The organism is Flavobacterium sp. CF108 (assembly GCF_900129795.1).
Taxonomy (GTDB): domain Bacteria; phylum Bacteroidota; class Bacteroidia; order Flavobacteriales; family Flavobacteriaceae; genus Flavobacterium.
This window is the reverse complement of the sequence record NZ_FQWW01000008.1, coordinates 11,480-242,165: the sequence shown is the minus strand read 5'-3', so window position 1 is coordinate 242,165 and position 230,686 is coordinate 11,480. Positions and strand designations below refer to the sequence as shown.

Sequence of the window (230,686 nt, the reverse complement as noted above, 5' to 3'; positions counted from 1 at the left end):
AATACTATTCAATACACCACATCAGTAGGAACGACAACTTTTGCTTTCAGCATTGTTGCCGGACCACCCGCAGTTATTAATATTTCAAACGAAAATCCGGTTGAAGGAGATCTGGTTACCATATCTGGAACCAATTTATTCCTCATAAAAGAGATTAATTTTGGAGGAAAAATAATTACTGATTATACACCCGCAGTTGATGGAACGAGTATTGGTTTTGTAATGCCTAACGCCACAACAAGTGCACCTTTAAGTTTAACAACAGCTTCAGGTACAGTTACTACAACATTAAATGTCAACGATGTAACTACAAAATCTTTATGTAATTTTGATAATGTAAATACTTTCAGCTGGGGCTGCGGTACAAGTAACAGCAGTGTTGATTTTCCGGGTAATCACGGGTATTATGCGGTCCTTAATAATGGTATTCTAAATGCCAATAATGGTGCATGGTGGGAATGGGAACGCAGTATTAATGTCAATTCCGGCCAGTGGGTTCCAGCGCAGGATCTTACAGAACCAGTTGCAAATTATGCGGTAAAATTCGAAATTAATGTTCCTGGTGAATGGAATGGAACTACAATTCAGATAACAAGAAATTATGATTTCTACGGAAAGTATGAACCTTGGAAAGTAAATGACAAAATTGTTTCGTACACTACTAAAGGAAAATGGGTTACGGTTACTATTCCATTATCAGACTTCAAAAAAGACGGAACTCAGGCATCAAGTTTAACTGAATTATTAGGAAGTTCCGGAACCGGCGAATTTCACATTCAGGCAGTTTCAGGTTCTAAACCAACTGTGACAGGTCTTCGAGCTGCTGTTGATAATATCAGAGTTGTAAAAATCAATTAATAAAGCAAATCAAGAGTAAAAATGTGCCTTTAGGCACTAAATATCGGTAGCAATTAGGTTTGAAATTCGTTGGCGTGCCGTAGGTACGCAACAAAAAGACAACTATTGCATACCTATGTTTTTAACCCTTGATTTAGCATTAATAGTTAAAAAAAACTAAGGCCTGCGATGATTCAATAAAAGTTGAGCTTTTCCGCAGGTCTTACATTAAAATTTATTTATCCTAAAAACAAAAAAATGAACGTAAAAATTTCAGTGAAACTCAGTTTGTCTATAGTATTCTGTATGCTATTTTCATCTTGTCTGATGGCTCAGGAAAATTATGTATCACCCGTTAGGGAAGGTAACGAACCCGTTACAGCCGGAAAATTTGCACCAACCTGGCAATCATTGCAGCAATATAAAACTCCGGAGTGGTTTCGTAATGCCAAGTTTGGTATTTGGGCTCATTGGGGGCCGCAGTGCCAGCCTGAGCAAGGTGATTGGTTTGGGAGATTTATGTATAACGAAGGCGGTGACCAATACAAATGGTTTGTAGAACATTACGGGCATCCATCTAAAGTTGGATTTAAAGAAATTATTAATGATTGGAAAGCCCAAAATTGGGATCCTGAAAAATTGGTGGCACTTTACAAAAGGGCAGGAGCCCAATATTTCTTTGCCATGGCAAATCATCATGACAATCTGGATTTGTGGGACAGTAAATATCAGGAGTGGAACTCGGTACGTGTAGGGCCTAAAAAAGATATTATGACAGGCTGGTCAAAAGCAGCAAAAAAATACGGACTTCCATTTGGTATTAGTGTACACGCTTCACATGCATGGACGTGGTTTGAGACGGCTCAGAGATCAGATACCAGCGGACCATTTGCGGGAATTCCGTATGATGGAAAGCTTACAAAAGCCGATGGTAAGGGAAAATGGTGGGAAGGGCTTGATCCGCAGGAACTTTATGCCCAAAATCATCCTCTCAGCTTAAATAGCGATAAAGATTTATTTGCTCTGTGGGGTCAGTGGCATTGGGGCAATGGCGCATCATTACCTTCGCAGGCATACTGCGAAAAATTCTATAATAGGACCATAGATCTTATTAATAAGTACAATCCGGATTTGCTTTATTTTGATGATACTGCTCTGCCGCTTTATCCTGTAAGTGATGCGGGATTAAAAATTGCGGCCGATTTCTATAACCGTAATATGGCTGCTCACAACGGCAAGCTGGAAGCTGTGCTGTTTGGAAAAATACTGACTGATGAACAAAAAAAATGTATGGTATGGGATGTAGAGAGAGGAGCTCCGGATAAAATCGAAGACTTACCCTGGCAAACCTGTACTTGTATTGGAGACTGGCATTATAATAAATCAGTTTATGATAACAATGGATACAAATCTGCCGCTACAGTAATTCACATGCTGGTTGATATTGTTAGTAAAAATGGAAACTTACTGCTAAATATTCCTGTTAAGGGAGACGGTAGTATTGATGATAAGGAAGTTGCAATTCTTGAAAAAATAGCGGCCTGGATGGATGTAAATAAAGAAAGCATTTTTGATACACGTCCGTGGAAACAATATGGAGAAGGCCCTGTTTCAGATGCTATAAAACCTGGTCAGGATCAAAGCTTTAATGAAGGAAAAGTAAAATTGTCGGCTAATGATATTCGTTATAATCAAAATGGGAAAATTCTTTATGCGACCCTTTTAGGAGTGCCTTCAGATAACATTAGTTTGAAATTGCTTGGCAAGAATAAATACAACGGTAAAATTAAAAGTATTGAAATCCTTGGAAGTAAAGAGAAACTTTCATGGAAACAATCGGGAGATTCATTGGTAATTACAAAACCAAAAATGATCCCGAACGACATTGCCATAGTATTAAAAATAAAACAAAAATAATAGACGAATTAGGCTATTACCGGCAAATGACAAAATCACTTTTACTTAATAACAGATTAAAAATTATAAAAAATGCCAATCTCATTTAAACGTTATTGCAAAACCATGGAATTGCTTAATGACGCAGCATTAATCGAAGCATATAAAAAAGTGCACGCAAAAGGGGCAGCGTGGCCGGAAATAACCCAAGGAATGAAAGAAGTGGGAATTATCGATATGGAAATCTATCTTATTGAAACAAGACTTTTTATGATTATGGATACCATACTCAATTTTGACCACGACAAGGCGATGAATGAATTGGCAGCAAAGCCGCGACAAAGCGAATGGGAAGCGTATATGGCAGAATTTCAGGATAGTTCTGCCGAGGCAACAGCAAACCAGAAATGGCAGTTGATGGAACGAATTTACGAAATGGACAAATAATAAACTACACGCCTAAAAAAAGTTATAATAGTAAATAAATAAAATTAGATATGGATATGAAATTTATGTTTTTGAAAAAGTATTTTTTTGTAGTAAGCTTTTGTGGTCTTGCCAGTACTGTGACTTTAGCTCAGAATGTTCAGATTACGGTAGATGCTGCTGTAAATAAAAAAAAGGTATCACCATACATTTATGGGAAAAATGATTTTTTAGATAAACCAGCTCAATTTTACAAAGATGCAGGTTTACGTTTTACCCGTATGAATGGAGGTAATAATGCATCAGCCTATAACTGGCAGGCAAAACTTGCTGTTCATCCTGACTGGTATAATAATGTTTATACTGCTGATTGGGATGCATCTGCACAGAATGTTAGTAATAATTTTCCTGGTATGCAGGGCATGTTTGCTTTTCAGCTGCTGGGAAGAGTTGCATCCAATACGAATAATAATTTCAATGACTGGGGATACAATCAGGCACAGTATTGGTCTGGCGTTAATCAGAACTTGGCAGGGGGAGGAACCCCTAATACAAGCGGCGGGGGTACTGCCTTGGTCGATGGAAACCCAGAGTTGTTCAGTAAGCCATGGCCAGCTGATTCTTCGGTGGCAATTCTTAATGATTGGTTTGGAGCTGGTGGTAAAGGTTTTAACAAAGATCAGTTTGTATACTGGAATATGGACAATGAGGTAGATATATGGAACGGAACGCACGACTGGGCTATGCCAACCCTGTTATCGGCTTCTGCTTTTATGGATCGTTATATAGATTTAGCCAAGAAAGCAAAAGCGATATACCCTGGTATTAAACTTTGCGGACCCGTTACAACCTCTGAATGGCAATGGTACAAATGGTCAAATGAAAGTATATACATCAATGGCAGGTATTATTCCTGGATTGAGTATTTCATAAAACGTCTGGGAGATGAATATAAAGCAACCGGTATTAAACTGGTAGATGTATTAGATATTCATAACTACCCTTCGTATAATGGTGATGATGCCGCTGCTTTGCAGGGACACCGAATTTATTACGATACAAATTATGACTATCCGGGTTCAAACGGTATTAAAACAATCAATGGAGGATGGGATAATTCACTTTCAAAACAATACATTTTCAAGCGTGTTGAGGACTGGCTGACGGAACATTTTGGAGCAAACCATGGTATCACTACCGGAGTAAGCGAATGGGGCACAATGTCAAGCAGTAATCCAAGCCTTGAATCTGTTATATATGCCTCACATTTGGGGACATTTGCCAACAATGGTGTTGAATTGTTCAGCCCGTGGAACTGGTCTGTAGGTATGTGGGAAACTTTACATCTTTTTAGCCGTTATGCTAAAGATTACAGTGTTTCAAGCACTTCTTCACTTGAAAATACAGTTTCGGCTTACACTACAGTAAATCAAGCTGCAGACGCGATGACTGTAATTATTGTGAATAAGGATATGAATGCATCACGCACTGTAACAGTAAACCTTAACAACTTTGCTATTGAAAATGGAAATTTTGAAACATTACAGATTTCCGGGCTCCCGGCAACAGAAACTTTCGTATCTCATACAACTAATGCCTTAAAAAAGAGTTCTGTAAATGTTAGTTCAAATTCATTTACTATTACAGTACCCGCCTTGTCAACTACAGCTGTTTTGATAAAAACAGCCTCATTGTCGGTTGATAAAGTAAACACACTGCCGGGCAGCGGAGGAGTAATGATTTATCCAAATCCGGTAAATGATAAATTGAATATAAAATTTGATTCGGCGATTACAGAACCAACCCAAATAGCTGTATATAATATTGCAGGACAGAAACTAAAAGTTTTCACTGTAAATAACGGGCAAGAGCTACATACGCTGGATGTGAGTGGATTTTCTGCCGGTTCGTATTTTTTATCTGTAAAAAACAACAGCTATAAAAAAAGCATTCCTTTTATTATTGCAAGATAAAATCCATTTAAAAGTTAACCAGCGCATAGTATTTAACTGATCCATGGGCTGGTTAACTTTTAAATAATAAAATAAAGGCAGTATCTGAATCGCTTAAATATTTCTTAGGCGGAATAAAAACTGCTAATACAACAAATATGAACAAATCAATTACTATAGTAAAAAAGCTTTTTTTGGGAATTCTATTTTTCTCCATATATATCCTTCAGGCTCAAAATGTTCCCGATTGGGAGAATCCGGATATTAATGGCATAAACAAGGAAAAGCCGCATGCGTATGGTTTCTTGTCTGAAGAGAAAATGAATAATACGATGATTAAGTCGCTTAATGGCATCTGGAAATTTAAGTGGTCGCCAGATCCGCAATCACGTCCGGCCGATTTTTACACAGAGAATTATTCAACAAAAAATTGGGACAATATTCTGGTTCCGGGAAACTGGGAACTCCAAGGATTCGGAACCCCAATATATACAAACTCGACTTATCCGTTTAAGCGTGATTTTCCGAAAGTGACAAGCGAACCTGAAAAATATTTCACAAGTTTTCTGCAGCGAAATCCGGTAGGGAGTTATAGTACAACTTTTATTATTCCTGAAAACTGGAACAATAAACAAGTATTCATCAATTTTGACGGAGTACTTTCAGCAATGTATATATGGGTAAACGGACAAAAGGTGGGTTACAGCGAAAATTCAATGTCTCCGGCAGAATTTGATATCACAAAATACATCCATAAAGGAGAAAATAAACTGGCTGTTGAAGTATATCGCTGGTGCGATGGCAGTTATCTGGAAGATCAGGATATGTGGCGATTGAGCGGTATTTTTAGAGATGTAGATTTAATTGCCCGTCCAAAAACGTATATCAGCGATTTTTTTGTTAAAGCTGTGCCAAACAATTCGTTTGACAATGCTGATATTTCTATCGATTTAAGTATTGATAATCGTTCAGATCAAGATAGTAAAGGACTGTACATAGATGCTGAGGTTTCTGGTTTTTCTGCACAAGGTGAATGGATTGATCTCTCTTTTTCTAAGAAAACAGCTGTGGTTCAAAAGTCAAAACAGCTGTCAATTGAAATAAACACATTGATGCAAAATCCTAAGTTGTGGTCTGCCGAAACGCCGGATTTATATCATCTTAAACTGAAACTCAAAAATAATAAAAATGAAATTATAGATAAAGCCGAGTGTTATTTCGGTGTTCGTAAAATTGAAATTCGTGGAGATGTATTCTATGTCAATAATAAAGCAGTTAAACTCAAAGGTATAAACCGCCACGAACAGCACCCGCGCACAGGTAAGCATGTAAGTCGTAATATCATGATTCGGGATATTGAGCTGATGAAACAGGCTAATATCAATATGATACGTACCTGTCATTATCCTGACGATCCTTTGTTTTATGAGCTTTGTGATAAATACGGCTTTTATGTAATGGATGAAGCAAATCAGGAATCTCATGGTTTTGGCCTTGGAAATAAAGAAATGGGCGATAACCCAATGTGGAAAAAACAGCATGTAGAAAGAGTTGTTGCCCTTGTACAGCGAGATAAAAACCACGCTTGTGTTACTTTCTGGTCATTAGGAAATGAAGGCGGCAGCGGACAAAATTTTGTAGCTATGGCAGATACTGTAAAGAAACTCGATCCAAGCCGACCAATCTATTCTGATACAGATCGTAGTGTATCAGATATTTACGATGAAGGTTATCTGCATCCTGAAGACCTGAAAAAATTAGGAGAAAAAATAACAGACAGGCCGGTATTTATGCGTGAGTATGCGCATGTAATGGGTAATTCGGGAGGAAATCTTCAGGAATACTGGGATGTAATTTATAATGACCCAAGCCTTACCGGTGCCGCTATTTGGGAATGGGTAGATCAGGGCTTGGCAAAGAAAAAAGATAACTCTCCTCTAAAACTCACCGAACACCCGGATGATTATCAATTGAAAGATGATGAATTTTGGGCTTACGGAGGTGATTTTGGAGATCAGCCAAATGATGGAACTTTTTCAATGAAAGGTTTGATTTCATCAGACAGAACGCCTCACCCTCATTATTTCGAAGTACAAAAAGTGTATCAGCAGGTGGTATTTCAGCTTTTAGATGATAAGGATGTAACACTAAGAGTTACAAATCATTTTGATTTTCTGCAGCTTGGTAATTTTGATTTTGAATATGAATATATATCCAATGGCAAATCGCTGCAAAAAGGTAAATTTAGCGGTGACAACATTTTGCCGGGGACATTTTCAGATATAAAAATTCCTTCACCGCAGCTTACAGGTACGATTCCATCAGAAATAACTTTAAATATCTATGCTAAACTCAAATCTGCAGCCCTTTGGGCAGAAGAAGGTTTTTGTATTGCCCGCGAACAGTTTGTTATCAAACCTTACAACTGGACCAATATTGCAGCAACTGAAAAAAAGGTAATTGTTACAGAATCGGCTTCACAAATTGAGCTAAAAACCGAAAAAATGGCCTTTATCCTTGACCGAAAAAATGGTGCATTGGTTAGTTGGAAAGCTAATGGAAAAGAGTTGCTAATAGGCGGACTTGAACCTTATTTCTGGAAAACGCCAAACGATAATCAAAAGCAAAGCGGTTATGTAAAAGAATTGGGCAAATGGAAAAAGGCAGCAGAAACCAGAATTGTTAAAAATGTTAGTGTTTTAAAAGACAGTAACTTAACAACGGTTAAGTTCGATATGAGCCTGCCAGCCATTGGTGCCAATTATACACTGAATTACCAATTAAACGGCGAAGGAAAATTACAAGTTGAAGCATTATATACACCTCAGAACGATACTATTCCGTTGATTCCTAAATTCGGAATGAGGGTTCATATTCCAGAGAACTATAGTACTATTGATTGGTATGGAAGAGGACCAAATGAAAATTATCCGGACAGGAAAACAGCTTCGCTGATTGGTTTATATCAGGCAGAATTAGAAAATTTTGTGGTGCCATATCCGGTGCCGCAAGACAATGCAAATCGCGGTGATGTTCGCTGGTTTTCGTTACAGGCTCAAAATAAGGAAACCATTAAAATAACAGGTTTGCAGTCACTTAATTTTCGCGCGTGGCCTTATACAGAAGACGATTTGGAGAGTGCAAAGCATGATTGCCAACTGCCAAAACGTGATTTTATTAACCTGAATATTGATTTAAATATTCATGGAGTTGGCGGTGATGATACGTGGGGAGCCAAAACAATGGAAAAATATACCAATCCAGGTAATAAGTCCTATCATTTTGGATTTATCATGGAATATATTGAGAAGCAATAAGTTTTCAAAACGAATGACATAACTAGAAATAAAGTAATAAATGAACGGTTTAAATTCATATAAAAAACAATTTTACACAAAACAAATACTATTAGTATTCATTATATTTATAAGTGCTTTTTCAGGATATGCACAAAATGGAACCGAAAGAAAGCAGTTATTTGATTATAACTGGAAATTCTTTTTAGGAGATGATGCTGAAGCCAAAACAAATAACTTCAATGATGCAGGCTGGCGTAAACTCGATTTACCTCACGATTGGAGTATTGAAGGAAAAATTCATCCTAAAAATACAACAGGCGGAGGCGGAGGATATTTTCCGGCAGGAATTGGCTGGTATAGAAAAACCTTTCAGGTGCCTGATGAATGGAAAGCAAAAAAAACAGCTGTTTATTTTGAAGGAGTTTATATGAATTCAGAAGTTTTTATCAACGGAAAATCGTTGGGCGTTTATCCTTATGGTTACTCATCATTCAGTTACGACCTTACACCTTATTTGAACTTTGGTAAAGAAAACATTATTGCAGTGCGTGTCGATAATTCACAGCAAATGAACAGCCGCTGGTACTCAGGTTCGGGAATTTATCGTCATGTTTGGATGGTCGTTACTGATCCTGTACATGTTGCACATTGGGGTGTTGACATTTCAACTCCCGAAGTGTCTTCAAAAAAGGCAGTTGTATTGGTGAAAACCAAGGTAAAAAATGAAACAGAATCTGCACAAAGCATTGTTGTAAAGACACTTCTTTCAAATAATTCTAAAAATGCAGGAAACGGCCAGACACAAGTAGAGCTTCCGGCTCATAGTGAGAAGGAATTAACCCAAACGATACAAGTCTCTAATCTTAAGCTTTGGACACCAGAAACACCTTATTTATATCAGGCTCAGATTCAGGTTTTAAAAGGTAAAAAAGTAGTTGACGACACAAAGACAGATTTTGGTATTCGCTCTATAAAATTTACGACTGAAAATGGATTTCAGCTAAACGGAAAAACAGTAAAAATAAACGGTGGCTGCGTACACCACGATAATGGCTGCTTGGGAGCCGCTGCTTTTGATCGTGCCGAAGAACGCAAAGTCGAACTGCTTAAAGCCGGTGGGTTCAATGCAGTGAGAACCTCTCATAATCCGCCTTCTGAAGCATTTCTTGAAGCCTGCGATAAACTAGGTTTGTTAGTAATGGATGAATCTTTTGACTGCTGGAAAATTGGAAAAAACAGTAACGATTATTCTAAATATTTCAATCAGTGGTGGCAGCGCGATTTAGAAGCAATGGTATTACGTGATCGTAATCACCCTTCGGTTTTCATGTGGAGCATTGGTAATGAAATACCGGAGAGGTCAGATCCTGACGCTGTAAAAACAGCCCGAATGCTTTTAGATGCAGTAAAGAAAATAGATAAAATCCGTCCTGTTACATCTGCAATAGTAAACAACGACAAGAATTGGGATGTGTTTGATCCGTTAATGGCAGTACATGATGTTGCGGGTTATAATTACAATTTGCATAGGGCTCCGGAAGATCATAAAAGAGTGCCTTCTCGTATTATAGTTCAAACCGAATCGTATCCAAAAGATGCCTTTAATAATTGGAAACTCGTTCAGGAGAACAATTACGTAATAGGTGATTTTGTCTGGACAGCCATGGATTATTTAGGAGAATCAGGAATTGGACGCTGGTATTATTCTGGTGATGTACCCGGTGAACACTGGGAACATGATTTCTTCCCTTATCATGGTGCTTACTGTGGTGATATAGATTTGATTGGCTGGAGAAAACCTATTTCTCATTACCGAAGCATGCTGTATAATACTAACGAAAAGCTCTACATGGCGGTTCGTGAACCAGCACCGGAACCATTAGAAATAAAAGAAACATGGTGGTCAGTTTGGCCAACATGGGAAAGCTGGACGTGGCCTGTTTTTGAAGGCAAAACGGTTCAGGTTGAGGTATATTCCAAATATCCAAAAGTAAGATTATACCTGAACGACAAGCTGATTGGAGAACAGCCAACCACTCGCGAACAACAATTTAAAGCCGCATTTTCAATTCCATATTCTCCTGGTGTACTTAAAGCTGTTGGGGTAGAGAATGAAAAAGAAGTAGAATCTGCCATTTTGCAAACTGCGGGCGATGCTGCAAAAATAAAACTTACAGCCGATAGAAAGGAAATACTGGCCAACGGTCAGGATTTATCATACATAACTATTGAAATAACAGATAAAGATGGAATATTTCAGCCAAATGCTGCCAACCGTCTTGACTTTAAAATTGAGGGACAAGGTGTTATTGCAGGAGTTGATAATGCTGATATAAAAGATACTGAGCAATATGTAGGCAATACACGTAAAGCATGGCACGGAAGGGCTTTGGTCGTAATAAAAAGCAATCAGCAGGCAGGTGAAATTAAATTATCAGTAACCTCCAATGGATTAGAAGGAAAAAATATAATTGTCAAATCAATACAGAATAATTAATTACAAGTTGCTAGTTTAATAATTCAATAAATAAATTGGCTATAAAAAAGTTTAATCCCTACAGGATATTTTTTCGGGTAGATTTTATTATTCCACTACCAATATTTAGCTCCTAACGGAGTAACAAAAAAAATATCTCGGAGAGATTACATATTGGTAGAATTCAATTTATTCATGTCAAATTTTGTCCCGTAGGGACTACACTTTATTAACTAGCAGCTTGAATTAATTAATAAAAGCAGAATAATTAATATATGAGAATATCAATGAAACATAGTATTGCCGCACTATTTGTTATTTTAAGTTCAATTAGTATAAATGCACAGGAAATAGTTTCGCCTAACGGGAAAGTTAAAGTTGTTTTGAATCTGCCTGAAAAAAATGCAGCACACCATCTTTTCTATAAGGCATTGTATAAAATAGGCAGCAAGTTTGTAGAAGTATTACCATATTCGAAACTAGGTATTAATCGTGCCGAAGAACATTTTACAGATAACCTGCGTTTTATTGCGGCATCAAAACCTGTAGCAATTCACGATAAATATGAAATGATTTGTGGTAAACGCCATGAATGTGAAAATTTCGGTACCGAAAAAACATTTAGTTTCGAGAATTCCGATCATCAGCCATTAGATATTGTTTTTAGGGTATATAATGATGGTGTTGCTTTTCGTTATGTTTTCCCAAATCAATCAGACATAAAAATTAATATCATAAGTGAAGCTACAACCTATGTTTTGCCAGACAACACATCTCGCTGGATGCAGCCTTACGATCTTTCTTATGAAAAATTTTATCCATTAAACAAAACAGGGTTATCTGCTAATAAAGAACAGGAATGGGGTTTTCCGGCTTTGTACAAAGTGAATAATCATCCAGTTTGGGCATTAATTTCGGAAGCAGATGTAACAGAAAATAATTGTGCGGTAAAGTTGAGCAATCTAAAAAAGGCTAACGAATATCAGGTTACATATCCTTCTGCCCGTGATAATTTTAAGCGGGAAGGAGTTATAACCACATTACCCTGGCATTCTCAATGGCACACACTTATCATTGGAAAATTATCTGATATTGTCGAATCAACTTTGATTACAGATGTTAGCGAACCAAGTAAATTAACAAATACGGATTGGATTAAACCCGGTGCAGTTTCATGGATTTATTGGGCAAATAATCATGGTTCTAAAGATTATCAAAAGGTAGTTGAGTACGTTGATTTAGCTGTCGAAATGAACTGGCCTTATGTTTTGATTGACTGGGAATGGGATGTGATGGCCAATGGAGGCGATATAAATAAAGCAGTAGATTATGCAAAAAGCAAAGGAATAAAACCATTAATGTGGTACAATTCAGGTACAAGCTGGCTCGACCCGACACCTAATGACCGCTTACTTACAGCAGAAAAACGTGCCAAAGAATTTTCATGGTTGAATAAAATAGGCGTGTACGGAATCAAAGTCGATTTTTTTGCCGGCGATCAGCAAGATATGATGGCATATTATATTGATATTTTAAAAGATGCGGCAAAATATCATTTAATGGTGAATTTTCATGGTGCAACGGTTCCTCGCGGCTGGGTACGAACTTACCCAAACCTAATGACAACAGAGGCTGTGTACGGTGCAGAATGGTATAACAATAATGAGATATTGACAGATAAGGCAGCAGCTCATAACGTGACACTTCCGTTTACACGTAACGTAGTTGGGTCGATGGATTACACCCCTGTTACCTTTTCAAATTCGCAGCATCCGCATGTAACATCTTATGCTCATGAACTGGCTTTATCGGTTGTATTTGAATCAGGATTTCAGCACTTTGCAGACAGCCCATCTGCATATAAATCTTTACCGGAAGAACCAAAAAACTTTTTAAAACAGGTTCCAACTGCGTGGGACGATACAAAGCTAATCGACGGTGAGCCGGCAGAAAAAGTTGTTATTGCCCGCAAAAAAGGAAATCAATGGTATATAGGCGGACTAAATGGAAAAGATGTGCCTCAGACTTTAATAATAAAATTTGATTTTCTGGACAAAGGAAACCATGATTTGCATTTGATCAAAGACGGGAAGAATGACAAATCTTTTTCTTCAGAAATAATAAAAATCAAAAAAGGAAGTACAGTGAAAGTAGAGTGCCTTTCAAGGGGAGGATTTGTTGGTGTGATAAAATAATTAAGTTATGCTCAACAGGTTAAATAAAGAATGAAGTCAGCGATTAGAATTTAGTATTTTAGTAGTTGGACAAACGTTGTCCTTTCTTTTTGCAGGTTTGTTTTTCGGTTTACCAAACTTCGCCTGCATCAAAATGATGAAATTAATAGAAATAACCAAAAAGAAATGTATAAAAGAAATGAGAAAATAGTACTGAAAATAGAGAAACTGGCTGTTCTGATCATCCTTTTTTTCGGGAATTATTTACAGGCACAAACTGCTATAATCAATGTTGAGTCCCGAAACTTGTTAAGTTTAAACGGCGATTGGCAGGTTATTCTTGATCCAACAAACATAGGCGAGTGGAAACAAGTCTGGTTAGAGAAAAAACCGCAAAAGAAAACTGACTTTGTAGAGTATTCCTTTGATGGCGGGCCAGTTTTAAAAGTTCCGGGTGATTTTAACTCACAATTAAGAGAACTAACTTATTTTGAAGGAGTTGTTTGGTATAAAAAAGTATTTAATTACAAGCCCAATAATGAGAAAAGATTGTTTCTTCATTTTGGCGCAGTAAATTATTTAGCTGCTGTATATCTTAATGGAGAAAAAATAGGCAGTCACGAAGGCGGTTTTACTCCATTTGAGTTCGAAATTACCAATAAGATAAAAAATGGAGTGAATTCTCTAATCGTAAAAGTAGATAACAAACGGTTGGAGAATGGTTTGCCTGGTGTAGGTTATGATTGGTTCAATTATGGCGGTATAACCCGCGATGTTAATTTGATTGAAACAAATAAAACATTTATCGAAGATTATGCTATTCAATTAAAAAAAGGAAGTCTGAAAAAAGTTTCGGGATGGATACAATTAAATGGAACAAATAAAAAACAAAAGCTTACAATAAAGATTCCGGAACTCAACAAATCTTATAAAATGGAATCAAACGATATTGGATATGCCAATGTTGAGTTTGATTCAAATTTCAAGCTTTGGTCTCCCGAAAATCCTAAGCTTTACAAAGTAATAATTGAAAGCGAAACAGATATTGTTACAGATACAATTGGCTTTAGATCTATTGAAGTACAAGGAAATAAAGTGCTCCTCAATAAAAAAGAAATCTTTTTTAAAGGAGTAAATATTCATGAAGAAAATCCATACAAAGGAACCCGGGCTTATTCAAAACAAGATGCCTTAGTAGTGTTGAATGCAGCAAAAGAATTAGGCTGTAACCTTGTTCGTCTTGCCCATTATCCGCACAATGAAAACATAATTAAGGAAGCTGAAAAAATGGGATTAATGGTGTGGAGCGAACTTCCCATTTATCAGCATATTCAGTTTTCGGACAGTCTTGTTCAAATAAAGATGGAAACTATGCTGAACGAAATGATTCATAGAGACAAAAATCATTGTGGAGTTGTAATTTGGAGTCTTTCAAATGAAACCTATCCGGGAACACCAAATCGAAATAATGCTCTTATTGCGTTAACTCAAAAATGTAAGGCATTAGATTCAACCCGATTGATTACCCATGTAGTCAATACACAATCCTACAAGGATAACTCCTTTAAGGTGTGGGACACACTTTATGAATATTCAGATCTGATTTGCATTAACGAATATATTGGATGGTATGATCCGTGGCAGGGTAAACCATCAGAGGTAAAATGGAACTTTGCTTATCCTGATAAACCGGTATTTATTTCAGAGTTTGGAGGTGAAGCTGTTTATGGAAATAATGCAGGACCAAGTGATGAAGCAGCTTATTGGACAGAAGGATATCAGGAACAGATTTACAAGGATCAAATAGAATTATTTAAGACTATTCCAAACTTATGCGGGATTTCTCCCTGGCTTTTATTTGATTACAAGTCATTGGGAAGAATGAACCAAGTGTATCAAAAAGGATATAACAGAAAAGGACTGTTATCTGAAAAGGGTGAAAAAAAGAAAGCCTGGTATATTATGGAACAATATTATAAAAGAAAATGAAAGTTATAAGCATAAAACAAACCGTATTAACCTTTGTCTGTTTGATAATAGGCACCTTTAATTTTTTTGCTCAAAGTACGCAGATACTAAATCCTGACGACAAACCAGCATTCAATGATCCGCCAGTTGGTTTTAGAGACAAACGTGATAATATTTCACACGGCATTATTACGACTGTTCAATATGATTCTAAAACACTTGGCACACGTCGCGAAATGATGGTTTATACTCCTCCCGGCTATTCTTCTGATAAAAAATACCCGGTGATTTATTTACTACACGGACTTAATTCCGGTAACGGTCAATGGCCATTTTGGGTTCATGCCGATTACATCATAGATAACTTGTTGGCCGATGGTAAAATCAAACCAATGATTATAGTTTTCCCTAATGGCAATACAAAGGTGACTGTAGAAAATCCTAAAATTGATGAACAAGAAGACCGAAAAGATGGATATAAAGGGTATGGTATATCTTTCGAGAATGATTTGCTCAACGACATTATTCCTTTCACTGAGTCTCATTATTCAGTTTATACGGACCGCAAACATCGCGCGCTCGCTGGGTTGTCTATGGGCGGCGGTCAATCCCTGAATATTGGACTTTCTCATATCAATACTTTCGCCTATGTTGGTGGATTTTCTTCAGCTCCAAATACAAATGAGTTCGGAGGACTTTCAGATATTAAACTTTTACCCGATTTAGAGGCCGACAAAAAGAAACTTAAAGTATTATGGCTTGCTTGTGGCAGTAAAGATGGCCTGTTCGGCGTTAGTCAGCGTGTGCATCAACATTTTAAAGAACAAGGAGTACCGCATATATGGAACGTAGACAGCAATGGCCACGATGATACCGAGTGGGCCAATAATCTGTACCTTTTTGTTCAGCACATTTTCAAATAAAGAAAAAGAGAAAAAAACAAAGAATAACAAACTTGCCTAATTGATTATTGGATTTGCAATGGTGTACATCCAACTGTATTTGGTCATGAATTGATGGCTCGTGAGTGGATCAAACAAGTTCGTAATCGTTTGACTTTTTTTTTAAAAATATAACAAAATGATACCTGTACTTAGGAGTAGTTTAAATAATCAATCGGTTATGGATAAGATTTCAGTAGATTGTGTTGTCTTTTGTTATGATGAAGGGGATTTTAAGGTTCTTCTGGTAAAACAAGACAAAGGAATCGGCCGTGTAAATTGGGGACTTTTATCGAGCATAGTCACAAACACGAATAACACTGATGATATTGTACACGGTTTGTTGAAGAAATTAAATATTCATTCTACTATTCTTTTTAAACAAATTCATTGTTCGATTTCTTATAATATGTTTGAAGTACGTTTACGATATTATGTTTTAATAGATAGCAAACATTACAGAATCAATTTTGCATCTGATGTTCCAGTTCCAAGATGGTTCAAGTTAAATGATGTACCCGATTTGATAGATAATCATAATGCCGCCTTAGATTTTTGTTTGTATGATTTAAAACGTTTTATGGAGAAAAAAATATGAAGTTTTAATATTATCATATTTGTTGGTTGAGAAAATAAAGACAAATATAAAAGTATATGAAATTTCATTACTTATAGTTAAAAAGACTATAAGGTTAATTTTAAATTGTACTTTTACATTAGATTTCACTACATAATTAAAAAAAAAATGACACTAAAGACAATACAAATATTTTTACTAATGCTTTTTTTCGTTTCTACGATAACTGCGCAAAACCAGCCTGAAGCTATAAACAATAAACCAACCTACCAAAACCCAATCTTTGGAGGAGATTATCCTGACCCGAGTTTGCTGCGCGAAGGTAAAGATTACTATATGGTACATTCGTCCTTTGATTATTATCCGGGACTTACGATATGGCATTCACAGGATTTAATTAACTGGGAACCTGTTACAAGTGCATTGCAGAAATATGTAGGTGACGTATGGGCTCCCGATCTTGTAAAATACAATGGCAAATATTATATTTATTTCCCTGCCAATAAAACCAATTTTGTAGTGACTGCAGATAAAATAAGCGGCCCCTGGAGTGATCCTGTAGACCTGAAAATTGGTAATATCGACCCCGGACATATTACAGATGACAAAGGCGACCGTTACCTGTACTTCAGTAATGGCGATTATATTGGTTTATCCAAAGATGGACTTAAAACAATTGGAGAAGCTAAACATGCTTACGATGGCTGGGTTATTCCTAGAGAATGGTCAATTGAATGTTTTTGTATGGAGGGACCAAAACTTTTTAAAAAAGGAGAATATTATTATTTGACAGTTGCAGAAGGAGGAACCTCGGGGCCGTCTACGAGCCATATGGTGATTTCAGCGCGTTCCAAAACCCCATTTGGTCCATGGGAAAATTCGCCCTATAATCCTGTAATGAGAACTCAAAACAGCGATGAAAGATGGTGGTCAAAAGGGCACAGTACTATTTTTGAGGATAACAATGGCAAATGGTGGATGATGTTTCATGCTTATGAAAAAGGGTATTACAATTTGGGGCGCCAAACGCTCTTACAACCTGTAGAATGGACAAAGGACGGTTGGTATAAAGTTCCGGATAAAATACAGACAGATAAGCCTATTAGCAGGTCGCAAGGTACAGTAGTTTCACGTTTTTCACAGAGTGATAACTTTTCAGGTACAGAACTTCGACCACAATGGAAATTTTTTGGAGGAGTTGATAATTCACGTTTTAAGATTACCAATAATAGTATTGTCATCAAAGGTAAAGGCAATGGGGTAGGCGGCAGTTCTCCTATGGTTTGTGTACCATCCGGTCATTCTTATATGGCCGATGTTGAAATGGAAATTGAAGGTGATGCCATTGGCGGATTGGTGCTTTTTTATGACAACAGTCATTATTCAGGTATTTTGGCAGATAAGGAAAATATCTTGGCAAACCTTAGAGGATGGCAGTTTGAGACAGAGAAAAATGTACATAAAAGACATGTATACCTTCGACTGAAAAACATAAACAATAATGTAGATATGTTTTATAGTCTTGATGGCAAGCAATGGATTAAAATTGAAAATTCTACCGAAGTTTCTTCTTATAATCATAATGCTTTAAGCGGATTTCTAGGTCTTAGAATAGCACTTTGCTCTATAGGAGAAGGGAATGTTACTTTTAAAAACTTCAAGTATTCTAATCTTTAACTAAAAATAAATAATATCTACATTTGATATGTACTAAATCTTTATTGATTTAAGAATAATTGTAATGGAAAAAGCTATAAAATTAAAAATTCGTAAGGAGTTGGATAGTCAGCAACAGTTGAATATAATTAAATTAAAAGGAAGTTTAATTTCAAAAGGATATACAGAAATTATACATATTCTTGATCAGGATGATGAATTTCATATCAACTCTTTTGAAACCCCGGTTGAAACCAAAATTGAAGTTCATGAATTTATTAATGCATTTATAATTAGAGAGAATCTGACAGATGCAATATCATTTTTGGATAAATCTCATCGATAATAAAATTGTACCAATAAAAAGAGGGTATCCTTTTTTGATACCCTCTTTAAAAAACTTATTGTTTAATAATTAATGTAAATAATTATTAAACAATAAGCTAGTTTACATAAACTAATTATTAGTTACAGAATAACTATTACAAGTAAAGTTTGCCCCATTTCCGTTTGTACCAAAACAAGATGAGATTTCAAATCCATATTGTATATCTCCAACAGTAACGTTACCAAACCATCCCTTATTTTTTATCCAGTTATAGATTGCTTTTGCATCTATTGTACCGCTATTGGTTTTTGTTGTGCGTAAAAATGAATAAACATTATTAGATCCATTATTTCCACGAAATACATTCCAGGTGTGACCACCAATGTTTTGGTTTGTGTATACAGGAACAGAAGCACCAGTTGATGAATAATTATAAGAAATTGGTTTTACATTCCCTGAACCATCCGAGTTTCCTGTGTAATTTAACCACAGCATTATTTCATTAGCTTTATTGCTATCCCAAAGATCATAAGCCGAAACCCAGGCTCCTCCACTTGGAGTAGTTGCATTAAAACTGGTACTAAGAGTATTGATTGTACTTAGCACTTTGCCTACATATTTGGTTGAATTTGGGTATGACTTAATACCTGCTGTATTTGGATGGTTTGCCCAAATACCCCAATTACTGTAATTATTTGCCCATATGGATTGGCTTCCTGCGCCAAAACCCCATATGTTATTATAAACGGTATAACCGCCATTTGACCAACTAGCATATTGATCTGATGATGACCATGCCGCTTTAACTTCTGGGGCATTGTTTACCTCGCTTGTTTCGCAGCCCATAAACATTAGGCTTAATACTACAAATAAAAAAGATTTTTTCATAAAATTTTAATTTTAAGGTTAAATGATTAGTTCTACTAAGATATTAATAATTGCACATTTATATTGTTAATTATTAAAAACAAGCTTATTTTTTAATTATAATAATAAAAAATAGATTATAAATCAATAAACTTCAAAAATATTTTTTAGTTATGGTAAAAATGACCATATATAAAACAAAAAAATGAGAATAATATAATTTGCAAAAGATAAAACAGGCTTATTCTCATTATAATAAGAATAAGCCTGTTTTTTTGCTTATTTGTAGTGAAGATAAATTGTTTGTTAATGTGTTGCTATATAGTTAAATAACAACTTCGAGAAGAGAATTAGTTTACTTTCCTAAATTTGCCACCCATATGTTTCCTGATTTTCCGGCACCCATTTCTACATAAGTACTACTCATCATTGCTTTGCAATGGTCTTCGCTATTTTTCCAGCCTATTACAACTTCGGCAGGAGTGCTGTAATTGCGGGCAATCACTTCGCCAACATATTTTCCTGTGTAACCAGCAGCAGCGGCCCTTTGTATAGGACTTATCCCTTCGGGGGATATATGTGAGAAATAATTGCGTGTATTCATATCATTAGCATAATTAACAGCTGTTTTTGCCAATAATGGATTACTTACCAATGCAGGCACAGGAGGCATATCATCGGCGCCACATTTACATCCCGTTGCTCTAAGTTTATTTATTTCAATCAAAACAGAATCGGTGACATCTGTTTCACTAACGGGAGTATCATTATCACTATTACACGAGATAAATAATAAGGAAATCAAAAGAATATAAATAACACGCTTTGAAGACATAATAGTCGATTGTTTATTAAGAAGGTATAAAGATATTTGTTTTTATTGTTCTAATTTCAATAGTTGGCAAAAGCTGTAGGTTACTTTTAGGATGTGGTACTCAAAGTATTGGGACATCCTAGCCGTATTTGAATGAATATGTCTATGTTTTTGATTAATAAATCCATCTTAATAAAAAGCATTATATATAATTTTATTTTAAGTTCAGGACTCAGTTATTTGATCTTGAATTATATTGAATAAGATTGTTAGTTATTATTAGTAATAGATTTTTGTTTTGTTTGATAGGGAGATTAATTAACTTTTTAATCTCCCTTGTTTTTGTTATGATAAAATGAGTTAAGAAAATTTAATAAAATATATGGTTTATATGAAAAGAGAAAATTTTAAAATTAAAAAGAATAGTTCTTTAAAAAAGGCTGTGCCATTTTTTATACTGTTATTTTTTTGTGCTGTTAAAGGATATTGCAAAAACGAAGAAAAAACAAAAAATGCATTGGCTGTAATAGAAAGGCTTATAGGTAATCGTGCCAGCGAGTTTGAATTAAGTATTATTGAAAACAAAGAGAATAATAAATCAGATTGGTTTGAAATTGAAACGACAAGCAGTCAGGTAAAAATCAAAGCATCAAATAATACAGCAATTTGTTATGCAGCTTATAATTTTCTTAGGGATATTGGTGCAGTTTTAGTAAGCTGGGAAGGAAACAGGGTCAGTTTACCTAAGACATGGCCAAAATATTCAAAAAAAGGTAATACACCATTTGAATATAGAGAATATTTAAACGCCTGTACTTTTGGCTACACAACTCCGTGGTGGGACTGGAAGCGCTGGGAACAGGAAATTGACTGGATGGCAATGCACGGTATCAATCTTCCTACGGCAATGGAAGGCCAGGAAGCTGCATGGCAGGAATTATGGAAAGAATATGGTTTAACCAGCACTCAATTAGAAGCGCATTTTGCAGGACCAGCTTTTTTGCCATGGCAGCGTATGGGAAACATCAACAGTCTTGAAGGGCCATTGCCGCAAGAATGGTTTAGTAAAAAAGAAGAGCTGCAGAAGAAAATCTTAGACAGAATGAGAGCATTAGACATGCATCCTGTTGTACCTGCTTTTAGTGGTTATGTGCCTAAAGCTTTTGCCGAAAAACACCCGGAAGCTAAAATAACAGAATTAAAATCATGGTCTGGCGGTGGTTTTGCAAGTACTTTTTTACTGGATTCTAAAGATCCTTTATTTAAAAAAATAGGAAAACGCTTTATTGAAATTTACACCAAAATGTACGGGAAGTCTAATTTTTATTTAGCCGATTCTTTTAATGAAATAGAGCCACCGGTTTCTGAGGACAATAAATATGAAGAACTTTCAAATTACGGAAGTGCAATTTATGAAACTATTAATGAAGCTGCTCCTGGTGCAGTTTGGGTTATGCAGGGATGGCTTTTTGGAGACAACAAAGAGTTCTGGACAAAAGAAGCTACAAGCGCTTTTTTAAGTAAAGTGCCAAATGACAGATTGATGGTTCAGGATTATGCTAACGACAGATATAAAGTATGGGAAAATCAGGAAGCCTTTTACGGTAAGCAATGGACTTACGGTTATGTGCATAATTATGGCGGATCAAATCCTGTATATGGAGATTTGAATTTCTATAAAAATGAATTAACGAGTTTGTTAAAAAATCCAAATAAAGGAAATCTTGTTGGTTATGGTGCTATGCCGGAAGGATTAAATAACAACTCTATAGTTTATGAATACATTTATGATCTTGCATGGAGTAAAGGAGAACAGCCTATAAATGACTGGCTCAATAAATATCTGGATGCGAGATACGGAAAAAAGACTCCTGCTTCTGTTTTTCAGGCATGGCAATTATTGTTAGAATCAGTTTATACTATCAAATATTGGGAAATACGCTGGTGGAATGATAGGGCTGGAGCGTATTTGTTGTTTAAACGTCCAACGGCGACAATTACAGAATTTAAAGGAAATCCCGGAGATAAGAAAAAACTAAAAGAAGCTTTGGATATTTTAACCAAAGAAGCTAAAAAGTACGATAAAATGAATTTTATTCAATACGATTTAATTGATGCTTCAAGACATTATTATTCGCTTTGTATTGATGAAGATTTGATTGAATGCGTAAAAGCGTACCAACAGAAAGACATTACAAAAGGAGATCAGCTATTTAAAAAGATAGAGAAACAAGCTTTAGATATTGATAATATCATGATCGGACAACCTTTGAACAGTCTTGATAATTGGGTAAAATCAGCCTCTGAATACGGAAATTCTCCAGAGGTATCTAAATTGTATGTAAAAAATGCCAAAACATTAATTACGCTTTGGGGCGGAGAAGGTCATTTAAATGATTACGCTTCAAGATCATGGCGCGGAATGTATAAAGGATTTTACTGGCCAAGATGGAAAATGTTTTTAGAAGCATTAAAAAAAGCAACAGTAAATAATACTCTATTTGATGAAATGAAAGAAAGGGAATTGATTAAAAATTGGGAAATCAAATGGTCTGAAAATAAATAAATAATACAAAGAGACTATAACTAATACATATATAAACAAAATATAACTTAAACTTTTAACCATTACCTTAAACTATACTGAATATATGAAATGAAATCTTTACGAAATCGATTAATTAATAAGTTTTTAACTATAGAATTTTAGAAAAACAACTTTGTGAAGCCTTGTCGTTATTGACTTTAAAGAAATTATCCATGTTTCTGAATAACATGTCCATTTGTTAACATTTCTTTAGCATTAATTTCGTCAATACTATTTTAACCAATTAACCAAAAAAACAATGGAAAAACTTAAACTTTTATTATTAGCCTTCTTTCTTGGCTTCTCAATTAATACCTGGGCCCAAAAAACAGAAGTGTCCGGTATAATTTTAGATGACAAAGGTATTCCTCTTCCAGCCGCTAATGTGCTTGAAAAAGGTACAACCAATACTGTAACAACAGATTTTGATGGGAAATTTAAACTTTCAGTCTCAAATAAAAATGCTGTACTGATTATTTCTTTTATGGGATTTAATGATTTACCACTAAAATTAGATGGTTCAAAAACAAACTATACCATTAAGTTACAGCCTACGACAACCAACTTAGAACAAGTAGTAGTGGTTGGTTATGGTAAAGGATCTCGTAAAAACCTTACTACTGCAGTAACTTCTGTTAAAGCTGAAGATTTAAACAGAGGAGCAATCAGTGATGTTGGACAGCTTTTGCAGGGTAAAGTTTCTGGTTTGAATATTTCATCAAGCGGCGACCCGACAAAAACAGCTTCTGTGGTTTTGCGTGGAGCTTCAACATTAAATAGTTCTCAAGGACCGTTTTATGTAATAGACGGTATTCCCGGAGTTGATATCTCAGTAATTGCCCCAGATGATATTGCAACTATCGATGTATTAAAAGATGCTGCTGCAACGGCAATCTATGGTAACCGTGCCGCAAATGGAGTTATTATGGTAACGACAAAAAAAGGAAGTAAAGGCAGAACGCAGATTGCATACAATGGTTATGTTGGCTGGGAAGAAGTTTCAAATAATCTGGACATGATGGATGCAGATCAGCTTAGAGCTTTTACAACTAAAAACAATTTGAACTTTACTCCGGAAAATGACAAAGGTGCTAATACAAACTGGCAAAAAGAAATTTTAAGATCAGGATATGCAGCATCAAGCAGCCATAACTTATCGATGAGCGGCGGCGGAGATCATGGAAACTATACAGCAAGTATTACTTCGCTTAATAAAGAAGGTATAATGCTGAAAAGTGATTTTTCCCGTATCATTGCCCGCTTATCTGTGGAACAATTTGCTTTTGATGATAAGGTTAAATTTGGTTTAAACGTTACTAATTCTAGTACAAAATATAAAAATGTACCACAGAGAAATACTGTTCTTTTGCAGGCAGCAAGCTATCTTCCTGTTTCTCCGGTAAGAAATGCTGATGGAAGTTTTTTTGAAAACTTTACCAGTCCGGGATATTTTAATCCAGTGGCTTTAATTGAACATGGTACTGATGAAACTAAAACAGAAAACCTTGTAGGTAACCTTACTGCAGAAGTAAAACTTCCGTTTGGATTTACTTATAATTTGAATTTAGCACACCAAAGATTAACGTCGGCTCATGGAGAATTTTATGACAGTTATTATTCACAATACAACAGTGCCAACTTTTACAACAACCCAGATCCGCCTTTGACAAAAACATTGGTTAATTTTGGTATAAATGGTTCAGCATTGAGAAATTCTTACGAAACCAGAAATAATATTATTGAAAGCTTCCTTACTTGGGATAAATCAATAGGAGAGCATAAAATAAAAGCTGTTGTGGGTTACTCATGGCAGGAAAATACATTAGGAGACGGATTTCAGGCTACAACAACTAACTTTCCGGTAGATAATGTAGGATACAACAACCTTGCTTTAAGTAATTACACTTCGGTTAATGGTTATGTAGTAAATTTTGGAGATAGTAAAGCATACCAAAAAACACGTTTAATATCCTATTTTGGACGTTTAAATTACAATTACAAAGACAGATATCTTTTACAGGGATCACTTAGAAAAGATGGCGGGTCTATGTTTGGAGTAAATAATCGCTGGGGATATTTCCCTTCTGTAGGAGGTGCATGGAGAGTAGACAAAGAAAGTTTTATGCAGAATCAAAACATTTTTAGTGATTTGAAATTCCGCGGAAGCTGGGGGGTAACAGGAAACTCTTCTGGATTTAATGCTTACACAGCTCAGTTTATTTCCGGGAGTTTAGGAACTTTCTACTATAACGGACAGCAAATTGGAGCTTATGGGCCTAACCAGGCGGCTAACCCAGATTTGAAATGGGAAAAAACAGCTACTGCAAATATTGGAGTTGACTTCTCAATCTTAAAAGGAAAAATATCAGGTTCTGTTGATGTGTACAATAAAAAAACAACAGACATGATTTTTAACTATAATGTTAATCCGGTACTTGTACCAGTAGGAACAATTGTAGCAAACGGAGGAACAATGTCTAACAAAGGTATTGAGGTTAGTTTAAGTGCAACTCCGGTTAAAACTGCAAATTTCAGCTGGACAACTAACTTGAATTTGGCGCACAACAAGAATGAGATCGTTAAGTTAACCAGTCCTTTCTTTGTTGGTGGAGATTCTATTCGTCGTGTACAGCCAGACGGAGGCGGACAAACAGGAAGCACATTGCAGATTTTTAAAGAAGGAAAACCTTTAGGACAATTCTTTACATTGAAGTACGCAGGAAAAAATGCTGCCGGAGTTTCGCAATATTATGATAAAAATGGCAATTTGACTACTACACCATTAATTGGAGTAGATTATCATTATGCAGGAAGTGCACAGCCAAAACTATTAGCAGGATGGGCAAATAATTTTCAATATAAAAAATTTGATTTAAGTATTTTCTTCAGAGGAGTTTTTGGTAATAAAATTTTCAATGCAACACGTGCCGATCTATTCAGACCTAGTACTGCAATGACCAATAACATTTTAGTTGATGCAGGAAACGAGTCACCAAATGATTTAAACTCTTATAAATATTCAGATCGTTTTATAGAAGACGGAAGTTATATAAGATTAGACAATATGACTTTAGGCTATAATTTTGGTAAAGTGGGCAGGTATATAAGCAGTGTGCGTATTTACCAAACAGTAAATAACGTATTTGTTATTACAAAGTACAGAGGAATTGATCCGGAAGTTGAACAAGGAGGAACAGCTCCAGGTGTAGATTCAAATAACTTCTATCCAAAAACCAGAACTTATATGTTTGGTTTAAATGTGACCTTCTAAAAATTAAATGCTAAAAATTATGAAAAAGATATTAAAATATTTAGGGCTTCCAGTACTTATGGCTGGACTAATCTGGTCTTGTGATGATCTGGATGTGCCTATTACAACACAATTAACACCCGAAGTTTTTCCCCAAAACTCAACGCAGTACATTCAGACCACAGGACCAGTTTATTCAGCGTTCCGCGGTGAATTTTCATTTGCCTGGTGGTGGTCACAGTCTTTAACTACAGATGAAGCTATTCTACCCGCAAGAGGAGGTAACTGGTTTGATAACAGAAATTATATTGCTATGCATTACCATGACTGGAATGCAGATAATGGTATCATAGGAAGCCTTTGGGACTGGTCGTCTAAAGTTATCGGAACAAGTAATCAGGCCATTTCAATTTTAAACCAGACAATGCCCGAAGGTTCAGATAAAGCAACTTTGATTTCTGAATTAAAAACAATGCGTGCTATTTCTTATTTCATGTTAATGGATAGTTATGGAGATGTACCATTAGATACATTATATGGAGATTTTTCATCTCATGCTAAAACTCCCAGAAAAGACGTTTTCAATTTTATTGAGAAAGAACTAAAAAAAGCAGTTCCTAATTTAAACGCGGCATCTGGAGTTACAACTTATGGAAGACCAAATAAGCAGACTGCTAATGCAATGCTGGCTAAATTGTATTTGAATGCTGAGGTATACACAGGAGTACAACGCTATAACGATTGTATTGCAGCTTGCGATCAGGTAATTAATTCTGGTTTATATAATGTTGAACCAAGAGCAACTTATCTTCAAATGTTTTATCCAAATAACGGACCGCTGATGAAAGAATTCATTTTTGCAGTGCCTTACGATCCGGCAGCAGTTACAGTGGGTTTCAACGGACAAATGTATCACGCACGCTACGATGTGCCTCGTTCTGAAAGAGCTAAGTTTGGACTTCCTTATACGCCAAGCGCACCTAGAAGCACCCTTCCGGAATTTTATGCCTACTTTAATGATGCAAACGATATACGTAACAAACAATGGCTTACAGGCCCACAATACATGAATGATGGTGTTACCCCAGTAACGGTTACAACAACTAAAAAAGGGTACGATCAGTTTTATACAGGATCTGATGGAGGTGCTGCATATACCTATCAGGTAGACTTAACGCCAAACATTGTTCTTCGTCAAAGTGTAACTTTATTTGATCTTGGGAATGATGAGATTGCTTGGAACATGGGATATAGAAATATTAAATTCTACCCGGATGCTACTTCAACAAATCGTAACCAAAAGAACGACGTTCCTTTCTTACGTTACTCAGATGTCCTTTTAATGAAAGCAGAATCGATTCTTCGCGGAGGAGGTGTAACATTAGGGCAAAGTGCAGATGCATTAGTAAATATGGTTCGTTCTAACCGTACAACATCTGCAGCTTTGAGCGGTGTAACTTTAGAAGAACTTTATAAAGAAAGAAGCCGTGAGTTTACTTGGGAAGCATGGCATAGAAACGACATGATACGTTTTGGGAAATATGAAGGACAATGGGGTTACAAAACCGATACAGATGTTCGCCATCGTGTTTTCCCAATCCCAACTAACGCTATGGTTTTAAATCCTGCTTTGACCCAAAATGATGGATATTAAAAATAAGAATTTAATTAAGTACACATTATAATTCAATTTTAATTTTGAAAAGGAGAGGAGAGTAAAAATTCTTCTCCTTTTTTTACTAAAAGAAAACTGGTTTTTTCAATGTTCTTGACAATCAGTTTAGTTTCATTTTTTGAATAAGCACAAAGCTTAATCGAATGCCGTTACAGAAATCAATGAAAGATTAAGCTTTGTAATTTTCTCTCAATATATGTTTTGAGAATACATTAAAACCCAATAATTCTCAGGTAAATCCTGTGCCTTACATTTTTCGATTTAGAAATAAACCAATATTGCCCCAACAATACAAACAGAATAAATGGAACTAAATAAAATCTATAAAATAGGACGCATTGGAGTAAGTTTAGCTCTTATTTTTTTAGTATCATGTAAAACCCAAAGAGCAGTTTCTTTAAAAAAGAAACAAGTATCAGATATGGTTTATCCGCTGCTGGATACAGAAAATTCCAGATGGTTTTATTTTTCATCAGCAAGCCGTCCGTTTGGAATGGTAAACCTAAATCCTGATACCGAAATTAACGGCGATTGGGGAGGCGGTTATAAATATACTACAGATACAGTTAAGGGGTTTAGCCATGTTCACGAGTGGCAGATGTCAGGCGTATCAGTAATGCCTGTAACAGTTTCAGCAGAAAACAAACAAACTATTTTTAAAGACTTTTATTCCAAATTTAGTCATCAAACCGAAATTATAACACCGGGATATCATTCAATAAAATTAGATAGATATCAAATAACGGCAGAATTAACCAGCACACCAAGAGTTGGTTTTCATAAATATACTTTTCCAATAAACTCACAAAAAGCAATTCTCTTTAATCTGAACACTATTTTAGGACCTTGCGAAAATACAAATGGAAAATTAGAAAAAAACAATGATTTTGAGCTTTCCGGATCATTAGTTTTAAGTACCAATTTTAGACGCCCAAAACCATTAACCGTATTTTTTAAAATTAAAACAAATGAGCCTATTACTTCTTTAGAAAGAGATAATGCGACAGGAAATTATTTAATTCATTTTAATAAAACGAAAGAACAAATATTGATGAAAGTTGGAATATCCTACACCTCAATTGAAAATGCCAATAACAATATTGAAACTGAATTGCCACATTGGAATTTTAATAAAACAGTTGCAGATTCCAGAAAAGAATGGAGTGATTTATTGGGAAGAATAAAAATAGAAGGAGGAACAGCAACTGATCAAAGAAGATTTTACACGGATCTCTGGCATGCCCTGCAAGGGAGAAAAATGATCAGTGATGCAAATGGAGCTTATCCTGATAATACAGGCTACAAATTCAGAGTGGGACATTTACCTTTAAATGCTGACGGAAAACCGAAATTCAATCATTATAATTCAGATGCTTTTTGGGGCGCACAATGGACAATAAATAATCTTTGGGGATTAGTATATCCTGAAATTATGGAAGAATTTGTGTACTCTTTAATGCAGTATTATAAAGATGGCGGGATAATTCCGCGTGGCCCTTCGGGCGGAAATGACACTTATGTAATGACAGGAGCCTCAGCAACACCATTTATTGTTAGCGCCATTCAAAAAGGAATTGTAACAGAAGATTTAGAGGAAATTTACATCGCACTCAAAAAAAATCATATGCCGGGCGGTATTATGGAAAAAGCAGGATATGAACATAATACCAATATTGGCGGCGGATTAAAATATTATTTAGAAAAAGGATATGTGCCTTACCCGCTTCCCGATGGTAATTTTGGAAGCCATGAAGACGGTGCAAGCCAGACTTTAGAATATGCGTACCAAGATTGGACTTTGGCGCAATTGGCAAAAAAGCTAAACCATGAAGGAGATTATAATTATTTAATGAAAAGATCAAAAAATTATGAGAATATTTTTGATGAAAAAATAGGCTGGATGTGTCCAAAAAACGTTGAAGGAAAATGGCGTGAAAATTATGATCCGTATCAATATGAAAATGGATTTATAGAGTCGAATGGAGCACAATCAACATGGTTTGTGCCGCACGATATTGAAGGTTTAGCCGTTTTGATGGGAGGAAAAGAAAAAGCTGTTGCAAAATTGAATGCTCAATTTGAAATAGCTAAAAAACAAAAATATACTTCCGGTACATCGCACGATGCAGAATTGCATCCGGAGTTTAGCAGAATTCCCGTAAATTTTGGAAATCAGCCTTCTATGCAGACCTCCAATATTTTTACCGTTTTAGGAAGACCGGATTTAACACAATATTGGACAAGAAACGTAGTAAAAGAAACTTTCAGCGGATTATCTCCTGCAACAGGTTATAACGGAGACGAAGATCAGGGATTAATGGGAAGTTTGAATGTATTGCTTAAATTAGGTTTGTTTCAAATGAATGGAGGAACAGATAAAGATGCCATTTATCAAATAGGAAGTCCTATATTTAATAAAATAACAATAGACTTAAATCCGAAATACTATACAGGAAAAACATTTGTGATAAAAGCAAATAATAACAATCTTGAAAATGTGTATATAAAAGACATCAAATACAACAATAAAACTGTAAAAGATTTTACTCTTTCGCATAAGGAGATTACCAATGGAGGTGAATTAATTTTAGAAATGTCAAATTAAATGCTCGTAATAAGTTTTTTAGCCACAGATTTCAAGAAAGTGGGTTTGTGACTTTGACACCCGAGCGAACGGACGAAGTAAATAGTTACTAACTTAAATTGTCTATAGAGGAACGCGGATTAAACGGATTCGCTATCGCGAAAACACTGATTAAACGGATTTTTCATCTATTATTTTTAAAAATCCGTTTTCATCCGCGTTTTTACTTTTGTAAATCCGTATCATCCGCGTTCCTTTCGCAAAGAGTTTAGATAGAATTTCAAGGATTATAATGATTTTAAAAATAATCCGAATAATTAGTAAAATCTGTGGCTAAAAAAAAGAGTTTTTAATTCTTAAAGAAATAAAATAAGTAATGAAAATATCCAGTAAAAATATACTTTTAGGAATATCATTTTTGTTTACCATAATCATTAATGCCCAGCAAACGGTGCATCAATATGTAGACCCGATGATTGGATCAGAAGGAGTGGGCAGGGTTTTTATCGGGCCATCTTGTCCTTACGGAATGGTAAAACCAAGTCCGGATTGTACTTCTAGCCCAAACAGCGGCTGGCTTCCAATACCAAAAGAAGTCACAGGTTTCAGTCAGGTACATGTAAGCGGAACAGGCGGAGGCCCTAAATACGGAAACATTCAGATAATGCCATTTTCCGGTGCTTTAGATAAACTCGATCAGACTTCTTTCAGAGCCGAAGAAAATGTAAAACTGGGGTATTATGAAACTGTTTTCAAAGAAAATCAAATCAAAACTGAAATAACTACGGGCGAAAAAGTATCTTTTTACCGCATAACTTACCCAAAAAATACATCAAAAGAATTGAAAATTGACCCGGGATTTTTTCTGGGAGAAGAAAAGATTCCTGATGCCAGAGAAGCACAGCAATTTGTAGGTTCGCAGATTGAAATTGTTTCAGATACCGAAGTTAGAGGATATAGCAGAATAAGAGGAGGCTGGAATAACGGACGTGCTTATACTGTTTATTTCTGGGCAGTTTTCGATCAGCCTATTGCAAAATATGTAACCTTTAAAGACGGAAAGTTTTATAACAATCAAAAAGCGCAGTTTGATTCAGGAAAAAAAACAGCAGCTTTACTTTCTTTTGGAAACACAGGAAAAGAAGAACTGAATGTCAAAATCGGAATCTCATTTTTAAGCGAATTAAAAGCAAAAAATAACATCGAAGTTGAAATTCCGCATTGGGATTTTAATACTGTTTTATCCACTTTAGAAAATAAATGGGAAGCGTTATTAAGCCGAATTAAATTATCTGAAGATACTTCAGAAGAATATAAAAAAATGTTCTACACAGGTTTATATCATACCATGATTATGCCTGTTGACCGCACAGGAGAAAATCCGTTATGGACAAGTGATGAGCCGTATTATGACGATTTTTATACGATTTGGGACACTTTTAGAACATCAAGTCCATTAATTACGCTAATAGATTCTAAACGTAAAGTCGATATCATAAACGCCATGTTGAACATTTACAAACGCGAAGGTTATTTACCCGAAGGAAGAAGCGGAAATGACAACGGAAGAACTCAGGGCGGTTCTAACGCTGAGGTTGTTTTGGCAGATGCATTTGTAAAAAACTTAAAAGGAATTGATTACGAACTCGCGCTGCAGGCTATGTTGAAAGACGCCACAGTTCCGCCGGGAGGAAATGAAGAAAAAGAAGGAAGAGGCGGATTGATAGATTACCTGAAATTAGGATACGTTCCTTACGGTACAGACCGCGCAGGAAACAGAACAATCGATTATGCATACAACGACTATAATATTGCAGTTGTAGCCAAAGGATTAGGTAAAACGGATTTATACAATCAATACATCAAACAAGCCGACAGCTGGCAGAATTTATGGCGTTCTGATTATGAAAATAACGGAGCAAAAGGATTTATTATGCCGAAAGATGCAGCTGGGAACTGGCTTGATGATGTTGTTTTTGGAGAATCAAAAATCCAGAAACCTACTTTTAAATATACACCAGTAATTATCGAATCGCCTTGGTATGTCTGCCATTGGTGCGTTTTCTTTTACGAAGGAAATTCATGGGAATATTCATTGAGCATTCCACACGATGTTCCAGAACTGATTCGTAAATCTGGAGGTGAAAAAGCTTTTGAAAACAGATTGAATACTTTCTTTAATTCAGATTTGTATAATGTTGCCAATGAACCTTCGTTTTTAACGCCATGTTTGTATCACTGGATCGGAAAACCCTATTTAAGCAGCGATAGAATCAGAACCATTATCAAAAATAATTTCAATACTTCGAGAGAAGGACTTCCGGGCAACGACGATTCGGGTGCAATGTCTTCTTGGCTGGCTTTTCACATGATGGGACTGTATCCAAATGCCGGACAGCCTTATTATTTGATCAATACACCTTTGATAAAAGAAACGATAATGCAATTAGAAAATGGTAAAAAGTTTAAAATGGCAGCAAAAAAAATGAGTGATAAAAACAAATACATAAAAGCGGCTTTTTTAAATGGGAAACCTTATAACAAAGCATGGATTACACACGATGATATTAATAATGGAGGAGAATTGATTCTTGAAATGGATTCGAAACCTTCGGCATGGGGAACAACAATTTTTCCTCCAAAGAAATAAAAATGATAAACAAGATGAAAAATATAATTTTAGCATTTCTGTTTTTTGCATTTTATCAAACAGGAAGATCTCAGAACTACATTCCGACAATAAAAAATAACACAGAGTTCCATTATATCTGCAAGCTTCATGGACAAACCAGAACCTTACAGCTTACGGCTGAAACAGCTGACAATGCGTTGGCATTCAAATTGGAAACAAGAGGCGTAAAATGCAAAATTGTGATGCTTCCCGAAGCAGTAAAAAACGGAAATACTCTAAGTTTTAATCAAGGAGAATATGCTCCGATTTTAAACTTAAAACCAACAGAAACCTTTTTTATGATTTCACGATCAGCTTATCAGGATTTATTAAAAAACAATTCTTTTGTTTATAACAATACAACTTATGTTCTGGACAAAAACGAAGATAAAAACGGTGTTTCTATTGACGGAAAATTAATCGATGCGCTGCACGTAAGCGCACAGATTGACGAAACCGAAATGTGGATTGTAAAAAATCCTGAGTTTCCTTTAATCTGTAAAATAATAAAGAATCCGTTAGGAATAAATTTTACCTTAGTGAAAGTAGTGGATTAATAAAATAAACGATTATTAATTTTAGATTCTAATGAGACGCAAAGCAGACCTGACTGGTTTTAAAAACCTGTCAGGTCTATATTATATAATATCAAAATAATAAAAATGTCATTCAAAAATATCTTTTGTTCATTGATTCTTCTGGTTCTGGTTTCCTGTAAAACAGAACAGCATTCTCATGAAAAAAAGATTCAAATTGCTTTTATAGCCGATGTTCATTTACAAGATATTTTTGCCAAATTTGAAGACAACAATTACCAGGGAATCAAAAATCCGGTTACGGGTGAATATGCCAATATCAGGACAATGAACTCCCAGCTGCATTCGACCAGAATTTTCAATGAAAATTATTTTGCTTTTTTAGAAGCTTTAAATGATATTGTAAAAAGAGACATTAAACAAGTTGTACTTCCGGGTGATTTTAGTGACGACGGACAACCCGTTCACGTACGCGGATTGAGAAAAATACTCAACGAATATTCCCAAAAATACGGTCTTTCTTTTTTTGTAACGACAGGAAATCATGACGTTGTAAGACCATTTTCGCAAGATGCAGCAAAAACTGATTTTTTAGGCAAAGACGGAAAAGAGCAAATTATCAGCAGTTCAGTAAATAGGTTCAACAAAAGTAAAAGTGAACTGGAACCAGTCATTACAGCCGATATAAAAAACTGGGGTTACAAAGAAATCATTCGTGAAATGAGAGATTTTGGTTTTTTTCCAAAAAAGACCGATTTGTATTGGGAAACACCTTTTTCTAACTACACGTATGAGCATTATAATTTTGAAGAAGCTCAAAAAGAATCTGTTTTAGAAAAAAGAACGTATGCAATTAAAAATACCAATTTGTTTCTGCCAGATGCGAGTTATTTAGTTGAACCAATTAAAGGAATCTGGTTTTTAGCCATAGATGCCAATGCTTATGTTCCGAACGAGAAATTATCAGGAAAACCAGATGATCCGCATGATTTTTCAGGAGCCAATACAGGTTACAATAACGTTCTAATTTATAAAAGCCATCTAATAAACTGGGTCAAAAAAGTTTCCGCGGAAGCGAAACAAAAAGGGAAAATACTGATCGCTTTTAGTCATTATCCGATGGTTGAATTTAATGACAATGCATCGCCGGAATTAAAACAGCTTTTTGGTGCTGACAAAATGCAATTGCAAAGAGTTCCTGATGAAGAAGTAGCGCAGCAATTTGCAGATGCCGGAATTCAGATTCATTTTGGAGGACATATGCATATCAACGATACAGGCATAAGAACTTCCGCTAAAGGAAATACATTGTTTAATATTCAAACACCTTCGCTTGCGGCTTATATGCCGGCGTATAAAATATTGACCATTCATTCTGCCTCTGAACTTGAAGTTGAAACTGTTGTAATTGGTAAAGTCAATAAATTCAATAGCTTATTTCCTTTTTATGAAGAAGAATATGCCCATTTGCAAAATAATAAAAGCAATCATACTTGGAATAAAGAAATCCTAAAAGCCAAAGATTATAAAGAATTTACCACCTGGCATTTAAAAGAATTGGTGCGATTAAGGTTCTTGCCCGAAGATTTTCCAGCCGAATTTTTAAAATCAATTGTAAACCTTTCAGGTAAAGATTTATTAGAAATCAATAAAAATGCATCAGAAATTGATAAAGAGCTGCAATCAAATTCTCTAGCAATTTCCGATTTTGAATCATGGACTGGTTTTGATATGATTTTCGATTTTTATCGCTTAAAAAATGCCGATGAACTGGCGATTTCAGAAATTGGGAACAAGAGATTAAAACAATATGAATTGGTTTGCAGGCAGTTAAAAAAATCAAATGACCCAAAATTGATTTTATGGACACAAATATTTTTGAAAACCATGAATGGCGAGCCTTCCGATCATTTTAAAATTGATTTGAAAAATAACAAAATTGATAATTTATCCGTTAAATAATTTTGATATTTATTAAATCAAAAAGATTAAATTGCATTTATAATTTATTTTCATGAGACAAAAGTCCTTTATATTATTCTTGTTTTTTGCCATTTTTTATCATTCTTATTCACAGAATATAAAATTTGCGCATTACAATGACAATAACGGATTGTCTCATAATTCAGTACGACATATTGTGCAGGATAAAAAAGGTTTCATGTGGTTTGGAACATTTTCAGGATTAAATCGTTTCGACGGTTATCAGTTCAAAAACTACATGAGTTCTACCCCGGGGAAAAATAAATTGTACAATGACGATATTACAGCTTTAGAGCTGGATGAAGAATCAAATCACTTGTGGATTGGCACCCGAAAAGGATTGACACTTTTTAAAATGGATACGCATGTTTTTACTACTTTTTATAATAAAAAAGAAGATCCAAACAGCCTCCCTGACGATGAAGTTAGGGCTGTTTATGTAGATAAATTTAAAAGAGTCTGGGTAGGGACCAAAACAAAAGGAGTGCATCTATTCTTTTTGAAAGAAAACCGATTCGAGAAAATTCAGCTTAAAGGTTTCGATTACGTAAAAGAAATTTTTGAAGACAAAAAAGGAAATATCTGGGTTGGAAGTTATGAGAAATCAGGTGTTGCAAAAATAACGATGGATGCAAAAGGAGCAATTGTACGAATTAACAATTACGCGCTTTCTGTTCCAAATTCAAACATAAAAAATCCATACATCAATTTTATTTACGAAGACGCCAAATCGGATATTTTTGTCGGAACCCGAGAAGGCTTATATAAATTAGACAAAGCCAGCGATCAGTTTGACAATTTGTATATAGAAAACAAACAGGTTAGAGGCGCTTTAGGGCCGTATTTTTTATCAGTTGCCCGCGCTCCCGATGGAAAATATTGGGTGGGGACTTTAGGCGGATTGTTGGTTTGTAATCAATTAGAAGACATTCAAAAAGGAAATTACAAATGGTACTATTCTATTTTATCAGATGATACTTCACTTGTAGATAATTTAATTTCAGCACTTTATTTTGATGCTTCAGGGGTCTTATGGATTGGAACAGAAGACGGATTGGATAAATACGATCCTTATGAAAATCAGTTCACTTTAAACAAAGATATATCACGCTCCATAGGTAATCAGGCGCCGCGTATAAGAGGTTTTGCTAAAACCTATGATGAAAAAGTGATTGTGGCCACCTATCACAACGGACTTTTTATTTCGAATACAAAAGGCTCAACTCCTTTACACAATACAGGAAAAGATATCGCCAGTATTTATTCTGACGATGGAAAGATTTTTTATTGCGGTTTGTGGGATGGTAATATTTTAGTTTACAATTACACCACAAATTCTTCCAGAGAAATACAAGCAGGATTTGAAAAATCTCCCGTTTTTGCTTTTACCAAGATTGGAGACGATGCTATGATTGTTGGTTCTTTTGGAGAAGGAGCAGTAATATTGAATAGCAAAACGTTACAAGTACAGACTTCAAAAGGAAAACTTTTACCAGGTTTTCAGATAAATGCGATAGAAAGGGATGTTAAAAATAATGTTTGGTTTGCTACTGAAACCGGAGTTGTAAAATACAACATCAATTCAGGAAAAATAGAAACCTATTCGTCGCTTTTTATCAAAGAAAAAGGAGTGCCGCATGATGAAAATGTAAGTGATGTTTTAGTAGATGTAAAAGGAAAAATATGGGCTTCAACACGTTTTGGGCTTTGTTTGTTCAATCCCAAAAAGAACGAATTTGAACCTGTAAAAAAACTTAAAGAACTTTCAGGCAAATGGATTACTGATATCTTATCAGATGCAAACGGAAATTTGTGGCTGAATATCAACAACAATAATATTGCCTTCGTTAAATCTAATTTAAAAGACATTAGTATTTATCATGTAAACAGTGGTAACAGATTGGACGTTTTTAGTTCAAGCGGCTTTTTTTATTTTAATAATTCTAATATTTTTCTTGGAGGTAAAAATGGAATTATTTCTTTTTCACCGCCCGAAATGAAAAGAAATAAATGGTCGCCGTTACCTGTTATTTCCGAATTTAAAATTCAGAATGAAGAAGTATTTCCGGAAATGGAAATCAATGGAGAAATTCCGCTTTCAAAAGATTTGAATTATGGAAAAGAAATAGAACTTACATATAAAAACCGTAATTTTTCGATTCAGTTTTCGGCTCCCTCTTTTGCAAATGAAAAACTGAATAAGTTTCAATATATGCTCGAAGGTTTTGATAAACATTGGATTACTGCTAACAGTACATCTAGAATAGTTCAATACACGAACCTTTATCCCGGAAGTTATATATTCAAAATAAGATCAAGCAACAGCGATGGATATTGGAGTAAAACGGTTTCGTACAAAATAAAAATCCTGCCGCCTTTCTGGCTGACGCCAACTTCTTTTTTACTGTTTTTCGCAGTTTTATTTGGCATTTTTTATTTTGTCAGAAAAGAAATAAAAAACCGTATTCGTTTAAAACAAGAACTGCTTACCGAAAAAGTAAACAGGGAACATGATATTAAGTTAAACAATGAAAAATTACGTTTCTTCACGAATATTTCGCATGAATTAAGAACGCCGTTAACGCTGATTTTAGGTCCGGCAAAACAGTTGTTAGATGAAAGCAGCAACGCAACCGATTATGAAAAAAGCAGATACAATCTGATTTATCAAAATGCCAGCAGATTACTGAATCTGGTAAATCAAGTATTAGATTTTAGAAAAGCGCAGTCAGGTGAATTAAAACTGAAAGTGACTAAAACAGATATTCTGGTTTATTCTAAAAATATTTTTGACTCCTTTAAAGAAATGGCTTATAATAAAAAGATTAAGCTCAATTTTATTACTGAAGATGATGAAATAAACGGCTGGCTGGATAATGATAAGTACGATAAAATTCTGTACAATTTATTATCGAATGCTTTAAAGTTTACCAATAAAAATGGAAATGTCGACTTGTATATCAGGCTGAAAGATACGGTTGAAGATATTTTAGTGATCGAAGTAACTGATGATGGAATTGGGATTCCGTTAAAAAGTCAGGAGAAAATTTTCAAACGATTTTATCAGGCAACAAACAGTAAGGACAATAATACCGGATCGGGTATTGGTTTGTCATTGGTAAAATCTTTAGTAGCCATTCACAAAGGAATTATTTCGGTAGAAAGTACACAAGGAAAAGGGAGTACTTTTAGAGTTGAAATTCCAATTGATCGTGATTCTTATGAGCATAAAGAGGTGTTTGAATACGCCCTTAAAAATGATAATCTAAGTATGCTGATTCCAGAAAAAGCAGCTAAGAAAATCATTCAAAATACCGATTTAAAAGAAAAAATATTGGTAATTGAAGATAACAGTGAACTTAGAAAATATCTGGTTGATTATTTGTCTGATTATTACAAAGTTTATGACGCAGAAAATGGATTAGAAGGTTTAAAAATCTGCCGACAAGTTAAACCAATTTTGTGCGTTACCGATGTCATGATGCCTGTTATGGATGGATTAGAATTTGTTCGGGAACTTAAAAATGATGAATTCATCAGTCATATTCCGGTGGTGATGCTTACTGCACTTTCTGAAAATATGGATAAAGTAAAAGGTTACGATATGGGAGCCGATGGTTATTTGGTGAAACCTTTTGAGCCTTTATTGCTTAAAACGGTTATTGAAAATATGATCAAATCAAGATTAGAGCTCAAACAAAAATTCTCCGGCGAAGTTGAAGGTAAAATAAGTATGCTGACACATTCTCCAATTGATGAAGAATTTATGGAAAAAGTAACGAATCTAATCAATGATAATTTAAGTGAAGTAGATCTTTCTACAGAATTTTTATGCGATAAATTGGGCGTGAGCTCTTCTAAATTATATCGAAAAATTAAGGAATTGACCGATTTGGCGCCAAATGAATTTATTAGAACTATTCGTTTAAAAAAATCAGCCGAACTGCTCAAAACTAAAAAATATAATGTTTCTGAAGTCACCAATCTTGTAGGCTTTAATGATCCTTTATATTTCAGCCGATGTTTTAAAAAACAGTTTGGTTTCCCGCCGAGTAAGCTTATTAATTAATTTTTATCGCCACAGATTACACAGATTAAAAAGGATTTTTTTCGCTGCGAATTGCACGAATTTCCATAAATTATTTTGAGAATATTTTGAAGAATATAGCCCGTGGTTTTAACCACGGGAACGTAATACATATCTGTAATTTAATTTTTCTCGTGATGTCCCGTGGGCTATATTGAAATGATATGTTCAAGCATGAAATAAAATCATAATAATCCCTTTAATCTGCGGCAAAAAATATATAGTCACAGATTACACAGATTAAAAAAGATTTTTTCTTTTGCCACTAATTACACGAATTTCCACAAATTATTTTGGTAAATATTTTGAAGAATATAGCCCGTGGTTTCAACCACGGGAACGTAATGCATATCGACAATGCATATCTGCAATCTAATTTTCCTCGTGATGTCTCCCGTGGTTTCAACCACGGGCTATATTGAAATGCTATGTTCAAGCATGAAATAAAATCGTAATAATCCCTTTAATCTGCGGCAAAAAATATATAGCCACAGATTACACAGATTAAAAAGGATTTTTTCTTTTGCTACTAATTGCACGAATTATTTTGATAAATATTTTGAAGAATATAGCCCGTGGTTTCAACCACGGGAACGTAATGGATATCGACAATGCTTATCTGCAATCTAATTTTTCTCGAAATGACAAAGCTGAGCCTTTTGTGGTTTTTTAAATCAATTCATATGTAAAAATCCTTCAATAATCAAAATCATCCATGTTTTTGATGTATTAATCCATTTTGAACGGTATAGGTAATTCTATTTTTGTCTTATAACTTATAACTTTTTAGCATTATGAAAAAGCATATAGACACAGACAATCCGTTGAATAATTTAGATGAATGGGAAGATGATTTGTTATTGCGATATCCCGATCCTTCTGAAAGTACACCGGAAAAAACAAAAGAAGAATTCAGGAATTATGTCGATTCGGAAAGAGTAGAAACGGTTAAGGAATTTTACAGAATAAACCATACATATCAAACTTATGATTTTGTGTGCAGCAAAGAACAGGAGTTTTTACAATTCAATAAAAAGGAAATGTCAATTTGGGAGGCTGTTGATTTTTTAAACACACTTGTAGACGACAGCGACCCAGATATTGACTTAGACCAAACACAGCACCTTTTACAAACTTCTGAAGCTATTAGAGCAGACGGTCACCCAGATTGGTTTGTCCTTACGGGTTTTATTCATGATTTGGGTAAAATTTTATGTTTGTTCGGAGAACCGCAGTGGGCAGTTGTCGGCGATACATTTCCAGTTGGATGTGCCTATTCAGATAAGATTGTTTACCCAGAGTTTTTCAAAGAAAATCCAGATTATACAGACGAAAGATTCAATACAAAATTTGGTGTTTACACAGAAAACTGCGGACTGGATAATGTAAAAATGAGCTGGGGACATGACGAATATCTGTATCAGATTATGAAAGATTATCTTCCGGATCCGGCTTTATACATGATTCGTTATCATTCATTCTATTCGCAGCATAAAGAAAATGCGTATTCCCATTTAATGAATGAAAAAGATATCGAAATGTTTGACTGGGTAAGAAAGTTCAATCCGTACGATTTATATACCAAAGCTCCCGTTAAGCCAGATGTAAAAGCATTGCTTCCTTATTATAAAGAATTAGTGGCTAAATATTTACCTGAGAAGTTGAAGTTTTAAAAAGTTTATATAAACACATAGGAACATAGATTTTCTTTTGAACATAAAAAAGATTTATTAAAAGAAACTAGTTTCTCATACATAGCTATGTGTTTTTGTAATAAGTGAAACGTCTTTTGAGACAAAGAAAAACTATGTTTCTATGTGTTAGAAAAATAATTGCCAGCTATCTAAAACCAAAATAATGCATAAAACCAAAACCAAAATACTTTTATTATGCCTGCTGATACTTGGCGGAACTGCTGTTTCGGCTCAGGAAAAAGAGCGTAACGATTGGGAAAATCCTCTTGTATTTCAAATTAACAGAGAGCCGGCCCGCGCGGCTTTTCTTCCTTATGCAGATGAAACTTCGGCTATAAGTGATAAATATGAAAACTCGCCTTGGTATTTTTCTCTAAACGGTAAATGGAAATTTTCCTGGTCGCCAACACCAGATCAGCGCCCAAAGGATTTTTATAAAACGGATTTTAGTACTTTAAACTGGAAGGAACTTCAGGTGCCATCCAATTGGGAACTGAATGGTTACGGTATACCAATTTATACCAATATTACCTATCCTTTCGAAAGAAATCCGCCTTTTATCAATCATTGGGATAATCCTGTAGGCTCTTATAAAAAAGATTTTGTACTTCCTGAAAACTGGAAAAACCGACATGTTTTTCTTCATTTTGAAGCAGGAACATCTGCTATGTATATTTGGGTAAATGGTGAAAAAGCAGGCTATACCGAAAACACCAAAAGTCCTGCAGAATTTGATATTTCTAAATATTTAAAACCCGGAAAAAATGATTTGGCAATAGAAGTATACAGATGGAGCGATGGTTCTTATTTGGAAGATCAGGATTTCTGGAGACTTTCCGGAATCGACAGAAATGTGTATTTGTACAGTACAGATAATGTTCGTATTTCAGATTTTTTTGCCAAACCAGATTTAGATGCGAAATACAAAAACGGAAGTTTAAATGTAGAAGTAAGTTTAAAAAACCTGACTTCAACGGCTGTTAACAATCAAAAACTGGTTGCAAAACTGGTAGATGCTTCAGGAAAAAATGTATTTAGCAAAGAGATCAACGTCAATTTTGAAGTGTCTAAAATTCAGACAATCAATTTTATTCAGAATGTATCCAAACCGAAATTATGGAGCAGTGAAACGCCAAATTTATACACATTGCTTTTGACTTTAAAAAATGAAAAAGGCGATATAGTAGAAACTGTTTCGACACAAATCGGCTTCAGAAAAGTAGAGTTAAAAGGCGGACAATTATTGGTAAACGGAGTTCGACTGATGGTTCGCGGCGTAAATATTCATGAACATAATCCGGTAACCGGACATTATCAGGATGAAGCTACGATGATGAAAGACATCAGGATGATGAAGCAGATGAACATTAATTCAGTACGCTGCAGTCATTATCCGAACAATATTTTGTGGGTAAAAATGTGTAACAAATATGGTTTGTTTTTGGTCGACGAAGCCAATATCGAAAGCCATGGAATGGGAGTAGAAGGACAGCCTCTAATTTGGATGAATCCAAAAACTAATCCGGGTTATCTTCCAGAATGGAGAGAAGCACATCTGGACAGAATTTATAGTCTTGTTGAAAGAGATAAAAATATGCCGTCTGTAATTCTTTGGTCATTAGGTAATGAAAGTGCCAATGGACCTGTTTTTCATGAAGCTTACAAATGGGTTAAAAAAAGAGATAATACAAGATTGGTTCAGTTTGAGCAGGCAAAAGAAAACGAAAACACAGATATTGTGTGCCCGATGTATCCAACAATTGCCTATATGAAAGAATACGCGGCGCGGAAAGAAGTAACCCGCCCATATATCATGTGTGAGTATTCGCATGCAATGGGAAACAGCAATGGTAATTTTCAGGAATATTGGGATATCATTCGAAGCAGTAAAAATATGCAGGGCGGTTTTATCTGGGACTGGGTAGATCAGGGATTTGAGAGAGAAGATGAAAACGGTAGAAAATACTGGGCTTACGGAGGTGATATGGGGAGCCAGAATTATACAAATGATGAAAATGACTGTAATAATGGGTTGGTTATGCCGGATAGAACACCAAATCCCGGTGCGTTTGAGGTGAAAAAAGTTTATCAGGATATTTTATTTAATGCTGTTGATATCAAAAATGGAGTAATTGAAATTATAAACGATTTTGGATTTACAAACCTGAATAAATACAACTTCAAATATCAGGTTTTAGAAAACGGAAAAGTAATTAAAGAAGGAACAATTAATGTTGCTTTAGATCCGAAAACAAAAAAACAGTTTAAGCTTGACTTACCAAAATTACAGTCAAAAGAAGGAACAGAATATTTATTGAATGTTTCTGCTTACACAAAAACAGGGTCAGAATTACTGCCGCAAAATTTTGAAATTGCCAAAGAACAGTTTGTAATCGAAGACTCCAACTATTTTGCAAAATCAGAAAAAGTAAATAGTGCCAAAATTCAGGATGAAAAAGAGCAGTTTGTTTTGACCTCAGATAATGTTATTGTGAAAATTAGTAAGTCAACAGGATTGATTTCATATTACAGTTTAAAAGGCGAAGAATATTTTAAACAATATCCTGAACCAAATTTCTGGAGAGCACCGACCGATAATGATTTGGGAAATAAAATGGAGATTAGAGCGAATGTATGGAGAACAGCGGGTAAAAATACGTCGTTAGAAAGCATTCAGCAGACCGAAGAAAACGGGCAGCAATACATCGTTGCAAAATTGAAACTGAATGATGTTGCTTCTGATTATACAATCAAATATGCATTAAGAAATAATGGTGCTTTAGAAATACAAGCGTCTTACAAAAAAGGCAGTAATCCAGTGCCGGAATTACCACGTTTCGGAATGATTTTTACCTTAAAAAACACGTTGGAAAATCTGGATTATTACGGAAGAGGGCCTTTAGAAAATTATCCGGACAGAAAAACAGCTGCATTCAAAGGAATTTATTACAGTAAAGTTGCAGACCAATATGTGCCTTATATACGCCCACAGGAAAATGGATACAAAACAGATATACGCTGGTTTAAATTGTCAGGCAATAAAGGAAATGGCTTGGAAATAAAAGGTCTGCAGCCTTTAGGCATGAGTACTTTGAATAATTATCCGAGTGATTTTGACGCAGGACTTTCTAAAAAGAATATTCATTCCAGTGATATCACTCCAAGAAATGAAATAGTAGTTTGTGTTGATTTAACGCAGCGCGGATTAGGAGGCGACAACAGCTGGGGATTACCACCACACGAACAATATGTATTGACACAAAGTGAATACAGCTACGGATTTGTTATTAAACCAATAGAATAAGTTTTCAGTCGCAGTATTCAGTCACAGTTTACACTGAATACTGCGACTGAATACTGCGACTGAAAACCGAACACTATCAACTGACCACTGAATACTTAAAAAATGAGTAATACTACAAATGGAAGATTAATTTCTTTAGATGCCTTGCGTGGGTTTGTTATGTTTTGGATTATGAGCGGAGAACATATCATTCATGCTCTGGCAAAAGCTGCCCCAATTCCTGTTTTTATCTGGATGTCATCACAATTGCATCATGCAGAATGGAATGGGATTACATTTTATGATATGATTTTTCCTGTGTTTCTGTTTGTTGCAGGAGTTTCAATGCCATATTCTTTTGAAAAGAAAATGCAGCTGGCAGGAGTAAAAACTCCCAAAGATTTACCTACTAACGAAAAGCGTAAAATATACTTATCAATGCTTAAAAGAACCTGTATTTTACTGGTTTTAGGATTTGTAGTAAATGGATTATTGCGATTTGACGGTTTCGATCATACACGTTTTGCAAGTGTTTTAGGTAGAATTGGACTCGCTTGGTTTTTTGCCGGAATCATCTATTTGAATTTTGATTTTAAAAAACAGTTAATCTGGTTTTTCGGTATTTTGATTGGCTATTATGCCGCAATGAAATGGATTCCCGTACCTGATTTTGGCGCCGGAGTTTTAACAAAAGAAGGATCATTAGAAGGATATATTGACCGCCTGCTTTTACCGGGCAGACTGCATAGTACCGTTTATGATCCCGAAGGAATATTTTCTACAATACCTGCAATTGCTACGGCTTTGTTAGGGGTTTTTACAGGAACATTTTTAAAAGCAAAATGTCCTTATTCGGTAAAAGTAAAATTGCTTTTAATGGCCCTTACCGCAGTGGTCTTGATTATTGCAGGATTACTTTGGGATATTAATTTTCCAATCAATAAACACTTATGGACGAGTTCGTTTGTGTTTTTTGTAGGCGGATTTAGCATTTTGTTCTTTGTCTTTTTTTATTTGATAATTGATTTGTTTGGATTTCATAAATGGGCATTTCCATTAATATTAATCGGTTCAAATTCTATTTTAATTTATATCGCTGCCGAAGGTTTAGTAGATTTTAAACATACGGCAGATTATGTTTTTGGCGGACTTATCAATTTTCTGCCGCTCATTTGGCAGCCCGTATTTGCCACTTTATCTGTAACAGTTGTACAGCTTATTTTACTTTACTTTCTATATAAAAGAAAATGGTTTCTAAAAATTTGATACAGATCAAATCTTAAAATACATTTTACTAACTAACCACACAATAACCACACCATTATGAATGTATTACAAACCGCAGATTACATAGTTTTCTTTATTTACTTTGTCATAGTCACGGCCTATGGCATGTATATTTACAGAAGCAAGAAAACTGCAGCGACCAGTTCCAACGAATATTTTTTGGCTGAAGGATCACTTACCTGGTGGGCAATTGGGGCGTCCCTGATCGCTTCTAATATTTCAGCAGAACATTTTATCGGTATGAGTGGTTCGGGTTTCGCTATCGGACTTGCAATTGCTTCTTACGAATGGATGTCTGCTGCGACATTAATTATCGTGGCCATGTTCATTTTACCAATTTATCTTAAAAACAAAATATTTACCATGCCGCAGTTTCTAGCCAAAAGATACAGCGGAACAGTAAGTACTATTATGGCTATTATTTGGCTCTTAATCTACGTATTTGTAAATCTTACTTCTATAATTTACTTAGGAGCTTTGGCCATTTCTTCAATTGCTCCGGTTAGTTTTCAGTTTTGTGTTATTGCGCTAAGTTTATTCTCCGTGATTGTTACTTTAGGAGGAATGAAAGTAATTGGATACACTGATATGTTTCAGGTTATAGTTTTAATTCTTGGAGGATTGGTAACAACCTATTTGGCATTGACTTTATTATCAGATCAGTTTGGTTTTGGAAAAGACATTCTAAAAGGATTGGCTATTATTGCTGATGAAGCACCGGGACATTTACACATGATATTAGACAAATCAAATCCGCATTATAATGAACTGCCGGGAATGTCTGTTTTGATCGGCGGTATGTTAATCAATAATCTGGCTTATTGGGGATGTAACCAATATATTGTTCAAAGAGCTTTAGGGGCCGATTTAAAAACTGCCCGTAAAGGAATTTTATTTGCCGCTTTTCTAAAATTATTAGTTCCCATTATTGCCGTTTTACCGGGTATCGCCATGTTTGTAATGCATTCAAATGGAATGTTTCAGCAGGAAATGGTTGATGCCGCAGGAGTTTTAAAACCAGATCAGGCATATCCAACTTTAATGAATTTACTTCCTGCGGGATTAAAAGGTGTAGCTCTGGCGGCTTTGACAGCGGCAATCGTAGCTTCTTTGGCTGGAAAAGCCAATAGTATTTCGACTATTTTTTCATTAGATATTTATAAAAAATATTTCAATTCTCAGGCATCAGAAAAAAAACTGGTCCGTACAGGAAGATGGTGCGTTGTAGTTTGTATGATTATTGCAGCTTTTGTAGCTCCTGCATTAAAATCATTAGATCAGGCCTATCAATTTATACAAGAATATGTAGGTTTCTTTTCTCCGGGCGTTTTAGCGATTTTCTTATTGGGAATGTTCTGGAAAAAAACAACTCCGGCAGCCGGACTTGCGGGCGCATTGTTAACAGTACCGCTCGCGGCTATATTGAAATTCCTGCCAATGTGGACAGATGGCGCTTTTCCTGATTATCCTTTCTTAGACAGAATGACTATTGTTTTCTTTTTAATTGTGTTTATAATGGTTGGCATTAGTCTGGCAAAACCACTTTCAGAGCAAGAGACTGAAATCCATGCAATAGAAGTCGATAATTCTATGTTTAAAGTCTCTTCAGAGTTTATTGTTGGTTCATTTATTATTTGCGGAATATTAGTGGCTTTATATACTGTTTTTTGGTAATTTTTAAGATTAGAAATTGCCGCAAAGGCTCGAAGACGCAAAGTTTTTTTCACGCAGATTTAAAAAGATTTAAGCAGATTCTGCAGATATTTTTATAAAGAAATCTAATTTAATCTGCCAAAATCTGCAACATCTGCGTGAAATAAAACTTTGTAAAGTTCTCGATAGTTAAAATTAAGGATCAAAATAAAAAAAGTAAAATGAAAAGAAATTTTATAATCGCACTGTTTGTTTTTTGTGTTTCCTTAACCGTTTCGGCACAAAAGGTATTTGATATTAAAAAATATGGCGCCATAGGAGATGGCAAAACTTTAAATACAAAAGCCATTCAAAAAGCAATTGACGCAGCAAATAAAAGCAAAGGTGGAAGAGTTGTTTTTTCTAAAGGTAAATTTCTATCCGGAAGTATCGTTTTAAAAACCGGAGTTGAATTGTTTTTTGAAGAAGGAGCCATTTTGTTAGGAAGTACCAATCCTGATGATTATCCGAAATATGAAGGAATAAGAGCTTTGATTATAGCTAATAAATCAAAAAATATTGCAGTAAACGGAAAAGGAATTATAGACGGACAAGGAAGAGAATTGGCTTTAGCAATTGATTCTCTGCATCATACAGGAGTTCTAATTGATCCCAAATACAATTATAGAAGAATGCGTCCTGAAGACCATAGAGGAAAGCTGATTTCGTTTGTAAAATGTGATTCTATAACGATGATCAATATTACATTAAAAAACAGTCCGGGTTGGGTACAATGTTTTACAGATTGTAAAAATATTGTAATTGATTCTATGAAAGTCAATAGTACCGCTTATTGGAATAATGACGGAATTGACGTTGACGGCTGCGAAAATGTTAGAATTACCAATTGTAATGTAAACGCTGCTGATGACGGAATCTGTCTAAAATCAGAATCGCCGGGATTGCAAAATAATAACATTTACATCGGAAATTGTACCATTAGATCGAGTGCCAATGCAGTAAAATTTGGTACAGGTTCTTACGGCAGTTTTAAAAACGTTACGGTTGAAAACATTAAGGTTTATGATACTTTCAGATCGGCAATTGCGATTGAATCTGTAGATGGCGCTGAAATTGAGAATATTAAAGTTTCTAATATTACGGCTGTAAATACAGGAAATGCAATATTGATTCGTTTAGGCCACAGAAATGGAGACAAACCGGGATATATCAAAAATGTATCAATTAAAAACCTAAAAGCACAGATTCCTTTTGGCCGTCCAGATATTGATTATGATATACGCGGACCAGAAGTTGATTATTTCCATAATCCGTTTCCCGCTTCGATTGCAGGAATTCCGGGGCATTTGATAGAAAATGTGACTTTAGAAAATATTGAAATTACGTATCCGGGAAGAGCTTCAAAAGGAATGGCGTATCATCCTTTAAGCAGATTGAAAGATGTAAAAGAAAATATAAACGGTTACCCTGAATTTACCATGTTTGGAGAATTACCTTCTTGGGGATTTTATGTGCGTCACGTAAACGGAATCGAAATGGAGAATGTAAAACTGATTTTAGAGAAAGAAGATTTTCGTCCCGCCTTTGTTTTTGATGATGTAAAAAATCTTGCGATGAAAACTATTGATATTCCTTCGGATAAAATCAATCAGATTGTTTTTAAAGATGTTTCGTCGAGTAATTTAGACAGCGAATCATTAAAAAGAAAAATAGAACCAGAACAAAATAAATTTGAATTGCCTGCGCATTGAAATTTTGCCACAAAGGTGCGAAGACGCAAAGTTTTTTTGCCTGAGATTGTAAATTTTTTGTTTCACGCAGATTTAAAAAGATTTAAGCAGATTCCGCAGATATTTTTATAAAGAAATCTAATTAAATCTGCCAAAATCTGCAACATCTGCGTGAAACAAAAAAAATTATGGCTCTCTTCCCGATAGTTATCGGGATTGCGAGATAAAAAAATAAACCAGAAACTTTGTGAAGGCTGTCTTAAACAAGGTTTTTAATAAATAAAATGAAATGAAAAAGAAATCTATAATTGCGATCCTAATTTTTTGTATTTCCTTCACCGTTGCAGCTCAGAATGTTTATGATGTTAAAAAATACGGAGCAAAAGGAGACGGAAAAACCAATGATGCAGCAGCCATTCAAAAAGCAATTGATGCCTGCAGTAAAACAGGCGGAAGAGTTTTAATTCCGGCACCGTTTACGTTTTTGGCCGGGCCATTTGATGTAAAATCAAAAGTAGAGCTACATATTGAAGCCGGAGCAAAATTGTTAGCAAGTCCAGATGAAAAATTATATACCAAAAGCGCTTTTAGAACCAATCCGGGAGAAGGCACAATTTGGATTGGAGGAGAAAATGTAGAGGATTTTACCATTAGCGGAAGCGGAAAAATTGATGGAAACGGAATTTCGTTTATGGGTGAAGAACTGGAAGATTCCTATGTTTTAAAACCTTTTAATGTACTGGATCCGCGACCACATGTATTGACAATTATTGGAGGAAAAAATATCAGAATCAAAGATGTTCATATCGGAAATTCAGCTTATTGGACAGTTCATTTGGTTGGCTGTAATGATGTTGTAATCAGTGGAATTACTTTATTGAATAGTTTAAAAGTACGTAACAGCGACGGTATAGATTTGGATCATTCTAAAAATGTGAGAATCAGCGATTGTTATATTGAAAGCGGAGACGATTGTATTTGTCTAAAAAACCGAAGAGAATTTGAAGAATTTGGTGCCTGCGAAAACATTACCGTTACCAATTGTACCATGACAAGCAGCAGTTGTGCGATTAAAATTGGTTCAGAAAACATGGATGCGATTAGACAAGTAGTATTCAATAATTGTATTATAAAAAACAGCAATCGTGCCTTAGGAATTCAGAACAGAGATGAAGGAACCGTGAGCGATGTTATTTTCTCTAATATCATTATCGAAAGTAAATTGACGACAGATACTTGGTGGGGAAAAGCAGAGCCAATTTATGTAACGGCTTTCAGCAGAGCAAAAGGGAATCATAAAGATGCCAACTGGCGTTTTCCAAAAGGGGCAACAGAAGGAAAAGTAGGTGAAATAAAAAACATCTATTTCTCTAATATTCAATGTACAGGAGAAAACGGCGTGTTTGTAAGCGGAGAATCCAAAGACAAAATTAAAAATATTGTTTTTGATAATGTAAGTGTTTTTATTGATAAAACTACTTCTTTTCCTGGCGGAGTTTATGACAGACGTCCTTCTAATGTTGAAGGATTTGTAAAAGGAAGCACTTCAGGATTCTATTTTGATTCGGCAGAACGTATTAAAGTGCAGAATTGTACCGTACAATGGGGGAAAAATAAACCAGATTATTTTAAATACGCAGTCGAAAGTAAAAATGTAGACGAATTAATTGTAACAAATTTAGACGGACAATCAGCTTTTCCTGCTAAATTAGAGGCAGTAAAAAAATAATCAGTTTCATTCCAAAAACTATGAAAAATAATAACCTTATAAAGTTTATCATTTGCAATCTGCTGCTAAGCAGTTTTTATGTGAATGCTCAAAAAGCGACTTTAGAAGTTGATGCTGCTAAAACTATTACTAAAATCCAGCCTACCATGTTCGGTTTGTTTTTTGAAGATATCAATTTTGCTGCAGACGGCGGACTATATGCCGAATTGATTAAAAACAGATCTTTTGAATTTGATAAACCTTTGATGGGATGGGAACAGCCAAATACAAAAAGATCTTCTTTGAACAAAGAATCGGGCAGTGCAGCACCAATCAAAATAGCGGCAAACAATACTAATTTTTGCAGAGTTGAAATCAATAATGATAAAGGTTATACTTTAATAAATGAAGGTTTCAGAGGAATGGGAGTGAAGAAAGATGCAAAATACAATCTTTCATTAAAAGCTGCCAATGAAAAAAATGCAATCAAAAAAATCATTTTTCAGTTAATTGATAAAGACCAAAAAGTAATTGGAGAAACGAGCATTGTTCCAAAATCGGATCAATGGACGAATTATACTTCACAAATTACAGCGACTCAAACCGAGGCAAAAGCAAAATTGAAAATAACTTTTGAAGGAACAGGAACTATAGATTTAGATATGATTTCATTGTTTCCTGAAGATACCTGGAAGAACAGAAAAAATGGACTTCGTAAAGATTTGGTTCAGCTTTTATATGATATGAAACCTGGTTTTTTACGTTTTCCTGGCGGCTGTATTGTCGAAGGAAGAACATTGTCAGACCGTTATCAATGGAAAAAATCAGTTGGAAATGTAGAGGAAAGAAAAACGAAGATGAACCGTTGGAATGTAGAATTCAGTCATAAACAAACTCCCGATTATTTTCAAAGTTTTGGATTAGGATTTTTTGAATATTTTCAGCTTTCAGAAGATATTGGTGCAGAACCGCTTCCAATTTTAAGCTGCGGAATGGCTTGTCAGTACAATACCGGAGAATTGGCTCCGATAAACGAACTCGATCCGTATGTTCAGGATGCTTTAGATTTAATTGAATTTGCTAATGGCGCTGTGACTACAACCTGGGGAAAAATCCGTTCGGATATGGGACATCCAAAACTATTTAATCTAAAATATATTGGCGTTGGAAACGAACAATGGGGACCGGATTATATTGACCGATTCAAAGTTTTTGAAAAAGCCATAAAAGCAAAATATCCAAATATCATTATTGTTTCTGGAAGCGGCCCTTCTCCCGCAGGCGAACATTTTGATTTTGCTATGAAAGAACTAAAAAAACTGAATGCAGAATTGGTAGATGAACATTATTATGAAAGCCCAAAATGGTTTAGAGAAAATGCCGGACGTTACGACAATTATGACAGAAAAGGACCTAAAATATTTGCTGGAGAATATGCAGCGCAAAGTGTTTCAGGAGCCAATCCGAATAATAGAAATAATTGGGAATGTGCTTTTTCTGAAGCTGCTTTTATGACTGGATTAGAAAGAAATGCAGAAGTAGTTCAATTAACTTCATATGCACCTTTAATGGCGCACGAAGACGCCTGGCAATGGACACCTGATATGATTTGGTTTAATAATTTAGAATCTCATGGTTCAGCCAATTATTATGTGCAGCAATTATTTTCAACCAATAAAGGAACAGATTTATTGAGTATTACCAAAGACGGAAAAGCTTTAACAGGTCAGAACGATTTATACGCATCGGCAGTAAAAGATATAAACAGCAAAGAAATAATTGTGAAGCTGGTTAATACAGCGTCATCAGCATCAGAAGTGAATATCGATTTAAAAGGAGCAAAATTAGGTTCAAAAGGCACGATTATAAGGCTGGAAAGTCCAAGTACACAAGATGAAAATACTTTTGCAGATCCAAAAAAAATAACTCCAAAACAAAATGAGTACAAAATAACAAAAGGAAAACAGGAATTAAGTCTTCCTGCTTATTCGGTTACCGTTTTAAAACTGAAAATGATTTAAGAATTTATCTAAAATTAAAAATACATGTTGTACAATTCTCTTAAAAAAAGCTTTTTTCTTCTATTTATAATGGCAGGATTTTCTTCCTATTCGCAGGAGGATTTAAAATTGCAATATAACCAACCCGCTGTTGAATGGACAGAAGCTTTACCAATAGGAAACGGTACACTTGGTGCAATGGTTTTTGGAAGAGTAGATTCTGAATTAATTCAGTTGAACGAAGCGACTTTATGGAGCGGAGGCCCTGTGGCGAAAAATGTAAATCCGAATGCTTTTAAAAATCTGGCACTAATTAGAGAAGCACTTACGAATGAAAATTTCGAAAAAGCATATGATTTGACTAAAAATATGCAAGGAGCTTACAGCGAAAGTTTTATGCCGTTGGGAGATCTTGTTTTAAATCAGAATTTTAACGGACAAAAAGCCGATTCTTATAACAGAAGCCTTGATATTGAAACAGGATTAGCAGTAACAAATTTTAAAATTGACGGCGTAAATTATAAAAGAGAAATATTTGCTTCGGCACCTGCACAATGTATTGTAATTAAACTTTCGGCAGATCAGTTAAAGAAACTTTCTGTGACAATTGATGCTTCAAGTCTTTTAAGAAATCAAAAATTAATACAAAATCAAACGCTGGTTTTAAAAGGAAAAGCACCTTCTCACTCAGATCCTAATTATATTGATTACAATAAAGAACCCGTTGTTTATGAAGATGCAGCAGGTTGTAGAGGAATGCGTTTTGAATTAATTATTAAACCAGTTATAAAAGACGGAGAAGTAAGTTCTGATGGAAATAAATTAGTCATTAAAAATGCAAGTGAGATTTTACTTTTCGTTTCGGCTGCAACAAGTTTCAACGGCTTTGATAAATGTCCGGACAGTCAGGGAAAAGACGAGCATAAATTTGCTGAAAGTCCGATTAAAAAAGCTTCTGCTAAAAAATACGATAGTTTATTAAAAGAACATATTGCTGATTTTCAGTATTTCTTTAATAGAGTTTCTTTAAAATTAAATGAAAAAGAAACCAATAAATCCAATCTGCCAACAGATACAAGATTAGAACAATATGCAAAAGGAGAAAAAGATGCCGGACTTGAAGCTTTGTTTTTTCAATACGGACGTTATTTGTTAATTTCTTCCTCTCGAACACACAATACACCGGCCAATTTGCAGGGAATTTGGAACAATAAACTTCGCGCGCCTTGGAGCAGTAACTATACAACAAATATTAATTTACAGATGAATTACTGGCCTGTAGAATCGGGAAGTTTATCTGAATTGTTTTTTCCACTTGACGAATTTATTAAAAATGTTTCTGTAACAGGAGCCGAAACTGCCAAAAGTTATTATCATGCCAACGGATGGGTATTACATCATAATTCGGATATCTGGGCAATGACCAATCCTGTAGGCGATTTAGGAAAAGGCGACCCTATGTGGGCAAATTGGTATATGGGCGCCAACTGGCTGAGCAGGCATTTATGGGAACATTACCAATATACTGGCGATAAGGAATATCTAAAAAAAGTATATCCAATTATAAAAGGAGCGGCAGAATTTAGCTTGGACTGGCTTCAAAAAGATAAGGATGGTTATTTGGTAACCATGCCGTCGACTTCTCCAGAAAATAAATATTATTATGATGGGAAAAAAGAAGGTGTCGTAACGACGGCTTCGACTATGGACATCGGAATCATAAAAGATTTATTTGAAAATACTATAGAAGCCTCCAAAGTACTCAATACCGATTTAGAATTCAGACAAACTGTAAACAAAGCGGCAGATCAATTACTTCCTTTTAAAATTGGAAGCAAAGGACAGCTTCAGGAATGGTATAAAGATTTTGAGGATGAAGATCCGCATCACAGGCATACTTCTCATCTTTATGCTTTACATCCAGCAAATTTAATTTCGCCTTTAAAAACACCAGAACTGGCTGCGGCGGCAAAGAAAACATTAGAATTGCGCGGCGATGACGGAACGGGCTGGAGCCTTGCTTGGAAAGTAAATATGTGGGCGAGACTTTTAGACGGAAATCATGCTTACAAATTATTCAAAAATCAATTGAGATTAACAAAAGATAATAGTACAGAGTACGGTGGGCACGGAGGATGTTATCCAAATCTTTTTGATGCTCATCCGCCTTTTCAGATAGATGGAAATTTTGCCGGAACTGCAGGCGTTATTGAGATGTTAATGCAAAGCCAGAATAATGAAATTCATCTGCTGCCAGCTCTGCCTGATTCATGGGCAGACGGCGAAATTAAAGGCATAACAGCAAAAGGAAATTTTACAGTAGATCTAAAATGGAACGAAGGTAAAATGAGTCAGGCAAAAATTGTGTCTAATAATGGCAGTAAATGTGCAATAAGATCAGCAGAGCCCTTTATAATTAAAAATCTTAATATCAAAAGCGAAAAATCATCTATTGGTTATACCGCAGTATTTGAGACTAAAAAAGGATTATCTTACACCATAATACCTTCAAAATAGGTTTAAAATATTAATCGCAAGATTTCAAAAGAATCATCGGAAAAATAAAATACAACCGATTGTTTTTTTGGGGTTTTTGCTGTACCTTAATGATAATCCCTTCCATCTTATTTTTTAGGTAAATAAAATTTTAAGTTTTTTCTCTAGAAATGCTTAATTTTAGATATAGTTTTGTTTCATTTTTCTGATATTTGGTATTTCTTGCAATGTTTTATTCTTTTGCTAAAATTTATCAAATATCATTTTATATTTGATAATCAACTTTCTTTTTAAAAACTATTTTTTAAATAAAGCTTAATATTTTATGTTTAAAATTTAATTAATAATTTTTTATAGCTATTTTTTTTAGTTATTATTAATAAAAATAACACACAACCGATTGTGTATAATTTGTTTTTCATTATATTTGTTTAAAACACACTTATTGACTAAGCTAGGTTCAAAATCAATTTTATGACTAACTTTTTTGTTTCAGGCAGCTGAAAAGCAGCTTATCAAAATTCGACTGTTAATCAACTTATATAACAAATTTAATTATAGTAATGAGTGTTAATCTTACAGTTACCTTATACTGGTTTTGAGTTAGTTATTTGAAGCCGGGAGGCATTCTCTGGGCTTTTTAATGTTTTTCTTATAAATAAATAGTATAACAAATGATTAAAAGAAATATCTTTTTTTTTACCACAGCAATACTTTTGTTTTTTTTTAATGGAGCAGCTCAGAAAAAAATAGAAGCTAAAAAAACAGCTGTCTTTTCTAATGTTATTTATAGTGGTGATGATTCAATTTATAATGAGAACCCATTAAAACAGGATGAATTTTATACACCAGTCTTACAGGGATGTTATCCTGATCCTGCTATTACAAAAAAAGGCAATGATTATTATATGGCATGTTCTTCATTTGCCATGTTTCCCGGTGTACCCATTTTTCATTCTAAAGATTTAGTAAACTGGACAGATTTGGGCGGTGTTTTAAATAATGTTTCAGAGTTTAATCCGTATGATACCGGAATCAGCGAAGGCGTTTATGCTCCCGGAATTACTTATAATCCGCATAATGATACCTTTTATATGATTGTGACAGCATTTTCCGGCGGACTGGGAAATATTATAGTGAAAACAAAAGATCCTATTAAAGGATGGGGAAGCCCTGTAAAATTAGGCTTTGGCGGAATTGATCCTTCCATATTTTTTGATGACAACGGCAAAGGCTATATTGTTCATAATGATGCGCCGGATAAAGGGAAAGAATTGTACGAAGGGCATCGTGTTATAAAAGTTTGGGAATATGATCTCAATACAGATAAAGTAATTCCCGGCACTGATAAGATTATTGTAGACGGAGGCGTTGACCTTTCTAAAAAACCAATCTGGATTGAAGCGCCGCATTTATATAAAAAAAACGGAAAATATTATTTAATGTGTGCCGAAGGCGGAACAGGGGATAATCACAGCGAAGTTATTTTTATAAGTGATAATCCGAAAGGGCCTTTTAAACCGTCATCAAATAATCCGATACTTACGCAGCGTTATTTTCCAAACGACAGAACCAATAAGGTAGATTGGACGGGTCATGCTGATTTAATACAAGGGCCAGATAATAAATACTATGGCGTTTTTTTAGGCATTCGCCCAAATAATCAAAACAGGGTAAACACAGGAAGAGAAACTTTTATACTGCCTGTAGACTGGTCTGGAGATTTTCCTGTTTTTGAAAACGGATTAATTCCCCTGCAGCCCAAATTAAAAATGCCAGCAGGAGTTACAAATAAAACGGGAAAAGATGGATTTTTTCCTAACGGCAATTTCACGTTTACCGAAAATTTTACCTCTAAAAAATTAGATTACAGATGGATTGGATTAAGAGGTCCGCGCGAAAACTTTATTTCATTGAGTAAAAAAGGCTTAGAAATAACTCCATTTGAAGTAAACATTAAAGAGGTTAAACCAACTTCTACACTTTTTTACAGACAGCAGCACAACACATTTTCATTTACTGCCACAGTTGATTACAAACCGCAGTCAGAAAAGGATTTGGCTGGTATTGTCTGCCTTCAGAATGAACGATCTAATTATGTATTTGGAATCACAAAAAAAGCAAACGATACTTTTATTTTATTAGAAAGAACAGAAAAAGGACAGTCAAAAATTATAGCAAGTGCTAAAATCAAAATAACAAATTCATTACGTCTGCTGGTAAAAGCCAAAGGTGACAGCTATGAATTTAGTTATGCTGCCAACGGCGTTGATTTTGAAAACTTAGGCAGAGCAGTTTCGGGAGATATTCTTTCAACCAATGTCGCCGGAGGTTTTACCGGAGCATTGATAGGTTTATATGCTACGGCTGCTAATGACGCGCATCCGGAATAGTTGTTCATTTTTTAAATCTTCAAACCAAAAACAAATTTGTAAATAATGAAATCAATAAGTAGGTTTTTAAAATTCGTAATTCTTTTTCTACTAGCCCAAAATGGATATTCACAAGATTCAGATTTTCATGTTTATTTGAGTTTAGGACAATCTAATATGGAAGGTTATGCTAAAATTGAACCGCAAGACAAAATAAATGTTAATTCGCGTTTTCAGGTTTTAGCCGCAGTCAACTGTCCTGAAATGGGACGTGAAATGGGAAAATGGTATACAGCAGTTCCGCCTTTGTGCAGATGTACAACCGGACTTACTCCGATAGATTATTTTGGAAGAACGATGGTATCCAATCTTCCGGAGAAAATAAAAATAGGCGTTATAAATGTTGCTGTTGGAGGCTGTAAAATAGAACTTTTTGATAAAAATAATTTCGAAACGTATGTTGCAGGTTCTCCTGACTGGCTAAAAAACATAGTAAAAGAATACGACGGAAATCCATATGCAAGATTAGTAGCAATGGCAAAAATTGCGCAGCAAAAAGGCGTTATAAAAGGCATTTTATTGCATCAGGGAGAGTCGAATACTGGCGATACGCTTTGGCCTAAAAAAGTAAAAATTGTATATGATAATTTAATAAAAGACTTAAATCTCGATCCTAAAAAAGTTCCGTTACTTTCTGGAGAAACTGTAAATGAAGACCAGAACGGTAAATGCGGCAGTATGAATACCATAATTGCAAAACTGCCTCAGGTTATACCAAACTCCTATGTTATTTCTTCAAAAGGATGTAAGGCTGAACCTGATTTTTTACATTTTAATGCTGATGGTTACAGAGAATTGGGCCGACGTTATGCCGAAAAAATGTTGTCGTTATCCGGTTATGCATTGTCTAATGGCAAAGAACCTTTTATAATTCAGGCTCCACTTGGATTTGATGTAGCTGACCCAAATGTTAAACAAGGAAAAATAGAGACCGTAACTTACGAATCTAAAACGGTAGGTTCCGTTAGAAAAGCTACGATTTATACGCCGCCGGGATTCAGCAAAAAGAAAAAATATCCTGTTTTATACCTTTTACACGGAATAGGAGGAGATGAAAAAGAATGGCTGAAGGGAGGAAATCCGCAGGTTATATTAGATAATCTTTACGCCGAAGGAAAAATTGAAGCCATGATTGTTGTGATGCCAAATGGAAGGGCAATGAAAGATGACAGCGCTGCAGGAAATATAATGGATCCGGAAAAGGTAAAAGCTTTCAGCGTTTTTGAACAGGATCTTCTAAAGGATTTAATTCCATTTATTGAAAAAAAATATCCGGTTTTAAAAGACAGGGAAAACCGTGCCATTGCCGGTTTATCGATGGGAGGCGGACAATCTTTGAATTTCGGATTAGGGAATTTAGATAAGTTTGCGTGGGTAGGAGCATTTTCGGCTGCACCAAATACAAAGCTGCCGCAAGAATTACTTCCAAATCCTGAAGAAGCAAAAAAGAAACTCAAACTACTTTGGATTTCATGCGGCGATAAAGACTGGCTTATAGAAAACAGCACCCGTACACACGATTATTTATCAAAAAATAATGTTCCGCATATTTACTACATTGAACCGGGAATACATGATTTTAAAGTCTGGAAAAACGGATTATATATGTTTTCGCAGTTTTTATTTAAGTCTGTCGATCAGTCAAAATTTGCAGCCTATACAATTTTAGGCAATCCGGTGCAGACCAATCCGTAATGCAGTTTAAAAGCTCCCAATCTTTAATCAAAAAAACATGAAAAATAATTATCTATATCTTTTAAGTTTGCTATGTTTTTTCAATTTAAATGCACAGCAATATCCTTATAAAGATCCGTCGCTTAGCTCTAAAAAGCGTGCAGAAGATTTAATTTCCAGATTAACGCTCGAAGAAAAAGCAGCATTAATGTGCGATCAAAGTGATGCTATACCAAGATTAGGAATCAAAAAGTTTAACTGGTGGAGTGAAGCCCTGCACGGTTATGCTAATAATGATAATGTTACTGTTTTTCCTGAACCTATTGGGATGGCGGCTTCGTTTGACGATCAATTGCTTTTTCGTGTATTTGATGCAGTTTCAGATGAAGCCCGTGCAAAATACAACCAATGGATTCAAAACGGAAATGAAAATAAACGCTTTTTAAGTCTTTCAGTCTGGACACCAAATGTCAATATTTTTAGAGACCTGCGCTGGGGACGCGGACAGGAAACGTATGGCGAAGATCCTTATCTTACTTCACGAATGGGAGTTTCGGTTGTAAAAGGACTTCAGGGACCAGCAGATGCAAAATACCGAAAGCTTTTGGCTTGTGCCAAACATTTTGCTGTTCATTCCGGCCCAGAATGGAGCAGACATGAATTGAATTTGAATAATGTAAACCCACGTGAATTACACGAAACGTATCTTCCGGCATTTAAAGCTTTGGTGCAGGAAGCCGATGTTCGACAAGTAATGTGTGCGTATCAGCGATTAGATGATGAACCTTGCTGCAGCAATACCCGATTGTTACAGCAAATTCTTCGCGATGAATGGGGATTTCAATATTTGGTAGTTTCAGATTGCGGCGCAGTTACAGATTTTTATACCACACATAAAGTTTCATCAGATGATGTGCATGCCGCATCAAAAGCAGTATTGGCAGGAACTGATGTTGAATGTGTTTGGGATAAATACTCTTTTAAAAAATTATCCCAAGCCGTTGAAAAAGATTTAATTAAAGAAGAAGAAATCAATAAAAGTCTGCTTCGTGTTTTAATCGGTCGTTTTGATTTGGGCGAAATGGACGATGACTCGATTGTACCCTGGACTAAAATTCCGGCAACTGTGCTTAACAGTAAAGAACATCAGCAGTTAGCGCTGGAAATGGCTCAAAAGTCAATGACGCTTTTACAAAATAAAAACAATATTCTTCCTTTAAATAAAGCCATAAATAAAGTGGCCGTTATTGGGCCAAATGCAGATAATGAACCTATGTTATGGGGAAATTATAACGGAACACCCAATAAAACCATTACCATTAAAAAAGGAATTGAAACAAAACTTACTGAAAACAAAATCCTATACGATAAATCTTGTGATTTAGTCGAGGATAAAGTTACGGATACTTATTTTGATCAATTTTCCTTTGAAGGAAAAAAAGGAATGAAAGCCACTTATTGGAATAATCCTAATAGAGAAGGGAATAGTGTTGTTTCGCAGCAAATTTTAAACCCTGTAAAAATGACCACTGCAGGTCAGCATGAATTTGCCTCGGGAGTTAAACTAGAAGGATTTTCGGCAAAATATGAAACCGAATTTACAGCGAAAGAAACTGAAAATCTTGTTTTTAAAACCGGAGCAACCGGAGCTTTTGAATTATTTGTTGATGGAAAATCGATAGCAAAGTATACCAACTGGCGTACCGTTCCCGGCAAAATCCAGTTTGCAGTTGAAGCCGGAAAAAAATATAAAATCGAAATTCTTTTTGCTCAGTCAAACGATTGGCAGGCGAATTTAGAATTCGATTTTGGAAAAGAGTTTGACATCGATTTCAAAGGTTTAATTCAAAAATTAAAAGGCATTGATACGGTAATTTTTGCAGGCGGGCTTTCGACTTTACTGGAAGGAGAAGAAATGCCTGTTTCCTTTCCCGGTTTTAAAGGCGGCGACCGAACCAATATTGAACTTCCCGCTGTACAGAGAAAATGTTTAAAAGAACTTAAAGCGGCTGGTAAAAAAGTAATTTTTGTAAACTGTTCAGGATCTGCTATTGCTTTAACGCCTGAAACAGAAAGCTGCGACGCAATTATGCAGGCTTGGTATCCGGGAGAATCAGGAGGTCAGGCTGTAGCCGATGTTCTTTTTGGAGATTATAATCCTGCGGGAAAACTGCCCATTTCATTTTATAAAAATTCAGATAAATTAGGCGACTTCGAAGATTATTCGTTGAAAGGAAGAACTTATCGTTATACCACAGATGTTTTGTTTCCGTTTGGTTTTGGTTTAAGCTACTCTAAATTCGAAATTGGAGCAGGAAATTTAAGCAAGAGCAAGATAAAATCTAATGAAGAAACGCAGCTAAAATTTTCAATAAAAAACAGCAGCAAACGCTACGGAACAGAGATTGTTCAGGTTTATGTTCGAAAATTAAATGACACAGACGGGCCGTTAAAAACATTAAAAGCTTTTAAACGAATGGAGCTAAAAGCAGGCGAAAAACAAAATGTAACGATCAATTTACCGGCTTCTTCATTTGAGTTTTATGATACTAAAACCAGAGCAATGAATATCGCTTCCGGAGAATACGAAGTGTATTATGGGAACAGTTCTGATGCTAAAGATTTAAAAATGATAAAAATGGATATTCAATAAACTAAAGATGGCTTTTTAAATTTCTATATCAAAAAAAAATAATTAATCTACAGCGAATTATGAGTTTTAAATATGTTTTATGCTTATGTCTATTTAGTTTTTTAAACTTAAATGCACAATCAGTCCTAAAAAGCCCCGACGGAAAACTTAAAGTTTCTTTTTTTGTTTCTAACGGTCAGCCTTTTTATAGTATTTCCTATAATGAAAAAATGTTTTTAGAAAAGTCTCCGCTTGGTTTAAAAACCAATGTTGGGGATTTTACAACAGGACTAACTTTAAAAACAGATCCGGTTCAAAATAAAATTGACGAAAAATACCAGCTTCCTAATATAAAAAACAGCAACGTACATTATGAAGCCAACGAAGCTGTTTTTTCTTTTACTAAAGAAAATAAAGCAGCAATTGACATTATATTTAGAGTGAGCAATAACAATGCAGCTTTTAAATATAAAGTATATCCGCAAAATGAAAGCCGTTCCTGCGTGGTACAGGAAGAAGCTTCAGGTTTTCTTCTGCCGAAAGGCACAACTACATTTCTTTGTCCGCAAAGTAAGCCAATGACCGGATTTGCCAGAACTGCACCAAGTTATGAAACATCGTATGTATTAGATGATTCTATGGAAAAAAACGGAATTGGCGAAGGTTATACATTTCCTTGTCTTTTTAAAATGAACAATAGCGGATGGCTTTTACTATCTGAAACCGGTGTTGACAGCGGATATTGTGCCAGCAGATTAATTGGGCAGGAAAAAGGATTATACACTATTGGTTTTCCAATGATGGGCGAAAATAACGGAAATGGAACAACTTCGCCAGGCATACCGCTTATTAGCGAAACGCCTTGGAGAACGATTACAGTTGGCGAAACTCTGGCTCCTATTGTAGAGACCACAATTCCATTTGATTTAGTGAAACCAAAATACGAAGCTTCAAAAGAATATAAATATACCAAAGGTTCGTGGAGCTGGATTATGAAAATGGATGACAACACTATTTTTCCTGTACAAAAACAGTATATCGATTTTAGCGCTGCAATGGGATATCAGACTATTTTAGTTGATGCGCTTTGGGACACTCAGATCGGAAAAGATAAAATCGCTGAATTATCACGATATGGCGCCGAAAAAGGTGTTGGCTTGTATTTATGGTACAATTCAAACGGATATTGGAACGATGCACCTCAAGGACCAAGAGGAATGATGGACAATAGTATCATTCGCCGTAAGGAAATGGCGTGGTTAAAAAGCATCGATGTAAAAGGCATTAAAGTAGATTTCTTTGGAGGAGACAAACAAGTCACCATGAAGTTATACGAAGACATTTTAAAAGACGCCAATGATTTTGGTTTGATGGTTATTTTTCACGGCTGCACCTTACCGAGAGGCTGGGAGCGTATGTATCCTAATTTTGCTTCAAGTGAAGCTGTTTTAGCGAGTGAAAATCTGCATTTTGGGCAGGCAAGCTGTGACAATGAGGCGATTAATGCCAGTACGCATACTTTTATTCGAAATACTGTAGGAAGCATGGATTTTGGCGGAAGCGCCTTAAACCAATTTTACAATAGTGAAAACACTCCTAACAAAGGATCAAAACGAATGACTTCAGATGTATTTGCTTTAGCGACGGCTGTGCTTTTTCAAAGCGGTGTACAGCATTTTGCATTGGCACCAAACAATTTAAATGATGCTCCGATCTGGGCAGTAAATTTTATGAAAGAAGTTCCCACAACCTGGGATGAAGTTCGTTTTGTAGAAGGATATCCGGGTAAATATGTAATTCTGGCCCGCCGAAAAGGAACGAAGTGGTATATAGCAGGAGTAAACGCTCAAAAAGAAATGTTGAGTTTAAAATTGAAACTCCCAATGATTGTTTCCAATGCATCATTAAGCTGCTATTTTGATGATGAAAAATTAAATGGAAAAGTAAAAACAATCAAGCCTAAAAATAATCAGGAAGTTGAAATAAAAATTCCTTCCAATGGAGGAATGCTGCTGGTGAACTAAATAAAAGTTATAATGCAAATCGCAAATTGTGACCTAATTTATACTTAAAAAGAAACAGCCCCAATATTGTGTTTTATTAAACAATATAAATTGAATTTTAATTTAACAATCATTTTATAATGTCCTCAAAAAAATGTTTTAGAGCCATTGCTATTTTGTTTTTTATAATCAACAGCTTGTTTTCTCAAAATACATTTGAAAACTATCAATTTCGTCTGGTAGATAATGAGACTTCAAAAAGCGGTATTTATACCATTGCACAAGATCAATTTGGCGTTATGTGGATGGGAACAAATGGTGCAGGTTTATATAAATATGATGGAATAAATTATGTGGGTTACGAGCAAGACTCAAAACGCAGCAATTCTATTAACAGCAATTTAATTTATACGGTTTATGTAGATACGCAAAACCGCTTGTGGGCAGGTACCGATGAAGGATTGTGTCTTTATAATCGGAATTTGGATACTTTTGAGAATATCGACCTTCGAAAACCAAACCAAAAAGAAACTGTAATTTCCGTAAGAAGTATTATTGAAGACAATAACGGCAATATCTTTTTAGGAACATTTAATAATGGTCTGCTAAAACTAAATGTGAAGTCAAGAAAAATTACAAGCCTTAAACTCGACACTCCAAATGCCGTAAATTATTTGATTCATTGTTTAGTAAAGGATAAAAAAGGAACAATTTATTTAGGAACTAATTCTGGTTTAAAAGTAGTTGACCCACTAAAAAATGAGGTAAAAAAAGTAAAAATTGCCCAAAATAATGAATTGCTGTCTGGCACCATTATATCTATGTTTTTTGACAGTAAACAAAACTTATGGATTGGCAACGGATACAAAGGTCTGGTTAAAGCCAATTTATATTCTAAAGAGAAACAAGCAGTTACTTTTCCTATTACCAGAAAAAGAATCATGTCGATTCTGGCTGCAGATCCCGAAACTATTCTTTGTGCAACAGAAAATGACGGATTAATTATTGTAAATAGCGAAGGTGTTGTTCAAAAAAGATATGAAAATAGTAAATACAATAACCGTAGTTTAGGTTCTAATTCTGTCTGGTCATTATATGTAGACAAAGAAAAAAGAATCTGGCTGGGATATTATAACAAAGGTTTAGGTGTTTTTGATCGAATAAATACTAAGGTAAAAGGAATTGAAAGTTTAGCCGGAAATCCGCAGTCCTTACAAACCAATTGTGTTACCGGAATTGCCAAAGATCATGAAGGTCAGTTGTGGATTTCTATGGAAGGCGGAGGCGTTGATGTTTACAATCCCGAAACCCAAAACTTTAAACACGTTGCCAAATCAGATTCTCATTTTTATTCGGGATTAACAAATAATAACATTACTAAAGTCTTTATAGATAAAAAACAAAATGTCTGGCTGGCAAGCTGGAATGAGGGAATCTTTTTTTTGAAGAAAGGAAGCCGAAACTTTATTAATTACAACACAAAAAACACTTCTGATTTAGCTTCAGATAATATTATGAGTATTACCGAAGATTCAAGAGGTGTAATATGGATTGGAACTTTTGCAAAAGGGCTGCACTATTATACTCCGTCAGACGGTCGTTTTCATCATTGCAATGCAAAACCATTTTATGCCAATGGAATGGTGAATTTAGACATTAGAAAAGTAATGGCGGATTCTGATGATGCTGTTTGGGTTGGTTCAACAACCGGTTTGTATAAAGTCAGTACGAAGGATTTTGTTACTTTTTCTGTGACTTCTTTACGCGATAAAATGTCAGAGAAACTCAAAAATCATAAAAGCATACACACTATTAATACGTTATATCAGGCGAAAAACAAAGAAATCTGGATTGGTACAGACGGTGCAGGATTATTCAGCTACAATAAAAAAACAGATACTCTAAAATGGTATATAAATTTTAATGGGCTTCATGAAAAATCAATAGCCTCCATTATTGAATCTAATGACGGGCGAATCTGGTTAAGCGGAAGGAAGGGAATCAGCAGTATGGATTTAAAAAACAAAACAACTGTCAATTACTCAACTTACGATGGTTTGCTTGGAAATGATTTTAACAACAATTCTGTTCTAAAAGATGAAAACGGACTGCTGTATTTTGGAGGTTACGAAGGTTTAAATTGTTTTAATCCTGACAATTTGGTCAAAAGCAAAAAACAGCTTCCCATTTATTTTACGGATCTGAAACTTTTTAATAAATCAGTAAAGCCGCTGGAGAAAAATTCACCGTTAATAAAAGTAATATCCGAAACAAAAAAGATAATTCTTAAGCACGATCAGTCTGTATTTACCATTGATTTTATTGGCATAAATTATTCTTTTCCCGCCAAAAACGAATTTGCTTATTACTTAGAAGGTTTTGAAGATTCGTGGAATTATGTGGGCAGTAAAAGCTCTGCAACTTATACCAATTTAGCTCCCGGAAAATACGTTTTTAAGGTCAAAGCATCTGAAAAAAACGGAGCATGGAGCCAGAAACCATTAGAATTAAGAATTGAAATTTTACCGCCCTGGTGGAAAACATCATTTGCTTATCTCTTTTATTCGCTGTTAGTGCTGGCGGCCATTTATTTTGGTAATCAATATTATCAAAACAGGTTCAAACAGAAACAATTAATACAATTTGAACAGAAAAAAGCCCTTCAGATCGAAAAATTAAATGATAAAAAATTACAGTTCTTTACCAATATTTCGCATGAGTTTAGAACACCGCTTACTTTAATTTTAAACCCTTTAGCAGATATACTCAAGAACAATACGCAGGAACTTTCAGGCGGTGTTTTGAATAAACTGCAAACGATTCAAAAAAGTTCTGACAGACTTTCAAGATTAATCAACGAGCTGATGGATTTTAATCAGCTTCAGTTTAATAAAATACCGCTAAAAGTACAGCAATTAGAGATAGTTGGTTTTACAAAAGAAATTGTAAGCTATTTTGATGAAGAAGCCCAAAGTCGTGGAATTGAATTGCAATTTGAATCAGATAAAAAAACATTAAACGATTGGGCAGATCCTAAAATGTTTGAAAAAATTATTTTTAATGTGATTTCAAATGCATTTAAGGTTACTCCTGATAATGGAAAAATAACAGTAAAAGTAATAATTGACGAGGAGTTAATTTATTTTCCATTATTACAGCCTGCTTACAGTAACCCTTCTTTTTCAGTCATTATTAAAGATACGGGCGCGGGGTTGGATAAAAAAGATATTAAGCGAATTTTTGATCGTTTTTATCAGGTAAATAATTTAAATAAAGCGTATTACGGAAGTACAGGAATTGGTTTGGAAGTAGTTCGCGGATTTGTAGAGTTACACAAAGGAAGTATAGAAGTAGAAAGTGTATTAGGAGCCGGTACTACTTTTAAATTAATATTCCCGATTGGGAAAGAATTTTTTAATGAAAATGAAATACTGCAGGAAGAATTTAAAAAAGAGAAAAAACTAAGTTTTACACCAGCCATCGAAAAAGAAACAGATCAATCACAGGATGATCAGGAAAAACAAGATCGTGTTTATACCATTTTAATTGTGGAAGATAATGTAGAACTGCGCAATTATTTAAAAAATGAACTCAAAAAAGAGTATAAAGTAATAACGGCAGAAAACGGCCAGATTGGTTTAGAAGCAGCTTTGCAAAAACAGCCAGATTTGATTTTGACAGATGTAATTATGCCTGTTATGAATGGTTTAGAGTTATGCAAAAACATTAAAGCCGATTTAAAAACCAGTCATATTCCGCTAATGATGCTATCTGCAAAAGCATTGGTCAAAGATAAATTAGAAGGAATAGATTCCGGTGCAGATATGTATCTGAGCAAACCATTTGATATGGATATTTTAAAATCCAGTTTAGTACAGCTGCTTAAAAGCAGGCAGATTATGTTTAATAAATTCTACAACGGCATTACTCCAAAAGCAAAAGAAAAAACGACCACACTGGATAATGAATTCATAAAAAATGTCCTCAATTATATTAATGAAAACATCAATGAATATGAATTGAGTGTTGAGGTTCTGGCATCAAAAGTATTTTTAAGCAGAAGCCAGTTGTATCGAAAAATTAAAACCTTAACAGGTGTTTCTGTAAATGAATTTATACGGAATGTTCGTTTAGAAAAAGCCAAAGAATTAATAGAGCTGGGCAATGACAATATAACCGAAATTAGTATTAAAACAGGTTTTAGTTCTCCTTCTTATTTTACAAAATGTTATAAAGAAAAATACGGGCAGCTGCCTACGCACAGCAAATAGCTTATTCATTTTGAATTAGACTTAAAGACGGTTTATACCGTCTTTTTTTGTTCTTAAATATTTAAAATAAAAGTAATTAACACTTAAAACCTTTTTTAAGTAATTATTGAATAATTGTAATTGAAGCCTTTTTTTATTTCATGCTTAAAAAAGGAGCAGCATTATTATTAAAATCCTATTTCTGTTTTTTTCGATAAATCGCTTAAAAACCGGCAATATGTCTGTTTCTGTAGTTTTCATGCTACAAAATTGATAGTTTTTGCATCATTTTTAATAGACAAAATTTAGGTTAAGCTTATATTTTTGGATGTAAGAAAAATTAAATAACCCAGGAAAACAAGTATTAACCTTTTTAAAAATTACAGTATGAATTGAAACCAAATTATGTATTGAATTCTTATTTATATTAAAAATTAAGAGCTATAAAAACCACTTTTAAATTTTAGAATAAGCATTACAATAACTAAAACTTTACAACCAAATAACTATTTAAACTAATCAAAAAACCAATTGAAATGATGTTAAAATTGAAATATGCAATAATCACATTGCTGATAATCAGCAGTCATAATATGATGGCACAGTCAAAGACCATACAGGGGATAGTTACAGATCCCTCGGGGTTTCCTCTTCCGGGTGCCGGTGTTAATGTAGAAGGCTCACAAAACAGTGCCGCTACAGATTTTGACGGGAAGTATACTTTAAAAGGTGTAAACCCTACAGACAAAATTACATTTTCGTTTGTTGGCTTAATTTCACAAACGATCACTGTAGGTACCAGAAATACTATTGATGTTACTTTAGCCTTATCCACACAAAGCTTAAATGAAGTTATAGTAGGTTACGGGACTCAAAAGAGAACCAAAGTAACCGGAGCAATTTCAACAGTAGGTTCAAAAGATATTGCCGCAGTGCCTATTACAAATGCAGAGTCCGCTTTACAAGGGAGAGCCGCGGGTGTAACTGTTGTAAATGGTGCTCCGGGTTCTAATCCTACGGTTACGATTCGTGGTTTGGCTACAATGGGAAACAGTGCTCCCCTATATGTAATTGATGGAGTTTTGACCAGTAACTTATCTGGACTGAGCCCTAATGATATTGAATCGATGTCTGTTTTAAAAGATGCTTCAACAACAGCTTTATACGGTTCAAAAGCGTTTAACGGAGTAATTATGGTTACTACGAAAAAAGGAAAAAAAGGACCGGGGCAGCTAAATTTTAGCACGTATGCCGGTTTTCAGACTATTACAAAAAGATATGATGTTTTAAATACGCAGCAATATCTTCAATACGCTAAAGATTTAGGAAGTGATTTAACAGCAAGAGCTGCTGAATTTGGTAATACAAATACCAACTGGCAGGATCAAATTTTTCAAAGCGGTGTAATGCAGGATTATAATTTGAGTTTCTCAAATGGTACAGAAACTTCTACGTCCCGTTATTCTGCTGAATATTTGAAACAGGAAGGAGCTGTTATCAATACTGGTTTTGAACGTTATTCATTTAGAGCTAATAATACACAAGATATTGGCAGACTTAAGGTAGGAAGTAATATCGGAATCTCTTTCAGTAAAATCAATCCGGAGCGTAACTCAGGAGGAAGAACATTATTGGAGCATGCTATTAAAATGGCACCTTATTTACCGGTTTACAATGGAGCAAATTTAGGCGGTTATCAAGGGCCAAGTGCTATTGATGGTAATGATGCCGAAAATCCTGTTCGTGTAGCCAATTTAGGATATCAAAAAATTAATAATTTATCTATAATAGGAAATATTTATGCTGAATTAGAAATTTATAAAGGCCTGAAATTTAAATCACAAGTTTCATTAGATTATTTTACAAGCAAGGATCATACTTTTATTCCTAGTTTTAGTGACGGTTCCTATCATAAACAAGCATTTTCAACAACTAATGAAACCAATACCCAAGGGCAGAATATTGTTTTTGATAATAGTTTAACTTATAAAACTACTATTGCAGCGAAACATAATATTGAGGTATTAGGAGTTATCACTAAAATTGACGGAAAAGGGCAGAATTTAGCTGCAGGAAGCCGTTACTATATTTCAAACGAAATTGATCAGCTGCGATATAATGAAGGAAGTTTGAGTTCAGGAAATTTCGAAGAAAAAAATATTGGATATATTGCCCGTATCAATTACGATTACGATGATAAATATATACTTGCAGTTTCAGGGCGTAGAGATGCTTCATCTCGTTTTGGAGCGAATAACCGCTGGGGTAATTTCTACTCATTTGCTGTGGGATGGAATATAGCCAAAGAAAGTTTTATGGCAGATTCTGTTTTTAGTACACTAAAACTTAGAGCAAGTACAGGAACAACAGGAAATGACAGAATAGACAATTATCAATACGCAGCGACATTACTGGCTGATTATAATTATCCAATTAACGGAGGAAATGCACCAGGTGTTTCTCTTGGAGTTGCTTCTAATCCTGACTTAAAATGGGAATCTAAAAAAGATAGAAACATAGGTTTAGATTTTGGTTTGTTTGACGAAAAATTCACAGGATCTTTTGAATATTTTAATAATAAAAGCAGTGATATTCTTTTTGCAGTTCCGTTAGCAGCCTCTGTAGGATCTGCAGGTGGTGGAACTCAAATTCAAAATATTGCCGATGTAAAGGTATCAGGATATGAAATTTCATTAGGCTACAATGATCGAAAAGGAGATTTTACATGGTCTGCCGTAGCTAATTTAGGAACAAGCAAAAACGAAGTAACAAGTTTAGCACCGGGAGTAACGAGTGTGTTAGGCGGTCCAACTGCAAGAGCAGGTTTAGAGAACTTCTCAAGACTGGAAGTAGGTCAGCCGTTATTCTATTTTTATGGTTACCAAACTAATGGGATTTATCAAAATCAGGCAGAAGTAGATGCCGTTTTTGGCCCGGGTCAAACTATTATTAAACCAGGAGATATTCGTATTGTTGACCGTGATGGTAATAAAATTATCAATTCAAATGATAAAACTAATATTGGGAATCCATATCCGGATTTTACTTATGGTTTAAACCTTACGGCAGCCTATAAAAATTTTGATTTTAACTGTTTTATAACTGGAGTTCAGGGCAACGATATTTACAATGCAAACAAATTTGATTTAACAGGGATGAATCGTTTGTTTAATGCCAGTACAGAAGTTTTAGACAGAGCAATTGTTGTAAATGGTGTTGTAACCAATCCATCGGCTACTTTGCCTAGAGCGCAGGGAGCAGATATCAACTGGTCTTCAGCCAATCAGCGTTATATTGAAGATGGTTCTTATACAAGATTAAAAAATATCACTTTAGGATATACATTATCAGGAGAAACATTTGACAGCCATTTTTCAAATATAAGATTCTATATAAGTGGTCAAAACCTTATTACGATTACAAATTATTCTGGGTTAGATCCTGAAATTGCACGTGCAGATACTAATGCAAACTCTGCGGGTATCGACTTAGGAAGGTATCCACAGCCTAAATCAGTAATTTTTGGACTTGATGTTAAATTTTAATATATAAGATGATGAAAAAAATAAAACATATAGTTGCAGCATTGTTGGGAGTTTTCGCAATAAGTTCATGTGACACTTCGGAATTAGAATTAACTAATCCAAACACATTATCGCCGGAGACTTTCTTTAAAACCGAAGCGCAGGTAGAATCTGCTGTAAATGCGGCTTATGCAAATTTACAGACAAGAGGATTGTATGCCCGAAATCTTGCTTTTGCCATGGACCTTATGGCGCAGGATGCAGCAGGAAATCCGCAGTTAGAAGGTAATAAAAAACCTTTTCAGGATTTTTCTTTTAATGCAGGAAATGATATTATTCAGTATTACTGGGAATCTTGTTTCCTTGGAATATCCAGAGCTAATTTTGTATTAGATAATGAAGGTAAAATTAATGATTTACCAGATTCAGTTTTATCACAAGCGAAAAAGAATAAATTTTTAGGAGAAGCACATTTTTTAAGAGCCTACTATTATTTTCTTTTAGTGAACCGTTTTGGAGATGTGCCAATTTATAAAACCGGAACTATTACAGGAGCAGCAAGAAGCCCTAAAGCAGAAGCTTTTGATTTGATTAGAGCAGATTTAGAATTTGCTTCTCAAAATTTGCTGCCTAGAGGTACAGAAGTTGTAGGAAGAGTGACAAAAGAAGCGGCTTATGCTTATTTAGGGAAAGTATTATTATACGAAAAGAAATATGATCTGGCATTAGCTGCTTTAAATAATGTTACAGGATTCAGCCTTGAAGATAAAGGCAGTTTTTACAACAACTTTATGGAAGAAACGGAGCATGGTAAAGAATCTGTTTTTGAAGTTGAATTTAATGAAAACAACGGAACTGGTAATAAATGGGATGATGCAGGAAACAGCGGCGGAACTGGTTTTGCTGAGTCAACGCTGAGAGGACAGGAATATGGTAATTTAAGCTGGTTCAACGTATATCCGCCAGATGCACTTTTAAATTCTTATGAAGCAGGAGATTTACGTTTTGGAGATACTTTTTATGTACCGGGTTCAAAATATTTAAACGGAACACGTACAATGACGGCGCAAAACTTTAATACATCGGCAGGTCTTAGAAATGCGGGTTGGAAAAAATACCAGAACTATTACAAAAAAGAAGATGAGGCTGTACAATCCAGTATTAACTTCAAAGTTATGCGTTATGCTGATGTATTGCTTATGAAAGCAGAATGTGAAAACCAAAGAGATGGAGGTTCACAAACAGCAGCTATAGCCTATATAAAAGAAGTTAGGGATCGTGCAGGTTTAACAACTAATATTACGCCTACAAAAGAGGCTGTTTTCACTGCAATTGTACACGAACGTAAAGTAGAATTTGCAGGAGAACAAAGCCGTTTTGACGATATTATGAGATGGGGAAATGCCAGCATAGAATTAGCAAACACTGGTTTTCAGGCCGGTAAAAATGAATTGTGGCCAATCCCTAACAGAGAAACATCCTCTAATCCCAATATAAAACCAAGTGATAATAATCCTGGGTACTAAACGATTAAATTATGTTAGTTTGAGTTAAGTTAAGTTAGTATTTTTGATAAACAGTGCACTTGTAATGCACTGTTTATTTTTTTGTAAAGACAGAATTAATTTTAGATTTCAGATTTTATAATTTAGATTTCAGGTCTAAAGTTTCAAGTTTCAGGTTGAACTGAGGATATTTTAACGCAAAGTTCGCAAGGCTTTTTTTATCGTGTGCAACTATTAGATTTAAAAAGTTCACAAAGCTTTGTGTTGATTCAGCTTTGCGAACTTTGTATTTTTATAAAAACCTTATATGTAGAAAAATCTTTGTGTGCTTTGCGTTAAATAAAAAAAGTTTCAGGTTTCAGGTTTCAAAATCTACAATCTGCAATCTATATTCTTCTTTCCTTCAAATCTGTTTCAATTTGAATTTCCATTTTTTTATCTATTACATTAAAGCATAATAAAATGGCACTTATAATAAATATAAAGCCCGGATAAATACTTATTGAAAGTTTAATCCCTTCAACAGCAGCCGGAACCTGATTGACTTCTTCGGCGACATAACCATACTTAGATAAAAAAGCTGCACCTAAAGCACTGCCTATACTTATTCCGATTTTTAATCCAAAAATCATTGCTGAAAAAACAGTAGCAGTTGCTCTTCGACTGTTTTTCCATTCGCTGTAATCAGCCACATCAGCAATCATAGCCCACAATAAAGGAATTGTTACTCCGTAAATGAATCCATGTAATAATTGGGTTAAAAAAACCATTGCAATAGCGGTTCTGCTGTAAAAATTAAAGAGAAGTAAACTCAGAGCAGATAAAAAAATGAAAGTGATATAAATATTTCTTTTACCAAACGAATCTGCAAGAGATTTTGAAAACAGGATTCCGAATATCATAAAAATAATCCCTCCGCCATTAAAAAGACTAAAAGCAGAAGTTGGAGCATCTTTAGGCCATTGAAGATCTACAAAACCCATTGCTGTTAAGGAATTATTTACTCTCTCAATAAAAGCAGTAAAACCAATATCATTCAAGAAAATAGCCTGAGCAGCAGGATCTAAATAATATTTAAAGTAAAAAACATACATGCCGCCCTTTAAAGACAAAGTTATAAATACCAGAATAGTAACAAGTAACATAACCAGCCATGGGCCATTTTTGCACAAATCAATAAAATCCTGCTTCACAGAAGATTCCTGATTTTTTGCAGGAATGATTCTTTCTTTAGTAGTAAAAAAAGTAACCAGAAAACAAATTACCCCAATAAAAGCAAATAGTATCATGGTGTTTTTAAAACCAACAGCTTTATCTCCATTTCCTAAAATTAAAACAAATGGCAGTAAAAGTGATTGAACTATAAATTGGGCTATCATTACAGCAACAAAGCGATAGGAGGAAAGACTGTTTCGTTCTTTCATATCACCGGTTAAAACACCGCTTAAAGCAACATACGGTAAATTATTTGCGGAATAAAGCAGCACTAAAAAAAAGTAAGTCAGCAATGCATACGTTATCTTACCTGTTATTCCAAAATCCGGAGTTAAAAAAGAAAGCACTCCAGCAATTCCAAAAGGTAAAGCAGTCCATAATATCCAAGGTCTAAATTTTCCCCATTTGGTTTGAGTACGGTCAGCAATAACTCCCATGATGATATTAAAAAAAGCACCAATAAAGCCTCCGGTAAAGATAATAACGCTTGCTGTTCCGGCAGGAATTTTATAAACTTCTGTGTAAAAGAAAGCCAAAAAAGTCAGCAGAGTCTGAAAAATCAAATTAGCTGCAAAATCACCTAAACCGTAACCTATTTTTTCTAATATAGAAAGCTTTTGCGATGTATTACTCATAAATATTAAGGGTTGCTTTTACAGGTTTATATCCTGTTATATTAATTGCAGATTATTTTTGAGGCGTATTTCTATCAAAAAACAACACTTCATTTTACTCTATTTCACTTGGAATGTTTAATGTAAAAATAGCTTGAAAGTTGAAAAAAGTGTATCATTTTTGAAGCCTATATTAACATATTTGAAGCATGGGATTGTTTCAGTAAATCTATTAAATGATTAATTCAGAACACAACCAGTTGTTTTTAAAATAATAAATTACGATGTATATTGTATTTTATATCCTTTATTCATTGATATTTTTTTATGCAACCAGTTGTGTATTTACTGCTTTTGTGTATATTTAAATTATTATAAATGACTAACAAATAATCCTAGACAATATGACTGTATATCAAATTATTACAAATGAATATTTGATTAGAATCCGACTTTTAATTATCGTTTTTGCCTTTATTCCGGCTTTTGCCATTAGTCAAAACAAAAACAAAACAGACAAACCTCAATACCGTAATCTTCTTAAAGAAGCAGGTTATAGTCAAATTGATATTGATAAAAAATTAGTAAAAGCGTATTATGATGTTTTTGAAGGACCAAATAAAGTATATTTTGAAGAAGGAGATTTGTTAGGATATGTTTCTGATATCAAAAATAACGATGCCCGTACCGAAGGAATGTCCTACGGTATGATGGTTGCTGTTCAGCTCAATAAAAAAGAAGTTTTTGACCGTCTCTGGCGCTGGTCTGTAAAATACATGCAGCATCAGGACGGACCACGAGAAGCTTATTTTGCCTGGAGTGTAAATCTGCAGACGAAAAAACAAAATTCTCCCGGTTCTGCTTCAGATGGAGAATTATATTATATAACCAGTCTGCTTTTTGCTTCTAATAAATGGGGAAATGATACGGGAATAAATTACTACAAAGAAGCCAGAAGAATATTAGATGCTATGTGGAAAAAAGACGGTACCGGAAATATCTATAATATTATAAATACAGAACACAAGCAGATTTCCTTTGTACCAGAAGGAGGCGGCTACAACTGGACAGATCCTTCTTATCATGTTCCTGCATTTTATGAAATCTGGGCCTTATATGCCAAAGATGGTCATGAACAGTTTTATAAAGAATGTGCCGATGTTTCGCGTAACTTTTTGCATAAAGCCTGCCATCCTGTAACGGGTCTAAATTCAGATTATACCGAATTTAACGGAGAACCGCATCCAACGCCCTGGATGCCGCCCGGATTCCGTTATGATTCCTGGCGTGTTCCTATGAATATCGCAATGGATTATACGTGGTATGGAAAAGATAAAGAATGGCAGGAAGATTATGCGAAGCGATTTCAAAATTTCCTGAGATCAAAAGGATTAGATACTTATGAAGATCAGTTTAATCTGGATGGTTCTACTCCGGATTTTGTTCTTCAGGCAGGTTCGGTAAAAAAGCTTAGACATTCAATTGGCTTGGTAGCAACCGCAGCTACGGCATCATTAGTAAATAAAGATAAAACAAGTATGGATTTTGTTCATGCGGTTTGGAATGCTAAACTTGAGCCTTATGAAGACGGTTATTTTGATCCATATTATGATGGGCTAATGTATCTTTTTAGCCTAATGCATCTCAGCGGAAAATATCAAATAATAGTTCCGGAAATGAGATAACTTTTTGAGGTAAATTAGTGAGTAGTTCCATTTTTAAAAAGATTGTAAAACTGCTTTAAAATAAATAAAACCTGCAAATCGAGAGATTTGCAGGTTTATCCTTTTTGTGGAGAGATAGAAGATTATTTTTTGCAGGCTATCAATCGTCTGCTTTCGGGATGCTGCTAAAACTTCAAAATTTCCGGCATCATTTAATGTTGATGTGACAATGTCTGGATTTTAATTGTTTCCCTAAGCATTGATCCTTTTCTCTTTATTAACCATTCACAGCTATATCTAGGATAATTTTCTGCAATTTTCAAAATCCATTTTGCTTATATATCAGTATTCTTTGCAATAGCGCGTGACAAAACACCCTTGCTGGCACCAATTTCTTGTTCAAGTTTGATTATCGTTAAATTTTCATTTTTAGCCAAAATTCTAATATTTTCTGTTATACTTTATGATTTTTTATAGGAAAAACATTTATTAATTTATTGAAGCATCTATTATCCATGTTATGTTTAGATCTGTTCTTCTATTTGTTTGATTGAAATGGAAGGACAGCAGAAGATTTATTTTCCGGCTTTGCTTTAAAATGAATATTTATTAATAAAAAATATTTCAATTTCAAGAGCAATACTTTTAAGGATATAATATGACAAAGCTTTCTTAAAAACTGAAAATGATGATAATTATTCTACTAAAAGTTTGTAACTATCATTTGAAATTTCGATAAATTATAGTAAGTATAAAAAGTAGAAACAGAAGCTGCTAATTACTTACAAATCGTTAACAAATGGACTAAATAGCGATTATGCTTTACAAATTTATTCACTTGAGCGTATACTTTATAACAAAGATAAGGCAGATGGCATGCGTCTTTCTTATTAGGTGCCAAAACGATTGTCCAAATAGTAATAAATTAAATTAAAGTTTTAGCGTATAAATTTTTAGAAAACCTCAAAAAAGAAATTAGATAGTACAATTACCACTCACAAAAACATATACCAGAATTTATATAAATACTTACTCATTATGTATAAGTATTAGGGCAGAACAGCAGCAAGAGAGAAAATGTAAGTTTTATCTCTTTTTTTGTAATTTTATAAATCAAATATTTGTTTATTAGATGCTTAGTCTGTTTTTGTCTAACGCCATTGCTAGTATTTGCCCTTTGCAATATAGGAATTCTCCCCTATAAAATAGCCTCTATTTTCATATATACCTTGAATCTATAAGTTTAAAAACTTTTACGGGCAAAAATAAATTGATTTTCAAGAGAACTTTGCACCTTCAAATCTAGATGTTTGAATTTTAAAGACTTAAGAAAATAATTAAACACATAATAATTAAAAGGTTATGAAAAATAGATTACTCCCTTTATTTGTTGTTTTGGCTTCTTTTTCAGCCCGTTCGCAGGTTGGTATTGGAACTAAAATACCAAATGCATTGGAGATAATCAAGGGATTTTCTTAAAAATGTTTAAAAGAAAATTCAAAGACGACTTTGAATTTTATGAGGATTCTTTCTTGTTAGAAAACAGAAGCATACCAAAAGATTTTGAAGGTTCTATATTTGTTGTATATAACAAAATAGAATTAATATATTTTTTAAAGTTGGAGAAGAAGGGAACCAATGTAATGGTTTGTTTTTTTAATAAACAGCTGCATAATAGTTTACTTTATTTTAATGAGATTAAAAATCTAAAACTTCTGGATGCTTCAAAATCTAGAAATGAACTTTTAAAAGAATTAAAATCGTATTTTAAAGACACTTCGGATTTTATTTCAAAAATGCCGGAAATTAAATTTTCTAATCCTGCAATTTATCAATCTCAATTTGAAAATTTTTACAAGTTACTTTTATTTTAAGAGCTGTCTTAAAAAAATAGTATTCTTTGATTCAAGGGGCACATCAAGGATCTTTCCGCTGTGGATGCTCATGGAGGCAGTCAGAATTTTAAATCCTAATGTGTTTTTTTTGGTCTTTTTCATAGCTTTAAATTTAGACAGTATTATTCCTTTTAATCTTTAGAATTATAGTGTCAAAAAAACAAGCCATTATCCTCTTTCTATTAAAACCATTTTAGCTTTTTGTGGCAAATTAGAAGGCAGCTCCAAGGTTTCAATAAGGATTTTAATATAAATATAGACAGCCTTAGCTTTTTGTTGCAGAAAAAAGGTATCAAGTCCAACTTTTCCTTCTATAAAATTACCCCCAAAAAGGAACTATTTGGGGGTAGTTTAAATTGCACAGGTGGCAGCTAAAGAATTTAAAAGATTTTTTATTCTCTTATAATTTTTTTCACGATAGTTTTATTTGCACTGATAACCTTCAGGAAATAGATTCCAGCAGACAGATTTTGACATGAAATCGTTTCCGTTTTACTTGTCAAAGGTTGAGACTTCACTTTCATTCCTAAGGAATTGTATAATTCAAGAATAGTATTGCCTTTCACTTTATTAACTCTCACCATCAACATGGTAGCAGCAGGATTAGGGTAAATAATAATTTCGTCTTCTGTATCATTTTGATTATCAGTAGTTTCTTCAGCATTTCCTGCTAAAGTACGGTTGTCCAGCAATTGTACATCATTTCCTGAACCTCCTTTGTAAGTAATACGGAAACTATAGTCTCCAACCTTCAGCAGGGACATTTCCGGGAGGTTCTTAAATATTCCTGTTACAGCTCCGTCACCTTTATTGTCGATAATTGTATATGCTGTACCGTAAGGCAGTGTGCCGGTATTTCCAATAATTTCCAAGGAAGGACTGTCAGCGAGAATTACACTGCCAGTTATCATTTTATCTGAAGTTCCGGTATTTAAATCTAGTTCGACACTATATATGGCATCTGCATTTAAAGTCAGGGAAGCAAGAGTCAGGGTGCCTATAGTATCATTTCCTGGTTCAAGTCTGGCTTCGGACCCGCTTCCTGAGCCAATAACAGCAGAGGACTGGCTCACACCTGTTCCTCCTAAAGCCCCTTCGGTCACTGTTATAGGACTTATAAAAGCTCCGGTTGCGGGATCATTACTTAATTGAAATTTACCCTTTTTGACAGTTGTAACACCTGAGTAAGCGTGATTTCCGCTGAAAACTAATTTTCCGGTTCCCACTTTTTCCACATTTAAAGAATTAGCAAATGTCCCTCCGAAATAAGAATCGGTATTCAGGGCTCCGATACTGATATAAGGAGAACCTCCAGCATTATTTCTTAGATATCCTCTTCCTCTTAGTGCACCAAAATGCAGTGTACCTGTTTTAAATTGGATACTGTGGCAGTCAACACCATTGGCATCCAGATCCCAGACCGCGTTGGCGCTTCCTGACTGCGGAACCTCAAATCTGACCCTCTGATTGCCGCTTCGTTGTTTGGAAAAGAATGTTCCGTAAAACTGGCTGTTATCGCCATATAAATGCAGTCCGGCATAGGTATTTCCATCATGTTCAAGGATGCCTTTACCAATCAGCCTGCCCCTAAGATTGATAGCATAACTGGTTTCATACATATAGCTTCTAACTCCATCGGTAACCTCTATATCATTGTACAGAGTGGCATCTCCGCCCTCTGATAGAAGAGTACCTCCATTGAGAATGATTTTTCCTTTTCCTAAAGGGCCGGAATCGGGCTTCCCCTCTAATCCAGTTCCATGGCCTGCTATTGCGACAGCACGCTGCGGCGGCCAGCCTCCTGAAGGCCCATTTATCACTGTATTTCCTTCGTAAGTATTAACGCCAGAAATAAACAGGAACTTTTCTCCGGTTTTAACCAAGCCCCCAGTGCCGGAGATTATTCCTGAGAGTCTAAGATCGTCCGTATGAGGATTTATAATGGCCTGCGAATTGATAGTCACTGCATTGGTTAACGACTGGGAATTTAAAGAATTATTTACAATATCGTTTTTTAAACTTATGCTGTTTCCTTCTATGGTATAAGGATAAGCATCTGGTTCAAAAAGTATTCTGGAAATTTCAAGGTTTATGATGTCGTTATAAAGATTTGTGTTAGTTGAAGTATTGAAGTTTAAGACGGCAGGGCTAGAAGGTATTACAGCTTCAGCCCAGTTAACATTCTGGTTCCAATTTTGTGAAGAAGGGTTAGAACTCCATGTTCTAATACTAGAACCGGCTGCGCCAAAGGCTTCGTCAGAGTTTTCGCTCTCTTTAACTGCGCCTACAGATGATATTACGTAATAATATCCTACACCGTTCACAAGGGCTTTATCGGTGTAGTTTGTTGCAGAAACGGTTCCGATTACTGTATAAGGACCGCCCATAGTTACAGCGCGCTTTATATTATATTGCTTAGCTCCCACAGCTGTTTTCCAAGTAAGGGTAACCTGTCCATTAGCGCTGGTAATGGCTGGCTGTGAGGGAACTTCTGGCGGTATTGATGCAAAAACTTCATTTGAAATACCGCTTGCCAGATTTCCGTTGTATGCAGTTACTATGTAATAATTATTTATTTCATACGCAGGAGAAGGGTCTGTAAAAAAATTATTAGTAAGGTTATTTTGTATTACAGTATAAGGCCCACCGCTGGCTGATGTGCGGCTTACAGTATATGATGTGATATTTGGACCACCCGGCCATTCGAGTTTTATACTGGAGTTGAAAGCGGCAGCAGTTAATTTAGTTATCGCACCTGGTGCCTTATTAGTGGTAATATCAATAATTACCGCTGTTTTGGAGATTCCCTTTCCGTTGGAAGCTTCTACAATTACAACAGATGTTCCTCTTGTTGTGGGAGTACCGGATATGATTCCTGTAACAGCGTCCAGACTAAGCCCTGCTGGAAGCCCCGATGCTGTGTAAGCTGCCGGACCTGCTGCTGGAATGATGATATAGCTAAAAGGGGTTCCTACCACTCCGGATACAAATTTATTGCTTGTAATCTCAGGTGATCCGGCAGCAAAATTGTTATTAATTGCAACGTTGCTAAATACTGCAGTGTTCAATACAGATGCATTCTTGGATGAGGTATAGAACCCGATATAAGCATCTTCTGGAAGTGTCATAATAAACAGGGCGATATTTGTCCATGTGATCCCGTCATGTGAATGATAGGCAAATATTCTATTACCAACGCGCTCTAATTTCAACCACCATGCAGAATTGGTAGCGTAATGAGTATACCCGCTGTTTGATGCACTTGCACCGGAGCTGCTCAGATTGACAGGACCTGATGGATTAAAATTTATGGCAGCAAATTTTGAGCCGGCAGCCAGGGACTCTCTAATCATAAGACCGCTTATAGCCCCAGCGACGCTGTTACTTTCGATTTTAGCGACAATGGCAGCGTTGCCTTTCACAGGACAAAAGGTAAAGTTGTTTGAATTTGAAGGAGCATATCCGGCCCCTTTTACTGTCCAGATTCCGGCATTGTAAGCTGCACTGCCTTTAATTCCGGGATTTCCAATATCGATATTTGTTAAATAGGGTGCAGAAACAACGTTTTGCGACGGATAAACTATCGGGGACATTGCTGTGGCTGTTGAACTATCCGAGGATTTTAAATATAAAAAGGACCATCCATTTTCTCCAGTTAGAGTACGCATTTTATCCGTATAGGGAGTTGGTATTCCCTTTCTAACTGAGTATGCACCCTGAATAATATTATTAAAAGGATGCTGCTTACGGGCTCCGCTTGGTATACCCCAGCCTTGAGACCAGTATACGGAATATCCACCGTAAGGAATATAAGTAAGACCGGATGGATCTATTGCATAATGATTGTATAATTCACCAATTGCCAAAAGACGGTTATCCATTTCCGCAAACATATCCACGCCCTGCTTATAGGCAACTTCTGCACCCCAGGCCAGTGAAAAGGCTTGTACAAACCAGTGGTCATCACGGCCTGTATCTCCTACCTGCCCAGAGGGAGTACTGTTACGCAGTGCGGCCCCGGCGTCCATACGATAGACTTCAATAGACTGATTCCATTTAGTTTCATCATCCAGAAAGGCAGCAACACTTAAACCAATCATCAGCTGGATAGCTCCTTTATTGCAGTCTCTCAATGGGTTGGGCACCCATGATGTGGGGTAAATTACATTTGCAAAATAGTTTCTTACATTAGCAGTATTCGTTTCAGTCCATCCCGGATAGGTACTTTTTAAAATATCTGCCGCCGTAACGAAATATGGTACATAATCGCCAATATCGAGCATGTTTTCATTACCTTGCCAGGAAGTATTGGTTACTGCCCAGGCATTCAGCAGGTCTGTTGCTTTCTTGGCATAGGCCGGATCTCCTGTAAATACGTACATGAAGGTCAGGTTATGGATAGCCTGCATATCACTTTTCCATTGAATATTATTTAAATTAGGGGCCCGACTGACTGTTGGGAAAGGGCCTTGAGGACTGTATGAAAGTTTGGATCTTGCATCATTCTTTAGGGCATTGTAACCAGATAGCCAAGGCTCTTTAGTGATATTTGCCTTTAATTGATTCAAATCTGCCTGAGTGAAGGGGATTCCCGGGTGCACGAATTTTTTTTGTGCTGAGACGCTGGGTATTATACCAAGGATCAGGTAGAGAATTCCCAATAATAAAATCGGATTAAATTTTTTCATTAATTTAAAATTAGCTGCCGTCGTTCTTTATTGTTCGGTTCTTCTATAAGGGGCTGCAGAAGACCACGAGGAACGAGCAGGCCAGGTTAAGTAAATAGGTTTTTTTGGGGCAAGAAAACAAAGAGAGATCCAAAAGGAACTGAGTCGTCTGCGACCGTAAACGAATAGGAAGGGACACGACTCTGCTTCCCAGCATAGTAAACACTAAGAGAGCAGCCTTTTAACCAGATCGATTTGTTGTGGTGAACTAGTCTGAACGAAACTGATGAATATTTTTTTTCATAAATGGTAAATTTGGGGGTTAAAAACCAAGTATGCAAAAAGCGCAAACTGGCTTGGTCCCCAAAAATACAAAAAGAAAGCTCTCAAATTTGAGAGCTTTCTTTTTAGTTTAAACATATTTTAAAACCTATTTAAATTCATAATTTACTTTGTGAAACATAATATGATTTAACTTATCACCGTTTTTTTATTTTCATTAAATGCTGTGGAATAATTGTTCCTCCTTCATTAAATGAATGGGGCAAAATTGCAAATGTTTTAGGTGTCAATTTAGAGGAAATTTGTCAGTCATTTATAAATAATGCAATTTCAATTACAAATGAGAGTCAAATTCAAATCGAGTTGAAATCAAAGTCTTTACTTAAATATTTAGAGTCTTTAGAAAAAGAAAATGCATTTTTAAAGAATAAAATAAAAGATCTTGAAAAATAGTTTTGTATAGATAAAATAGTATTTAGATGGTTTTTACTACTTCCGAAAACTAATTTTATTTGTGTGATAAGTACAATCTTTACTTGCTGTAAATTATATGCTGTCATGTTTTCAGCTGATACAAGTAGTAAGCATTTATTTTTATTAAAATCAGTATTTATTCTGATATTCGCAATTTTACCTTTTTATTTCTTTCTTGGGTGGAGTCGAAGCTGCTTTTTAAAACATTCCCATTTCCTGTTTTAAGCCATATTACATTGTTTGATATTAATAGACGAAAGTTAAATACTATAACTAATAAGACTTATGATGCAGGCAGAATTGATATTCCCTACAATTGCAGTTCTTTAATCAGTGGTGTTTACTTTTTACGTATTGAAGCGGGAAGTGCCATCGTAAATAAGACATTTATTAAGAAATTGTCCATTTTATTTAAAATTTAATAAGCCCTGTTAATACTATTTGACAGGGCTTTTATCGTTTGAATAGTGTTTCATAGAGATCGTTTTTTGATTTTTATAAGTACAAGATTCATAATTATTAATTGTGTAATTGTTTTATAAATAATTTAATGGTTTATATTTTATGTATTGTGTTTTTTAAAGCTAAAAAAATATCAAATTACCAATATGACCTCTTTTTTTTTCCAAATTACCCCTGTTGAGAAACTTCTGTAAGACATTACTTTGTAATAAGATCATTATATATAAAAGCTGCTGTACTGATGTTCATTGTTATAATTATTTCCTGAACAAGAACTGCAGTTACTATCTATAAGGTGTTTTTTACTAACTAAACCACAAAACCTATGAGACCGTACGATTAATTGCAGTGAATGCACGTAATAATGGACTTACTTTTTAATTTTTGAAGATGAATTTCAAATTAGAAAATAGATTATTTTAAGTGCACAGCCTTGTTGTTGTATAAATAGTATTAAAAATTGATTGTATAACAAGCAAGGAAAAGAACCAAACTATTAATTAACCAATTTAAACTATTTTATTTCAATGAAAAAAAGATATGCAGTTATGTTAGGCATCATTTTATGTGCCTGTTCCAAAGAAGAAACTCCGGATGTAAATTCTGGAGATGCAGCGACCGGTGAACCTGCAGTTGAAAACACAGTATCAAACAGTAATGCTTCTACTGCTAAGGTCGGCGCCGCATCGATTGCAGGGTTAAACTGGGCAGACGGGCGAGATAATTTTGTAGACGGCTGGGTTATTATCTCAGGATTGACCGCAGGGGACAGCTACAGTACAGTTGCATCGAAAACAGAAGCCGTGTTGAATGGTTTTTCCAGTAAAATAAGCGGGGTTAACACAATACGAATACCTATTAACCCGCCTTCAGTTTCAGAGAGCTGGTGGGGCAGTTATCAGGGAGTAATTGATAAAGCGACCAGTAAAGGATGGAAAGTTATCATTGCATGCTGGGAGTCATCTTCCTCAAAAGACGGCAAAATTGATAATACTACAGCTTTTTGGAATATGTGGACTACTGTAATCAACAAATATCAAAGTAATGGGAATGTTTATTTTGAACCATTTAATGAACCTCACGGATATACGTTATCAGAACTTACGAGTATTTATTCTCAATTTCTTTCTAATTATTCCGGTGTTCCTAAAGGGAGGATAATCCTGGACGGAACAGGGTATTCTGAGAATGTTACCGGAGTTGGGGCAGACAGTCGTTTTAATGGCTGTTTACTTGGGCTGCATAATTATGCTTTTTGGGCTACCAGATCGGTTACACAATGGAGAGCAGACTGGCGCAGCCGCATAGGAAGCTATGGCGCTCGTACAGTGATTACTGAATTTGGTGCCACAATGAACTCAGGTAAAGACTACCAGAACGGAAACCAGTCTGATAATGAAATCGCTTATATTGTGGCTACTAGTGATGTCTGCAGAAATGATCAAATTGCAAGTGTTTACTGGCCTGGATTGAGAGATGGTGATTCTTACAGTCTGTTTAACAGAGGAGGCAGCGGAACCAATATTACTATAAATACAGTGAGCAGCACTGGTGTATTTCGTATAAGATACGGCTGGGGCGAGAATTAATTTAACCCTAAAATTATTTTGAATTTAGTAAGGAAGAAGGTCATTTACTGACCTTCTTTTTTTATGTTTGATAATTTGGGGTATGGAGAACTTAAGTGAGGTTTTTAAAATTCATAAAATTCAATTGCTTTTTGTTTTAAGGGATTTGTACTCCAATCTGACCATTCGTTAGTGTATGGATCATATCCGCATTTTAAAGGCTTTGAAAATATATTATGAGGCTCTTCAATATAAGCACGGCAATCGGTGCAAATATGTCTAAACTCGCAGTCTTTACAAGTTGTTATTTGATCTTTTGTAATATTCCAATATTTCTTAAAGCCATCTTGGTTTAAAGCTTCCGATAATGTAGTCTCTTTTATATTTCCAAAACTTGCTGGCATTGAAGGGCAATTTTTTATATTACCTTCTTTATCTATCGAGAGCTTTTTATTTAAACAAGTATTATGATGTTGTGATTCACTAAAAAGTTTGATATTGGAATAAAAATATTCCTCATTTATAATCCCGCAATGTTTTTCATTAATAATATTCCTTTCTACAAGCATTATGTAGCCCATTTTTTGGCGTAAAGGTTCGTAACTTTTGTCATAAGGTGAGTTAAAAATTATAATAGAATGTATTCTGCTGTTTTCTCTAATTATAACATTTAATTCTTCTAAATTAAAATTCTCATAATATGGCAATATAAAATCAATAGAAACGATTCTGGATTTTTCCTCTTTCAATACTTTTAGAATGCTGCATATATAATCTAAATCAATCTTTTTGTAAAACCGCAGTTGAATATAGGAGCACTTTAATATTTCAAATTGAGAAATTAAAGTATTAAAATCATGAATATTTTCGTCATAATCTATAATAATGTTAGTTATTAGGGAAGGTGAATTCCACTTAGTAGACATTTTTGGAAATAACTCTGGATTCGAATTAAAAAAAATAAGCTTATTATTTAACAGGAAATCAAAATACTCATCAATTATTTCATCATATCGATGCTCAAAATCTTTTTTTATAGTATCAATGGTTTTTCCATTATACTCTTCCAGAATATCATATAATCCATTTGGAATTAAGTAATAATTATTACTCTTTGTATCACAGATAATGCTTCTATTAAATCCTTTTACAGGAATACAATCAGCAAAAAGAATAAAATTAGATTGTTTCAAATTAGATTATTTTAGAAATAGGTTTAACAAAAGGCTTTGAAATGTTTTTAGAATTTTGATACGATTGAATTGTAATAAGATTACTTACTGGATCAATTTTCTCAAGAAAATCTTTCTCAACTTTAGATTTTAAGCCATTAAAAATATTGATTGGTTTTTTATTTTCCATTTTTCAAAATTTCAGCCAGCTTATTTTCGATATAATAGTTGCATGCATTATTAACGAAACTTATCTGCCCTGTTGGATTAATTTCAAGAAAATAATATTCATCATCACAATACATCAAATCAGCAGAACCATAATTTAGATTAAATTTCCTGAAAACTTTTTCGAGTTTTTCTTCAATGATTGTCGGCAGTTTAAAAGGAACCATTCTTAAATTTTCCATTTCAATTAGCTTTGTTCTATAATCAATAATATCTTCAAAAATATGCATAGCTGTAGAGTAAAAATAACCATCAATATAAATCACTCTAATTTCAAAATCTGCTATAATTCTTTCCTGAAAAAATGAAATTGCAAATTCATCGGGTGTTTGATCAAGAATCTCAGAAGTGATTTGAAACGTTAAATTGAAATTATACAGGAATTCATTATCCTGATAATAGAGTGTGTCTAATATTCTTTTAGATACGATCCCATTTTTATAATCAAAAGCATTATAAAATGTTTTTAGCTTTTCTTTATTGCCGGTAATTAAGGTATGCGGAATTTTTAAACCTTGGGCTTTTGCCTCAAGCATAAAATCAAGACGATTGGTTTCAAAATCTGCAATTCTTTTTCCTATTTTTATAACTGATTTTTGTAAAAGAAAAGCATCGTTGAGAACTTCATAACATTTATTTTCATAATTAGTACTTCCTGAATTTATACCCCCGCCATTAAACCAAATACTTTTGATTTTTTCCAGCTCTACATTTTCTAAATATTCGGTTTTTAAGGTGTACGAACTAATCTCATTACTAAAATTCATTGCGTCAATGGTAACTTTATCAGATTCTCCTATTCTTATAAAATCTTCATCTAAGTAATCGATAACGTTATTTACAAAATCATCAACATCTTTGCTATATATCAAAATCATAATCCGTTTTTATTTATCATAAAATTCCCAGTCATCTGTAAGTTTCATAATTAAATTATAATTTTCTTTATAATAATCATCTGCCGTTTTTGGATTCTTGGCATCATATGCTTCAATTACAAAATTTCCATAGTCCATAATAAAACCATGAGGATTGTTGAATTTGAAACTTATTTTCCTAACCTCTAAATCATTTCTACCGCATGATTTAGAATTGTATAAATTGCCTTTGTAAATACGAAAACAAGAACCCGCTCCTAAAATATTATTGAAGTTTCTTTTTTTGTCGTACTCCAAAGCATTACTGCTTTTGTCCAACAATTCATTTAAAGCTGTCATATTTTTGGGTGTTTGCTGCATGGCATGCAGGATTAAAACATAAAAATCAGGAAAAGATATTAAAACAGTATCTTTTCCGACCAGGCTGCCTATTTTCTCTTCTGATGGAAAGCCTTCTTTCTTCAATAAATCAATCAATTTGCCTGTCACTCTTTCTGTAGTTTCATACAATGTTTTTGGGCTTTTTCGGTTTTCTAATCCATAATCAGCCTGATCTTCGTTAAGCAAATTGTCTAGATCTTTTTTTAATTTGAGATTCCAGTTGCTTTTTGTCAATTTGCAGATAGAGTCATATTTAATACTAAAAATTTTCCATTCCGGATTTTTCCGCATGCCATTAAAAATTTTAGAATTGAAATAAGATAGTTCAATACCTTTTAATGCCAGCTTTTCACTCCACAAAAAAGCAGTTTTAAAGTCTCTTGATAAAATAGCACAGCGAGCAGCGTTGCTAATATCTCTGGCAAACAAGATGGGATAATTTTGACTAAGAAGATTATATTCTTCCTTTGCTTTAGCATATTGTCTGGCTAAGATGTAATTCTCAGCATTTTGTGTATGGGTGTAATAATTGATCTCTTCTTTTTGTGTTTTTTCTTTTTCAATATCAGATACCAGTTTATTAGCTGTGATTATAGGAATGCAGTCAAGTTCTTCCTTCTTAATTACTTTTTTTTGTTGATTCTTCTCAGGATAATAAATCATAGATCCCAAATCGAAAATTTCAGAATAAGTTGACCAAGAGCCAAATGCAAGCAAGGTATTCTTTGTAACCTTCCCGCTTATTTTAAATGGAAGCCTTCCATATTGAGAAGATGTTCTATAATGAGAATATTTTTTAAAATAAAACGCAGGAAATGTATCCAGAACAGTGAATTCATTTGCTTCTTTATTATGAAATTTCACTTCAACACTATCTTTATTTACAGTCTTACCCAAATAGTACGACCTTATAGTATCAGTTTTTTTGCCAAGAAGTATGTCAATATTGGATTTCATCTTTTTACCCTGAATGAGTTGATTCGATCCCCAATCCCAATTTCCGCTTACAAAACCTTCTATATTTATAATACTATCTTTTTGACTATAATAGCACTTATTAATCTCTATTTTTAGAAAACACATAGATAAATATTCAAGAAAATGAAAGTTTCTATGATTCTTGCTGCGAAATGTTACTCCATAATTAATTATTCCTTTATAATTTCTTGCATCTATAAAATAAAATATACTATCCTCTGCTTGTGACTCCAAATTGCTTTTATCAATCCTTAAACTATATACTTGATTAAATACTTTGTTTTTTTCAAAATCACTTTGATTATATATCTTATACTTTGGATGGTTCTGTCCAAATGATAAATTGATAGACACGATGTTTATGATAACAGCTAGGGATATTATAAATATTTTTCTCAAAATAGTACTACGTAAATTATTAAATTACTTAACAAACATTTCAGAAAGAGTCTGAATTGTATTTAACAATTCAGACTTGAAAAAACTGTTTAAATATTAAGGTTTAAGATCTTCTTCAGTTAATGTTAAGGTAGGAAGGGTTTCGTCGGGAAAGACCTGTAGAAATACTACATTAGTTCTATCATGAAATGTAAGAACTCCATTTCGATAAGAATCATAACCATAATTAAAATTTGCTGGTCGACCATTATGAGATGCATTAATATTACCTCCACCTGATGGAATACCACCTCCATTTAACATAAACATTTGTTCTTTTTTTAAAGCACTGTCTTTAAACTTTTCTAATTTTAGACTTTCCAATTTCATAAATCCCAAAATTTTAATTAATAAATAGTTTTTTAAAATTATCTACAAATTAATTTAAACAACGTACACTTTACTTAAACAAAACGTAAGAATAATTTTATGTCAATGTTATGGCAAAGAATTTTAAAATCCAATTTTTTATATGTTAATTTTAAGAAAAATTCTACAAAAAATTGCTATTCTATAAAGTTATTTGATTTTGGAGTTTTTTCTTTTTATATATTCATGAATTTTATCGTTTACATAATTGATTAATCTTTTGCCATCAGAGCCAACTACGATTATTGTCAACAATGAATTAACTAATCCTCAAAAAATCCTAATTATGTAATATCTCTTTTCTGGATGATATTCAGTTCCTTATTAAAAGAATTTCTATATTTTTTGATATACTCAGAAGGTTTCATTCCAAACAATTTTATGAACTGCTGACGGAAATAACGCTGATCTTCTATACCAACCTGAGGACCAACCTGCGCGATATTAATATTTTCAGTAAGCATGATTACTGCGGCTCTGCGGATTCTGATAGATCTGATAAAAACATTTACGGTTTGCCCCGAAATTGCTTTAATCTTTTTGTAAAGACTGGAATGACTCATACCCATTGCTGCAGAAAAACTCTTTAGATTAAATTCGCTGTTTTCAAGATTAGCTTCAACAATTTCAATACATTTATCCAGAAATTCTTTGTATTCAGTAGGAACTTTATTTATATTTTCACGAAGTGTTATACTGTCTAAGAAATACTTGCGCAATTGTCCTCTGTTTCGAAGAACAGAATCAACTCTTGCCAGAAGTATATCACTGTCAAAAGGTTTGGTAACATAATCGTCTGCACCTTCTGTAATACTTTGCAAATGAATGTCATTACTGGTTGTAGCTGTGAGAAGTATTACCGGAATATGGCTTAAATCATCATTTTGCTTAATTTTTTTACATAAATCCAAACCGTTCATGCCTTCCATAGAGATATCACTCAGTACAATATCCGGCATGTGTTTTTCTACCAATTTTAATCCTTCAAGTCCATTTGCTGCCGAATAAACAATATAGGTTTTGGAGAAAAGCTGTACCAGATAATGATTCATTTCAGGATTGTCTTCAACAATTAGCAAGACTTTTTTTGTACTGATTAATTCGTCCTGTAGATTTTCCGGATGCGATGGCTGAATTCTATTTTCAGATGTATTTTGATTATCGGCTGGCATTCCTTCGAGAAGTTCTCCCACAAGTGGCGACATATGCGAATGATTCTCGTTTATATTCATTTCTGCAAAATGGCTATTTCCTTTTGGAAGCGTAATAATGAATGAAGTGCCTTCTCCAATTTTACTTTTGCACTGTATTTCGCCATGATGTTTGTTCACGAAATATTTGGCAACATAAAGTCCTATCCCAAAACCATTGCTGGCTTTAGACTGACTTTGTTTAAATTTTTCGAAAATAGTGTCAATTTCATTTTCATTGATTCCGGTTCCAGTATCAGATATAATGATCGAAACATCAGCAAGATTCTCGTTAATCTCAATAGTTATTGATCCATTATTAGGAGTAAATTTAAAAGCATTTGAGATTAAATTGAAAAGTGTAATCTCTAATTTTTCATAATCACCATATATTTCGGTCGGTGTATTTTCTTCAATAAATTGATAATTTAAACTTTTTACAGCTGCCATTTGTGTAAAGCTTTCGTAGATTTCGCGACAAAGCGAGTTTAAATTAATCTTCGAAATTTTGAGTTCATCAAGATCTGTTTCGGCTTTTCTAAACAATAATAATTGATCGGTAAGACTCAATAATCGTTTCGCATTTTTATAGGCGAGATTTAGATCGAGATCGTCTTCAGAACGGTTTTTTCTTTCAATGGCACTTTTAAGCGGATTTATAATTAAAGATAAAGGAGTTCGCAATTCATGCGCGATATACGTAAACATAGAAAATTGTTTTTCGGCATGTTCCTTGTCTTTTTTATGCTCCATTCGGGCAAGTTTTATTTCGTAGCGAAGTCTTTCCTTGTTTTTATGATAACCTACATATGCATAAATGGCGGCGATTGCAGCGATTAGATAAAATGTATAGGCCCACCAGGTTCTGTACCAAGGCGGAAGAATTGTTACTGTTGCCAGCGTTACTTCATTGGTCCAATTTCCAAAAATATCGGTTGTTTTTACTTTAAAAACATAAGTTCCTTCGGTTAATCTGGAATAATTTGCTCTATTATCTTTTGAAGCATAATTCCAGTTTTTATCCCAGCCTTCGAGAAAGTAAGCGGTATTTATTTTTTCAGAATTAACATAGTCAAGATAAACAAAATCAAAACTTAATGCCGATTTTTCATAAGGAAGCTCGACATCGCTTATCATTTCGAGTTTTTTTCCGGTTACATAAGGACTGTCTAATTTTAGAGACTGATTGTTTACCAGTAAATCATTCAATAAAAATTTACCGGTATTTTTTTTGTCTTTTATATTCTCAGGATCAAAAACATTGAATCCGTTGATACCTCCAAAAATAAATTCTCCTGTAGAAAGTTTTGTGCCCGCATTCCAGCTAAACTGATTTCCCTGCAATCCATCAGCGACGCCAAAATTTCTAAAAGTATTATTCTTTGGATTCAATCTGGAAATTCCGTGATACGTACTCATCCATAAATTTCCTTTTTTGTCTTCTAAAAGGCGAAGTACGGTATTACTCGAAAGCCCGTTTTGAGTGGTATATTTTTTAGAAGTGCCTGTTTTTCGATCAAATAAAAGCAAACCGCCTTCTACAGTACCAATCCAAAAATTGTTGTTTTGATCTTCAGTTATGCATCTGATTGTGTATTCAGAATGATAGGTTTTTACTTTTTTTGTTTTTGGATCTATCTCAAAAAACGAATTGAAAGTTCCGCCCCAAATTTTTCCGTCTTTGGTTTCATAGAGGCAGGTAACATCGCGTAAAGTGTTGCTGTAGCAAATGAATTTATTTTGTTTTCGATCAAATTGATATAATGCACCTGCATTAGTTATAGCAAGCCACAAGGTTTTTCTTGAATCTAAAAAGAGCAGCCATGATTCTTGTTCTGCTTTTTTAGTGAATTGATTATAAATCGAAAAATTTTGAATTGCCTTTGAGTTTGGATCAATACGACAAACTCCGCCTTTCCACATTGCCACCCAGATGGCATTATCAGAATCTCTGACTATACTTGTAACAAAATTACTTTGCAGTTTTCTTCCGCCAGACGATGTTGTAGAATAAACGTCGTAGGTATTTTGTTTTCTGTTCCAATATCGCATTCCGGCGCCATCTGTACCAATCCAGATATTTTTCTTGTCGTCTTCGCAGAAAGAAAGCATGAAGTTTGCGGCAGGATCTTCATCTTCTTTATTAGTCAGCGGATCTTTGCTTTTAAAATGATTAAAATAAAGCGGTTTTTTCCCCATCATACTTACGCCGCCGCGCAGCGTTCCAAACCACATTTCGCCGTTTTTGCTTTCAAAAATATCATAAAGAGATTTACTGTTAAGTAATGAAACAGGTCCGCTGGCACGATAAGAAACAGGGGCAGACTGTTTTTTTGTAATCGTGTAAAGACCCGCACCGTCAGTAGCAATCCAAAGTCTGCTGTCTTGCTGAAAAAAATCACGTACTACTGTTTTTTCGGGAAAGTAATTTTTAGAATAAGTATTCAGACTGTTATTGTACAGATAAGCACCTTCATCTGAGCCAATCCACAGTCCTTCATTTGTCAGTTTTAGACAATTTGCGCCTGTAATAGTATTGTTGAGAAGTGTTAGTTTTTTAGATTTAAGATCATATTGACAAAGACCAGAGCCGGTTACAAAAACATAAAATATTTTTTTCTTTGCATTATAAGCTATTGATCTTGCGATATAATTTAATTTTCCATTGAAAGGAATTGCCGTTCCAATTTTCTCACCTTCCTTATAAAGTACGATCGACTCTTTTGTGGCAACGAGAATTATATTTTGAGAATGTACAGCAATTATCTCGTAAGCGGTAATTTTTAAAGGCCTGATTTTTTTGTTTGTATCATAATATTTCAGCGGACTGAAAGAAGAGCGTTCTGCATTAAAAACAACTGGACCTGCTGTTGTTCCTATCCACAAATTATTTTGATAGTCACCTTCTATACAGCTAATGGCATTTCCTTGAATAGAATTGGGATCAGTATGGATATTACGGTAAATTTTAAAATCATTTCCATCATATCTGTTGAGTCCGTCAAAAGTTCCAAACCACATATAACCATTTTGATCCTGATATATTGTCGCAACAGAATTATTAGAAAGTCCTGATGAAATATCAAGATATCTTATTGGGTAATTCTGTCCAAATACATTTATAGAAAGAAGGCTAATAATAAGAAAGGACTTTAGCTTATTCATAGAAATTTGTTTAAAAAGCTTGCGGCTCTTTGATATACGAAAAATACAAGGAATGTGATCTGAAAGCTGGATCAATTTTTTATGTGAAAATATTTGAAATCTGATACTTTGCGAAATTAACACAATTATTATGTAATGTTTAAAAAACACTACTGGTTTTTTTAGATTAACAATAACCTGTTGGTTATGTATAAAAATTAAATTAAAAACAGAGAAACATAGATTTTATGATTTTGAAAAGGTAAATCAAAAGAAACTAGTTTTTCATACATATCCCCGAAGCACAATGTCATTAGATTAAGCGGAAATCTATAAAATTACTACAGTTTAATCAAGAAAGTAATTAGAAAACCCGTTTTTATCAGCGTATAATTTTGACGCGGATTAAACAGATTTACTTCGTAAAAACGCAGATAAAAACGGATTTTATTTGCAATAATTTTATGTTTCTATGGGTTAAAATAATTACACCAAACATGGATAGTTTCTGATCTTGCTATTTTTTTTGAATTTTCTCATTTAAAAATCAAGATTTGAGACTTTTAAAATTATTTTTTTTTGAGAATATACGTATTAAAAACCACAAACTAATTGATTGTTAATTCTTTTATTTTAAAGGTCAATTATTCCTATTATCATTTTTTTTAAAGCAAAAAAATATAGAATATGTTGTTTTGAAGTGTCATGTGTACACTTTTACGAAATTGTCCCCTTTTATAAATGAATTTTTCCCTGTCTAAATACCTTGCTCTGTACTTAATTTGCAGAATCAGTTGACAAGCTATAACGTTTGAGTAGTAATACTTTATTATTTTTCAGAATAAGTCAACTAAAACCAACTAACTAATTATCGTAACCAAAACCAATTTAAACATGACCAGCATTCCAATTAAAATTTACCGGAAGAAATCTTTCCTTATTCTAAAAAAAAACAAGAAAGTAAGCTTATTTTAAGAACCAGTTTATAATCTTAAGAAACGATTTTGCAGAAACAATTATCCAAAAGAAAATACCCTTTATTTCTTTAAAAATTATATGCCTGCAATGATTTGTAACCAAACCAATTAACAAAAACTAACTTAAACCAAACCAATTAAAAAAGTATGAAAAGAATTAAAACCAAATTTTTACTTTTATTACTCTTACTTCCTTTTTGTGTTTTTGCTCAGAACACAATTAGCGGAGTTGTCTTGGAAAAATCTACCAAGCAGCCCATACCGGGAGTAAATATAAAAGTATCTGGAGCAAATATCAGTACCACGACTGACTTTGACGGAAAATTTCAATTATCCGGAGTAAAGGCCGATTATAAAATTACATTTTCCTATACCGGCTATACCAATCAGACCATTTCGGCTGCCGGACAGAAAAATATAACGGTATATCTTGAAGAAGACACTAATTTATTAAAAGAAGTAGTAGTTCAGGTAGGTTACGGAAGCGTTAAAAAGAAAGATGCTACGGGATCTGTTACAGCACTTACTACAAAAGACTTTAACAAAGGAAATAACATTACAACAGAAAATCTGCTTAATGGAAGGGTAGCGGGTTTAACCGTAAATTCAACGGGTGCTCCGGGTTCTAGTTCTCAAATTAGAATTCGAGGAGGAAGTTCGCTTTTTGCAAGTAACGATCCTCTTATTGTTATTGACGGATTACCTCTGGATAATGCTACAAATACAGGTTCTTCTTCCTTTTTAGCATCATTAAATCCGGCAACTGTTGAATCGATAACGGTTTTAAAAGATGCTTCGGCTTCAGCAATTTATGGTTCTCGCGCTTCAAATGGTGTTATAATTATTACTACTAAAAAAGGAAGCAAAACATTATCTGTAGATTATAATGTACAATATGCTGCGGGAAGGCTGACTAAAACGGTTGATGTTTTTAGTGCCGATGAATTTAGAAGTGTGATTGCAGACAGAAGAAGCGATGACCTAAATAAGCTGGGAACTGCAAATACAGATTGGCAAAGAGCAATTTACAGAAACACCGGAACGGTAGATCAAAGTTTAGCCGTTAGAGGAAATTTATTCAATGTTATTCCAACAAGTTTAACGCTGGGAAATACAGATCAGCAAGGATTGCGTTTAACCAATAATTTTAAAAGAAACACAATTGGTTTGGTAATGAACCCTGCGTTCTTTGACAATCATTTAAAACTTAGGCTTTCGGCGAATTATACAGACGAAATAAACAGATTTACAGATGCTGTTGAAGGAGCTGCTATTGGTTTTGACCCAACACAACCTATTAAAGTGGATGGTGCGCCTTATGGAGGATATTTTGAATATACTACTGGTGTAGATGCAAACGGGAATTACCCGTTAGTATCAACTGCAGCAAGAAATCCTGTTTCGCAATTGTTGAATACAAATGACAGAGGAACTAATGACAGAATTTTTGGAAATTTTGAAATTGATTATAAATTTCATTTTCTTCCTGCTTTAAGGGCGGTTGTAAATATTGGTTTTGATGAATCAAATGGAGAAAGAAGAAGATTAGTTGGTGCTGATGCCGGTTCCGCTCCATCAAACAACAACATTCCGTACGGTACAAATGAATATACAGAAGCTACCAGAAAAAATAAATTATTAGATACTTATTTAGTGTATAACAAAACTTTTAATTCATTGAATTTTGAAATGACGGGCGGTTATTCGTATCAAAAATTTCAAAGCTCAAGATTTGAAACCGGTAATATTTTAAATCCTGATTTGCCTTCAACATTTCCTGAAACTACTTTAGATACAGATGTTGTTTTATTAGGATTCTTTGCCAGAACAAACTTAAATTTCAGAGACAAATATTTATTAACGTTGTCTTACAGAAGAGACGGTTCATCAAGATTTGAAGAAGCGAATCGTTGGGGGAATTTTCCATCGGCAGCATTTGCATGGAAAATCAAAGAAGATTTCTTTAAAGACAGTACTGTATTATCTGATTTAAAATTAAGATTAAGTTACGGTATTACAGGACAGCAGGATATTCCTGAGCCAAACGGATATTTGCAGAAATACCAGGTAGGCGGTGGAAATTCTGAGTATTATTTTGGAGATAGTCCGGTTCCGGTAGCACTTCCTTCAAAAAGAACAAACAATTTGAAATGGGAAGAAACCACTTCATACAACGCAGGTCTTGATTTTGGTTTTTTAGACAATCGCTTATCTGCAGGACTTGATGTGTATTACAAAGAATCTAAAGATTTATTGGTAAACGCTGCAATATCTGATGGTAGTAATTTCTCGAACCGCGTATATCAAAATGTTGGAAGTTTTACCACAAAAGGAGTAGAGTTTACGCTTAATGCGAATGCCGTTAAAACACAAAATTTCAACTGGAATATGAACTTTAATATTGCCAAATTCGAAAGAAGAATCAAAAATCTGGTTAACGGAACTGATATCTTTTTAGGTGACAATATCGCGGGAACAGGAACTCCGGGACAAATTTTTAGAGAAGCATATACGCCTTATTCTTTCTATGTATACAAGCAATTATACAACAACGAAGGAAAACCAATTGACGGAGCCTTTGCAGATTTAAATGGCGACAATATTAAAAATGATTCAGATAAATACATTTATAATAATCCGGATCCGGATTTTACATTAGGATTTGCCTCTAATATGAATTACAAGAAGTTTGACTTTTCATTCAATTTAAGAGCAAGTGTCGGCAATCGAATTTTTAATGCAGTTGATGCCAGCAGAGCACAATATGACGCTATGGAAAACGGAGGTGTTTTAAGTAATATTCCATCTCAGGTAACAGAAACTAATTTTCAAACGACTTCAAATGTTGTATTATCAGATCTTTATATAGAGAATGCTTCGTTCTTAAAATTAGATAACGTTACGTTAGGTTATACATTGAATAACTGGTTAAACAGCAAAACCTCATTAAGAGTGTCAACTGGAGTTCAGAACGTTTTTGTACTTACAAAATACAGTGGTTTAGACCCTGAAATTACAAATAACGGTGTCGATAAAACGATTTATCCAAGACAAAGATCAATCCTGTTTGGTGTTAATCTTAAATTTTAATAACGAAATCATGAAAAAATATATAATACTAACAATAGCTGCATTGACTGTAATTTTTCAGTCGTGTACAGATGATTTAAATGTAGTTTCGAAAGATGACGACGTTCTTTCTTCGGATGTACTATTTTCTACACCCGACGGATACAAAAAAGCATTTGCCGGAGTGTACGGAAATTTAACCTTGACAGGAGTTTTGGGCCCTGATAACTCTTCGCTTGAAGGTGTAGACGCCGGAACAAGCCAGTTTACAAGATGTTTATTATACTTGCAGGAATTAACAACAGACGAATTGGTTTGGAGTTATGAAAATGACGGAGGAACGGCAGAATTGCAGCGTAATATCTGGACACCTGCAAATCCTGTTATTTTAGGAATGTTTAGCAGAACCATGGTTTCTGTATCGTATGCAAACGAGTTTTTACGTCAAAGCACACCAGAAAAATTAAGTTCAAGAGGTATTACAAATACAGCTGATATTGAGCTTTACCGCAAAGAAGTCCGCGTTTTAAGAGCGTATGCTTATTACAATATGATGGACTTATTTGGAAAAGCACCAATGTATACCGAAAATGATCCTGTAAATTTTACCGGACCAGAGTTTAACAGAAAGCAATTATTTGATTTTATCGAAAGTGAATTAAAAGCCGTTTTACCAGATTTAAAAGCACCCAGAACAAATGAATACGGAAGATTAGACCAATCTATGGCGCGTATGATTTTGGCTAAAATGTATTTGAATGCCCAGATATATATTCAGGCGGATCGTTTTAATGATTGTATTACAATGTGTAACGAAATCATTGATGGCGGTTATACTTTGAAACCAAAATATCTGGACAATTTTAAGGCAGACAACAACACTTCTCAAGAAATCATTTTCGGAATCCAGTCTGATGGAGCAGTTTCTCAAAACTGGGGCGCAACAACTGTTTTAACAAACGGACAAATTGGTGCCTGGGAAAATAATGGTGCCGATTTTGGAATTGGCGGCTGGACAGGAGCGCTAAGAATCAGAAAAGAATTTGCTCAAAAATTTGACGGAGCAAAATTCAGTCAGGATACCAGAAATACAATAGGAAAAGGAGTTCAGGGCGATCCGGGAAAACAAAGATCTATTGATATTGAAGATATTGGTGTAAAAACACAAGGTTATATTTTATCTAAATTTTCAAATAAAACTTCCACAGGAGTTAACGGAATCAGTTCTACTTATGCGGATACCGATTTTCCATTATTCAGATTAGCCGATGTTTATTTAATGTATGCAGAAGCCACTTTAAGAGGCGGAAACGGGACAACAACTCAGGCTTTAAATTATGTAAATGCTTTAAGACAAAGAGCCAATAGTAATTCGACTGTTGGAAACATTACTTTAAGTGAATTAACCCTTGATTTTTTAATTGATGAAAGAGCAAGAGAGTTACACTGGGAAGCACACCGAAGACAAGATTTAATTCGTTTTGGAAAATATACCGGAGGATCTTACAATTGGGCATGGAAAGGAAATTCTTCAAAAGGAATCTCTATTCCTTCTTACATGAGTGTTTTTCCTATTCCGGAAGGATCATTGGGAGCTAATAGAAATTTAACTCAAAACACGGGTTACTAAAACTTTTTTTAAACTTAAACGATATACAAAATGAAACTTATATATAAATTATTTATAGCTGTTGTTTTACTTACAGGATTTTGGTCTTGTGAAAACGAAGAAAATTTAATGATTTTAGAACCTCAGGAAGCTGCTTTTTCTATCATAACTCCAGAAAGTGGATCTTCTACTATTTTAAATAAAGAAACACCAAACAATACTGCCCTGACTGTAACATGGGAAAAAGTAAGTTACGGAAACCCAACAATTGTTACCTATACAGTACAATTTGCAGCCAGTAATACAGAGTTTGCAGCACCATTAGATATTACATCTTCTACGTCTACACATGCAGCTATTACAGTGGCAGAACTTAATGCAAAAGCCCTTGAACTTGGTTTAACTGCTGATGTTGAAGGAACAATCGATGTGAGAATTAAATCTACTGTTGGAACAACACTTTCAGAACCAAAATTTTCTACGCCAATCACTATTAACTTAACTCCTTACAGAGGTGTGTTTCCTAAAATTGATTTGTTTTTAGTTGGTCCTGGTACCGCTGCAGGTTGGAGCGTAACGAGCAATAATATGCCAATTTACAGAGATACAAAGGAAAATGCAAAGTTCTACTATACTGGATATTTTAATAAAGATGGTTTTAAATTAATCGAGCAAATTGGTTTCTGGGCTCCGGCTTACGGAACAAATGGTGCCAAAGTACAATACAGAGCAACAGAAAGCGATACTGATCCGGGAGTTTTCCCAACGACAGCTTCAGGGTATTATAGTTTTGAACTTAATCTGGAAGAATTAACATACAAAATCACACCTTATACAGGACCAATGACAACGTATGCAACAATTGGTTTGACAGGATCTGTATTAACAGGCGATGATACAGGTTGGAATACTGAAGTTCCTTTAGTGAAATCTGATTTTGATGCCCATATCTGGAAAGTTACGCAAACTTTAAAAGCCGGAAAAATGAAATTCAAAGCAAACAACAGCTGGGATGTAAGCTGGGGAGATAATGGTGGTGACATTATTGTAGAAGCTGGAAAATATGAAATTTGGTTCAATGACTTAGACGGTCGTTATATGTTCATATCAACTCCATAAATTGAATTAAAAAATAAGAGAAGCCTCAGCTTATTTTGAGGCTTCTTCTTTAAATTCAAAATTTCACTAACTACAATTCATATTATGAAAAAATATATAAAAATTCTTGGGTTACTTGCCATAACTGTAATTCAATTTTCATGCTCAGGCAATGATGCTGACGAAGCTGCAGCTGTTAACCCACCAGATGCAAGTGATACTTTTATCAGAGCATCAGATGTTTCTTTTCTTCCTCAAATGGAATCTTTAGGAACTAAATTTTACAGCAACGGCAAAGCCGAAGGAATGCTGACAACACTAAAAAATGCAGGTTGTAATACAGTCCGAATTCGTTTATGGAAAAATCCTGTAAACGGTCGTTCTGGTTTAACCGAAGTAAAACAACTGGCTCAAAAAGCAAGACAGGCAGGTTTAAGAGTCTGGCTTACGGTTCATTATTCTGACAATTGGGCCGATCCTGGCGTTCAGACGACTCCTGAAGAATGGAAAAATTTAAATTTTACTGATTTAAAATCTGCAGTCACTTCTTATACGTCAACAATAATTTCAGAAATCAATCCTGATATTATTCAAATTGGTAATGAAATCAATAGTGGATTATTATGGCCGCAAGGAAACTTAATCAGTAATGAACAACAATGTATTGCAATATTAAGTGCTGCAAGCGCAGCGGTTCGCAGTAAATCGCCAAACACAAAAATAATGATTCATTATGCTGGTGTAAATGGCGGCGGGACAGATTGGTTTTTTAACAAAATGAAAAGTGTTGATTACGATTATATCGGATTATCTTATTATCCTGTTTGGCACGGTAAAGATTTAACAGAAGTAAAAAATACTATTAATGCTTTAGGAAAGAAATTCAGTAAAAAAGTCCTGATTGCAGAAACCGCATATCCATTTACCTTATTGCACAATGATCAGACTAACAATATTGTAGGTACAAATGATCAGTTAGTTCCGGGATATCCTGCAACCCCTGCCGGACAAAGAACTTTTGTTATGGATATTAAAAACCTAGTAAAAACATCAGAATTCGGACAAGGATTTGCGTATTGGGGAGGCGAGTGGGTTGCTTTTAAAGGACCGCAATCTCAAAGCGGTTCAACATTCGAAAATCAGGCTTTATACAGTTTTGATAACAATGCCTTATCAGTAATGCAAGCTTTCAGTAAAGACTAAAACATGAAAAAAATATTTAAAATTGCCTCTTTTTTAATGCTGATTGGTATTGCTTTTACTTCGTGTAAATCAAAAATGATCAGCGAAAAAAACTCCTTTTCAAACGGAGCAGATGTAGGCTGGCTGCCGCAAATGGAAGCAACAGGTTATAAATTTTATGATGCAGACGGTTCTCAAAAAGACTGTCTGCAATTATTAAAAGACCGCGGAATAAATACCATTCGTTTGCGCGTTTGGGTAAACCCCAATGATGATAAAGCCAGCGGACACTGTAGTCCCCAAGAAACAGTTGTCATGGCGGTTCGCGCGCAAAAAATGGGAATGCGTATCATGATCGATTTTCATTACAGCGATTCATGGGCAGATCCCGGCAAACAAAATAAACCTGCGGCATGGGCAAAACATTCTTTTCCGGAATTGTTGACCGATGTTTATCAGCATACTTATGATGTTTTGAAACTGTTGAAAAAAGCCGGAGTAACTCCGGAATGGGTTCAGGTAGGAAATGAAATTCCGGGCGGTATGCTTTGGCCGGAAGGCAGCACAGACAATTTTAGTCAGTTAGCACAATTACTTGATAAAGGATATGAAGCGACAAAAGCTATCGACCCAAAAATTAAAGTAATTGTTCACTTAGATGAAGGAAATAAAAGTGAAAAATTCAGATGGTTTTTTGATAAAGCGACTGAAAATAAGGTAAAATATGATGTAATTGGATTGTCCTATTATCCATATTGGATCAAAACCGATTATCAAAGCACGATTTTAGATTTAGAAAATAATCTAAAAGATATGGCTTCACGATACAATAAAGAAGTTATGGTTGTTGAAGTTGGCGGAGATTTTGAACAAGTACAAAACACCAAAGAAATGCTTGAAGCTACTATAAAAGCGGTAAAAAGTGTGCCTAATAATAAAGGTTTAGGAGTTATTTATTGGGAACCACAAGGCGAAAAAAGCTGGAGCGGTTATCAACTTAATGCTTGGCTTTCTGACGGAAAACCTTCGCCGGCATTGGATGCTTTTAAAGAATAAATATTTCTTTAATTAAAAATTAAAAATTAAAAATTAAAAATTAAAAATTAAAAATTAAAAATTAAAAATTAAATTTTACCATTAAGATATTAAGTTTCATAAAGCTAAATTATCTTAATGTCTTAATGGTGAAAAAATTAAAACAGAAAATGAAATTAATTTTTAGATCAATATTCTTCTTATTTCTACTTGTTTTTTCGTCTGGAAAAATGATGTCACAATCCACTACAGTTATTTTAAAAGATAACTGGCGCTTTTCTGCAGCAGTAAAAGGAGATGCTTTTTCTGTAGATTTTGATGCTTCAAAATGGGAAAAAGTTAGTGTTCCTCACGATTGGGCAATTTACGGACCTTTTGATAAAGAATGGGATAAACAAGTTTCGGCAATTGAACAAAACGGAGAAAAAATTCCTACCGAAAAAACGGGTCGTACCGGAGCACTTCCGCATATTGGAACAGGCTGGTATCGCAATACATTTTCGCTTCCGGAATTTAAAAAAGGAAAAAAAGCACTTCTTATTTTTGAAGGCGCAATGAGTGAACCTCAGGTTTATTTGAATGGAAAAAAAATAGGAAATTGGGGTTACGGATACAGCTATTTTTATATCGATATTACCAACGATCTCAAAGTAGGTTCAGAAAATGTATTGGCTGTAAAATTGACCAATTTGCCATTTTCTTCAAGATGGTATCCCGGTGCAGGTCTTTATAGAAAAGTTAGCATTGAAGTAAAAGAGGAGGAAAGTTTTGTACAATGGGGCACTTTTATTACGACTCCGGAAATGAAAGCGGATAATGCTATTGTTGATATTAAAGCTGAGGTTATTGGCAGTAATGGGGCGATGGTAACCCAAATAAAAGATGCCGATAATAATGTAGTAGCAACACAGAAAGATACAGAAATTAAGGGTGGAAAATTCCATCAAATAATGTCAGTTGCAAACCCTCATTTATGGAGTCCTGAAACACCTTATTTATATACGGCAGTAACCAAATTATATGCGTCCGACGGAACTTTAAAAGACGAACAAAACATAAAATTTGGTATACGATTTATTAAATACGAACCCAATAAAGGATTTAGCCTTAATGGTAAAGTGACAAAATTTAAAGGAGTTTGTCTTCATCATGATTTGGGGCCTCTTGGTGCGGCTGTAAACAAAGCAGCACTTCGCAGACAGTTGACGATTCTAAAAGATATGGGATGTAATGCAATTCGCAGTTCTCATAATATGCCTTCTTTTGAACAACTTGAATTGGCTGACGAAATAGGGTTTATGTTTCTTGCAGAAAGTTTTGATGAATGGGCAAAGCCAAAAGTACAAAACGGATATCACCGCTTTTTTGAAGAATATGCAGAAAAAGATATTGTGAATTTAGTGAGAGCGACACGCAATCATCCTTGTATTGTAATGTGGAGTTCAGGAAACGAAGTTCCCGATCAATACGGAGCCGAGGGTTTGACAAGAGCGAAGTTTTTGCAGGATGTTTTTCATAGAGAAGATCCTACGCGCCCTGTAACGGTGGGAATGGATCAGGTAAAACAGACTATGGCATCCGGTTTTGGATCTTTATTAGATGTTCCCGGATTGAATTACAGAGTTCATCTTTATGAAGAAGCTTATAAATCATTCCCACAAGGATTTATTTTAGGTTCAGAAACTGCTTCAACAGTAAGTTCAAGAGGAATTTATAAATTTCCGGTTGTGCAGCAAAAAGAAAAACAATATGATGATTTTCAATGTTCGTCTTATGATCTTGAAGCTTGCAGTTGGTCCAATGTTCCAGATGAAGATTTTGTACTTCAGGATGACAAACCGTGGGTTATTGGCGAATTTGTCTGGACAGGTTTTGATTATTTAGGAGAACCAACGCCTTATGACGAAAAATGGCCATCAAGAAGTTCTTATTTTGGGATTTCTGATTTGGCTGGACTTCCTAAAGACCGTTTTTATCTTTACAGAAGCAGATGGAATACAACGGATAAAACGCTTCATATTCTGCCACATTGGAACTGGAAAGGAAGAGAAGGCGAAATTACTCCGGTTTTCGTTTACACCAATTACGACAGCGCTGAGCTTTTTGTAAATGGAAAAAGTATGGGAGTACAGAAAAAAAATAATTCAAGTCCGCAGAATCGTTATCGTTTAATGTGGAATGATGTAAAATATGAACCTGGAACTGTAAAAGTAACAGCATTTGATTCAAATGGAAAAATAGCAGCAGAAAACGAGATTAAAACTGCTGGAGATCCATATAAAATTGTGCTCGACGCAGATCGCCAAACTATCAAAGCTGATGGTGAAGATATATCTTTTGTAACGGTTTCAGTAGTAGATAAAAATGGAATTCCGTGTCCTACAGCTGTTAATGAATTACAATTTAAAGTAACCGGAGCCGCCACTTACAGAGCAGCATGTAATGGTGATGCCACATCATTAGAAATATTTCACCAGAATAAAATGAAGCTTTTCAGCGGTAAACTTGTGGTCCTGGTTAAAGCAGTCAAAACTGCAGGTGCAATCCAATTGGAAGTAACAGGTAAAGGGCTTCAGAAAGGTAAAATAAATTTAAAGTCAGAACTTTAATATAATTTTCTTTTCAAAATTACTTTTGAATCCCTTATTGCTCACAGAAAGGAAAATAAGGCCACTGTATTTTAGTGGCTTTGTTTTTTTACGTTCGTCCCATCTGTTTTTTCTTATCAATGTACTAAAGGTTCTTAGAAATTTTGGTGCAAATTTTGCCTAATCCCTAACTTTTGAATCTGATGCGTTAAAACTTATGTGATGAAAGAAAAATGCATAAAAAACGCTAAAACTGATGTTTTAACGTTTTTTTTTAAGTGACTCTGACGGTACAAAATTCGAACCACTTATTGGAAGATTTGAAGACTTTAAATGAATTGCAAATGCATTTTTTTATTATATCGTAATGAAACAGATTCGGATAGCTGCAAATTTTTTTAATGTATATTTTAATGATAGCCAAATTATTTTTAAATAAAATATTCTATTGTGAATGGGGAAAGAAAAGAAGTTTTTCCATCTGGAACTGGGACTTGTGAAGTTTGTTACCATCCAACCTTAGCAAAATGCGGCAGCCAAAAAGTTAGGACTTTCTTTTAGTAGAAATTTTGATACCATTTATAGCAGGATTAGAGGATCAAAAGAAGCATACTTTTAATATCTGCAGATAGTAACTTATTAAATTGTCTCAGTCCTAAAATCGTTAGTCTGATTCTTCCTAAAAGAAAATATCTTATGAAAATTAACAGAGTTGACAGCAAAAATTAGAGAAGTAGTAGATATGGTGTGAGAAAATTTTATTTTACAATTACATGAAATAAAAGTTTAATTTTACTTTCTAAATTATATACCTTTCTTACTTGTCATCACAAAATAATCCTTCCTAATTATTTTGACAAGTTGTTGGTACAAGAAGGTATTTTTAAGGACTCATTTTCATTTACATAAACTTATAATTTCATGTATCAATTTGTAAAATATATTTTGATGCTTTTTTTAGCATCATTAAGTTTAGTTTCCTGCAAACAAAAACAGGGAGATAAAATCAAAGTTGGGTTTTCTCAGGCAATGACCACTGATGATTGGCGCAAACAAATGAACAGCTCCATTAAAATTGAAGCTTCACTGCACCCTGAAGTCGATTTAAAAATTAGCGACGCCAATAATAATATCGAGAAGCAAATCGAAGACATAGAAAGATTCATTTCTAATAAAGTAGATGTTATTATTGTATCTCCAATTCAATCTAAACCTTTAACCGCCGTTGTCGAAAAATCGATAAAAGCCGGAATCCCGGTTCTTGTAGTAGACCGTAAAATTGATGGCGAAAACTACACCGCTTATCTTGGAGCCGATAACATAGAAATTGGCAGAATTGCCGCCAGATATATTATTTCGCACAGTAAAGGCTCGGGTAAAATTATCGAAATTACCGGAGCAAATGGATCTTCGCCAGCGTATGAGCGCAGCCTCGGGTTTGATCAGATAATCAATGAAAATAAGCGTTTCAAAATTGAAAATATCATTCATGGCGATTGGGAAGGAGAATCGGTTAAAGTGCCTTTAAAAACAATTCTTTTACAAAATCCTGACATTGAATATATTTTTGCCCATAATGATCGTATGGCTTTAAGTGCGTGGGAAACGGCAAAAACGGTTGGATTAGAAAAGAAAATTAAATTTATTGGTGTTGATGGACTGAATACAGTAAATGGCGGAATAGAATTGGTGAAAAATGGTGTTTTGGATGGAACTATTTTATATCCGACAGGAGGAAACGAAGCGTTGAAACTGGCTTTGAAAATGTATAATAAAGAGCCAATTTCTAAAAATAATATCCTCAATACAATTGTTATCGACCGAAATAATGCTGAAATTATCGAAAACCAAATGGATAAAGTCGATCAGCAGCAAACAGTTATTGAATCGCAGCAAGGAGCGATAAAAGTACAGGAAAGAGAATATGCTTCACAGAATAATCTGGTTAGGTTACTGAGCTTTTTTCTAGTGATTATTTTAAGTTTGACGATTTATAGTATTTATTCAACGATTTCTATTTCAAGAAAGAAAAAACAACTCGAAAGGATTAATCAAACTGTAATTGACCAAAATAATGAAATTCAGGAAATGGCAAAAATTGCGGAAAGAAGCAATGAAGCAAAACTGAATTTCTTTACAGGACTTTCACATGAATTTAAAACACCTATAACTTTGATAATGAGTTATGTGGAGTCGTTAATTGAAAATGAAAAAATTAAAGGAACAGCACTTATTGATGAAGTAAAACTGATTCATAAAAACTCAAACAGATTGCTGCGATTAATAAATCAGCTATTGGATTTTAGAAAAATTGAAGAGCAAAAATTTACGTTAAGAGCTTCAAATACTAAGATTTATGATTTTACAAACGAAGTAATGACCAACTTTAAAGGCGAAGCTGCACGAAGAAATATTGATTTTCAGCTTACGTGCAAAAATAAAAGCGTGGAGCTGTTTATTGATAAAGGTTTGATGGATAAAGTATATTTCAATCTGCTTTCGAATGCTTTCAAATTTACGCCTGATAACGGAAAAATAACTATTTCGATAATCGAAAATCAAGATAATACAGTTAAAATTAGTTTTAAGGATTCAGGAATTGGAATACCTGAAAATGAATTGTCTAACGTTTTTAATCCGTTTTTCAGAGCTTCAAATAATAATAAAAACAGTTCAGGAATTGGACTTCACTTGTCAAAAGAATTTGTGCTTTTGCATCAGGGAACTATCGAATTAAAATCAAAACAAGGAAGCGAATTTGTAATTACCTTATTAAAAGGAAACAGTCATTTACAGCCTTCGGAAATTATAAATAAAGCCGAAAATAATAATATAACCCCAAATTTAATTACAGATAATTTAGATATTGAATCTGATTTAAGTGAAGCAAATGTAATTTCTGAATCAGAAAAACATACTCTTTTGGTTATAGAAGACAATATAGATTTGGTTACATTTCTAAAAGCAAAATTATCAAACGAATATGTGGTTCATACTTCTGACGGAAGCGATGCTATTGAAAAAGCAATGGAAATTGTTCCCGATATCATTATTTGTGACATTAATTTGGTTGACAAAGACGGCTACGAGATTAGTAAAGAATTGAAAAAAGATTTACGTTCGTCACATATTCCAATTATTATTTTAACAGCGCAAAGCAACAAGGAATCTGTTTTGAAAGGATTGCAAAGCGGCGTAGATCAATATCTTACCAAACCTTTTAGCCTTTCGATTTTAAAACAATCTATTTCGAGTCTGCTTTTCAACAGAGAGAAACTTCGTTATTATTATACCAATAATATTTATCGCGTTGAACCTGAGTCTAAATTTGGCAATCAGGAACAATCATTTATTACCAAAATGAATGATATTATTAAGAAGAATGTTGAAGATCCTAAATTCTCGGTTGAGGATTTAGCTGATAAACTTGGAGTTTCAAGAGTTCAGCTGTATCGAAAGGTAAAAGCCATTATCGGGATTAATATCAGCGATCATATTAATAATGTAAAATTAGAGAAGGCTGCAGAGCTTTTAAAGTCAAATGAGATGAATATTTCTGAAATAGCCTACTCACTTGGATTCTCTTCTCCAAACTACTTTTCTACAGCTTTTAAAAATAAATTTGGAATTTCACCAAAGGAATACAAATCTTCAAATTAGTTAGAATCTTGAGAGATTAGAAGATCTTAAATTGCCTCCAGCTTCAGTTCAATGTCCATAGCCCAAGGTTTCAACCTTGGGAAATAAATAGAATTAATCTCGAAAAGACCGCTATCGCTCGGGTCTCATTCGTCGAAATAACAATATTATGTTTAAGCTTTGCACCTTTGTGAGAGATTAGGAGATTTAAATTGCCTCCAGCTTCAGCTGGAGTTATAAAATAAAGGCAAGAATGGCTTTAGCTTTTGGCTAAAGCCGCATTTATGACCAATCCTATAATCTCTAGCTGAAGCTGGAGGCAGTTCAAAAAAAGAGAAATAGTTCTTAAAATTTTAACCTAAAATCTTCTGTACTTATAATTTTAACAACTTAGAACCTCAGTACCTTTGTTACTTAGTTCCTTTTTCAAGCAAATCTAGTATCAATTTCAAACCTAATGTAACAAAATCGAAACTACACGGTTTTCGTAAATAAATTTTAAATCCTGTAAAGCCTTGTAAATAAAGGCTTTGCTGTTTAAGTATCAAACTATCAATAATTATAGGATTAAATTGTAACATCATTAAAAATAAGTTGTTTTTTTTGCGGATATCTTAGCGGCAAGTTTTTAATACATGTACAATGAATAAGATATTGATTTGGTCTGTTACTGCTGCACTGGCAGGTTTTCTATTCGGTTTCGATACCGTAGTTATTTCGGGAGCTGATAAACAATTGCAGCTTCTTTGGCATTCATCTGATGCTTTTCACGGATCTGTTGTTATGGCAATGGCACTTTGGGGAACAGTTGTAGGTGCTATTTTTGGAGGAATCCCAACAAATAAAATAGGCCGTAAAAAAACACTGTTCTGGATCGGGATTTTATATTTCCTTTCAGCCATTGGTGCTGCTTTTGCAAATGACCCTTATGTTTTTGCCGCATTTAGATTTATTGGAGGTTTAGGTGTTGGTGCTTCAACCATTGCTGCTCCGGCGTATGTTTCTGAAATTGCTCCGGCTGACAAACGCGGACGATTAGTAGCTTTATATCAGTTTAATATTGTATTAGGAATCTTAATTGCTTTTATATCCAATTACTTTTTAAAAGATATTGGCGAAAACGCCTGGCGCTGGATGATTGGAGTTCAGGCTATTCCGTCTTTTATTTATATTCTTTTTATACTTACGATTCCGGAAAGTCCAAGATGGTTATTATCTAAAAACCGAGATGAAGAAGCACGTAAAGTGTTGTCTAAAATTGATCCGTCGGCAAATCTTAAAGACATTATGGACGATTCAAGAGAAAATGGCGTTACTAAACACGAAAATATCTTCATGAAAAAATACCGTTTTCCGTTAATGCTGGCTTTTTTAATTGCATTTTTCAATCAGTTTTCAGGAATCAATGCCTTTTTATATTATGCGCCAAGAATTTTTGAAGAAGCAGGTTTAGGACAAAATACAGCATTATTGAGCAGCATCGGAATCGGAATTACGAATCTTATATTTACTTTAATCGGTGTGGCATTAATTGACAAATTAGGAAGAAAGTTGTTAATGTACATTGGTTCTGTTGGATATATTATTTCTTTGGGATTAGTCTCGGCTTCTTTTTATTACAATTGGGGAGGATTATCAGTACCTGTTTTCCTTTTCTTATTCATTGCTTCGCATGCCATTGGGCAGGGAGCCGTTATCTGGGTTTTCATCTCAGAAATTTTTCCAAATCACATTCGTGCTTCAGGACAGGCTTTTGGAAGCTCAGTACATTGGGTTCTGGCAGCGATTATTCCATCTTTAATTCCAATGTTATTCTCAGAAATTGGCCCGGAAGTCGTCTTTTTAATTTTCACTTTGATGATGGTGCTTCAATTGCTGTTTGTAATTTTTATGATGCCTGAAACCAAAGGCATTTCTTTAGAAGTATTAAGTGAAAATCTAACCAAAAAAAATACCAAAAAACATGAAATCAAAGAAACATCTGCCGCTCGCATTTTATAGTGCAGTAATACTCTCAATAGGAGGTTGTAAACCGTACTCGGCTGCTGCACAAACGACTGCTGTTTCAGTGTCAACTCCTGCAGAAGAAAAAATGTACCGTCCAAACTTTCATTTTACACCAAAAAAAGGCTGGATGAACGACCCAAACGGAATGTTTTATGCCAACGGATATTATCACTTATTGTATCAACATTATCCTGATGGAAATAAATGGGGACCAATGCATTGGGGACACGCAATCAGCAAAGATTTAATAAAATGGGAAGAACAGCCAATTGCAATTTATCCGGACAATGACAAATATATTTTTTCAGGAAGTGCTGTTGTAGATGTAAATAATACATCAGGTTTAGGCACCGGAAAAACAGCTCCAATTGTAGCGATTTATACGCTGCATAATATGACAAAAGAAAAAGAAAACAAAATTGATGTCGAACAGCAGGATATTGCATATTCGAATGACAACGGTTTTACATGGCAGAAATTTGAGGAAGGAAATCCTGTCGTGAAAAACCCCGGAATTCGTGATTTTCGTGATCCAAAAGCAGCTTGGGATGAAACGCACAAACAATGGATATTGATTTTGGCAGCCCAGGACAGATCTCAGTTTTATAAATCGAAAGACCTTAAAAACTGGGAATATTTATCTGATTTCGGAAAAAATATCGGAGCTCACGGTGGCGTTTGGGAATGCCCGGATTTTTTTCAGATAAAAGTACAGAGAACGAATGAAACCAAATGGGTTTTAATTCAGAGTTTAAATCCAGGCGGAGCCAATGGAGGTTCAGGAACGCAGTATTTCATTGGAGATTTTGACGGAAAAACTTTTACGCTTGATGCAAATTTTGCCAAAAGAGTAGAAAAGGAAAAAGCCGTTTGGATTGATTACGGAAAAGATAATTATGCAGGCGTAACCTGGAATAATGTTCCGAGTGCAGACGGGCGACGATTATTTATTGGATGGATGTCTAATTGGGATTATGCGCAACAAGTACCAACTTTTGGTTGGAGAAGCGCTACTACAATTGCTCGTGAAATTCAGTTAATCAAAAAAGGAAATGACTATAGTTTAGTTAGTAATCCAGTGAAAGAAATAAACAAATATGTTTCTAAAACCCTTAAAGTAAAAACCCTGAAAGGAAAAGGGAAACTTTCGATTCCGGAAGCAGGAAAAATTGATTTAACTCAGGCAATTATCAATTTTAATTTAAAAAACTTAAAACAAGATACATACACTTTTACACTTTCAAACGCAGTTGGTGGATCTTTGACCTTCGGAATCAATAATTCAGATCATTATTTATTTGTGGATCGCTCAAAATCTGGAAAAAACGATTTCTCAGAAAAATTTGCTGCAACGATTACCAAAGCAGCGTTAAATGGAAATCAAAAAGAAGGTGTTTTTAAAATCGTTTTAGACAAAACTTCAATTGAAATATTTTACAATAATGGCGAAAAAGTAATAACCGAAATCTTTTTCTCAAACCAGTCCTTTACATCTCTGTCTGTTTCTTCAAATGAAGGAATCGAATTGAGTAATCTCGTATTTAACCAATTAAATATAAACTAACCAAAACTACTAACTATGAAAACCAAAATTATTTATTTTCTATTTTTCTTTTTTCCGATGCTGATTATGACAGCACAGGAAGGAGGGATTAAAGGAACAGTAATTTCGTCAGATGACGGAATGCCGCTTCCGGGAGCAACTGTAACTATCTCTGGTACAAATACCAGTACAGCGACAGATTTTGATGGAAATTTCTCTTTCCAGGAAATAAATTCAGACGCCGTAATTGTTGTTTCTTTTATCGGATTTACACCGCAATCGATTTCTGTTAAAGGAGAAAAAATGTTCAAAATAACTTTGAAACTCGATAACAATCAACTGAATGAAGTTGTTGTAACAGGATACTCAAAACAAAAGAAAACGGATATTACCGGAGCCGTTGCTGTTGTAAACATGAAGGAAGTTATGAAACAACCGGAACCAAATCCAATTAAAGCGTTACAAGGAAGAGTAGCGGGGGTGAAAATTTCGTCTGACGGATCACCGAGCGGTGCAAATACAAAAGTGGTGATTCGTGGTGTAGGTACTTTAAACAACACAGACCCGCTTTATGTAATTGACGGAATGCCAACCAAGTCCGGAATGCATGAATTGAATCCGAATGATATTGAAACGATTCAGGTTTTAAAAGATGCTTCCTCGGCAAGTATTTATGGTTCTCGTGCCTCAAACGGTGTAATTATCATTACGACCAAAAAAGGAAAAGAAGGTAAAATGAGAATTAATTTTAGCACTTATACTTCTATTTCTGATTATTCAAGAAAGCAGAAAGTGCTAAATGCAGATCAATTTGGTCAGGTTTTATGGCAGGCAAATATTAACGATGGATTAAATCCAAACAATAATAACCTGCGTTACCAGTTTGACTGGTCGGTAAATAACAACAAACCACAATTAAATAAAGTTTTGGTTCCTGAATATTTAGATGCAGATCAAACTCTTAAAGCTTCAAATACAGATTGGTACGATGCAATTTCGCAAACCGGAACAGCAAATTCTTATGATCTATCAGTTTCAAATGCATCTGATAAAGGAAGTTATGTTTTTTCTTTGGGTTATTACGGAAATGAAGGTGTTGTAAAAACAACTGATTTCGAAAGAATTTCTGCCAGGATGAATGGTTCTTATAAATATTTTGATGGCAAATTAGTTATCGGCGAAAACTTTAGTTTCAATCGTACGAACGAGGTTACAGATCCCGGAGTTTTAGACCCTGCGCTTCGTGCTTTGCCAATTATTCCCGTACACACCGTTGACGGAAAAGGCTGGGGCGGACCAGTAGGCGGAATGAACGACAGACAAAATCCGGTGCGTCTTTTAGAGTATAATAAAGACAATAAATACGATTATTTACGCCTTTTTGGTAATGCGTATGCCGATTTAGAAATCATCAAAAATCTTCACGTCAAAACCAGTTTTGGTATCGATTACGGGTTTTACAAAAAACGGACTTTACAAAGAAGTTATAAATCGGGTTATTTGCAAAACGACCAAACATCGGTTACAATTGATCAATCGGTGAGTGATAAATGGACGTGGACAAACACTGCAATTTATAGTTTGAATTTCGGAAAAAGCAATTTGAATTTAATGGCTGGAACCGAGATGTACAAAGACATTTACGACACAACGACTTTACGTAAAAACGATTTCTTAATCGAAACACCGGATTATATGTATCCAGATGCAGGAACTGGAGAATCGTTTACAAGTGGAACATCAACAACATATTCATTGCTTTCTTATTTTGGAAAAGCTGATTATGAGTTTGATAATCGTTATTTGCTTTCGGCTACAATTCGCCGTGATGGCTCGTCCCGTTTTGGAAAAAATAATCAATTCGGAACCTTTCCGGCAGTTTCAGCAGGATGGAGAATCAGCAATGAAAATTTCATTAAAAATAATGCCCCTGTTTTCTCTGATTTAAAACTGCGTGCGGGATGGGGACAAACTGGAAATCAGGAAATTAGCAATACTGCTGTTTACAGTTTGTATTTGGCAAGTTACGCAGGCGGAAGTCCAACCTGGGCAACTTCTTTTGGTACGGCTTACGATATTGCAGGAAACGGAAATGGTCTGCTTCCGTCTGGTTTTATCGCAACGCAATCCGGTAATGATGACTTAAAATGGGAAACTACTACACAAACCAACATCGGTTTAGATTTTGGATTATTCAAACAAAAATTAAGCGGATCTGTTGATTATTATATCAAAAAAACAGAAGATATTTTGGTTTTGCCACCTTATCTAGGAGTAATTGGCGAAGGTGGAAACCGCTGGGTAAACGGAGCTTCGATGGAAAATAAAGGATGGGAATTTACTTTAGGATATCATGATGAAACTTCATTTGGATTAAAATATGATATTTCTGCTAATGTTTCGGCAAACAAAAACAAGATTACACAATTGCCGGATGAAGTAAAAAACAATTATGTCGGAGACGGATTAAACGATAATATTTTAGGCCGACCAATTAATTCTATGTACGGTTATGTGGCCGACGGATTGTTTAAAAGTCAGGGCGAAGTAGACAACTCGGCTATTCAGGAAGGGAAAGGCCTTGGGAGAATTCGTTACAAAGATTTAAATGGAGATGGAACTATCACGGATAAAGATCGTACCTGGATTGGGAATCCAAACCCGGGTTTGCTTTACGGATTTAATTTAGGATTAGGATATAAAAATTGGGATTTCACTACTTTCTGGGAAGGAGCAGGTAATGTTGATGTGATTAATAATACAAAATATCAAACTGATTTTTGGAGTGTTGATGATGTAGGTTCTAATAAAGGAACTCGTTTGTTAAACGCTTGGTCTTTAGACAATCCAAACTCTACAATTCCGGCTTTAACAACAGTAGACAGAAATGCAGAATCAAGATTTTCAACTTATTATGTAGAAAACGGAAACTATCTTAAACTGCGTGTTTTACAATTTGGCTACAGCCTGCCAAAAGATTTATTGAAAAAAATGAATTTCGACAGCTTTAGATTTTACATCAGCGGGCAGAATTTATTGATCATTGATGCTAAAAGTTTTACAGGTGTAGATCCTGAAAATGCAGGATTTGGATATCCGCAGCCAACCACTTTTACGGCTGGACTTAATTTTACATTATAATAAAAGTTTAAATCTAAAGACATGAAAAAAATACTATATATAACAGCTTTTTTTGTACTTGGAACCTTTGTTTCCTGTTCAGATTTTCTTGAAAATGATCCGCGAGGCGTTTTATCTGAAGAAGATATTGTGACGCCGGAATCAGTAGAAGGGTTTATGAATGCAGCCTATGCACAATTAGGAAATGACCACTATGATTCGCCATACAGTTTGTGGCCATTTGGGAATGTTCGTTCAGATGATGCTTATAAAGGCGGGAGCGGAACTAATGATATTCAGGATTTTCACTTTTTTGAAGTTTCGAACAATATCAGAGCTGATTTTGGAGAATTAGATTCTTTTTGGTACATCAGTTATGTGGGAGTTTCGAGAGCTAATAAAGCTTTAAAAGCATTAGAACAAATTTCGGAAGCTGAATATCCGTTGAAGAAAACACGTATGGCCGAGATGCGTTTTTTAAGAGGACATTTTTATTTTATGCTGAAAATCATGTTCAGAAATGTTCCTTATATCACAGAAGATATTCCTGTGGAAGATTACAAAACCATTTCAAACAAAGCACTTACAAACGAAGAACTTTGGAACAAAATTGCTGAAGATTTTCAGGCTGCTGCCGATAATCTACCGGAAACACAACCACAAGTTGGGCGTGCCACTCAAAAAGCTGCTTATGCTTATTTAGCAAAAACGCGTTTGTATCAGGCTTATACGCAAGACGAAACATTTGCTGTTACAGGAATCAATCAGCAGCATTTGCAGGAAGTAATTGCAGCGACTGATAAAGTAATTGGGAAAGCAAGTTTAGAACCTGATTTTGCCAATAACTTTTTGCCGGGAACTTATGAAAACGGAGCAGAATCAATCTTTTCTATTCAATTTTCAGACAATGACGGAACTTTATACGGAAGACTTAATTTCTCAGATGTCCTTTCGACTCCACAAGGTTTAGGATGCTGCGATTTTCATAAACCAAGTCAAAATTTAGTGAATGCGTTTAAAACCGGAACAAACGGTTTACCAGAATTTGATACCTACAACAATCAGGATTTTGACTATAAAAACATAAATGCAAATACAGTCGATCCAAGATTGTATCATACCGTTGCAATGCCAGGTTTGCCTTATAAATATGATCCTGAATTTTTATATGTTGAAGCCTGGGTAAGATCTCCGGGAACATATGGATATTTTGCATCATTAAAAGAAAACGTAGCTCCAAGCTGCAGCTGTGTAGTGAATATCGATCCGTTTTATGGAAATTCAAAAAACAGAATCCAAATTCGTTATGCCGATGTGATTTTGATGCGTGCCGAAGCTCTGATTGAATTAGGAAGACAAACCGAAGCTTTACCGTTAATCAATCAAATTAGAGAAAGGGCGGCGCAGAGTACAGGAAGACTTCCGTATGTGAACAACTTTAAAATCAACACTTATGTTGATGGAGTGAATTGCAACTGGACACAAGAGTTTGCCCGTAAAGCCATGCGTTGGGAACGCCGTTTAGAACTGGCGATGGAAGGAAATCGTTTCTTTGATTTAGTTCGCTGGGGTGTTACAGATCAGGTATTAAATGACTTTTATGCGGGAGAAAAAACAAAACGTACCTATTATCAGGATGCCTTTTTTGATGCTCATAAAGAAGAGTATTGCCCAATTCCGTTAAAGCAAATTAATTTCAGTCAGGGATTGTACAAACAAAATCCAGGTTATTAATCTATTTTAAGAACATCAATATGAGAAAATTTATATATAAAAATTGGAACAAAGTGTCTTTGATATTGACAATGGTTTTTATGATAACTGCCTGTGAAGATAGTTTCGAAAATGGCGGTTTTGATGTCAATTCACCTTCTAATGTTACTTCTTTTAAAATAAAAGGAGTAATAGGAGAAATCGATCAGAAATCAGGAAAGATTAACGTAACGATGCCTTACGGATCAGATATTACAGCGGTAACACCTGAAATTGTTTTACAGGCAGGCGCCACATCAAACCTTGATTTAACAACGCCTGTTAATTTTACAAATCCTGTAAAGTTTAGAGTGACAAACGGCAATTTATATAAAGATTATACAGTTACAGTTGTTGTTTTGAGTCCGATTAAGAGTTTTAAAATTAATGGAGTTGCTGCAACAGTCAATGATGTAAATAAAACTATCACAATGACTTTGCCTGAAGGTACCAATTTGAAAGCTTTGCAGCCTGTAATCGAATTAACCGAAGGAGTTTCTATTTCGCCAGCTTCAGGAACAGCGATTGATTTTAGTAATCCGGTAACTTTTGTGATAACGTCTAACGGAAAAAGCGTGAATTACACGGCTAACGTTGGCGTACCGGTAACAGGTTTAGTGGTTGCCTTTTTAGGAACTGCGGCAACAAGAGCAGAAATTACAAATATAGATGAAATCACAGCTGCCGATTGGTTCTTTACAACTTTTAACGGAGCAAAATATATTTCATTTAACAGTATTCAAAATGGTGCTGATTTAAGCGAGGTCGATGTTATTTGGTGGCATTTTGATTCGGCCGCAAATTTGCCTTCTGTAGCTTACAATCCTGCGGTAACAACGGCTTTGAAAAATTTCAGATCTAACGGAGGGAACTTACTTTTAACATCTTTTGCTTCTCAATACGTAGATGCTTTAGGAATTGTTCCTTCAGGAAAAGGACCGAATAATGTTTTTGGAGATTTTCCTCCAAACGGATTTGTAGACGGAAATTCATGGGGAATGTCATTTGTTGGGCACGAGAATCATCCAATTTTTGAAGGATTGACAACTTATGAAACCGGAAAAGCTAATTTATTGCAAAGCGGCACTTTCCGTTTAAATCATACTGCTTGGTGGTTTTTACCAGAATGGGGAGGTTATGGCAATGGAGAAGGCTGGAGAAACCAAACCGGAGGAACTAATTTAGCCAGTGAAGCTTGGGATAATGCCCTTGACGGAAGAGTTACAATTGCAGAGTTTCCAAACACAGGGACAGATAAAAATGTGATCGTGATTTCGATGGGAGCTTATGATTGGTATAATGAAACCAACAGCAGCGGAGTGCCAAGTCAGGCTAATGAATTCATTAATAATATCAAGCTTTTGACACAAAACAGCATCAATTATTTAGCTAAAAATTAATCTACTTTGAATTCAATAAAAATGAAATATAGAAATATAATAACGATGGCTTCCATTTTCTTTTCGCTTGTTTCATGCAGTCAGGAAGATGCTTATGTTGGAGGTTCAACATCGGGAGGCAATTCAGAGATAACCAGTATTTATCCTGTGCCGCCTTCGCAATGGATGGGAGGAAACGATCCGTATTTTAGTGCAGGTTATACAGGAGATATTATGCCATTTTTTGACAACGGAAAATTCCATATTTACTTTCTTCATGATGCGCAGAACAAACCTGCCGGAAAAGGGTTTCACGATATTCATGAATATTTAAGTACTGATTTGGCTCATTTTACCTACGAAGGGCAAATGATTCCATTCGGAAAAACTACTGATCCTGATTTTGCCATTGGCACAGGATCAGTTGTAAAAGTGGGTAATCTTTATTACTTTTATTACACCGGGCACAACGAAACACAGGCTTTTGTACAATCAAATGCAAGAGAAAGTGTATTGTGCGCGACAAGTACTGATTTGAAAAACTGGACAAAAGTTTCTTCGTTTAAAATTACTGCACCAGCCGGATATTATAATTATGATTTTAGAGATCCACATATATTTTATAATGAGGATCTGAAAAAATATTCGATACTGGTGAGCACACAGACTGAAGGACGAAAAGCAGTTTTATTGCATTTTACAAGTGCTGATCCGGCTTCGGGAAAATGGGAAATTCAAACGCCAATTTATACCACAACTCCGCAAGAGAATTATTTGATGATGGAATGTGCTGATATTTTTAAAATGGGAAATTATTGGTATTTGTTTTTCTCAGAAAATTGGAGCAGTGCAAAAGGAACGCATTACAGAATGTCATCATCGATTAACGGGCCTTGGCTTAAACCAGAAAATGACATGATTGACGGAGAATATTTTTATGCGGGAAAAACAGCTTCGGATGGAAATAAAAGATATATTTTTGGATGGAATGCCAGAAAAACTCCTGAGAATGATCTTGGAAATAAAGACTGGGCGGGAAATATGGTGATTCATGAATTAACACAAAATTCTGATGGAACTTTAGGAACTCAGGCACCACAAAAAGTAAAGGATTTATTTTCTAAAAACATAACTACGGAGGTTGACGCGACTTTAGGAAATGTAACCACAACTTCAGGAAATTATACTTTATCTGGTGTAACAAATAAAGCATCGGTAACGTTTAAATCTATAGGTAAAAAAGCTAAAATAAAAGCCGAGGTTACTTTAGAAAATACAAATGGTACTTCGGGATTTGTTTTTCATACCAATGATACAGGAAGTTATTATAAAATTGCTTTTGATGTAACAAAAGGTAAAATCATAGGATATAATTCTGCTTCACAAGAAGTAACAAGAATACCGTTTCAATTTCAGGTGAATACAAAATATGATGTTGAAATAATTGCTGAAGGAAGTGTTGTTGTACTTTACATTAACGGAAAAGCGGCTTTAACGAATCGTATTTACGGAAGGGACAAGAATAAATGGGGATTAATTGCTGAGGGACAAAACAGTATTTTTTCTAACCTTCAGATTACACAATCAGAATAACGTTAACAAAAATAAAACAGAATTCAAAATTTTAATCCAGGGATACTTAGGTTTGTAAATATTCCTGGATTTATAATAAATCACAAAAAAATGTCAAAAATAACATGTTACGGAGAAGTTTTATGGGATGTTTTTCCAGCTCATAAAAAAATAGGAGGAGCACCATTGAATGTAGCCATCCGTTTACATTCATTAGGAAACGAAGTGTCTATGATTAGTGCGATAGGAACTGATAATAAAGGAGAAAAATTGTTGTCTTACATAAAAGAGTTTGGTATAAAAACCGATCTTATTCAAATAAAACCGGATTTTAAAACAGGAAAAGTGAATGTCATGCTTAATGAAAAAGGTTCAGCATCTTATGATATTATGTTTCCAAGAGCCTGGGATAAAATCACGGTTTCAGAGAAAGCCACACGAAATGTCTCTGAGTCAGATGCTTTTGTTTTTGGGAGCTTAGTAGCCAGGGATTATACCTCCAGAGATACACTTTTAAGTTTGATTAGTGTGGCTAATTATTCTGTTTTTGATGTTAATTTACGTAAACCTTATTATACTGCCGATCTTTTAGTTACCCTTTTAAAAATGGCCGATTTCATTAAATTTAATGATGATGAATTGTTTGAAATAAGCAGGATTATGGGGTCTAAATATAATTCTTTAGAGCAGAATCTGCAGTTCATAGCCCGGAATACCAAAGCCAAAAGTATATGCGTGACAAAAGGAAGACACGGAGCAGTATTGCTGCACGAAAATAAACTTTTTTATAATAGTGGTTATGAAATTAATGTTGTGGATACCGTAGGAGCAGGAGATTCTTTTTTAGCCTCACTCATTAGTAAATTACTTAATAAGGCTGATCCTCAGGAAGCAATTGATTTTGCATGTGCTGTAGGTGCATTGGTAGCTAAAAGTGAAGGAGCCAACCCAACACTTACTATAGAAAAAATCCAGAATTTTATTGAACCCGAATAGATGGCAGCTAATGATGTTAGAATTTCTTTGATTTTAAACTGAAATTATTCATGAATTGCATATAGATACTAGAAATCACTTTATTTGCCACAGCCCTGAGTAATTCTTTGCCTAGATCCAGCAGGCTTTAAATTTGCTGGTTTTCTAGTTTTTAAAAATACTATATGCCACGATTCTGCCATAGAGATTTTGTTCGGTTTTAAAAAATTTGAAAAACAGTATAAATGAAAAAAGCCTGCGAATCTTACGATTTGCAGGCTTTACCACGTTTTTTGCGGGTTTTTGAAAAGATTGAAAAACTTTCGTTTCGGCTTCTTTTACCCTTTTGGTGGGGAGAGCAGGATTCGAACCTGCGAAGTTCACACAGCAGATTTACAGTCTGCCCTCGTTGGCCGCTTGAGTATCTCCCCGATCTCAGCATTGATGCGCTTTGTTGTTCTAAGCGGTTGCAAAGATAGCAACGTTTTCTACATTTGCAAACAAAAAAAGAACTTAATTTAAAGTTATTTTAAAGTTGTTTTTTAATTCATTGGAATTGAATAAAATAAAAAAATCTCCACTAGGGAGATTTTTTAACTTTATTTAAAAAGTAGGATTATTTTGCTAATAATTCTACGATTTTTGCTTTCAATTCCGGACCTCTTAAGTCTTGAGCAACCACATTTCCTGATGCATCAAGAATAAAAGTTGCAGGAATAGATTCAACATTATATTGTTTCGCAATTGGTTCATCCCAGAATTTAAGATTAGAAACATGTGTCCATGTTAAACCATCTGCTGCAATAGCTTCTTTCCAGTGTTCAGCATCTTTATCTAAAGAAACGCCAACAATGTTTAATCCTTTTGAATGTAATTCTTTGTAAATAGCTACAACATTTGGATTTTCTTTTCTGCATGGTCCGCACCATGAAGCCCAGAAATCAACGATAGTTACTTTACCTAAACTTTCTTTAAGCGAAACTACTTTTCCTTGCGGATTTGGCGCAGAAAAGTCTGCTCTTCATTTAGCGCTGCCAACTGGAGGAGCTGATGCACCAACTGCAGGCAATTTAGCTTGACCTAGTCTGGTTTTGATTTCTTTACCAGGAGTAGTATTTTTTACAGATTCGTCTAAAGCGTTGTATAAAGTCTCAGTTTTTTTGATATCATTGCTTGGATCATTAATCATACTTTGAATAATCAATGCAGAGATATAAGATTTTGGATGACCTTCAGCGTAAGCTAAATATTTCTTTTTAGTATTAGCCTGAACTTCTGTCTGAATTTCCATGTATTGTTTCATTAAGCCATTGACAGTTGCAGTATCATGAGCTTTTTGGGCATCTTGCATCTTTGTAGTATTCTTTTTCTGGAAATCAATTAAACTTTTTTGAGTTTTTGTAAGGTCATCATTGAATTTTACATACTCGTCATTATTGTAAGTTCCAGAAATTTTAGATTTATGGATACTGTCTTTATCAATTTCGATATTGATTTCTCCAGTTTCTAAGATAAATGGGATTGGCCCGTTAGCACCTTGAAGTATTAATGTATGAAAAGCCGGTTCTTTAACTTTTCCTTTAATTTCAAATTTTCCATTTTCAACTTTCACAGTATCTAACGCAATTGTCATTCTTGTAGCAGGATCCTGACCTTGAAGAATGATAGTTTTTCCGTTTTCGATTCCTTTTGCAGTACCAGTAATTAGGTATTCTCCGTCTTTAACTTTACTGCATGAAATGATAGCTGCAGAAGCTGTAAGTAAAAAAAGTATTTTTTTCATTATAAAAAATTAATTAGTTAATTGATTTGTGCAACAAAAGTATCTAAAATTATAAAACATATAGAATTTTGTAACCTAAAATTTTGTTATAGTTTTTTTGTATCTAAATGTCCTGTAATCAAGTGTTTTGAAGCGTTAGTTTGATTTAAAACTCTGATTTATTTATTGTTTTGAATGCTAATATATAATTTTTTTAATTGTAAGCCATAAAAAAAGCACTCTGTAGGAAGAGTGCTTTTTAAATTATTTTCGAATAAATTTATTCTTGATTTGTTTTCTTTCTCCAAGTAAAAGAGTTCAAAATGTGTCTTTTTGCAAATCTTCCAGGAGAATCAGCATTTACCATTTTCACATAAGTTGCTTTAGGAACACTGATGTATTCGTAAACACTTCCGTTAGAAAAATCAATAATCAAACGACCTTCTACAAATTTGTAATCTGTAATAGTGCAAGTTGAAATTGTTTCTGTATATTCAGGTAAATTAAGTTTAATAGTATCAGGGTGAATACTTACTAAAAAGTGGTAAGCTTCAATGATTGTTTTACTTTTTTCTTCTGCCTCTTTTAAACCAGCGTCGTCTCCTACAAATTTATCAGGATGAGATTCTTTCATCGCATTACGATAAATTGTTTTTAAATCTTTTAACTCTGCAGTTTTTTCTACGTTTAGTAACTTGCGGTATTCAACTATTTTTTTCATAAATAAAAGGTAACTACTTGTCTATTAGTTTGAAATCGATATTAATTAGTTCAAATCGACAAATTTTTTGCAAAGGTACACTTTTTTTTAACTTTTCACTTTTGATCGAAAAAATATTCGGTAGAAGTTATAGGTTTTATAATGTTAGGACGAAATTTTAACGCAAAGTACGCTAAGATTTTTTTTAAGTATGTTTTTTATAAAAACGGAAAGTTCGCAAAGCTTTACGTTAACAGCTTTGCGAACTTAGTATTATTAATACCGCTTGCAATACAGTAAAAGAATCTTAGCGTACTTTGCGTTAAAATATTCTCTTTTCAACTTGAAACATTAAACCTGAAACAAAAAACTTATTCCGGCTTATGATTCGCCTTATCGAAGTTTTTAGATTTCTTTGGATATTTATCGTAGCTAATGTCGCTTGGATTTTCGATTACAGATTTAATCGTAACCCAGTCTCCAAGATTAAAGTTAGTATGAGCGATTTTATAATCTAAAAGATATTCACCACAGAAATAATTGTTGTTTTCATCTTTTTCGATAATGCCGGTATAAACTCCTTTTTGCGGCATTTTTTCTTGTGAATCTTTAGACATAGTTTTATATTTTAAATTTGAAGTCGCAAAGTTAATCAATTTAGGTTTGTTTTAGGGAGTTCGCGACAATCTCAGTATATTTGCACATGCAGAAAAATTTTAAGCCACATCCAAATTCTTTTAAGAATACCTTTTGTGTTTTTAATGAAGTGCTTCCAAATGAAATAGAAGGTTTAAAAAAACAGTTTGAAAGCAAGGCAGGAAGTTCTTATTATTATACCGAAGCCGGAATGTATCGCGTTTCCAATCATTGGGGAAGATTAGCCAACAGTAAATGGCGTTTAACTGCCCGTGAACCGGAAACCGAATCGAAAACAAAAATTGGTTTTGCTGCTTGGGAAGAATTTTATCCTGATAATGCCGAAGAGAAACTATATTATATAGAAGCCGATTTTGAAAAGAATCTCGCAAACTATCAGCATAAAAAGAATCCGAATTACGACGGAAAAGCGATTTTGAGAACCAGTTTTGAAACCACAAAACGCTTAAAACAAATTAGAAATCTGCAGCAATTAACTTCGTGGGCGAAATATTTTGATTATGAAGATATAGCCGATTTAAGAAAGCAGATTATCAACGAATTGATTTTTACTGAAAGGAATTTAGAAGAAATTAAAAGAGAAATATAATGGGACGCAATAACGAACGAAATATCAAAATTCACAATGACAAATTGCACAAAGCTCAGGCTAAGAAAAAACAAGCCGAAGTTTCCCGCAAAGAAAAACTCAAAGAGATTGTGAAGAAATTCAACGAAAATAAAACAGAGGAATAAATATAGTTTCAAGTTTTAGGTTTCAAGTTTCACGTTCTGCTGTAACTTGAAACTTGAAACCTGAAACAAAAAAACAAACATATATATGAATACAAAATTCGAAACCTTAAAAGCAAGCGTTCAGGAAATCATTGATTTAATTGCTGCAGGAGATTCCAGAGGAGCAAATAATAAATTATTAGATGTAAGTGAAGTATTAGACGAAATGATTGATTTTGCTGAAGAAGATGAAGAAGTGAGAGAAATAAGCAGATATCAGGTTTTATTAAACCAGCTGCATGTAAAAATTAACGGAGAAGAAGAAGTAGATGGCGACGCATAAATGCTTTTGCGATACAGGATTACCGTTTGAAAATTGCTGCGGATTGTATCTTGAAAACAATCAAAAAGTACCAACAGCTTTGGCTTTAATGCGTTCCAGGTATTCGGCTTATGCGACTCATAATGCTGAATATCTTTTGGAAACGACCTACATTTCAGAAAGAAAATATTATTCGAAAACAGAAATTCTAAAATGGGGCGCAGCTAATAAATGGCAAAAATTAGAAATTCTGAGTTTTACAGAAAATACAGTGGAGTTTAAAGCCTATTTTTTAAACTCCGATAATAAACCGCAGACTCATTATGAGTTTTCAACCTTTAAATTTGAAAATAATGCCTGGTTTTATGTCGATGGAAAGTTTGAATAATTGTTACATCTAACACTGTTAGCTGTGAATTTTGGTTAAATATTTTAACTAAAAATTAATAAACGTTTCTATTTTCGTAATTCCAAAAAGGCTTAATTTTAGAATTATGAAAAACGAATTTAAAAAAGGTTTTTATTTTAAGTCGTACGAAGCCCCGTTTCAGTCTCCGTTTGAAAAACTTTTTGGTATTTTCAAAGAGCTAATCACCCATACTTCAGGGGATTTTGATGAAGCAGTCAACTGGCTTCGGGAACTAGATATAGAATATAAACTAACAGATGAGAACTACACAATCGATGATTTTATCGAAGATTTAAAAAAGAAAGGTTACATAAAAGACGAAGTAAAAGAAGATGGAACGAACGGTTTTGGAATCACTGCTAAAACAGAACGCGCAATTCGTCAGCAGGCTTTAGATCAGATTTTTGGAAATCTGAAACGTTCCGGAAACGGAAATCACAAAACAAAACATGCCGGAAATGGCGATGAACATACAGGAGAATTTCGCGAATTTAATTTTGGCGATGGTTTAGAACGTATTTCATTGACCGAAAGTCTGCGAAATGCCCAAATCAATAATGGCGTTGAAAGTTTTATGCTGACCGAAAATGATTTAGTTGTCGAAGAAACGCAGTACAAAGCACAAATGAGTACCGTTTTGATGATCGACATCAGCCACAGTATGATTTTGTATGGCGAAGACCGAATTACACCTGCCAAAAAAGTCGCAATGGCATTGGCAGAATTAATTACAACGCGTTATCCAAAAGATACGCTTGATATTTTGGTTTTTGGTAATGATGCCTGGACAATCCCAATTAAAGATTTGCCGTATTTGCAAGTTGGTCCGTATCACACCAATACAGTTGCCGGATTGCAATTAGCGATGGATATTTTACGTCGAAAACGAAATACCAACAAGCAGATTTTTATGATTACCGACGGAAAACCAAGCTGCGTGCGCGAGCGTGATGGTTCCTATTATATGAACAGCAACGGTCTTGACGAATATATTGTAGATAAATGTTACACACAGGCACAGCAAGCCAGAAAATTACACATTCCGATTACGACTTTTATGATTGCAAACGATCCGTATTTACAGCGATTTGTCAATCATTTTACAGAAGCAAATCAGGGAAAAGCATTTTATACGGGACTAAAAGGTCTTGGTGAAATGATTTTTGAAGATTATGAAACGAATAGGAAGAAGAGGGTTCGTTGATTTAGGTTCAAAGTTGCAAAGGTTCAAAGGGACAAAGTTTTTTGCAAATTAATTATAGACAAAGTATATCGTAGAGACGCACAGCAGTGCGTCTACGCAAAGTGATGACACAAAGTTTGAATAAGGTTCAAAGTTGCAAAGGTTCAGAGGAACAAAGGTTTTTGAAATAAATTTATGCACAACACACCAACACAATATTTGCCGTTAAAACAACAATAAATAAAATAGATATTTCATAAAATGGAAATTAACAATATAAAAACATTAGGGCAGTTAAAAGCTGCAGGATATAAAAGCATAAGTATAAAGGACGAATTGCGAAATAACCTTCGTGAAAAAATAAAATCAGGAAAACCGGTTTTTGAAGGTGTTCACGGATTCGAAAATACCGTAATTCCGGAATTAGAACGTGCGATTCTTTCTCGTCACAATATCAATTTATTAGGACTTCGCGGACAGGCAAAAACACGTTTAGCGCGCAAAATGGTAGAATTATTAGACGAATATATTCCTTTTGTAACAGGTTCAGAAATCAATGACGATCCATTGAATCCAATTTCACGTTTTGCAAAAGATTTAATTGAAGAAAAAGGAGATGAAACTCCAATTTCATGGTTACACAGAAATGAACGTTTCTTCGAGAAATTAGCAACGCCAGATGTAACCGTAGCCGATTTAATTGGAGATGTTGACCCAATAAAAGCTGCAAATTTAAAATTATCTTATGCGGATGATCGTGTAATTCATTTCGGAATGATTCCGAGAGCAAACAGAAGTATTTTTGTTATTAACGAATTACCAGATTTACAAGCCAGAATTCAGGTTGCATTATTTAACATTCTGCAGGAAGGCGATATTCAAATTCGCGGATTTAAATTGAGAATGCCGCTTGATATGCAGTTTATTTTTACTGCAAATCCAGAAGATTATACAAACAGAGGAAGTATTGTAACGCCGCTTAAAGACAGAATTGGTTCACAGATTTTAACGCATTATCCTGAAACGGTTGAAATTGCAAGAACAATTACACAACAGGAAGCAAAACTGGACGAAAACCAAAGTGATGTTGTTTATGTTCCAAATTTAGCGAGAGATATTTTAGAACAAATTAGTTTTGAAGCCCGCGAAAGTGAATACATCGATAATAAAAGCGGTGTAAGTGCCAGGATGAGTATTACGGCTTTTGAAAACTTAATTAGTACTGCAGAACGTCGTGCTTTAAAAGCTGGAGTTGATAAAACAAATCTTCGTTTATCTGATTTTATCGGAATTATTCCGGCGATAACTGGAAAAGTAGAATTGGTTTATGAAGGAGAGCAGGAGGGAGCCGCTTTTGTAGCGCAGCATTTAATAGGAATGGCTATTCGAACTTTGTTTCCAACGCTATTTCCTAAAATCGAAAAATTAGAAAAGCCGGGAGAAAAAACACCTTATTCTGATTTAATTGAATGGTTTTTTGCAGAAAGCGGTTTCGAATTATTAGATGACGCAACTGATGCTGAATATCAGGCTATTTTAGATGAAGTAACTCCTTTGGATATTTTATTGAAAAAATACCAGCCGCAATTAGATAAAAAAGATCAATATTTTGTAAAAGAGTTTGTGCTGTGGGCTTTGGTAGAATACAAAAAACTAAGCAAAGACCGTTTTGCACAAGGACATCAGTTTAAAGATATGTACGGAAGTTATATTAGTAAATTATAAATTATTAGTTGTTAATTGTTAATTCAGCAGTATAGTTCTTAAACCCGACAGGTTTTTAAAACCTGTCGGGTTTATTTATGCGCGAAAATAAACTATTGTCTGATTTTTATTATTTCCAAAAAGCAGCATTACCAGTTTTAAATAGTCTACCTTGCTACGTTGGCTGTATTTGCAGTTTGCCTAAAAAAGCGATGGATGATAGTTTTGAGGATTTGATAGCAAGTTATATAGAGAATAAAATTGGAATTTCGGAACGGTTTATAAGTGATGAATTATCGAATAATCTCAAGCAAAATTTAATTGATTTAAATACTGCCAGTTTACTGTTGGCGGCTGGAATTGGAAATTCTGAAAAACTTTCTTTTGATGGGAAAATTAGAAACGACGCTATTTATTGGCTCGATAAAAAGCATAATAATGTTTTTGAAAATGAGTTTTTCGATAAAATTGATGCGTTTGTACTTTACTTAAACGAGAGTTGTTTTGCCGGAATCACGGGTTATGAATTCCATTATTCTTTATATGAAAAAGGCGATTTTTATCTCAAACATTTAGATCAATTCAAAAACAATTCAAGTCGTAAATATTCGATGATCAGTTATTTAAATAGTAATTGGAAAGAAAGTGACGGCGGAGAATTAATGATTCATCAAAACAACAGCAAGCAGAAAATTTCGCCCATTCAGGGTAAAACCGTTTTCTTTAAAAGTAATGAATTGGTTCACGAAGTTTTAGTTACACAAAATACCAGAATGAGTATTACAGGCTGGTTAAAAAGTGACTAATATGTTTTTTCAAGAACATTCATTATAAGGAGATAAACGTTATTTTTGTATTCAAAATTTAATCCTATGTTGTTTCTTGTTTTAAGCATTTTATGCAGTGTAACGGTTGGTGTTATCTTCAAAATAACCCGTAAATACAATGCAAATCCAATTCAGATTATAGCGTTCAATTATATAATGGCAATATCGCTTTGCTATTTTACTTTTAGCCCAGACTTAAATGTAGTTCATTCAGATGCGCCTTGGAATATTTACGCAGCGGTCGGCATTTTACTTCCTATTGTTTTTCTGTTTTTATTCACTTCCATAAAACATATGGGAATTGCAAAAACAGATGCTGCTCAGCGTTTATCGCTCTTTATCCCAATAATTGCAGCGTGGCTTATTTTTAAAGAAGAATTCAATTCGTATAAAGTAATTGGCTTGATAATAGGATTTATAGCGCTGTTATTCATCTTAAAAAAACAATCAGGAAACGATCAAAACAAATGGATTTATCCGGCAGCAGTATTTATAGGTTTCGGGATTATCGATATCCTTTTTAAGCAAATTGCACTTTTTACCGCTTTGCCTTACACAACTTCATTGTTTATTGTTTTTGATATTTCATTGGCTGTTTCTTTACTCGTTGTCGTTTATGATGTTGCTGTAAAAAAAGTAAAGCTGAATTATAAAAATATTCTTTTTGGAGGTTTAGTTGGAATCTTCAACTTCGGAAATATATTGTTTTATTTAAAAGCGCATAAGGCTTTCGCCGAAAATCCATCAACTGTTTTTGCCGGAATGAACATGGGCGTGATCGTTTTAGGAAGTCTTGTTGGAATGCTTTTCTTCAAAGAAAAATTATCTAAAATCAATATTTTAGGACTTGTTTTAGCCTTAATTGCCATTGTTTTCATCGTAAAATCACAATTTTAGTACTTTTTTTAATTTCTTAAATCATTAATTTACAAGGGATTTAATGTTAAATTTATATTTTTCTGAAATAAACACGACTAATTCTATAGAGTTTATGAATATATTTTATAGATTTGCAATGACAATGAAAAACTATAGTCTAAATATCATCCCGTTTATGTGCAGTTTGACGATGTGCTGCATGTCGACCTATGCGATGAAATGGCGTTAATAGAGAAAGTACTTGTTAGTTATTTTTTTTTTAGCCTTTCATGCACCATGAAAGGCTTTTTTTAGGAACTATTAAATAAAAATAAAATGAGATCGAATAGAAACATAAATAGTATGATGCATTGCTGCCAGATGAAAATTCCGTGTTGCATGTGTTGTTGCTGATTTTATTCAGAAGAAACATTTTATTAAGCCCAAATCGATAAACCAAAAAATTAAAAATAAACACTATGAGTGCAGAAATTATAAAACAGAACCCCTTTCAATCTATGATTGACAGGTTTAATATAGCAGCTGATATTCTTAAATTAGATGAATCTATAAGATTGAAACTGCAGCGTCCGGAAAAACAAATTGTGGTCAATTTTTCTATAACATTAGATAATGGAACCGAACAAAATTTTGAAGGATACCGCGTCATTCACAATACAGCTTTAGGCCCGTCAAAAGGCGGAATTCGTTATGACAATGCCGTTAATCTTGATGAAGTAAAGGCATTGGCAGCCTGGATGACCTGGAAATCTGCCGTAACAGGAATTCCGTTTGGAGGAGCAAAAGGCGGTATTATCTGCGATCCAAGAACACTTTCTAAAACAGAATTAGAAAGAATAACAAGAGCGTATACAAAAGCTTTAGCCGATATTTTTGGCCCGGAAAAAGATGTTCCGGCACCGGATATGGGAACAGGCCCGGACGAAATGGGATGGTTAATGGATGAATTTTCATTAGTTCACGGAAAAACAATTCATGCCGTTGTAACGGGAAAACATTTACATTCAGGAGGTTCATTAGGAAGAGTAGAAGCAACCGGAAGAGGAGTGAGTATTATTACTTTGCTTGCGCTTGAAAAACTAAAAATCAGACCGGCAAGATCTACTGCTGCGATTCAGGGATTTGGAAATGTTGGTTTGCATTCGGCTTTGTTTTTATATGAAAAAGGCGTTAAGATAGTTGCTGTAAGTGATGTTTCTGAAGCATTTTTTAATCCTGAAGGAATCAATATTCCAGAGTTGATTTTGTATTATAATCTTAATAATAAAACCATTAAAGGTTATCCAAATTCAGTTGCGATCAAACACGAAGATTTATTGCTTTTAGATGTTGATGTTTTGATTCCGGCTGCAAAAGAAGATGTTATTACACAAAAGAATGCCAAAGATATTCGTGCTAAAATAATTATTGAAGCTGCAAATGGACCCGTTTCTTCTGATGCTGATAAAATTTTGCACGAGAATAATGTTTTAGTAGTTCCGGATATTTTAGCAAATGCCGGAGGTGTAACCGTTTCTTATTTTGAATGGCTTCAAAATTCATTGTTAGAATCCTGGAGAATTCATCAAATTAATAAACGTTTAGAAGATATATTAGAAAAAGGTTTTGAAACTGTATTTAGGGTTGCTGCCAAATATAGTGTAACGCCGCGAATTGCAGCTTACATTATCGCTTTGAAAAAAGTGGCAGACACGCAATCTGTTAAAGAAGTAGCTCTGGAAGCTGATAAATACAAACAAAACTAGATTTTTTTCTTAGAGAAATTAAAGACTATTTTCATCGGTTAATATCAATATATTTGTATCTGATATTCGTTGATGAAAATATCTTTTTTAGTTTAATTAATTGTAGTTTAGTTTCTTAAAATCGATAAAAAGTAATTATTAAAAATGAAAAACATTAATTTTCTTGCCTTTGCAATGCCCGCTTTCTTTCTGTTTTTATTCCTTGAATACAAGCTGGCGCAACGAAAAAAGAGACCTGAAATTTTTAATTATGAAAGCTCTGTTTCTAATATTAGTATTGGAATTGCAGAGCGATTGATTAATTTGTTTGTTGCCGCAAGCTTTTACCAATTGTACTATTTGATTTATGATGATTATCGGATTTTTGATGTTCCGAGTAATTTTCTTGTCTGGATTGCCTTAATTCTGGCCACAGATTTTGTGTGGTATTGGTATCACAGATTAGGTCATGAAGTCAATTTTTTCTGGGCAGCACACATTGTACATCATCATAGTGAAGAATTCAATTTTACGGCCGCAGCCAGAATTACCACTTTTCAGGCCATAGTCAGGACGGGATTTTGGTGTATCCTTCCTTTTGTTGGGTTTCATCCCACAATGGTAATTACCATGCTTATTGTTCATGGAGCGTATTCTTTCTTTACGCACACACAGCTCGTAGGAAAAATAAAATGGCTGGAATATATTTTTGTAACGCCTTCTGTTCACGGCGTTCATCACGCATCTGACGAAAAATACCTGGATAAAAATTACGGCGATATGTTTACGTTTTGGGACCGTCTTTTTGGAACTTTCCAGGAAGAAGAAGAAAAACCAAAATACGGATTAACGCATCCGCTAAAAAGCTATAGTTTCCTTTGGCAGCATTTTCATTATTATTTTGAAATATATGAGTTATGGAGACGTTCAAAAGGATTTAAAGCAAGATGGAAAGCCGTTTTCGGCAGTCCGGCACACATGGATCAGGATATTCGCCCTACTTTAGAAAAACGTTTCTTGCAGGATAAAAGCAATCCGCATCAAAGACTTCGTTTTAGAAATTACCTTTATATTCAATTAGGAATCTCTACTTTATTGCTAACCGTTTTTACCTATTACTTTGATCATTTAGAGGCATACGATAAGATTTTTGTATTGTCGATTATCATTATCACTTTAATAAACTGCGGTGCTATTTTAGAACAGCGTAAATGGATTTATTATCTCGAATATACTCGTATTTTTATGCTTACAACTTATTTCTTATACGAAAGAGATCTAACCATGTTTTTCTTTATTCCGCTGGCCATTATGATCTTTGCTGAGCAATTGTTCTCGTTGAGTAAATATTATCAAAATATGATTTTGCAGTTAGAATCTGCAGAGTAAAAAGAATGAATAATCGCCATGAATTTATATTTATAATAATTCGTCGCGATTTCTTTCCTGCAAGGTTTTCAAAACCTTGTAGGTATAATTTTTCAAAGTAAAGCTAAAATAGAAACCTACAAGGTTTTGAAAACCTTGCAGGATTGCCGTAAAATTAAATCGTTTTAATTGCCATTATTTTTTCTTCAAAAGTATCTTTAAAATCTGATTTACTTTTAATTCTCGTTTTATACGTATAAATTGTAGCTACAGAAAGTTCCAGAAATTCAGCCATTTGACTACTGTCCTGAATTCCTAATCGGTATAAAGCAAAAATGCGGAGCTCCGTGTTTAAAAGTTCGCCTTTCTTCACAATACATTTATGATCATTCGGAAACAAATGATTAAAATCAGTCACGAAAGTTGGGAATAATTTCAGGAAAATTTCATCAAACTGATGGAACAAATTTTCTCGTTCTTCCTTTACATTATAACGTTTTAAACTCGCAATAACTTCATCTGTTTTCTTGGTGATGATTTTATGAAGTGTACTTTTTTGAATATGATCAATTTTATTAATGAAAGCTGAAGTTGCCTTAATAAAATACGTAATATATTCCTCTTTAATAGCATTTGCCTCGCTCAAACTTATGTTCATTTCCTGAAGCTGCGCGTATGACGAAGCCATTATCTTTCTCGCTTTATTTTTCTCTTTTAATTGTTTAAAAATAATAATCGAAAACAAAATGATAATCAGCGTCAGGATCGTCAATAAAATAATGATCTTTTCCAGTTTATCATTTTTATCTTTTACGTTATTTAACTGCGCTTTTTCGATAATAGGTAATATCGACGAGATTTCAATTTTACGATGTCTGGCGTTGTAAAAAGTAGCGTCATCCATGGCAATATTAATATACTCATTTGCTTTGTCCAGATAACCCATTTTAAAGAGTTCGTTGGCCAGATTTCTGAGCGCGACAGTTTCCTTGGTTGCGTTCTTGACATCGGCAATAGCGGCGAGTGCGAGATAATAAATCGCTTTTTTGGTATAACCTCGTTCCGAATAAATATAACCGAGGCTCGAAGTCGCAATTCCGTAATAATCCGGCGGTAAATCGTAATTGTTAATCCAGTAGCTGAAAGCAAATTCAGCACCGCGCCAGTCTTGCTGCTTTAAACGTTTCAAACTTTCGGCGGCCCAATATTCATTTGAATTGGTTCCAATCAGTTCCAGCGCCTTTTTAAGGAAATGATTCCCTTGCTGTACATAATGAATATTAAAACGCTGATCGCGGTTATAATCGGCTAAATCGTAGTATGCGCGGGCTTTAATATTATAATATTCAAATTTGTTTTTCTGATCCAGTTTTTGATCGTCAATAACATTCAGCGTATCGATAGCTTCTTTAAATAATCCTGATGATAGCAGTACAAAACCTTCCTTAATTCGGCTTTTAGCCAAATATTTAGGATCTTTTAAAACGATGGCTTTGATTTTAGCTTCTTCTAAATAATAATAAGCCGAGTCATATTTGAATGATTTGTATTCTTCAAACAATGACATATAGGTATGGTACAATTGTTCATTATTTTGACTGACAGTAAATTTTGAAACATTTTTTTTTAAAGTTTCAATTTTGCGATATTTCTGTTTTAAGTAAACTTCTTTTTTTAGCAGTACATTGTCTAATTCTTCAAGAATTGGATTTGTCTCTTTCGCAGTAAGAGAAAAACCCGCAATGAAAAAATACAGTACAAATATTTTTTGCATGGTTTGGTTGTGGTTTTAAGGTAAGGTAATTTATGGTTGAGTTAATTCGTTTAAAAGCAAAATTAATTAAAAACTGATGATTAACAGTTCTGGAAATTGGAGAGTATCGTTTTAAGATTTTTTTCGAAATAGCTTAGTGTGAGTCTCTAAAGGGTATTAAAATGTTAAAAGTACTCTAATAATTTGCAATTATACAATAAAAAGCGGTTATATATATGTATAGTGAAAAAATATTCGCATAAAATTTTCATATTGTCATATTTACCATTATTCTGCAGGTACTTTACATCTAAACAAGACCTTGATTTTTGTGTTTTTAGTAAAATATTAAATAACTGGTAATCAATTAGTTATTTGTAAAAACATTTAAATTATATCTTGATTTTTTACAGATATTTTTTTTTAGATTTATTTAACATCTAGCTTCGTACTGTCCTTTTTAAGGGATGAAAAACTAACAAAAACCAAAATTTATGAGAAGTAAAAGTTATTACTGGTTAGCTCTGTTTATTTGTTTTTTTGCCATTAGCTGCGACAATACAGAAGACGGAAGCTACGTTGATCCAATTACGATTTATGAAAAAGTAAATGGAAATTGGGGATTAACAAATCTAAAAATGGTTGACGAATTTGCTAAGGCAAATAAGATCGAACCAAGCGAGGAAAACTTGAGTACTTTTTTTAACTACGAAGATTTTAAAATCAATTTTAGCGTAGACGAAAAAAACAAACCTACAAGTTATGAAGTGACGGGCAATGTTCCTCCTTTATTTGCTCCAAAAGGCTATTGGGAATTAAGCTCAGATTTTCAACAGACCAATGCAAGCGCAGTAAGAATCTACTTGTACAGCGACGCTGCAAAAACTCAAAAAACAGACGAACTTAGAGTAACATCTGTTCCGGGAAACAATGACGAAATGGAATTTCAGTTAGTGCATTCTTCAGGAGGAACTCCGTTTGTGACTTATGTATTTAAATTAAATGCTATTAATTAAAAGTAATATGAAAAAATTTCTATATACAATTTTACTTGCCCTTTTGATGGCTCCAACATTTACAAAGGCACAAGAAAACGCGGGAGCTGTGGGACCTATGTCATCATTTCCGGTTGTTTACAAATATGACGAGCAAGTTACTTGGTACTTTGATCTTTCTGGAACTACGTTTGCAGAAAATCAGGATTTATACATCTGGATTTGGTCACCATCTGAACCAGATGCGGGAAATTGGGAGAACTCTTCTGATTTTGCAAAACTGCACTATGAAGGAAATAAAGTGTGGAGTTTTACTTTAACTCCAACAGTATATTTTTCTAAAACTCCGGCTGAAATTGCAGCAAGCGCAGGATTCTGGTTTCGTTTAAAAGACAAAACGGGATCTAAACAAAGCGACGTGGCCAATATGCCATATACTGATTTCTCTTCTTTTTATACTGCGAATGAGCTAATCAGAGCTTATCCAACAAAACCAACAATTGATAAAGGTGTAAGTATTTTATTTAATGCCAATTTAGCTCCGGGATTTGCTGGCGCAACAAGCGTTCATATCCATAGTGGATTGAACAACTGGGATATTAAACAAGAATACCAATCATGGTTACCGGACATTGCTGCAAAAACCAAACTAAAAGATTTAGGAAACGGATTCTACAAAATGGATCTTGTTCCAAAAACATACTACAATGCACCTGACGGTTACGTGATGGAAAATTTAGTTTTCCTTATGGTAAAAGACGACTGGGCAGGAACAATTCCGGATCAGGTTTTATATGCAGGAGCTTATGAACCGCCGCCGGCACCAATATTTGGATTTTTTCCTTTACAAATCAGCCAGAAAGATTTCTTAGGTATCTACAGAAAAAACAACGAGCCGGGAGTAAACAAATTGCTTTACACAATTACGGCTGGTGCAAAAACAATTTCTGGTGAGTTTAGCGGAGGAACTGCAGAGATAAAAGGATTTGTCAATTTGGTTTCAGAACTTAAGGATTCTCCTGTTTTAAGTGAAATTCATGTTTTAGTTAAAGACAACAAAGACAAAACGATTTCAGATACGACGATTCCGCTTAAAACCTTAGACAAATAATTCACTATCAAATTAAAACATCATTCTAATGAAATAAGCATAATCCTAAAATTAGTCGTTGAACAAATAATGGATATGCGAATTACATATGACTGATAGAAAATCAATAAATAACTACATATGAATAGTAAAAATAAAAGAATAGTCCTGCATCAAATGTGGACTACTAAATCGCTGGTATTCATGATTTTCATGCTTTTTCTTTCGGCAGGAATGTTTGCTCAGGGAAAAAAGCTGGTAACGGGTACCGTTTATGACAATACAGGCACTGTGTTGCCGGGAGCTTCGATTATCGAAACTGGAACGAGAAATGCAACAACAACAGATTTTGACGGAAAATTTAGTTTAGAGGTAGCCGTAGGAGGTTCAATCGAAGTTTCATTCATCGGTTCAACTACTCAAAAAGTAGAGATAACAGCATCTTCTTCAAAGTTAGAAGTTCGTTTACAAAACGACGGTTATCAATTGGCAGAAGTTCAGGTTGTTTCTGTTGGATACGGAACACAAAAGAAATCTGATTTAACCGGAGCTATTTCAACCGTTACGGCAGATAATTTAGTAAAAGGAACAATTTCTTCAACAGAACAGGTTTTGCAAGGAAAAGTTGCCGGATTAAATATCATTCGTCCTTCGGGAGATCCAGCTGCAGGTGCAACGCTTCGTTTACGTGGAGGAACTTCATTAACAGCAAGCAACAGTCCGCTTATTGTAGTTGACGGAATTGCCGGTGTTGATATCAATGTGGTTCAGCCGGCAGATATTAAATCTATCGACGTTCTTAAAGATGCTTCGGCGACAGCCATTTATGGTTCAAGAGGAGCAAATGGGGTTATCATTATTACAACAAAATCTGGAACAAAAGGAGTTTCTGTTGTATACAGCGGTTTATCAAGTGTAGGTTATGTTGCTGATAATTTAGACCTTTTATCTGCAAACCAATGGAGAGGTTATGTTCGTCAAACCGGAAATATGGATGCTGTTGATTACGGCGGAAATACAAACTGGCAAAAAGCAATCGAACAAACAGCTATTTCTCAGTCACATACTTTAAGTATTAATTCTGGAAAAGTTGACAGCGGTTTTAGAGCTTCTATCGCTTACTTAAACAACGAAGGCGTTATTAAAAAATCTGGTTTAGAAAGAATCAGCGGAAACGTTAGTGCTTACCAATATCTTGGAGACAATAAAGATGTAAAATTTGATATGGGTTTATTTGCTAATATCGACAAATGGCATCCTATTGATTACAGAATTTTTGAGCGTGCTTACAACTTAAACCCAACAATTCCGGTTTATGATGCAAATGGAAACTTTACATCAGTAGGAGGAAATATCTACGAAAACCCGGTTGAGATTTTAACAAACAGAACGGTTGATAACGAAAGACACAGACTTTTAGGATATTTTAAAACAGAAGTTAAATTCTTAAACGATTTTCAGGCAGTTGCTAATATTTCATTAGAACATAATGCAGTAGCGGGTGGAACTTACAAACCAACTTACGCTATTATGGAAGGTAGAACTGAGGCTGGATATGCGCAAAGAACATACGCAGAATATACAAATGCACAAGGTGAACTTTATGTAAATTATTCTAAAGTATTTGGTAAACACAGCGTTAGTGCGTTGGCAGGTTATTCTTATTTAGAAAATATTTACCAAGGTTTTGGAGCACAAAGAAGCGGATTTGTGAGTGATGCTTTTGGCTACAATAACTTAGGTGCAGGTTACAACTATCGTTTAGGAGATGTTTATTCTTATAAAGGAAAATCAAACCTTGTTTCTTTTTACGCTCGTGCAAATTACAACTATGACGGAAAATATCTGCTTACTGCAACAGTAAGACGTGATGGTTCAAGCCGTTTTGGAGAAAACAATAAATGGGGAACTTTCCCATCTGCATCTGCAGCGTGGAAAATTTCTAACGAAGATTTCATGAGCGGTACAAAAGACTGGTTAGGATCTTTAAAATTAAGAGTTGGTTATGGAGTTACAGGTAATCAGGACGGAATTGGTGAATACAAATCACTTTCAATTTTAGGAGTTGGAAACGATAGTTACTACGATCCGGTTACAGGAACCTGGAGTTTAGCTTATTCTCCAAAACAAAACCCAAATCCTGATTTGAAATGGGAATCTACAAGACAAATCAACGTAGGTATCGATTTTGGTCTTTTTGACAGAATCACAGGTTCATTTGAGTGGTACCAAAAAAACACAGACGATTTATTGTATACTTATGAAGTTCCTCAGCCTCCATATTTAGTAGGAACAATGCTGGCAAACGTGGGTGAAATGTCTAACAAAGGAGTTGAACTTACTTTGAATGCTGATATCGTAAGAGGGGATAAATTTACGTGGAATGCTAATTTAACACTTGGACACAACATCCAAAAAATCGAAAAATTATCAAATCCAACCTATAAAACAGATGTTATTTACAGTGGTTCATTACACGGTTTAGCTGGTATGTCTGGTCAATATTCTCAAGTTATTGCAGAAGGATATCCAGTGGGAACTTTCTGGGGATTCAGAAATGCTGGTCTTGACGAAAACGGAAAAATTCAGTACTACAATGCAGCAGGAAATGTTGTGGCAGAAAGTGCTTTAGTTGATGCTGATAAAACAGATTTAGGTAATATTCAGCCGGATTTGACTATGGGTATTGGAATGAATTTTACTTACGGAAATTTTGATCTTGGTATTACAGGTTACGGAATGTTTGGACAAAAAGCATTAAACGCTACAAACATGATGCTGAACGATCCAACAAGATTACCATCTTACAATGTGCCGGATGATTTTTTAGGAAGCGGAATTACTTCTTCTCCTAAATATTCAGATTACTGGATCGAAGATGCGTCTTTCTTTAGATTACAAACACTTTCTGTTGGATATACAATGCCATTAGGCTTCAAAAATTCAAAATTGAGAATGTACATTATGGGAGAAAATCTGTTTGTAATTACAGGTTACAAAGGAGTAGATCCAGAGATTGGTTTAAATGCGCAGGATGGTGTTGACCAAACAGGATTAGCAGCGCCTGGTATTGATAAGTATAACAATTATCCACGTCCGACAACTATTTCTGTAGGATTAAATTTCACGCTGAATAACTAAGCGATTAACTCAAAAATATAAAAAATGAAAATCAAAATAACAGCAGCAATATTAGTAAGCATGCTTTTTACGATATCATCATGTACCGATCTGGATGAACAATTATATGATAGAGTAGAAGATGGAAATTTTGGAAATACTCCAAAAGAAATTGATGCATTAGTGGGCGGGGCGTATTCTTCGTTAAGAGGTTTTGCAGATGGAATTTCAAACAATTACCCAACCTGCGAATACGTATTCTTTTTGAACGAAACGGTTTCTGATGAAGCTACAATTCCTACCAGAGGAACAAACTGGTACGATGGCGGACAATATCAGGATGCGCAAAGACACACCTGGAAAGCAGACAACCGTATGATTCTTTCGGCTTGGCGTTACAACTATACGGGAATTGCAAAAATAAACTCCATCATTTATCAAATCGATAAATCGTCATTGACAGCTAATGCAAAAGCACCAATTTATGCAGAATTAAAAGCGTTAAGAGCGTATTACTATTACAATCTTTTAGACTTATTCGGAAATGTGCCAATTGTTGTAGATTTTGCAGATACAGCACTTCCAACAAATTCTACAAGAAAACAAGTTTATGATTTTGTTGAAAAAGAATTAACAGACGCAATTCCGCATTTAACTGGAAATGTAGTGTATTCTAAAATGACAAAAAATGTGGCGTATGCTCTTTTAGCAAGATTATATTTGAACTCAAAAGCTTTTATAGGAACAGAGCGCTGGCAGGATTGTATCGACATGTGCCAAAAAATTTCAGGTTACACATTAGCTCCTGATTTCTTTGCCAACTTTGCAACTCAAAATGAGAAATCTCCTGAAATTATTTTCGCAATTCCTTACGATTCAAAAGCAGGAACAGTTGGAAATTACATGAGTTCAATGTCTTGTCATTACCTTCATAAATTGACAATTTCTCCAGTAGGGGATTATCCTTGGAGTGCAAACGGAATGTGCGCGCAGCCGGGAGTTTATTCTGAATTTGCCGATACAGACAAAAGAAAAAAATGTATGGTTGCCGGAGATCAGATCAACTTAGCTACTGGAACTGTAATAACAATGGATAATGGAGAACCATTAACCTATACAGAAACAGTTACAAGTGTTGCTGATGCTAAAGAAAATGAAGGTGTTCGTTTAGGAAAATACGAAATGAAAGCCGGAGAAACCTGGGAACGTGACCACGATTTAGTAGTAATTCGTTATTCTGAAATTTTAATGATGCAGGCAGAATGTTACGTTCGTTTAGGATCTGCAGATTTAGCAAAACCATTTGTACAACAAGTTACAGCACGTGCAGGAGAAGAAATGCCGGCAACAATCGATCTTAATTTTATAGATAAAGAATTGCTTAAGGAATTTACTTTTGAAGGAAGAAGAAGAACTGATAACATTCGTTTTGGAACTTTCTTCCTGCCATGGTGGGAAAAAGGAACAACAGAAGCTTACAAAGCAATCTTCCCTATTCCAAGTACCGTTTTAACAACAAATAAAAACCTGAAACAAAATCCTGGGTATCCTTTGAATTAGGTTCTAAAATGTCAGTCTTCCATGTTGGTTAGTCGTGGAAGGCTGACATGTTTATAAAAATAATTTTTGCCACTTCCGATAGCTATCGGGATAAAGGATTAAAAAGATTAAAAAAATGTTTCACGCAGATTTTGCAGATTAAAGCAGATCTAATTTTAATGTATAATAAATCTGCACAATCTGCTTAAATCTATTAAAATCTGCGTGAAATAATTTAATCACAGATAGTGAGCAAATAAAGACAATAAAAAATCATTCTAATCTTTTATCCCGATAGCTATCGGGAGTGGCAAAAAATAAAAATTAAATCAATATGAAAAGATATATCACATTATTGTTTTTTGGGATAATGAACATTGTAGTCGTTTCCGGATGCAGCAGCGATGACAAAAGTCCCGAAGAACCAGTAAAACCAGAAGTGCTTAAACCCGTTGCAGTTGAAAAAACAAACAGCACCAAAATTTATGTACACTATATGCCCTGGTTTGAAACCAATGAAAGCAGTGCCGATAAAAAATGGGGATACCACTGGACAATGGCAAACAAAAATCCGAATACTATAGGCGCAAACAACCGCAGGGAAATTGCCTCTTACTATTATCCTCTTATTGGTCCATATCATTCGGGAGATAAAAATGTGATTGAAAATCATTTATTATTGATGAAATACTCAGGAATTGATGGTGTTTTGATCGACTGGTACGGAACTTACGATGTCAACGATTACAGAATGGTAAAAGAAAACACTGAACAGCTTATTGCCATGCTGGATAAAGTTGGTCTGGAATATGCCATTGTTTATGAAGACAGAGTTACGACAAATGTTGTCAATGCCGGAAAAGCAATTTCTGTGACCAGTGCAGCAAAAACAGATTTAGCCTATATGGAGAAAAATTATTTTGATGATGCAAACTATATCAAAGTAAACGGAAAACCATTATTATTAAATTTTGGACCAATTGTATTGCAAACTCCTTCCGAATGGACAAACGTTTTCAATAGCATTACGACAAAACCAACTTTTTTAACCCTTTGGGATCAATCTGTAGAAGCCGGAGCAAATGCATCTGGAGAATATGCATGGGTTTATAAAAACAGTACCTATCTAACAAATTTTTATACCAATACAAAACCTAAACTTTCTGTAGCAATTGGAAGTGCTTATCCAGGTTTTAAAGATTTTTATGCCGAAGGCGGAGGCGGAGCAGCAATTGGATGGACAATTGACCACAACAATGGAGCAACGCTAGACGAAACACTTTCTATGGCTAAAAATGCCAATTTAAATTATTTGCAGTTAATTACGTGGAATGACTTTGGAGAAGGAACTATGTTTGAACCAACAGTTGAATTTGGTTACTCGTACATCGAAAAAGTAAAAGCATTTGCCGGAGTTAAAAACACCGAATCTGTATTTCCGGATATAAGCAAAATGTATAACCTTCGAGTAGAAAAGAAAGGCAATGCCGACGCTCAGAATAAACTGGATCAGGCTTTTAATTATTTTGTTTCCATGCAGCCCGCAAAAGCAAAACAGTTAATAAACGAAATAAAATAAGAGTTGTAATTAATACAATTAAATAATGAAAAACATAAGATATAGATACTGTATAATTGCTTTAGCGTCAATATTAATTTACGCCTGCAGTGCTGGTACTAAAAAAACATACAAAATTAATTCTCCGGGAAAAGTAACCGAATTAGTTTTTGAATTAACTGTTTCAGGTCAGCCTCAATACAGTTTTACTTCAAACGGGAAATCGGTTATAGAACCTTCGTTAATGGGATTTGAATTTCAGGGAATTCAAAAAATGACAGAAGGTTTTGAAGTGGTTTCGACTGAAGAAAAATCTGCCAATGCAACTTGGGAACAGCCTTGGGGAGAATTCAAAAAAGTTCGCGATCACCATAACGAATTGATTGTTCACTTAAAAGAATCAAAAGGAGAAGAACGTTTAGTTGATATTATTTTCAGGGTTTTTGATGACGGCGTAGGATTTAGATATGTATTTCCAAAACAGCCTAATTTAGGAAAAGTGAAAATTTCAAACGAAATCACGCAATTTACCTTTAAATCAAATAATGATGTTTGGTGGATTCCGGTACACCGCGAAAACAGTTATTACGAAAGTGAATACCGTAAAACGCCAATCAGTAAAACTGATACAATAAATACTCCGGCAACTTTTGAAACAAAAGAGAATTTATACGTTGCGATTCACGAAGCCAACTTAACTGATTTTGCTTCGATGACACTTTTAAAAACAAGTGATAAACAATACAAAAGTGATTTAGTGCCTTGGGCAGATGGTGTAAAAGTGTATGCTGAAACACCTTTTAAAACACCTTGGAGAACGATTGTTGTAGGTAAAACTCCGGGTGATGTTGCGACTTCGACTATTATGCTGAATTTGAACGAACCTTCAAAAATTGAAGATCTTTCGTGGATTACACCTTCAAAATACATCGGTATTTGGTGGGGAATGCACTTAGAAAAATTCACTTGGGGACAAGGTCCAAAACACGGTGCTACAACAAAAAATACAAAAGAATACATTGATTTTGCTGCGAAAAACAATTTTGACGGCGTTCTGGTAGAAGGCTGGAACGAGGGCTGGGACGGCGACTGGACTGCCGATGGTAAGGCATTTAGTTTTGTAAAAGCATATCCTGATTTTAATCTGGAAGAAATTACAAAATATGCTGCCATAAAAAATGTTCGATTAATAGGACATCATGAAACTGCTGGTGCTTCTAAACATTATGAAGGCCAGCTTGAAGATGCTTTTAAATTGTATCAAAAAATGGGTGTAAACTCCGTTAAAACAGGTTATGTAAACAAATATTTGGATAAGAAGGAATGGCACGACAGCCAGTACGCATCTCGTCATTACAGAAAAGTAATCGAAACGGCAGCCAAATATCATATCATGATCGACAATCACGAACCGATAAAAGGAACCGGAATTCAGCGTACGTATCCGAACTTTATGTCACAAGAAGGCGGAAGAGGTCAGGAATATAATGCGTGGTCTGTAGACGGCGGAAATACGCCTCAGCATTTAACAACTTTACCGTTTACAAGAATGCTTTCAGGTCCGTTTGATTACACACCGGGGAATTTCAATTTTGATTATAAAACTCCTTCTGGAGCGAGAGTACAAACAACTTTAGCCAATCAATTGGCATTGTATGTGATTATTTTCAGTCCACTGCAAATGGCTTCAGATTTACCGGAGAATTATGTTGACAAACCAGAATTTCAGTTTATAAAAGATGTTCCGTGTACGTGGTCTGATACTAAAGTTTTAGATTCTAAAATTGGAGAATACACCACAATTGTTCGTAAAGACTGGGACGAGAAAAACTGGTATTTAGGTTCTATTACAAACAAAGATGCCAGAGATCTTAAAGTAACCTTATCTTTCTTAGACAAAGGAAAAAAATACGAAGCCGAAATTTATGCCGATGGAGCAGGAGCAAATTATAAAACAAATCCTTATCCGGTTACAATTTCAAAACAAAAGGTAAATAACCAAACCGTTTTAAATATCAAATTGGCAGCAGGTGGAGGAACAGCTATAAAATTTACTCCAATCGAGAAATAAGAAAGTTTAGATTTTTTGAGTTAAGTTTGAGTGGATGAACCCGATATCTTGAAAAAGGTGTTGGGTTTGTTTGTTAATTAAACCATATAAGCTATATAAGTTCATTTAAATGCATGCCCATAAATTTTTAACGCATATTTTTTTTAACGCAAAGGACGCTAAGTTTTTTTAATAAGTTAGGTTTTTATAAAACTGCAAAGTTCGCAAAGCTTTGTGTTGATAAAGCTTTGCGAACTTTGTGCATTGTAAATGCAATCTATATCAAAAAAACTTAGCGTTAAAACCTTAGTGTGCTTTGCGTTAAAAAAATTATACGCATAGATTAAAACTTGAAACTTGAAACATGAAACATGAAACATGAAACATGAAACATGAAACAAAAACTCAATGTTTGTAGAACTTCACGTGATTTCCAAAGCTATAGGTTGCCGCCAAAGTAGGCCCGTTATAACCCCATTTAAAGAAACCATCAATTTTAGGTCTGGTTACATCAAGTCTGAAATTTAAACCAGTATAACCTGCTGTAAGACTAAAGTTTTTATAAACGTTATATAAAACCGATAAATTGTAGCTGATAATTCGGCCGTCGATATCGTCAATTTTAAGGGCAAAATAATTTACGTTTGCATACAGCCCCACTTTTTTTCCAAGGACAAACTCACCCCAAATTCCAATATCAGGCAAAGGAGCAGTAAAGCCCACCGTGTCGTGATATTCTGCCTGAGCCGTAACTCCTTCCAGTCTTAAACCTACATCAGCAAGAAGCACGTGCGCACCAATTAATAAACCCAATTCATATTTTGGTTTAGAAACAATGGCATATCCATACGCAAATCGGATCATTTCGTTATTCATAAAAGCCGAAACCCGAGCGTCAACGGGATAAGTATGATCCTGAAATTCGATTGTTTTTTGAAGTGTTTTTTCTGAATTTCTTTTTAAATAAAAATACTCCAGATTAAAGCGGGATCTTCGGGAAGCACGCCATTCAAAAGCGCCAAAAAAGGAAACCGTATTAGTTTCAAAACCTAAATCTTTTTCAAAATCAATATCAGTTCCAATTCTTCCACCCGTTCCGTTAACTTCAACTTCGGTATTGTTTGCGGGAAAGAATACACCTGCAGTAGCTTTAAATCTTCTTCCATGCCATGGAAGATCTTCTGCAGCATAATTCTGAAATTCATCCGAATTATCTTTTACAGTAGTTAAAGTATTTTCGTTTGTTATTTCGGCAGTTGTTTGGGCATTGACCGAAAAAAAAGAAAGAGGAATTATCAAAAAATAAACTAATTTTTTCATGAGATTGATGTTTTAGATTTATTGATGAAATTTTAACAATTAAAGTTAACAAAAAAAATCATTCAATTTCAATTTAAAAGGCTTTATTATTTTGATATTCAGATATATAAGTTTTTGCTTGTTTTGTTATTATTATTTTAGATGTTAATTTTAAGGACTTTTAGCCATATTTTTTATTGAAGTATTGGCAGTTTAGCCAGGCTTATTTTTGCTTTTATATTCCTTTTTAATTATATGAAGGTGAGAAGTAAAGAGTGAGAAGTAAAAGTGTAATAAGTTATTAAGATAATTTAGTTTCATCACACTCCTGCAAGGTTTTCAAAACCTTGTAGGTATAAATATTCCAAGCAAATCGATATGATATAGAAACCTACAAGGTTTTGAAAACCTTGCAGGAAGTGAATAAAAGAGATAGCAAAATCTAAAATCTAAACTCTGCAATCTAAAATTCTCCTTAAACTCTGTTATAATCTGCACGCCAGTGAACGATAGCTTTTTTTATGGCGTCTCCGCTAAGGTTATTTTTTAATGCATCCTCAAGTAACGGAAGAAATTCATCATCTGGAGCAAATCGTAATGCAAAAATTTGATCATCGGTTAATTTGTGTTCAAACTCTTCCAGTCTTTTTCCGGTAAGTGTAAAGTAGCGATAGCGGAGTTCTAAGCGTACAATTCGGTTTTGTAAAATAAGCGCATAATGCTGGCGAAGCATATAAGCGAGGAAAAACAAAAACACAAAAACCACGCTTATAAAAGACCAAATAAGAGAATCATTTGTAGTAAAAGCAAAGTAAATGCTAAACACAAGAAATACCGTTAAAACAGGATAATACACAAAGTGGTGCGGTGTGTAAAACCGGATATGATTGTAGTAAGTTTGAATTTTCATAATTGGAAATTTATGTTAAATGTAGAAAAAAAGAAAGCTACCCTAATAATTTAGAATAGCTTTTTTCTCAAAAATAAACTAACATAACCAATGTTCTCTTTATAATCTAAACTTGTAAAAAGTTTGTCTTAGTAGTATCTATAATTTTAAAAAGCCTCTTCTTCATTAATCCTTCCAAACTGTGGCTTTGATTTCTTGATTGTAAAATTATAGCGAGCTGAGAAATTTCGTGTTATATTTTAAAGTTCAAAAGTTATATTATTTCAATATTTAGATTTTTATTAGCCACAAATTCACGAATTAATTTACAGCGAACTGTAAAATAAAATTCGTGATTATAAACTATTTAGAATGTATTGATAATCTTCCATTCGTCTAATTTTGATTGAAACGATTTGCCAGCATTTGCCGGACTTGTTGATGGAAGTGTGATAAGCGTATACGTTTCTTTTAAATGAACATACTTTTTAAAGAACGCCGCGGCTTTTTGTCCGTTAAATAATATGGTGTTTATTTTGGGATGTTTTTTCAGGAATGTTTCAAAATCATTTGCAATTTCATTTTTTATGGCACTGTCTAAACTTCCAACACGGTCGCAATATTGCAGAACATCCCAAAGCGCAATTTTGTTTTTAAGCAAAAGGGCTTTTTTAGTTTCGTAATCATTCGAGAAATCCTCATTAAAAATAGCAAACAAAAACTTCCAGAAATTATTCTGATTGTGTCCGTAATATTGATTGAGTTCTAAAGATTTTGTTCCGGGCATTGTGCCTAAAATCAGAATTTTAGAATCATTTGAACTTATAGGAGAGAAGGAATAGCTTTTCATTGATTGAATTAAGAAATATTTTATTTGAGTTAAACTTATAGAGATAAGTAATTATAAAACAATTGTAGAAAATTATATAACATTTTTGGTTTGTGATTGAGCGAACTTTGAATATCTGCTTTTTAAGCAGAATGATGTTGGTTTAAGAATCATTTAAAATTACAGAATTAAAATCGAAACAAAATGAAAATAGTTACTATACATACAGAGAAAATTCAAAACATATTTGAAGAATTGAATAAAAACTTCGGCGGAAAAGTAACTTTTGACGTTGATGAATATACACTTGAGGTAAACAATAATTTTGCAAAAGGTTCTATTAGCGGTGCTTCTTTCAATGATAATATTTCATACGTTCAGTTTGATATGACATTTTCGGTCGATTTAAAATTGAATGTTAATAACGGAATTTCATCGCCATTATATTTTGCTTATTGTTCTAAAGGAAATCTTTCGCATAGTTTTGGAATTCATGGCGAAGAACATAAGCTAAAAACTTTTCAGACTGCAATAGTAACGTCAAACTTAAACCAGGATAATGTTTTGTTTTTTGAAAAAGATAAAAAAACAAAATTCACTTTAATAATTGTGGGAACACAGTTAGAAGCAACTCAGACAAATTCTTTGAACCAAATGGTTAGGGAAACATTTTTTGAAGAAAACCTAAACGGAGAATTCTTTTATGCCGGTTCATACAACTTAAAAATTGGTGAAAAAATCGAACAGCTAAACGCAGTAACACAAACCGGAGTAGTTAGAAATTTATTGAAAGAAGGTATTTTGAGAATCATTCTGGCAATGGAAATTCAACAGCATACAGACGATTTAAATTCATTTTCGAAAGAAGCAAACTGCTTAACTTTAAGAGAAATGGAAGAAGTAAAAGAACTTTCAGAAACCATAAAAGCAAATCCCGAAGAACCTTTCACCATTAAATCATTAAGTAAAAAATCGGGTTTATCGCCAAATAAACTTCAGGAAGGTTTTAAAATGATTCACAACAGAACCGTAAATGATTATATCACCCATATGCGCGTTCTAAAAGCCGAGATACTAATTAGAACTTCAGACTTAAATATTTCTGAAATCGTGTACTGTATTGGTTTTACAAGCAGAAGTTATTTCTCTAAAATCTTCAAACAAAAATTTAACTGCAGCCCAAAAGAGTATAAGTTTAATTTGAATCCGTTGGCTGTTTAGCCAAAGGGGCAAAGATTCAAAGGGACAAAGCAACAAAGGTTTTAAAACTTTGTCACTTTGCAACTTTGTACCTCTAAAAAAATAATGCCGTTAGCTATTAAGCAAGATATATACAAAAACGCTAAGGTTCTGAGTCGCTGAGGTTCTAATTCAAATTAGAGGCTCCAAACTTAGGATCTTAGTTTTTTTTTTGAGTGACAAAGGTTCAAAGTGACAAAAGTTAAAAACTTTGCCCCTCTGTCACTTTGAACCTTTGTTACTAAAAAAAAACTTTTTGCCAAAAAAGATTTTTTTTATACATTTGCATAACTAGTTATATAATTAATTATAATATGCAATTTTTTGACAAAGTAGGTAAAGCGGCTTTAGGAAGTCGTTTACGATTAATGACTGCAGTAATAACAGATGATGCATCTAAAATTTACGAATTATACGGTGCAGATTTTGTTCCGAAGTGGTTTCCTGTGTTTTATACGCTCACAGAAGAAAGAGAATTGACGATTACAGAAATTGCAAATGAAATTGGACATTCGCAGCCTTCGGTAAGCAAGATTATTCAGGAAATGACGGCTGCCGGATTGGTTCAGGAAAGTTTGAAAACAGATGATAAACGCAAAAACAATGTTGTTTTGACTGCAAAAGGACTTTTGCTTGCAAAAAATATTCAACAGCAATTAAAAGATATTGATGTTGCGATAGACGGTTTGATCGCCGAATCTAAACATAATCTTTGGGCGGCACTTGAGGAATGGGAATTTTTATTGGAACAAAAATCAATGTTTAAAAGAGTAAGTGATCAGAAAAAAATCCGCGAAAGCAAAGATGTGAAAATTGCTGAATACAAACCAGAATATCAGGAAGCTTTTAGAGCCTTAAATGTAGAATGGATTTCGACTTATTTTGAAATGGAAGAAGCCGACTATAAAGCGCTCGATAATCCCGAAGAATATATCTTAAACAAAGGCGGAAAAATTCTGGTTGCTCTATATGAAAACGAGCCGGTAGGTGTTTGCGCCCTTATCAAAATGGATAATCCCGAATACGATTTTGAAATGGCAAAAATGGCGGTTTCACCCAAAGCGCAGGGAAAAAATATTGGCTGGTTATTAGGGCAGGCAATTGCGACAAAAGCGAAAGAATTAGGCGCAAAAAAGATATATCTGGAAAGCAATACGATTTTAAAACCCGCTATAAACTTATATTATAAATTAGGTTTTGAGAAAGTTTTTGGTCTGGAAACACCTTATAAACGCTGCAACATCCAAATGGAGTTAAAAATAAAATAAATGAAAAATATTGTAAAAAAGGAGAATGCTGTTTCAAGACAATTCTTAGGCGTTGATTTTGTGGTTTTATCAATAGGTAAAGATTCAATGGTAACAAAAATGCTATATAAATTAACTGATTTTGTGCCGTTTCACCAACATCCAAATGAACAAAGTGGTTATGTAATTTCAGGCAGTTATAAACTGAAATTTGAAGGAAAAGAATTTTTATTAAATGAAGGAGATACCTACTCAATTCCCGCAAATATTGAACATTCTATTGAAATTCTCGAAGCTGGTGAAGTAGTAGATGTTTTTACACCAATAAGAGAGGACTATTTATAATATAAGTTGCTAAGGTTCTAAGAAACTAAGGAAAAAACTCAGTATCTTAGAACCTTAGCATCTTAGTATCTTTTCAACGCCCAAACCTGTAAAACTCCAAATCCTGATTTTTTTTATTTTTTATAGAATCAACAATGGAGTTCATTCCTATAACGCTGAAAGTAATTCCGTTGCCTCCGAAGCCCAGAACGTAATGAATTTTTTTTTTCGGGTCTGGTTTTCCAAAATAGGGAAGACCATCTTTGGTTTCGCCAAAAGTTCCGGCCCAGGAATAATCTAATTTGAATTCTACATTTGGAAATCGTCTTTTAAACTGACGCATTAAAGAAGCCTCTTTTTTAGGGAGCATTTTATCCCGTTTTTTGGCATCTCTAAATTCTTCATCGCCGCCACCCATAATAATTCGGTTATCTGGAGTGGCACGGTAATAATAATACGGAGAAGAAGTATCCCAAATAACTGCATTTTTTAAAATTGTAGGTAATTCAGGAACAACTTCAGACGCCAGCGCATACGTACTTTTTAAATCAACAATTTTTTCTTCAATAGTTTCGGTACTTTCATAACCGCTGCAGTATACAACATGATCTGCTGTTATCGTACATTTATTTTCGGTGTGTGCAATACATTTTCCTTTTAGAGTTTGGACAGAAGTAATATTCGTTCTGTCAAAAATCTGCATTCCGTTTTGATAGCAGTAATACAATAAATCGTTCGCCAGTTTAAACGGATCCATAACTGCCGCAGTTTTAGATTCGATGGCGGCAATGGCATTTAAACCCATTTTTTCAAGATCATATTTATTGAGCCAGGTCACATCAAAATCGCGCTGTTTTCTGGCTTTAAATTCGTTCTTTAAAAACGGAATATCTTTTTTGTATGAAGTAAAATAAATACTTTTTTTGAATTCAAATCCGCAGTCGCTTTCGATCGTATCAATTATATTTCGAAGTTCAAAAATGGCTTTCTTTCCGTTTCTATAACTGTCTACAGCACATTTTTCACCCCGAAGTTTAATCAGTTCGTGCAGCGGAACATCAATTTCATATTGAAGCAAAGCGGTACTAGCGGCTGTACTGCCGTTTGCTACGTCGCGGCGGTCAACTAATACTATTTTTTTTCCTGCTGTAATTAATTTATAAGCCATTAAAGCCCCTGTTATTCCTCCTCCGACAATTAAAATCTCCGTTTTAATATCAGAATCAATAGAAGGATAACTGGTATTCATGGCACTTATAAGAGGCCAAAAGGTTTCTGTAGAGCGTAATTTCATTTTTTAGTTTTATTTCTTGCAGTACGATTTTTAGTTTGGTTTTTATCTTTGTACTCATGCTGAGAATGTGCTTCGGTCAGTGAATGAGAGGTTCTTTATGCTTCCGCCATTTTGTTTTTTCTTTTTCATTGCTTTATAAATTAGGTTTTCTTCTTACTGATTTTTTCTTTTTTGATTACTTTATTATTCTCATGATAAACTGCATCATAAATTTCTGACCTGTTTTGCTGAACATGAAACATCGGAATTCCTTTGTAAGCGTGCTGAATGCTGAAATCTTTTACATTGAAATGTGCATCAAAATGAGCTGTTGTTGGCGTTTCATCTTTGTATCCGGCATTGATACCCACAATACAATCGATAATATTAAAAGTGGTATTTTCTAAAAATAAAGCCCCTTTTGTAATGCCCACTTTTCTGGGAAATAATAATGGAATCAAAAAAAGTAACAGCAGGATTCCTGCTATTACTATTCCCGTCCATTTTAGTATTTTAAGGCTTATATTTTTAAATGAAGTTTTCATGGCGCAGCGTTTTTATTATTTCTTTTCAGGCTCTTTCTTAGCGTCTTCAGCTTTTTGTTTTTCCTGTTTTTCTTTCTCTTCTTTAGCTTTGGCTTCTTTTTCCTGTTGTTCTTCTTTTTTCTCTTTTATTTCTTCTTTCTGTTTTTCTTTTTCCTTTTCTTTTTTCTTGAAGTAACCTCTAAAAAGGAAATTGCTTTTTGCTGCTTCCATATTTTCACTGAAACCTTTTGTACCGGTTTCTAAATTTGAAAGCGTATTCGAAACGCTGTTTGCCATTTTATCATCGCGGACTAATCTCGCCAAAGCGCCGTTTCCGTTATTCATACTGCGGCTGAAAATGGCCAGCTCTTCAGAAATAACGCCAACGTTGTCAACGCTTTTCTTAACGCTTTTCATAATGTCATTCATTTCTATTCCGTTGATAGAAGCGATGGCTCCATTGTCTTCGATGATTTTTGTCGATTTTACGCCGGGCATAATAGTAAGGACTTTGTCGCCCATTAATCCGTCAGAACCAATGCTGGCACGGGCATCTGTTTTTATGAATTCGCGGACTTCATCTTTTATAACCATTGAAACGACTACCGATGAATCATTTATTAACCGGATTTCTTCGACTGTACCAATGTTAATACCTGAAAAGCGGACGTTGTTTCCCACTTCTAAACCGCTGACCGTTTTAAATTTTGATGTGATATGGAATGTTGAACCAAACAGATTTTTTTGTTTTCCGATAAAATAAATGGCCATTATAAAAAGCAGCAGCCCAACTGTTACAAACATTCCTAATTTCCAAGTATATCCAGATTGCTTCTCCATGATTTCTAATGTTTTATTTTGCTTTATTCAAAAAATGAACGTACCCATTCGTCTTCGTCTTTCTCTAATTCTTCGTATGTTCCTTCGGCATGAATGACGCCGTCTTTTAAAACCATAATCCTGTCTGCAGTCATTTTGGCGCAGGCCATATCGTGCGTAATAATGATCGATGAGGTTTTTTGTTTGTGTTTGACATCCAGGATTAATTCACTGATTTCTCTTGAAGTAATCGTATCTAAACCTGTAGTAGGTTCGTCGTACAAAATGATTTCCGGTTTTAAAATCAGCGTTCTTGCTAAACCAATTCTCTTTCTCATTCCGCCTGATAATTCTGCCGGCATTTTGTCGATTGCATCGCCAAGACCTACACTTTCAAGTGCTTCAATAACTTCATTTTCTACTTCATCTTCGGTTAACTCTCTTTTGTGTGCACGAAGCGTAAACGCGAGGTTTTCTCTAACGGACATTGAGTCGTATAAAGCGCCGCTCTGAAATAAAAATCCAATTTTGACCCTTATTTTATTTAATTCATCTTTTGAAAGATTCAACACATCTTCATTAAATACTTTTATTTCGCCTTGATCAGGTTCAATTAAACCCACAATGCATTTTATAGTTACCGATTTTCCAGAACCCGAACGGCCCAGGATCACTAAATCTTCGCCTTTATTTACGGTTAAATTTATACCTTTCAGAATTTCGTTGTCTTTACCAAAAGTTTTGTGCAGATCCTTAATTTCAATGATTGGAGTCTGTTTTTTAGCTTTTGATTTTGGTTCGCTATTTTTTTCTTCTTTAATCATTTTAAGTAAATTAAATCGGTTAATTGTACGGCAACCATATCAATAATAAATATGCTTAAAGAAGCTGTCACTACGGCCGAGTTTGCAGCGCGTCCTACACTTTCTGTTCCGTTTGCGGCATTGAATCCTTTATAACAGCCAATCATCCCGATGAAATAGCCAAAGAAGAATGTTTTTATCGTTGCCGGAATCAGATCTGAGAATTCTAAAGATTGAATAATCTGGGTTAAAAAACGATAGAAATTGACATCGCCGTGAATATTGATGCCAACATAGCCGCCGACAATTCCAATAGCATCAGCAAAAATCACTAATATTGGAACCATTAACGTACAGGCTAAAATTCTGGTTACGACCAAATAGTTGTAAGGATTGATGGCTGAAACTTCCATGGCATCGATTTGCTCCGTTACTTTCATTGAACCTAATTCGGCACCAATTCCTGACGAAATTTTTCCGGCGCAGATTAAGGCTGTAATAACCGGCGCAATTTCTCTAATTAAGGAGAGTGCCACCATTCCGGGAAGCCAGCTTTCGGCACCAAATTTCACCAAAGTTGGTCTGGATTGAAGCGTAAGCACTAATCCCATAATAAAACCTGTAATTGCCACCAAAGGCAATGATTTGTAACCTATGATGTAACATTGTTTCAAAAACTCTTTAGCCTCATAAGGAGGAATAAAAACCTCCTTAAAAAACCTTTTGGCAAACAATGCTGCGTCTCCAATTTGTGCGAATGTATTTTTTAGGCTGAGAATCAAAATGTTTTGTTTTTAAGTTAGGTATGGTTTGAAAATCAATTATTTAACAGTTTAAGGCACTTTTTAAATTATATATGAAAGTTACTTCTATACTTGTTAAAATACTTTACACAACTTTTTTTGAGCCTTATATAATTTTCATAAAATCACAATATATTTAGTAGATTGACGTTGCAGTTTATACAAACAAAAAATCCCTTTCTTTAGGAAAGGGATTTTTAATATAATTCGCTTTTTGAGCTTGTAAATTCGCTCTTTATTCTGTAAATTTTTTAAATATCGAACTGGCAACGTGACCGCCAAAACCAAAAGTATTACTCATGGCATAATTCACTTCTCTGGATTGTGCTTTTCCAAGTGTCAAATTAAATTTATCGGCAAATTCTGGTTCAGCTTCTTGTGTGTTTATTGTTGGCGGAATAATATTTTCCTGAACCGCTTTGATGCAGGCAATCGCTTCAATTGCTCCGGCACCGCCAAGTAAATGTCCGGTCATTGATTTTGTGGCACTAATATTCGCATTTGGGTTTATTCCAAAAACTTTTTCAACAGCTTTAAGTTCGCTTAAATCTCCCGTTGGAGTAGAAGTTGCATGTGCATTAATGTAATCAATTTGATCTGGAGAAATCCCGGCTTCTTCAAGCGCAAGTTCCATTCCTAAAACTGCACCTTCACCTTCAGGATGCGTTCCTGTTAAATGGTAAGCATCTGCAGCTAAACCTCCGCCTACAATTTCAGCTAGAATTACAGCGTTTCTTTTTATGGCATGTTCGTAGCTTTCTAATATCACAACGCCGGCGCCTTCGCCTAAAACAAATCCGTCTCTTGTTGAATCAAAAGGGCGTGAAGCTTTGCTGTAATCATTATTTAAGGTAGACAATGCTTTTGAAGCATTAAAACCGCCAATTGAAGATTCTGTAACCGAAGCTTCAGAACCGCCAGTGATCATCATATCTGCTTTGCCCCAGCGAATATAATTGAAAGCATCTATGATTGCAGTATTGCTGGCAGAACAGGCAGCAGCAGTTGTATAGTTAATTCCTCGAAGTCCATATTTAATCGAAATAACTCCTGACGCTATATTCACAATTCTCTTCGGAATAAAAAACGGACTGAATCTTGGTGTACCATTTCCTAATTTATATTCTCCAATTTGCTCTTCAAAAGTTGAAATTCCGCCGTCGCCGCATCCCCAAATAACTCCAATTCGGTTTTTGTTTAAGGAATCAAAATCGATATTGGCATTTTTTACGGCTTCGTCTGTGGCATACAAAGCATACTGCGTGAAAAGATCGTATTTTCTAATTTCGTTTTTCTCAAAAATAGGCGAAGCATCAAAGTTTTTAACTTCGCATGCAAATTTAGTTTTGAATTGTGTGGTGTCAAATCTTGTTATGGGAGCGGCACCGCTGACTCCGTTAATTAATGAATTCCAAAATTCCTGAACATTATTTCCAATAGGAGTTACTGCTCCTAATCCTGTTACTACAACTCTTTTCATTATTTTTTAGGTCTTAATTCTGTTAATATTGTTTCTCTTACCAAGTCAAAATCATTATCGTTTGTAAGTCTCGAAAGCTGTACAATGGCAACCATATTGGTTATAATCATTATGGCTTTTGTTCTTGGTGCCATTTCAAAATCAAATATTTTGAGTTCTTTTCCTTCAATTAAAATTTCAGTAAGCCAGCTGATTACGATTTGAGCAAATACTTGCAGTTCTGCTTTTATAGCATCATCTAAAGTGTTTAAATCGGTAGCTAATGAACCTACAATGCAGACTTTATTTTCTTTTTTTATCTGTGCCTGTACTTCTAAAAAAGCTTGCAGTTTTGTTAATGGCGATTCATTGGCAACTTCTTTTTTTAAAGCTTCACATCGGGCAATGTGTTCTTTAATGGTTGCCACACCAAGATCTGATTTAGTAGGGAAGTGGTAATGAATAGAAGCGGTTTTGATGCCAATATCATTTGAAATATCTTTAAAACTAAAAGCATTGTAGCCTTTGTTTCGAATAAACTGATCTGCTTTTTCTATAATATTTTCTCGTGTTGTCATGGCAGTAATTTTTTGACAAATATACTACCTATTAGTAGATAGGTAAATTTATTTAGTTTATTTTTAAGATTAATTATTGCTGTAAACAAAAAATCCCTCTCATTAAGAAAGGGATTTTCCGGGTTTAATAGAATTTTGGTCAGTCTATTGCGTTATAAAACTACAAATTTTAAATTCCAAAATTCAATTTGGGATTTGGAATTTTTTAATTGGAATTTATCTATAAGTTGATCGCTACGCCGGTTCTCGATTTATTTAAGGGAATAACTTTAGATTCGTCTTGAGCAAATTTTTCCATTATTAATCTTGCGGTTAAGTAACATACGGTTGATTCTGCTCCCTGATTTAGGTTTACATTGTTTTTTTCAAGACCGTCATAACCGCCGCCGCTTACGGGATTGTACATAATTTGATTTAAATGATTTTTTCCTAAAAACCAGTTAAATGCAATTTTCATTTTTTTTCTATATTCCGGAGTTTCAAAAGCGTTATAAAAAGCATTTAAAGTCTGAATGGTGTACGTAACATCAATTGGCTGTTCTCCGTATTGCTGTGGTTCTGCACCTTTGTGGTACCAGCTTTGATTTGAAATTGCTTTAAAATTTCCGTCTGTAAATGTTTTCGACAGTAGGAAATCTAACGAATCTAACGCCACTTTTTTGTAAACTGCTTTGTTTGTAATTAAATAAGCGTACAACATAGATTCCGGCAGAATTCCGTTTCCGTACGTTAAATAATTTTCAAACCACTGCCAGTCTTCAGATGCTGTATCTTCGTAATTGGCCAGTAATTTGGTATTTAGTTTATTGATAATGGCCGCCACATATAAATTTGGAATTGCATTATGATATAAATACAATCCTTTTGTTGCAAAACCAATAGAACGCGGTGATTGAATGTTTTCTGCCCATTTTAATGAATTCAGAAAGCATTTTGCTGCTTTTTTAGAAATGTTTTCAGGCAGAATATCTGAATTTGAAACTACGGTTCCTAAAGCCCAAATTGCTCTTGCATTTGAATCTTCTAAATTAACTTCGGCATTTTGTTCAATATGTTCACGATTTTCCTGATCGACATAATTGATGAAATTTCCTTTTGGTTTCTGGCATCTTTCGATAAAATCCAAATAAATTAAAATGTATGGAAGATCGTCTTTGTCTCTGGTTAATTTATAATGCATACAAAAGGCGATCAAAGCACGGGCATTATCATCTAAAGTATAACCGGACCCCAAATCCGGAACCGAAATTTTACTAAACTGGATAATTCCCAAATCTGTCGTCAATCTTTTGATATGTCTTAACTGAATGTTCGGATAACTGTATTTGACATCTGATGGATTTTCGATTAATTTTTTATAAGTATTCATGTGGGTTAATGCACCGTTTTCCCAAGATGAAGCTCTCATTTTGGTAAAGGCATTGATTCCCATCTCACGTCTTAAATTTTCATCAGAAATTAATTTTAATGTTTCTTCTGCAAATTGATCCACATTTCCAATGTCAACCAAAACACCGCAGTCTGAAGTTAAAACTTCTCTTGTATGCGCAATTTTTGATGCAACCATAGGGCAGGCGCAGCTCATTGCATAAGCAAAAGTGCCGCTTACAGCCTGATTGGGATCTTTTGAAGTAAATAAATAAATATCGGTTGCTTTTAAATATTCTAAAAGTTCCTCAGTATCTAAATATTGATTGATGAAGCGAACATTGTTGTGTAAATTTAATTCGTCAACAATTGCTTCCAGTTTATCTCTGTAAGCATCGACACCATCTTTAATTAAATTTGGATGTGTTTTGCCAATAATTAAATATAATACGTTTGGTTCTTTCTCTACGATTTTGGCTAAAGCTTGTAAACCGGTTTCGATATTTTTTCCTTCGCCCAAAAGTCCAAAAGTTGAGAGCACAATTTTGTCCTGAATATCAAATTTTACTTTTGCTTGTGCCGGTTCTTCATAAATTACAATATGGGTTCCGTGTGGTACAGTTGTAATGATGTCTTCCTCAATATCGTAGTCTGTTATCAAAATTTCTTTTGACTGGTTTGTCATTACAAAAACAGAATTACTGTAGCTTAAAAGTAATTTTACAAAGGTTTTCAATTCGTTATTCGGGTTTGGAATAACGCTGTGAAAAGTATAGGTTAAAGGTTTTTTTACTGCATTTAAAAAATCTAGTAAATGATCGCCATAGTTACCGCCAAATAAACCAAATTCATGCTGAATGTGAACTAATTTCACATTTTTATCTTTATTAATTTCTTCGGCAACTTTTGTGTATTCGGCTCTTTCTTTTGTATTTAATGTAAAGGCTTGTGTTGAATTTGTCTGCGGCTTATCGACCAGTTCACAAATTTCACAAGTTATTGATTTACCAAAAATATCGGTAATTCCTTTAATTGTATCTTGAGTATAAGTTGCTATTCCACATTGTGTTGGAGGAAATGTTGAAAGAAAAACAATTTTCGATTTATTTGATATCTTATTCATGGGATTCTGTTTTAGTTCTGTTAATAAGTCGTCAAAGTTCAGAGTGGCCGCCGCAATCTTTGTCATCGACGACACCGTAATAAATTAAATTAGTCATTAAAAATGGCTGTTCCCGTTGCGAAAACTACCTAATTACATAACCATATCTTTTGATAATAACCAGCTGTACAGCCAGTTTTTAATTTTAAATAAAATTACCTTGAGAACGCAGCGGTAATTAACTCAATCGATCAAAAAATTAACTCTAAAGCTTCTGGATGGGAATTGTATAACGTTGAGACTGAAATTCTAAAAGTGGCAGATAAATTTATGATTTGTAACGTATTGCGATAAAAAATATACCTTTTGAGTTAATGGTTTTTGTAAGTAAAAAGGAACTTTGAGAGACAAACAAATCATGCTTGTAAAAAGTCACATTATTATAACTTAAATTTTAATATTATGTTACGTTGGACAATCACATTTATAATTCTAGCTATAGTAGCCGGAATTTTTGGTTTTGGCGGAATTGCTGCCGGAGCCGCTAGTATCGCAAAAATTTTATTCTTTATATTCTTAGTTTTATTTATTATTTCATTAATAAGCGGAAGAACAAGAGTTTAAAATCTTAGTTTATTGTTTAATAAAGCGAAATTAACTGTTGATGTTGATTTCGCTTTTTTGTTTTTGGTTTTAATCAATACTTATAATTTTAACACAAAGCACGCTAAGATTTTTAATAAGTTAGTTTTTTACTAAAACTCAAAGTTCGCAAAGCTATGTGTTCATCATGCTTTGCGAACTTCAGCATTGAAAATGCAGCCTGTCAAAAAAACTTAGCGTGCTTTGCGTTAAAATTTCAATGATAAGCTAATTCATAACCCTTCTTAGTTACAAAAGCAATTGGTAAACCAATGCAGAAAATCAAAATTAAAACAGAAATGATTAACGGAAGATCGAATTCTTTTGATGGAAGGTTTGGAAATACAATTGGAAGGACAATAAGGTTCATTACAATCCAGACAAAGATCCCGTATACAATTCCAGAAACAAAAATACTCTTTTTTAAAATAGGAACGTGAGGATATATTTTATAATAAAAATAAGCAAAAGCCAATGCGATAAAATAATGCAGTAATAAGCCGTAAAAAACCATTTGTGCGCCGCCTGTATAAGCATGCTGCTTAAAAATACCACTTGCAATAGACTGCAGAATTTTCTCGGCAGTTGTTTGATGTAATATAACGGAGTAAACGAAAATTGCAGCCAGAATATCTAAAGTTCCTGCCAGTAAACCAGAGTATAAAATAGTTTTAGATTTTGATATCATTAATTTAGAGTTTAGTTATGTATTGAAAAATAGTATTTAATTGATGCGTATGTCTTTGGGTGTGAACTAATGCAAAATCAATCCATTCGTACATGGTGAATTTGTCAAAACCGGGAACCTGAAAATCCAGGCAGGTTAAGGTTAAGTCGTATTTTTCGGCACAATCTAATAACTCAGATTCGAGCCTGAGCAATTCTATATTTAATGCGTTTTTATTGTATTCTTTTTTCTCTGGTTTAAGAAATACCGGAGCATCCATTTTTATAGTGAAATTTAAAAACAGACCTTCAATGTCTTTAATTTTTTCGTCGGGTTTTCTGGTTGTTTTTTCAGTATTTCCGGCAAATAATTCAGGAAATCCGGAACAGGCTAAAATAATATGCTGTACAACTTGTCCGGGAGTCCAGCTTCCCTGAAAGGGAATCTGATTTAATTCGTTTTCAGAAAATTTTGATAGAATATCATTTAATTTTTTGAATGTTTCAACAATATCTTTTTGAACGTCTGTCTTCATATTATTGATTTTTAAGGTTTAATTTACGGAGGTAATCCACCAGACATTTCCAAAAGGATCTGTTACGCCGCAGGTTCTGCCGTAATCCTGATCGCTTAATCCCATTAAAGAAACAGCACCGTTTTCTAATGCTTTTAGATACGTTTTATCGGCATTAAGAACGTAAACAAATAAATTGGCCGTTTGTTTTGACCAGTCTTCAGTTTCATCGGTTACCATTATTGTGCTTCCGTTTAAGGTAATTTCGGCATGCATTATAGTTCCGTCTTCGCGGAGTGCTTTTGAATGTGTTTCTGAAGCTCCGAAAACATTTTTTGTAAAATCTATAAATTGCGATGCGCCTTTCAGGATAAGGTAAGGCATTACGGTTTGATGTTCTGCAGGTAAATTCATTTTTTGTGGTTTAGAAGTTAGGATCTCAAAAATACAATTTTTATTGCAATATTTTGTAAATCAGTAAATTGTGATTTTACGGAAGTACTTCACAATGAAAACCATGCGAATTTAGAAGTTCGATTATTTTATGATTTGAAATAGAAGCAGCATGAACCCGAAGAATTTTATCGCAGTCTTCGAGATCAAAATTGACGATGCTGTTTGGGAAATGTTCAAGAAGTTTCCCCACAATCATTACTGATTGCTCGACTTCCTGAACATTTGTTTTAAAAACTTCTATCATCACAGGAAAGTTTTACAAAGCGATATTTTTGTATCGTTCGATTTTATGATAATAGATATATGAGATTGCCAAAATCACTAAAAAGATTAGCGGAAAGAAACTTTGAAAGTTAATACCGTCAATTGCAAAATGACTTATTGAAGCAAATATAAAGTCGAAACCGAATCCGGCGTAAGCCCATTCTTTTACATTTTTAGGAACCGACGGAATCACTAAAACCAAAACTCCCAGAATTTTGAAAATTACCAGTGCATTTCCAAAATACTCAGGATAACCTAAATGTCTTATTCCTTCTTTTGCCAATTCTGTCTGTGAAGTCAAAGCCGGCATAACGCCTTCGAATAGAAAAATAATAGTAGTTGTAACCCAAAAAATAATTTTTGCTTTTTTCATGTGGTTTGTTTTTAAATAGTTATTAGTTAATGTATTACAAATATACTATTCTTGTTTTTTCATGAAATAGTTATTTACGACTATTTTAGGGGCATTTGGGACATTTCTTGATTTTAGATTTTAGAGGGTAGATTTTAGATTTTAGATTTTAGATTTTAGATTTTTTTGGGATGGATAGTAGAAGTGTAGTAACCACAGAGTTTGTCATCCTGAGCGAAGTCGAAGGACCGCACAGATGCTCTACAAAGATTGTCGATTTTGATTGCGGGGCTTCGACTTCGCTCAGCCTGACAAAAAATGAGAATAAAAAATGCAAAGACAAAAAAATCCGTACAAATCCGTGCTTTCGCAAAGCGAATCTGCGTCATCTGCGTGCCATTGCCATGCCAGTAGTAAACTGAAAAACGCCATGAAACCTAAGTCTCACAGCGTTTTCCTCTCAAAAAATAAATAATTAACGGGTAATGTAACAGGTATTATTTCCAGCCTCCGCCTAGAGCGCGGTACAATTCAGTATTGGCTGTAAGTTGTTGTCTTTTAACATCTGCAAGTTCTAATTCGCTTTGCAATAAATTTGCCTGAGCAGTTAAAACTTCAAGATATTCTGCCATACCATTTTTGAATAAAAGGTTAGCATTTTTAATCGCTTGCTGTAAAGTTTTTACTTTTTCTTTCAAGAAAGTTTCCTGTTGTTGTAATTTCTCTACTTTAACTAAAGCATCAGAAACTTCGCTTACGGCAACCAAAACAGATTGTCTAAAACTTAAAACAGCTTTTTCTCTTTCTGCGACAGCAATATTATATTGTGTTCTTACTCTTTTGTTGTTCAAAAGCGGTTGTGTTAAACCTCCTGCAACAGTTCCGAATAATGAAGCCGGAATGTTGAACCAATTGCTGGTTTCGAAAGAGTTTACACCTCCTTGAGCAGTAATTCTTAATGTTGGATATAAATCAGCTTTTGTGATTCCAACATTTGCATTTGCAGCTTTAAGAGCTAATTCGGCACTTTTTACATCAGGTCTTCTGCTTACTAATGAAGACGGAATTCCGATAGCAGTATTGTTTTTAACTTCAATCGCACTTAACTTAATTGTTCTTTCTTTAGAATTCGGAAAAGAACCCGTTAAAACGCTTAAAGCATTTTCCTGAATCGCAATGTTTTGTTCCAATAACGGAATCAATTGCGCTGAGTTTAATTTTTGTGCTTCCGATTGTTGAATCGCCAATGTTGTTACCTGACCAGCATCATATTTTAATTTGATAATATTAGTTGTACTATCGTTTAATTTTAGATTTTGTCTGGCAATTTCTAATTGTGCATCCAGCATTAAAAGGTTGTAATATCCTCTTGAAACATTGGCAACAATATTCGTCTGCAATGCTTTTTTAACTTCTGCAGATTGTAAATATCCAGCGTAAGCACCTTTTTTCTGATTTCTGATTTTCCCCCAGATATCAGCTTCCCACGAAAGTGAGGCTCCGGCAGAATAATCGTCGATATGTTTAGCACCAATTGCCTGGTTTAAGTTCAATCCTGTAAAACTATTATCAGACGGATTGCTTGTGCTTGCATTTACAAATAAATTAACCTGAGGTACATTTCCCCATTTTGACTGAGTAAATCTGTATTGTGCAATTTCAATGTTCTTTTCGGCAATCTGCAAATCGTTGTTTCTTGCAACGGCGCTGTCGATCAATTTGATAATATCTTTTTCTGTAAAGAAGTTTTTCCACTCCACATCAGCAATACTTGTTGTATCACTCGAAGTTGATGCATTCCTGAAATTCTCAGGAAATGCATCTTTTGGAGTTTCAATATCCTTCGAAACTTTGCAGGATATTAATGTCGTGATCAGAATGGCGAAGGTCACGATTTTGGTTATATGATTTTTCATTGTCTTTTTATTAAATTTCTGTACAAGTATCTTTAGTTTCAAGATCTTTTGAGATTCTGTACGATATATAAGCGATGCCAATTATGATGGCTACTAAAGCTGTGGTTATATAGTTTTCCATTTATTCTTTTTCTTCGTTATGAATTACGGCAACTGGTTTTCCAGAAACCTTTTCTTGTAAATGCTGGAAGATGATGAATAAAACAGGAATGATAAACAATCCTAGAATTACTCCAGAAATCATACCTCCGGCAGCACCAATACTAATAGAGTGGTTACCTTGAGCTGATGGTCCTTTTGCACTCATCATTGGTATTAAACCTACGATAAAGGCAAGAGACGTCATGATAATTGGTCGCAAACGTAATTTTGCAGCATCGATTGAAGCTCTTATTAACGCTTGTCCCGATTTTCTTTTCTGCACGGCAAATTCGACGATCAGGATGGCATTTTTGGCGAGAAGTCCAATCAGCATGACAAGGGCAACTTGTACATAAATGTTGTTTTCAATACCAGTTAAACCAATAGCTGCGAATACTCCAAAAATACCTGCAGGGATTGATAAGATTACTGCCAAAGGCAAAATGTAACTTTCATACTGTGCAGCAAGTAGGAAATAAACGAATATCAAACACAGTAAGAATATTGTTGCAGATTGTCCTCCAGATGATATCTCCTCACGAGTTTGGCCCGAGAATTCAAACCCGTAACCTGCAGGTAATTGTTGTGCTGCTACTTCTTCAATTGCTTTAATGGCATCTCCTGAACTAAATCCTGGTTTCGGAATGGCATTAATAGAAATTGAGTTAAATAAATTGTATCGTGATGCGGTTTCTGAACCATAAATACGAGTTAGTTTTACTAAAGTATTTATTGGAACCATTTCGCCTGTTCTGTTTTTTACAAATACACGGTCAATTGCTGATGGATCAGCTCTGTCTGCAATATCAGCCTGAACTACAACACGGTAATATTTACCAAATCTGTTGAAATCAGATGCCTGCGCACTACCAAAATAAGCCTGCATTGTCTGCAGAATGTCTTTTACATTTACGCCTAATTGATTTGCTTTTTCGTCATTAACTTCCAATTGCAATTGAGGATAATCTGCTTTGAAACTGGTAAAGGCAACGGCAATTTCCGGACGTTTCATTAATTCACCGATAAAGTTTTGAGAAATTCCACTGAATTTATCCAGTTTTCCTCCCGTTTTATCTTGTAAAACTAAATCTAAAGCCTCAACGTTACTAAATCCTGGAACAGTTGGGAAACTGAATACGAAGAAACTTCCGCCAGAAATAGTGCCCAGTTTACCGCGAACCTGATTCATGATTTCGTCAATGTTTTTTACTTCGCCGCGTTCTTCGTTTGGTTTAAGCAATACGAATACAACTGCAGAAGATGGACTTGTAGAGTTGGTCAATAAGTTGAAACCTGAAATTGCGGTTACAAATCTTGAAGCATCTAAACCTCTTAAAGTATTCTCCGCTTCGGTCATTACTTTTTGAGTTCCGTCTAATGATGTTCCAGATGGTGTATTTACTGCAATCGCAATAAATCCTTGATCTTCTGTTGGAATAAATCCTGCAGGAGTTGTTTTTACCATTACAACAGTTGCCACAACAATTAGAGCTAATCCGCCCATACTTAACCATTTTCTTCTGATTAAGAATTTAAGTCCGCCTACGTAACGATTCGTTAAAGATTCAAAACTGCTGTTGAAAGCGGTAAAGAACTTCTCTTTAAATCCTTTTTTCACATAAGCTGCGTCGTGATCGTGTGCTCCGTGATTATCTTTTAAAAATAATGCCGCAAGCGCCGGACTCAATGTTAAGGCATTAACAGCCGAAATTACAATTGCAATTGCCATAGTAAAGGCAAACTGACGATAGAAAACTCCTGTAGAACCTTCCATAAAACCAACCGGCAGGAAAACAGCAGCCATTACCAGCGTAATCGAGATAATAGCACCCGTTATTTCGTGCATTGCTTCATGGGTTGCGATTTTTGGAGACAAGCGTTTGTGCTCCATTTTCGCATGCACCGCTTCGACTACCACAATGGCATCATCGACCACAATACCAATCGCCAGAATTAATGCGAAAAGTGTTAAAAGGTTGATCGAAAATCCGAATAACTGCATGAAGAAGAACGTTCCTAAAATTGCTACAGGTACAGCAATAGCCGGGATTAATGTTGATCTAAAATCTTGCAAGAAGATAAATACCACAATAAATACAAGTATAAAAGCTTCTAATAATGTATGCTCAACTTGCTCAATAGATTGGTCAAGAGATACTTTTGTACTATAGAAAATATTGTGTTTTATGCCTTTAGGAAAATCTTTAGAAGCCTTTTCCATCATTTTGTTAATGGCAATCTGAATATCATTTGAGTTAGATCCAGCTAACTGAATAACCCCAATTACAATTCCTTTTTTACCATTTAAACGAGTTAAACTGTTATAAGAGTATGCTCCAAGTTCAACTCTCGCAACATCTTTTAAGCGAAGTACTGAACCATCTGCATTAGAACGTATAGCAATATTTTCATAATCTTCTGGTTTAGTTAATTTCCCTTTGTATTTAATAACGTATTCAAAAACTTCTTTGCTTCGCTCTCCAAATTTACCCGGAGCAGCTTCCAAACTTTTGTCCTGAATAGCGCCCATAACTTCGCTTGGCGTCACTTTATAAGTTGACATCTGCGTTGGATTTAACCAAACACGCATAGAGTAATCTTTTACACCACCAAAAATACTGGCAGAACCTACACCCGGAATACGTTTTAGTTCTGGAATAATATTGATTTGTGCATAGTTGGCAACAAAAGTCTGATCATATTTTGCTTCATCATCAGTATACATACCAATTGCCATGATGAAACTGTTTTGTTGTTTCGCCGTAACAATACCTTGCTGTACAACCTCTGCAGGAAGCTGGCTCGTTGCCTGTGCAACTCTGTTTTGTACGTTTACAGCAGCCTGGTCAGCATCTGTACCCAGTTTAAAGAAAACAGTAATCGCTAAAGTACCGTCGTTACTTGCTGTAGAACTCATGTAAGTCATGTTTTCTACACCATTTATAGATTCTTCGATAGAAGGTGCCACAGAACGTAAAACCGTTTCTGCGTTTGCTCCCGGATATACTGCCGTTACCAAAACCGATGGCGGCGCAATATCAGGAAACTGTTGTAAAGGCAGTTTAGTTAAACCAAGTACTCCAAGAATCACCAATAAAATGGAGATTACGGTTGCCAGTACAGGTCTTTGTATAAATATTTTGAACATTTTCTTTTAGAATTATTTTTTATTAGTTACTTCGGCAACTTTTGCTGATTTTTCTGGCTGGATCGCTTGTCCATCCTGAAGTTTGTCAATACCGCTTAACACGATTTGGTCACCAGTTTTTACACCTTCTTTAATTAAATAATTGGTACCGCTTTTACCCACAATAGTAATAGGCGTTTTAGTTACTTTGTTGTCTTTACCTACACTGAAAACAAATACTTTATCCTGCATTTCAACTGTAGCCGACTGCGGAACTAAAATTGCATCGTCGTGTTGTAACCCTAAACGGATTCTTCCTGTGTTTCCAGAACGTAACGTTCCGTTTGCATTTGGAAAAGTCGCTCTAATTGTGATTGCTCCAGTAGTTTTATCAAACTGACCGTCAACCATATCAATTTTTCCGGTTTGAGGATAAGCATTGTTATCAGCTAAAATCAAAGTAACCGGAGGTAATTTTTTGATTTTATCACCAAGTGAACTTCCAGCGTATTGTGCTTTAAAGTTGATGAAATCAGTTTCGCCTAAAGAGAAATAAGCAAATACTTCATGAACATCTGATAAAGTTGTTAAAGCTTCAACATCAGAAGCAGAAACTAAACTTCCTTGTTTTTTAGGTAATCTTCCTATGTATCCGCTAACTGGAGCCGTAACATTTGTATATCCTAAATTAATTTTAGCAGAACCTACCAAGGCTTTTGCCTGTTCAATATTTGCAGCAGCAATTTTTTGAGAAGCTTTAGCTGTTTTCAATTGGTAATCAGAAACTACTTTATTTTGCACTAAAGGAGTCAATTTATCAACTTCTAAATTAGCGTTGATTAAAGCCGCTTCTGCAGCGTGTAAACTTGCTAAAGCATTGTTTAACTGCTCACGAAACGGACGTTCGTTTATTTTGAATAAAGTTTGTCCTTTGCTTACATAAGCACCTTCGTCAACAAAAATTCTGTCAAGGTTTCCGCTTACTTGCGGGCGAATTTCAACATCTACAGTTCCTTGTATAGCAGCTGGATATTCAGCATCAGTAGTTGTATTTGCACTTGTTATAGCCAACACAGGTAAAACCGGAGGTGGCGGAGCAGTAGGCGCCTGATTTTTATCGCCACAGCTGCTTAATACTAAAGCCAGAACAAAACTGGTTATAATTATTACATTTTTCATTTTCATATTGGTTTTAATTGGTTGAACATTTTCTCGGATTAAATTTTTAGGTATTCTGGAATTCTCGGGATTCATATCTAATTAAATTAAATTATCTAACGTTGTTAAGTAAAAGTGCGCAAATTTTCATACAGCAATCCCATCCATATTTTATTGCAAAATGGGAATTAAATTATTTATCACTGTTAAGTAAATGAGTAAAAAAACTCGATATTACTTGTATTAAATTTTCTAACAGTGTTAAGTTATCGTTATAAAAAAAAGGATTTAATATTATCCAATTAAATTATTTTACACTGTTAAGTAAAACGTGAAAAAAAACTATTGTATTGATTTGATGATACCACCAATGGCATCTTTCAAAATTTGAGCATTTATTGTTTCTAAAATATCACTTTTGTTAATGATGTTGATGGCGATTAAACCATGAATAACAGAAAAGAAAGTAAAATATTTTTGTTTAATGATATCTTCACTCGGATTGCTGTCTTTCATTACTTCAGCAATAACTCCGGTGAATAATTTGTAAGGTCCCTCTTGAGCCGAACATCGCTGTGCGCAGCAGGTCATTTGAACACCAAACATTAGTTGGTACATTTCAGTATTTGTAAAAGCGAAGTCCCAGTAAGTCATCCACATGGCTTCTAATTGATCTTCTGGTTTTTCAAACTTATCTATTGCAACTTGTAGTTCTTTAGTCAGTTTAATAAAACCTTTACCTGTCAGTTCTTCTAATATTGCTTCCTTATTCGAAAAGTATTCATAAATAATAGGAGCAGTATATTCGATTCTATCGGCAATTTTACGCATACTCAAACCATTCCAGCCTTCATCTTTTACGATATCATAAGCAGCGCCAAGAATGTTATTTCTTGTCTCTTCTTTTTGTCTTAAAATTCGATCTTTGCTAGCCATTATATTCGAGTATTAAATTGTTTAACACTGTTAGGCAAATGTATGGCGGTTTTTCTAATTATGAAATAAATTTGTCATAATATTTTCTTATCGTGCCATAGATTGATTTAAAAACCCTTGTTAAGCCTTCATTTTACTGGAATATTTAATCCTACGATTTTTTTAAGGAGCAGATAAATTTGTGTTTTTAAGACCATTTGTCCCGCTCTCCACTATATCTTTTATGGCGAACGCCGCCACAAAAGGATGCCGTTTCGATCGGGGCTAGGCGAGAAGGTATCTTTTTTCAGAAGAAACAAAAATATAAATGAAATAATTACGTGTAAACCGGATTGAAATCTGTTCTTAATAATTCTGTTTGAACTGGACTGAAGTCCAGCCCTACAATATGGATCGAGCCTTTGGCTCTTTTGCGTAGGAGCGATACATGTAGTTTGTCATTTAGAGAAATGACAAAGCAATACACTAAAAGGCTGCATAATGAGAATCGATTTGAAATTTCATTTCCAACAGAATTGTCAGTTAGTATCTAGCCAAGGATATTATTTTCATCTAATAAAAAACAAAATTCCGAAGGAATGATCCATATTGTAGGGCTGGACTTCAGTCCAGTTTAAAATGAATTAAATTGATGTGGAAATTTGGTGTATAAAAATTATACCCTAAACCAGATTAAAATCCGACCCATACAAATTACGCTTTGAACTGGACTGAAGTCCAGCCCTACAATATAGGCCGAGCCTTTGGCTCTCTTTTAGCTTTTCTTCATTTTGTTTTGATGCATTTGTCGTTTTTCTTGCGACCGTAGATAACATGAACAATAGATGCAAAAAAGAAAAAGATTTCTTTTTCATGTCATTGAGCAACAAAAATTCCGAAGAAACGATATAATTACGCTTTGAACTGGACTGAAGTCCAGCCCTACAATATAGGCCGAGCCTTTGGCTCTTTTCTTAGATTTTCTTCATTTTGTTTTGATGTATTTGTCATTTTTCTCGAGACCGTAGATAACATGAACAATAAATGCAAAAAAGAAAAACAAAAATTCCGAAGGAATGCTCCATATTGTAGAGCTGGACTGAAGTCCAGCCCTACAATATTAACCGAGCCTTTGGCTCTTTTCTTAGATTTCCTTCATTTTGTTTTGATGTATTTATCATTTTTCTTGTGACTGTCGATAACATGAACAATAGATACAAAAATGAAAAACAAAAATTCCGAAGGAATGCTCCATATTGTAGAGCTGGACTGAAGTCCAGCTCTACAATATTAACCGAGCCTTTGGCTCTTTTCTTAGATTTCCTTCATTTTGTTTTGATGTATTTATCATTTTTCTTGCGACTGTCAATAACATGAACAATAGATACAAAAATGAAAAACAAAAATTCCGAAGGAATGATCCATATTGTAGGGCTGGACTTCAGTCCAGTTTAAAAATGTAATACGATAAAAAAAGCCACAATCTTGTCAGGCTGAGCGAAGTCGAAGCCCCACAATCAACTTATCGACACATGTTTACTGAAATACGCAACCGCCATTTCTACAATTTCGTCTTGGGTAGTAAAACTATATTGTATTCCGTTTTCTAAAGTATAATGATCACCAATACTTGGAAAATATTCTTTTCCATTTGCATGAAATGAATGTATAACTGTAAACCACCGATGTCGCTCGTGATCTTTGAAGGAATAGATTAGATTATCTGAAGTAATAAAATTAGTTCCGTTATTAGCATCAAGTATAGAGGTGTATTTACTTTTTAAGAAACTACCATGAATACAGATGTTTGAGTTGAATTTTTGAGATAATAATTTGGTTATTTTTTTGGTATTGTGCATATAAAAATCTTTTAAATTTTGGCGTAGTATTGTAAATATAAGACAGCGGTTTTTACTTACTATACCCTTAAAAGTTTTTATTGTATTAAAATAAGGTTTTTTATAAGATGTTTAAACAGGATTCAATTCTCAATTCTTTTAGTTTTTGTAATTTTTTTTATTTGATTTTTTGCTAAATAATATATTCCAACAAAAAGCAAAAACACCATAATTTTCATCAACAATGCAAGAAAAAAGTTTGATGGATAAATGATATCCAAATCATTATACATTCTATAAGAACTTGGTAAATAATCGCGATGAAGAGTGACAGTAAATATTATCAATCGTTCAATTGAAAAAATAAGGAAAAAGCTGAATACGATTCTCAATAAAGCATTTTTGCTGACTTTTTTAAATCGCAGTAATTGTGTAAGAGCGAACCATAAAATGGGCTGCGACCAAAATCCAATCCAGTATTTCCCGAACATTCTGTTAAGCATATCACTTTTCTCCTCAGGATTATTTTCTGCATAAAAAACAAAAATTCCAATTATCCAGACAGCAAAATAAATTACGCCAGCCAAAGAAATAAATTTAACAGCTTCTTCATCTATTTTGTACAGAATTGGTTTCTTTATAAAAATTGAAACAATTAGATATAGAATTGAATATAAACCAAAGGCTGTAAAAAAGTCTATAGTTATTATTTGAAGAAGTAATAGAATGTTTTCTCTCATTATTTTTTCGTTCTGTCTTTTGCCAAACGGTTTTTGCTTTTCGAATACCCAGCTTCTTCTACATTAAAAGAATCTAGAATTCTATTCATTCTTTCGGTATATTGTTTTTCTTTACTGGCTTCTGTCCATGACATGATTTGATAGTATCGGTCTTTTCCCTGTACAATTGCAAATCGATAAAAAACGTTAAAACCGTCAGTAATTCCAGATATTGAAAAAACAATAGCACTTGAGGAATTAATTTTCTTTTTCTGTACATCGTAGAGCTTAAAATCTTTTAAACCAGATTTTTTTAAATTATTCAAAGTAGCATTGTAATACCCATCGAGATCTGGTGTTGTGTTTAATAAATTATTTTCAACAGCATTTACAAAATCAGTTTTTAATTCATCTATTACAATAATATAAAATTCGTCAAACTGATTCTGTAATTGTAAAGAAGCTTCATCATTCAATTCTGTCGTAACGCCAAGATTTTCCGGAACTGATAATGAATATTTATTTTCGACTGTTTTCTTTTCAAATTTTTCATTCGAATGATTCTGATCGCATGAAGTAAGAACTACAAGAAATAGTAAAGCAATAATTTTTTTCATAAGATATTTTCTGGTTTTTGGTGATGTAATATTAAGCCAAAATCGGATAATGTCCAACCCTTATTTTTGCGTTTTGGAATATTTAGTTTTTAAAAAGCTAGAAACTTTATACCATATATTATTTTATTATATTTGAATAAATGTGTTTTAATTTTGTAGGAAAATATTTAAAATTAACTTATATTTGTTTTTCCTAAATATTACGACTTTGAAACTAAACGAAATTTGCCCTTGTATTATGTGTACGGTATCGGAAACGACCGTAAGCACTGTCGTAAGTGCTAGGAACACTAACATGCAAGGGTTTTTATATTCCTAATTTTACGACAATTATGAAAACAAACACATTTTCAAAAGAAACCGAAACAAGACTTCTAAATTTCTTCAACGACAAAATTGATCCGCAAGAAATGGCCAAAGCAATAAGGCAGGTAAATTATATCCTTGCTTTAGGAGTTATGCGTGAACATGAAACCCTTCAAAACGGAATAGATAATTTAGAAAACAGCTTTTTTTGGCTGAATGAATTGGCTGAAGTTTTGAATCCTTATTTGGAGAAGGAATAGAATTTTTTATAAAAACCTCGATTTGAAAAAATTGAGGTTTTTTGTTTTTAATTCTTTTAAAAATGTTGCTGATAGATCTATTTTTAAATATCTTCCTTATTAACGAAAAGTTACTTAGAAACAAAAAATAATAATTAATTATACTAACAAATTTCCTATTATATTTGTCTTGGAACCTATTGTTTTAAGAGGTATAGCAGAACCCATTCCTAAATTTAAATTTTTCTTCATTTCGACAATTAATTGTTTTAAAGTTAGGACAGGATCAATTCCTCCTATTGACATTGTTATGCCATCTGCATTTGTTTGTTGAATTTGGTTCAAAAAACTTGATAAATTGCCAAATTTTGCATTTACAATTCCAATTAATTCACCAGCAGAATTAAAAAGAGGTCCACCTGAATTACCATGATTTATTGATGCATCAATCTTTATAAGTTGTATACCATTATTAGATTCAAAACCAGCAATATGTGCTCCTAATGCTGTTATATTATTAGTATGTGAAGGAAAACCTAAAACAAATCCTTCTTGTCCAATTTTAACGCTATCTGAATTGCCTAAGGCAACACCAGAACCAAGGGGTATTTGAAATTCTATAATTGCAATATCAAGATTTGCATCATTAAAAATAACAGTTCCAATTTGCCCATGGTTTTGTCCTGATAATGCTCCTACTATGTTATTATTAGGTACAATACAATGGCTACATGTTAATGCTCTTGTTCCATCACCAATTAAAACCCCGCTTCCCTGACCTATAGTTGAAATAACTCTAATTACCGAATTTTGAACTTGAAGGTATTCATTTGAAAAATCCATATTTTTATAATTTTGATTATTTAAACTTTATATTGATTAAATGTAAATTTTTTCCACGGAATTTGTGATAGATGAAGTTTAGACAAAAAGTCTACTATATCTTTTCGTCCATAATATGTTGGAATTCCTTTAGAATTTTGTGCCATTAAGATAATTGGCATTCCTGGAAAGTATATTGAAAATTGTTTAATTGCATTATCTCGTTCACTCGAATTTAATACATGTGATTTCACAATTACAATTGCAAAATTTTGACCTTGTTCTTTTATTATTGCTCCTTCCAATTGCATAATTATAAGTTTATTTTGTTAGTTAATAAATGATTAATTAAGCAAATATTATTATTAAATTAATTATAAATTTACGGAAAACCTTTTTCAAGTAAGAGAATTATATATTATCAAAAATATCAATTTTACAATCTAAATAACCACGTATTTTTACCCGTTTATAAAACAAAAAAAGGAGGCACAAAATGCACCGCCCTTTTAGGTAAATTTTAAATTTGCATTTTAAAATCAGTAACAATTTTAAAATGCTGCATTCAAGAATGCGTACGGTTTTTGGTAATCCCCTGCTGGCGCGAGCGTCCCGCTCGTGAACGCATTACTATTTTAATTCAAAAGGAATATTGCACGAGCGGGACGCTCGCGCCAGCTGGGGAGATGCTTATGTTAGCAGGAGTATATTTGAAAGGTAAGAAATTTAATGTTGACAAAACATTTTGTAACTCTTACAAATACTCTTACTTTTAACCTTATTAACTTTAACTTGAGAATTATGACAATTTTGCAATTCATCAAATCAAAACTTGACCAAGATACGCCTGAAGGTGATTTAGCTAGAGATGCATATAAGGACAAATCATTTAGAGCATTGAGAACTGATGCTGAAAGAAAAAATCATTTACAATTTAATAAGGCGGGTATTGCTCATATAGTTGAAAGTTTTTTTGAAGAGTTCAATGAAATTAATTCTAAATAATGAGTGAAGAAATTTCTAAGAAAACATTTTTAGATTATACAGCAGTAATTACTATTGGTGGAATTCTGCTCTATCAGTTAGGATGGTCTTATTGGGAAACATATCTTAATAATTTGAATATTGATAGTTCATTTATAGAAATTTCTATTGAAAAAATTATCACAACTACTTGGACAACTATAATTTTAGTATTTCTTGCTTTATTAAGGTCTATTGAAGATGTTATAAAATTAAAACAAAAGGATGAAATTCCCTTAAGTAAGGTAGTTTTATATTTGTTTTTTGGAATTATGCTGATATATATTGCAAATGATTCAAGCAACATCGATTTTTTAACGATTATTATATTTATTATCAGTTTAGTAATTATTGTTATGTTAGAAAAGCGAATAGATAGACTTGGAACTATTAACCGTCGGAGTTATATAATTATAATATTTATAGTAGGTTATCTTATATCTGTATTTTATTATCCATACGTAGCTAAGAAAGATTCTAAAAAAATGCTATCTAACTATGAAGATAATATTGAAATTGTATTGAATCACGACAACAAAATTATAAAAGGAAAATTTATCACTTTTATGAACGATAAGTACTTTATTTTAATTGAAAATAAAAATTGCCAAAGAGAAACAATAGTAATAAATGATAGCGAAATTTATCACACAAAGTTCATAACGAAAGCCGCCGCTAGTGCGAGCGTCTTTACCCGTGAATGAAGTCTAAATCATTAATGCCAACTTTTTGTAAATATTTTTTATTAAAATTGTTACTAAACTTTTTTCAGGACGAGACAAGTAAACTCATTTTTTTTAAGATTTAGGTTTTTGCTCTTGATCGACAATACAAGCTACATCACCCATTTCAAAATCAATATATCTATAGACAGTTTCGCTTTTTCCATCATTAAAATTTATTTTTGCAGTACATAAAAATGCTCCATATGCAGAGGTAGCAATTGCAAAACCATTACTTCTGTCAAGACTACTGAAAATATTTTTGCCCCAAAATTTCCCAAAATAATATTCAACACTTGTAACTTGAATTAAATTACAATTTTTTTGTGGAATTATATAAATTAGAATATCGTAAAGTTGACCATTTTTTTGTGATTTAAAAATTTTATGAACAAGCATTGCACCACGCTGTACTTTATAATAATCGTTTCGTTGTTTGTTTCTTGTATTACCTTCATCTTCAGTAGTAATAAAATGATTATTTTGAATTGAATTATTAGGCAGTACTTTCAGAGAATCAATTTCAAAAGAACCAATTTTAACTCCTGCTCCGTGCTTTAATCTATTTACCATTGTTGTTAGAATTGTAAAAATAAAATTCTTTACAAATAAGAAAATCACAAGCCAAAATATTATCCAAAGTAAATCAGGGAAAACTTTTTCCCATGGAAAAGAATCGTATTTTATTATCGTTTCAGGATGTTTCATATTAATGTTGATTTATTTATAATACTGTAAAGTATCTATATGAAAAAATATTACTCGGCTAACATGAGTGTCCCGTTCATGATTTTTTACATTTAGTTTTATCTATATTACGTTCACGAGCGGGACGCTCACGATAGCAGATGGTAGTTCTTATTGGTAAGCCTTTTTAGCACTATTTAAACACCAACTTGCAGGTGTAGTTGACGTATTTTCTATAAGTTCAGTATATTTCTCATTCAGGATTTTTTTCTGAGAATCAATTTCATCTTGATTATTTGTACAAGCAAATTCAAATTTGTTTGCTAATGATTCATATTGCTTACTAAGCCTAAGGCATTCCTGTTGATGACTATCACATTTCAATGCAGTATGGAGACCTGAAACGATTGAAGATATTAGTAAGACAGATGAGCATATAATTTTCCAGTTACTCATAGTTACTAATCCACTCTCAGTAAAAATTGATATACCTAAAAATGCAGGTAAAATAACACCTAATGCAATTGCCATCCATCTAAAAGGAGTTATTACAGTTAACCATTTTTCATAAGCAGTCTTTTGAATTAAACACTCAATCTTCTTTCGTTCAAAATATTGTTTTATTTCTTGTAGTTCTTGCTCTTTCATAAGAATAGTATTATTTAGACTTACAGTTAATATTCAGTGACTTGGAGCAGTATTGTTTTTTAAATTTAGTTTTAAAGATAACAATTTAACTTAGTAATTTCCGGTTGGAACTAAATTAGCTATTTTGTCAAAACCATTGCTACCACTGCTTTGACTAGCGCCGAGCCTCTCGTTCGTAAACACAATCTAAACCAATAATTCTGATTTTTCTGAATTGTAAAATCATTTTATCAAAAATATTAATTTACTAATCTAAACAACTACGTATTTTTACCTGTTTTATTAAACAAAAAAAGGACGGCACTATATCAAGTACCGTCCTTCAAGGCAAATTTTAGATTTGCATTTTAAAATCAGTAACAATTTTAAAATGCCGCATTCAAGAATGCGTACAGTTTTTGGTAATCACTAAATTGAAGACTAAACGCAGGTTATTCGTTTATGATATCGCCTTCCTTAGTTTCTTCGCTGGCAATTTTTACCAGTTTATCTTTAAGGCTTAAATCTCCGAAAATTTCGATTTTGTCGTCGATTTCTCTTCCTTTTTTAATATCAACTCTGTTTGCTTTATGATTCACAACTCTAATTACAAACAAACCTTCAGCAGAATTCACAACCGCCGATTTCGGAACTACAAATGTGCTGTCTTTCGCGTTAAGCGGTAATAAAACTTCGGCAACCATTCCAGGTAATAAATCTTTTTTGGTATTTATAACATCCATTTCAACACGCTCAGAACGTAATTTTAAATCTAAAGCACCAGACATTCTGGTAATTTTAGCTTTAAAAGTTTCAGGCAATGATTTTACATTAAAACTCATTTCGTCGCCTTCGTGTAAATATCCTGTATACAATTCTGGAATAGAAACCGCCAAACGTAATTTATCTTGCTGTTGAATGGTCAATAAAGGCAAATCTGAGCCTTTTCCTGCCGGACCAACAAATGTTCCTAAATTCACGTTTCTTGCCGCCACAACGCCATCAAACGGAGCGCGAATTTCAAGATAACCTCTTATAATCGAAACTTCTTTATGAGCTGCAATTGCGGCTTGGTATTGCGCGTAATCAGAATTCTTTTTTCCGCTTGCCATTTCTAAATCATTTTTAGAAATCGTTCCTTCAACTTTGCTTGTTTCATACAAGCGATTGTAAGTGCTTTTGCTGGTTGCATAAATCGCTTCCATCGATTTTAATCTCGATTCGGCAGCAGCCAGCTGTGAACTGATTTCAGGAGCTTCTAAAACAATTAAAAGCTGTCCTTTTTTTACTTTCGTACCAATATCAACTTTCAATAATTTTACGAAACTGCTCACTTTAGCATACAAATCTACTTGTTGAAAACCAGTTAATTCGGCTGGTAAACGCAATTCTGTGCTTAGTTTTTCTTTTTCTAAAAGAAACGTTTCAGTTTTAGGTTCAATTTCTGCCACAACAGGTTCTTCTTTCTTTGAATTACAGCTGTTAAGGAAAAACAATGCTGCAAAAAACAGCGCGCTATATTGTATTTTATTTTTCATTTTTTGGTTTTATATGATTATTAAAGGATAAAAGTTATCGAAGTTTTTTCACCTCGATTGGACTTTCAACTTTATGACTTTCCAACTTTCGACTTACTTATTGATGAGATATAATGGATGCTTTCTTCGTCTTCAGGATCTAAAGAAACAGATTGTGTCGATGTTTTTTCTTGTGCCCAGGCAAAAATCTGAGGAAGAATTAATAATACGGCAAAAGTAGAAAATAATAATCCGCCAATAACCGCTCTTCCTAACGGAGAAACCTGATCGCCTCCTTCACCGTGTCCAATTGCCATTGGCAGCATTCCCGCAATCATCGCCACAGAGGTCATGATAATTGGACGAAGACGTAACGCCGCAGCTTCTCGCGCAGATTCTAATGCGTTTCCGTTTCGTTTGCGCAATTGTTCCGCATTTGTGACCAGTAAAACGGCATTGGCAATCGAAACTCCAACCGACATAATAATTCCCATATACGATTGTAAATTTAACGTTGAACCTGTAAGCGTAAGCATTAATAAAGCTCCTAAAACAACCGCAGGAACTGTCGTTAAAATAACCAATGAAACTTTGAACGACTGGAAATTAGCGGCTAACATTAAGAAGATTACAAAAACGGCAACCAATAATCCTGTTTGTAAACTACTTAATGTTTCGCTCAATACAGTACTTAACCCAATTGGCGAAATGAACAAACCACGAGGTAATTCGCCTAATGAACTAATTGTTTTGCCCACATCTTTTGTAGCCGTACCTAAATCGGTTTGGTTGATGTTTGCCGTAACGGTAATGTAAGGCATAGCCCCTAAATTGTCATTTTCACCACTTACAAATGTGGGTGTAATTTTTGCAACGTCGCTCAAAACCGGACGAATCGAGTTTCTTAATACCGGAATTTCTCCAATATCAGTTTTGCTTTTCATCTTATTCAAAGGAACCTGAACCTGAACGTTATAGGATAATCCTGCTCTTTCATCAACCCAGGTATTTTTTTCTGTATATCTTGATGATGAAGTCGAAGCTATAAGCGAACGTGATATATCATTCATATCAACTCCTAATTCAGCAGCACGAGTTCTGTCGATATCGATATTCATTGCCGGATAGTGAATTGGCTGACCAATTTGCACATCTCTGAAATACGAAATCGCTTTTAGTTTGTCAACAATTTGATTGGCATATAATTCATTTCGTTTTTTGTCTTTTCCTGCAATTCGAATTTCGATTGGAGTAGGAGAACCCTGGCTTAAAACTTTATCTGTCAATTCGATTGGTTCAAAAGAAACTTTTGTATTTGGAAGCACTTTTTTAAGTCTTGCTCTAAAGTCATCTTTAAACTCATCCATATCAACATGATATTCTTTTAAACTTACCTGAAAAACAGCTTCATGCGAACCTGCCATGAACAAATAAATAGGGTTAATGGAGAATAAAGATGGGTGCTGGCCCACATAAACAGAAGAGATTCCGATATGTTCTTTTCCAACCATTTTCTCCAATTCTTTTAAAACAATTCTGGCTTGTTCTTCTGTTATTTCTAAACGAGTTCCGTCAATAGCACGCATTCTCAATTGAAACTGACTTGAGTTGGTTTTTGGAAATACGTCTTTTCCGATAAAACCAATAAATACAATGGCTAAAGCTGTAGCAGAAACCAAATAGATAATACTTGTCGCTTTTTTGTATGGAAATAAACGATCTAAAGTTCTCATAAAACGAATTCTGAATCTTTCAAAAAGACTTATTTTTCCGTTATTATCCGTATCTAATTTTTCAACATAACCTTTTTTCTGTGTTATCAAATCTTTTTCAGATTCAGGAGTTAAACCACAGTCTCTAAATTCTGCTTCATCATCTGTAATTTCTGGGCCATGTTCGTGTTTTTCATGACCTTTCATGATCCAGTTTGCCATTACAGGCACAAAAGTCTGAGATAATAAAAAGGAAATAACCATCGAAAATCCAATCGCTAAAGCCAAAGGCAAGAACAACGCTCCCGGAATACCAACCATGGTAAACGCTGGCGCAAATACGGCTAGAATACAAAGTAAGATCAATAATTTAGGCAATGCAATTTCCTGACACGCATCCCAAATCGCGAGTGCCTTGGGTTTGCCCATATCAAGATGCTGGTGAATATTTTCAATAGTTACCGTACTTTCATCCACCAAAATACCAATGGCAAGAGCCAGTCCGCTTAAAGACATTAAATTGATCGTTTGCCCGAACAATTTCAGAAATAAAACTCCCGAAATAATCGAAATAGGAATGGTTAAGATTACGATTAATGCCGCACGTTTATCTCCCAGAAATAATAAAACCATTAATCCCGTTAAAACCGCACCAATAATTCCCTCAGTAATTAAACTTTTAACCGAGTTGATTACATAAACCGACTGGTCAAATTCATAAGATAATTTTACATCTTCAGGAAGTGTACTTTGAATTTTAGGTAATTCTGATTTTAATTTCTGAACTACATCCCAAGTCGAAGCATCACCCGCTTTTGCAATACTAATATAAACCGAACGTTTTCCGTTTACCAAAGCATAACCTGCCGTAATATCGGCACCGTCTTTTACCGAAGCAACATCGCCTAATTTTAGATTTTGAACGCCGCCTTTAAATAACGGAATCTGTTCAAAATCCTTAACTTCTTTAATCGTATTATTGGTTGGCGTAATATAGTTTTTGTCGCCCATACGAACGTTTCCTGATGGAGCCGTTTGGTTGTTTAAACGAATCGCCTCCACAATTTGATCCGGCGTCATATTATGCGAACGCAATAAATCAGGGTCTACGTTAACCTCAATTGTTCTTGGGCTTCCGCCAAAGGGAGCCGGCGATAATAAACCGGGAATCGAAGTAAACGAAGCACGAACATAAACGTTGGCTAAATCCTGTAATTCGTTATTTGACCTAATTTTACTGCTCAAAACCAATTGACCAATTGGCAGTGAAGAAGCATCAAAACGAATGATAAACGGAGGCTGTGTTCCCGGTGGAAAAACCGCCTGGATCCTGTTTGAAAGCGCACTTAACTCGGCAGCAGCCTGAGCCATATTTGTACCTTCATAATAGGTTAATTTCATAATCATTAACCCCTGAATATTTTTGGTTTCTACGGATTTTATACCATTCGAGAAAGGTAAAACATTCACGTAGTTTTTAGCAAAATAAGCCTCCATCTGGTCTGGCGTATAACCTCCAAACGGATGCGCAATATAAATAACCGGCAAATTCATTTTTGGCAGAATATCTACCTTAATGTCCTTGATGGCACCAATTCCGAAGAAAAATAGACCCGCAACCAATACTAATATGGAAATGGGTTTGCGGAGTGCAAAACGTATTAAATTCATTAGACGTTATAATTAAAATTCATTTATAAATAAGTCAAAATTGCCCGTTGCAGCAACTTTCAGTAAAAACGACTGCCATACATTATTGTTCACAATATCACGATCGATTTCGGCACGGTTTAAAGTGTAAATCGTTTGGGTCAAATCGGTTAAATCGGTTAAACCATTTTTGTATAAAGTCGATTTTTGAATGTAAGCTCTTTTAGCCGCATCAACCTGAATTGGCGCTTCGGCATAATTATCAAGTGTAATTTTGATCTTATCTTCGGCAAAAGTCAGCTGTGATTTTAATTCTCTGTCTGCCTGATTGTATTCTTCCTGTAAAGCCTGAGAAACAAATTTCTGAGCGCTTACTTGTTTGCTTGATCTAAAAGGCGTGGTTAAATTCCATGTAATTCCAACTCCGACCAAATAATTGGTACGATCCGGATTTACGCCATCCCAGTAATTTCTGCTAAAAGCATGCTGGTCTGTAGCATAACTATTTTCAAATCCCGAAGCTCTGGTTTGTAAAACTCCAAAAGCACTCATTGTTGGGTAATAAAAACGTTTGTATAATTTAACCTGCTGATTGCTGTAATCGATTTTCGTTTTATAGAATTGCAATAAAGGATGAAGACTATCCGCAGCTGCATTTCCTTTAATTAATTCTTTTGGAATCTGAGTTACAAAAAGAGTATCGGTAGCAAAATCCTGAGGCGCAACACCCATCAAATCGACTAACTTATTGTTTTGTTCCTTAACGAAATTCTTCGCAAGGTTTAAAGCAATTTTAGCTTTTGAAACTTCGGCTGTAGCCAATGTAGAATCTACACCCGCCAATAACCCGTTTTTAACTCTCGCAACAGCTGTCTTTTTGAAAACCTCCGCACGATCCAGGTTTTTTTGCTGAGAAATCAACAATCTCTGGCTTGCCAGTAAATTTAAATAAGCAGCAGAAATTTTGATTTCCTGCTGGAATTTTTCCTGCTGTAAATCTTTTTCTTTAGCCTGAACATCAATTTTAGACAAATTGATTTTTTCCTGTGTTTTTCCAAAGGTGAAAAAATCCCAGTTCATGTTGACCAGATAAAGTGCGCCAAAAGCCGAATTCCAGTTTTGTTCCGGCAGCGGTAATCCTGATGAAGCAACTCCAAGACCTCCAAAACCATAAAGCGGTCCATTTTGACCATTTACAGTTCCGTAATCCTGCTGTGCCGATAAGTTAAGGTTAGGCAGGTAATCACGTCGAGATTGTTTTAGAGTCTCTTTTGATGCATTGGTGTAATTGTTTTTTGCCCTGATCGAACCGTAATTTTCAAGCCCAGTTTTTACTGCTTCTTTTAAAGAAAGGGTTTGAGAGTAACCGATTGATGCAAAAATCAAGAAAAATAATAAGGTAATTTTTTTGAAATACATAAACTCAAGTGTGAAATTATAGCACAAATTTATTTGTCTTGTACTGATAAAAGTCATGTTAAGTGATGTACTGCAATAGTAAATGACCAATTCAATTGGTCATTTTTTAGAAATGATAATTAAATATTTGTCCGTACTTTGTGAACTATTTAAGTTTAAAAAATGAGCATAAAATTTGATAATATTCTGGATAACAAATGGTGGCAGGAAATTGCCGTCGTCGCGTTTTCCTTTACCATATATACTTTAAAAAACGACTGGATGTTATTTAGTTCTATAACATCTGTTTTTATGGGGATTTTCTTTTATTGCATTTTGTACATGCATGCACAGTTTAATCGTTTCTTCCTTTTTCCGATATTATTTAAAACCCGACGTCCTTTTACTTACCTGGTATTAACGCTTTTTGGAGTTCTTGTTTTTTCGATTGTTTTGTATGAAATTACAATGCTGGATATGTTTAGCAGCTGTCATTTGTATCAAAACTCCCATCAAAGAAGTTATTTGTATCAATTAGCCAGCGTTCTGGGAACTTTGGTTTGTATTTTGAGCCCGATTATTGTTTTTAAATTCTACAGAATACACAGAAAACGTACTGAAGAAGCCTTGTTATTTAACCAAATGCAGTTGAATTCGCTAAAAGGACAGTTAAACCCGCATTTCTTATTCAATACTTTTAATACGCTTTACGGAATCAGCCTTGAATTTCCAGACAGAACACCGGATTTGATTATGAAGGTTTCGCAGTTAATGCGTTATCAATTAGAAAGTAACAGCAAACAATGCGTATCTTTAGAAGACGAATTAGAATTTATAAACAGTTATGTACAGCTTGAAAAAGAACGTGTAGGATATCGCTGTGATATTACTTTTGATTCTAAAGTTGATAATGAAAATGCATATAAAATTTCGCCGATGCTTTTAATCGCTTTTATCGAAAATGCTTTTAAACACGGAACCTGTGCGATTGAAAAATGTTTCGTCCAGATTTTTATTACAGTTGAAGACGGGCAGCTGCATCTTCATGTAGTAAACTCAATTCCAACGAAGCAAACGGATGTTGTTTCGACCAAAATTGGTTTAAAAAACACGATTGAAAGACTGAATTTGATTTTCGGGAAGAACTATACACTCGATATTCAGGAGAATAAAAAAACTTATATAGTTGATTTAAAACTGCAGTTGAAAAGATTTGCATAATGAGAGATCCAAAAAAATGCATTATTGTTGATGATGAGCCGGCAGCGCATTATGTTTTAGCTAATTATATAAAACAAAATCCGCAGTTAGAATTGGTTTTTCAGGGATATAATGGCATTGAAGCAATGGATTATCTTAGGGAAAATAAAGTCGATTTGATGTTTTTGGATATTAACATGCCAGAGATTTCAGGAATGGAATTATTAAAGATTATTCCCAATCATCCTAAAACAATTTTAACGACCGCTTATTCTGAATTTGCACTCGAAAGTTACGATTACGGTGTAATTGATTATTTACTGAAACCCATTTATTTCCCAAGATTTTTAAAAGCTGTAGATCGTTTTTTCTCTACAGAAAATGTAAAAACCAAAGAAGAAGAAGTTGTTGTAAACAAAGTGAGCGTAAAAGTTGACGGTTATTTTATTGATATTGAATTAGACCAGCTTTTGTACGCACAAAGTTTTGGAAATTATGTGAAACTGCACACGACAAAACGAACTTATCTGGCCTCAATTACTACAACCGAACTTGAAAAATGCCTGCCGGAAAAGAATTTTATCCGAATTCATAAATCTTATATTGTCGCATTGGACAAAATTGATACAACTGAAAAAGATTTTGTAATAATCAAAAATGAAAAATTACCCGTTGGAATAACCTACAAAAGGGAATTGACAGATAGATTAAAAAAGTAACATTTTTTTTATTAAAAAATATTTGGATTTCATTTTAAAAGTAATAATTTTAGTACTTATTTTGGTTTTTAATTTTAATAGTCAGGATCATGAAAAAAGTATTCTTATTGCTGGTTTTACTTTACGGTGGTTTTTTAAGCGCTCAAAATGAAGTAGTAACACCGCCAGAAAAAGTTCGGTTTACTTTTGAAAAAGAATACCCAAATAAAACTGCTGTGTGGTCTATAGACTACGTTGGCGATGATAATGATGAAATTAGGTACGAAGCAAAATTTAATACCGATAAGAATACTAAAGCACTTGCAGTTTATGATAATCTGGGAATTTTAAAAGCTTATGAATTGCAAATTCCCTTAAGTCAATTACCACAAAAAGCGCAGAGTTATCTAAAGAAAAATTATGAACCAAAAGCGATTAAAGAAATCGCTGTGATAGTAAATGATAAAAATAAAACCACTTATGAAGTGGGGGTAGAAAAAGACTCCAGATTTTATGATGTTGTCTTTGATCAAAATGGAGGTTTTGATGTTATCATCGAAAAAAATTAAAAAGCACACTTACTAATTCAATTATATTTAAAACGGCAAACCCGACAAGTTTTATACTTGTCGGGTTTTGTTTTATGCTAGAAAATATTTTGAAGATTAAATTTTCGCAATAAATAAAAATGTAGTAATTTTATTACTTTATTTAATTTTATAAGTATTACTATGAAAAAGATTTTATTATTTACTGCCTTTCTATGCTTCAATTTTTTAATAGGGCAGCAGAGTATCCTGCTTCCATCAGAAAATATAGTAAAGGCGTTTGAAAAACAATATCCACAGAAAAAGCCAATTTGGTCTATGGAATATGGTAAGAATGAGAGCGATATTTACTTTGCAGCAAAGTTTAAAACAGCAGCTAATACTCAGGCATACGCAGTTTATGACAGTGATGGAAATTTTAAAACGTATAAAGAACAGATTTCAAGCGCTAAATTGCCAAAAGCTATACAGACTTATCTTGACGCCAATTATTCTGTTAAATCTACTTCAACTTCGAAATCAAAATCAAAAAGTAAGTCAAAAGCTAAACCGACAGCAGCTGTAAGAGAAGCTTACTCTGCGCTTGATGCTAAAAATAAAGCGACTTATGAAGTGAAAGCTGCAAAAGATGGAAAAAATTACAATCTCATCTTTGATGAAGAAGGAAACTTAATTAAAACAATTCAAATAGGTTAAAAAAATACGCATTCAACTCATTTAAAACAGCAAACCCGACAGGTTTTTAAAACCTGTCGGGTTTAATTCTCAACGTAAATAAGAATTACAAATTCATTCCGCCAGAAGCTTCAATACGCTGTGCGTTTACCCAGCGTGCATCTTCGGTACATAAAAAAGCAACAACGCCGCCAATATCGTCTGGCAGGCCAACTCTTCCTAAAGCTGTAATTGAAGCTATGTGTTTGTTTAATTGTTCATTATCACGAACAGTACCTCCGCCAAAGTCAGTTTCGATTGCACCCGGAGCCACAACATTTGCTCTGATTTTTCTTTCGCCTAATTCTTTTGCCTGATATTTTGTTAACGTCTCGATTGCGCCTTTCATAGAAGCATAAGCCGAATAACCAGGAAATGAAAATCTTGCCAGACCAGTTGAAATATTTACAATTCCACCGCCGTCGTTCATTACATTCAAAGCTTTTTGAGTTAAAAAGAACGGGCCTTTAAACTGAATATTAGTCAATTGGTCAAACTCTGCTTCAGTAGTTCCAATGAATGAATTGTGAATTCCGATTCCGGCATTGTTTACTAGAAAGTCAAATTTATTAGTATTGAAAGTGCTTTTTAAAGTCGAAGAAATACCTTCAAAAAAGCCATCAAAAGTATTTGAATCTCCAACGTTCAATTGAAGTGATGCTGCTTTTTGACCTAAACTTTCGATTTCTTTTACAACAGCATCTGCTTCGTCTTTTTTGCTGTTGTATGTTATAATTACATCAAGTCCTTTTTTAGCAATTGCTATTGCCATATTTTTCCCTAAACCTCTGCTTCCTCCTGTAACCAGAGCTATTTTTGTATTTACTGCCATATTTTATTTAATTATGAATTATGAATTGTGAATTGTTTTTTCTGTCAGTCTGAGCGAAGTCGAAGACCCCGCACAGTGTGATTTTTTTTAAACACATAGAAACATAGATTTTATTTTGATCTAAAAAGATTGCAAAAAGAAACTAGTTTCTAACGCATAGCGATGCGTTTAGTTATCTTTATAATTTCTCGTTGCTATTTCTATGTTTGTTTAGATAAATGAAATGCTTTTTATGCGTTTACAAAAACTATGTTTCTATGTGTTTAAATAAAATTAATTAGAATGCATTGCATTAAAATGATTTCTTAAATCTTCTGCGCTTGCGTTTAATCTCGTTTCGCTGGTTCCAAAAGTAAGTTCCGGTTTTCCATCTTTTAACTGCTCAAAAATAGATTCGATAAAACTGCTTACGCTTGGATGTGCGTCGTGTAAACCAACTCCGCCAAGATCTGTATTCAATGCGGGTGGAATAATTTCGATTACTTCGATATTTTTAGCTTTTAATAAATGACGAAGTGAAAGTGTAAACGAACGGAAAAATGCTTTTGTAGCCGAATAAACCGGAACTTTTGCAAAAGGCGAAAATGCCAGTCCAGAAGTTACATTCATTACTGTTGTTAAAGATTTCAGTTCAATAAATAAGGAAGTTAAATGTAGCGGTGCTTCAATATTAGTATTGATTTCTGCTTTCATGCTTTCGTAGAAATCAACATCAGTTACAGAAACCCATTTTTGGATTCCGGCATTATTGATTAATACGTTTAAATCAGGATGATTTTCTGTAATCCATTTGTAAAGTTCGATTCTTTCTTCTTCTAAAGATAAGTCGCATACTTTTGTGATTACGGAAGGGAATTTTGCCTTCACTTCATTTAAAACAGATTCTCTTCTGCCGCAGATAATTACAGTATTATTTTCCTGAATAAATCTTTCAGTAAGTCCAAGTCCAATTCCGCTTGCACCGCCTGTTATTAAAATTTTGTTGTTTGATAAATTCATCTTTTTGATCTTTTAAATTGATAAGACAAAGGTAGGAGTGAAGTAGTGTTGAGGAATTGTAAATATCAAACCGATGTTTGCGAAATTCAAATCAGAGTTGTGAAATTAAAAATTAAAAAATGAGAATTAAAAATTTCAATTCTCATTTTATGTCCTCCTGAGCGAAGCCGAAGGACACGCAAAGAAATATACTCAAAGCACAGTCTTTTCGAGGAACGAAGCAATCTCATTTGCTAAATAAAACGCATACTAGTGCGGTTGCTTCGTTCCTCGCAATGACAAACTTTGTGCACTATTTTGTAATGATCTAAAATCTAAACTCTGCAATCTAAAATAATTCTACAATCTAAAAGCCAGCGGCGTTAAAGTAGTTTGTTTTTTAAAAAAGTTAGAAAAATGCGCTAATTCCTCAAAACCAAGAGAAAAGGCGATTTCAGAAATATTCCAATCCGTTTGTTTTAAAAGGATTTTCGCCTCGTTTGTCAATCGTGTGCTGATTAATTCAGTTGTGGTTTTTCCGGTGTTTTCTTTTAAAACTTTATTTAAATGATTAACGTGAACAGATAATCTCGCTGCAAAATCCTTTGCGGTTCTTAATTCTAATCGCTGATGTGGAGATTCTATTGGGAATTGTCTTTCTAATAATTCAGCAAATAAAGAGGAAACTCTCGCCGCAGAATTGTGCTTAGAATAAAGTGCGGTTATAGGCTGTAATTTTTGTCCGAAGTGAATTAATTCAGCCACATAATTTCTAATCAAATCATATTTATAGATATAATCAGAATTAATTTCTTTTTGTATTTTGTTGAAAATCAAAGCTACTTCTTCTACTTCTTCATCTGAAAGCTGAAAAATAGGATATCCATCTGAAGCAAAAATAGGAAGATCATCTAAGTCTATTCCGCTTTTGTTTTTGGATAAAAATTCGCTTGTAAAAACGCAAAATTGTCCAGATTGATTGGTATCCTGCGGAACGTAATTGTATGGGATTTTTGGTGTTGCAAATAACAATCCTTGTTTTTCTATTTCGATTACTTTATCAGCATATTCGGCTCTGTTTCTGCCTCTTATCAAGCTTATTTTGTAATAAGCCCTTCTGTCATAAGGCATAACCGATTTTCCCTGCAAACGCTCCAAAAGTTCTTTGATGTCAAATACATTAAAATGACCAATCTCTTTTTGAATGTCATTTGGCAGTAATGAATTTGGTTCAATAGTTGAGCCTTCGGTAATATCCTGGTAAAATGAATCTAAGGATTTCATATTTGTGAATTGTAAAATTCAAATATACGAAATTTTTTTGGCCCGCAGATTTTACGGATAAAACAGATTTGCACAGTCATTGCGAGGAACGAAGCAATCTCACTTGCTGAATCAATTGGTGATCTTTGTTAGTGTGGTTGCTTCGTTCCTCGCAATGACAATACTTTGTGAAAAAAACTTTGTGTCTTAGTTCCTTCGTGGCAAAACGTCAAAAGAAACTCCCCTGAACAAACTCTGGCTCAGGATTACTTCCAAATAAAAAAGTATCAATTACAAAAAACTGTTTTTTAACAGGATCAAGTTCTCGAAGTACAATTTCCTTGCATGAAAAATCAATATCAATTGTAGTGAAAAGATGTGAAGCTATTTTAAGATTTTCGGGGGTTAATTTTCTTCCGATTGACATATGCGGATCGTCACTTTTTTTGAGTTTTAAAGGTTTTAAAGATTCCTGAATCTTTTTCATAATGGGTTTCAGGTTATTTTTTGATTCTTCATTTGGAGCTATATAGAATGCTCCGGCATTGTCATAAGAACCAAAATGATCTAAATAGACTTGAAAAGGAGTAAAAGTATCACAAACTTTAAAAAGCTTTTGTTTGTATTTATCAATTTCGGATTCGTTAATTGTGAATTCACAAATCGTAATATGTCCAACAGAATTACAGCTGTTATACCAGTCAATTTTGCTTTTTAAATAATCCTTCATTATTTTGACGGAATCAATAACATCTTGCGAAGGATAAATGGCAACGGAATACTTTTTCTCCATTATTTGGATTTTGAGTTACACAAATTTAGAATTTAAATTGTGCTGTCAAAGCAGTGTAAAAATAATCTTTTCCTGAACCAGCTTCTTTTAAAAATGCACCTGCATCAAACCATGCGCCTTCTATTGAAACTGTTAAAAAAGGATTGACATTATAATCAAAATTTGTGATCAACTGCGTTCCTATAAAACGTTCTGTTGTGTTGTCTCCGGAATACAAAAGCTGCATGTTTGGGGCGTATAAACCGTCGTGAATGGAACTTCTCCAGAAAATATCATAATCGATTCCGAAACCTAATTTTTCGGTTAAATCTAATGCAATTGACGGATGAATGTCAATTAAGTTTGATGGGCCAATTAAACCGACTAAACCGAAATAAGCACCTTTTGGATACAATGGATTAAATGTCTGTAATTGATTATCATTACTGTTTTTATCTCCGGAAATAAACTCGGTTTTTAAACCAATTTCTGGATTGAATTTTACGTTTTCAAAAGTATACGAAGTATTCGATGAAAGCGTCCATGCGGAAATATTTTGCGATTCGATTTTTCCGAATTGATATAAACCTTCAAAATCATATTTCCAGTTTCCTTTTGTTTTCCAAATTCTTGTTCCTATGGAATGTCTGGTTTCTTCGCCAATTGCGTTATCAAAAACGGCTCGGTTTTTCCATAAACCTAAATAGTATAAATCGATATTTTGAATAAATGGCACTTTATGAATTACGAAATAACTTCCCCAAAGTTTTGCATTGTCATTAAAATCATCGTTGAAAACTCCGGGTTTATTGGCAACAGGATGTGAGTAAAAAGCATCCGTCTGCCAATTGTTGTTTTTGTAGAATAGTTTCATTCCGTCAAAAGCAATTCTATTATTTGGGCGTTCGCGAACGCTTACCAATCGCTGAGAACCGTATGCAATTTCTTGTCTTCCAACTCTAAATGTTAACTGCTGGTTTTTATTTTGAATGAAATCAACATCTAAAAAAGCCTGATGAAAATCAAGTTCGTTTTCATCAACCGGACTCGGATCGATTTTACTGTTTGCTAAACTGCTTTGAAATTCAATAAAAGTTCTGAATTTCCCTAAATGAACATCGGCATTTAGTAAATATCTCGACAATAAATAACCGTCACCGCCTGTAGTTTCATCGCCCCATTTGTCATTAACGGTATAAAAATATTGTTCTCTGATTTCTCCGCCAATTGAGGCGTAATATTTGTCATTTTTCCCTAACGGAATATATTTGATTTTCTTGTACCAAGTTTTCGTCGAATCGGCTTTTAGATATTGGAAATCATCGTCATATCGCAGCTTTTGGAAAACTGGTTTTTGTTGTGCATTTGCAGAAAAAATAATCCCCAAAAGCAACAATAATCGGAATGTATTTTTCATTATTTAGTTTTTTTGATAACCTCCAAAGTAATTTACTGGACTCCAATCCGGAATCGCTTTTGGTGTTGGATTTGCAAAAGTTCTAAAGTCATTATCGGCATAAACTACTTTTCCGTTTACAACTGTCAATTTTGATTCGATGCTTAAAATTTTTTCTTCAGGAGCAGTGAAATAATCATCAGAAAGGATAGAGAAATCAGCTAGTTTATCTGCTGTCAGCATTCCTCTGTCTTTTTCAATATTGATTAATTGTGCGCTTCCGTAAGTGAATAATTTTAAAGCAGTAGTTCTGTCCAGAATATTTTCATCATTCATATATTTTAAACCGCCTAAAGTTTTTCCGGTTGTTAACCAATATAAACCAACCCACGGATTGTAACTTGCAACACGTGTTCCGTCAGTTCCCATTCCTACTTTAATTCCTAATTCTAAGATTTTCTTAAGCGGAACTGTATTCGCAGCTGCCGTTTTTCCATATCTTTTAATAAAACTTTCACCTTGATATGCCATTCTATGCTGAATCGCTAATCCTCCGTTTAAAGCTTTTATTCGTTTTAAATTTTCTGCAGAAACAGTTTCTCCGTGATCAAAGAACCATAAAAGTCCGTTTAAAGGTGTTTCTTTATTAATATCTTCAATTACATTTAAAAATCTTGTAATGCTTTCGTTATAAGTGGCGTGAATTCTAAACGGCCATCTGTTTTTAATTAATAAAGACAAAACTTCTTTTAATTGTCCTTCCATTGCCGGGCTTAATTCTGGTCTTGGCTTATCGAAATTTTCAAAATCTCCGGCACTCATAACTAGATTTTCTCCGGCGCCCTGAACATGATATTCTACTTTGTCTGAATGATGATCGTCGTCACAGCCTTCGCCAATTTCAACGGTATTAATCCATTTGGTGTAATCGTTTAATTCGCTTCCTGCTTTTTGAGCAAACAAATAATACGGCATTCTAATCGTTAAATCGCTGTCTTTGCATAAACCGTTTGTTACACCGTAATCGTCTGGAAAGTTTTGAAATCCACCTCCTGCATCCATAATAGCGGTCACGCCAAGACGGTTCGTTTCGGTCATAAATTGTTTTGTAGAGTTTATTTTTTCTTCTGGAGATAATTCCGGAAGTTTTGAAAGTGTTGAGTATAAAATAAAAGCATTTGGCTCAGCAACTAATAATCCGGTTGGGTTTCCGTCAGGATCTTTTTCAATTAATCCCGCATTTGGGTTTGGTGTATCGGCATCAATTTTTAAAGCTTGTAATCCTGCTTTGTTTAAATAAGCGTGTCCGTATAAATGAAGTATAAATGTTGGTACATCGCCTGTTGCTTCGTTGATTTCTGCTAATGTTGGCAGTCTTTTTTCTTCAAACTGATAGGCATTCCAGCCGCCTACAACACGAACCCATTGTCCTTTTGGAGTTCTTTGAGCTTGTTCTTTCAGCATTGCCAAAGCTTTTTTGAGAGAACGAACGCCGTCCCAGCGCAACTCGGTATTAAAGAATCTACCGCCTCGAATAATGTGCATGTGAGAATCGAATATTCCGGGAATAATAGTTTTTCCTTTAGCATCGATTACAGTTGTTTTTTTGTCTTTTAATTTTAAGATTTCGCTGTTTTTTCCTGTTTTCAGGATTTTTCCATCGGCTACAGCCATAGCTTCGGCAATTGTATTTTTATCGTCTAAAGTGTGAATTACAGCATGATGAACGATAAGTGTGGCTTTTTTCCCTTGAGCGAAAACGGGAAGTGAAAGGATTAAAAGAAAAACTAATATTTTGAAAGAGAGTTTCATAATAGTGGTATTTTTAGTTGGTTTTGGGAGAAAAAAAGACTGTGCGGTTACACAGCCTTTCTTCGTTTTTCTGGAAGTATTTTAGTGGGAAATGGCACACTGATTTTACTGATTTGCTTTGCAAAGACGCGGATAAAAACGGATTTAAAATTTAAATAACTACATATAAAAAAATCTGTGTAAATCAGCGTTTTCGCGAAGCGAACCCGTTTCATCTGTGTTTCAATTAAATTTAGTGTTTCAACATTTGCTGAAAGTATTTTAGTGGGAAATGGCCGCAGATTTTACTGATTTGCTTTGCAAAGACGCGGATTTACACAGATTTTTTATTGATAACAGATGATTAAAAATCCGTTTTTATCCGCGTTTTCGCGGAGCGAATCCGTTTCATCCGTGTTCTAATTAATGTTTCAACATTTCATGAGCATATTGAACACCTACACCATAAGCACCACCGTATTTTTTAACTAAATCTGTTACTGGTACATAAGTTTCCTGACGAGCCCAGTCGCGTTGTAATTCTAATAAATATTGCAATGAAGTTACAGGATGTGCGCCAGCTTGTACCATACGAGTTACAGCCATTTCGTGTGCTTCTTTAGAAACGTCTCCGCTTGCATCTGTAATTACGTAAACATCATAACCTTCGTTGATTGCTGATAAAACTGGCCCAACAATACAAACGCTTGTCCATAAACCGCCAAAAACGATTTTCTTTTTACCAGTTGCAATAATTGCTTTTCGTGCCGGTGCGTCTTCCCAAGTATTCATTGTAGTACGATCGATATAGTTTGAAGTTTTTTGAGGATAGAATTCTTCAATTTCTCTAAAAACAGGTCCGCTGAATGATTTTTCGGCAACCGTTGTTACAATAGTTGGGACTTTGAATATTTTTGATGCTCCGGCTACAAGAGCGGTGTTGTTTCTAAGCTGATCGATTGGAATGTTGCTTACTGCAAATGCCATTTGGCTTTCGTAATCGATTAGGACTAATGTATGATTTGTAGGGTCTAACAATGCCGGACTTGGTTTTTGAGCGAATCCAATAAATGTTACAAATAATAAAGCTGCGGTAAGGATTAATTTTTTCATGATAATGTGATTTTGTTGTTAATTAAAAGGTTTAAAAAATATTTTGTATTTGATTTTCAATGTTTTGCATTCAAATAAAATGCCTTGTTTGTAATGTGTTGATTTTAAAAGGATTTTCAGAAAAGGCAATAGAGATCCTAGCGATATATCGTCAATAAAAATTGGATATTCGTTAATGTATTATCGTAAAGCTTTTAATGAATTTTAAAAGAGAAAAATACTGGTACCTAAATTTTTCCTTTTAGATATAATCGGTGGAGAATTTCTGATTTTAATAATCCGCTTCCTCCGCCAAAATGTTCAATTACTTCAACTTCCGGCTGCTGTTTTAAGCAAAATGAAGTAAACTCTTTTTCGACATGATCTTCGATTCCGGAACTCAAAAGAACAACATCGATTTTGTGATTCTGAAAATATTCCTGAGCTTCTTTTTCATTGTTGAAAGAAACTGCGTTCCAATCTTCATATGCGTTTACAAGGCGAAGTAAAATGGCCAATATCGCTTCGTTTTTTCCGAGTAATAAGAATTCAAGAGTTTTCATTTTTTTTAAGGTTCTGAGGTTCTGAGTGGCTAAGGTTCTAAGTATTTTACTTTGAAATTAGTTTTGACAGAACTTCTAATTTACTTTACAAATTTATTTGTTTTGTTTTTACTTCCACTTAATCTAGGACAAGAAGTTACTAAGGTTCTAAGATGCTGAGATTCTAAGATTTTTCTTTTTCCATTTGGTTTCAGTTTTTGACAGAACGTTTAATTTACTATGCAAATTTATTTGTTTTGTTTTTGCTTCCACTTAATCTAGGACAAGAAGTTACTAAGGTTCTAAGATACTGAGATTCTAAGATTTTTCTTTTTCTATTTGGTTTCAGTTTTTGACAGAACGTGTAATTTACTATGCAAATTTATTTGTTTTGTTTTTGCTTCCACTTAATCTAGGACAAGAAGTTACTAAGGTTCTAAGATACTGAGATTCTAAGATTTTTCTTTTTCTATTTGGTTTCAGTTTTTGACAGAACGTGTAATTTACTATGCAAATTTATTTGTTTTGTTTTTGCTTCCACTTAATCTAAGACAAGAAGTTACTAAGGTTCTAAGATACTGAGATTCTAAGATTTTTCTTTTTCTATTTGGTTTCAGTTTTTGACAGAACGTGTAATTTACTATGCAAATTTATTGGTTTCGTTTTTTTCTCAACTTAATCTAGAACAAGAAAGATTTTCTCTTTTCTATTTGGTTTCAGTTTTGACAGAACTTGTAATTTACTATGCAAATTTATTTGTTTGATTACGGTTTCAACTTAACCTAGAATAAGAAAGGTTCTAAGCATAAAAAAACTTAGAACCTCAGAATCTTAGAACCTTAGCAACTTTTAAAAAAAATATACGGGAAACCCGTAATGGGATCTCAAAAGGCTGTATTAGATTTGTCTTGTTGAGATCAAGATATGATTTACTACCTTTTTAGATTATTACTAAAGATCTTAATGGTTTAACTGTTTTTGGAGAAACAATTTTTTTAATTTTTTAAAAATTTGACATATTCACTTTATCATGGGTAACTTGTAGAAATTTGCAAATAATACAACAGATGTCTATTTTTTATGGGCTTTTAGATTCGGTTAATTGGTTGGCCTCTTCTAAAAGCCTTTTTTTTTGTTTACTACTTTTTTGATTTTAGTTATAGCCGTTTGCTTTTAGCCATTCTTCGCAATCTCTTGTCCAATATTTGCTGGTGTCGTTTACGCCTAAACCAAAACCGTGACCGCCTTTTTCATATAAATGTAACTCCGCTGTAACTCCATTTTTTTTCAAGGCTAAATAATAATCGATACTGTTTTCTGGTAAAACAACCGTATCATCTGTAGCATGAATTAAAAAAGCAGGGGGTGTTTTTGCGGTAACTTTCTTTTCGTTTGAAAATGAGTCTATTAAATCTTGTGAAGGATTGTTTCCAAGTAAATTAATCTGTGAACCCTTGTGTGTAATATCATTTTGCATTGAAATTACAGGATAAATTAAAAGAGAAAAATCAGGACGTGCACTTACTTTATAAGTAGATTCATAAACTTTATCGTCATAATGAGTAGATAGAGTAGCAGCCAGATGTCCGCCGGCAGAGAAACCTAAAATTCCAATTTTATTAGGATCAATGTTCCATTTTGCTGCATTTTGTCTTACGTAGCGAATTGCTTCCTGTGCGTCTTGCAGTGGACCGATATTTTTGTTTTTCATTATTAAATCACTCGGAAGTCGGTATTTCAATACAAAAGCAGGAATTCCTAAACTATTAAACCATTGCGCCACTTTTGTTCCTTCTTTATCAATAGCCAAATGCTGATATCCCCCGCCGGGAAGAATAATTACAGCAGTCTGATTTGGTTTTGTTACATTCGGAAAAAATGCCGTTAAAGTGGGAATTGTAACTAAACTGGTACTTTGAACTTTTCCATCAGTTATAACTTCTTTTTCTTTATAATCTGCCGCTTTAATTTCATCCGGAATTTTATTCCAAAGCGGAATTAACTGATTTTGCGCCTTTATATTCAATAATACTCCTGTAAAAAGGATAAAACTAAATACCGTTTTTCTAAAATATTGTTTTTTTGAATTTTTCAATGTTAAATTTAATTAGTTGTTTTACAATTGTTTACTTGTTTGATCGAGCTGATTTATAAATTTGAATTTGAATAAATGAAAGGTAAATAAAAACAATTTCACAGAGATTAAATTACAGGACAATTTTACCCCTAAATACGGATGATTTTGACCTGTTGACTTTTAACAAATATATTGGTTAATGTGTAATTTTGAGTTCTTTTTTTTACGCAATGTCTTAAATTTGATACTTAAAATAATTTTATATATAATTTATTTGGAATATAAAGATTAAAAACTATATTTGTGCAATCGATTACATTATTGCAATCCTATAATTTTAATCTCTTGATCCTAATGTGTTTAAATTATGCATTTGTATACAGATCTTAAAATTAAATAATCTAACTATAATAACCACTATCATGAGTCAAACCGATGCTGTTACAGTAAATCAAAGTATTAAATCCGCAGGAAAATATCGTTGGAGTATATGTGCGCTTTTGTTTTTTGCAACCACAATTAATTACCTTGACAGACAAGTTCTTTCGTTGACTTGGAAAGATTCTATTGCTCCAGAATTTCACTGGACAAATAGTGATTATGGAGATATAACTGCCTTGTTTTCGATATTTTATGCTGTTTCATTATTATTTGCTGGTCGCTTTGTAGATTGGTTAGATACAAAAAAAGGATTTCTATGGGCAATTGGAATTTGGTCTATAGGAGCTTGTCTTCATGCTTTTTGTGGTATTGCTACTTCTGGAATAATTACTGGAGATTGGTTCGTAGGCTTTCATGGGTCAAAAGAAATAATAAGCTCCGTTCAGGATACTGCCTTGGTAATTAATGTAAGTGTTACTTTGTTTATTTTTGCACGTTTTGTTCTGGCTGTTGGAGAAGCAGGAAACTTTCCCGCTGCTATTAAAACTACGGCAGAATATTTTCCTAAAAAAGACAGGGCTTTTGCAACAAGTATTTTTAATGCCGGCGCTACAGTTGGAGCTTTGGCGGCGCCAGTTACAATTCCTTTTATAGCTAAAGCTTTTGGTTGGGAAATGGCTTTTATTATCATTGGAGCTTTAGGATTTATCTGGATGGGATTCTGGATATTTATGTATGATAAACCAGAAAAGCATAAAAATGTATCTGCTGAGGAATTGGCTTATATTCAGCAAGATGATATTGCAGAAAGTAAATTAGAAGGTTTTGTTCCAGAAACTTCTTCAAAAGTATCTTTTAAAGAATGCTTTAAATATAAACAGACATGGGCTTTTGCATTTGGTAAATTTATGACTGATGGTGTTTGGTGGTTCTTTTTATTCTGGACTCCGGCTTATTTAAGTTCGGTTTACGGAATGGATTCAGCTCAGGCAGCTTGGCCATTGTTTGTTCTTTACGCTATTACATTGTTGTCAATTATTGGAGGGTGGCTGCCTACTTATTTTGTAGAAAAAAAAGGCATGAATCCGTATGAAGGGAGGATGAGAGCAATGCTTATTTTCGCCTTTTTCCCTTTATTAGCTTTAGCTGCTCAGCCTTTAGGATATATTAGTTATTGGGTACCGGTTATCATTATCGGAATTGCAGGTGCAGCGCATCAGTCTTGGTCAGCAAATATTTTTACTACAGTTGGAGATATGTTTCCAAAAAAAGCAATCGCAACAATTACAGGCATTGGAGGATTAGCTGGAGGAATTGGTTCGACACTAATAAACAAAGGCTCTGGAGTATTATTTGATTTTACACAAAGAAATTGGAGTACTGTAAATGGTCAGCCATTATTAGAAAAATATCCACAACTTCAAAATGCAGTAACAGAAAAGGCTTTTCTGTCTCAAAGAGGAGTAGGGAATTTAGAAGATTTTTTAAAGTCGCTTACAACTGCGGGTGAAAATGTGGTAAACGGAATAAATACAGGATATATGATTATTTTTTCAATCTGTGCTGTTTGTTATTTGGCAGGCTGGTTAGTAATGAAATCATTAGTTCCAAAGTATAGTCCAATTACAAATCTGTAATTTAGTATTGAAATATTTTTTAGTTTGAATTATGCTTTTTTCAATATAAAAAATTAAATTTGTGCAATCGATTACATTAAAATAAAATTATGACAAAATATAGCTCAAGATACGCGTCAAGCCCAGAAGCAGTTAAAAAATACGACACACAGCAATTGAGAGAAGAATTCTTAATTGATGACTTAATGCAGGAAGATGAAGTTGTATTGGTTTATTCGCATTATGACAGATACATTGCAGGTTCTGCAGTTCCTGCAAAAGGTGATTTAGCGCTGGAAACAATCGATCCGCTTAAAGCGCCGTACTTTTTAGAAAGAAGAGAAATAGGAATTATTAATGTTGGAGGAAGCGGTTCTGTAGTAGTGGAAGGAACATCTTATGAACTTGGTTTTAAAGATGCTTTATACATTGGAAGCGGGAATAAAGAAGTAATCTTCAAAAGTATTGACAGCAAGAATCCGGCTAAATTTTATATCAACTCTGCACCGGCTCACACGACTTACCCAACGGTAAAAGTAAGCTTGGCAGAAGCAAATAAATTAGAATTGGGAACGATGGAAACGGCGAATCACCGTACGGTAAACCAAATGATTATTGGAAGTGTTGTAACAACCTGTCAATTACAAATGGGAATGACGGAATTAAGACCGGGAAGTGTTTGGAATACAATGCCGGCGCACGTTCACGATCGTAGAATGGAAGTTTATTTTTATTTAGATATTCCTGAAAATCAAGCTGTTTGTCATTTTATGGGACAGCCGCAGGAAACAAGACATATCTGGATGAACAATCATCAGGCAGTAATTTCTCCGCCTTGGTCAATTCACTCAGGATCAGGAACCAGCAACTATACTTTTATCTGGGGAATGGCTGGAGAGAATTTAGATTACGGAGATATGGATGTTTGTAAAATCACTGATTTAAGATAAGAAAATGACAAACTTATTTGACATAAAAGGAAAAGTTGCCCTTATTACAGGAAGTACGCACGGACTGGGAATGGCAATGGCAAAAGGACTTGGAGAAGCCGGAGCAACGATTGTGGTAAACGGAAATTCATCCCAACAAAAAATTGACGATGCTGTAGCTGCACTTAAAAGCGAAGGAATCAATGCGGTTGGTTACAAATTTAATGTAACCGAAGAGCAGGAAGTAAAAGCTGCTGTTGCAAAAATTGAAAGTGAAGTTGGACCAATCGATATTTTGATTAACAACGCAGGAATTATCAAAAGAATTCCATTAATCGATATGGAAGTTGCTGATTTTAGAGAAGTAATCGATATTGATTTAGTGAGTCCGTTTATTGTTTCTAAGCACGTTGCCAAAGGAATGATTGAAAGAAGACAAGGAAAAATCATCAACATTTGTTCTATGATGAGTGAATTGGGTCGTAATACAGTTTCGGCGTACGCTGCTGCAAAAGGCGGTTTAAAAATGCTGACTAAAAACATGGCAACAGAATGGGCAAAATACAATGTTCAGATCAACGGAATCGGACCGGGATATTTTGCTACAGAACAAACAAAACCTATTAGAGTTGACGGACATCCGTTTAACGATTTCATTATTAGCAGAACGCCTGCTGCAAAATGGGGAGATCCAGGTGATTTAGCCGGAGCAGCGATATTTTTATCCTCAAAAGCGAGTGATTTTGTTAACGGTCACATTTTATATGTTGACGGCGGAATCCTGGCAACAATAGGAAAACCTTCAAACGAAGAATAATTCTCAAAATATATTTTAAAAGACATGAGCGCGAATCAGACATTCATACACGATAATTTTCTGTTAGAAAATAAATACGCTGAAGAGTTGTATCACAATTACTCTAAAAACCAGCCAATTATTGATTATCATAATCACCTAAATCCGCAGTTTATTGCCGAAGACAAGATTTTTGATAACATTACAAATGTATGGATTAATGGAGATCACTATAAATGGCGTGCCATGCGTACATTAGGGATCAACGAGCAGTTTGTAACAGGAAATGGTTCAGATAAAGACAAGTTCTTAAACTGGGCAAAAACAGTTCCGTACACCATGCGTAATCCTTTGTACCACTGGACACATTTAGAATTAGCGCGCTATTTTGATATTTATGATTTGCTGAATGAAAAAAATGCGGAGAAAATTTATATCGAAACAACTGAAAAAATAAATTCTCAGGCTTACAGCACACAAAACCTTCTTAAAAAAGTAAACGCTGAATTAGTTTGTACTACCGAAGATCCGATTGACAGTTTAGAGTTTCACCAAAAACTGGCAAAAAATCCAATTGGAACTAAAATGAGTACGGCTTTCAGACCCGATAAAGCCATCTTAATTGCTAATGATGGTTATAATGCATATCTGGACACATTAGGGGATGTGTCCGGAGTTGCAATTAATACTTATGCTGATTTACTTTCGGCATTAAGAAAAAGAATTGAATTTTTTAATGCCAATGGCTGTAAATTAAGTGACCACGGTTTAGATCAGATTTATTTTGAACAATTTACAGAATCTGAGATTAATACTATTTTCAAAAAGAAAAGAGAAAACAGAATTCTATCTTCAGAAGAAGCTTTAAAATTCCAAAGCGCTGTTTTATTGTTTTTATCTGAAACTTACCATGAATTTGGATGGGTACAGCAGTTTCATTTAGGTGCTTTGCGTAACAACAATGCACGTATGCACAGGATTTTAGGTCCAGATACAGGATGGGATTCTATTGGAGATTATCCGCAGGCACAAAAATTATCAAGCTTTTTAAATGCTTTAGACAGTAAAGATAAATTGACTAAAACAATTATCTATAACCTAAACCCGGCTGATAACGAAGTTATGGCAACGATGATTGGAAATTTCAACGACGGAAGCGTTCGCGGAAAAGTACAATTTGGTTCAGGATGGTGGTTTTTAGATCAAAAAGACGGAATGACAAAGCAGTTAAATGCGCTTTCAAATATGGGATTAATCAGTTGTTTCGTTGGAATGCTGACAGATTCAAGAAGTTTCTTATCGTTCCCAAGACACGAATATTTCAGACGTATTTTATGTAATCTTTTAGGAGATGAAATCAAACGCGGAGAACTTCCAAACGATATGGAATGGATTGGAAAATTAGTTGCCGATATTTCATACAACAACGCAAAAGAATATTTCAAATTCTAAATTAAAGTTTTACCATTAAGATATTAAGAAAATTAAGTGTAAGGCTTAGTATTTTTAAAGAAAGTAAAGAATTAAAAATGAGTTTTATCAAACTTAATTTTCCTTTAATATCTTATATGGTTTGAAATATAAAAGAAAAGAGTAAAACTTAACTTTCTTAATATCTTAATGGTAAAAAAGAAATACAGGTAAAAAAATATAATATGAGTAGAGTAGTTGCATTTGGAGAAATCATGCTGCGTTTATCGACAGAAAGACATTTACGTTTTTCGCAATCTACAGCATTTGGTGCTACGTACGGAGGCGGAGAATTTAATGTGTGTGTTTCTTTAGCTAATTATGGTGTAAATGCCGAATTTGTTACAAGATTACCTGAAAATGAAATTGGTACATCGGCATTAAAAGAAATGCGAAAAATGAATGTCGAGACCAAAAGCATTGTTTATGGAGGAGATCGTTTAGGAATCTATTTTCTGGAAACCGGAGCAGGAACACGCGGCAGTAACGTAGTTTACGATCGTGCGCACAGTGCAATGGCCACTATCGAAAAAGGCCAGATAAACTGGGAAAAAGTTTTAGAAGGTGCAGAATGGTTCCATTGGAGCGGTATAACTCCGGCAATTTCTCAAACTGCAGCAGAAGCTTGTTTAGAAGCTATTAAAGCGGCTCATAAATTGGGAATCAAAATTTCCTGCGACTTAAACTATAGATCAAAATTGTGGCAGTATGGCAAAACGCCAAGCGAAGTAATGCCGGAAATGCTGCAATACTGTAATGTTGTTTTAGGTGATATTGATACTGCTTATTTTATGTTAGGAATTCCAAAAGAAAACCCTAATTATCAGGATCAGGAATCACTTCAGGTTTTATACTCAAAATTATTTGAGTTAATTCCGAATTTAAAAATTGCAGCAACAACGCTTCGTTATTCTGTAAGTGCATCACACCAAAGAATTGGCGGTATTTTATTTGACGGAAAAACAATTTATCAGGCAGCTGTAAAAGAAGTTACACCAGTTGTAGACCGAGTAGGAAGCGGTGACGCTTTTATGGGAGGATTGATTTACGGATTGTTAGAATATCAAAATAATAACCAGAGAGCTTTAGATTTTGCAGTGGCAGCTTGCTGTTTAAAACACACAATTGCCGGCGATTACAATTTGGTTACTTTAAAAGAAGTTGAAAATATGATTGATGGTGATGGTTCTGCATTAGTATCAAGATAATTAATTAGAGATATGGCAAAATATTCAAGAATAGAGGTTGCGCAGACAATGAAGGATAACGGAATGGTGCCGTTGTTTTTTCATTCGGATATTGAATTAAGTAAAAAAGTTTTAAAAGCTTGTTACGACGGAGGTTCCAGATTAATGGAATTTACGAGCAGAGGCGACTTTGCACATGAAGTTTTTGGAGCTTTAAACAAATATGCTTTAGCAGAATTACCGGGAATGATTTTGGGTGTTGGTTCTATTACAGATGCCGCTGCGGCTTCATTATATATGAGTTTAGGGGCAAATTTTATCGTAACTCCGGTATTTAGAGAAGATATTGCAATTGCTTGTAATCGCAGGAAAGTACTTTGGTCGCCAGGCTGCGGCACACTTACTGAAATTGCAAGAGCAGAAGAATTAGGCTGTGAAATTGTAAAATTATTTCCGGCAGATACTTACGGTCCGGAATTTATCAAAGCCATAAAAGGGCCATCTCCGTGGACAAGCATTATGCCTACAGGAGGTGTTTATCCAACAGTTGAAAGCTTGAGTTCATGGTTGAATGCAGGAGCAACTTGCGTTGGTTTAGGATCACAATTGATCTCAAAAGATATATTAGATAATAAAGATTTCGATGGTTTAACTACTAAGGTTAAACAAGTTCTTGACATTATAAAAGATATTAGAAAATAAATAAGGAGTAATCATGCCAATCCTTATTTATGCGTTTTTTTTAGATTTTAGAGATTGTAATTGAGCATTACGCTTGAAAAATAAATCTTGTCACTCCTCACAGCAAGATCTATTTTAATTACGAGTGTAATGTTTCATTTACAATGTATTAAAATGTCAATAAGGTATTAAGTGGTTATTTAAAACACTTTAAAGCAAAAATTAAAATGGAAAAAATTAACAGATCAAATTCAGAGTTTTCAAACAGACTTCCTATTAAAATAGTTCAATTTGGAGAAGGTAATTTCTTAAGAGCTTTTGTAGAATATGCTATTCAGAAATTAAACCAAAATGCTGGTTTTAATGCCGGAATCGCTGTTGTTCAGCCTATTGATAAAGGGTTGGTGAATATGATCAATGCACAAGATGGTTTATACACTTTGTTTATGAAAGGTGTAAAAAAAGGCGAGGAAATTCAGGAAAAAGAATTAATAACTAATATTGTAAAAGCAGTTGATCCTTATGCTTCTTTCAATGAATATTTGGCTTTAGCCAAAGAAGAGGAACTGGCTTTTATTATATCAAACACAACTGAAGCCGGAATCGAATACATCGCTTCAGACTTGCCTACAATGCAGCCTCCTGTATCTTTTCCTGCAAAATTAACCGTACTTTTGCATGAGAGATTTAAACATTTTAATGGTGCCGCTGATAAAGGATTAACAATCATTCCTTGTGAGTTAATCAATTATAATTCAGATACTTTAAAAGAAGTTATTTTGAAATATTGTACAGACTGGAAATTAGGCCAGGAATTTGTTTCATGGCTTTTAAACAACTGTTCATTCCACAATACATTAGTTGACAGAATTGTTCCGGGATATCCGAAGGATCAAATCGAAGAATACAACAGTCAGTTAGAGTACAAAGACGATTTAATTGTAAGTGCAGAAAGTTTCTTTTTATGGGTTATTGAAGGAGATGATGAATTGAAAGCAAAACTTCCGTTTGAAAAAACAGATCTTGATGTAAAAATTGTTGAAGATATGCAGCCTTACAGAACACGTAAGGTGAGAATTTTAAATGGAGCGCATACAGCTATGGTTCCTTTTTCGTTACTTTACGGAAATGAAACCGTAAAAGAAACAGTTGATAATGTTTTTACAGGAAAATTCATTAACAAAGCTGTTTTTGAAGAGATTAATGAAACATTAAACATGGATAAACAAGAACTGGCAAGTTTCTCTGAAGAAATTTTAGACCGTTTTAGAAATCCGTTTATCAAACATTTATTATCTTCAATCGCTTTAAATTCAATTTCAAAATTTAAAGTTCGTGTGTTGCCAAGTTTAACAGGATATGCAGATATTCACAAAACACTTCCGGTTCATTTAACTTTTGCATTTGCGGCTTTAATACGTTTCTACAAAGGAACTTGGAACGGTCAAAATTTACCGGTAAATGACAGTGAAGATATCGTTTCGTTTTTTGACGGTTTATGGAAATCAGATGATTATGAAAAAATAGCGAGATTGACTTTGCAAAACAAAAGTTTTTGGGATGAAGACTTAACAGAAATTCCTGGATTAACAAAAGCGATTACAGTTGCTTTAGAAGAAATTGATGCAAATGGAATTGAAGCTGGGTTTACCAGGTTTCAGGAAAGAATAAAATAAAAAATAAAAAAAACAAAAAGCAAAAAGAATAAGGATTATGGCAGTGCAGAAAAAATTAATAAAAGTTCACCCAACCGACAATGTTGCGGTTGCTTTGGTGAATCTTACAGCTGGTGAAGTAATTGATTTTGAAGGAGAATCAGTTACGGTTGAGACAGATGTAAAAATGAAACATAAGATTGCAATGGTTCCTTTTAATGTAGGGGACAGAATCATTATGTATGGAGTTTTAGTAGGGAAAGCAAGTGCAAGAATCGAAAGAGGAGGATTGCTTTCTACTGAAAATGTGAAACACGAAAGTGATAAAGTTACTGGTAAAACAGAAACGATAGGCTGGAATGCTCCAAATATTGACAAATGGAAAGACAGAACATGGCAGGGTTATCACAGAGAAGACGGACAAGTTGGAACTGAAAATGTTTGGTTGTTTTTTCCGTTAGTATTTTGTGAAAACAGAAATATCGAAATCTTAAAAGATATTTTTGAGAAAGAATTAATGAAACCTAAAGAAAACGATTATCAATTATTGTTACGATCTTTAGTAAAATCTGAAACTGGCGGTGCCGGAAATCAGGAAGCTTCAAATGATGCTAACTTATTCAACAATATCGAAGTAAAATTCATCACGCACCAAGGCGGCTGCGGCGGAATTCGTCAGGATTCTCATAGTCTGGCTAAACTTTTGGCAGGTTATGTAAACAATCCAAACGTTGCCGGAGCAACTGTTTTAAGTTTAGGATGTCAAAACCTTCAAATTCAGATTTTCAAAGACGCTCTTGATGCTATAAATCCAAATAGTAAAAAGCCTGTTTTAATTTACGATCAGCAAGCTATCGGAACTATTGAAACGATGTTAAGCAGTGTGGTAAAAGATACTTTTGAAGCGATTAAAAAAGCAAACGAAATAAAAAGAGAACCAGCTCCATTATCTAAACTAAGAATTGGTTTAGAGTGCGGCGGGTCTGACGGATTCTCTGGAATTTCTGCAAACCCAACTTTAGGTGTGACTTCAGATTTACTGGCTGCTTTAGGCGGAACTACCATTCTTTCTGAATTCCCTGAATTATGCGGAGTGGAGCAGGAATTAGTAAACAGATGTGTTGAAGACGAAGGTGGAAAACGTTTCTTAGACTTAATGCAATGGTACGAAAAAACGGTTGTAGATGCTGGTTCAGGATTTGATATGAACCCGTCTCCGGGTAACATCAAAGACGGTTTAATTACTGATGCCATGAAATCTGCAGGAGCGGCTAAAAAAGGTGGAACTTCACCTATTACAGGAGTTTTTGATTACGGAGAATATATCACTAAACCAGGTTTAACTTTGCTTTGTACGCCAGGAAACGACGTAGAGTGTACAACAGCAATGGTGGGTTCTGGAGCAAACATGGTATTGTTTACAACAGGTTTAGGAACACCAACAGGAAATCCAATTGCTCCGGTTGTAAAAATCTCTTCAAACACGCAGTTAGCAAACAAAATGTCTGACATTATCGATATTGACACCGGAGGAATCATCACCGGAGAAAAATCAATTGATGAAATGGCAGATGAAATGTTAGAGTTTATTATAGATGTTGCCAGCGGAACAATCAAAACCAAAGCAGCGTTATTAAACCAAAACGATTTCATCCCTTGGAAAAGAGGAGTATCGCTTTAGCTTTTAGTTACAAAGGTACAAAAATACAAAGTGACAAACGTTTATATGTAGAGACGCACAGCAGTGCGTCTTTTTTATTTTTAAACCATATAAGTTATATAAGTTCATTTTAGATTATACTTTGAGTAAAAAAAGCAACTCCATAAGAGCTGCTTTTTTATTGTTTTAAGCAAACTTAAATTTACTTATACTTATATACTTATATGGTTAAAAAAAACTAAAAGGTGCTTCTTGACGAAGATTTACGGATGTGTAATTCTGGTGCGAGAACTACCTTTTTTTCGATTTTGATGGTTTCTGTTTTATCAACCTGCTCTAAGAAAACGCGCGCTGCCATTTTTCCCATTTCAAGCGGCGACTGATCTACAGAAGTAATTGATAATTCCATGAATTTAGTAAAAGGTTCATTACTGAAACCAGCCACACAAAACTCTTTCGGGATACTGATGTTTCTTTCTTTTAATTCCTGAATTGCGCCTAATGCAGCAAAATCACTTGCAGAAAATATAGCATCCGGCGGCGTTTCTAACTGCAACAGTTTATCAACGGCTTCTTTTCCGGCTTCAACCGCACTTTTTGTATAAATAACATATTCTTCTTTAAAATCAATTCCGTGATCTAATAAAGCTTGTTTGTAGCCTAAAAACCTGTTTTTAAAGATTTCCAGCGACTGATCTCCGGAGAAATGCGCAATTTTTCTGCAACCCTCATTAATTAAATGTTTGGTCGTTAAATAACCACCTCTAAAGTCGTTTATCGTTACAGAACTTACACCTTCAATATGTTTGCTTCTATCGAAGAAAATCAGCGGAACATTCTTTTGAAGAACATATTGAAACGCGCCGTCATTTTCGTCAGTTACATCGGTTACAGACATTAAAATTCCGTCAACCTGAGCATCAATTAAAGTATATAAATTTTCGTTTTCTCTCTTTTTGCTTTCATGTGTCTGGCAAATAATTACCTGATAACCATGAGGATGCAGTTCTTCTTCGATTCCCCTGATCACAGAGGCAAAAAAGTTACTGTCTATACGCGGTACAATCACGCCAATATTGTTACTACGGCCGCTTTTTAATGCTAAAGCAAGTTTGTTTTGCTTGTAGTTCATTGAGGCAGCGGTTTTAATAACCAACTCACGAGTGCTTTCTTTAATCTTCGGGTTGTTATTCAACGCTCTGGAAACAGTAGCTGCAGTGATATTTAATTTTTCGGCAATATCATAAATGGTTACTTTTTCGCTCATTAAAAAGGGTTTTTACAAGTTAAATTCTTAGACAAAAATACATTTTTTTTAGATAACCAAATATTTAATGTTATCGATTACCATAATGAATTACTACAACGTTTTTTATTTTACAATGATAATAAATTACAATTATTTTTGCATTAAATGTAATTATAATTCTTAATAAAAATTAAAAATACAATAAATTTCTAAATAAATTTGGTTGGATGGAACATATTTTCTATTTTCGTGTAATCGATTACATGATTATTCATGTTTTTTCAATGTTTACCTAAAATTCCACAAAAATGATTATAAACAGGATTATAGCGTATAAATCAATTGTTTTTGCCAGCATAATGGTTGTTTTGACTATATCCTGTGCTAAAAAAGTTGCAGCTGTTTCTGAATCTAATCCGTGGAAAAACATCGAATTGACCATAAAAAGTCTTCCTCAAACAAAATTTCAGGATAAAACCTATAATATAAACGATTTTGGAGCTGTTGCAGACGGCAAAACTTTAAACACTTTGGCCTTCGAAAAAGCCATTAAAACCTGCGTAGAAAATGGCGGTGGAAAAGTGATTGTTCCAAATGGGAAATACCTAACCGGAGCCATTCATTTAGAAAGCAATGTAAACCTGCATTTAGAAGATCAGGCAGAAATTCTTTTCAGCTTAAATCCAAAAGATTATCCTATTGCTCATACTTCGTGGGAAGGAACAGAAGTAATGAACTATTCTCCGCTTATTTATGCTAAAAACAAAACCAATGTTGCCGTTACCGGAAAAGGAACTTTAAACGGTCAGGCAGACAGCACCAATTGGTGGATTTGGTCTGGCGGAAAAGGATACGGCTGGAAAAAAGGAATTCCGTCTCAAAATGACCCAGCAAATCGGGAAGTTTTAGTTGATATGGCTGAGAAAAATATTCCCGTTTCAGAAAGAATTTTTGGAGACGGAAGATATCTCCGTCCCAACTTTATTGAGTTTTTTGAATGCAATACTGTTTTGGTAAAAGACATAACCGTTATCAATTCTCCTTTTTGGATTCTGCATCCCCTAAAAACCAACAACATTATTATTGACGGTGTAACGGTAAACAGCCACGGACCAAACAACGACGGCTGCGATCCTGAATATTCTCAAAATGTAATAATCAAAAACTGCACTTTCAACACGGGCGACGACTGCATCGCTATAAAAGCCGGGCGCGATGCCGACGGAAGAAGAGTAGCAATTCCGAGTAAAAATATCATTGTTCAAAATTGTAAAATGATCGACGGTCATGGCGGGGTTGTAATTGGGAGTGAAATTTCTGCCGGAGTAAATAATGTTTTTGTTGAGAATTGTGTAATGGACAGTCCAAACTTAGATCGTGCCATTCGCATCAAAACCAATTCAAAAAGAGGAGGCGTAATTGAAAATGTTTTTGTTCGAAACCTTGAAGTAGGAACCGTAAAAGAATGTGTTTTACTCGTAACCATGTTTTATAACGTGTACGGCTCGCAAACAGGAAATTTTATTCCAATAGTACGAAATATAAACCTTGAAAATATCACAGTAAAAAACGGCGGGAAATTCGGTGTTTTGGCAGAAGGTTATGCAGAATCTCCGGTAGAAAACATTACGCTTAAAAATGTAAAAATCGAAAAAGCAGACTCAGTCTATTCATTAAAAAATGTAAAGAACATCAATTTTATAAATACTTATATAAATGGAAAAAAAGTAAACAAATAAAAACTAGTAACAATAACATTTAACCAAACCACTAAACCACTTATGAAAATTAAACAACCATTAAAGAAAAAAACAAAATACAATCTGGTATTTTTATTTTTCCTGAATTTCCTCCTGTGCAATACCATAAACGCACAGTCTACAACAATAGAAGGGAAAATTACAGATGCAACAGGATTATCGCTGCCGGGCGTTAACATTCAGGAAAAAGGAACTAAAAACGGAACTTCGACAGATTTTGAAGGAAGTTTTAAAATAAACGTAACCAATAGCAAAGCGGTTTTAATAATAAGCTATTTAGGTTTTCAAACGCAGGAAGTAAGCGCAGCCGGAAAAACAACAATTAATGTAAGTCTTGCAGAACAATCAAACTCATTAAACGAAGTTGTAGTTGTGGGATACGGTTCTGTAAAGAAAACAGACCTTACAGGATCTGTAAGCACGATCAGCGCGGCAACTATTACCGAACGAAATACAACAAGCGCACTTGAAGCCATTCAGGGAAGTACGCCCGGAGTTACGATTTCGTCAACTTCAGGACGTTCGGGCGACGGATTTAAAGTGGTTATTAGAGGAAATAACTCTTTAGTAGGTTCATCTCCATTATATGTTGTAGACGGAGTTCCTGTTGATAATATTGACTTTTTAAACCCGCAGGATATTGCGAGAATGGACGTTTTAAAAGATGCTTCATCAGCAGCAATTTATGGCTCAAGAGGAGCCAGCGGTGTTATTATTGTTACAACAAAAAGCGGTGCCAACGTAAAATCTGGAATCAACGTAACTTTTGATTCTTCTTATGGAACAAAAACAGCGGCAAGATTACCAAAAATGATGAGCGGTGAAGAATGGTGGAAATTTCACCAGGTTGCTTACATGAGCGCAACTCCGGCAACTCAAACGCCTGCGCAGCTTGCAGCTTTGGCAGGAAATCAAAGCCCGTTATTAGTTAAAAGAGCTAACAGCGGTTACAATTTTGACTGGGCAGATGCAGTTCTAAAAACGGGAATGACACAAAACAATTACTTAAATGTTACAGGCCGTTCAGATTCTGGGTTGAGCTACAATTTAGGATTCGGGATTCAAAGTGATGAAGGACTTATCGATAATGACGGAACAGATAAATACTCTTTCAAATTAGGATTAAATCATAAAATAAACGACAAATTTACGACTGGTGCAAACGTTACCATTGCTCGTGTTGACACACAATTAGGAAGTGATTTAGCAATGCAGGATGCTTTTAGACTTAGCCCATTAATGTCGCCGTGGGCAGTTGATGCTGATGGAAATGAAAGAGTAGGAACTTTATTTTTCCTTCCGGGAAAATTAACTTATCCTGATGGTTCTTGGGCAATTAATAAAACCAGTGCAGTAAACCCGTTAATGGAAATTGCCAATTCATCTCAGACAGAAAAAACATGGCAGACTGTTGGAAATGTTTTCTTTCAATACCAAGCTTTAAAATGGCTTTCGTTTAAAACTACTTTTTCTGCCGGAATAGAAAATACCGTTACAAGTGCTGCATATGGCGCACAGTCAAATGCCGGAGTTACCTTAAACGGAAAAAATTCGGCATCAATAAAAAACTTCAACAATTTCAATTATACTTGGGACAATCAAGTTGACTTGAAACATACTTTTGCTGAAGTTCATGATTTCAGCGTTTTATTATTGCAGAGTTTGTATTCAAATGTTGATGAAACTTCGTATTTATATTCTAATAATCAGCCTTTTAATACGGGGTCAAATAATATGGGATCTGGAGTTCAAACCAGTTATAATATCAGTTCTGGATATCAAAAAAATACGTTAAGCTCTTATGCCGTTCGTTTAAACTATACATTTAAAGACAAATATTTATTGACTGCTTCTTCAAGATGGGACGGTTCATCTGTTTTATCAGAAGGTAATAAATGGCAGAGTTTCCCTTCTGTAGCTTTAGGATGGAAAATCAGCAAGGAATCTTTCTTGGCAAACAGTAATGTAATTTCAGACTTAAAACTTCGTGCAAGTTTAGGTTATACAGGAAACGACAACGTAGCGCCTTATACTTCTCAGGCTTTATTAAATCAGCAGACTTTTTATGCAAACGGAGCCAATGTAGTTTCGGGCTGGCAGTCAGAAAACTTGGCAAATCAGGATTTAACCTGGGAAAAAACACGAGAACTAAACTTAGGTCTTGATTTCGGTTTCTTAAAAAACAGAATTTCAGGAAGTGTTGACGTTTACGACAGATTATCAGATAAATTAATCTACAAACAGCAATTGCCTGCAGAAAGCGGATGGAAAAATACTTTTGCAAACGTTGGTTCTGTAAGCAATAAAGGTATCGAGGTTTTATTAACCACAAAAAACATCAAAAGCGAAAATGTAAATTGGGAAACGACTTTTACATTCACTAAAAACGTAAACAAATTAGAGTCAATTTACAATCAGGACAAGGTTAGTGATATTGGAAATAAATTAATTCTGGGTTCAGAATTAAATCCTAATTACAACTACGTTTACGATGGTGTTTGGCAGGAAAGCGAAGCAGCGCGTGCAGCATCTTACGGACAAGCTCCGGGGCAGGCAAGGCCAAAAGATTTAAATGGCGACGGTAAATTTAATCAGGATGACAGAACGGTTATTGGAAACGCAAATCCGGATTGGCAGGGAAGTTTATATTCTAAACTGACGGTTGGTAATTTTGATTTCAATTTTTCAGTTTTGACAAGTCAGGGACAAACGGTTTTAAGTACTTTTCACCAAAACTTTGCCGATGTAAGTGACAGAGGACGTCAAAAACTGGCAATGGATTATTTTATTCCAACAAACGGAGCCGGAATTCAGGCTAATGCCAATAACACAAATCCAAGACCGGGGCCGGTTGCAACTGGTGCAGGAGCTTACTGGACTTCTTTATTTGGGTACTACAGAGATGTTTCTTATGTAAAAATCAAAAATATATCTTTAGGATACACATTAAATTCAGAACTATTGAAAAGACTTAAAATCAGTAATTTGAGAATTTATGTAAATGTTTTAGATCCATTTGTATTTACAGATTTTGATGGATATGATCCAGAATGGGCCGCTTCTCCTTTTGGGGTAAATCGTCCGGCATCTGTAACAACGCAATTAGGATTAAGTGTTAAATTTTAATAAAGATATCAAATGAAAAAAATAATAATAATATTAGGAATTGCTGCCATGGTTTTAAATTCATGCAGTAATTATATAGAAGAAGAAAGTCTTTCGAATGTTCCTGCCGATGCCACTTATAAAACCGCATCAGGATATCAGTTATTGATTAATACCAATTATGCATGGCTTAAAAGCATTTATGGAGGAAACCCTTGGTTATTTGAATCAGGGACTGATATGTATGCCGAAGGAAGAACGCCGGAACCTGCAGGTTTAAGTCAGTATACACTTTTAATACCTTCTTCAGACAATGTTGCAGATTTGTATACGCCTTGTTATCAATTAATTCAATCTGTAAATAAAGCGGTTTATTATTCGGCAATAACAGAGCAAACGGCTAATTTGAACACTTTAGTAGGCGAAGCTAAATTTTTGAGAGCACAAGCTTATTTCTTGTTGGTTCAGACTTATGGTGGCGTTCCAATTGTAAATGAAAATATTACAACACCGGTTTTATCTTTTCACAGAAATACGGCAGAAGAAGTATATACACAGATTATTTCAGATTTAGATACAGCTTTGGCAAGCGTAGGAACAAACTCTTACAGCACAACCGGAAAAGTAAACAAAAGAGCGGTAAATGATTTATTAGCAAAAGTATATTTAACGAGAGGATATGAAACTTTTGGCAAAGCCGATGATTTTGCAAAAGCAGCAGCTTACGCAGATGCAGCAATTGGCGGACAAACTTTGGCACTTGCTTTCGATCAGTTATTTAAACCCGGAAACGATTTAAATGCAGAAACTATTTTCTCTGTACAATATGATAAAGCTTCAACAAGTACAGACCCAACAAAATTGGGTAATAACCAGTTTTACTATTTCAGTTCGTATTTAGGCGGAGCAGAAACGGGTGCGCCTTTAAGAAGTTATAATTTATGTCCAACTGATTACGCTTTAGGTCTTTATGAAAAAGGAGATAAAAGATGGGAAGGAACTTTTATGACCGAAATCTTAGAAGGACCTGAAACTACAAACGGGGTTACAAAAAATGTGTTGTATTATCCATATTACAGAAGCACAAATCCGGCTTCATTAAAAGTGAGACATTTTTACGAACCAAAATGGTTTACACCTGCAGACAGAACAGCTTGGGAAACAGCAAATGCAGCTAGAAAATCGGCAACGTTTGTGTACCATCCCTGGGGTGAATATTCTGCGGCGCATACTTTAATTAAAAATTTAGACTGTTATACAATTCCGGTTAAGAAGTTTGATGATCCGGATCCTACAACGCCTTCAAGTACAGGGCCTGTAAGTACAAGAGATATTATTGTTTCAAGATTGGGAGAAACGTATTTAATTGCTGCCGAAGCCTATTTGAAAGCCGGACAGCCGGGAACAGGTTTAGACCGTTTAAACGAAGTGAGAAGAAGAGCTGGAGTTGCCAATGCGACAGTGGGAGAATTCAACATCGATTATATTTTAGATGAAAGAGGTAGAGAATTGTTAGGAGAATATAAGCGTTGGTTTGATTTAAAACGTACGGGAACATTAGTTGCAAGAGCATCGGCTCATAATTATAAAATTAAGGCTGCTAATTTTGTTGGTGTTGGCGGACAGCTTAAAATTTTAAGACCAATTCCGCAAGTGGCATTGGATTTAAACCAAAATAAAGATTTTCCTCAGAATCCTGGTTATTAGTAATTTGTTAGTTTTTTGAGACTATTTGTTTTTTTGAAGAAGTTAAAGAGGAGTTTGACCCAAGTGTCGAACTCCTTTCTGACTAAAAAGTAAAAGGATTGTAATGCGAAAAATAATATTGATTTTATTCTTGCTTTCGGGTGCGATAAACGCACAGCAGACTTACCCTGTCGACACGTCGTACACGGTAAAAAGCACGTATGCTAAATTGATAAAAAAGTATCCGTCAATTACAATTCCGGTTATAGAAAAGCATAAAAATCTGATTCAAAATAAGGATATAATTTACTTTAAAGAGAACGAAAGAGCTTTACATTTTGATGCTTTTGTTTACAACACAAAAAAGCAAAATCCTGCCGTTATTATGATTCATGGCGGAGGCTGGAGATCTGGAAATAAAACTCAGATGAACGCTTTGGCAGAAGAAATTGCTTCTTACGGTTATTCCTGTTTTACAATAGAATACAGATTATCACTCGAAGCAAAATATCCATATGGAGTTTATGATGTAAAAAATGCAATTAAATTTATAAAAGATAATGCAGCGAAATTCAAAGTAGATCCAGACAAAATTGCAATTTTAGGCTGTTCTTCGGGCGGGCAAATGGCAGCTTTGATTGGTACAACAAATGAAAATCCAACTTTTGAAGATGCTTCAAATCAAAGTAAATCATCCTCAAAAGTAAATGCAATTATTGATATAGACGGTGTTTTGGCATTCAGGCATCCGGAATCTTCAGAAGGAGAAATGGCATCGTTTTGGCTCGGAGGCTCATATGAAGAAAAACAGGAGAATTGGAAAAATGCTTCGGCTTTAAGCCATACTGATAAAAAGACACCGCCAACATTGTTTATAAACAGCAGTATTGCCAGGTTTCATGCCGGGAGAGATGATATGATAAAGATTTTAAATCAGTATAAAATTTACAATGAAGTTCAAACACTGGAAAACTCACCGCATTCTTTTTGGTTTTTTGAACCTTGGTTTTATAAAACAACCAATTTCACAGTCCAATTTCTAAATAAGATATTCAAATAATTTACCATAAAATGAAAACAAAAATTACAGCCGCAGCTTTATTCTTAATTGGTTTTACATCAGTTAATGCTCAAAAATATGATATTAAAACGGCTAAAACGTATGCTGAAATTTCAGCAAAAACAGACGGACATTGGGAGGGACGCAAATACATTGGCGGAACGACTTTTAATAATGTCGACCGACTAAAACTGGCACCGGAACATACAGATCATTCTTTTGATATTCGTTACGAAGGCCCGGGCTGGGAAAATAACAGAATTGGTTACCGTTTGTACTTAGACTGGAGAAATGCAATTGATATTTTCGGAAAGAAAACACCGGCTATCATTTTACCAAAAGTCGGACAGGATAATTTTGATTCCTATCATGAAATGAGCGATTGGGGAGCTGATATTCTAAAAGCCGGAAAAGCAATCGGAATTGGGTCTATCGATCGTTATTTAAACAATGAAAAACTACATTTCCGCGAAGTAGATTCTACGATTGCAACGGTTGTAAATAAAGATAACGAATCGGGCGTAAAAGTGAATTATTACGGATGGAAAACAGCTTCTGATAAAATTGATTTTACTTCAATTTTAGCCATAAAACCAGATCAGCTTTACACAAAACATACGATTCAGGCATCTAAAGAAATTAAAGGAATCTGTACGGGAATTGTAAAACAAAAGAATACAGAATTGCTTAAAAAAGAAAGCAAAAACAAAAAATGGGCTTATATAGCAACATATGGCACACAATCTTTGGTTCCGGACAAATTAGGACTGGGTATTTTTTATGAAGTAAACACAATCGAAAATATCGCCGATACAGATTTAGATTATTTATTAGTTTTTAAACCAACAACAAAAGCAAATTCTTTTTATCTTTTAGGTGCTTGGGAACAAGAACAAAACGGAATAAAATCGCAGGAAGATTTTGTGAAATATTTAGATGCACAATTAGAAGTTTTGAATAAGAAAGGGAAGATGTAGATTGTTTTTGCCACAGATTATAAGGATTAAAAAGATTTTTGAAATTAAAAATTAAAGATTAAAAATCTGCGTGATCTGCTGCCCGAGCGATAGTGAACAGGCGAAGCAAATCTGCGTGAGAATAATTTAACACATAGAAAACATAGTTTTTATTGTGTTTTAAAGAGTATAAAAAGAAGCATGCTTCTTACACATAGCATACTATGTTTGTTAATGCAAGTGAAACGCCTTTTATTAAGTTCAATCCCGATAGCTATTGGGACTATGTGTTTAAAAATAAGCATAGAATAATCCAAATAATCCATTTAATCTGTGGCAAAAAATAAATGTTTGGAATCAGTTTATGAACATATAAATATTATGCAAAGAGTAAATCAAAAAATAACAGTTCGACAGCTTTGGCACCATTTTTATTAAGTGTAGTCGAATTGAATAAATAAAAGAGAAAGAGTAGAATTTAAATATATTTTGAAATGAAAAATACTAGGAGACAAAGTTTTATGTCAGTTTTATTAGTTTGCGCAATAGCTTTAACAAGCTGTAACGCAATTTCGCAGGAACCAGCAAAAAAAGAAATTATTATTTCTAAAGACATGAAATGGTCAGATAAAATGGCTTTAACCTTAATGAAACGTCACCCAGAAAGTTATATGCTCGACGATTCTAAAAAGCCAAAATGGGATTATGTTCATGCCTTAGTTTTACATTCCATTGAAGAATTGTACAAGAAAAATCCAGATCCGCGTTACAAAGCTTACATAAGAGGATATGTAGATGAATTAGTTCAGGAAGACGGAAGCATTAAAACCTACGAATTTGACAAATACAATATCGATTTAGTTGTTCCCGGACGTTTACTTTTTGATATTTATGCAGAATCAAAACAGGATAAATATTTAAAAGCGATGCAGTTAGTTCGCAAGCAACTAGCAGAACAGCCTCGTACGGCAAGCGGTGGATTTTGGCACAAACAAATTTATCCTAACCAAATGTGGTTAGACGGTTTGTATATGGGAGAACCATTTTATGCACAATACACAGCAACATTTGAAAACGGAAAAAGTTTTGACGATATCGCAAAACAATTTGAGTTGATTCAGCTTCATGCAACCGATCCAAAAACAGGATTATTATACCACGGCTGGGACGAAAGCAAAGCAATGCCTTGGGCAAATAAAGAAACAGGAAATTCTCCAAACTTTTGGTCCAGAGCTTTAGGATGGTATGTAATGGCTCTAGTTGATGTTCTGGATTATATGCCAAAAGAGCATCCAAAAAGAGCAGAGTTAATAAAGTATTTAAATAATGTTTCTGCAGCTTTAGCTAAATATCAGGATAAATCTGGATTATGGTATCAGGTTACAGATAAAGGCGGAGAAAAAGGAAATTATTTAGAAGCTTCGGGATCAGCAATGTTTGCTTATGCTTTTGCAAAAGGAGCAAACAAAGGATATTTACCGGCAAAATATAAAAAACTGGCCAATAAAGCTTTTGACGGATTGACTAAAATCTTAATTAAAAAAGTAGACGAAGACGGCGGTATCACATTAACAAACTGCTGTCAGGTTGCAGGTTTAGGAGGAAACCCGTATCGTGATGGTTCTTATGAATATTATGTAAACGAAAAGAAAAAAGATAATGATCCTAAAGCGACCGGACCTTTTATTTTGGCTGCTTTGGAGTTAAACAGATAGAAGTTAATTATTAATTGTTAATTGTGAGTTATGAGTTATTAGTGAATAGTAATTAGTAAATAGTGAAGACGCCCAGCTTTGTCTTGCTGAGCGAAGTCGAAGCATCGCAAAGAAACTCCTCAAAGAAACTCCAATTGCAAATCAAGATAGAAACCCGACAGGTTTTTAAAACCTGTCGGGTTTAACTAAAAAAGTTAATCATTATAAAAATGAAAAATATAAAAATCATTTTCCTTCTCCTTTCCGTTTTTTCTTTTGAGAAAAATTCGGCACAAGTCTGGACACCGGATAATGGAGACGGAACTTACACCAATCCGATCATTCATGCTGATTACTCAGATCCTGATGTTGTTAGGGTTGGGGATGATTTTTATATGACAGCATCGTCTTTTAATTGTACTCCGGGGCTTCCGATTCTGCATTCTAAAGATTTGGTAAACTGGAAAATTTTAAGTTATGCACTGCCAAAACAGCCGCCATTTGAAACGTATGATAAAGTACAGCACGGAAACGGAGTTTGGGCGCCAAGTATTACCTATCATAACAACGAATTTTATATATATTACCCAGATCCTGATTTCGGAATTTACATGATAAAAGCTAAAAAAACCGAAGGCCCTTGGTCAGAACCTCTTTTAGTAAAAGCCGGAAAAGGGTTGATTGATCCAAGTCCGCTTTGGGATGATGACGGAAAAGTGTATTTAGCACATGCCTTTGCAGGAAGCCGCGCGCAGATTAAAAGTTTATTGGTAGTCTGCACGATGAATGCAGAAGGAACAATTGCTAATAATGATGAGGTTATGGTGATTGACGGACATGAAAGTGAAAGCACAATTGAAGGTCCAAAATTCTACAAACGAAACAATTACTATTACATTTTTGCACCTGCTGGCGGCGTTCCTACGGGCTGGCAGACGATTTTACGATCTAAAAATGTTTTTGGGCCTTATGAAAAGAAAAAAGTTTTAGAGCAGGGATCAACCCAAATAAACGGTCCGCATCAGGGCGCTTGGGTACAGACACAAACGGGTGAAGACTGGTTTATTCATTTTCAGGATAAAGGCGCTTATGGAAGAATTGTGCATTTACAGCCTATGAAATGGGAAAACGACTGGCCGGTTATGGGACAGGATTTTGATAAAAACGGAATAGGCGAACCAGTTGCAACATTTAAAAAACCAAATGTTGGCAAAAAATATCCAATTGAAAATCCGGTAACTTCAGATGAATTTAATGAACCAAAATTAGGTTTGCAATGGCAGTGGCAGGCCAATTCGCAAGTCAATTGGGGATTTCCTACCAGTATGGGATATCTGAATTTGTTTTGCGTAACAACAATTAAAGACAATAAGATATTTGATGCGCCAAATTTACTGCTTCAAAAGTTTCCTGCCGAAGAATTCTCGGCGACAGCCAAAATAACGTTCAATACAAGATTATATGGAGAATCGACCGGACTAATTATCATGGGATTAGATTACAGTTATTTGTGTTTTAAAAATGTAGAAGGAAAATTATATTTAAATCAAAAAACGGGAACATTCAATAAAACCGTTTCAGAAACAGAAACAAAACCTATTTTAATTTCTAACAATACTATTTATCTAAGGGTTAAAATTAAGAAAGGCGGGGTGTGCAGTTTCTTTTACAGTTTAGATGATAAAAACTATCAGGCAATAGGAACTGACTTTATTTCGAAAGAAGGAAAATGGATTGGAGCCAAGATTGGACTTTTTGCTTTAGGCGAAAAAATAACAAACGATTCAGGAAATACTGCTGTCGATTGGTTTAGAATTACAAAATGAAAAAGCATCAAATTCTAAAAAAATAATTTTTTAGGCGAAAAAATGACCTCAATAAATGAGATATAATAAAAGATTTTAAAAAATTAATATCGCAATACATTTGAATATAAATTAACGGCTAAAAATAGTGTTTAAATGTTTTTTCTTACAAAAACGTTAAGTTTTAAATTTTTTTAATGTAAAAATTAAGTTTTTGATTTCGTTGAAGTGAAAAAAAAATACAGATAATTATCGTAAAAGAAAATAAAATGATTCAGTTAAAAAAAATAATACTGCTTTTTATTGTTGGTTTTAGTTTTGCAGTTAAGGCTCAAAATACAAATAAAAACTGGCCGGATATTATTCGTAAAAATGATGCGTCCTGGTTTGGAACAGAAGAAGCAAAAAAGATTGCCGAAAATGTTTTGCTTTATCAAAGAGGTATTGGCGGCTGGCCAAAGAACATTCAAATGCAGAATGAGCTGACTTCTTCGCAGAAAAAAGAATTACTTGAAATAAAGAAAACCACAAAAGAAACCACGACAGACAATGGAGCAACTACTCAGGAAATGCTTTTTATGTCTAAAATGTATGCGCAGGTTAAAGACGAACGCTATAAAGAATCCTTTTTAAAAGGCTTAAATTATTTACTGGAAGCACAATATGCAAACGGCGGCTGGCCTCAGTTTTATCCCTTAAAAAAAGGATATTACACCCATATAACATATAATGACGATTCGATGGTTCGTATTTTAAATGTGATGAAAGAAGTTGCTGAAGAAACTGATTTTTACAGCATTAAACCATCAAAAGAAATCGCGGCCAAAACTAAAACAGCTTTTAATAAAGGCATAGACTGTATTATAAAAACACAATACAAACAAAACGGGGTTTTAACGGCTTGGTGTGCGCAGCATGATGAAGTTACTTTACTTCCGGCAAAAGCCAGAGCGTATGAACTTCCTTCGCTTAGCGGAAAAGAATCGGCTAAAATTGTTTTACTTTTAATGTCCATTCAAAAACCTTCTTCAGAAATAATTACTGCTGTAAAAAGTGCCAATATCTGGTTTGAAAAAACAAAAATTACCAATCTGGAAGAGAAACGTGTTTTAAATGATGCCGGAAAAATTATCGACAAAAAGATGATTTCGGTTCAAAATGCGTCGCCAATCTGGGCAAGATTTATGGAGCTCGACAACAACGAACCTTTCTTTAGCGATCGTGATGGAATTAAAAAGAAAGCATTAGATGAAATAGGCGCAGAACGAAGAAATGGTTATGCCTGGTATACAGACGAACCAAAAGAAGTTTTGAAAAAATACGATTCGTGGGCAGTTAAAAATGGAATAAAAGTTTCGGAAACAGCATCAGAGAAAAAAAAAGCTAACTTTTTAACTGTTGCTCAGGACGGTTCCGGAGACTTTACAAAAATACAAGATGCCATTTGTGCAAGTCCGTCTTTTCCATATGAAAAAGTGACCATTTTTATAAAAAACGGAACCTATAAAGAAAAGCTTAGAATTCCGGAATGGAATAACAATTTGATTTTATTGGGTGAAAGTAAAGAAAACACGATCATTACTTTTGATGACAATTTTTCGAAGATCAATTTAGGGCGCAACAGCACTTTTTATACTTCAACCCTTTTAGTTGAAGGAGACGATTTTTCGGCATCAAATTTAACCATTCAAAATGCTTCCGGAGATAAAGGTCAGGCGATTGCACTATCAGTCGTAAGCAATCGGGCTAAAATTTCAAACTGTATTATTTTAGGAAATCAGGACACCCTTTATTTATCAGGAAAAAATGCCAAACAATATTTTAAAGATTGTTATATTGAGGGAACAACTGATTTTATTTTTGGAGGCGCAACCGCATTGTTCGAAAACTGCGTCATTCACAGTATTAAAAGTTCCTACGTAACAGCCGCTTCAACTCCTCAAGGTACTGCATACGGTTTTGTTTTTAAGAATTGTAAACTAACAGCAGAACCTTCTGCTAATGCCGTTTATTTAGGAAGACCATGGCGTATTTATGCCAAAACAGTTTACATAAACTGCGAATTAGGAAAACATATTAAACCCGAAGGCTGGGAAAACTGGTCAAAACCAGATGCAGAAAAAAACGCCTTTTATGCCGAATACAATAACAACGGAGAAGGATTTCAGCCAGCCAAAAGAGTAACATGGTCACATCAGCTCACAAAATCAGAAGCAGATCAATATTCGATAGAAAATATTCTAAAAGATACTGTACCGAATTGGTATTTTTAATTAAGGTTCAGAGGTACAAAGGAGCAAAGAAGCAAAGTCCGTACGAACGAAAATGTTAAGTATTAGAACCAACCTTTGAACCTCTGAGCCTTTGCTCCTTTGTACCTTAAAATCTAAGAACCTCAGAACCTTAAAAAAAATGAAATATCTTATCCTCTTATTAATCAGTTTCACCACTTTTGCCCAGAATAATGATTTTCCAACAGCAAAAATCGATTCGATAATAAACAGAATCCAGCTTCCTGTTTTTCCTTCTTATCAGATAAATATCTTAAAATTAGGAGCAAAAGGAGATTCAATCACAAACAATAAAGCTGTTTTTGATAAAGCGATGGCATTATGCAAAAAGAATAATGGCGGAACTGTTATTGTCCCAAAAGGAATTTACAAAATAAACGGGCCAATTCATTTTGTAAGCAACGTAAACCTGAAAATAGAAAAAGGAGCAAAAATCAAATTTAGTGACAATCCGCAGGATTATCTTCCAATGGTTTTAACAAGCTGGGAAGGAACCATGCTGTACAATTACAGCCCGCTTATATATGCCAATGAATGTGTCAATATTGCCATAACAGGAGAAGGAACAATTGATGGAGAAGGAGGAAAAGTATGGAAAAGCTTTAAAGCAAAAGAAGGTTCAGGGAAAGATTTAAACCGCGATATGAACCACAATAATATTCCGTTGAAAGACAGAAAATTTGGAGAAGGTTATTTCCTGCGTCCGCAGATGATTCAGTTTTTGAATTGCAAAAATATTTTGGTAGAAAATGTGAGAATTGAAAATTCGCCGTTTTGGTGTCTGCATCTTTTAAAATCGCAAAGTATTACCATTCGAGGTATCAGCTATAAATCATTAAATCATAATAATGACGGAATAGATACTGAATATGCTAAAGATGTTTTAATAGAAAATGTAACCTTTAATAATGGCGATGATAACGTTGCCATAAAAGCAGGCAGAGATCATGAAGGGAGGGCCAATACGGCAACGCCAAGCGAAAATATAATAATTAGAAACTGTAATTTTAAAGGGCTTCACGGCGTAGTGATTGGCAGCGAAATGTCGGCCGGAGTCCAAAATATTTTTGTAGAAAATTGTAAAACCACCGGATACTTAAAAAGAGGAATTTATCTAAAAACAAATGCAGATAGAGGCGGTTTTATCAAAAATATTTTTGTTCGAAATATCCAATTAGATCAGGTTGAAGATTGTATTTATATTACAGCCAATTATCATGGCGAAGGAAAAGGATATCAATCGGATATATCTAACATTTCATTCTCAAATATTATATGCAATAAAGCATCAGAATCCGGAATTGTAATTCAGGGTTTCCCCGATAAAAAAATCAAAAACATTTCATTAAAAAATATAGAAATTAAAGAAGCAAAAAACGCCCTCTCAAACGAAAATGCAGACAACGTTTTGATGACAGACGTTTTTATAGGACAGAGAGCAACTGTGCCAACGGCGGTTTCGAAACCATAATTTTTTAGGTTCAGAGGTACAAAGTCGCAGAGGAACAAAGATTTTTGTAGAGATGCACAGCATGCGTCTATTTTAGGTGCAAAGTTACAGAGGTTCAAAGGAACAAAGGTTTTCTGTAGAGACGCACAGCAGTGCGTCTACTTTGGGTTGATAGGCGTAAAAAGTAAATACTAATCTTGTTCTTTTTTGAGGGACAAAGGTGCAAAGGTGCAAAGACGCAAAGATTTTCCGTAGAGATGCACAGCAGTGCGTCTACGCAAAGAACATCCGTAAAGACATGTCTTCCTGAGCGTAGTCGAAGGACTTTCGTACTGTAAAAGGTCTTCGACTACGCTCAGACTGACAATTGTAATAAAAAATAAAAGAATAAAAATGAAAAAACACATCTTAATATTATTACTAATTTCCTCAGTTTGTTTTGCACAAAAAACAACTATATATACTATAGGCGACTCAACAATGGCAAATAAAAAAGACCCAGAACGAAACCCTGAGCATGGCTGGGCACAGGTTTTGCAGCCTTTTTTTAAAGACGATATAGTAGTGGTAAACAAAGCTGTAAACGGAAGAAGCACAAAAAGTTTCATCAACGAAAAACGCTGGGATTCAATTTATAAAAAACTAAAGAAAGGAGATTATGTCTTTATACAATTTGGGCATAACGATGAAAAAATAGAAGATTCTACCCGTTATACAAACCCGCATACGTTATATAGATATAACTTAATTCGTTTTGTAAAAGAAAGCAGGGAAAAAGGAGCAATCCCTATTTTGTTAACGTCAATTGCCCGACGTAACTTTAATGAAAAAGGAGTACTAGTTCCTACCCATGGCGATTATCCTTTAGAAACCCGTTTAGTGGCGCAGGAATACAAAGTACCTTTTATCGATTTAGAATATTATACTGAAGTATTAGAACAATCTTACGGCCCGGAAAAATCAAAACAGCTGCATTTGCATTTTAAAGCAGGAGAAAAAGCCTATTATGATAAAGATAAGGCAGATGATACACATCTTTCTTTAGTAGGTGCCAAAACAATAGCTCAAATAGTTATAAATCAAATTAAAATTTCAGAGGATAAATCTTTTGAAAACCTCAAAAAAGGAATTAAATAATAGAATTACAATTCATAAAAAAAATGCCATAATTTAGATAGATACTTACTCTTTATATATGAGTATAAAGAGTAGAATAGCGGTAAGAGAGAAAATGTAAGTTTTCTCTCTTTTTTTTTGTAATTTTATAAATCAATTAGCTGTTTATTAAGTATTTAGTTTGTTTCTGTCTAACGCCATTACTTGTATCTGCCTTTTTAAATATAGGAATTCTTCCCTATAAAATACTCTCTATTTTCATATATACCTTAATCTATAAGTTTAAAAACTTTTACGGGCAAAAATAAATTGATTTTCAAGAGAACTTTGCACCTTCAAATCTAGATGTTTGAATTTTAAAGACTTAAGAAAATAATTAAACACATAATAATTAAAAGGTTATGAAAAATAGATTACTCCCTTTATTTGTTGTTTTGGCTACCTTCTCGGCCCGTTCGCAGGTTGGTATTGGAACTAAGACGCCAAATGCATCAGCTCAATTAGAGATCACGACCACAGACAAAGCAGATGAAATTTACGGTGGTAGTAACAGAGGTATTTTAATACCTAGGGTTAGTTTAACAAGTACACTTATTTATGCGCCAATTGTAGGTAATAAGACTGAAAGTTTACTGGTTTTCAATACTAAAACAACTGGAGATGTTACACCAGGTTACTATTTCTGGCTTAATAACAAGTGGAATAGATTAGCAGTTTCTGGTGAAGCAGGTTCTGGAACAGGAAAAGATGGAAAAGTTGGTCTTAAGGAGGGTACAGTGCCTCCTGGGGTAAAAGGAACATCAACTTATCCTGGTGATGATATTAATATTTATACTGATACTACGTCAGGAATTGTTTATGTTCAGACATCAACTGGAACTTGGACACCAATTAATGGTAAAGATGGAAAAGAAGGGATAATTGGTGGAACAGGAGCGCCAGGTACATCTGGAGCTGCTGGAATAAACAAAGACAGTACATTTTATATTGATACTAAAACAGGAACTGTTTATATTCTAACACCTGGTACAGATCCATTAGATCCTAAAAACTGGGTTCCAATCAATGGAAAAAACGGTATTGATGGTAAAAATGGAATGAATGGAGGAAACGGAGTACCAGGAACACCTGGAACGCCTGGTTTAGATGCTACAATCCAAATGTATATTGATTATACAACAGGTATTGTATATGTAAGAGATCCAAAAGATAATACAAAATGGGTTCCGTTAAATGGAAAAGACGGAGCAGCCGGAAACAACGGAAAAGACGGTATGATTGGTGGTAAAGGAGCGCCAGGTACACCTGGGGCTGCCGGAATAAACAAAGATAGTACAATTTATATTGATACTGAAACAGGTACAGTTTATATTCTAACACCTGGTACAGATCCTAAAGATCCTAAAAACTGGGTTCCAATCAATGGTAAAAACGGTATTGATGGTAAAAATGGAATGAATGGAGGTAACGGAGCGCCTGGAACACCTGGAGCGCCTGGTTTAGATGCTACGATTCAAATGTATATTGATTATACAACAGGAATTGTATATGTAAGAGATCCAAAAGATAATACAAAATGGGTTCCATTAAACGGTAAAAATGGAATTGATGGCAAAAATGGTATAGCTGGAGGAAATGGAGCTCCGGGTACAACTGGAGCGCCTGGCTTAGATGGTACAATTCAAATGTATATTGATTATACAACTGGAATTGTATATGTAAGAGATCCAAAAGATAATACCAAATGGGTTCCATTAAACGGTAAAAATGGTATTGATGGTAAAAATGGTATAGCTGGAGGTAAAGGAGTACCAGGAGCAACAGGGACACCTGCTCTAGATTCTACTATCCAAATGTATATTGATTACAATACAGGAATTATTTATGTAAGAGATCCAAAAAATCCTGATCAATGGATTCCTACAGCTGTAAAAGGGGAAAAAGGTGATAAAGGAGATGCTGGAGCATCAGCATATGATATATGGAAAGGACAGGACGGTAATAATGGAAAAACATTAACAGAATTCTTAGCAGGATTAAAAGGAGCTACAGGAGCAAGCGGAGCAGACGGAAAATCATTCACATATACTGACTTTACAAAAGAACAGTTAGACGGCTTAAAAGGAGCAACTGGAGCTACAGGAGCAAAAGGGGATACATTCACTTTTGCAGACTTAACACCGGATCAGATAGCAGCCTTAAAAGGAGCTACCGGAGCAACAGGAGCGTCATTCACATTTGACAAGTTCACAAAAGAACAGTTAGACGGATTAAAAGGAGCAACTGGAGCTACAGGGGCAAAAGGGGACACATTCACTTTTGCAGACTTAACACCAGATCAGATAGCAGCCTTAAAAGGAGCTACCGGAGCAACAGGAGCGTCATTCACATTTGACAAGTTCACAAAAGAACAGTTAGACGGCTTAAAAGGAGCAACTGGAGCTACAGGGGCAAAAGGGGACACATTCACTTTTGCAGACTTAACACCAGATCAGATAGCAGCGTTAAAAGGAGCAACGGGAGCAACTGGAGCATCATTCACATTTGACAAGTTCACACAAGAACAGTTAGACGGATTAAAAGGAGCAACGGGAGCAACAGGAGCAGCCTTCACATTTGACAAGTTCACACAAGAGCAGTTAGACGGATTAAAAGGAGCAACGGGAGCAACAGGAGCG

General features: G+C 34.5%; 153 protein-coding genes, 1 tRNA gene and 1 pseudogene (1 of these 155 only partly in view). 99 read left to right on the top strand and 56 right to left on the bottom strand.

Annotated elements, in window-relative coordinates; genetic code table 11:
* From BUE10_RS20540 to BUE10_RS20485, 12 genes are all read left to right on the top strand, one after another.
* A protein-coding gene (locus tag BUE10_RS20540) for a glycan-binding surface protein (protein ID WP_143056001.1) crosses the window boundary here: on the top strand, nt 1-858 show its 3' portion. Its footprint begins 345 nt before the window's first position; 858 of the gene's 1,203 nt are visible here — the last part of the coding sequence; its start codon lies off the left edge, out of view; its stop codon occupies nt 856-858.
* Between the two features lie 237 nt (nt 859-1,095).
* Nucleotides 1,096-2,754 carry an alpha-L-fucosidase gene (locus BUE10_RS20535; protein WP_073488647.1) on the top strand — a complete coding sequence of 553 codons (1,659 nt, stop codon included), beginning with the start codon at nt 1,096-1,098 and terminating at the stop codon, nt 2,752-2,754.
* Between the two features lie 72 nt (nt 2,755-2,826).
* Nucleotides 2,827-3,180 carry an L-rhamnose mutarotase gene (locus tag BUE10_RS20530; protein ID WP_073488534.1) on the top strand — a complete coding sequence of 118 codons (354 nt, stop codon included), beginning with the start codon at nt 2,827-2,829 and terminating at the stop codon, nt 3,178-3,180.
* A gap of 50 nt (nt 3,181-3,230) precedes the next feature.
* Nucleotides 3,231-5,132 (top strand): T9SS type A sorting domain-containing protein, encoded by a 1,902-nt coding sequence (locus BUE10_RS20525; RefSeq protein ID WP_073488533.1) that lies wholly within the window; start codon nt 3,231-3,233, stop codon nt 5,130-5,132.
* A gap of 137 nt (nt 5,133-5,269) precedes the next feature.
* Nucleotides 5,270-8,428: a glycoside hydrolase family 2 TIM barrel-domain containing protein gene (locus BUE10_RS20520; RefSeq protein WP_200801724.1), complete on the top strand. Its 3,159-nt coding sequence runs from the start codon at nt 5,270-5,272 to the stop codon at nt 8,426-8,428.
* Nucleotides 8,429-8,468: 40 nt separating this feature from the next.
* On the top strand, nt 8,469-10,907 hold the full coding sequence (locus BUE10_RS20515; RefSeq protein ID WP_073488532.1) for a glycoside hydrolase family 2 TIM barrel-domain containing protein: 2,439 nt from the start codon (nt 8,469-8,471) through the stop codon (nt 10,905-10,907).
* A gap of 266 nt (nt 10,908-11,173) precedes the next feature.
* The gene (locus BUE10_RS20510; protein WP_073488643.1) at nt 11,174-13,081 is read left to right on the top strand and encodes a glycoside hydrolase family 97 protein; all 1,908 of its coding nucleotides are present in this window, start codon (nt 11,174-11,176) and stop codon (nt 13,079-13,081) included.
* 165 nt (nt 13,082-13,246) lie between these two features.
* On the top strand, nt 13,247-15,049 hold the full coding sequence (locus BUE10_RS20505; protein ID WP_073488530.1) for a glycoside hydrolase family 2 protein: 1,803 nt from the start codon (nt 13,247-13,249) through the stop codon (nt 15,047-15,049).
* Nucleotides 15,046-15,951, top strand: coding sequence for an alpha/beta hydrolase (locus tag BUE10_RS20500; RefSeq protein WP_083598219.1), 906 nt, complete (start codon nt 15,046-15,048; stop codon nt 15,949-15,951). The genes BUE10_RS20505 and BUE10_RS20500 overlap by 4 nt, the downstream gene beginning before the upstream one ends.
* A 157-nt stretch (nt 15,952-16,108) precedes the next feature.
* Nucleotides 16,109-16,567 carry an NUDIX hydrolase gene (locus BUE10_RS20495; RefSeq protein ID WP_073488528.1) on the top strand — a complete coding sequence of 153 codons (459 nt, stop codon included), beginning with the start codon at nt 16,109-16,111 and terminating at the stop codon, nt 16,565-16,567.
* Nucleotides 16,568-16,747: 180 nt separating this feature from the next.
* Nucleotides 16,748-18,223 (top strand): family 43 glycosylhydrolase, encoded by a 1,476-nt coding sequence (locus tag BUE10_RS20490; protein ID WP_234984779.1) that lies wholly within the window; start codon nt 16,748-16,750, stop codon nt 18,221-18,223.
* Nucleotides 18,224-18,287: 64 nt separating this feature from the next.
* A complete protein-coding gene (locus tag BUE10_RS20485) occupies nt 18,288-18,548 on the top strand; it encodes a hypothetical protein (RefSeq protein WP_073488526.1) in 261 nt (86 codons plus the stop codon).
* A 111-nt stretch (nt 18,549-18,659) separates the two neighbouring features.
* Here BUE10_RS20485 and BUE10_RS20480 read toward each other — a convergent pair whose 3' ends face one another.
* The gene (locus tag BUE10_RS20480; RefSeq protein WP_073488524.1) at nt 18,660-19,418 is read right to left on the bottom strand and encodes a GH12 family glycosyl hydrolase domain-containing protein; all 759 of its coding nucleotides are present in this window, start codon (nt 19,416-19,418) and stop codon (nt 18,660-18,662) included.
* A 334-nt stretch (nt 19,419-19,752) separates the two neighbouring features.
* Entirely contained in the window at nt 19,753-20,232 is a 480-nt protein-coding gene (locus BUE10_RS20475) for a CAP domain-containing protein (protein WP_073488522.1), read from the bottom strand.
* Nucleotides 20,233-20,602: 370 nt separating this feature from the next.
* Here BUE10_RS20475 and BUE10_RS20470 point away from each other — a divergent pair, with 370 nt between their 5' ends.
* The 23 genes from BUE10_RS20470 (at nt 20,603) to BUE10_RS20360 (ending at nt 73,476) form a co-directional block, all read left to right on the top strand.
* A complete protein-coding gene (locus BUE10_RS20470) occupies nt 20,603-22,777 on the top strand; it encodes an alpha-N-acetylglucosaminidase (protein WP_073488520.1) in 2,175 nt (724 codons plus the stop codon).
* 280 nt (nt 22,778-23,057) lie between these two features.
* Nucleotides 23,058-26,069, top strand: a complete 3,012-nt coding sequence (locus BUE10_RS20465; protein WP_073488518.1) for a SusC/RagA family TonB-linked outer membrane protein — start codon at nt 23,058-23,060, stop codon at nt 26,067-26,069.
* Nucleotides 26,070-26,088: 19 nt separating this feature from the next.
* The gene (locus BUE10_RS20460; RefSeq protein ID WP_073488637.1) at nt 26,089-27,702 is read left to right on the top strand and encodes a RagB/SusD family nutrient uptake outer membrane protein; all 1,614 of its coding nucleotides are present in this window, start codon (nt 26,089-26,091) and stop codon (nt 27,700-27,702) included.
* A 325-nt stretch (nt 27,703-28,027) separates the two neighbouring features.
* Complete coding sequence (locus tag BUE10_RS20455; RefSeq protein ID WP_073488516.1) at nt 28,028-30,328, top strand: GH92 family glycosyl hydrolase; 2,301 nt, start codon at nt 28,028-28,030, stop codon at nt 30,326-30,328.
* Nucleotides 30,329-30,683: 355 nt separating this feature from the next.
* Nucleotides 30,684-32,957 carry a GH92 family glycosyl hydrolase gene (locus BUE10_RS20450; RefSeq protein WP_073488514.1) on the top strand — a complete coding sequence of 758 codons (2,274 nt, stop codon included), beginning with the start codon at nt 30,684-30,686 and terminating at the stop codon, nt 32,955-32,957.
* Between the two features lie 14 nt (nt 32,958-32,971).
* Nucleotides 32,972-33,535 carry a hypothetical protein gene (locus BUE10_RS20445; RefSeq protein ID WP_073488512.1) on the top strand — a complete coding sequence of 188 codons (564 nt, stop codon included), beginning with the start codon at nt 32,972-32,974 and terminating at the stop codon, nt 33,533-33,535.
* Between the two features lie 105 nt (nt 33,536-33,640).
* Nucleotides 33,641-35,476 carry a metallophosphoesterase family protein gene (locus BUE10_RS20440; protein WP_073488510.1) on the top strand — a complete coding sequence of 612 codons (1,836 nt, stop codon included), beginning with the start codon at nt 33,641-33,643 and terminating at the stop codon, nt 35,474-35,476.
* A 52-nt stretch (nt 35,477-35,528) separates the two neighbouring features.
* Nucleotides 35,529-39,566, top strand: a complete 4,038-nt coding sequence (locus BUE10_RS20435) for a hybrid sensor histidine kinase/response regulator (protein ID WP_073488508.1) — start codon at nt 35,529-35,531, stop codon at nt 39,564-39,566.
* Between the two features lie 812 nt (nt 39,567-40,378).
* Nucleotides 40,379-41,257: an inositol oxygenase family protein gene (locus BUE10_RS20430; RefSeq protein WP_073488506.1), complete on the top strand. Its 879-nt coding sequence runs from the start codon at nt 40,379-40,381 to the stop codon at nt 41,255-41,257.
* A gap of 184 nt (nt 41,258-41,441) precedes the next feature.
* Nucleotides 41,442-44,582: a beta-galactosidase, LacZ type gene (locus BUE10_RS20425; RefSeq protein WP_073488504.1), complete on the top strand. Its 3,141-nt coding sequence runs from the start codon at nt 41,442-41,444 to the stop codon at nt 44,580-44,582.
* A gap of 102 nt (nt 44,583-44,684) precedes the next feature.
* Nucleotides 44,685-45,827: an acyltransferase family protein gene (locus BUE10_RS20420; protein WP_073488502.1), complete on the top strand. Its 1,143-nt coding sequence runs from the start codon at nt 44,685-44,687 to the stop codon at nt 45,825-45,827.
* Nucleotides 45,828-45,884: 57 nt separating this feature from the next.
* Nucleotides 45,885-47,522 carry a sodium/sugar symporter gene (locus tag BUE10_RS20415; RefSeq protein ID WP_073488500.1) on the top strand — a complete coding sequence of 546 codons (1,638 nt, stop codon included), beginning with the start codon at nt 45,885-45,887 and terminating at the stop codon, nt 47,520-47,522.
* Between the two features lie 200 nt (nt 47,523-47,722).
* On the top strand, nt 47,723-49,252 hold the full coding sequence (locus tag BUE10_RS20410; RefSeq protein ID WP_073488498.1) for a glycoside hydrolase family 28 protein: 1,530 nt from the start codon (nt 47,723-47,725) through the stop codon (nt 49,250-49,252).
* Between the two features lie 268 nt (nt 49,253-49,520).
* On the top strand, nt 49,521-50,960 hold the full coding sequence (locus tag BUE10_RS20405) for a glycoside hydrolase family 28 protein (RefSeq protein ID WP_073488496.1): 1,440 nt from the start codon (nt 49,521-49,523) through the stop codon (nt 50,958-50,960).
* Nucleotides 50,961-50,980: 20 nt separating this feature from the next.
* Nucleotides 50,981-52,960: an alpha-L-arabinofuranosidase C-terminal domain-containing protein gene (locus tag BUE10_RS20400; protein ID WP_073488481.1), complete on the top strand. Its 1,980-nt coding sequence runs from the start codon at nt 50,981-50,983 to the stop codon at nt 52,958-52,960.
* A gap of 24 nt (nt 52,961-52,984) precedes the next feature.
* Nucleotides 52,985-55,456, top strand: a complete 2,472-nt coding sequence (locus BUE10_RS20395) for a glycoside hydrolase family 95 protein (protein WP_073488478.1) — start codon at nt 52,985-52,987, stop codon at nt 55,454-55,456.
* Nucleotides 55,457-56,109: 653 nt separating this feature from the next.
* Entirely contained in the window at nt 56,110-57,828 is a 1,719-nt protein-coding gene (locus BUE10_RS20390; protein ID WP_073488475.1) for a glycoside hydrolase family 43 protein, read from the top strand.
* A gap of 45 nt (nt 57,829-57,873) precedes the next feature.
* Nucleotides 57,874-59,562 (top strand): sialate O-acetylesterase, encoded by a 1,689-nt coding sequence (locus BUE10_RS20385; RefSeq protein WP_083598216.1) that lies wholly within the window; start codon nt 57,874-57,876, stop codon nt 59,560-59,562.
* A gap of 37 nt (nt 59,563-59,599) precedes the next feature.
* Nucleotides 59,600-62,194 (top strand): xylan 1,4-beta-xylosidase, encoded by a 2,595-nt coding sequence (gene xyl3A / locus BUE10_RS20380; RefSeq protein ID WP_073488472.1) that lies wholly within the window; start codon nt 59,600-59,602, stop codon nt 62,192-62,194.
* Between the two features lie 59 nt (nt 62,195-62,253).
* Complete coding sequence (locus BUE10_RS20375) at nt 62,254-64,197, top strand: glycoside hydrolase family 97 protein (protein ID WP_073488469.1); 1,944 nt, start codon at nt 62,254-62,256, stop codon at nt 64,195-64,197.
* Nucleotides 64,198-64,316: 119 nt separating this feature from the next.
* Nucleotides 64,317-68,447 (top strand): hybrid sensor histidine kinase/response regulator transcription factor, encoded by a 4,131-nt coding sequence (locus BUE10_RS20370; RefSeq protein ID WP_073488466.1) that lies wholly within the window; start codon nt 64,317-64,319, stop codon nt 68,445-68,447.
* 515 nt (nt 68,448-68,962) lie between these two features.
* A complete protein-coding gene (locus tag BUE10_RS20365) occupies nt 68,963-71,971 on the top strand; it encodes a SusC/RagA family TonB-linked outer membrane protein (protein ID WP_073488463.1) in 3,009 nt (1,002 codons plus the stop codon).
* Nucleotides 71,972-71,979: 8 nt separating this feature from the next.
* Complete coding sequence (locus BUE10_RS20360; protein ID WP_083598214.1) at nt 71,980-73,476, top strand: RagB/SusD family nutrient uptake outer membrane protein; 1,497 nt, start codon at nt 71,980-71,982, stop codon at nt 73,474-73,476.
* A gap of 365 nt (nt 73,477-73,841) precedes the next feature.
* Here BUE10_RS20360 and BUE10_RS20355 read toward each other — a convergent pair whose 3' ends face one another.
* Nucleotides 73,842-75,305, bottom strand: a complete 1,464-nt coding sequence (locus BUE10_RS20355; RefSeq protein WP_073488458.1) for an MFS transporter — start codon at nt 75,303-75,305, stop codon at nt 73,842-73,844.
* A 383-nt stretch (nt 75,306-75,688) separates the two neighbouring features.
* Between BUE10_RS20355 and BUE10_RS20350 the strand changes: the two genes are divergently transcribed.
* Nucleotides 75,689-76,969 (top strand): glycosyl hydrolase family 8, encoded by a 1,281-nt coding sequence (locus tag BUE10_RS20350; protein ID WP_073488455.1) that lies wholly within the window; start codon nt 75,689-75,691, stop codon nt 76,967-76,969.
* Between the two features lie 1,460 nt (nt 76,970-78,429).
* The gene (locus tag BUE10_RS20345) at nt 78,430-78,822 is read left to right on the top strand and encodes a hypothetical protein (protein WP_073488452.1); all 393 of its coding nucleotides are present in this window, start codon (nt 78,430-78,432) and stop codon (nt 78,820-78,822) included.
* A 413-nt stretch (nt 78,823-79,235) separates the two neighbouring features.
* Here the strand turns inward: BUE10_RS20345 and BUE10_RS20340 are convergent, their stop codons facing one another.
* On the bottom strand, nt 79,236-83,252 hold the full coding sequence (locus BUE10_RS20340) for a T9SS type A sorting domain-containing protein (RefSeq protein WP_255369120.1): 4,017 nt from the start codon (nt 83,250-83,252) through the stop codon (nt 79,236-79,238).
* A 1,193-nt stretch (nt 83,253-84,445) separates the two neighbouring features.
* Between BUE10_RS20340 and BUE10_RS24380 the strand changes: the two genes are divergently transcribed.
* Together BUE10_RS24380 and BUE10_RS20325 are read left to right on the top strand one after the other, a co-directional pair.
* Entirely contained in the window at nt 84,446-84,688 is a 243-nt protein-coding gene (locus BUE10_RS24380; RefSeq protein ID WP_073488444.1) for a T9SS type A sorting domain-containing protein, read from the top strand.
* Between the two features lie 567 nt (nt 84,689-85,255).
* Complete coding sequence (locus tag BUE10_RS20325) at nt 85,256-86,317, top strand: cellulase family glycosylhydrolase (protein ID WP_083598210.1); 1,062 nt, start codon at nt 85,256-85,258, stop codon at nt 86,315-86,317.
* A 104-nt stretch (nt 86,318-86,421) separates the two neighbouring features.
* Here the strand turns inward: BUE10_RS20325 and gwsS are convergent, their stop codons facing one another.
* The 6 genes from gwsS to BUE10_RS20300 form a co-directional block, all read right to left on the bottom strand.
* Entirely contained in the window at nt 86,422-87,489 is a 1,068-nt protein-coding gene (gwsS, locus tag BUE10_RS20320) for a grasp-with-spasm system SPASM domain peptide maturase (RefSeq protein ID WP_073488443.1), read from the bottom strand.
* A gap of 1 nt (nt 87,490) precedes the next feature.
* Complete coding sequence (locus BUE10_RS24060; protein WP_159439075.1) at nt 87,491-87,658, bottom strand: hypothetical protein; 168 nt, start codon at nt 87,656-87,658, stop codon at nt 87,491-87,493.
* Nucleotides 87,648-88,574, bottom strand: coding sequence for an ATP-grasp domain-containing protein (locus tag BUE10_RS20315; protein ID WP_073488440.1), 927 nt, complete (start codon nt 88,572-88,574; stop codon nt 87,648-87,650). Before BUE10_RS20315 ends, BUE10_RS24060 begins: the two co-directional genes overlap by 11 nt.
* A gap of 9 nt (nt 88,575-88,583) precedes the next feature.
* Nucleotides 88,584-90,287 carry a hypothetical protein gene (locus tag BUE10_RS20310; protein ID WP_234984778.1) on the bottom strand — a complete coding sequence of 568 codons (1,704 nt, stop codon included), beginning with the start codon at nt 90,285-90,287 and terminating at the stop codon, nt 88,584-88,586.
* Between the two features lie 141 nt (nt 90,288-90,428).
* On the bottom strand, nt 90,429-90,701 hold the full coding sequence (locus tag BUE10_RS20305) for a TIGR04149 family rSAM-modified RiPP (RefSeq protein ID WP_073488419.1): 273 nt from the start codon (nt 90,699-90,701) through the stop codon (nt 90,429-90,431).
* Between the two features lie 323 nt (nt 90,702-91,024).
* Nucleotides 91,025-95,095 carry a hybrid sensor histidine kinase/response regulator transcription factor gene (locus BUE10_RS20300; RefSeq protein ID WP_073488416.1) on the bottom strand — a complete coding sequence of 1,357 codons (4,071 nt, stop codon included), beginning with the start codon at nt 95,093-95,095 and terminating at the stop codon, nt 91,025-91,027.
* Between the two features lie 1,103 nt (nt 95,096-96,198).
* Between BUE10_RS20300 and BUE10_RS20295 the strand changes: the two genes are divergently transcribed.
* The 14 genes from BUE10_RS20295 (at nt 96,199) to BUE10_RS20230 (ending at nt 122,640) form a co-directional block, all read left to right on the top strand.
* Nucleotides 96,199-99,141 carry a SusC/RagA family TonB-linked outer membrane protein gene (locus BUE10_RS20295; RefSeq protein ID WP_073488414.1) on the top strand — a complete coding sequence of 981 codons (2,943 nt, stop codon included), beginning with the start codon at nt 96,199-96,201 and terminating at the stop codon, nt 99,139-99,141.
* 10 nt (nt 99,142-99,151) lie between these two features.
* Nucleotides 99,152-100,750, top strand: coding sequence for a RagB/SusD family nutrient uptake outer membrane protein (locus tag BUE10_RS20290; RefSeq protein WP_073488633.1), 1,599 nt, complete (start codon nt 99,152-99,154; stop codon nt 100,748-100,750).
* Nucleotides 100,751-100,780: 30 nt separating this feature from the next.
* Entirely contained in the window at nt 100,781-101,848 is a 1,068-nt protein-coding gene (locus tag BUE10_RS20285; RefSeq protein WP_073488411.1) for a SusE domain-containing protein, read from the top strand.
* 84 nt (nt 101,849-101,932) lie between these two features.
* The gene (locus BUE10_RS20280) at nt 101,933-103,030 is read left to right on the top strand and encodes a glycoside hydrolase family 53 protein (RefSeq protein WP_073488409.1); all 1,098 of its coding nucleotides are present in this window, start codon (nt 101,933-101,935) and stop codon (nt 103,028-103,030) included.
* A gap of 3 nt (nt 103,031-103,033) precedes the next feature.
* Complete coding sequence (locus BUE10_RS20275) at nt 103,034-104,065, top strand: glycoside hydrolase family 53 protein (protein WP_073488406.1); 1,032 nt, start codon at nt 103,034-103,036, stop codon at nt 104,063-104,065.
* Nucleotides 104,066-104,274: 209 nt separating this feature from the next.
* Entirely contained in the window at nt 104,275-106,653 is a 2,379-nt protein-coding gene (locus BUE10_RS20270; RefSeq protein WP_234984777.1) for a DUF4982 domain-containing protein, read from the top strand.
* A gap of 900 nt (nt 106,654-107,553) precedes the next feature.
* On the top strand, nt 107,554-110,292 hold the full coding sequence (locus BUE10_RS20265) for a substrate-binding domain-containing protein (protein WP_073488403.1): 2,739 nt from the start codon (nt 107,554-107,556) through the stop codon (nt 110,290-110,292).
* A 621-nt stretch (nt 110,293-110,913) separates the two neighbouring features.
* Entirely contained in the window at nt 110,914-112,272 is a 1,359-nt protein-coding gene (locus BUE10_RS20260; RefSeq protein WP_073488400.1) for a sugar porter family MFS transporter, read from the top strand.
* Nucleotides 112,235-113,842 (top strand): glycoside hydrolase family 32 protein, encoded by a 1,608-nt coding sequence (locus BUE10_RS20255; protein ID WP_073488398.1) that lies wholly within the window; start codon nt 112,235-112,237, stop codon nt 113,840-113,842. The genes BUE10_RS20260 and BUE10_RS20255 overlap by 38 nt, the downstream gene beginning before the upstream one ends.
* Nucleotides 113,843-113,857: 15 nt before the next feature.
* Nucleotides 113,858-116,962 (top strand): SusC/RagA family TonB-linked outer membrane protein, encoded by a 3,105-nt coding sequence (locus BUE10_RS20250; RefSeq protein ID WP_073488395.1) that lies wholly within the window; start codon nt 113,858-113,860, stop codon nt 116,960-116,962.
* Nucleotides 116,963-116,983: 21 nt separating this feature from the next.
* Nucleotides 116,984-118,675 (top strand): RagB/SusD family nutrient uptake outer membrane protein, encoded by a 1,692-nt coding sequence (locus BUE10_RS20245; protein ID WP_073488392.1) that lies wholly within the window; start codon nt 116,984-116,986, stop codon nt 118,673-118,675.
* Nucleotides 118,676-118,695: 20 nt separating this feature from the next.
* Nucleotides 118,696-120,093: a DUF4960 domain-containing protein gene (locus BUE10_RS20240; RefSeq protein WP_091290783.1), complete on the top strand. Its 1,398-nt coding sequence runs from the start codon at nt 118,696-118,698 to the stop codon at nt 120,091-120,093.
* Between the two features lie 21 nt (nt 120,094-120,114).
* Nucleotides 120,115-121,665 carry a glycoside hydrolase family 32 protein gene (locus tag BUE10_RS20235; RefSeq protein ID WP_083598208.1) on the top strand — a complete coding sequence of 517 codons (1,551 nt, stop codon included), beginning with the start codon at nt 120,115-120,117 and terminating at the stop codon, nt 121,663-121,665.
* A 90-nt stretch (nt 121,666-121,755) separates the two neighbouring features.
* Nucleotides 121,756-122,640, top strand: a complete 885-nt coding sequence (locus BUE10_RS20230) for a carbohydrate kinase family protein (RefSeq protein WP_073488383.1) — start codon at nt 121,756-121,758, stop codon at nt 122,638-122,640.
* A 326-nt stretch (nt 122,641-122,966) separates the two neighbouring features.
* Here BUE10_RS20230 and BUE10_RS20225 read toward each other — a convergent pair.
* The 5 genes and pseudogenes from BUE10_RS20225 to BUE10_RS20205 form a co-directional block, all read right to left on the bottom strand.
* Nucleotides 122,967-123,050 (bottom strand) — tRNA-Tyr (locus BUE10_RS20225).
* A gap of 185 nt (nt 123,051-123,235) precedes the next feature.
* A pseudogene (locus tag BUE10_RS24375) lies at nt 123,236-123,622 on the bottom strand (peroxiredoxin family protein); the annotation flags it as partial.
* Nucleotides 123,623-123,640: 18 nt separating this feature from the next.
* A complete protein-coding gene (locus BUE10_RS20215; RefSeq protein ID WP_073488381.1) occupies nt 123,641-124,402 on the bottom strand; it encodes a DUF4369 domain-containing protein in 762 nt (253 codons plus the stop codon).
* Between the two features lie 259 nt (nt 124,403-124,661).
* Nucleotides 124,662-125,102: a KTSC domain-containing protein gene (locus BUE10_RS20210; protein WP_053474414.1), complete on the bottom strand. Its 441-nt coding sequence runs from the start codon at nt 125,100-125,102 to the stop codon at nt 124,662-124,664.
* Between the two features lie 350 nt (nt 125,103-125,452).
* Nucleotides 125,453-125,698 (bottom strand): hypothetical protein, encoded by a 246-nt coding sequence (locus tag BUE10_RS20205; RefSeq protein ID WP_073488378.1) that lies wholly within the window; start codon nt 125,696-125,698, stop codon nt 125,453-125,455.
* A gap of 86 nt (nt 125,699-125,784) precedes the next feature.
* On the opposite strand from BUE10_RS20205, the gene BUE10_RS20200 reads away from it, so the two are divergent.
* From BUE10_RS20200 to BUE10_RS20160, 10 genes are all read left to right on the top strand, one after another.
* Nucleotides 125,785-126,327, top strand: coding sequence for a hypothetical protein (locus BUE10_RS20200; RefSeq protein ID WP_073488376.1), 543 nt, complete (start codon nt 125,785-125,787; stop codon nt 126,325-126,327).
* Nucleotides 126,327-126,473 (top strand): hypothetical protein, encoded by a 147-nt coding sequence (locus BUE10_RS24140; RefSeq protein WP_091290999.1) that lies wholly within the window; start codon nt 126,327-126,329, stop codon nt 126,471-126,473. Before BUE10_RS20200 ends, BUE10_RS24140 begins: the two co-directional genes overlap by 1 nt.
* A gap of 85 nt (nt 126,474-126,558) precedes the next feature.
* Nucleotides 126,559-126,795, top strand: coding sequence for a hypothetical protein (locus BUE10_RS20195; protein ID WP_073488373.1), 237 nt, complete (start codon nt 126,559-126,561; stop codon nt 126,793-126,795).
* Nucleotides 126,782-127,162: a YchJ family protein gene (locus BUE10_RS20190; RefSeq protein ID WP_073488370.1), complete on the top strand. Its 381-nt coding sequence runs from the start codon at nt 126,782-126,784 to the stop codon at nt 127,160-127,162. The genes BUE10_RS20195 and BUE10_RS20190 overlap by 14 nt, the downstream gene beginning before the upstream one ends.
* Nucleotides 127,163-127,268: 106 nt before the next feature.
* Entirely contained in the window at nt 127,269-128,387 is a 1,119-nt protein-coding gene (locus BUE10_RS20185; protein WP_073488367.1) for a vWA domain-containing protein, read from the top strand.
* Nucleotides 128,388-128,627: 240 nt separating this feature from the next.
* Entirely contained in the window at nt 128,628-130,091 is a 1,464-nt protein-coding gene (locus tag BUE10_RS20180; protein ID WP_073488364.1) for an AAA family ATPase, read from the top strand.
* 77 nt (nt 130,092-130,168) lie between these two features.
* Complete coding sequence (locus BUE10_RS20175) at nt 130,169-130,876, top strand: 2OG-Fe(II) oxygenase (protein WP_234984776.1); 708 nt, start codon at nt 130,169-130,171, stop codon at nt 130,874-130,876.
* A 66-nt stretch (nt 130,877-130,942) separates the two neighbouring features.
* Nucleotides 130,943-131,794: a DMT family transporter gene (locus BUE10_RS20170; RefSeq protein ID WP_073488358.1), complete on the top strand. Its 852-nt coding sequence runs from the start codon at nt 130,943-130,945 to the stop codon at nt 131,792-131,794.
* A 440-nt stretch (nt 131,795-132,234) separates the two neighbouring features.
* Nucleotides 132,235-133,521 (top strand): Glu/Leu/Phe/Val family dehydrogenase, encoded by a 1,287-nt coding sequence (locus BUE10_RS20165; protein ID WP_177178057.1) that lies wholly within the window; start codon nt 132,235-132,237, stop codon nt 133,519-133,521.
* A 144-nt stretch (nt 133,522-133,665) separates the two neighbouring features.
* On the top strand, nt 133,666-134,889 hold the full coding sequence (locus BUE10_RS20160) for a sterol desaturase family protein (protein WP_073488352.1): 1,224 nt from the start codon (nt 133,666-133,668) through the stop codon (nt 134,887-134,889).
* 154 nt (nt 134,890-135,043) lie between these two features.
* Here BUE10_RS20160 and BUE10_RS20155 read toward each other — a convergent pair whose 3' ends face one another.
* Nucleotides 135,044-136,642: a DUF6377 domain-containing protein gene (locus BUE10_RS20155; RefSeq protein WP_053474425.1), complete on the bottom strand. Its 1,599-nt coding sequence runs from the start codon at nt 136,640-136,642 to the stop codon at nt 135,044-135,046.
* Between the two features lie 473 nt (nt 136,643-137,115).
* On the opposite strand from BUE10_RS20155, the gene BUE10_RS20150 reads away from it, so the two are divergent.
* From BUE10_RS20150 to BUE10_RS20125, 6 genes are all read left to right on the top strand, one after another.
* Nucleotides 137,116-137,637, top strand: a complete 522-nt coding sequence (locus BUE10_RS20150; RefSeq protein WP_073488350.1) for a DUF5004 domain-containing protein — start codon at nt 137,116-137,118, stop codon at nt 137,635-137,637.
* Between the two features lie 7 nt (nt 137,638-137,644).
* Entirely contained in the window at nt 137,645-138,727 is a 1,083-nt protein-coding gene (locus BUE10_RS20145) for an antibiotic biosynthesis monooxygenase family protein (protein ID WP_073488629.1), read from the top strand.
* Nucleotides 138,728-138,847: 120 nt separating this feature from the next.
* Nucleotides 138,848-141,847, top strand: coding sequence for a SusC/RagA family TonB-linked outer membrane protein (locus BUE10_RS20140; protein WP_083598206.1), 3,000 nt, complete (start codon nt 138,848-138,850; stop codon nt 141,845-141,847).
* Nucleotides 141,848-141,871: 24 nt separating this feature from the next.
* Nucleotides 141,872-143,386: a RagB/SusD family nutrient uptake outer membrane protein gene (locus tag BUE10_RS20135; protein ID WP_073488345.1), complete on the top strand. Its 1,515-nt coding sequence runs from the start codon at nt 141,872-141,874 to the stop codon at nt 143,384-143,386.
* 313 nt (nt 143,387-143,699) lie between these two features.
* Nucleotides 143,700-144,944 (top strand): glycoside hydrolase family 99 protein, encoded by a 1,245-nt coding sequence (locus BUE10_RS20130; protein WP_073488342.1) that lies wholly within the window; start codon nt 143,700-143,702, stop codon nt 144,942-144,944.
* 25 nt (nt 144,945-144,969) lie between these two features.
* The gene (locus BUE10_RS20125) at nt 144,970-146,994 is read left to right on the top strand and encodes a glycoside hydrolase family 97 protein (RefSeq protein ID WP_073488339.1); all 2,025 of its coding nucleotides are present in this window, start codon (nt 144,970-144,972) and stop codon (nt 146,992-146,994) included.
* A gap of 384 nt (nt 146,995-147,378) precedes the next feature.
* Here BUE10_RS20125 and BUE10_RS20120 read toward each other — a convergent pair whose 3' ends face one another.
* The 3 genes from BUE10_RS20120 to BUE10_RS20110 all read right to left on the bottom strand — a co-directional run bounded on the left by BUE10_RS20120 (nt 147,379) and on the right by BUE10_RS20110 (nt 150,011).
* Nucleotides 147,379-148,293, bottom strand: a complete 915-nt coding sequence (locus tag BUE10_RS20120) for a hypothetical protein (RefSeq protein ID WP_073488336.1) — start codon at nt 148,291-148,293, stop codon at nt 147,379-147,381.
* A 454-nt stretch (nt 148,294-148,747) separates the two neighbouring features.
* Complete coding sequence (locus tag BUE10_RS20115; RefSeq protein WP_073488335.1) at nt 148,748-149,182, bottom strand: DUF6526 family protein; 435 nt, start codon at nt 149,180-149,182, stop codon at nt 148,748-148,750.
* Nucleotides 149,183-149,528: 346 nt separating this feature from the next.
* On the bottom strand, nt 149,529-150,011 hold the full coding sequence (locus tag BUE10_RS20110; RefSeq protein WP_073488332.1) for a DNA-deoxyinosine glycosylase: 483 nt from the start codon (nt 150,009-150,011) through the stop codon (nt 149,529-149,531).
* 183 nt (nt 150,012-150,194) lie between these two features.
* On the opposite strand from BUE10_RS20110, the gene BUE10_RS20105 reads away from it, so the two are divergent.
* From BUE10_RS20105 to BUE10_RS20095, 3 genes are all read left to right on the top strand, one after another.
* Nucleotides 150,195-151,211, top strand: coding sequence for a helix-turn-helix domain-containing protein (locus tag BUE10_RS20105; protein WP_073488329.1), 1,017 nt, complete (start codon nt 150,195-150,197; stop codon nt 151,209-151,211).
* Nucleotides 151,212-151,543: 332 nt separating this feature from the next.
* On the top strand, nt 151,544-152,497 hold the full coding sequence (locus tag BUE10_RS20100; RefSeq protein WP_073488326.1) for a bifunctional helix-turn-helix transcriptional regulator/GNAT family N-acetyltransferase: 954 nt from the start codon (nt 151,544-151,546) through the stop codon (nt 152,495-152,497).
* Nucleotides 152,498-152,821 carry a cupin domain-containing protein gene (locus BUE10_RS20095; protein ID WP_073488323.1) on the top strand — a complete coding sequence of 108 codons (324 nt, stop codon included), beginning with the start codon at nt 152,498-152,500 and terminating at the stop codon, nt 152,819-152,821.
* Nucleotides 152,822-152,894: 73 nt separating this feature from the next.
* On the opposite strand, the gene BUE10_RS20090 is transcribed toward BUE10_RS20095, so the two are convergent.
* The 8 genes from BUE10_RS20090 to BUE10_RS20055 all read right to left on the bottom strand — a co-directional run bounded on the left by BUE10_RS20090 (nt 152,895) and on the right by BUE10_RS20055 (nt 161,550).
* A complete protein-coding gene (locus BUE10_RS20090) occupies nt 152,895-154,094 on the bottom strand; it encodes an NAD(P)/FAD-dependent oxidoreductase (protein ID WP_073488320.1) in 1,200 nt (399 codons plus the stop codon).
* Between the two features lie 140 nt (nt 154,095-154,234).
* The gene (locus BUE10_RS24295) at nt 154,235-154,618 is read right to left on the bottom strand and encodes a hypothetical protein (RefSeq protein ID WP_073488318.1); all 384 of its coding nucleotides are present in this window, start codon (nt 154,616-154,618) and stop codon (nt 154,235-154,237) included.
* Nucleotides 154,619-154,633: 15 nt separating this feature from the next.
* Entirely contained in the window at nt 154,634-155,437 is an 804-nt protein-coding gene (locus tag BUE10_RS20080) for an MlaD family protein (RefSeq protein ID WP_073488316.1), read from the bottom strand.
* 23 nt (nt 155,438-155,460) lie between these two features.
* Nucleotides 155,461-156,240, bottom strand: a complete 780-nt coding sequence (locus tag BUE10_RS20075; RefSeq protein WP_073488313.1) for an ABC transporter ATP-binding protein — start codon at nt 156,238-156,240, stop codon at nt 155,461-155,463.
* Complete coding sequence (locus tag BUE10_RS20070) at nt 156,237-157,001, bottom strand: MlaE family ABC transporter permease (protein WP_073488310.1); 765 nt, start codon at nt 156,999-157,001, stop codon at nt 156,237-156,239. Before BUE10_RS20070 ends, BUE10_RS20075 begins: the two co-directional genes overlap by 4 nt.
* 256 nt (nt 157,002-157,257) lie before the next feature.
* Nucleotides 157,258-158,502 (bottom strand): beta-ketoacyl-ACP synthase II, encoded by a 1,245-nt coding sequence (fabF, locus tag BUE10_RS20065; RefSeq protein ID WP_073488307.1) that lies wholly within the window; start codon nt 158,500-158,502, stop codon nt 157,258-157,260.
* Nucleotides 158,502-159,059 carry a TetR/AcrR family transcriptional regulator gene (locus BUE10_RS20060; RefSeq protein ID WP_073488303.1) on the bottom strand — a complete coding sequence of 186 codons (558 nt, stop codon included), beginning with the start codon at nt 159,057-159,059 and terminating at the stop codon, nt 158,502-158,504. Before BUE10_RS20060 ends, fabF begins: the two co-directional genes overlap by 1 nt.
* A 220-nt stretch (nt 159,060-159,279) precedes the next feature.
* Nucleotides 159,280-161,550 (bottom strand): glycosyltransferase, encoded by a 2,271-nt coding sequence (locus tag BUE10_RS20055; RefSeq protein WP_073488628.1) that lies wholly within the window; start codon nt 161,548-161,550, stop codon nt 159,280-159,282.
* Between the two features lie 441 nt (nt 161,551-161,991).
* Between BUE10_RS20055 and BUE10_RS20050 the strand changes: the two genes are divergently transcribed.
* A complete protein-coding gene (locus tag BUE10_RS20050; protein WP_073488300.1) occupies nt 161,992-162,153 on the top strand; it encodes a DUF1328 domain-containing protein in 162 nt (53 codons plus the stop codon).
* 235 nt (nt 162,154-162,388) lie between these two features.
* Here the strand turns inward: BUE10_RS20050 and BUE10_RS20045 are convergent, their stop codons facing one another.
* From BUE10_RS20045 to BUE10_RS19985, 12 genes are all read right to left on the bottom strand, one after another.
* Nucleotides 162,389-162,859 (bottom strand): DUF1440 domain-containing protein, encoded by a 471-nt coding sequence (locus BUE10_RS20045; RefSeq protein ID WP_073488298.1) that lies wholly within the window; start codon nt 162,857-162,859, stop codon nt 162,389-162,391.
* Between the two features lie 4 nt (nt 162,860-162,863).
* Entirely contained in the window at nt 162,864-163,373 is a 510-nt protein-coding gene (locus BUE10_RS20040; RefSeq protein ID WP_073488295.1) for a DinB family protein, read from the bottom strand.
* Between the two features lie 18 nt (nt 163,374-163,391).
* Entirely contained in the window at nt 163,392-163,766 is a 375-nt protein-coding gene (locus BUE10_RS20035; protein WP_073488292.1) for a VOC family protein, read from the bottom strand.
* A 76-nt stretch (nt 163,767-163,842) separates the two neighbouring features.
* Nucleotides 163,843-164,052: a hypothetical protein gene (locus tag BUE10_RS20030; RefSeq protein WP_073488289.1), complete on the bottom strand. Its 210-nt coding sequence runs from the start codon at nt 164,050-164,052 to the stop codon at nt 163,843-163,845.
* 12 nt (nt 164,053-164,064) lie between these two features.
* On the bottom strand, nt 164,065-164,445 hold the full coding sequence (locus BUE10_RS20025) for a DoxX family protein (protein ID WP_073488286.1): 381 nt from the start codon (nt 164,443-164,445) through the stop codon (nt 164,065-164,067).
* A 476-nt stretch (nt 164,446-164,921) separates the two neighbouring features.
* Complete coding sequence (locus BUE10_RS20015; protein WP_053474486.1) at nt 164,922-166,340, bottom strand: TolC family protein; 1,419 nt, start codon at nt 166,338-166,340, stop codon at nt 164,922-164,924.
* A gap of 121 nt (nt 166,341-166,461) precedes the next feature.
* A complete protein-coding gene (locus BUE10_RS20010; protein WP_073488280.1) occupies nt 166,462-169,629 on the bottom strand; it encodes an efflux RND transporter permease subunit in 3,168 nt (1,055 codons plus the stop codon).
* 12 nt (nt 169,630-169,641) lie between these two features.
* Nucleotides 169,642-170,862: an efflux RND transporter periplasmic adaptor subunit gene (locus tag BUE10_RS20005; protein WP_073488277.1), complete on the bottom strand. Its 1,221-nt coding sequence runs from the start codon at nt 170,860-170,862 to the stop codon at nt 169,642-169,644.
* A gap of 246 nt (nt 170,863-171,108) precedes the next feature.
* Nucleotides 171,109-171,702 carry a TetR/AcrR family transcriptional regulator gene (locus BUE10_RS20000; RefSeq protein WP_056199262.1) on the bottom strand — a complete coding sequence of 198 codons (594 nt, stop codon included), beginning with the start codon at nt 171,700-171,702 and terminating at the stop codon, nt 171,109-171,111.
* Between the two features lie 1,496 nt (nt 171,703-173,198).
* The gene (locus BUE10_RS19995) at nt 173,199-173,540 is read right to left on the bottom strand and encodes a hypothetical protein (protein WP_073488274.1); all 342 of its coding nucleotides are present in this window, start codon (nt 173,538-173,540) and stop codon (nt 173,199-173,201) included.
* 122 nt (nt 173,541-173,662) lie between these two features.
* Nucleotides 173,663-174,259 carry a hypothetical protein gene (locus tag BUE10_RS19990; protein WP_073488271.1) on the bottom strand — a complete coding sequence of 199 codons (597 nt, stop codon included), beginning with the start codon at nt 174,257-174,259 and terminating at the stop codon, nt 173,663-173,665.
* Entirely contained in the window at nt 174,259-174,855 is a 597-nt protein-coding gene (locus tag BUE10_RS19985) for a hypothetical protein (protein ID WP_143056005.1), read from the bottom strand. Before BUE10_RS19985 ends, BUE10_RS19990 begins: the two co-directional genes overlap by 1 nt.
* Nucleotides 174,856-175,187: 332 nt before the next feature.
* Between BUE10_RS19985 and BUE10_RS19980 the strand changes: the two genes are divergently transcribed.
* A complete protein-coding gene (locus tag BUE10_RS19980; RefSeq protein ID WP_073488266.1) occupies nt 175,188-175,421 on the top strand; it encodes a hypothetical protein in 234 nt (77 codons plus the stop codon).
* 138 nt (nt 175,422-175,559) lie between these two features.
* On the opposite strand, the gene BUE10_RS19975 is transcribed toward BUE10_RS19980, so the two are convergent.
* Nucleotides 175,560-176,243, bottom strand: coding sequence for a S1 family peptidase (locus tag BUE10_RS19975; protein WP_073488263.1), 684 nt, complete (start codon nt 176,241-176,243; stop codon nt 175,560-175,562).
* 20 nt (nt 176,244-176,263) lie between these two features.
* Nucleotides 176,264-176,533, bottom strand: coding sequence for a hypothetical protein (locus tag BUE10_RS19970; protein ID WP_073488259.1), 270 nt, complete (start codon nt 176,531-176,533; stop codon nt 176,264-176,266).
* A gap of 490 nt (nt 176,534-177,023) precedes the next feature.
* Here BUE10_RS19970 and BUE10_RS19965 point away from each other — a divergent pair, with 490 nt between their 5' ends.
* Nucleotides 177,024-177,227, top strand: a complete 204-nt coding sequence (locus BUE10_RS19965; protein ID WP_143056006.1) for a hypothetical protein — start codon at nt 177,024-177,026, stop codon at nt 177,225-177,227.
* On the top strand, nt 177,227-177,949 hold the full coding sequence (locus BUE10_RS19960) for a hypothetical protein (protein WP_073488253.1): 723 nt from the start codon (nt 177,227-177,229) through the stop codon (nt 177,947-177,949). The genes BUE10_RS19965 and BUE10_RS19960 overlap by 1 nt, the downstream gene beginning before the upstream one ends.
* Before the next feature lie 93 nt (nt 177,950-178,042).
* On the opposite strand, the gene BUE10_RS19955 is transcribed toward BUE10_RS19960, so the two are convergent.
* The 5 genes from BUE10_RS19955 to BUE10_RS19935 all read right to left on the bottom strand — a co-directional run bounded on the left by BUE10_RS19955 (nt 178,043) and on the right by BUE10_RS19935 (nt 185,579).
* Nucleotides 178,043-178,675: a pYEATS domain-containing protein gene (locus tag BUE10_RS19955; RefSeq protein WP_073488250.1), complete on the bottom strand. Its 633-nt coding sequence runs from the start codon at nt 178,673-178,675 to the stop codon at nt 178,043-178,045.
* 150 nt (nt 178,676-178,825) lie between these two features.
* The gene (locus tag BUE10_RS19950; RefSeq protein WP_073488248.1) at nt 178,826-179,302 is read right to left on the bottom strand and encodes a hypothetical protein; all 477 of its coding nucleotides are present in this window, start codon (nt 179,300-179,302) and stop codon (nt 178,826-178,828) included.
* A 431-nt stretch (nt 179,303-179,733) separates the two neighbouring features.
* Nucleotides 179,734-180,819, bottom strand: coding sequence for an efflux RND transporter periplasmic adaptor subunit (locus BUE10_RS19945; protein ID WP_073488246.1), 1,086 nt, complete (start codon nt 180,817-180,819; stop codon nt 179,734-179,736).
* 71 nt (nt 180,820-180,890) lie between these two features.
* On the bottom strand, nt 180,891-184,181 hold the full coding sequence (locus tag BUE10_RS19940; protein WP_073488244.1) for an efflux RND transporter permease subunit: 3,291 nt from the start codon (nt 184,179-184,181) through the stop codon (nt 180,891-180,893).
* 12 nt (nt 184,182-184,193) lie between these two features.
* Nucleotides 184,194-185,579 carry a TolC family protein gene (locus BUE10_RS19935; RefSeq protein WP_073488241.1) on the bottom strand — a complete coding sequence of 462 codons (1,386 nt, stop codon included), beginning with the start codon at nt 185,577-185,579 and terminating at the stop codon, nt 184,194-184,196.
* A gap of 162 nt (nt 185,580-185,741) precedes the next feature.
* Here BUE10_RS19935 and BUE10_RS19930 point away from each other — a divergent pair, with 162 nt between their 5' ends.
* The 4 genes from BUE10_RS19930 to BUE10_RS19915 all read left to right on the top strand — a co-directional run bounded on the left by BUE10_RS19930 (nt 185,742) and on the right by BUE10_RS19915 (nt 188,700).
* Complete coding sequence (locus tag BUE10_RS19930) at nt 185,742-186,779, top strand: sensor histidine kinase (RefSeq protein WP_073488238.1); 1,038 nt, start codon at nt 185,742-185,744, stop codon at nt 186,777-186,779.
* The gene (locus BUE10_RS19925) at nt 186,779-187,477 is read left to right on the top strand and encodes a LytR/AlgR family response regulator transcription factor (protein WP_073488235.1); all 699 of its coding nucleotides are present in this window, start codon (nt 186,779-186,781) and stop codon (nt 187,475-187,477) included. Before BUE10_RS19930 ends, BUE10_RS19925 begins: the two co-directional genes overlap by 1 nt.
* Before the next feature lie 89 nt (nt 187,478-187,566).
* Nucleotides 187,567-188,025 carry a PepSY-like domain-containing protein gene (locus BUE10_RS19920; protein ID WP_073488233.1) on the top strand — a complete coding sequence of 153 codons (459 nt, stop codon included), beginning with the start codon at nt 187,567-187,569 and terminating at the stop codon, nt 188,023-188,025.
* Between the two features lie 162 nt (nt 188,026-188,187).
* Nucleotides 188,188-188,700 (top strand): PepSY-like domain-containing protein, encoded by a 513-nt coding sequence (locus BUE10_RS19915; protein WP_073488230.1) that lies wholly within the window; start codon nt 188,188-188,190, stop codon nt 188,698-188,700.
* Nucleotides 188,701-188,785: 85 nt separating this feature from the next.
* Here the strand turns inward: BUE10_RS19915 and BUE10_RS19910 are convergent, their stop codons facing one another.
* The 9 genes from BUE10_RS19910 to BUE10_RS19870 all read right to left on the bottom strand — a co-directional run bounded on the left by BUE10_RS19910 (nt 188,786) and on the right by BUE10_RS19870 (nt 199,479).
* On the bottom strand, nt 188,786-189,550 hold the full coding sequence (locus tag BUE10_RS19910) for an SDR family oxidoreductase (RefSeq protein WP_073488227.1): 765 nt from the start codon (nt 189,548-189,550) through the stop codon (nt 188,786-188,788).
* Nucleotides 189,551-189,823: 273 nt separating this feature from the next.
* Complete coding sequence (locus BUE10_RS19905) at nt 189,824-190,549, bottom strand: SDR family oxidoreductase (protein WP_073488225.1); 726 nt, start codon at nt 190,547-190,549, stop codon at nt 189,824-189,826.
* A gap of 339 nt (nt 190,550-190,888) precedes the next feature.
* Complete coding sequence (locus tag BUE10_RS19900; protein WP_073488222.1) at nt 190,889-191,812, bottom strand: helix-turn-helix domain-containing protein; 924 nt, start codon at nt 191,810-191,812, stop codon at nt 190,889-190,891.
* 208 nt (nt 191,813-192,020) lie between these two features.
* Entirely contained in the window at nt 192,021-192,584 is a 564-nt protein-coding gene (locus BUE10_RS19895; RefSeq protein WP_073488219.1) for a 2'-5' RNA ligase family protein, read from the bottom strand.
* Nucleotides 192,585-192,609: 25 nt separating this feature from the next.
* Entirely contained in the window at nt 192,610-193,980 is a 1,371-nt protein-coding gene (locus tag BUE10_RS19890) for an alginate export family protein (RefSeq protein ID WP_073488216.1), read from the bottom strand.
* 3 nt (nt 193,981-193,983) lie between these two features.
* Nucleotides 193,984-195,771 carry an amidohydrolase gene (locus BUE10_RS19885; protein WP_073488214.1) on the bottom strand — a complete coding sequence of 596 codons (1,788 nt, stop codon included), beginning with the start codon at nt 195,769-195,771 and terminating at the stop codon, nt 193,984-193,986.
* Between the two features lie 402 nt (nt 195,772-196,173).
* Nucleotides 196,174-196,863: a hydrolase gene (locus BUE10_RS19880; protein WP_073488212.1), complete on the bottom strand. Its 690-nt coding sequence runs from the start codon at nt 196,861-196,863 to the stop codon at nt 196,174-196,176.
* Between the two features lie 227 nt (nt 196,864-197,090).
* Nucleotides 197,091-197,405, bottom strand: a complete 315-nt coding sequence (locus BUE10_RS19875) for a hypothetical protein (RefSeq protein WP_073488209.1) — start codon at nt 197,403-197,405, stop codon at nt 197,091-197,093.
* A gap of 1,132 nt (nt 197,406-198,537) precedes the next feature.
* Nucleotides 198,538-199,479: an alpha/beta hydrolase gene (locus BUE10_RS19870; RefSeq protein ID WP_073488206.1), complete on the bottom strand. Its 942-nt coding sequence runs from the start codon at nt 199,477-199,479 to the stop codon at nt 198,538-198,540.
* Between the two features lie 404 nt (nt 199,480-199,883).
* Between BUE10_RS19870 and BUE10_RS19865 the strand changes: the two genes are divergently transcribed.
* The 8 genes from BUE10_RS19865 (at nt 199,884) to BUE10_RS19830 (ending at nt 209,857) form a co-directional block, all read left to right on the top strand.
* Nucleotides 199,884-201,479 carry an MFS transporter gene (locus BUE10_RS19865; RefSeq protein WP_073488204.1) on the top strand — a complete coding sequence of 532 codons (1,596 nt, stop codon included), beginning with the start codon at nt 199,884-199,886 and terminating at the stop codon, nt 201,477-201,479.
* An 89-nt stretch (nt 201,480-201,568) separates the two neighbouring features.
* Nucleotides 201,569-202,408 carry a 5-dehydro-4-deoxy-D-glucuronate isomerase gene (kduI, locus tag BUE10_RS19860; RefSeq protein WP_083598204.1) on the top strand — a complete coding sequence of 280 codons (840 nt, stop codon included), beginning with the start codon at nt 201,569-201,571 and terminating at the stop codon, nt 202,406-202,408.
* A 4-nt stretch (nt 202,409-202,412) separates the two neighbouring features.
* Entirely contained in the window at nt 202,413-203,204 is a 792-nt protein-coding gene (locus BUE10_RS19855; protein ID WP_073488199.1) for a gluconate 5-dehydrogenase, read from the top strand.
* Between the two features lie 24 nt (nt 203,205-203,228).
* Entirely contained in the window at nt 203,229-204,635 is a 1,407-nt protein-coding gene (uxaC, locus tag BUE10_RS19850) for a glucuronate isomerase (protein WP_073488196.1), read from the top strand.
* A gap of 203 nt (nt 204,636-204,838) precedes the next feature.
* Nucleotides 204,839-205,861, top strand: coding sequence for a sugar kinase (locus BUE10_RS19845; protein WP_073488193.1), 1,023 nt, complete (start codon nt 204,839-204,841; stop codon nt 205,859-205,861).
* A 12-nt stretch (nt 205,862-205,873) separates the two neighbouring features.
* The gene (locus tag BUE10_RS19840) at nt 205,874-206,542 is read left to right on the top strand and encodes a bifunctional 4-hydroxy-2-oxoglutarate aldolase/2-dehydro-3-deoxy-phosphogluconate aldolase (protein ID WP_073488190.1); all 669 of its coding nucleotides are present in this window, start codon (nt 205,874-205,876) and stop codon (nt 206,540-206,542) included.
* A gap of 206 nt (nt 206,543-206,748) precedes the next feature.
* The gene (locus BUE10_RS19835) at nt 206,749-208,197 is read left to right on the top strand and encodes a tagaturonate reductase (RefSeq protein ID WP_073488187.1); all 1,449 of its coding nucleotides are present in this window, start codon (nt 206,749-206,751) and stop codon (nt 208,195-208,197) included.
* A gap of 37 nt (nt 208,198-208,234) precedes the next feature.
* Nucleotides 208,235-209,857 (top strand): UxaA family hydrolase, encoded by a 1,623-nt coding sequence (locus BUE10_RS19830; protein ID WP_177178045.1) that lies wholly within the window; start codon nt 208,235-208,237, stop codon nt 209,855-209,857.
* 217 nt (nt 209,858-210,074) lie between these two features.
* Here the strand turns inward: BUE10_RS19830 and BUE10_RS19825 are convergent, their stop codons facing one another.
* On the bottom strand, nt 210,075-211,103 hold the full coding sequence (locus BUE10_RS19825) for a LacI family DNA-binding transcriptional regulator (RefSeq protein WP_073488185.1): 1,029 nt from the start codon (nt 211,101-211,103) through the stop codon (nt 210,075-210,077).
* A 290-nt stretch (nt 211,104-211,393) separates the two neighbouring features.
* Here BUE10_RS19825 and BUE10_RS19820 point away from each other — a divergent pair, with 290 nt between their 5' ends.
* From BUE10_RS19820 to BUE10_RS19770, 11 genes are all read left to right on the top strand, one after another.
* Nucleotides 211,394-212,824, top strand: a complete 1,431-nt coding sequence (locus BUE10_RS19820; protein ID WP_073488182.1) for a glycoside hydrolase family 28 protein — start codon at nt 211,394-211,396, stop codon at nt 212,822-212,824.
* 42 nt (nt 212,825-212,866) lie between these two features.
* Nucleotides 212,867-215,971, top strand: a complete 3,105-nt coding sequence (locus tag BUE10_RS19815; RefSeq protein ID WP_073488180.1) for a SusC/RagA family TonB-linked outer membrane protein — start codon at nt 212,867-212,869, stop codon at nt 215,969-215,971.
* A gap of 12 nt (nt 215,972-215,983) precedes the next feature.
* Nucleotides 215,984-217,657: a RagB/SusD family nutrient uptake outer membrane protein gene (locus tag BUE10_RS19810; protein WP_073488177.1), complete on the top strand. Its 1,674-nt coding sequence runs from the start codon at nt 215,984-215,986 to the stop codon at nt 217,655-217,657.
* Nucleotides 217,658-217,760: 103 nt separating this feature from the next.
* A complete protein-coding gene (locus BUE10_RS19805; RefSeq protein WP_073488174.1) occupies nt 217,761-218,696 on the top strand; it encodes an alpha/beta hydrolase in 936 nt (311 codons plus the stop codon).
* A gap of 11 nt (nt 218,697-218,707) precedes the next feature.
* Nucleotides 218,708-219,673: a DUF4861 family protein gene (locus BUE10_RS19800; protein ID WP_073488171.1), complete on the top strand. Its 966-nt coding sequence runs from the start codon at nt 218,708-218,710 to the stop codon at nt 219,671-219,673.
* Nucleotides 219,674-220,146: 473 nt separating this feature from the next.
* Nucleotides 220,147-221,367, top strand: a complete 1,221-nt coding sequence (locus tag BUE10_RS19795; RefSeq protein WP_073488169.1) for a glycoside hydrolase family 88/105 protein — start codon at nt 220,147-220,149, stop codon at nt 221,365-221,367.
* 209 nt (nt 221,368-221,576) lie between these two features.
* On the top strand, nt 221,577-223,172 hold the full coding sequence (locus BUE10_RS19790; protein WP_073488168.1) for a glycoside hydrolase family 43 protein: 1,596 nt from the start codon (nt 221,577-221,579) through the stop codon (nt 223,170-223,172).
* 248 nt (nt 223,173-223,420) lie between these two features.
* Nucleotides 223,421-225,424, top strand: a complete 2,004-nt coding sequence (gene pelA / locus BUE10_RS19785; protein ID WP_073488165.1) for a pectate lyase — start codon at nt 223,421-223,423, stop codon at nt 225,422-225,424.
* A 139-nt stretch (nt 225,425-225,563) separates the two neighbouring features.
* Nucleotides 225,564-226,913, top strand: a complete 1,350-nt coding sequence (locus BUE10_RS19780) for a glycoside hydrolase family 28 protein (protein WP_073488134.1) — start codon at nt 225,564-225,566, stop codon at nt 226,911-226,913.
* Between the two features lie 372 nt (nt 226,914-227,285).
* Entirely contained in the window at nt 227,286-228,029 is a 744-nt protein-coding gene (locus BUE10_RS19775; protein WP_073488052.1) for a rhamnogalacturonan acetylesterase, read from the top strand.
* 380 nt (nt 228,030-228,409) lie between these two features.
* The coding region (locus tag BUE10_RS19770; protein WP_159439074.1) for a collagen-like domain-containing protein at nt 228,410-230,686 on the top strand (2,277 nt) is incomplete at its 3' end.

Bases quoted from the DNA above. Each gene is read 5' to 3' on its own strand.
- BUE10_RS20535 (WP_073488647.1), top strand. From the start codon at position 1,096: ATGAACGTAAAAATTTCAGTGAAACTCAGTTTGTCTATAGTATTCTGT.
- BUE10_RS20530 (WP_073488534.1), top strand. From the start codon at position 2,827: ATGCCAATCTCATTTAAACGTTATTGCAAAACCATGGAATTGCTTAAT.
- BUE10_RS20525 (WP_073488533.1), top strand. From the start codon at position 3,231: ATGGATATGAAATTTATGTTTTTGAAAAAGTATTTTTTTGTAGTAAGC.
- BUE10_RS20520 (WP_200801724.1), top strand. From the start codon at position 5,270: ATGAACAAATCAATTACTATAGTAAAAAAGCTTTTTTTGGGAATTCTA.
- BUE10_RS20515 (WP_073488532.1), top strand. From the start codon at position 8,469: ATGAACGGTTTAAATTCATATAAAAAACAATTTTACACAAAACAAATA.
- BUE10_RS20510 (WP_073488643.1), top strand. From the start codon at position 11,174: ATGAAACATAGTATTGCCGCACTATTTGTTATTTTAAGTTCAATTAGT.
- BUE10_RS20505 (WP_073488530.1), top strand. From the start codon at position 13,247: ATGTATAAAAGAAATGAGAAAATAGTACTGAAAATAGAGAAACTGGCT.
- BUE10_RS20500 (WP_083598219.1), top strand. From the start codon at position 15,046: ATGAAAGTTATAAGCATAAAACAAACCGTATTAACCTTTGTCTGTTTG.
- BUE10_RS20495 (WP_073488528.1), top strand. From the start codon at position 16,109: ATGATACCTGTACTTAGGAGTAGTTTAAATAATCAATCGGTTATGGAT.
- BUE10_RS20490 (WP_234984779.1), top strand. From the start codon at position 16,748: ATGCTTTTTTTCGTTTCTACGATAACTGCGCAAAACCAGCCTGAAGCT.
- BUE10_RS20485 (WP_073488526.1), top strand. From the start codon at position 18,288: ATGGAAAAAGCTATAAAATTAAAAATTCGTAAGGAGTTGGATAGTCAG.
- BUE10_RS20480 (WP_073488524.1), bottom strand. From the start codon at position 19,418: ATGAAAAAATCTTTTTTATTTGTAGTATTAAGCCTAATGTTTATGGGC.
- BUE10_RS20475 (WP_073488522.1), bottom strand. From the start codon at position 20,232: ATGTCTTCAAAGCGTGTTATTTATATTCTTTTGATTTCCTTATTATTT.
- BUE10_RS20470 (WP_073488520.1), top strand. From the start codon at position 20,603: ATGAAAAGAGAAAATTTTAAAATTAAAAAGAATAGTTCTTTAAAAAAG.
- BUE10_RS20465 (WP_073488518.1), top strand. From the start codon at position 23,058: ATGGAAAAACTTAAACTTTTATTATTAGCCTTCTTTCTTGGCTTCTCA.
- BUE10_RS20460 (WP_073488637.1), top strand. From the start codon at position 26,089: ATGAAAAAGATATTAAAATATTTAGGGCTTCCAGTACTTATGGCTGGA.
- BUE10_RS20455 (WP_073488516.1), top strand. From the start codon at position 28,028: ATGGAACTAAATAAAATCTATAAAATAGGACGCATTGGAGTAAGTTTA.
- BUE10_RS20450 (WP_073488514.1), top strand. From the start codon at position 30,684: ATGAAAATATCCAGTAAAAATATACTTTTAGGAATATCATTTTTGTTT.
- BUE10_RS20445 (WP_073488512.1), top strand. From the start codon at position 32,972: ATGAAAAATATAATTTTAGCATTTCTGTTTTTTGCATTTTATCAAACA.
- BUE10_RS20440 (WP_073488510.1), top strand. From the start codon at position 33,641: ATGTCATTCAAAAATATCTTTTGTTCATTGATTCTTCTGGTTCTGGTT.
- BUE10_RS20435 (WP_073488508.1), top strand. From the start codon at position 35,529: ATGAGACAAAAGTCCTTTATATTATTCTTGTTTTTTGCCATTTTTTAT.
- BUE10_RS20430 (WP_073488506.1), top strand. From the start codon at position 40,379: ATGAAAAAGCATATAGACACAGACAATCCGTTGAATAATTTAGATGAA.
- BUE10_RS20425 (WP_073488504.1), top strand. From the start codon at position 41,442: ATGCATAAAACCAAAACCAAAATACTTTTATTATGCCTGCTGATACTT.
- BUE10_RS20420 (WP_073488502.1), top strand. From the start codon at position 44,685: ATGAGTAATACTACAAATGGAAGATTAATTTCTTTAGATGCCTTGCGT.
- BUE10_RS20415 (WP_073488500.1), top strand. From the start codon at position 45,885: ATGAATGTATTACAAACCGCAGATTACATAGTTTTCTTTATTTACTTT.
- BUE10_RS20410 (WP_073488498.1), top strand. From the start codon at position 47,723: ATGAAAAGAAATTTTATAATCGCACTGTTTGTTTTTTGTGTTTCCTTA.
- BUE10_RS20405 (WP_073488496.1), top strand. From the start codon at position 49,521: ATGAAAAAGAAATCTATAATTGCGATCCTAATTTTTTGTATTTCCTTC.
- BUE10_RS20400 (WP_073488481.1), top strand. From the start codon at position 50,981: ATGAAAAATAATAACCTTATAAAGTTTATCATTTGCAATCTGCTGCTA.
- BUE10_RS20395 (WP_073488478.1), top strand. From the start codon at position 52,985: ATGTTGTACAATTCTCTTAAAAAAAGCTTTTTTCTTCTATTTATAATG.
- BUE10_RS20390 (WP_073488475.1), top strand. From the start codon at position 56,110: ATGATTAAAAGAAATATCTTTTTTTTTACCACAGCAATACTTTTGTTT.
- BUE10_RS20385 (WP_083598216.1), top strand. From the start codon at position 57,874: ATGAAATCAATAAGTAGGTTTTTAAAATTCGTAATTCTTTTTCTACTA.
- xyl3A (WP_073488472.1), top strand. From the start codon at position 59,600: ATGAAAAATAATTATCTATATCTTTTAAGTTTGCTATGTTTTTTCAAT.
- BUE10_RS20375 (WP_073488469.1), top strand. From the start codon at position 62,254: ATGAGTTTTAAATATGTTTTATGCTTATGTCTATTTAGTTTTTTAAAC.
- BUE10_RS20370 (WP_073488466.1), top strand. From the start codon at position 64,317: ATGTCCTCAAAAAAATGTTTTAGAGCCATTGCTATTTTGTTTTTTATA.
- BUE10_RS20365 (WP_073488463.1), top strand. From the start codon at position 68,963: ATGATGTTAAAATTGAAATATGCAATAATCACATTGCTGATAATCAGC.
- BUE10_RS20360 (WP_083598214.1), top strand. From the start codon at position 71,980: ATGATGAAAAAAATAAAACATATAGTTGCAGCATTGTTGGGAGTTTTC.
- BUE10_RS20355 (WP_073488458.1), bottom strand. From the start codon at position 75,305: ATGAGTAATACATCGCAAAAGCTTTCTATATTAGAAAAAATAGGTTAC.
- BUE10_RS20350 (WP_073488455.1), top strand. From the start codon at position 75,689: ATGACTGTATATCAAATTATTACAAATGAATATTTGATTAGAATCCGA.
- BUE10_RS20345 (WP_073488452.1), top strand. From the start codon at position 78,430: ATGTTTAAAAGAAAATTCAAAGACGACTTTGAATTTTATGAGGATTCT.
- BUE10_RS20340 (WP_255369120.1), bottom strand. From the start codon at position 83,252: ATGCAGGCTATCCATAACCTGACCTTCATGTACGTATTTACAGGAGAT.
- BUE10_RS20325 (WP_083598210.1), top strand. From the start codon at position 85,256: ATGAAAAAAAGATATGCAGTTATGTTAGGCATCATTTTATGTGCCTGT.
- BUE10_RS24060 (WP_159439075.1), bottom strand. From the start codon at position 87,658: ATGGAAAATAAAAAACCAATCAATATTTTTAATGGCTTAAAATCTAAA.
- BUE10_RS20315 (WP_073488440.1), bottom strand. From the start codon at position 88,574: ATGATTTTGATATATAGCAAAGATGTTGATGATTTTGTAAATAACGTT.
- BUE10_RS20305 (WP_073488419.1), bottom strand. From the start codon at position 90,701: ATGAAATTGGAAAGTCTAAAATTAGAAAAGTTTAAAGACAGTGCTTTA.
- BUE10_RS20300 (WP_073488416.1), bottom strand. From the start codon at position 95,095: ATGAATAAGCTAAAGTCCTTTCTTATTATTAGCCTTCTTTCTATAAAT.
- BUE10_RS20295 (WP_073488414.1), top strand. From the start codon at position 96,199: ATGAAAAGAATTAAAACCAAATTTTTACTTTTATTACTCTTACTTCCT.
- BUE10_RS20290 (WP_073488633.1), top strand. From the start codon at position 99,152: ATGAAAAAATATATAATACTAACAATAGCTGCATTGACTGTAATTTTT.
- BUE10_RS20285 (WP_073488411.1), top strand. From the start codon at position 100,781: ATGAAACTTATATATAAATTATTTATAGCTGTTGTTTTACTTACAGGA.
- BUE10_RS20280 (WP_073488409.1), top strand. From the start codon at position 101,933: ATGAAAAAATATATAAAAATTCTTGGGTTACTTGCCATAACTGTAATT.
- BUE10_RS20275 (WP_073488406.1), top strand. From the start codon at position 103,034: ATGAAAAAAATATTTAAAATTGCCTCTTTTTTAATGCTGATTGGTATT.
- BUE10_RS20270 (WP_234984777.1), top strand. From the start codon at position 104,275: ATGATGTCACAATCCACTACAGTTATTTTAAAAGATAACTGGCGCTTT.
- BUE10_RS20265 (WP_073488403.1), top strand. From the start codon at position 107,554: ATGTATCAATTTGTAAAATATATTTTGATGCTTTTTTTAGCATCATTA.
- BUE10_RS20260 (WP_073488400.1), top strand. From the start codon at position 110,914: ATGAATAAGATATTGATTTGGTCTGTTACTGCTGCACTGGCAGGTTTT.
- BUE10_RS20255 (WP_073488398.1), top strand. From the start codon at position 112,235: ATGAAATCAAAGAAACATCTGCCGCTCGCATTTTATAGTGCAGTAATA.
- BUE10_RS20250 (WP_073488395.1), top strand. From the start codon at position 113,858: ATGAAAACCAAAATTATTTATTTTCTATTTTTCTTTTTTCCGATGCTG.
- BUE10_RS20245 (WP_073488392.1), top strand. From the start codon at position 116,984: ATGAAAAAAATACTATATATAACAGCTTTTTTTGTACTTGGAACCTTT.
- BUE10_RS20240 (WP_091290783.1), top strand. From the start codon at position 118,696: ATGAGAAAATTTATATATAAAAATTGGAACAAAGTGTCTTTGATATTG.
- BUE10_RS20235 (WP_083598208.1), top strand. From the start codon at position 120,115: ATGAAATATAGAAATATAATAACGATGGCTTCCATTTTCTTTTCGCTT.
- BUE10_RS20230 (WP_073488383.1), top strand. From the start codon at position 121,756: ATGTCAAAAATAACATGTTACGGAGAAGTTTTATGGGATGTTTTTCCA.
- BUE10_RS20215 (WP_073488381.1), bottom strand. From the start codon at position 124,402: ATGAAAAAAATACTTTTTTTACTTACAGCTTCTGCAGCTATCATTTCA.
- BUE10_RS20210 (WP_053474414.1), bottom strand. From the start codon at position 125,102: ATGAAAAAAATAGTTGAATACCGCAAGTTACTAAACGTAGAAAAAACT.
- BUE10_RS20205 (WP_073488378.1), bottom strand. From the start codon at position 125,698: ATGTCTAAAGATTCACAAGAAAAAATGCCGCAAAAAGGAGTTTATACC.
- BUE10_RS20200 (WP_073488376.1), top strand. From the start codon at position 125,785: ATGCAGAAAAATTTTAAGCCACATCCAAATTCTTTTAAGAATACCTTT.
- BUE10_RS24140 (WP_091290999.1), top strand. From the start codon at position 126,327: ATGGGACGCAATAACGAACGAAATATCAAAATTCACAATGACAAATTG.
- BUE10_RS20195 (WP_073488373.1), top strand. From the start codon at position 126,559: ATGAATACAAAATTCGAAACCTTAAAAGCAAGCGTTCAGGAAATCATT.
- BUE10_RS20190 (WP_073488370.1), top strand. From the start codon at position 126,782: ATGGCGACGCATAAATGCTTTTGCGATACAGGATTACCGTTTGAAAAT.
- BUE10_RS20185 (WP_073488367.1), top strand. From the start codon at position 127,269: ATGAAAAACGAATTTAAAAAAGGTTTTTATTTTAAGTCGTACGAAGCC.
- BUE10_RS20180 (WP_073488364.1), top strand. From the start codon at position 128,628: ATGGAAATTAACAATATAAAAACATTAGGGCAGTTAAAAGCTGCAGGA.
- BUE10_RS20175 (WP_234984776.1), top strand. From the start codon at position 130,169: ATGCGCGAAAATAAACTATTGTCTGATTTTTATTATTTCCAAAAAGCA.
- BUE10_RS20170 (WP_073488358.1), top strand. From the start codon at position 130,943: ATGTTGTTTCTTGTTTTAAGCATTTTATGCAGTGTAACGGTTGGTGTT.
- BUE10_RS20165 (WP_177178057.1), top strand. From the start codon at position 132,235: ATGAGTGCAGAAATTATAAAACAGAACCCCTTTCAATCTATGATTGAC.
- BUE10_RS20160 (WP_073488352.1), top strand. From the start codon at position 133,666: ATGAAAAACATTAATTTTCTTGCCTTTGCAATGCCCGCTTTCTTTCTG.
- BUE10_RS20155 (WP_053474425.1), bottom strand. From the start codon at position 136,642: ATGCAAAAAATATTTGTACTGTATTTTTTCATTGCGGGTTTTTCTCTT.
- BUE10_RS20150 (WP_073488350.1), top strand. From the start codon at position 137,116: ATGAGAAGTAAAAGTTATTACTGGTTAGCTCTGTTTATTTGTTTTTTT.
- BUE10_RS20145 (WP_073488629.1), top strand. From the start codon at position 137,645: ATGAAAAAATTTCTATATACAATTTTACTTGCCCTTTTGATGGCTCCA.
- BUE10_RS20140 (WP_083598206.1), top strand. From the start codon at position 138,848: ATGAATAGTAAAAATAAAAGAATAGTCCTGCATCAAATGTGGACTACT.
- BUE10_RS20135 (WP_073488345.1), top strand. From the start codon at position 141,872: ATGAAAATCAAAATAACAGCAGCAATATTAGTAAGCATGCTTTTTACG.
- BUE10_RS20130 (WP_073488342.1), top strand. From the start codon at position 143,700: ATGAAAAGATATATCACATTATTGTTTTTTGGGATAATGAACATTGTA.
- BUE10_RS20125 (WP_073488339.1), top strand. From the start codon at position 144,970: ATGAAAAACATAAGATATAGATACTGTATAATTGCTTTAGCGTCAATA.
- BUE10_RS20120 (WP_073488336.1), bottom strand. From the start codon at position 148,293: ATGAAAAAATTAGTTTATTTTTTGATAATTCCTCTTTCTTTTTTTTCG.
- BUE10_RS20115 (WP_073488335.1), bottom strand. From the start codon at position 149,182: ATGAAAATTCAAACTTACTACAATCATATCCGGTTTTACACACCGCAC.
- BUE10_RS20110 (WP_073488332.1), bottom strand. From the start codon at position 150,011: ATGAAAAGCTATTCCTTCTCTCCTATAAGTTCAAATGATTCTAAAATT.
- BUE10_RS20105 (WP_073488329.1), top strand. From the start codon at position 150,195: ATGAAAATAGTTACTATACATACAGAGAAAATTCAAAACATATTTGAA.
- BUE10_RS20100 (WP_073488326.1), top strand. From the start codon at position 151,544: ATGCAATTTTTTGACAAAGTAGGTAAAGCGGCTTTAGGAAGTCGTTTA.
- BUE10_RS20095 (WP_073488323.1), top strand. From the start codon at position 152,498: ATGAAAAATATTGTAAAAAAGGAGAATGCTGTTTCAAGACAATTCTTA.
- BUE10_RS20090 (WP_073488320.1), bottom strand. From the start codon at position 154,094: ATGAAATTACGCTCTACAGAAACCTTTTGGCCTCTTATAAGTGCCATG.
- BUE10_RS24295 (WP_073488318.1), bottom strand. From the start codon at position 154,618: ATGAAAACTTCATTTAAAAATATAAGCCTTAAAATACTAAAATGGACG.
- BUE10_RS20080 (WP_073488316.1), bottom strand. From the start codon at position 155,437: ATGGAGAAGCAATCTGGATATACTTGGAAATTAGGAATGTTTGTAACA.
- BUE10_RS20075 (WP_073488313.1), bottom strand. From the start codon at position 156,240: ATGATTAAAGAAGAAAAAAATAGCGAACCAAAATCAAAAGCTAAAAAA.
- fabF (WP_073488307.1), bottom strand. From the start codon at position 158,502: ATGAAAAGAGTTGTAGTAACAGGATTAGGAGCAGTAACTCCTATTGGA.
- BUE10_RS20060 (WP_073488303.1), bottom strand. From the start codon at position 159,059: ATGACAACACGAGAAAATATTATAGAAAAAGCAGATCAGTTTATTCGA.
- BUE10_RS20055 (WP_073488628.1), bottom strand. From the start codon at position 161,550: ATGAATAAGATATCAAATAAATCGAAAATTGTTTTTCTTTCAACATTT.
- BUE10_RS20050 (WP_073488300.1), top strand. From the start codon at position 161,992: ATGTTACGTTGGACAATCACATTTATAATTCTAGCTATAGTAGCCGGA.
- BUE10_RS20045 (WP_073488298.1), bottom strand. From the start codon at position 162,859: ATGATATCAAAATCTAAAACTATTTTATACTCTGGTTTACTGGCAGGA.
- BUE10_RS20040 (WP_073488295.1), bottom strand. From the start codon at position 163,373: ATGAAGACAGACGTTCAAAAAGATATTGTTGAAACATTCAAAAAATTA.
- BUE10_RS20035 (WP_073488292.1), bottom strand. From the start codon at position 163,766: ATGAATTTACCTGCAGAACATCAAACCGTAATGCCTTACCTTATCCTG.
- BUE10_RS20030 (WP_073488289.1), bottom strand. From the start codon at position 164,052: ATGATAGAAGTTTTTAAAACAAATGTTCAGGAAGTCGAGCAATCAGTA.
- BUE10_RS20025 (WP_073488286.1), bottom strand. From the start codon at position 164,445: ATGAAAAAAGCAAAAATTATTTTTTGGGTTACAACTACTATTATTTTT.
- BUE10_RS20015 (WP_053474486.1), bottom strand. From the start codon at position 166,340: ATGAAAAATCATATAACCAAAATCGTGACCTTCGCCATTCTGATCACG.
- BUE10_RS20010 (WP_073488280.1), bottom strand. From the start codon at position 169,629: ATGTTCAAAATATTTATACAAAGACCTGTACTGGCAACCGTAATCTCC.
- BUE10_RS20005 (WP_073488277.1), bottom strand. From the start codon at position 170,862: ATGAATCCCGAGAATTCCAGAATACCTAAAAATTTAATCCGAGAAAAT.
- BUE10_RS20000 (WP_056199262.1), bottom strand. From the start codon at position 171,702: ATGGCTAGCAAAGATCGAATTTTAAGACAAAAAGAAGAGACAAGAAAT.
- BUE10_RS19995 (WP_073488274.1), bottom strand. From the start codon at position 173,540: ATGCACAATACCAAAAAAATAACCAAATTATTATCTCAAAAATTCAAC.
- BUE10_RS19990 (WP_073488271.1), bottom strand. From the start codon at position 174,259: ATGAGAGAAAACATTCTATTACTTCTTCAAATAATAACTATAGACTTT.
- BUE10_RS19985 (WP_143056005.1), bottom strand. From the start codon at position 174,855: ATGAAAAAAATTATTGCTTTACTATTTCTTGTAGTTCTTACTTCATGC.
- BUE10_RS19980 (WP_073488266.1), top strand. From the start codon at position 175,188: ATGAAAACAAACACATTTTCAAAAGAAACCGAAACAAGACTTCTAAAT.
- BUE10_RS19975 (WP_073488263.1), bottom strand. From the start codon at position 176,243: ATGGATTTTTCAAATGAATACCTTCAAGTTCAAAATTCGGTAATTAGA.
- BUE10_RS19970 (WP_073488259.1), bottom strand. From the start codon at position 176,533: ATGCAATTGGAAGGAGCAATAATAAAAGAACAAGGTCAAAATTTTGCA.
- BUE10_RS19965 (WP_143056006.1), top strand. From the start codon at position 177,024: ATGACAATTTTGCAATTCATCAAATCAAAACTTGACCAAGATACGCCT.
- BUE10_RS19960 (WP_073488253.1), top strand. From the start codon at position 177,227: ATGAGTGAAGAAATTTCTAAGAAAACATTTTTAGATTATACAGCAGTA.
- BUE10_RS19955 (WP_073488250.1), bottom strand. From the start codon at position 178,675: ATGAAACATCCTGAAACGATAATAAAATACGATTCTTTTCCATGGGAA.
- BUE10_RS19950 (WP_073488248.1), bottom strand. From the start codon at position 179,302: ATGAAAGAGCAAGAACTACAAGAAATAAAACAATATTTTGAACGAAAG.
- BUE10_RS19945 (WP_073488246.1), bottom strand. From the start codon at position 180,819: ATGAAAAATAAAATACAATATAGCGCGCTGTTTTTTGCAGCATTGTTT.
- BUE10_RS19940 (WP_073488244.1), bottom strand. From the start codon at position 184,181: ATGAATTTAATACGTTTTGCACTCCGCAAACCCATTTCCATATTAGTA.
- BUE10_RS19935 (WP_073488241.1), bottom strand. From the start codon at position 185,579: ATGTATTTCAAAAAAATTACCTTATTATTTTTCTTGATTTTTGCATCA.
- BUE10_RS19930 (WP_073488238.1), top strand. From the start codon at position 185,742: ATGAGCATAAAATTTGATAATATTCTGGATAACAAATGGTGGCAGGAA.
- BUE10_RS19925 (WP_073488235.1), top strand. From the start codon at position 186,779: ATGAGAGATCCAAAAAAATGCATTATTGTTGATGATGAGCCGGCAGCG.
- BUE10_RS19920 (WP_073488233.1), top strand. From the start codon at position 187,567: ATGAAAAAAGTATTCTTATTGCTGGTTTTACTTTACGGTGGTTTTTTA.
- BUE10_RS19915 (WP_073488230.1), top strand. From the start codon at position 188,188: ATGAAAAAGATTTTATTATTTACTGCCTTTCTATGCTTCAATTTTTTA.
- BUE10_RS19910 (WP_073488227.1), bottom strand. From the start codon at position 189,550: ATGGCAGTAAATACAAAAATAGCTCTGGTTACAGGAGGAAGCAGAGGT.
- BUE10_RS19905 (WP_073488225.1), bottom strand. From the start codon at position 190,549: ATGAATTTATCAAACAACAAAATTTTAATAACAGGCGGTGCAAGCGGA.
- BUE10_RS19900 (WP_073488222.1), bottom strand. From the start codon at position 191,812: ATGAAATCCTTAGATTCATTTTACCAGGATATTACCGAAGGCTCAACT.
- BUE10_RS19895 (WP_073488219.1), bottom strand. From the start codon at position 192,584: ATGGAGAAAAAGTATTCCGTTGCCATTTATCCTTCGCAAGATGTTATT.
- BUE10_RS19890 (WP_073488216.1), bottom strand. From the start codon at position 193,980: ATGAAAAATACATTCCGATTATTGTTGCTTTTGGGGATTATTTTTTCT.
- BUE10_RS19885 (WP_073488214.1), bottom strand. From the start codon at position 195,771: ATGAAACTCTCTTTCAAAATATTAGTTTTTCTTTTAATCCTTTCACTT.
- BUE10_RS19880 (WP_073488212.1), bottom strand. From the start codon at position 196,863: ATGAAAAAATTAATCCTTACCGCAGCTTTATTATTTGTAACATTTATT.
- BUE10_RS19875 (WP_073488209.1), bottom strand. From the start codon at position 197,405: ATGAAAACTCTTGAATTCTTATTACTCGGAAAAAACGAAGCGATATTG.
- BUE10_RS19865 (WP_073488204.1), top strand. From the start codon at position 199,884: ATGAGTCAAACCGATGCTGTTACAGTAAATCAAAGTATTAAATCCGCA.
- kduI (WP_083598204.1), top strand. From the start codon at position 201,569: ATGACAAAATATAGCTCAAGATACGCGTCAAGCCCAGAAGCAGTTAAA.
- BUE10_RS19855 (WP_073488199.1), top strand. From the start codon at position 202,413: ATGACAAACTTATTTGACATAAAAGGAAAAGTTGCCCTTATTACAGGA.
- uxaC (WP_073488196.1), top strand. From the start codon at position 203,229: ATGAGCGCGAATCAGACATTCATACACGATAATTTTCTGTTAGAAAAT.
- BUE10_RS19845 (WP_073488193.1), top strand. From the start codon at position 204,839: ATGAGTAGAGTAGTTGCATTTGGAGAAATCATGCTGCGTTTATCGACA.
- BUE10_RS19840 (WP_073488190.1), top strand. From the start codon at position 205,874: ATGGCAAAATATTCAAGAATAGAGGTTGCGCAGACAATGAAGGATAAC.
- BUE10_RS19835 (WP_073488187.1), top strand. From the start codon at position 206,749: ATGGAAAAAATTAACAGATCAAATTCAGAGTTTTCAAACAGACTTCCT.
- BUE10_RS19830 (WP_177178045.1), top strand. From the start codon at position 208,235: ATGGCAGTGCAGAAAAAATTAATAAAAGTTCACCCAACCGACAATGTT.
- BUE10_RS19825 (WP_073488185.1), bottom strand. From the start codon at position 211,103: ATGAGCGAAAAAGTAACCATTTATGATATTGCCGAAAAATTAAATATC.
- BUE10_RS19820 (WP_073488182.1), top strand. From the start codon at position 211,394: ATGATTATAAACAGGATTATAGCGTATAAATCAATTGTTTTTGCCAGC.
- BUE10_RS19815 (WP_073488180.1), top strand. From the start codon at position 212,867: ATGAAAATTAAACAACCATTAAAGAAAAAAACAAAATACAATCTGGTA.
- BUE10_RS19810 (WP_073488177.1), top strand. From the start codon at position 215,984: ATGAAAAAAATAATAATAATATTAGGAATTGCTGCCATGGTTTTAAAT.
- BUE10_RS19805 (WP_073488174.1), top strand. From the start codon at position 217,761: ATGCGAAAAATAATATTGATTTTATTCTTGCTTTCGGGTGCGATAAAC.
- BUE10_RS19800 (WP_073488171.1), top strand. From the start codon at position 218,708: ATGAAAACAAAAATTACAGCCGCAGCTTTATTCTTAATTGGTTTTACA.
- BUE10_RS19795 (WP_073488169.1), top strand. From the start codon at position 220,147: ATGAAAAATACTAGGAGACAAAGTTTTATGTCAGTTTTATTAGTTTGC.
- BUE10_RS19790 (WP_073488168.1), top strand. From the start codon at position 221,577: ATGAAAAATATAAAAATCATTTTCCTTCTCCTTTCCGTTTTTTCTTTT.
- pelA (WP_073488165.1), top strand. From the start codon at position 223,421: ATGATTCAGTTAAAAAAAATAATACTGCTTTTTATTGTTGGTTTTAGT.
- BUE10_RS19780 (WP_073488134.1), top strand. From the start codon at position 225,564: ATGAAATATCTTATCCTCTTATTAATCAGTTTCACCACTTTTGCCCAG.
- BUE10_RS19775 (WP_073488052.1), top strand. From the start codon at position 227,286: ATGAAAAAACACATCTTAATATTATTACTAATTTCCTCAGTTTGTTTT.